Origin of the sequence: Amycolatopsis mongoliensis (genome assembly GCF_030285665.1) — a bacterium.
In the GTDB taxonomy this organism is placed as follows: Bacteria; Actinomycetota; Actinomycetes; order Mycobacteriales; family Pseudonocardiaceae; genus Amycolatopsis; species Amycolatopsis mongoliensis.
The window spans coordinates 8,052,100-8,278,118 of record NZ_CP127295.1; the positions used below are offsets into that span (position 1 = coordinate 8,052,100).

A 226,019-nucleotide genomic window follows, 5' to 3' on the forward strand; every position below is an offset into this window, starting at 1 on the left:
CTCGGAAAGCCTGCCACCGAGCCATTCCGCCGTCTCGTAGAGGGCGATGTCCCACAGCTTCTCGGAATCGACGAGTGTGCCGTCCATGTCCCACAGCACGGCGACGAGACCGTCCACAGTGGATCCCCCTCAGGTGTTGAAGTACTTCGCTTCCGGGTGGTGGCAGACGATCGCGTCGGTCGACTGCTCGGGGTGCAGCTGGTACTCCTCGGACAGCTTCACGCCGATCCGGCCCGGCTCGAGGAGCGCGACGATCTTCGCCCGGTCCTCGAGATCGGGACAGGCGCCGTAGCCCAGTGAGAACCTCGCTCCACGGTAGCCGAGCTTGAAGAAGTCCTCGACGTCGTCCGGGTCCTCTGAGGCGACCGCCACACCGCCGGGGAACGTCAGCTCTCCCCGGATGCGGCAGTGCCAGTACTCGGCCAGCGCCTCGGTGAGCTGGACGCCGAGGCCGTGCACCTCGAGGTAGTCGCGGTAGGCGTCGGCGGCGAACAGCTCGTTAGCGTAGTCGGCGATGGGCTGGCCCATCGTGACGACCGTGAACGGCACGACGTCGACCTCGCCCGCTTCCCGCGGCCGGTAGAAGTCGGCCAGGCAGAGCCGCCGGTCGCGACGCTGCCGCGGGAAGGTGAAGCGCAGCCGCTCGGGCGCGTCCGGCTCGGGCTCGGTGAGCACGACCAGGTCGTCGCCCTCGGCGACGCACGGGAAGTAGCCGTAGACGACGGCCGCGTGGGCCAGGACGCCGTCGGCGGTCAGCCGGTCCAGCCAGTACCGCAACCGTGGCCGGCCTTCGGACTCGACGAGCTCGTCGTACGTCGGGCCGGCGCCCCCGCGGGCGCCCTTGAGGCCCCACTGCCCCATGAAGGTCGCGCGCTCGTCGAGCATCGCGGCGTAGTCGGCGAGCGCGACGCCCTTGACCACGCGCGAACCCCAGAACGGCGGCGTCGGCAGCGGGACGTCGGTGGCGACGTCCGAGCGCGCGGGCGGCGGCCCTTCGAGGGCTTCCTCCTCGGCCTTGCGGGCCTTGCGCGCCTCGGCGATCCGCAGCGAGCGCTCACGCCGTTCCTTGCGCTCCTGGCGCTTCTTCTCCGCGTCGGTGTCCACCAGGGGCGATTCGCCCCGTTTCGCGGCCATGATCGCGTCCATCAGCCGCAGTCCCTCGAACGCGTCCCGCGCGTAGCGGACGTCGCCGAGGTAGAGCTCGCTCAGGTCGTTCTCCACGTAGGACCGGGTCAGCGCCGCGCCGCCCAGCAGCACCGGCCACCGTGCGGAGACGCCCCGGGAGTTCATCTCCTGGAGGTTCTCCTTCATGATCACGGTGGACTTCACCAGCAGCCCGGACATCCCGATCGCGTCGGCGCCCTGCTCGTCGGCGGCGTCGAGGATGGTCGTGATCGGCTGCTTGATGCCGAGGTTGACGACTTCGTAGCCGTTGTTGGACAGGATGATGTCGACGAGGTTCTTGCCGATGTCGTGCACGTCGCCGCGGACGGTGGCCAGCACGATCCGGCCCTTGCCCGCGTCGTCCTCCTTCTCCATGTGCGGTTCGAGGTGCGCGACGGCGGCCTTCATCACCTCGGCGGACTGGAGCACGAACGGCAGCTGCATCTGCCCGGACCCGAACAGCTCGCCGACCGTCTTCATGCCGGACAGCAGCGTGTCGTTGATGATCTCCAGGGCGGGCCGGTGGGCCAGCGCCGCGTCGAGGTCGTCGGTGAGCCCGTTGCGCTCGCCGTCGACGATCCGGCGTTCCAGGCGTTCGAACAGCGGCAGCGCGGCCAGCTCCTCGGCCCGCGAGGCCTTCGACGACGCCGCGCTGACCCCTTCGAACAGGGCCATCAGCTCCTGCAGCGGGTCGTAGCCCTCGCGCCGGCGGTCGTACACGAGGTCGAGCGCCACCGCGCGCTGGTCGTCCGGGATCCGGGCCATCGGCAGGATCTTCGACGCGTGCACGATCGCGGTGTCCAGTCCCGCTTGAACGCACTCGTGCAGGAACACCGAGTTCAGCACCTGCCGCGCGGCCGGGTTGAGCCCGAAGGAGATGTTCGACAGCCCCAGCGTGGTCTGGACCTCGGGGTGGCGCCGCTTGATCTCGCGGATCGCTTCGATCGTCTCGATGCCGTCGCGGCGCGACTCCTCCTGGCCGGCGGCGATGGTGAAGGTGAGCGCGTCGACGATGACGTCGGACGTCCGCAGCCCCCACTTCCCGGTGATGTCCTTGATGAGCCGCGACGCGATGTCGGCCTTCTTCCGCGCCGTCCGCGCCTGGCCCTCTTCGTCGATGGTCAGCGCGACGACGGCGGCGCCGTACTCGCTCACCAGCTCCATGACCTGGGTGAATCGCGAATCCGGCCCGTCGCCGTCCTCGTAGTTGACGGAGTTGACCGCGCAGCGGCCGCCGAGCCGCTGCAGCCCGGCCCGCAGCACCGGGACTTCGGTGGAGTCGAGCATGATCGGCAGGGTCGAGGCCGTGGCGAGCCGGCCGGCGAGCTCGGCCATGTCGGCGGTGCCGTCGCGGCCGACGTAGTCGACGCAGAGGTCGAGCAGGTGTGCGCCGTCGCGGGTCTGCTCGCGGGCGATCTCGACGCAGTCGTCCCAGCGGCCGTCGAGCATCGCGGTGCGGAAAGCCTTCGAGCCGTTGGCGTTGGTCCGCTCGCCGATCATCAGCACGCTGGCGTCCTGTTTGAACGGCACCGCCTGGTACAGCGACGACACGCCGGGCTCGGGCCGCGGCCGCCGCGGCACCGGAGCGGTGTCCGCCATGGCGGCGGCGAGCTGCCGGATGTGCTCGTCGGTGGTGCCGCAGCAGCCGCCGACCAGGCCGACGCCGAACTCGCGCACGAACCCGGTGAGCGCCTCGACCAGCGCTTCCGGGCCGAGCGGGTACACGGCGCCGTCCGGGCCCAGCTCCGGCAGGCCGGCGTTCGGCATCACCGACAGCGGCACCCGGGCGTGCTTGGCCAGCTGCCGCAGGTGCTCGCTCATCTCGGCCGGCCCGGTCGCGCAGTTGAGCCCGATCAGGTCGACGCCGAGGGGCTCCAGCGCGGCCAGTGCGGCGCCGACCTCGGTGCCGAGCAGCATCGTCCCGGTGGTCTCGACGGTGATGGACGCCAGGATCGGCACCGACCTGCCTTCGGCCGCCATCGCCCGTTTCGCGCCGATGATCGACGCCTTGGTCTGGAGGATGTCCTGGGTGGTCTCGACGATCACCGCATCCACGCCGCCGGCCAGCAGGCCCCGGACTTCCTCCTGGTAGGCGTCACGCAGCGTGCCGAACGGCACGTGACCGAGCGTCGGCAGCTTCGTGCCCGGGCCGGCCGAGCCGAGCACGAAGCGCGGGCGGTCCGGCGTGGCGAACTCGTCGGCGGTCTCCCGGGCCAGCCGCGCGCCGGCTTCGGCGAGCTCGAAGATCCGGCCGGTGATGTCGTATTCGGCGAAATTGGCGAAATTGGCCCCGAAAGTGTTGGTTTCGACGGCGTCGGCGCCCGCCTCCAGGTAGCCCCGGTGGACCGAGCGGACCACGTCCGGCCGGGTGACGTTGAGGATCTCGTTGCAGCCTTCGAGACCGTCGAAGTCGTCCAGGCTCAGGTCGTGGGCCTGCAGTGCGGTGCCCATCGCCCCGTCGGCCACCAGCACGCGCGAGCGGAGGGCGTCGAGGAACGGTGACGACAGGCGATCGGACATGCTGAACAGCGTAAGGCCGGTGGTCGTAGGCTGGTCCGGTGAGTGAGCCCGTCGACGAGACCCCGCGGCCGCCCGGCGACCGCACCGAACCCTCCCGGCCGCTGATGGTGGTCGCCTTCGAAGGCTGGAACGACGCAGGTGACGCGGCCAGCCGGGCGGTCGAGCACCTGCAGCTGAACTGGGACGCCACGCCCCTGGCCGAACTGGAGCCCGACGACTACTACGACTTCCAGGTCAGCCGCCCGACCGTCCGGATGGTGGACGGCGTCACTCGACGGGTGGACTGGCCGACGACGACGCTGTCGGTGTGCCGCCCCGACGGGTTCGACCGCGACGTGGTGCTCGTGCAGGGCCCCGAGCCGAACATGCGCTGGCGCGCCTTCTGCGCCGAGCTGCTGGAGCACATCAAGCAGCTGGACGTCGCGACCGTGGTGACGCTCGGCGCGCTGCTCGCCGACACCGCGCACACGCGGCCGGTCCCGGTCACCGGGACGGCGTACGACAAGGACACGGCGTCGCTCTACGGGCTCGAGATGAACAACTACCAGGGCCCGACCGGCATCGTCGGGATCCTGCAGGACTACTGCGTGCAGGCGGGCATCCCGGCCGTGTCGATCTGGGCCGCGGTGCCGCACTACGTGTCGCACCCGCCGTCCCCGAAGGCGACGCTGGCGCTGCTGCACAAGCTCGAGGACATCCTCGACGTCGAGATCCCGCTCGGCGCGCTGCCCGAGCAGTCCGAGGAGTGGCAGCGCACGGTCAGCGAGATGGCCGACGAGGACGAGGAGATCAGCGAGTACGTCCGCAGCCTCGAAGAGCGCGGGGACGCACAGAGCGAGGTCGCGGAGCAGGACGTCAGCGGCGACAAGATCGCCGCCGAGTTCGAGCGCTACCTGCGCCGCCGCGGCCGAGGCGGCGGGCAGGAAGGCTTCGGCCTGCGCTGAGCCGCTACTTCAGCCAGCTGGTGGCGAACGCCCGCGCGGGGTTCGCCACCAGCACGGCCGTGACGACGTCGCCGCCCAGCTGCTTCGTCAGCCTCGGCGCCAGGTTCGTGAGCAGGTAGGACGCGCCCGGCTGGTGCCGGGCCGCCGCGGTCGTCGTGTCGCCGCCCAGCAGGATCCGGCCGCCGTGCCCCGCCTCGACCAGTGCCTCGAGGCCGTCGAAGAGCCGCCAGTCGGTGGCGTGGTTGGCACGTGACGGGCCGTCGAAGCCGAGGAACACGCCGGTCTCGGCGATCGCCCGCTGAGCCTGGGGATCCGGGTTGCGGTTGAGGTGCCCGAGAATCACCCGGTCAGGCGGGACTTGGAGCTTCTCGCACAGCAGCTCGGCCACTTCGAGTCCGGTGGTGCCGAGTTCGAGGTGCACGGCGATCGTCGCGCCGGTCTCCTGGTGCGCGACCGCGGCGGCGGTCAGCGTCAGCCGGGCGTGGGAGTCGACCGTGTGGAACGCGCCGGCGACCTTGATCAGCCCGGCCCGCGGCCCAGTGCGCGGTTCGCCGGGGTCGTCCCCGGGCTGGGTGCCCTCGATCAGGTCGGCGACGAAGACGCGGACCAGGTCGTCGACCACCCGGCTCAGCGCGGCCGGCGCGTAGTGCTCGGCCCGGTGCAGGCCGGTGGCCGCGACGACGTGCACCCCGAGCTCTTCGGAGATCCGGGCCAGCTCCCGCGTGCGGCGGCCCAGCCCGAACGGCGTCCACTGCACGAGCGCCGAACCACCGGCCATCTTGAAATGGGCGGGGGCCTCCTTCGCCGCCGTCAGGTCGTCGAGCTCCTGGCCCGGCAGCAGCTTCGAGGCGAAGAACAGGTGGTCGTGCGCGTCGGTCACGCCCAGTTCGGCCGGGTCGATGTCGCCCAGCACCGTCCTTACCTGCGGTTCCCCGGTCACGGCCGCGAGTGTAACGCCTCACCCGTTACGATGGCCACGTGCCGGACGACTTCCGCCTCGACATGGGCGCCCCCTGGCTGAACCTGCTCGCCACGCGCGGCCGCCACTTCGGGGCGCGGCCGGTCGAGCGGTTGCCGACGGTGGAGCGGTTGCGCGAGTGGCTGGCCCTGTCGGAACTGACCCCGCTCACCCGGATCACCGGCGTCGACCTGGCCGGCGCTCACGACCTCCGCGAGACACTGCGGCCACTGGCCGTGGGCGCGGTCGACGGCGTCGCGGCGACCGCGGACCAGGTGCGGGGGCTGACGACGTTCCTCGCGGCGGAGCCGGTGCACCTGGCCGCGCTCGACCGGCTGCACCGCAGCGCCCCGCCGACGGCAGCGGCCGCGTTCGGCCGGCTCGCCCACCAGGCGGCCGACTGGCTCACCGGGCCGCTGCGGCACGACCTGCGCGCCTGCCCCGAGCAGGACTGCCGGGCCGTCTTCGCGGACCCGGGCGGGCGGCGGCGCTGGTGCCCGTCCCCCGCCTGCGCCAGCCGCGGCCGGGTGCGCGCGCTCAGGGAGCGGCGGCGCGGGGAATCATGACGGCCAGAGGATCCGGCGCATCGGCACCGCGCCCCGCGCCCGCTTGCGCCACTCGCGCGGGTAGCCCAGGGAGACCTCTTCGAACCGCACGCCGTCGGCCTCGGTCGTGCGCGGGATGTGCAGGTGGCCGTAGACGGCGATCTCCGCGCGGTAGCGGACGTGCCAGTCCTCGGTCTTCGTGGTGCCGCACCACAGCGCGAACTCCGGCCAGTACAGCGGCGCCGTCGGGTGGCGGTGCAGCGGCCAGTGCGACATCAGGATCGTGCCGTGGTCCTCGGGGACCGCGTCGAGGCGTTCGGTGCTGATCTTGAGCCGGTCCTCGCACCACGCCTGCCGGCTCGGGTACGGGTCCGGGTACAGGAAGTACTCGTCCGTGCAGACCACCCCGGCGGCCCGGGCCTGGCTCAGGGCCTCCTCCAGGGACCGGCCCTCCGCCTCCGGGGTCCGCCAGCTGTAGTCGTAGAGCAGGAAGAGCGGCGCGATCGTGAGCGGCCGCCGCCCGTGCGGCCAGACCGGGAACTCGTCTTCGGGCGTGAGCACGTCGATCTCGCGGCACTGCTCGACCAGGTACTCGTAGCGCGCCTGGCCCCGCAGCTGGCACTCGTCGGTCTTGGTCGTCCACAGCTCGTGGTTGCCCGGCACCCAGACGACCTTCGCGAACCGTTCGCGCAGGGTCTTCAGGGTCGCGATGGTCGCTTCGGCCCGCTCGGCGACGTCCCCGGCGACGAGCAGCCAGTCACCGGGCGTCTCCGGGACGACGTCGTCGAGGATCGGGCCGTTGCCCTCGTGGGTCACGTGGAGGTCGCTGGTGGCGAAGAGGTGCGGCACCCCTCCACCGTAGCCATCGAAGACGGGGAAGTTCCGCGAAACCCGCGCTTGCGGACCAGCATGAGCACCCCGGCCAGGACGTAGACGCCGGCCTGGATGTTCAGCAGCACCGCCGGCCCCGTCGTCGCGACCAGCGTCCCCGCCAGCAGCGCCCCGGCGGTGGTGAACGTCGCGATCGCGGCGAACGCCGTGCTCAACACCCGGCCCGCCCGTTCCGGTGCCACCGCGCTCTGGATCTCCGACAGCACCCCCGCGCCCGCGGCCACCCCCGGCGCCCCGACCAGGATGAACAACCCCACGTACAGCCCGAGCGACGTCGTCACCAGCCACAGGTTCCAGATCACCGCGGACACCAGGCCCAGCGCGATCGACCCCCAGCCGAGCAGCGCCGCCGGGGCCACCCGGCGTGCCACCGTGGCCAGCGCGAAGCCGGCCGCCAGCCCGCCGATCGCCTGCACGCCCCGGAGCAGGCCCGCATCGGCCTCGCTGCCGCCCAGCACGTCCAGGACGTACACCACGAACAGCACCAGGAACATGCCCTGCGCCAGGGAGGTGAACACGACCGCGAGCCCGGTGCGCCACAGTCGCCGGTTGTGCGCGAGCTCGCGGAGACCGTCCAGCCAGGCCCGCACCACCGGTTCGGGCGCGGCGGCCGGCACGGGCGCGCTCACCCGGCGGAACGGCTTGGCCAGCAGCGCCGCCGCCACCGCCAGCACCGCCAGGTAGCCGGTGATGACGTCCGCGAGCCCGCCGAAGCCGAGCAGCGCGCCGCCCGCCCAGCCGCCCGCCAGCCGCGCGACGCTGCCGTTCACGCTCATCAGGCCGTTCGCCCCGGTGACCTCCTCGAGGCCGACCAGCTCCGGCACCAAGGCGTTCCGCGCCGGCTCGAACACCGACGCCAGCGCCGCCTGGGCGGCCATCACCGCGTACACGACGACGACGCCGGGCTCGGCCAGCAGCGGCAGCGCGACGACGGCCAGCCCGCAGCAGACGCCGAACAGCACCGCCCGCCGGTTCCACCGGTCGGCCACCACCCCGGCGACCGGGCTCAGCAGTACCGCGGGCAGCAGGCCGAGCACGATGCTCAGCGCCGTCGTCGCGGCGGAGCCGGTGCGCTGGAAGACGTACAGCGGCAGCGCCACCTGCAACATCCACTCGGCCGTCTCGCCGAAGAACGCGGCCACCCACAACCGCGCGAACGCCGGAACCCCCAGCAACTGCTTCATTCCTCCGCCTTCCCCGAGTGTTCGATGCGCGGGAACGCCCGCAGGCCGACGTGCACCGGGTGGGCACCGTCGGGCGCGTCCGTCCGGATCGCGCCGACGTACGGCCGCACGAGCGCGTCGATCGCGTGCGTGAGCCGGGTCAGCTCCTCCGGCGTGACGCGCAGCGCGTACGAGATCAGGCCGGACGCCGCGCGCCAGGCGGGGTCGAGGCCGTCGAGCGAGTCCAGGTACCGCTGGGTCAGCTCCTGCTCGTGGCTCAGCGTCGCGCCCACCATGCCGAGCTGGGCCGCCCGGTGCGCCGGGTCGTCGGCCAGCTCCCCCATCTCCAGCCCGACCTGGCGGGCGCGCCACGGCCGCTCACGGCCGTCCTCCGCGTCCGCCCGCTCGACCAGGCCGTACTGCGCGAGCTGCCGCAGGTGCCAGCTGCAGTTGGACGCGGTCGAGCCGACCGCGTCGGCACACTCGCTCGCGGTGCGCGGACCGACGGCGGTCAGGTGGTTCAGGAGCGCCGAGCGCAGCGGGTGGGACAGCGCGCGCAGCAGCTCGACGTCCTCGATCCGCTTGCGCGGCGGCAGCTCGGCCATCGGTCGTCCTATCTGAAAGAGGTGTTTCGAAAGTCCTCTTTCATAGTTGGGGCCGCCCGCGGGTTTGTCAAGCGCGTCCGCTATCGTTCACGAGGCAGTGACTGCACGAAGCAGTGACTGCGTCGTCACCCGACCTTGGATGGACGTTGCCCGACCAGCGCGAACTCGCCACCGCCGCCGCCCTCGCCCTCCCCCGGTTCGTGGGCTCCACCGCCCTCTTCCACGCCGCGGTCGCCGAGCGGATGGCCGTCACCCCCACCGAGCTGCACTGCCTGCACCTGCTCCACGGCGGCGTCAGCGACTCCCCGACCGAGCTCGCCCGGCTGCTCGGGATGTCCACGGGCGCGTTCACGCGGCTGCTCGACCGGATGGAGCGCCACCGCCTCGCCGAGCGTGCCCCGGACCCGGCCGACCGCCGCCGGCTCGTCGTCCGGCCGCTGCCCGACCGGATGGCCGAGCTCGCCGAGCTGTACGCGCCGATGGCCCGGTTCGTCGGCGAGCGACTCGCGCGCCTGGACCGCCGTCAGCTGACGGCGCTCGTCGGATTCCTCACCGACGGCACCGTCGCCGCCGAACAGGCGTCGGGAAACCTGCCGGATGTGACCCACGCCATAACCGGTTGACTAACTCTACGGATGTTGCGTTAGCCTGGTTCCACTATGAGGAACTGAACCGCGCCCATCCCGCTTCCGAGGCGGCACCCCGGTCGAGCCTGACGCTCCCGCGTGCCACGACGCCCGGCGGGATTTCCGCTTCTTCTCATCCGGGCCCGGTGATCGCGCATGTCCCCCCTTTTTCCCTTGCAGGCCAAGGACGTCGTCTTCGGCTACGGCACCCGCGTCGTCCTCGACGGCGTCACGCTGACCGCGTCGGCCGGACAGCGGCTCGGCCTGGTCGGCGAGAACGGCACCGGCAAGTCCACGCTGCTGCGGCTGCTCGCCGGGCTCGAAGAACCTCGCTCCGGCGAAGTGCTCCGCGGCCCGGATGTCGGGTTCCTGCTGCAGGAGCTGCCGTTCCCGATGGACGCGACCTTCGCCGACGTCCTCGACGACTCGCTTGCCGAGATCCGCGCGGCCACCGGCCGCCTCGACGAATTGACCGCGGCGATGGCCGACCGGCCCGACGATCCGGCCGTGCTCGACGAGTACGGCCGGGTCCTGGAATGGGCGCAGGCCCACGACCTCTGGGACGCCGACCGGCGCGCGAAGCTCGTCTGCGACGGGCTCGGCCTCGGCGGCGTCGAGCCGGCCCGGCGGCTCGGCACGCTGTCCGGTGGCCAGCGATCCCGGCTCGGGCTGGCCGCGCTCCTGGTCCGGCGACCGGAAACCCTGCTGCTGGACGAGCCGACCAACCACCTCGACGACGCCGCGATGGACTTCCTGGAACGCCACCTCACCGAGCTGACCGGGATCGTCGTGCTGTCGTCGCACGACCGGGTGTTCCTCGACGCGGTGTGCACCGACATCGTCGACCTGGACCCGGCCGCGGCCGACCGCCAGGCCGGCGGCGCGGTCCGCTACGGCGGCAGCTACTCGGACTACCTCGGGCACAAGAAGGCCGAGCGGGCGCGGTGGGAACAGCGCTTCGCCGAAGAACAGGAGGAGCTGAAAGAGCTGCGGGAGACCGTCGCGGTCACCGCGCGCAACGTCGCGTACGGCCGCGGCCCGCGCGACAACGACAAGTTCATCCACCACTTCAAGGGCGCCCGCGTCCAGAAGACGATCTCGCGGCGGGTGCGCGACGCCGAGCAGCGGCTCGAGCACCTCGAACGCGACCAGGTCCGCAAACCCCCGGCGCCGCTGCGGTTCCGGGCGGAGCTCACCGGGCACGCGACCGGCGACGGACCCGCGATCTCCGTGCGCTCGCTGGAGGTGCCGGGACGGCTGAGCCTGCCCCGGCTGGACGTCGGCGCGTCGGCCCAGCTGCTCGTCACCGGCGGGAACGGCGCCGGGAAGTCGACGCTGCTGGCCGTGCTGGCCGGGCGGCTCACCCCCGCCGGCGGCGCCGTCCACTTCGGACACGGCGTGCGCGTCGGGCTACTGGAGCAGGACGTCGTGTTCACCGAGCCGGAACGGACCGCGGCCCGGGTGTACCGGGACGCGCTCGGCGAGGACGCTCCCCCGCTGAACCACCTCGGCCTGCTGGCGTCCCGGGATCTGCGGCAGCCGGTGGGCGCGCTCTCGGTGGGCCAGCGCCGCCGGCTGGCGCTGGCGGTCCTGCTCGCCGAACCACCGGACGTGCTCCTGCTCGACGAGCCGACGAACCACATTTCGCTGACCCTGGCGGAAGAACTGTTCACGGCCCTCGAAACGGCACCGGGCGCGGTCGTCATCGCGTCCCATGACCGGTGGCTGCGCCGGGACTGGGCAGGTGACCACCTGGAACTGGCCGCCGGCCGACCCGCGACCGTATAGGCCGTTATACAGTCACCGAGGTCCGTGAATGTCGCATTGAGGGACTCAGAGTCCCTCAATGCGACATTCACGGATTCACAGGGTGATGCCGAGCAGGGCGTCGACGGCGATGCGGATCAGGCCGGGTGCGGCCGGGTCCGTGCCGTCGCGGCGCAGGGCTTCGCTCGCCCACGCGTCGATCGCCGCCAGGGCCTTCGGCGTGTCGAGGTCGTCGGAGAGGTGGTCGCGCAGCCGGGAGACGGTGTCCTCGGCGGACGGGCCGGTGGGCAGCGAGACGGCTTCGCGCCAGCGCGCCAGGCGCGTCTCCGCCTCGGTCAGCAGCGCGGGCGTCCAGGCGCGGTCGGCGCGGTAGTGGCCGGCGAACAGCGCCAGCCGGATCGCGCCCGGGTCGACCTGGTCTGCTCGCAGCCGCGAGACGAACACCAGGTTCCCGCGCGACTTCGACATCTTCTCGCCGTCGAGGCCGATCATCCCGGCGTGCACGTAGTGGCGGGCGAACGGCCCGTCCTTGGCCACCGCCTCGGCGTGCGCCGCGCTGTACTCGTGGTGCGGGAAGATCAGGTCCGAACCACCGCCCTGGAGGTCGAACCCGAGGCCCAGCCGGTTGACCGCGATCGCGCTGCACTCGATGTGCCAGCCCGGGCGGCCCGGGCCCAGCTCCGACTCCCACGACGGCTCGCCCTCGCGGGCCACCCGCCACAGCAGCGCGTCCAGGGGGTGGCGCTTGCCGGCGCGGTCGGGGTCACCGCCGCGCTCGGCGAAGAACCTGGTCATCGTCGGCTCGTCGTAGTTCGACTCGTAGCCGAACCGGCCGGTCGCCGTGTGGTCGAAGTAGACGTCCGGGAACTCCGGGTCGTCCGCCCGGTAGGCCGCGCCGTTGGCGAGCAGCTTCGCGATGACCTCGACGATCTCCGGGATGCTTTCCACCGCACCGACGAACTGCTTCGGCGGGAGCACGCGCAGCGCGGTCATGTCCTCGCGGAACAGGGCCGTCTCGCGCATGCCCAGCACGACCCAGTCGTCCTGGTCGCGCTCGGCCCGCTCGAGCAGCGGCTCGTCGATGTCCGTGACGTTCTGCACGTAGTGGACGTCGTGCCCGTTGTCCCGCCACACGCGGTTCACCAGGTCGAAGGCCAGGTACGTCGCGGCGTGCCCCAGATGCGTCGCGTCGTAGGGCGTGATGCCGCAGACGTACATCCGGGCGGTGGGGCCGGGCGCGGTCGGGCGGATCTGCCCGGTGGCCGTGTCGTGGAGCCGCAGCGGGCGGGGGGTGCCGGGGATGCGGGGCACGTCGACCGATGACCAAGTCTGCATACCCTCGACTGTAAGCGCTGACTCCGGCGCCCTCCCGCCCGGTGGGACTCCTCCCCCACGTGGAGCAGCGGCTACGGCCGGCGTGCGATGTTCGCCACGATCGCGTCGCGGACGAACTCCCCGACACCCGGCCGCTGCTCGTCCTCCCGGACCAGGAACCCGAGCTGCACCGGCTCGGTGACGTACAGCTCACCGATCCGCCGCTGCGTCTCGTACGAGCACTCGCCCATCACCCGGGCGAGCATCGCCCGGTGCTCCTCGGCGAGGTCCGCCGCCTCGGTGCTGTCCGGCGCGCCACCCGCGTCCAGCACCGCGGTGAGGCGGCGGACCCAGTCCTGGCGGACCGCTTCCCCGGCCGCCAGGTCCTCCTTGGACGGTGTCGCGGCGCCCCGCCACTCGGGGGTGTCGCCCCAGCGTCGCGCGGCTTCTTCCGCGTAGCCGTCCGGCTCGCGGAACCCGCCGAACACTTCGAACTTCTCCTCGGGCGTCAGTGCGTTGCCCATGGCTCTCGCCTCCATCGCGCGATCGACGGCCGCGACCATCCGCCCCAGCTCGCCCATCCGCGCGACCAGCAGCTCCCGCTGCCTCTTCAGGTGCGCGTCGGCGTCGATACCGGGGTCGTCGACGAGGGTCGCGATCGTCTCGAGGGGGAACCCGAGCTCCCGGTAGAACAGGATGCGCTGCAACCGGTCGAGATCGTCGTCGGCGTAGCTGCGGTACCCCGAGCTCGTCCGCCCGCTCGGGCTGAGCAGGCCGATCTCGTCGTAGTGGTGCAGCGTCCGGACGGTGATCCCGGCCAGCGCGGCGACCTTGCCCACGGGATGTCCCATCGGTTCCCCTTCTCCTCTGGCGGCCGTTGTGGCCCTTGCGGTGATCACGGTGGTGCCTCACGCCGCGTGAGGGTCAAGCGTCACCCTTCCGTAGCCGTCACACCCCGGCGAGCGCGGTTAGCCTGGCTCGATGAGGGCCGAGGTCGTGGTGGGCATCGCCGGTGCGGTGATCGCCCTGGTCACGGCGGTCGTCGCGGTGCTGCTGCGACGCCGGAAACCGCCGGTTCCCGGCACCTGGACGGTGTTCGGCGACGTCCCCCGCGAACCGTTGTCCGCCGTGCACCGCGGCTCTCTGCGGGCACGGATCGAGGAGATCTTCCGTTCCGGCCGGTTCTGTGTCCTCCTCGGCGGAAGCGGCGCGGGCAAGACCCACCTGGCCGCCGCGTTCGCCCGCGAAAGCCGCTCGCCCGTGGTCTGGGTCGCGGCGGAAGACCCGGCGAACGCCGTACTGGCGTTCGCGGAACTGGCCGGCGCGGCCGGACCCGACGCCGAAACGGCCGCCCGCGCGGGCCTGGCGTGGCTCGACGGCCTCGGCGACGCGGTCGTGGTCTTCGACGGCGCGATCGACCCGGACGCGCTCAACCGGTGGCTGCCCGCCCGGGCCCGGGTGCTCGTCACGACCACCGTGCCGGACTTCGAAGTGCTCGGTGGCACGGTCGCGGTCGGCGGGTTCGACGAGGCCGACGCGGTCCGGTTCCTCGGCGCGCGAGCGGGCCGAGACCCGGACGAGGCCACTGTGGACGTCGTCCGGGAGCTGGGCTGCCTGCCGCTCGCACTGGCCCAGGCGGCCGCGGTGATCCGGCGGCAGGGCTTCGCGAGCTACCTCGACCGGCTGCCGCACACCCCGCCGCTCGAACGGGAGCCGGGTGAAGCCCACCCGGCCTGCGCCGAGGACACCACCCTCGCCGCGCTGCGGATGGTGGCGGCCCGGGACAGCCGGGCCCTGGTCGTCGCGGAACTGCTCGCCGTGCTCGCTTCGCGGGGGACGCGCCGCGCCCTGGCACACCGCGCCGGGCCGGACCCGGTGGCGGTGGACGCCGCGCTCGCCGGCCTCGCCGGCGCGTCCCTCGCGGAGTTCGACGTCCGCGGCGGCGTCGTCGTGATGCACCGGCTGACCCAGCGGGCGGTGCTCGGCAGGCTGCACGCGGAAGAGCGGCTCGCACCGGCACTGGACCGGGCGTTCGACGTGGTCGAGGCCGGCGACCCGACCGTGGACCTCGTCGACCACGCCGCCGCGCTGTGGCGGCACTTCCGCGCGCTGCCGTCGGGCGAGCTCGGCTCCCGGCTCGGCCGCATCCTGCGGTTGCGGCGCCGCTCGGTCGACCTCCTGGTCGAGGCGGGCGCACTCGCCCGGGCCCGCACGCTCGGCCTCGAGGTGCTCGCGGACCACCACGCCTACCTGCCCGCCGGCCACGAGGACATCGCGCTCGCGGCCCGGTCGCTCCACCGGGCGGGTGAGCGGGTTCCCCGGGCCGGCTGAGCGGGTTCAGCTGCGCCGGATGCGCAGGTAGTCCCCGACCGGCACGGCACCGAGGGCGGCCCGGGCTCCCGAGCCCGCCGACCGCGCATCAGCGCCGCCGGATGCGTGAGCCATCGCCGACCACCGCCGGCGCACAGGGCTCGCTAGCCCACTGGCCACGCGTCAGCGCCGCCGCGTACGCAGGCAATCGCCGACCACCACGGGCGCCCACGGCTCGCTAGCCCACTGGCCACGCGTCAGCGCCGCCGCGTACGCAGGCAATCGCCGACCACCGCGGACCCCATGGCTCCCTGGACCGCCGACCGCGTCAGCGGCGCCGCGTGCGCAGGTAGTCCCCGACCACCGCGGCGCCCAGGCCGTCGAGGTCCGGTGCAACCACCCGGCCGCCCGAACGGCGCGCGATCACGTCCACGAACGCCGTCAGCCGCGGGTCGTCGCCGAGGCGGAACACCGTCACCGACGCGCCCAGCTTGGCCAGCCTGTCCACTTCGGACAGTGTCTTGTGGAGGGTCCGCGGCTGGGGCGGGTAGTCGAAGACCGCTTCGCCGTCCGGTTCCAGGTGGGCGGTCGGCTCGCCGTCGGTGACCATCAGCACCACCGGCTGGGCGTCGGGATGCCGGCGCAGGTGCTGCCCGGCCAGGAGCAGGCCGTGGTGGGCGTTGGTGCCCTGCTCCCACGCGCCCTCCAGCCCGATCAGCTCCGGCAGCTCCACCGACGTCGCGTACCGGCCGAACGTGATCAGCTGCAGCGCGTCGTTGCGGAAGCGCGTGCTGATCAGCTGGTGCAGCGCCAGCGCGGTGCGCTTCATCGGCAGCCAGCGGCCCTCCTGCACCATCGACCACGACGTGTCGACCAGCAGCGCCACCGCCGCCCGCGACCGGTGCTCGGTCTCGACCACTTCGACGTCCTCGACGTCCAGCCGGACCGCGCTCTCCCCCACCGACACCGAGCGCAGCACGGCGTTGCGGATGGTCCGCGGCACGTCCCAGGGCTGCATGTCCCCGAACCGCCACGGCCGTGACGCTCCGGTGGGCTCGCCGGCGGCCCCCGCCGACTCGGTCTCGCGGTCGCCGGTCTTGCCGCGCAACGCGTTCACGATGTCGGACAGCGCCGTCTCGCCCAGGCGCCGCAACGCCTTGGGCGACAACCGGAGCGACCCGTCGGCGGCCCGTTCGAACAGGCCCTGGCGGCGCAGCTCGCGCTCCAGTTCGGACAGTCGCCGCGCGTCGACGCCCGCGTCCTTGCCGAGCTGGCGTTCGAGCGCCTCCAGGTCGATGTCCTCCAGCCGCGCACCGGGGTAGGACTGCCCGAGCTGCTCGGCCAGCGCGTCCAGCTCGGCGAGATCCGCCATCGCCTGGGCGCCTTCACCCATGCCCAGCGGGTTGTTGCCGCGGAAGCGCTCCGAGCCCGTCCAGTCCTCGCCCGGCCGCGCCGCGCGCAGCTGGCTGTCCAGCTGGGCCAGCTGCTGCGCCAGCCGCGGGTCGCCGAACGCCTGCTGGGTCAGCTCGGCCAGCTCCGCGCGTTGCTCGGCCGACATCGAGTTGAGCATCCGCTGCGCGGCCGCGGACCGTTCGGCGAGCGCGTCGATGAGCTCTTCGACGTTGCGCGGGTTCTCCGGGAAGAACTCGCCGTGCTTGGCCATGAAGTCGTCGAAGCGCTCCTGGATGTCTTCGGCGCCCTGCGCGTGGGCCGCGAGGAGGTCGTTGAGGTCGGAGAGCATCTCGTTGATCCGCTCGACGTCCTCGGGCCCGGCGTTCTGCAACGCCTGCTTCATGCCCTGGAAGCGCGACTCCATCAGCTCCTGGCCGAGCAGGTCCCGGATCTTCTGGTAGTTCTCCCGGCCCTGCTCGGAGCGCCAGTCGTACTCGGAAAGCTCGTTGACGGCCGCGGCCGTGCCGGGCGGCAGCGCGTCGAGCTGCGCCTCGCGGAAGCGGGCTTCGTCGTCCGGGTCCGGGAACAGCTCGCGCCGCTCCGCGTCGAGGGCTTCCTGCAGGAGGCGCTGGACCTCCTGCAGGGTGCCGTCGAGGTTGTTGCGGCGCTGGATCTGCGACCGGCGCTGCCACAGGCGCCGGGTCAGCTCGTCCAGGCCCGAGGTGCGGTCGGTGCCGCGCCGGAGCAGCTCCTCCAGCGCGGACCGCGGCGACGCCCCGGCCATGACCTCGCGGCCGATCTCGTCGAGCGCGTCACGCAGGTCGGCCGGCGGCGCGAGGGGGTCCGGCCCGTCGTGCCACGGGCCGTAGGAGTAGCCGTCGGGAAGCGGGACCGCGGTCATCGGCCGTAGACGGTCGTCGTGTCGTCGGAGTCCTTGGCCAGCCGGCGGGCCAGGAACAGCGATTCCAGGGCGAGCTCGACGGCGGCCGCGATCCGGCCGGCGGGTTCGTCGGCCGAGACGCCCGCGCGCCGGGCGACCTCGTGCAGCACCGGGAGCTCCGGCAGGGCCTCGAGGACGTCCTTGCCCGGCACGCGCTCGCCGGTGGCGACCAGGTGCCCCTCGGCGACGGCGTCGGCCAGCGGCCGCAGGTCGAGCCCCGCGAACCGCTCGCGGGCGGTTTCGGCGATCGCGCGGCGCAGCAGGTGCACGAGGTGTTCGATCTCGCGGCCTTCCTCGCCGGGCTCGAACTCGATCTTGCCGCGGAGCACCGACGGGACGGCGTCGAGGTCGACCGGACGGGCGACCGCCGGTTCTTCCCCGGTCAGCGCCGAGCGCCGCAGGGCCGCGGCCGCGACGGTTTCCGCCGCGGCGACGGCGAACCGCGCCGAGACGCCGGAGCGCTGGTCGATGACCGGCGATTCCCGGAGGTTCCGAACGAACCGGGCGAGGACCTCCAGCAGCGGCTCGCCCACCTCGGCGACGAGGTGGGCTTCCTGCCGGACGACGGCGACTTCGGACTCGACGTCGAGCGGGTAGTGGGTGCGGATCTCGGCGCCGAAGCGGTCCTTGAGCGGGGTGATGATCCGGCCGCGGTTGGTGTAGTCCTCCGGGTTCGCGGTGGCGACGAGCAGGACGTCCAGGGGCAGCCGCAGGGTGTAGCCGCGGACCTGGATGTCGCGCTCCTCCATCACGTTGAGCAGCGCGACCTGGATGCGCTCGGCCAGGTCGGGCAGCTCGTTGATGGCGACGATGCCGCGGTGGGCGCGCGGGACCAGGCCGAAGTGGATGGTCTCGGGATCGCCCAGGCTGCGGCCTTCGGCGACCTTCACCGGGTCGACGTCGCCGATCAGGTCGCCGACGGAGGTGTCCGGCGTCGCGAGCTTCTCGGTGTAGCGCTCGGAGCGGTGGCGCCAGGCGACCGGCAGCTCGTCGCCGAGTTCGGCGGCGCGCCGGATCGAGGCGGGCGTGATCGGCTGCAGCGGGTGTTCGCCCAGTTCGGAGCCCTCGATGACGGGCGTCCACTCGTCGAGCAGGCCGGCGAGGGTGCGGAGCAGGCGGGTCTTGCCCTGGCCGCGTTCGCCGAGCAGGACGACGTCGTGCCCGGCCAGCAGCGCGCGTTCGAGCTGCGGCAGCACGGTGCGGGAGAACCCGACGATGCCGGGCCAGGCGTCTTCGCCGGTCTTCAGGGCGTTCAGCAGGTTGTCGTGGATCTCTTGCGCGATCGGCCGCGGCTCGTACCCGGCCGCGCGCAGGGCCCCGGCGGTGCGGGGAAGAGCGTCTGGAACTACGTTCACCCGTTCGACGCTACTGCCGGATCGGCGGCCCGTCGATGTGGAGCGACTCCAGCGTGGGCGCGCACTGCCGGTTGCGGGCGGCCCGGTAAAATAGGGCGTCGTGTGCCGTCCCAGTGCGACCTTCGCCGTCTGGTCCTCCGCGTGGCTGAACGGAGCCGCCGCTTCCGACGATGTGCTCGACGCCCTGCTCGCGTGGGGTGAAGCCCATGACGTCGTGGCGGCCGACGCGGCCGCCGCCGAGACGTTCGCGCTGCCGCTGGCGTTCAACCGGGCGGCCACCCCGGTCCAGCTGCTGATGGCCCTGCGTTCGCAGGGAGCGAAAAGCATGCGCCTGGTGCTCCCGGTCCCGGGCGATGTCCGCGGCCTCGGCGGCGGGGGTCCGTTCACGGAGGCGGCGCTGCGCGCGGGCGACGCGGTGGTCCTCCCGGAGCTCGGCTTCGGGCTGGTGCCGCAGCCGATCGCCGAGGGCCTGGTGCGCTGGACGGCCTTCTCGCTCTCCTCGGCCGCCACGCCCGAGTACGTCGGGCTGGGGGACGCCGAGCACGGGCTGACGGACGCGATCCGGAACAGCGCGGGGGCGTTGCAGGCGCTGGACGTGGCTTCCGACCGGCCGGGGGTGCGGGCGGAGCTTTCGGCGCACCTGCGGTCACGGCCGGACGTGGACTGGCCGGCGGGGACGCCGGGGCGGGCGTTGCGGGTGCTGCAGCGGGCGGAGGAGATCGCTGCGATCCTGGCGATCGCGTCGTCGGACGACCCGGGCGGAGCGCTGTCGGCTTCGGCTTCGTCGTTGCGGGCCGAGGCGCTGCGGCCGCTGTCGGACGCGGTGCGGACAGCGCGGTGTGCGGCGGTCAACGAGGCGGTGCGGGTGTTCGCGGAGCAGACGGCCCGCGAGGGCTGACGGCCGAGCGCCCCAACGCCACTTTCGGTGCGTCCCACGCACCCAACGCCACATTGGGTGCGCCCCACGCACCCAACGCCACATTGGGGCGTTCGTCAGCGGGCCGGGCGCTTGGCCGGTTCGCAGCAGCCCACCGCGCACGGTGCGCCGTTCACCGTGCAGCCCGCCGCCGGGAACGGCGACAGCTTGCGCGGCTTCACCCCGTGCGTGTGCTCGCGGATCAGCTCCACCACCAACTCGGCGAACCTCGGGTCCGAACCGGCCGTCGCGGCGCGGGCGAACGCCATTCCGTGCTCCGCCGCTCGCTCCGCCGCCTCGTTGTCCAGGTCCCAGATCACCTCCAGGTGATCCGAGACGAACCCGATCGGCGACACGACCACGCCGGAAACCCCCGACTCGTGCAGCGCGTCGATGTGGTCGACGATGTCCGGCTCCAGCCACGGCACCTGCGGCGGCCCCGACCGCGACTGCCACACGACGTCGTACCCATCGATGCCCGCTTCGGCCGCCACCAGGCGGGCCGCCTCCGCGATCTGCTTCGAATACCGGCGGCCGCCGTCCGACGGCGGGCCCGACGCGACGTCCGCGCTCTCCGGGACCGAGTGGGCCGTGAACACCGTGCGGATCCCGGGCGCGTCGCCCAGCGACGCGTGCGCCGCGCGCACGCCGTCCGCCACCGCCGAGACGAACAGCGGGTGGTCGAAGAACTGGCGCAGCTTCACCATTTCGGGGGCATCCGGGCCCACCGCCGCGCGGGCGCGCTCGATGTCCTCGTCGTACTGGCGGCACGCCGAGTAGCCGCCGTACGCGCTCGTCGGGAACACCAGGATCCGCCGGGCGCCGGACGCGGTCAGCGAAGCCAGCGTGTCCTCGACCATCGGGTGCCAGTTGCGGTTGCCGAAGTGCACCGGCAGGTCCACGCCGGCGGCCGAGAGCTGCTTCTCGACCGCGGCCATCGCGTCGCGGTTCAGCTTGTTGATCGGCGAGACACCACCGAAGTGCTGGTAGTGCTCGGCGACCTCGAGCAGCCGCTCCCGCGGCACGCCCCGGCCCTTGGTGACGTTCTCGAGGAACGGCATGACGTCGTCCGGCCCTTCCGGACCGCCGAACGAAAGCCACAGCAACGCGTCGTATCCCACCCCGTCATCTTGCCGATGTGGCGGCCCGCACGCTGACGCGGGCCCGTTGTGAATCGACCAGTCCAAAACTCTGCTAAGCTCACCCCATGGCGAGGCCACGGGAGTTCGACGAAACCGCCGCCGTCGAGAAGGCGATGCACGCCTTCTGGGCGCACGGCTACGAGGCGACGTCGACGCAGGACCTGTGCGAGGCCACCGGGCTCGGGCGCAGCAGCGTCTACAACACCTTCACCAGCAAGCGGGCCCTCTTCCGGCGCTCGCTCACGCACTACACCAGCACCCAGCTCGGCAAGCGGCAGGCGATCCTCGACGGCCCGGGCACCGCGGCCGAGCGGATCGCCGCGGTCCTCGACCACGCCGTCGAGGACGACCTCGACCAGCGCCGCCGCGGCTGCCTCGTGGTCAACACCCTGGCCGAACTCGGCGTGCCCGACGACGAAGTGGGCGCCGCCCTGCGCAACGACACCGAGCGGAACCTGACCATGTTCGCCGAGTGCGTCCGGGAAGGCGTGCTCGACGGCAGCCTCCGGGACGGCCTCGACCCGGCCGAGGTGGCGGAGTTCCTGCTCAGCACCACTTCGGGCCTGCGCGTCATGGCCCGCCGGGGCACCAGCCGCCAAAGCATGCACGCGGTCGCGGACCTCGCACTGGCGGCCATCACCCGCTGAACACCGCACGACACCGACGAAACATGCCTTGATTTTGGACTGACCGATACACAACCGGGAGGAACCCCCATGCCGCTGGCCGTCTTCGTCCTCGGGCTCAGCGTGTTCGCGCTGGGCACGTCCGAGTTCATGATCACCGGCCTGCTCCCCGGCATGGCCGCCGACCTGCACGTGAGCATCCCCGACGCCGGGCTGCTGATCTCCGCGTTCGCGATCGGCATGGTCGTCGGCGCGCCGCTGCTGGCGATCGGCACCCTCCGCCTCCCCCGCCGCCGGACGCTGCTGGCCCTGCTCGGCGTCTTCGCCGTCGCGCACGTCGTCGGCGCCCTGGCCGAGGGGTACCCCGTCCTCTTCGCGACGCGGGTGGTCGCGGCCCTCGCCTGCGCCGGGTTCTGGGCCGTCGCCCTGGCGACGACGATCGCGCTCGTGCCCGTCGACCGGCGCGGCCGCGCGATGGCGGTGCTGGTCGGCGGGCTGACCGTCGCGAACATCGCCGGCGTGCCCGCCGGCACGTTCCTCGGCCAGCACGCGGGCTGGCGGACAGCGTTCTGGGCGGTGGCGGCGGTGACACTGGTCGCGGTGGCCGGGGTGGCCCTGCTGGTGCCCGAGACGACCGGTGACGCGGCGAGCGTCCGCCGCGAACTGCGGCTCTACCGCCGGGGCCGGGTCTGGCTCGCGCTCGGCGTGATCGCCTTGTGCCAGGCCATGATCTTCGCCGCGTTCAGCTACCTGGCGCCGCTGCTGACCGAGACCGACGGCCTGCCCCCGGAATGGGTGCCGGGTGTCCTGGCGCTGTTCGGCGTCGGCGCGCTGATCGGGATCAGCGCCGGCGGCAGGCTCGCCGACCGGCGGCCGTTCGCCACGCTCTACGGCTGTCTCGCGCTCGCGCTGGCCGCCTTGCTCGTGCTCGCCCTCACCACCGACGCGCTCGTCGCCGTCGCGGCCGTGCTCGCCTTCGGCGTGGCCGGGTTCGGTGCCAACCCGGCGCTGAACCTCCGCGCCTACCAGGCCGCCGGCGATGCACCCACGCTCGTCGGGGCCAGTACGACCTCGGCGTTCAACGTCGGCAACACCGTCGGGCCGGCACTGGGTGGCGTCGCGATCGACGCCGGGCTCGGCTTCCCGAGCGTGGCCTGGACCGGGATGGCGCTCGGCGCGGGAACGCTCGCGGCGCTCACGGTCGCGGCCGTCGTCCAGCGGAACGACGACCGCGACCGCGAGGCACTGGCCGTGTGAGGGTCAGACGCCGAGGAAGTGGACCCCGCCGTCGACCATGATCATCGAGCCGGTCGTGGCGGGGAGCCAGTCCGACAGCACCGCGCAGACGCTCTTCGCCACCGGGTCCGGGTCCGTGCTGTCCCAGCCGAGCGGCGCGCGCTCGCCCCAGCCGTCCTCCAGGTCGACGAAGCCCGGGATGGACTTCGCGGCCATCGTCTTCATCGGGCCCGCGCTGACCAGGTTGACGCGGATGCCCTGCGGCCCCAGCTCCTTGGCCAGGTACCGGTTGACCGACTCGAGCCCGGCCTTCGCGACGCCCATCCAGTTGTAGACCGGCCACGCGACGCGCGCGTCGAAGTCCATGCCGACGTACGAAGCGCCGCGGCCGAGCAGCGGCAGGCACGCCTTCGCCAGCGACATGTACGAGTAGGTCGAGATCTCGATCGCGGTCTTGACGTCCTCGGCCGGCGCGTCCAGGAACGGCGCGCCGAGGCAGGTCTGCGGGGCGAAGCCGATCGAGTGCAGCACGCCGTCGAGGCCGTCGACGTGCTCGCGGACCTTGTCGGCGAGGCCGTCGAGGTGCTCCTGGTTGGTGACGTCCAGCTCGATCACGGGCGCCTCTTCGGGAAGCCGCTTCGCGATGCGCTCGACCAGCGACATGCGGCCGAAGCCGGTCAGCACCACCTTCGCACCCTCCTGCTGCGCGATCTTGGCCGCGTGGAAGGCGAGCGACGCGTCGGTGATGATGCCGGTGATCAGCAGGCGCTTGCCTTCGAGCAGTCCGGGCACGGGTCCTCCAAGTCGTGGTTCGGGAAAAAGGGGGAAAGTCAGTGGCCGAGGCCGAGGCCGCCGTCGACCGGCAGCACCGCGCCGTTGACGTAGCCGGCTTCGTCGGAGGCCAGGTAGCGCACCGCGGCGGCGATCTCCGACGGCTCGGCGTACCGGCCGGAGGGCACCTGGGCGAGGATCTGCTTCTTGCGCTCTTCGGAAAGCTCGTCGGTCATGTCGGTGCGCACGAACCCGGGCGCGACGACGTTCGAGGTGATGTTGCGGGAGCCCAGCTCACGGGCCAGCGAGCGCGCGAAGCCGACCAGGCCGGCCTTCGACGCCGCGTAGTTCGCCTGGCCGGCCGAGCCGGAGAGCCCGACCACCGAGGAGATGAAGACGAACCGGCCCCACTTGCCGCGCAGCATGCCGCGGGAGGCGCGCTTCGCGACCCGGAAAGCGCCGGTCAGGTTCGCGTCGATGACGCGTTCGAACTGCTCGTCGCTCATCCGCATCAGCAGCGTGTCGTCGGTCAGCCCGGCGTTGGACACCAGCACCTCGACCGGGCCCTGGTGCTCCTCGACGAGCTTGAACGCCGCGTCGACCTGTTCGGTGTCGGTGACGTCCGCCTGGACCCCGAAAAGCCCTTCGGGCGCACCCGAACCACGGTGGGTGACGGCGACCCGGTGTCCCTGCTCCGCGAGATCCCGGGCGATCGCCAGACCGATGCCCCGGTTGCCCCCGGTGACCAGAACCGACCGTCCCACAGTGTTCTCCCTCTTCGTAGACCGTGCGCAGATGTCGGGCACGAGGTTATCGGCAGCGCCGCGGCGTCGCGCACCCGCGCCCGAGGGCGCCGGTGACCGTCCTAAGCGGGTGTTAGGAACTGCCTCCCGACCTTGCTGGTTACCCGCTGGTTGGTCACCGTGAGTCGCAACACAGGAGGTCGACGATGACAACCCGGATCAGCCCCACGACCACGGGGGCCGTGAGCGAAAAGCGCGTGATCGGCAACGTGCTGCGCGGCTCCATCGGCAACCTGGTCGAGTGGTACGACTGGTACGCCTACGCGGCGTTCACCACGTACTTCGCCAAATCGTTCTTCCCCACGACCGACACGACGGCCGCCTTCCTCGGCACGGCCGCGGTGTTCGCCGTCGGGTTCCTCATGCGCCCGCTCGGCGGCTGGATGCTCGGCCGGTTCGCCGACCGGTTCGGGCGCCGCAGCGCGCTGGTGCTTTCGGTCACGCTGATGGCCGGTGGCTCGCTGCTCATCGCCGTCACGCCGAGCTATCACACGATCGGTCTCGCGGCGCCGGTCCTGTTGCTGGTCGCCCGGCTGATCCAGGGCCTGTCCGTGGGCGGCGAGTACTCGACGTCGGCGACCTACCTGTCCGAAGTGGCCACTCCCGGCAAGCGCGGCTTCTACTCGAGCTTCCAGTACGTGACGCTCTACGGCGGCCAGCTGCTGGCGCTGGGCCTGCAGCTGATCCTGCAGGGCCTGCTCACCGAGCAGCAGCTGACGGCGTGGGGCTGGCGGATCGCGTTCGGCGTCGGCACGGTGGCCGCGCTCAGCGTCATGTGGCTGCGCCGCGGCATGGACGAGTCCGAGAGCTACACGCGCGAAGCGGACGAGAGCAAGGCGACCGGTGAACGCGGCACGCTGCGCGCGCTGGCCAAGTACCCCAAGGAGATCGCGCTCGTCGTCGGGCTGACCCTCGGCGGCACGGTGGCGTTCTACACCTTCGCCACCTACAGCCAGAAGTTCCTCGAGAACACCGCCCACATCCCGCGGCGCACGGTCACGATCATCCTGTTCTCGGCGATCCTCCTCGCGGCGATCCTGCAGCCGCTGGCGGGCAAGCTGTCCGACCGGATCGGCCGCCGCCCGCTGCTGCTGTTCTTCGGCATCGCGGGCACCCTGCTCACCGTCCCGATCATGACGGTGATGGGCTCGACCCGGAACCCGGTCGGCGCGTTCCTGCTCGTCCTGGCCGGGCTCGTCGTCGTGGCGGGCTACACGTCGATCAACGCGATCGTGAAGGCCGAGCTGTTCCCGACGAAGATCCGCGCCATCGGCGTCGGCCTGCCCTACGCGCTCACCGTCGCGATCTTCGGCGGCACCGCGGAGCTCATCGCGCAGGCGCTGAAGAGCGCCGGGCACGAGTCGGTGTTCTTCTGGTACGTCGCGGGCTGCGTCCTGGTTTCGCTGATCGTCTACGGCACAATGCGGGAAACCTCGAAGACCTCGGAGCTGGAAGAACGCCGAGAACCGGAAGAACGCTGAGAAGGGGATGACCGTGCGCGTGCTCCTCGTCGAAGACGACGCGGGGGTCGCGGGTGCGCTCGCGGAGTCGCTGCACGCGCGCGGTCATCCCGTCACCAGCGTCGGCCGCGGGGCCGACGCCCTGCACCGCCACCGCGACGCCGACCTGGTCCTGCTGGATCTGGGCCTGCCCGACCTCGACGGGCTCGACGTCCTGCGGAAGATCCGCGCCGTCTCGCCGGTGCCGGTGATCGTGCTGACCGCCCGCGGCGACGAACGCTCGGTGGTGCGCGGCCTGCGCCTCGGCGCGGACGACTACCTGACCAAGCCGGTCCGGCTGGCCGAGTTGCTGGCCCGGATGGACGCCGTCGTGCGGCGCGCCGTCGCCCGCGACACCCCGGCCGGCGACGTCGTGCGCGTCGAGGACGTCGAGATCGACCTCGGCGCCCGCCGGGTCCTCGTCGCCGGGCACGACATCGGGCTGACGACCAAGGAGTTCGAGGTCCTGGCCGTACTCGCCGCCCGTCCCGGCACCGCGGTCAGCCGCCAGCAGCTGATGGACGAGGTCTGGGGCGACGCGTACCTCGCGGTCTCGCGCTCCCTCGACGTCCACCTGACCGCGCTGCGCGCGAAGCTGGACCGGCCGGGGCTGCTCACCACCATCCGCGGCTTCGGCTACCGGCTCGGCCGGGACTGACCCGTGCGCACCCGGCTGCTGGTGGTCCTGGTCGCCCTCGCGCTCGCGGTGGTCGCCGCGTTCGCCGTGCCGCTGCTGGCGTCCACCGCCGAGCAGCGCACCCAGCAGCTGGTCATCTCCCGCACCGCGGACGTCGACCGGTTCGTCGTGCTGGCCCAGCAGGCCGTCGACACCCACGACGCCGCCGCGCTCGTGGCCGACGCGGCGCGTTATGCCGAGCTGTACGGCGAAGGCGTCGTCATCGTCGACGCCCGGCGGGCGCCGCTGGTGCAGGCCGGCGGGCTGACCGCGGCCGACCCGGCGGTGCACGCGCTGGTCGAGGCGACGATGCGCAACGAGCCGGCGCCGCAGGCCGGCCGGCTCGGTCCGTGGTCGGCCGAACCCGCGTACTTCGCGCGGCCGGTCGGCACCGGCACCCGGGTGTCCGGCGTGGTCGTGCTCCGGGCCTCGGTCACGGCGGCGGCCGCGGACGTCGCCACCCGCTGGGGCACCATCGGCGCCGGGGCGCTGCTGGTCGCGGTCGTGTTCGTGCTGCTCGCCGTCGTCCTGGCCCGCTGGATGGTGCGGCCGCTGCACGAACTGGAGACGGGGGTCCTCGCCGTCGCCGCCGGGCACCGCGCGCACGTCCCCGAACGCACCGGGCCGCGGGAGCTGCGGGTCCTGGCCGGCGAGGTCAACCGGATGTCCGAAGCCGTGCTCGAAGCGGCCGAGCAGCAGCACCGGCTGGTCGCCGACGCCTCCCACCAGCTGCGGAACCCCCTCGCCGCGCTGCGGCTGCGCGTCGACTCCCTCGCCGCGCAGGTGGCCGGCGACAACGCCACCTACCGGGCGACCGTGGCCGAGGTGGAACGCCTGGAGAAGCTCCTCGACGGCCTGCTGGCCCTGGCCCTGGCCGAGAGCACGGCGACCCGCGTCGCGGCCGGGGGCGCCGGCGAGTCCTGCGACCTCGCCGCCGTGCTCGCCGAACGCGTCGACGCGTGGCGCCTGGTCGCCGAGGACGCCGGCTCGGCCCTCGTGCCGCCGCCGGGGCACGACGAACCGGTCACCGTCCGCTGCCCGGAAGGCGAGCTCGCCCAGATCCTCGACGTGCTGCTGGACAACGCCGTCCACTACGCCGGCCGGGGCGCGAAGATCACCACGGACTGGGAAAGCGGCCCGGAGACGGCGACCCTCGTCGTCCGCGACGACGGACCCGGACTGTCCACTGAGGACCGCGCGCGGGCGACCGAGCGGTTCTGGCGCGCCGGTGGCGAAGGCGCGCCGCGTGGGACCGGGCTCGGGCTGGCCATCGCGCACCAGCAGGTGCGCACCCGCGGCGGGGTCCTCGAACTGCGCCAGGCACTCCCGCGCGGGCTCGAAGTCCGGGTCACCCTGCCGCGGGAGGTGCCGCGATGACCCTCACCCGCCGTACCGCCCTGCTCGGCGGCCTCGGGCTCGCCTTGGCCGGCTGCTCGACGTCCGCGTACGGCGGTCCCGACCGGACGGTCACCATCGCGGCCGGCGAGCGCGGCGGGTTCTACCTGGCCTTCGCCGAGCTGCTGGCGACCGAGCTGAGCCGCGCCGAGCCGCGGCTGCACGCCGCCGCCGTGCCGACCGAAGCGAGCGTCGCGAACGTCGACCTGGTGCGGCGCGGGCAGGCCGACCTCGGGCTGGTGCTCGCCGACGTCGCCCAGACAGCGCTCGCCGGGAGCGCGCCGTTCACCGGGAAGGTGCCGTTGCTCGCGCTCGGCCGCGTCTACGAGAACTACCTGCAGCTGGTGGTGCGCGCGGACGGGCCGGCGCGGCGGATCGCCGACCTGGCCGGCCGCCCGGTGTCGCTGGGCGCGGGCGGGTCCGGCGCGGCCCAGCTGGGCGAGCGCCTGTTCGCGAAGGCGGGCGTCGCGGTCGACGCCCGGCACCTGCTCTTCGACGACGCCGTGCACGCCCTGGCCGACCGGCGGATCGACGCCATGCTGTGGTCCGGCGGGGTGCCGACGCCGAAGCTCGCGGACCTCACCCGCACGACGCCGATCGCGCTGCTGCCCCTCGACGCCGTCGTCCCGGCGCTGCGTGCCTCGTACGGACCGGTGTACGACCAGGTCCAGGTGCCGGACGGCGCGTACCGCGGGGTCGGGGCGCTCGGCACGATCGGCGTGGCGAACCTCCTGGTCTGCTCCCCCGCCCTGCCTGACGACGTCGCCGCGGCGGTCGTCCGGCTGCTCGTCGAGCGGGCGACCGACCTCGTGCCCGCCGAGGCGGTCGGCACGCAGTTCCTCGACGTGCGGACGCTGATCGGCACCCAGCCGGTGCCGCTGCAGCCGGGCGCGGCGGCCGCGTACCGGACGCTGCACGGCTGAGCGCTAGATTGGGCCGCGTGACCGAACCCCGCCGCCCGATCGTCGAGATGCCGTTGCGCGTGCGCTACCACGAGTGCGACGGCCAGGGCATCGTCTTCAACGCCCACTACATGGCCTATGTGGACATGTGCGCCTTCGAGGCGGAGAAGGCCCTCTTCGGTTCGCACGACGAGTTCCTCGCCCACGGCACGGACGTCGTGGTGGCGGAGGCGAACCTGAAGTTCCGCGCACCAGCCCGGTACGACGAAGATCTGGTCGTCTCGCAGTACCTGACCCACCTCGGCACGACGTCGCTGGTCTTCGACTTCGAAATCCACCGCGGCGGGACGCTCGTGCTGGCGGCGAACATCCGGTACGTGTTCATCGACCCGGCCACCGTGCGTCCGACGGCACCGCCCGACGCGGTCCGCAAGGTGTACGCGGCCCTGCTCGAGGACTGAGCCGTGTTCCGCATTCTCTTCTACCAGCCGGAGATCCCGCCGAACACGGGCAACGCGATCCGCCTCACGGCGAACACCGGGTGCGAGCTGCACCTGGTCGAGCCGCTGGGGTTCACGCTGGAGGACAAGCAGCTGCGCCGGGCCGGGCTCGACTACCACGACCTGGCGCGGGTCCGGGTGCATGCTTCTCTGTCGGCGGCTTGGGAAGTGTTGCTGCCGGCGAAGGTCTACGCGTTCAGCGCGTCGGCGACGCGGCCGTACACCGACGTCGCCTACGCGCCCGGCGACGTGCTGCTGTTCGGGCCGGAGTCGGTGGGGCTGCCGGCTTCGGTCCAGCAGGCGCCGGAGGTGACCGACCGCGTGCGGCTGCCGATGCTGCCGACCAGCCGGTCGCTCAACCTCGCCAACACCGCGGCGATCACGGTCTACGAGGCCTGGCGGCAGAACGGGTTCGCGGCCCCGTGATCACCCTCCGGTAGGTTCGCCGGATGCGACAGCAGTTCCTGGGGGCGCTCATCGGCGCCGCGTTCGGCACCGTGTTCGTCCTCGTCAACTCCGGTGACCCGCTGCCGGCGGCGATCGGCTGGGTGCTGCGCGCGCTCGCCGTGGTCGCGCTGGCGGCGGTGGTCGTCCTCGGGGTCCGGGCGGGCGGGCGGCCGACCTTGGAGGGCCGGCCGATGTTCGGGCCGAGCTACCGGGTGATCGTCCTCGGTGAGGTGGTGCTGCTCGTCGCCGGGTTCTTCGTGCTGAGCCTCCTGGACGCGCCGGTGCAGGCGAACGTCGCGTGGATCGCGACCGTCGTCGGCCTGCACTTCGTCGCGCTGGCCTCGGCGTGGAAGGCGCGGTCGATCCTGGTGGTCGGGGTGGTCCTGAGCGTGCTGGGCGTCGTCGGCCTGGCCCTGCTCGGCAGCGCGGCGCAGTGGGTCCCGTTCGTCAGCGGCGTGCTTTCCGGAGTCACCCTTCTCGGCGGCAGCCTCTACGGCGTCCGCCGGGAAGGGTGAGCGTCACGGGAGTCTCTGGCCGAAGAACAGGCTGGCCGCCGCGCCCATCATCAGGATCAGCGTTCCCACGACCACCCACGGCTTGCTCGCGTCGGCGTCCTTCAGCTCGTAGCCGATCTGCTCGCCGAGGTCCCCGTACACCTTCTTCAGCTCTTCGGCGCTGGCCGCCTTGTAGAAGTCGCCGCCCGACAAGCGGGCGATCTCGCGCAGGGATTCGTCGTCCACGCTGACCGGCTGGGCCTTGCCGTCGATGTCGACCGAGCCGTGGGTCGTGCCGAACGAGATCGACGAGATCGGCACGCCGGCCTGCTTCGCCGCCTGCGCCGCCGTGTAGCCGCCGCGGGCCGCGTACAGGTCCTCGGGCACCGTCTGCTTGCCGTCGGACATCAGCACTATCCGGGCCGGTGGCGGCCCGTCGGCGCCGCCGACGACGCTGGAGAAGCTCTCCACCGACTGCAAGGCCGCGAAGATGCCCTCGCCGGTCGCCGTCGACTGGGCCAGTTTCAGGTTTTCGATCGCCTTGATCACGCCGTTGCGGTCGGTGGTCGGGTTGACCAGCACGGTCGCCGTGCCCGCGAACGAGATCAGGCCCAGGTTGATCCCGGGGGTCATGTTCTGCGCGAACTGCGTCGCCGCCTCCTGCGCCGCCTTCAGCCGCGTCGGGGCGACGTCGGTGGCCTCCATCGACAGCGACACGTCGATCACCAGCATCACGGTCGCCCGGTTGCGGGGCACCTTCTGCTCGGCGGTCGGCCCGGCCAGTCCCACGGTCAGCAGCAGCAGCGACAGCACGATCAGCACCGCCGACAGGTGTCGCACCCAGCCCTGGCTCTTCGGCGCAACCTTCTCCAGCAGGGCCAGGTTCGCGAACCGCATCGTGCGCTTGCGCCGCGCGCGCTGCGCCAGCACGTACCCGACGGCCACCGCGGCGACCGCGATCAGCAGCAGGAACCACCACGGCGCGGTGAACCCGGTCAAACTCACGCCACACCCCCCGACCAGCGGCGCTTGCGGGCGACGACGAACCGCACCATGTCGGCGATCCAGTCGGCGTCGGTCCGCAGGGTCAGGTGCGCCGCACCCGCGCGCCGCAGGCCGGCCGCCACCGTCTGCCGGTGGGCGTGGGCCGCGGCCCCGAACTCCTTGCGCAGCAAGGCCGACGCATGCACTTCGCGCTGTTTCCCTGTCTCCGGGTCGGCCAGCACGACGGTGCCCACCTCGGGCAGGTCGACGTCGCGCGGGTCGAGGACTTCGATCGCGATCAGTTCGTGGCGCCCGCCCAGTGCCCGCAGCGGCCGCTCCCAGGTCGTGTCGCCCAGGAAGTCGGAGATCACCACGGCCAGGCCACGGCGGCGCGGCGGCCGGCGCAGCGCCTCCAGCGCCTGGGCGAAGTCCCCGCGCGTGCCCTCGGCCGCCCGGGGTGTCTCGGCCAGCTTCCGCACCAGGCCGCGGGCGTGCGCGAGGCCGCCGCGTGCCGGGATGCGGGTCGTCTCGGCGCCGGTGGAGATCAGGCCGCCGATGCGGTTGCCGCCGCCCCCGGTCAGGTGTGCGACCGCGGCGACCGCGCACACCACCAGGTCGCGCTTCTCGCACAGCGCCGTGCCGAAGTCGAGGCTCGCCGAGAGGTCGGCGACGACCCACGTTTCCAGCTCGCGGTCGGCCACGGTCTCGCGGATGTGCGGGGTCGTGGTGCGGGCGGTGACCGCCCAGTCCATCCGGCGGACGTCGTCGCCGGGCTGGTACGGGCGCGCCTCGCCGGGCTCGGACCCCGGCCCCGGCACCAGGCCGAGGTGGTTGCCCTGCAGCAGCCCGTCGAGCCGGCGGCGGACGTCGAGCTCCAGTGTCCGGAGCCCGGCTTCCAGCCGCTCGCCGCGCAGTACCGGCGGCGCCCACGAAGGGCGGGTGCCCTTCTCGTTCTTCGCCATCGCCGGGCTACCTGACCGGCGCGCCCGCCGGGACCGGGCCACCCTGGCCGGCCCCGCCCTGCGGCCGGGCCGAGACCTGCGGCAACGGCACGGTCTGCAGCACGCGCGTGATGATGTGGTCGATGGGCACGCCGTCGGCGAGCGCATCGTAGGACAGCACGAGCCGGTGGCGCAGCACGTCCGGCACGACGTCGACGACGTCCTGCGGCAGCACGTAGTCGCGGCCGCGGACCAGGGCCAGCGCCCGGGCGGCGGCGATGATGCCGAGGCTCGCGCGCGGCGAAGCGCCGTAGGACACCCAGCCGGCGACGTCGGCGAGGCCGTGCTCGTTCGGCGTCCGGGTGGTCAGCACCAGCCGCACCACGTAGTCGACGAGGGCGTGGTGCACGAACACCTGCGCGGCGACGCCCTGCAGCCGGACCAGCTCGCCCGGGCTGAGCACCTCGTGCGGGGTGGGCGGGGTGACGCCCATCCGGTAGATGATCTCGCGCTCTTCCTCGGCGGTGGGGTACTCGACCTGGATCTTGAACAGGAACCGGTCGCGCTGCGCTTCCGGCAGCGGGTACACGCCCTCGTTCTCGATCGGGTTCTGGGTCGCCAGCACGAGGAACGGGTCGGGCATCGGGAAGGTCTGCCCGCCGATCGAGACGTGCCGCTCGGCCATCACCTCGAGCATCGCCGACTGCACCTTCGCCGGCGCGCGGTTGATCTCGTCGGCGAGCACGAAGTTCGCCACGACCGGGCCGAGCTCGACGTCGAACCGCTCGGCGCCCTGGCGGTAGATCCGGGTACCGAGGATGTCCGCGGGCACCAGGTCGGGCGTGAACTGGACGCGGGAGAACGAGCCGCCGACGACCCGGGCGAACGTCTCCACCGCGAGGGTCTTCGCCACGCCGGGCACGCCTTCGAGCAGCAGGTGGCCCTTGGCCAGCAGGCCGACGAGCATCCGCTCGACCAGGCGGTCCTGGCCGACGATGATCCGCTTGACCTCGAACACGGTCCGCTCCAGCAACTGGGCGTCCCGGGCCGGCGTCCCGGGCTGCTGCCCGTTCCCGCCCTCGGCGTAGCCGGGCTCGGTCACTCTGCCTCCTCGAAAGTTCGTGCGCCGCCCCCGCGACGGTGATCACGCGGTGCGACCGTACTGCGTCCCCCGGTCGTTCGTCCGCCCGGCACGCAGACGCACGCGTTGGCCCGTCAGTAGCCAACACCTTCCCCGGTGTGACATCTGTGAAGCAGGCCCTCAGCAGTGGCGCTCGAGGTCCTCGGGGGTGTCGATGTCGTCCGCTTCGCCCCGCTCCGCCGGGACCTCGGTGACGGCCAGTGCGCCCAGCACCCGCCGCAACGCCGCGTTTTCCGGCTCCTCCGGCAGCGCGGCCTTCAGCGCGGCGACCCGCCAGGCGCCGAGCAGCCACTGCCGGGACCCGCCCGCGTCGACGAGCACCGCGCCGTCGCCGTCGCCGATCGCCGCCACCAGGCGGTCCACTGTGGACCGGCGGACGCCCGGGAGGTCGGCGGCCAGCACCGCGACCGCCTCGACGTCGTCCGGGACGAACGCGAGCCCCGCCGCCAGCGCCGCCACCGGCCCGGTGCCCGGCACCGGTTCCCGGGTCCACACGACGTCGAAGCCGGGCCGCCGCGGGCCGACGGCGATCACCCGTTCGGCGCCTTCCAGGGCGTGGATCGCGCGGGCGAGCAAGGGTTTCCCGCCCACCGACAGGGCCGGCTTGTCCACACCGGACAGCCTGCGGGCCGATCCCCCGGCCACCACGATCCCCGCGTAGCGCATCCGGGGAGGCTAGCGGCCCAGCACAAGGTAGGTGAAGCCCAGCACGCCCCGGTAGTCGCGGACGTATTCGCGCAGCCGCCGGTCGAGCCACTCCCGGACCGCCGGCGCCCGCGGGTCGGCCGGGTGCGCTGCCACCCACTCCGCCCAGCCGGCGCGCGAGGTCGACTCGAAGTCGTCCCATTCGAGCTGGTCGGCGGTGCTGAGGTGGAGCACGCTCCAGCCGGCGGCCCCGGCGGCGTCGACCAGGTCCGGCAGGGTCAGCGTGTCCGGGCCGAAGATCTCCTCGGCCGCGGGGTTCGGCGGCGCCGCCCAGAAGCCGTCGCCGTAGAGCAGCCGGCCGGACGGCACCACCCGCGCGAGCCCTTCGAGCGCGGCTTTCGTCGAGCCGAAGATGTGGGCCGCGCCGACGCAGAAGGCCCGCTCGGCGGGAAGGTCCCAGGTCGCGGCGTCCGCTTCGACGAACTCGACGTCGCGGTCCCCGGCCGCCGCTCGGCCGCGGTCGAGGCCGGTCGCGTCGGTGTCGACACCGGTCGCGCGCAGGCCCGGCGTCCGGGCGGCGGCCCGCAGCAGCAGCTCGCCCCAGCCGCAGCCGAGGTCGACGAGGTGATGGCCCGCGCCGAGGGCCAGCCGGTCGAGCAGGAGCTCCGCGTGCGCCTCGGACAGGGGCGTGTTCCAGCGCATCCGCGAGCGCCGCAGCGCGTTCAGTTCGTCGTCCACCGGATGATCTTGAGGCCCGGACGGCGACGCCGTCGAACGGGTTTTCGGGCATACTCGGCGGGTGACCTACTCCGTCGAGCCGCGGGTCGACGCCTACATCGACGCCCTGCCCGAGTGGCAGCAGGCGATCTGCCGGGAGGTCCGCGAGCTGGTCCACGCGGCGGATCCCGAGGTGGCCGAGACGATCAAGCGCACCCGGCAGCCGTACTTCGTGCTCGAGGGCAACATCTGCGCCCTGCTGGCGGCGAAGGACCACGTCAACGTCTTCGTATACGACGGCGGCATCGTCCCCGACCCCGAGGGCATCATCACCGCCGGGCACGGCAACAAGACCGCGCGCACCGTCGCCTTCCGCCGGGGCGAGGTGATCAACGCGCCCGCGCTCACCGAGATGTTCCGGCGGATCATCGCGAACAACCGGGCCGGTGGCTGGCGCAAGATCAAGCGCGAGCAGGCCGGCGCCTGAAGCTCAGCCGATCAGGCGGGTCGCGTACGGCATGATGCCGCCGTAGCGCACCGGGGCGACCCGGACCCGAAGGCCGGACTGCGGCGCCTCGACCATCTGCCCGCCGCCGAGGTAGAGCGCGACGTGGTGGATGCCGCCCGCGCCGCCCCAGAACAGCATGTCGCCGCGGCGCATCTGCGACAGCGGGACCCGGCGCCCGGCCGTGTACTGGTAGCCGCTGTAGTGCGGCAGTCCCGTGACCCCGGCGAACGCGTAGATCATCAGGCCCGAGCAGTCGAACCCGATCTTGTTGTAGTCGCCGTAGCGGTCGGCGACGCCGCCGTCGCGGATGCCGCGGGTCGGGCCGCTCGCGTTGCCGCCGCCCCAGGCGTAGGGCAGGCCGACCTTCGACAGCGCCCGGGCGATGACCGCCTCGATGGACGAGCCCGCCGGGCCCGCCGGCGGCCTGCTCGCCGGACGGCCGCCCCCGCCGGAGGAACCGAGCGCGGCCTGGCGGGCGCGCTCGTCGTCCTCGCGCTGCTTCTGGGCGAGCCAGTCCTGGTAGCGCTGCCGCTGGCCCTGCAGGCCGTCGACCTTGGACTGGGCGGCGTACAGCTGCTGCTCGACGTCGGACTTGTTCTTCTCGAGCTGGGTGTTCTGCGTGGCCTGGCTGTCCTGTGCCCGGATCGCGGCGGTCTGCGCGGAGTCGGCGCTGTTCTTCGCCTCGCGCGCGGCGTCCTGCTTCTGCTGGGCGATCTCGGCGGCCTTGCGGGCCGCGGAGTCCTTGTTCGCCTTCTCGGTCTGCGCCTGCTGGAGCCGGTCGAGGGCGTTGAGCCGGTCGCCGCCGACGGCGTCGAGCAGCTGCGCGCGGGCCAGCATGTCCTTGGGGCTGTCGGCGCTCAGGTACGCCGAGAGCGACCCGACCGTGCTGCCCTGCTGGAAGCTCGCGGCGGCGAAGGTCTTCAGGTCGGTGCGGGCCTTCTCGATGGCCGCGGCGGCCGCGTCCGCCTCGGTCCGGGCGGCCTTGGCGTCGTTCTCGGCCTGCGCCGCCGCGTCCTGCGCGGACTGCAGGTCGACCAGGGCCTTGTTGGCCTCTTCCTGCTTGAGCTCGACGTCGTCCTGCAGCTGCGACAGCTTCTGCTCGGCCTGGGCCAGCTGGTTGGTCAGCCGGCCGACCTCGCCGGCCTTCGCGTTGGCCTCGGCCTTGCTGTTGTTCAGCTCCGAGTCGCTCGGGTTGGGCGGCGGCGGGGGTGCGGCGAGGCCCGTGCCCCCCGCGCCGAACAAGATCACCAGGGCGAGCGCGCTCACGGTCAGTCCACGGCGCGCGCCCGGCACCTTCCAGCCCCTGCGCCGTTCCGGCACGACCGCCACCTCCGCTCACCTGCGCACATCGCGCGTCACTGCAGTCACACCACTATCACAAGCATCATCGGAAACTTACACACCGTAGGCACCAATTCCCCTTATTGAGGGACCCCCGGCGCGGATGGCGCAGCCCACACCGCGTGTCGTCTTGAACCCCAAACAGGACACGCGTACTGTTTGAACCACCGCGAGGTGTGCCATCCCGAATCCGGTCCTACGGTGGGGGTGCGCAAGACTCGCCTCACCGAACCCGACCGAACTGACCCGGGACTCGACCGCCGCACCGGCGCGGAAGTCCATGCCACTGGAGTTAGACGTGACCGCACCTGCCAGCAAGGACAGCTTCGGCGCCAAAGACACGCTGAAGGTCGGCGACGCCTCGTACGAGGTGTTCCGCCTGAACAAGGTCGAGGGCGCCGAGCGGCTGCCCTACAGCCTGAAGATCCTGCTCGAGAACCTGCTGCGCACCGAGGACGGCGCGAACATCACCGCCGACCACATCCGCGCGCTGAGCTCGTGGGACCCGAAGGCCGACCCGTCGATCGAGATCCAGTTCACGCCCGCCCGCGTGATCATGCAGGACTTCACCGGCGTCCCGTGCGTCGTCGACCTCGCCACCATGCGCGAAGCGGTCACCGACCTCGGCGGCGACCCGGACAAGGTCAACCCGCTCGCCCCGGCCGAGCTGGTCATCGACCACTCGGTGATCATCGACGTCTTCGGCCGCGCCGACGCCTTCGAGCGCAACGTCGAGATCGAGTACGAGCGCAACCGCGAGCGCTACCAGTTCCTGCGCTGGGGCCAGGGCGCCTTCGACGAGTTCAAGGTCGTCCCGCCGGGCACCGGCATCGTGCACCAGGTCAACATCGAGCACCTCGCCCGCACGGTCATGGCCCGGGGCGGCCAGGCCTACCCCGACTCCTGCGTCGGCACCGACTCGCACACCACCATGGTCAACGGCCTGGGCGTGCTGGGCTGGGGCGTCGGCGGCATCGAGGCCGAGGCGGCCATGCTGGGCCAGCCGGTGTCGATGCTCATCCCGCGCGTCGTCGGCTTCAAGCTGACCGGCGAGATCCCGGCCGGCGTCACCGCCACCGACGTCGTGCTCACGATCACCGAGATGCTGCGCCGCCACGGCGTGGTCGGCAAGTTCGTCGAGTTCTACGGCGAGAGCGTCGCCGCGGTGCCGCTGGCCAACCGCGCGACCATCGGCAACATGAGCCCGGAGTTCGGCTCCACCGCGGCGATCTTCCCGATCGACGACGAGACCGTCCGCTACCTCAAGCTGACCGGCCGCTCGGCCGAGCAGGTCGCGCTGGTCGAGGCCTACGCCAAGGAGCAGGGCCTCTGGCACGACCCGTCGCACGAGGCGGTCTACTCCGAGTACCTCGAGCTGGACCTTTCGACGGTCGTCCCGTCGATCGCCGGCCCGAAGCGCCCGCAGGACCGCATCGAGCTGACGGACGCGAAGTCGTCGTTCCGCAAGTCGATCCACGACTACGTGGACGGCGAGGCCGTCACGCCGCACACGAAGATGGACGAGGCTTCGGAGGAGTCCTTCCCGGCCAGCGACTCCCCGTCGCTGTCCTTCGCCGAGGACGACGCCGCGCCGGTCACCAGCTCCGCCGCGAACGGCGCGTCGGGCCGCCCGAGCAAGCCGGTCAAGGTCTCCACGTCCGACCGCGGCGAGTTCGTCCTCGACCACGGCGCCGTGGTGATCGCCTCGATCACCTCCTGCACCAACACCTCGAACCCGTCGGTCATGCTCGGCGCCGCGCTGCTCGCGCGCAACGCCGTGGACAAGGGCCTCGCGGTCAAGCCGTGGGTCAAGACGTCGATGGCGCCGGGCTCGCAGGTCGTCACCGACTACTACACCAAGGCCAACCTGTGGCCGTACCTGGAGAAGCTGGGCTACCACCTGGTCGGCTACGGCTGCACCACCTGCATCGGCAACTCCGGCCCGCTCTCGGACGAGATCTCCGCGGCGATCCAGGAGAACGACCTCACCGCGGTCTCGGTGCTCTCGGGCAACCGGAACTTCGAAGGCCGGATCAACCCCGACGTGAAGATGAACTACCTCGCGTCGCCGCCGCTGGTCATCGCCTACGCGCTGGCCGGCACGATGGACTTCGACTTCGCGAGCCAGCCGCTCGGCCAGGACGCGGACGGCAACGACGTCTTCCTGAAGGACATCTGGCCGACGGCCAAGGAAATCCAGGAGACCATCGACTACGCGATCACGCAGGAGATGTTCACCAAGGACTACGCGGACGTCTTCGACGGCGGCGAGCGCTGGAAGGCGCTGCCCACCCCGGAGGGCAAGACCTTCGAGTGGGACGCCGAGTCCACCTACGTGCGGAAGCCCCCGTACTTCGAGGGCATGACGCCGGAGCCGGCCGCGGTCACCGACATCACCGGCGCGCGCGTGCTGGCGAAGCTGGGCGACTCGGTCACCACCGACCACATCTCCCCCGCCGGCGCGATCAAGCCGGGCACCCCGGCCGCGCAGTACCTCACCGAGCACGGCGTGGAGAAGAAGGACTTCAACTCCTACGGCTCGCGGCGCGGCAACCACGAGGTGATGATCCGCGGCACCTTCGCGAACATCCGGCTGCGCAACCAGCTGCTGGACGACGTGCAGGGCGGTTACACCCGCGACTTCACGCAGGACGACGCCCCGCAGGCGTTCATCTACGACGCGGCGCAGAACTACGCGGCGCAGGGCATCCCGCTGGTCGTCCTGGGCGGCAAGGAGTACGGCTCCGGCTCGTCGCGTGACTGGGCGGCGAAGGGCACCTCGCTGCTGGGCGTGCGCGCGGTGATCACCGAGTCGTTCGAGCGCATCCACCGGTCGAACCTGATCGGCATGGGCGTCATCCCGCTGCAGTTCCCGGCGGGCGAGTCGGCCTCGTCGCTCGGCCTCGACGGCACCGAGACGTTCGACATCTCGGGCATCACGAAGCTGAACGACGGCGAGACCCCGCGCACGGTGCACGTCACCGCCACCAAGGCCGACGGCACCAAGGTGGAGTTCGAGGCGGACGTCCGCATCGACACCCCGGGTGAGGCGGACTACTACCGCAACGGCGGCATCCTGCAGTACGTGCTGCGGAAGATGACGCAGGCGTAAGGGTTTACGCTTTTCGAAAGGCCTCCCCGCCGATTCCGGCGGGGAGGCCTTTCGTTTCCCGGTACGGTGTCCGGCATGGGGGCACACACCGGCACGGTCGACCTCGGCGACGGCACACTCTCCTACGAAGAACGCGGCCGCGGGCGGCCGGTCGTCTTCCTGCACGCGGGTGGCATGACCCGCGCGATGTGGGACGAGCAGTTCACCCGCTTCGCCCGCGAACACCGGGTGATCCGCTACGACGCCCGCGGCAGCGGCGACTCGTCGAACCCGCCGTCCCCGCCCGGCCTCTACTCCCACTACGAAGACCTGGAGAAGCTCCTCGACGCCCTCGACGTGGACCACCCGGTGCTGGTCGGCTGCTCGTTCGGCAGCCGTGTTTTCCTGGACTTCGCAGTCGCGTATCCCGGCCGGGCCGCCGGGCTGTTCCTCAGCTCGCCCGGGATCAGCGGGATGGAGTTCCACGACCCGCACATCCTGGCGCTGCTGGCCGAACAGGCGGAAGCGGCGCAGGCCGGTGACGGCGAGCGCGTCCTGGAGTGCCTGCTGCGGATGTGGGTCGACGGCCCGCACCGCTCGCCTTCCGACGTCGAACCGGCGGTCCGGAAGTTTTGCCACGACATGGTGGTCGAGAACTTCGTCAAGGGCCACGCGGCCCCGGACCTCGGCGTCGAACTGGGCGCGATCCGCCGGGTCGCCGAGGTCCGCGACCCGGCGCTGGTGGTCACGGGCGACTTGGATTCGACGGACATCTTCGCCGTCGCCGACCTCGTGGACCGGCAGGCCGCGCACGCGCGCCGGGCCCGGGTGCCCGGCGCCGCGCACATGGTGAACCTCGAGCAGCCCGCCCGGTTCGACGAGCTGCTCCGGAAGTTCGTCCGCACCTGCTAGGCCGGGACGGCTTCCCAGCGCACGCTGGACACCGACGGCTCCAGCGAAAGCCGCGACACCGCTGCTTCCATCTGGGCGTCGTCGCGCTGGTCGCCGACCAGCTCGGCGCGGACCTCCACCGTGCGGTCCTCCCGGTCCGTGCTCAGCACCGACAGCAGCCGGAAGTCCGTGCGGTTCAACGACTGCACGAGCAACGCCCGCACGTGCGCCTCGGTCGCGTCGCGGGTCACCGCCTGGAACGCGTACCTCGCCGGCGTCTCGTCCCCCGCCTCCGGGCGCCGGTCGACGACCCGGCCCAGCGGCCGCAACACCACGTTCACCCCGACCACGACGGCGGTGCCGGACGCCGCGATCGCGTACAGCCCGGCCCCGGCGAGCGAGCCGACCGCGGCCGAGCACCACAGCGTCGCCGCCGTGTTGAGACCGCGGACGTTGAGGCCGTCGCGCAGGATGACGCCGGCGCCGAGGAACCCGATGCCCGAGACGATCTGCGCGGCCACCCGGGTCGGGTCGGCGTCGCCGCTCGTGGTCAGCCCGCCGAAGCCGTGGGCGGACAGCAGCACGAACAGCGTCGCGCCGACCGCGACCAGGGCGTTGGTGCGCAGCCCGGCCATCCGGGCGCGGAACTGGCGCTCGAACCCGATGACGGCACCCAGGCCGACGCCGGTGCCGACGCGCAGCAGCATTTCGAAGATGGTCATGTCCGACTCTTTTCCGGCGTGCGCGCACTGCCGGACAGGAGGAGACCGGACGGATCAGCCCAGCCGGAAGCCTCCGGTGAGCGCACGCCCGATCGTCCCAAGACTGTCCGCTGGCATGTGCCGCTCACCTCGCTTCCGGTGCTCGTGGTTGATCAACCGCACCACTGTAGCCGAGGCACGCCGGCCGCGGCTGTGATGATCGCTACCCCCAGTGGCGGCGCAGGTGCGGGACGAGGTCTTCGGGCCGCTCGTCGGGGAAGAAGAGCTTCCCGCCGGGCACCTCGACGACCTCGGTGACACCCGGGACGGCGGCAGAGAACCGGTACGCCCACTCGATCCTGAAGTTCGGGTCGCCGGTGCCCCACACCAGCAGCGTGGGGACGCGGAACTCCTTGAGCAGCGGCTCGATCGCGTCCAGCTCCTCGCCCCGGACCGACGTCAGCAGGCGCTCGAACTGCCGGGCCGCGTCGAGGGTTCCGAACACCGGGCGCGCGAACGCGGCCAGGACCTCGTCCGGCACCTGGTCCGGCCGCTCGTAGCCCCCGCCGAGCCCACCGGTCCGCGCCTGCTGCGGGTCCGCGGCGAGCCGGACCGCCAGCGGCGCGAGCTGCCCGCGTTCGGCCAGCTCGACGATCGGGCGGAACGGCTCGGGCGGCAGGTTGCCCTGCGTGTCGCAGTTGGTCAGGGTGAGCGTGCGGAGCCGGTCGGGGTGGTTTACCGCGAAGACCTGCGCGACCGCGCCGCCGGTGTCGTTGGCGACGACGTCGAGCTCGCCGAGTTCCAGTGACTCGCAGAAGTCTTCGAGCAGCCGCGCCAGCCCGTTCAGGCTCAGGTCCTGCTCGGGTGTCACCGGCGAGCCGCCGTGACCCGGCAGGTCCGGCGCGACGCACCGGCGCTCCCCCGCCAGCTCGGTGATCGCCTTGCGCCACAACAGGTTGTTCGTCCCCGCGCCGTGCACGAAGAGCGCGACCGGCCCCTCGCCGACGTCGGTGTAGCTCACGTCGCCGGACGCCGTCGACACGCGCCCGCGCTGGTCCTCCCAGGTTCGCAGATCCATCGGTAGAGTCCCTCCAGAAGTAAACCGACTGACGGTCTAGTATCAACAGACCGACAGTCGGTTTGTCAACGACGGAGGCTGCCGACCCGCATGAACAAGAAGATCGACCGGGGCCAGGCGACCCGCGAGCACCTCGTCGCGGTCGCCACCGGCCTGTTCACCGAACACGGCTACGACGGCACCTCGATCGAGGCCGTCCTGCGGGCCGCCGACGTGAGCCGGGGCGCGCTGTACCACCACTTCCCCGGCAAGGACGCGCTGTTCGCGGCCGTTCTGGACACCGTCTACGACCGGGTCGGCGCGGAGGGCGCGCGGGCCGTCGCGGGCATGGACGACCCGGTGACGGCGTTGCGCGCCGCGTGCCTCGCGTGGATCCGGAGCACCCGGGACCCCGTGGTGCGGCAGGTGATGCTCATCGACGCACCGGCCGTGCTGGGCTGGCAGCGCTGGCGGGAGCTCGACGAGGTGCGCACGCTCGGCAGGATCAAGGCGGCACTCCGGCGCGACGGCCGGATCCCCGCCGCGCGCGTGGACCTCTTCGCCCACGTGTTGCTCGCCGGGATGAACGAGATCGCGTTCCTGGTCGCCCGGGCCGACGACCACGAGAGCGCGGTCGCCGAAGCCGAGGCCGCCGCCGGGGACCTGCTGGACCGGCTGCTCGGGCCATGAGAACGGGCCGGGGCGACAGCGTCACCCCGGCCCGTTTCCGTCGTGCTACGCGGTTTCGAACGGCTGGACGTTCGGCTGGAACACCTGCCCGTTGGCCGGGACCTTCAGGTCGGTCAGGTAGTCCGCCACGGCCTTGTCGACGCCCAGGGCGTCGCCCAGGATGCAGTGGCCGAACGCGTCGACCGACAGCAGCCGGGAGTTGCCGAGCTCGGCCGCCATCCGCTGGCCGAACCGGTACTGCGTCGCCGGGTCGTAGTAGTTGCTGACCACGACCACCGGCACGTCGGTCTTGGCCCGCCACGGACCGTGGTAGACGTCCGGCTTCTTCGCCGGCCACACCGGGCAGCCCGCCGTGTCGGCGAACGCCTGGTAGCGGCCGAAGGTGCGCGACTCGCGCTCCCACGCCGCGGCGATGTCCGGCACCTGCTCCTGCCTGATCTTGAACGGCTTGTCGGAGCAGTTGACGGCGAAGTACGAGTCGTCGCTGGTGTAGGGGCTGTCCGGGTTCTGGTCGGCCCGGCCCTGCTTGCCGCCGGTGAGCACCTTCAGCTGCTTGGCCTGCAGCGTCTGCGCCTGCGCGCCCGCCGGGTGGATCGCGGTGTACAGCGCCTGCAGGTCCTCGGCCAGGCCGGGGAACGCCGAGGGCGAGTACAGGACGCCCGAGACGCCGCCGGTGAACGCGTTGATGTCCACCGTGCCGCCGCCGGGCAGGGTGATCGGCTGCTTGCGGAGGTACTCGCGCAGTTCGTCGAACTTCGCCCGCGGGGTGCCGTCGCTGAACGCGCACTTGGCGCCGGCCTGGTCGCAGCGCTTGAGGAACCCGTCGAGCGAGATCTCGAAGCCCTGCGCGCGTTCGCGGTCGTACTCCACGCCGTCGCTGGTGCGCAGCGCCGGGTCGACGTTGCCGTCGATGACGATCGCGCGGGACTGCTTCGGGAACATCGACGTGTAGGTCGAGCCGATCAGCGTCCCGTAGGAGAAGCCGACGTAGGTCAGCTTCTGGTCGCCGACCGCCGCGCGCAGCGTGTCGAGGTCGCGCACGACGTCCTTGGTGGACATGTGGTTCAGCAGCGAACCGGCGTTGTTCTTGCAGAACCGGCCGTAGTCGCGGTAGCTCGCGAGGGTGCCGGAGATCTCGGCGCGGCTGAGCGGCACCGGGATCTGGGCGCCGAAGACCTCGTCGGCGTCCTCCTGGGTGGTGAAGCAGCGCAGCGGGTTGCTCTGGCCGACGCCGCGCGGGTCGAACCCGACGAGGTCGAACCGGTCGAGCACCTGCGGCTGGAAGTAGTACTGGCCGCTGATCGGCATCCGCAGGCCCGAGCCGCCGGGTCCGCCGGGGTTGAGGAACAGCGAGCCGACGCGCGTGGCCGGCGTGCGGGCGGCGCGCTTGAGCAGGGCGATGTCGATGGTGCCCAGCGACGCGTTGTCGTGGTCGATCGGCACGCGGTAGCGCGCGCAGCTGTAGAACTTGACCTGGTCCGCGGGCACGCCGGCGAGGGTGTCGCTCGAACAGGTGCCCCAGTTGACGGCGGCGGTCGCCCCGACGACGGCTGGCTTGGCCACCGCCTCGGCGCCCACCACGTCCGGGGCCGCCACGGCGGTCCCGGACGTCCCGGCCAGTCCCACGCCGGCCACGAGCGCCCCCACCAGTGCGAACGACCGCACCCGGCCCTGTGTGGATCTCGGCAAGACGTCTCCTCCCTAGGTCACGCATTCACCGCGCGGCCGAACCGTCACGGCGCGTTACCCGGGAGAGATTGGCACAAACCGGCGAAAGCCGTCACCGGCCAAAAGGATGGTGGGAACCTACCCATCCACCCGAGTGAGCAGGAAAACCGGCAACGGGCGAACGGCCTCCTTCTGCTCCATCGCATACCCCGGCCAGAAGGCCAGCAGCTCCCGCCACATCCGGTCGTACTCCTCGCCGTGCAGCTCCCGCGCGACCACGTCCACGGGATGCCCGGCGAGCTCCACCTGGCACTTCGGGTTCGCGCGCAGATTGAGCGCCCACGCCGGGTCGTGCGGCTTGCCCCAGTTGGAGGCGGTGAGCACGAAACCGTCGCCGTACGGGTAGTAGAGCAGGTTGGTGCTGCGGGACAGCCCGCTCTTGCGGCCGGTCGCCGTCAGGCACAGCGACGGCAGCCCGGCGAGCGCCACGAGGCTCACCCGGCCGCCGAACACGCGGCGCAGTTTTTTGTCCGCCCAGACGACGACCCGGGCCGAGCGCATCAGCCACGGCTTCGTGCCGAGGGCCCGGGCCAGTGCCCGGAGAGGATTAGCCACGCACCGATCTTGCCAGGCTCACGCCGAACCGCTGCTGGGAGTCGGTCCACCAGCGGTCGAGGGCGAACCCGGCCGCGGCCAGCTCCGCTTCGATGCCGCTCGGGCGGAACTTGGCCGAGATCTCGGTCCGGATGTGCTCGCCCTCGGCGAAGGACACCGTGAGCTCGGCTCCCGGGATCTCGACGGTGAGCGCGCGCCGGGCCCGCAGGCGCATCTCGATCCACTCGTTCTCCGCGTCCCAGTGCGAGACGTGCTCGAACTCGTCGACGTCGAAGTTCGCGCCGAGCCGGGCGTTGATCACCCGCAGCACGTTCTTGTCGAACTCGGCGGTGACGCCCGCGGCGTCGTCGTAGGCGCGTTCGAGGATGCCGGCGTCCTTGACCAGGTCGGTGCCGAGCAGCAGCCACTCCCCCTCGTCGAGCACTTCGCGCACCGACCGGAGGAAGGCCCCGCGCTCGGCGGGCAGGAAGTTCCCGATCGTGCCGCCGAGGAAGGCCACCACCCGCGGCTGGCCGCCGGGCAGCAGGTCGAGGTGCTGGGTGAAGTCGCCGACTACCCCGCGCACCGTCAGCCCGGGGTAGTCCTTCGAGATCGCCTCGGCGGCCTCGGCGAGCGCGGACTCGGACACGTCGAGCGGCACGAACGCTTCCAGGGTGCCGTGCCCGGTGAGCGCGTCGAGCAGCAGGCGGGTCTTCTCGCTCGACCCCGAACCGAGCTCGACGAGCGTGTGCGCGCCGGTCAGCTCCGCGACGTCGCCGGCGTGCGCGGCCAGCACCTCGCGCTCGCTGCGCGTCGGGTAGTACTCCGGCAGCTGGGTGATCTTCTCGAACAGCTCGCTGCCTTCGGCGTCGTAGAACCACTTGGGCGGGAGCCACTTCTGCCCGGCGGTGAGCCCGGCGACGACGTCCGCGCGCAGTTCCGCGGTGACGGCGTCGCCGGAGCGGTGGTGGTCGAGATCGATCTCGGTCATGAACGCTCCTCGGTCAGGGGCAGCAGGTCGACGCCGGCCGCGGTGGCGCGCACGGCGTGGTGGTCGGGGACGGGTCTCCAGCGCGGATCGCCGTCACCGGGTTCGGACGCCAGCAGCACGCCCGCCGGGGTCTCCAGCAGGGACAGCGCGTGCGTCCAGGCGGTGCCGATCAGCGTTTCGCCGTCGGTGAGCAGGAAGTTGAGCCGGGAGCCGGGGGCGGCCGCCTCGACGGCGGCGGTCAGCCCCGCCACCGCGGTCAGCGGGTCCTCCCCTGCCGCCAGCCGGGCCCGCAGCAGGGCCCAGAGCACCGCCGAGTCCGTCGGTGCCTCCAGGGTCAGCAGTTCGGTGACGGGCAGGGTCTTGGCCAGTTCGGCCAGCGAGTCCGGCCAGCCGCGGACGACGCCGTTGTGGCTGAACAGCCAGCGCCCCGCGGTGAACGGCGCCGCGGCCGCTTCGGTCACCGGCATGCCGGTGGTGCCGTTGCGGACCGCGGCGACGAACGCGCCCGAGGTCACCGACGCCGCCAGCGGCGGCAGCGTCTCGTCCGTCCACAGTGGAGTGGACCGCCGGTGGCGCAGCGGCGCGGCGCCGCCGGGGCCGGGGTACCACCCCAGCCCGAACCCGTCGGCGTTCACCGAGCCGCCGCCGCGCATGTCCGCCGGCGCGTAGGACTGCACCAGCAGCGAATGCGGCGCGCGGAAAACCGCCTCGGCGGGCGAAACCGGCTCGCCGAGGTATCCGATGTGGCGGCACATGCGCCTAGCCCACCTCGCCGGGTGCCGCGTCGCGGGCGGTGCGGAAGCCGGCGAAGATCTGCCGCCGGATCGGGTAGTCCCAGTTGCGGAACGTGCCCCGGATCGCCGCCGAGTCGGTGCCGAACGAGCCGCCGCGCAGCACCTTGTACTCCGGCCCGAAGAACACCTCCGAGTACTCCCGGTACGGGAACGGCGCGAAACCCGGGTAGCCGTGGAAGTCCGTGCTCGTCCACTCCCAGACGTCGCCGATCAGCTGGTGCACGCCGGTCGGCGAAGCACCGGCCGGGTACGCCCCCGCCGGCGCCGGGCGCAGGTGCCGCTGGCCGAGGTTGGCGTGCTCGGCGGACGGCTCGTCGTCCCCCCACGGGAACCGCCGCGAGCGGCCGGTCGCCGGGTCGAACCGGGCGGCCTTCTCCCACTCCGCCTCGGTCGGCAGCCGCCGACCGGCCCAGGCCGCGTAGGCCTCGGCCTCGTAGTAGGAGACGTGCACGACCGGCTCGTCCGCGGGAACGCGCTCGTAGACACCGAACCGCGTCCGCCACCAGGCGTCCTGCTCCCGCTTCCAGAACCGCGGCGCGGCGATGCCGTGCTCCGTCCGGTAGGCCCACCCCGCCGGGCTCCACCAGCGCTCGTCGTCGTAGCCGCCGCTGTCGAGGAACCGCGCGTAGGCGCCGCCCGTCACCGGGGTCGTGTCCAGCCAGAACGCCTCGACGGCGATCTCGTGTGCCGGACGCTCGTTGTCCAGCGCCCACGGCTCGGCCGAGGTGCCCATGGTGAAGGCGCCGCCCGGCACCAGCACCTCGGCGGGCAGGGTGCCCGAACGCGCCGGCGGCGGCTCCGGCGCGTGCAGCACCGGGTCGCCCTTGCGCAGCTGGTGGGTGGCCAGCATGGTCTCGTCGTGCTGCTGCTCGTGCTGGGTGATCATGCCGAACGCGAAGGCCTGTTCGGTCAGCCGCCGCCCCTCCATCGGCGCGTGCTCCAGCACGTCAAACGCCTTCTCGCGGACCTGCTTGACGTACGCGCGCGCTTCGGCCGGGCCGAGCAGCGGCAGCTCCGGCCGGTCGGCGCGCGCGTGCTGGAAGGCGTCGTAGATGTCGTCGATGTCCGGCCGCAGCGGCTCGCGGCCCCCGACGTCGCGGACCAGCCACAGCTCCTCCTGGACGCCGATGTGCGCCAGGTCCCAGACCAGCGGCGACATCAGCTTGGAGTGCTGGCGGACCAGGTCCTCGTCGTCCACCGCGTCGGTCAGCGCGACACTGCGCGCCCGGGCCCGGGTCAGTGCTTCGGCGGCCCGGGCGCGCAGGTCCTGCGCGCTCAGGTCGGAAAGGGCTTCAGCCTCGGTACTCATGCTTGGCTCCTCGATCGGTACGCGCGCCCCTGCACGCTCTCGCTGATCTCGGTGATCGACTCCTCCGCCAGCCCCGTCGCGCCCAGCTCGGCGCAGCCCAGGTCGGCCAGCGCCGCCGCGGCGGCCGCCAGGTCCGGGTCCGCCAGGCCACGCCGCGCCGCCGTGGTCCAGCGGTCGGCGACCGATGCGCACAGGTCGCGCACCTTGTCCACAGTGGACGGACGGGCGAGCAGCGCGGCGACCAGGGCCACCGGTGGCAGCCACTCGCCGGGCGGCTGCGCGTCGAGGTACCGGATCTCCAGGTACCCCTGCGGGCGGACCGGGGTGAACATCGTGGTGAGGTGGTAGTCGAGGTCCGCCGCCGTCGGTTTCGGCAGCAGGGCGGCCACGCCCCGGCCGTCGATCCAGTCGGCGAACGTCAGCCCCTCCGGCGCGTCCCACGGCCGGCCGGCGCGGGGCAGCACCATCAAGGGGACGTCCATCAGGCGCCCGGCCCACGCTCCAGCGGGGTCGCCCGCCACCCGGGCGGTCCGGGTGCGGACCGCTTCGGTGTCGTGCACGGCCAGCCACCGGGCCGAAGCGTGCCCGGTGTCGTGGCCGGCGTGGACGCGGGAGGTGGCGAAGAGGGCGAGCAGCGGCGGGCCCATCGCGTGGGCCGCCGCCCATCGGGCCGCGTAGTGCTCGGACTCCCCCGCGTCGACGCAGACCTGCAGGCCGGCGGTGCTGCACATCATCGTGATGCCCCCCGGGCCGATCGGCGCGAACCGGCGCTCCATCGCCGCGTAGCGCGGCGTGCGCAGGATCCGGCGGGGCGGCCGGTGGGCGTCGATGCCCGATTCGCCCAGCACGAGGCCGTGCCGGGCGAGGCGGTCACGCAGGTGGTGGAGGTCGGCCGTGACGGCTGCGTCGAGATCGCGCAGGGAGGCCTGGGGAAGAGCGGAGATTTCGACCTGGCCCCCGGGCTCGAGGCTCACGGGGGAGCCTGCCGGGAGCGGCGATGCGGGGCTGTCGGGGCGGAGCGTCCGCGGGGTGTGCGGACCCAGCGCCGTGGCGAGGAGGTCGGGATCGAGGGGTCTGGCCGGGTCGTCGGCGTGGTGCACGGTGAACTCCAGCTCGACGCCGGTCAGGCGAGGTGGCCCGTGCTTGAAGCACACCGATGCGACGTACGCCTCCCCGGCCGCGCGGTCCGCGAGGACCCGCGCGGTGCGGTTCGACGCACTACCCGACTTCTCGGGAAACTCGTGCACCGTAGACGCTTCTGTCATGTCCGTCCTGTTCCGTGTGGTGGAACTCCTTGACTTCGGACGCTACACGCGGGGTACGACAAAATCAGGCCGGATCTTGCGCACCGGGAGCGGGTCACCACTCCGTAAGAAGTCCCGGATCAGGGCAAAGCGGACTCGGTGCCCAGGCCCAGCTCGGCCGCCGACGCCCGCACGGCCTCGATCACCAGGTGCAACGCCGGCCGGCGGAACGCGGTGCGCCGGTAGGCGATCGACACCGTCCGCAGCAGCGGTGTGGTGAGCGCGACGACGTCGATCCCGGGCGGCCGCAGCAGCCGCAGGCCCAGGTCCGAGACCAGGGTGACGCCCAGCCCGGCGCCCACCATCGCCATCGCCGTGGACTGCTCTTCGACCTCGTGGTTGATCTTCGGGGCGAAGCCGTGCCGCCGGCAGGCCGTGCGCATCGCCCGGCCGAAGTGCGACTTCGGGCTGGCCAGGATCCACGGGTGCTCGGCGAGCTCGTCCAGGGAGGCCGACCCCGACGGGACCGCTCCTCGCGGCACCGCGGCGTGCAGCCGCTCCACGGCCACGACGGCGCGTTCCAGCCCGCCGTCCCACGGCGTCGGCGCGTCGGAGTAGTCGATCACGAACGACAGGTCGAGGGTGCCGTCGCGGACCGCCTCGGCGGTGTCCTCCGGCGCCAGCTCACGCGTGCGCACCTCGATGCCGGGGTGCTCGCCGGCGAGGGCGGTCAGCGCGGTCGGGAGCAGCCCGGACGCCACCGACGCCCACACGCCGGCGACCAGCCGGACCGTGCGGGCCTCCTGGGCCTCTTCCAGGGCGAGCGTCGCGCGCTCCACCGAGCCCAGGATCTCCTCCGCGTGCTCGGTCAGCAGGTTGCCGAGCTCGGTCAGCTGGACGCGCCGGCCGAGCCGTTCGAACAGCTTGGCACCCACGTCCCGCTCCAGCTGCGCGAGCTGCTGCGATACCGCCGAAGCGGTGTAGTGCAGGGCCGCCGCGGCCGCGGTGACGGTGCCCCGGCGGTGCAGCTCGCGGAGCATCCTCAACCGATGCAACGAAAGCTCCATACACCAAACCTAAACGAGATCGTGCAGCAGCGTTAAATGGACGCGAGGGCCGCCCCGGGCGCACGCTCGTGGAGGCGGTCACGAGGCCGCCCCGACTTCCCCCGGAGGTGAGTGGCCTGATGACCCCGCGCAAGGCCGAGCCGCTGATGCGGCTCACCTGGACCGACCCCGTGACCGGCGCCAACGGCTACCTGGTCGTGCACAGCCTGGTCTCCGGCGTCGCCACCGGCGGCACCCGGATGCGGGCGGGCTGCACGATGAGCGAGGTCGAGGACCTCGCCCGGGGCATGGCCAACAAGACCGCGACCTTCAACCTGCCGGTCGGCGGGGCGAAGGGCGGCATCGACTTCGACCCGAAGGACCCGCGGGCGTTCGGCGTGCTGAAGCGGTTCTGCGCGTTCCTGCGGCCGTGGCTGGACGCGCACTGGGTGACGGCCGAGGACCTGGGCGTGCCGCAGCACCTCATCGACGAGGTGTTCGCCGAGCTCGGGCTGGAGCAGTCGTACCACGCGGCGATCGCCCGTTCGGCCGACCCGGCGCGCACCCTGCGCCGGGTGCAGGCGGGCCTCAACGCGCCGGTACCCGGCGGGCTGCTGCTCGGCGACGTCGTCGGCGGCTACGGCGTGGCGCAGGCGTGCCTCGGCGTCGCGGCGGCGTGGGACTGGGACGTGCGCGAGACGACCGTGGCGATCCAGGGCATCGGCACCATGGGCGGCGGCGCGGCCTGGTACCTGCACGAGGCCGGCATGAAGGTGGTCGCGGTGGCCGACGCCGCGGGCACGCTGTACGACCCGGCGGGCCTCGACGTCCCGGCACTGCTGGAGCTGCGCGACCGCTTCGGCGAGGTGGACCGGTCCCGGCTGCCCGCCGGGGTGCGCTCGCTCCCGCGCGAGGCGGTCGTCGGCATCGACGCGGACATCTTCGTGCCGGCGGCGATCTCGTACGCCCTGCGGCCGGACAACGAGAACCTGGTCAAGGCGTCCGTGGTCGTCGAGGCGGCCAACGCGGCGACTACGCCGGAAGCCGAAGCGGCGCTTTCGGCCCGGGGTGTCGCGGTGGTGCCGGACTTCGTCGCCAACGCGGGCGCGGCGGCGTGGGCGTGGTGGCTGCTGCTGGGCGAGGTCGGCGCGGACCCGGCCGACTCGTTCCTGCGGCTGCGCACGGAGATGCAGGCCAAGGTCGCGCTCCTGCTGGCCGACTGGAAGATGGACCGGCTGCCGCTGCGCGTCACCGGGCTGAAGCTGGCCGAGACCACCCGCGCCCAGCGTGCCGAGGCGGCGCTCGCGCCGGAGGGCGAGCCGGCGCTGCTCATCCCGTGAGCCGGGGGTCCGCGCGGCGCCCGGGTGGGGCGCCGCGCGGGTAACCCCGTTACCGGGCGAAGCGATCGGTCGCGCCGACCAGGACGTCCTGCATCGGGGCGTCCGACGTCGAGTGCCCGATGTCGGCCAGCATGACCAGTTCGCTGCCCGGCCAGCCGTGGTGCAGCAGCCACGGGGTGCCGACGAGGTTGCTCGTGTCGAGCACCCCCTGGGCCAGCACCGCGGGGATTCCGGCCAGCTTGCCCAGGTTCCGCAGGATCTCTCCGTCGGGCAGGAACGCCCGGTTGCTGAAGTAGTGCGTGACCAGCCGGGCGAAGCAGAGCCGGTAGGCCGGGTCCTCGAAGACGTCGTGCGGCGGCACGCCGGGCAGCATGGCGTCTTCCCAGGTACACCAGTCTTTCGCGGCTTTGTTGTGCACGACGGGGTCCGGGTCCAGCAGCAGCCGGTTGTAGGCGGCGGAGAGGTCGCCGTCGCGCTCGCTTTCCGGGACGCCTTCGCGGAACTTCGCGAAGCCCTCCGGGAAGTATGCGCCGAGACCGCGGATGAGCATTTCGATCTCGAGGAAGCGGTCGGTGGCCAGGCCCATCAGCACCATCTCGCTGACCCGGTCGGTGTGCCGCAGGGCGTACGTCAGGCTGAGCACCGAGCCCCAGGAACCGCCGAACAGCAGCCACTTCTCGATGCCGAGCCGGGTGCGGAGCAGCTCGAAGTCGGCGACGAGGTGGTCGGTGGTGTTGGCGGAGAGGTCGGCGACCGGGGCGCCGGCGTGCGGGGTGCTGCGGCCGCAGCCGCGCTGGTCGACGAGCACGACCCGGTACTTCGCCGGGTCGAAGTACCGCCGGAGGTTCGTCGAGCACCCGGACCCGGGCCCGCCGTGCACGACCAGCGCCGGCTTGCCGTCCGGGTTCCCGCAGGTCTCCCAGTAGATCTCGTGCCCGTCACCGACGTCGAGCAGGCCGTGTTCGTACGGTTCGATCGCGGGATAGAGCATCAGCGCGTCCTTCCACCGGAATACAACAGCGCTGTCACGTTACCGCCGAAAACCGATGGACGCGTGCCTTTTTCCGGTCAGACGAGGGCGCCGGCCAGCTCCATGAGCGTGTCGGCCAGTTCCCGCGGGCCCGCCGGGCCGATGTGGATGACGGCGTCGTCGCCCGTGCCGGAGGTGTAGCTGAGGTAGCGCCCCCAGTCCGTGTCGGCGTAGTGCAGCGGCTGCCGCAGGCAGGTGTGGCGCCCGACGTCGTCCCGGCGGCCGACGTAGAGCTCCCCGCTGCCCGAAACCGGGCGCTGGACGAGGCTGACGACGTCGGCGATCGCCGGGTCGAGCGGGTAGGCCTCCTGGCCGCGGCGGGCCGCCTCGGTCAGGTCCGCCACCCGGACGGCGCGCGGGTGGCCGCCGCCCGCGCCCACCGGCGGCAGCTGCTCGACGAGCGACTCGGCGAGCCGGTTCCGGTCGATCTCCTGGACACCGACCTGCGTCCCGTCGGAGACAGCCAGGATCGCCTGGAGGCCGCTCGCGGCGGCGAGCACGCCGTAGGTCTGGCCCTCGACGCCGACCCAGCCGTAGCACTCCCGTGCCGGGTTCACCAGCAGCGGGAGCCAGTCGAGGAAGTCGACGGTGGCCCGGCCGCGCGCGTCGACCAGCCCGGCTTCGGCCAGCGCGGCGTCGACCCGCTTGCCCGCCTCGTCGCGCTCCTCGTCCGAGAGCCACAGCGGCTCCGGGCGCAGGGTGATGTGCAGCTGACCGACTTGCTCGCGCTCGGCCAGTGCGGCCAGTGCCTCGACCGGAACGTCCACCCGGCCTGTTGCCACGTCCACCCGCCTACTCGCTCTACTCGCCGATGACCGGCGGGCTGGTCCGCTGGTCGGTACCGAAGATCGCATCCGGATCCGCTTCGATCAGGAAGTCCGGGCGCTGGTGCTCGTCATCTTCCTCGCCCTCGCCCCGGCGCCCGCCGGCACCCATCGGTCCCATCTGCCCGGACCGCCCGGCGGCCGACCGCGCGGCGGCGGCTTCCGCGGCGGCGGCGTTGCCGAGGCCGCCCATGCCGGAGCCGCGGCCGCTGCCGAGCCCGCGCTCACCCGCGGCGCCCGCGCCGCTCCCGCCGCCGGTTCCGCTCCCGCCGACGGGACGGCCGTTCGAGTCGAGCAGCCGGCTGCCGGCGTTCCCGCTGGTCGGCCCGCGGCCGCCGGGGCTCGAGTTCGGGTCGCTGCCGAAGGTGTTCGGGTAGTTCTGGCCGCCCCCGCCGGTGCTGGTCGGGTAGAAGTCGATCCCGTCGGTGCTGATCGGCGTCTTGCCCGGCCGGTCCGTGGTCGTCTGCCCGGGCCGGGTCGTCGTGGTCGGCCGGCCGGTGCCGGTCGTGTGGGTCTCGTCGCCGGGCCGGTCGGTGCCGCCCGGGCGGTCGGTGCCCCCGGGCCGGTCCGTGCCACCCGGGCGGTCGGTGCTGCCCGGGCGGTCGGTACCGCCGGGCTGGTCGGGGCCGCCGGTGTGCCTGGTGTCGACGCTGGTGGTCGAGGTGTGATCGTCGGAGCCGGGGGGATTCGGCTTCAGCTCGTGTTCGTCGATGATGTGCGGCGGCCCGATCGGCGGCGGGCCGCCGCCCTGGTTCACGGCGATCGTCGAGCCGTCGGACTCGAGTACCCCGTAATCCGTCGGCAGCGCCGCCCTGGTGCTGTCGGTGGCGTTGCTGTACTGGTCCATCACGCGGACGTTCGTCTCGTTCGCCGCGTTGTACTTCGCCATGCCCTCTTGGTAGTTGTCGATGTCGTCCTTGGCCATGAACGGCCCGGCGATCGGGATCGCGGCCTTCAGGCCGACGCTCCAGGGGCTGGGCTTTTCGGGCTTCGGCGGCACCTCGACGACGCTGTGGCTCGAATCGTCGAACACAGCGGCCTGGGTCCTGACGGAATCGGTCGTCGCGTCCAGCGGAACCGAACTGTCGCGGAAGGCCATTTCCAAGGGGCCCGCGCCCGCGTTCGCGGCGTCCGCCGCGTCGCCGCTCCAGGAGGTCACCATGCGTTCCTGCAGCGCCTTGATGCTCGCACCGTGCTCCATGTAGGTGTCGGACAGCTGCTGGACCGTCTCCGCCACCTGCTGCAGCCCTTTGGTGTCACCCTGTCTGAAGTTGTCGAAGATCTGCTTGCCGTCCACTCGTCAGGCCCCCTTGAGTGTCTTGATGATGCTGGACGCCACCTGGGTGGCCGCCCCGCAGGAGTCGTCCTGCCCCTCGTAGCCCTGGGCGTACACGTCGATCGCGAGGTCGTCGGCGATACCGAGGCCGAGGCCGCAGTTGCCCTTCGGGCGGTCGTCCTGGATGCCGAAGTAGACGGCCGGATAGCCCTCGACGTCCGGAGCGCGCTCGAGAAACCGGATGTAGGTCTTGTTCTGGTAGCCCCCGTAAAGCCCGGCCAAGCCGCCCGCCCCCCGGTCGCGGGTTCCCGTCCCGATCTCCACGGACAGGCCGATGCCTTCACCGTGCCGCGTCCACGAGCAGGACGGACCCGCCTGGGTGAACGCTGTGTCGCCCTTGGCCTGGTACACACCCGGGTCCGTGTAGCGCAGCGGGGTCAGGACCTCCTGCGGGACGATCGCACAGGTGTCGGAGACGTACTTGCTCGCGTCCAGGGGAACGGAGACCTTGGGCACGTCGGGATCCGCGGACGGTGCGTCCGTCGCCGCCGACGATCCCGCCGTCGACGGAGAGGCCGTACCTCCGGTCGTCGTGGTGCACGCGGTCGCGAGTCCCGCGGAAACGGTCACGAGGACCGCCAGGACACCCAGTTTGCTTCGGAACAAGTTCGGCTCGCCTATGCCTTGAAGGTGTCGGACATGTCCTGGTCGGTGACCATGGTCTTCGACTGCGCTTCCTTGAGCTTCTTGATGTAGTCCCGCGCGTACTTCTGCATCGACGTGTTCTGGTTGAGCAGCGCGATGATCGAGTCGGAACTGGTCGAGGCGAAGCTCCCGCTGGCCGGATCCTTGCCCGGCGCCGCCCCGCTCTGCACGACGAGGTGCTGGATCTTGGTGCCGTCCTCGACGATCTTGTCGAGGACGTCCTCCCACTGACCGATCACCGCGGAAAGCTCCTGGGGGTCCATCTTGAACTGGCCACCCTTGCCCCCGCCGTAGACCCGGCCCGGGGTGTCCAAGACGTCGCCCCACAGCGCCTGTGCCGCCTGCCCGGCTTCGCCGATGATCACGCCCCGCACCTTCCCCTCAGTTCACCCACCGTGATGGTGCAAAGATTAGCCAACTGTCTCACGCCGTGTCAGCGAATCGCCGCAACGTTCCGACGATGGGGCCACCGGTTCGGTTCCCGGACACTCCGGGTCACAGTACGTACGTACGGATTGCGAGATCCCGGTCCGCGGTGCCAGGATTTCAGGATGCCACGCGTAAGCCAGGATCACCTCGACGCACGCCGGCGCCAGATCCTCGACGGCTCGCGCGTGTGCTTCGCACGCTACGGCTACGAAGGTGCCACAGTCCGGCGCCTGGAGGAAGCCACCGGGCTGTCGCGCGGGGCCATCTTCCACCACTTCCGCGACAAGGAGTCGCTCTTCCTCGCCCTCGCCGAGGACGACGCCATCCGAATGGCCGACGTCGTCGCCGAGCAGGGCTTGGTCCAGGTGATGCGGGACCTCCTCGCCGGCGGTGACCACCCCGCCGACTGGCTCGGCACCCGCCTCGAGGTCTCCCGGCGGCTGCGCACCGATCCGGAGTTCCGCGCCCGCTGGGCCGAGCGGTCCGAGCAGCTGACCACCGCCACCCGCCTGCGCCTGCTGCGCCAGCGTGAGGCCGGGATCCTGCGCGACGACGTCGACGTCGACGTCCTCACCGCGTTCCTGGAGCTCGTCCTCGAAGGCCTGGTCTCGCACCTGGCCATGGGCCTGCCGGCCGCCGGCCTCGGCCCGGTGCTCGACCTCGTCGAGGAGACCGTGCGGCGGCACCGGCCGGGCACCGCCTGATCCGGCGTGGTCAAATGGCCCGCGTGGATCTTCTCGAGGCGCATGGCCACGCGTTGCGGGCCTTCGGCGACGCGGTACACGCCGCCGGCGACGCCGACTGGGGCCACCGGACGCCGTGCACCGACTGGACCGTCCGCGATCTCGTGAACCACCTCGTCGCCGAGCAGCTCTGGGCGCCTTCGCTGCTGGCCGGCGCCACTCTGGACGACGTGGGCGACCGCTTCGACGGCGACGTCCTCGGCGGCGACCCGGTGGCCGCCTGGGACGCGGCCGCCGAAGCCGCCCGCGAAGCCTTCCTCGACGACGGCGTGCTCGAACGCGCGGTGCACGTGTCGGCGGGGCTGCTCCCCGCCCGCGAGTACGGCTGGCAGATGACGATCGACGCGGCCGTGCACTCGTGGGACCTCGCGACGGCGCTGGGTCTCCCCTGCCCGGTGACCGAGGACCTCGCCGAGCGGCTCCTCGACGTCGTCCGGCCGTGGGTGGACGAGTGGCAGGGGCTCGGCATCTTCGACCCGCCGGTCCCGGTCCCCCGCGGCGCGGGGCCGGCCGCGCGGCTCGTGGCCCTGCTCGGGCGGCAACCGCGGTGAACCACCCGCCGAGGTGAGCGCGCCGACACACCGATATTCCGGCGGGCAGCGCCGGGGACACGTTAAGATTGTCCGCATATTCGCAGTACACGCCGATTTCCTGCTGGGAGTGACCGTTTCGTGCGCGCAGCGCAGTCACCTGGTGACAGTACCGAGCCGGGTGACCGACCCGGCTGTCCGATAGGTTCATCCCCCGCCGCCCGGGCGGGCGCGGAATGATCCAGATCCTCTTCGCCGTGCTCGGCGTCCTCCTCTTCGTGCTGCTGACCGCCGGCACCGGGCTGGCCGTCGCGGCCGAGTTCTCGCTGACCGCGCTCGAGCGCAGCACCGTCGACGCCAACGTCCGCCAGGTCGGCGACCGCCGGTCGCTGACCGTCCAGAAGGCACACCGGACGCTGTCCTTCCAGCTCTCCGGCGCCCAGGTCGCGATCACGCTCACCACGCTGGTCACCGGGTACCTGGCCGAGCCGCTCATCGGCGAGCTCGTCCGGCCGCTGCTCACCGGCGTCGGGCTCCCGGAGGGGTTCGCGTCCGGGGCGTCGATCGTGCTCGCCCTGATCATCGCCACCTCGCTGTCGATGATCCTCGGCGAAATGGTGCCGAAGAACCTCGCCATCGCCCGGCCGCTGCCGACCGCACGCGCCGTGGCCGGCTACCACTCGCGGTTCTCGGCGCTCTTCCGGTGGCTCATCACGCTGATGAACAACAGCGCGAACTTCCTCGTGCGCAAGTTCGGCGTCGAGCCCCAGGAGGAGCTGCGGTCCGCGCGCTCGCCGCAGGAGCTGGGCTCGATCGTGCGGTCCAGCGCCGAAAGCGGCACGCTCGACACGTCGACCGCGGAGCTGCTGGACCGCTCGCTGCGGTTCGGCGAGCGCACCGCGGAGGAGCTCATGACCCCGCGCGTGCAGCTCGAATCGCTCGCGACCGGCGACACCATCGAGGACCTCATCGACCTCTCGCGCCGCACCGGGTTCTCCCGCTTCCCGGTGCACGCCGAGGACCTCGACGACGTCCGCGGCGCCGTGCACGTCAAGCAGGCTTTCGCCGTCCCCGCGGCGGACCGGGCCGCCGTGCCGATCGGCTCGGTCATGCGGCCGGTGCCGACGGTTCCCGAGTCCCTCCCCGGCGACGACCTGCTCGACCGGCTGCGCGACTCCCGCTTCCAGCTGGCGATCGTCGTCGACGAGTACGGCGGCACGGCCGGCCTCGTGACCCTGGAAGACGTCGTCGAGGAGATCATCGGCGACGTCCGCGACGAGCACGACGACCGCGAGGCGCCGGCGGCGCAGCAGGTCGGCACCGACAGCTGGCTGGTGTCCGGGCAGCTGCGCGCCGACGAGGTCACCGACGTCACCGGGTTCCGGATGCCGGACGGCGACTACGAGACCATCGCCGGGCTGATCCTCGAGCGGCTGGGCAAGATCCCCGCCGAGGGTGACGCCGCCGAGGTCGACGGCTGGCGGCTCACCGTCACCACGATGGACAAGCGCCGGATCGCCGAGGTCGAAGTCGCCCCGGTCCGGGCGGCGGCGGAAGCCGAGGTGACCTCGTGAGCGACTGGCTGAACATCGCCCTGGTCGTGGTCCTGCTGCTGACCAACGCCTTCTTCGTCGGCGCGGAGTTCACGCTGATCTCCTCGCGGCGGGACAGGCTCGAAGCGTTGCTGGAGCAGGGCAAGACGCGCGCGAAGATCGTGATCAACGCGAGCAAGCACGTGTCGCTCATGCTCGCCGGCGCGCAGCTGGGCATCACCATCTGCTCCCTGCTGCTCGGCCGCCTCGGCGAGCCCGCGATCGCGCACCGGCTCTCGGCGTTCTTCGACCTGCTGGGCCTGCCCGAGACACTGCTGCACGCGGTCTCGTTCGCCATCGCGCTGGCGATCATCACCGTGCTGCACGTCCTGATCGGCGAAATGGTGCCGAAGAACCTCGCGATCGCCGAGCCCGAGCGGCTCGCGCTGTGGCTGGTGCCGGTGCACGTCGGGTGGGTCAAGATCGCCAACCCGTTCATCTGGCTGCTGAACTTCGTCGCCAACTCGCTGCTGCGCGCGGTGAAGGTCGAGCCGAAGGACGAGCTCGAGACGGCCTACACCTCCGACGAGCTGGCCGAGCTGCTCAGCGAGTCGCGGCGGGAAGGCCTGATCGACCAGTCCGAGCACCGGCGGCTCACCCAGACGCTGTCGTCGGTGCAGAAGACGGTGGCCGACGTGCTGGTCCCCACCGCCGAGCTGACGACCCTGCCCTGCGGGCCGACCGTCGGCGACGTCGAGCAGGCGGTTTCCTCCACCGGCTTCTCGCGGTTCCCGGTGTGCACCGACGACGGGCGGCTGACCGGCTACATCCACGTCAAGGACGTCCTCGAGCTGGCCGGTCACGACCCGGCGACGATCGTGCCCGACGCGAAGACGCGCCCCCTCACCGAGCTGCGGGCCGACGCCCGCCTCGACGTCGCGCTTTCGGCCATGCGCAAGGAAGGCAGCCACCTGGCGCGGGCGCTGGACGTCGACGGGAAGGCCGTCGGGGTCGTCGCGCTCGAGGACCTCGTCGAGGAGTACGTGGGCACGGTGCGCGACGGAACCCACGTGGGCGCATGACCGCCGTCGACGTGCTCGCCGAACCGGACTGGCTGGCCCGGGAGGCGGCGCACGTCGAGCGGATGCGGCGGTGGACGGTCCCGCACCAGGAGCGGCGCTCGCGGGGCGAGAAGCACCCGGTGCTGGACTTCCTGTTCACCTACTACTCGTACCGGCCGTCGCACCTCGAGCGGTGGCAGCCCGGGCCCGGCGTCGCGCTCGCCGGACCCGCGGCGCGGCGCTTCCTGGACCGCAAGGGGTACGTCGAGACCGCCGACGGCGTGGTCCTCGACCCGGGGGGCTTCACCGAAGGCAAGGCGCGGACGGCCGAGTTCGTCCTCGGCCTGCTGACCGCGACGGCGTCCCGCGCGCCGCGGCTGAGCTGCTTCGGGCTGCACGAGTGGGCGATGGTCTACCGCGAGCCGGCCGACTCGGTGCGGCACAACCAGGTCCCGCTCCGGCTGGGCTCGGCGGGCACCGACGCCGTCGTGGAGTCCTCGGACATCCGGTGCGGGCACTTCGACGCGTTCCGGTTCTTCACCGACGGCGCCCGGCCCAGGAACGGGCTGACGCCGTCCCGGGAGACGCAGGTCGCACTCGAGCAGCCGGGGTGCCTGCACGCGAACATGGATCTGTTCAAATGGGCTTACAAGCTCGATCCGTTCGTGCCCGCCGAGCTCGTGGCGGACGCTTTCGAGCTGGCCGCCGAGATCCGGACGCTGGACATGCGGGCGAGCCCGTACGACCTGGCGGCGCTCGGCTACCCGCCGGTGCGGATCGAGACGGCCGAGGGACGGGCGGAGTACGCCCGGGCCCAGGGTGACTTCGCCCGGCGGGCGGCACCGGTGCGTGCCCGGCTGATCGCGCACTGCCATCGCCTGGTCAGCGCAGCACCCTGAGTACGCGCCACTGTGAGTCAGATTATTCTCTCACTGATACTCACCTGTTAGGGTGATAACGGTTTCATTGCATCGCAGCGCGTGCTTGACATGCGCAGACGCCGAAAGGACGACGATGGGGCGACACACCCGGGACGACGAGCCCGTGCCGCACCCTCAGGACCGTGCCGGGGCGCCGGGCGGACGCCGCCCGCACCCGGGTGAGGCCGCGGGCTCTTCCCGCGCCGCGGGACGTGGTGAGGCCTCGGGCGCGTACCCGGTCGCCGGCCAGGGCGCGTCCCGGACCCCGAAGCGCAGTTCCATCTCCGAGGCGTTCGGGATCGCCGGCCGCGGCGCGGCCGGGCGCGGTGAATCGTCGGGTTACTTCGTTTCCGGGGGCGGCGAGTCCTCCGGCTCCTATCCCGTCGCCGGGCACGGCGAGACTTCCGGTTCCTACCCCGTCGCTGGGCGCGGTGAGTCGTCCCCCGCCGCCCGCCGCGGTGAAACTTCAGGCTCCTATCCCGTCACCGGCCGCAGCGAGACCTCCGGCTCCTACCCCGTCGCGGGGCGCGGTGAGTCGTCTCCCGCTGCCCGCCGCGGTGAAACCTCGGGTTCCTACCCCGTCGCCGGCCTCGGCGATTCTTCCGGCGCCCACCCCGTCGCGGGGCCCGGTGGGCCCTCCACTGCCGCTCGCCGCGGTGAGGCTTCCGGCTCCTACCCCACCGTCGGCCGCGGGGACTCGTCCCCCACCGCCCGTCGTGGTGAGTCTTCCGGTTCTTACCCTGGCACCGGCGGCGGCCGCCGCCGAGGCAAAGCCGCCCCGGCCGTGCGCCGGGAGGAGTCCGCGGCCGAGCGGACCGAAGTCATCACCCGGCACGACGACACCTCCGGCGACTACCCGATCACCGCCCGCAACGAGCCGTCCGGAGCCTTCCGGGCCGTCGGCCGGGGCGAAAACACCGGCTCCCACCGCACTCTCGAGCGTGAAGAAGCCACCGACAGCGAAACCACCTCGCGCCGCGGCCGACGTCACCGCGAAGCCGCCGACGACGAGAACCCCGGCCGCCGGCGCGTCCCCGGCCGCAGCGACACCACCGCGCCCTCCGGCAAGAGCGAGACCACCGGCTCGCACCGGACCCTCGGCAAAGGCGAGGCTACCGGGTCGCACCGGATCGTCGGCAAGAAAGCCCCCCGGCGCCGGATCGCCACCTGGCCGATCGCCTGTGCCGTGCTCGCCGCCCTGATCGGGCTCGGCGTGATCGGCTGGAACTGGGCCGACAGCGAGCTCAACAGCCGCGCCGAGGCGCAGGCGGCCAGCTGTTCCGGGGGCACGTCCCAAATGCGGATCCTCGTCACGCCGAGCGTGCAGAAACCCGTCACCGCCGCTGCCGACCGCTGGAACCAGGCCGCGACCGTCGTCCACGGCCAGTGCGTGCACGTGACGGTCGAGGCCAAGCCCTCCGCGCAGGTGCTCGACGCGCTGGTCGGCCGGACGAACCTCGACGCGATCGGCGGGCTCCCGGCCGCCTGGCTGCCCGAATCGTCGTACTGGGTCAGCGAGCTCACCACCAAGAAACCCGAGATGATCGGCTCCCCCGCCCAGTCGGTGGCGAGCGCGCGGTCGGCGGACTACCCGTTCATCGGGCTCACCGGGCAGGGCATCGACGACACCGTGCTCCGCGCGGCCCAGACCTTCCGGGAGTACCTCGAGCAGCCGCCCCAGCAGGCCGACTTCGCCGCCGCCGGGATCAAGACCGCCTAGACGCGCGTGCCGTTGTCGAGCTCGGCCACCACGGCGAGGTCGTCGTCGGCCAGCTCGAAGTCGAAGATCCCGAAGTTCTCGCGGGTCCGGGTCGTCGTGGCCGAGGCCGCCACGGCGACCGTGCCGACCTGCAGGTGCCACCGCAGCACGATCTGCGCCGGGGTCTTGCCGTACTTCGCCGCGAGCGCGGTGACCGTCTCGTCGGCCAGCAGGCCGGCGTTCGCGGCCGGGCTCGTCGCGGCGGTCACGATGCCGCGCTCGGCGTGGAACTCGCGCAGCGGGAGCTGCTGCAGCCACGGGTGCAGCTCGACCTGGTTCAGCACCGGGACGGCGCCGGTGGCGTCGATCAGCCGGCGCAGCTCCGAGACGCCGAACCCGGCGACGCCGACCGCGCGGACGTGGCCTTCGGCGCGAAGCCGGCTCAGGGCCCGCCAGGTGTCGGTGAACGCGCCTTTCGTGCCGTCCAGCAGGCACAGGTCGGCCCGTTCGAGCCGGAGCGCGGTCAGTGCCTGGTCGGCGGCCCGGCGGGCGGCGTCGTAGCCCTGGGCAGGCACCTTGAAGCTGACGAACAGCTCTTCGCGGGGCACTCCGGCGAGCGCCTCGCCGGCCGCGGCCTCGGTTCCCGGCGCGGTGTCGAAGCCCCGGTAGCCGATGTCGAGGGCGACGCGGACGGCCCGGCCGGTTTCGGCCGCGGTCAGTCCCGCGACACCGAACAGCAGCTGGGGGATGCGGACTCCGTCGGACAGGGCGAGCGAAGGCGGGACGGCCATCTACCGGTGATCCTCACGTCGGATGCTGCGCGGGTGTCCTCCATCATTCCACCGTCGCGGCCCGCTCGCGCAGGTATCCGGCCGTCGCCGGGTCGGCCGGGAAGAACGACTCGATCACCAGTTCCGCGACCGTGACGTCCAGGGGCGTGCCGAACGTGGCCACCGTGCTGAAGAACGTCAGGTCGGTGCCCTCGTGGCGGAACTTCAGCGGCACGAAGATGTCACCCGGTCCAGGGACCTCCACCTCGGGCACCGGCTGGTCGCACGGGTAGCCGCGCAGCTCGTCCAGGAGGTCGGTGAGCCCGGGGTCCGCGGTCTGGCTCACCTGGCGGCGGAGCCGGCCGAGCAGGTGGGCGCGCCACTCGCCCAGGTTGAGGACGTGCGGGGCCATGCCGTCGGGGTGCAGGGTCGCGCGCAGGACGTTGGTGGTCAGCTCGGGCGGGATCCCGGCGACGAACAGGCCGGTGGCGGTGTTGGCGTCGACGAGGTTCCAGTTCCGGTCGACGACGGCGGCCGGGTAGGGCTCGTGGCTCGCGAGCAGCTGCCGGACGGCCTCGCGGACGGCGGTCATCCCGGGGTCTCCCAGCGCGTTCTCGGTGTAGGCGGGCGCGAACCCGGCGGCGAGCAGCAGCCGGTTGCGCTCGCGCAACGGCACGTCGAGGTGCTCGCCGAGGCGCAGCACCATGTCCCGGCTCGGCCGGGAGCGCCCGGTTTCCACGAAGCTGAGGTGGCGGGTGGAGATGTCCGCCGAGATCGCGAGGTCCAGCTGGCTGATCCGGCGCCGGTCGCGCCATTCCCGCAGCAGTTCCCCGACGGGCCGCTGTCGCCCGGCCTGCACCGTAGTCGTCACGCGAGCGACGCTACGACGATCACCGGGTCGTTGCCATTACTTCGGGGGTAATGCCCGCGCCCGGCCCGCTCGCCGCCGCCGCATTACCTCGCGCGTAATCGACGGGCCGCCGCTCGTCCGCCAAAGTCGGTCTCAGCGCAGGACGACGACAACCCGTTGTCCCCCAACGAAAGGAACCACCATGACCGACGTTCGCGGCATCGTCGAGCAGTACATCGCCGTCTGGAACGAGACCGACGACGACAAGCGGCGGGCCCTCATCGCCGACGTCTTCACCGACGGCGCCGGCTACACCGACCCGCTCGGGGCCGTCACCGGGCACGACGGGATCGACCAGTTCATCGGCGGGGCGCAGCAGCAGTTCGCCGGACTGGGTTTCAGCCTGCCCGCCGAGCCCGACGCGCACCACGACCTCGCGCGGTTCCAGTGGTACCTCGGCACGGCCGGCGCCGAGCCGGTCGCCATCGGGTTCGACGTCGTCGAGCTCGAGGACGGGAAGATCGCCAAGGTGCACGGCTTCCTGGACAAGCTGCCGGGCTGAAACGCGGCGTGCGGGCTCCCGGGCAGGGGAGCCCGCACGCCACCCGCACCGCTAGCCCTTCAGCGCGCCCCGCCAGCGCACGGTCGGGCGTAGCTTCTCCGGGTTCACCCGGTGCTTGTTGGCCCCCACGATGTCGAACATCGACTCGATCAGCGTGTCCGAGAGCAGGTGCGGCTCCAGCCCCAGCCCGACCAGCCCGGTGTGCTTCACGTTGTAGTAGTGCTCCGGCGTCTCGGTGCGCGGGTTCTCCAGCTGCTCGATCTGCACCGGCCCGGGGAACCGGTCGGCGACGAGGTCGGCGATCCCGGCCACCGACATGCTCTCGGTCATCTGGTTGAAGACGCGGAACTCCCCCGCCTCGGCCGGGTTCTCCACGGCGAGCCGGATGCATTCGACGGTGTCGCGGATGTCGATCAGGCCGCGCGTCTGGGCACCCTTGCCGTACACGGTCAGCGGCTGGCCGAGCACCGCCTGGATGACGAACCGGTTCAGCACGGTGCCGAACACCGCGTCGTAGTCGAAGCGGGTCGCCAGCCGCGGGTCGAGCGCCGTCTGCGGCGTCTGCTGGCCGTACACGACGCCCTGGTTCAGGTCCGTCGCGCGCAGCCCCCACGCGCGGCAGGTGAATTCGATGTTGTGCGAATCGTGGACCTTGGTCAGGTGGTAGAACGACCCGGGCCGCTTCGGGAACAGCACCCGGTCGGAGCGCCCGTTGTGCTCCAGATCCAGCCAGCCTTCTTCGATGTCGACGTTCGGCGTGCCGTATTCGCCCATCGTGCCCAGTTTGACCAGATGGATCGCCGGGTCGATCTCCGCGATCGCGTACAGCAGGTTCAGGTTCCCGATCACATTGTTGTGCTGCGTGTACACCGCGTGCTCGCGGTCGATCATCGAGTACGGCGCCGACCGCTGCTCGGCGTAGTGGACGATCGCGTCGGGCGCGAAGTCGCGCACCGCGCCGAACAGGAACTCCGCGTCCAGCAGGTCGCCCTCGTAGCTGCCGATCGTGCGCCCGGAGACCTCCTGCCACGCGGCGATCCGGTCGGCCAGGGATTCGATCGGGACGAGGCTTTCGACACCGAGTTCGGCGTCGTAGCCGCGGCGGGCGAAATTGTCGAGAACGGCTACCTCGTGGCCTTTGTCCGATAAGTGCAACGCGGTCGGCCAGCCCAGATATCCGTCACCGCCGAGAACCAGCACTCGCATTGTGCCGCCTTTCCTGCTCGTTTACGCCACAAGCATGCCGATCCGACGAACGAGCAGAGGCTTGCAAGAACCCGACGCTGCTGAAACCGGGGCTCCGCCACCCGGAACCCCCGAAGAAAGCTATCGATCACCTGCTGATGAGGACCTGGCAAATAGCTGTGAATCTCCTATGCGTAGGGGACCCGGACGGCGGCGCCCCGGGCCCGCGGGGAGGATGGGGGCATGACGACCGTAACCAACGGTGTGCGGCCCCGCACAACGGACGAAACCCGCCGCCGCGGCTGGGCCCGGCTGGCGCGCGCCGCGGCGACGTCCGTCGCGGCCACGGTCGTCAGCCAGGTCGTGCTGCTCGCGGTCCTGGCCACCGGCGGCGCCGCGGCCCTGGCGAGCACGCTGGCCTGGGCGGCCGGCGCGGTGCTCAACTTCGTGGTCACCCGCCGCTGGGTGTGGGGCCGCACCGGGCGCCCGCGCCTGCGCCGCGAACTGCTGCCCTACCTCGTCGTCATCGGCCTCGGCGGGCTCGCGTCGGTCGGCCTCACGACGCTGGCCGGCTCCCTGCTGACGCCGCTGGACCTGCCGCACTTCTGGTGGGTCGTGCTCGTCGACGGAGCGTACGTGGCCAGTTACGCGCTGGTGTTCGTCGTGAAGTTCACCCTGCTCGACCGGCTCGTGTTCGGCCGCGGCGCAGCACGTACCCCCGCCACCACGTCCCCGTCATGACCCGGGCGTAGTTGGCGCCGTAGACGACACTGCCGCCCTTCTTGCTCTTGCCCGCCTTGCGCAGCCGCATGCTCATCGGCAGCTCGACGACCCGGGCGCCGCGCGCGGTCACGCCGAGCATCAGCTCCGACGACTGGTACTGCGGTTCGTTGAGCGGAACCGAGCAGGCCAGGTCCGCCCGCATCGCGCGGAAGCCGAACGACGTGTCGGTGATCCGCCGGCCGGTCAGTACCGAGGCCAGGGCGGCGAACACGCGCACGCCCAGCCACCGGACGCGGCTGTCGGCCTCTTCGTGACCCAGCCGGCGGGAGCCGGTGACGAAGTCCGCGGTGCCCTCGACGACCGGCCTGACCAGGGCTTCCAGCTCGCTGTTGTCGTACTGGCCGTCGGCGTCGGTCGTCACGACGTACTCGGCACCGGCTTCGGCCGCGAGGTGGTAGCCCAGGCGCAGGGCAGCGCCCTGGCCGCGGTTGCGGGGCGCGACGCAGACGTGCGCACCGTGCTCTTCGGCGATCGCCGCGGTGTCGTCGGTGCCGCCGTCGACCACGACGAGCACGTCGACCCGCATGCCGAGGCACTCGTCCGGCATCTTCTCCAGGACTTCGCCGATGCCGCCGGCCTCGTTGTACGCCGCGATCACGACGGTCAGCGGGGCCAGTTCCAGGCCGGGGTGACGGCCGCGGAAGTCGTCGAGGGCGCCCTGGTCGACGTCGTCGGGGAACGCGGCGAGGCGTTTCCGGCTGGCCGACGTCAGGGTGGTGAAGCCGAGCGCGCCGGCCACCGGGAGGAGCACCAGCGCCGGGATCTGGTAGCGCCAGGAGAACTGGAACACCGCGGAGGCGAAGAGCAGGATCAGGCCGCTCGACGCCGCCAGCAGCGCCCCCGCCTGCGCCCGGTCCAGCGGCTTCTTGCGGCGGAACACCGTCAGCAGGCCCAGCAACGCGCCGATGCCGAGCATCACGCCCGGCACGTAGCCGCCGCCGAGCTGGTAGTCGCGCACGATCCTGGCCAGCGGCTGGTCGACGCTCGCGACGACACCGTCGTTCTGCTGGGTGACCAGGTCGATCAGCGACTGGTCGGCCCACTGCGGGTAGGTGAGCTGGAACTGCCACCGGTCCAGGGGGACGTCGGTCGGGTCCTGCTCGCGGGTCCAGGCGAAGCTCTTGGCGAAGTCCTTCAGCACCGCTTCCGCGACGTCGCCGGGCTGCTCCTTCAGGACGTCGACGGCGAACTCGTGTGCCAGCGCGGCCTTGTCCGCGCCCGGCGGCAGCGGGCCCGGCCAGTTGGGGTCGAGGTCGGCGTGGGTGTAGTTGTCCACGAGCCGGTTCTCGCGCGGCTCGGTCGGGCAGAACACCTGCAGCACCGGGTCGAGGTGGAGGTTCGCGCAGTCGGCGACGGCGGCGGTGCGGCCGTAGAGCATGTTCCCGGACGGCCCGGTCAGCCCCCACTTGCCCGTCTCCGCGTGCACCCGCGCCGAATAGGGCACGAGCACGACGAGCAGGCCCAGCAGGCCCGCCCCCGCCCGGCGCCAGCCCACCCACCGCCGCCACGCTCCCCCGGCGACGACCAGGAACACCAGCAGGGGCAGGGCGACGGAGATCCCGACCAGCCGCGTCAGCACGCCGAAGCCGAGCAGCAGCCCGGCGACGCCGGCGCGTTTCCAGCCCGGCGTGCCCCAGCCGAGCAGCAGCCACAGCAGCCCGAGCAGGACGGCCTCGAAGACCACCTCGGACATGATGTTCTGCTCGATCTGCAGCTGGTAAGCGTCGAGCAGCACCGGCACCGCGGCGAGCGCGCCGACCCACGGCCGGCCGCCGAGGCGCAGTACCAGCGCGTACAGGCCGACGGCGATCAGGAGCCCGCCGACGTGCTGGACGGCCGCGACCCAGGCCAGCCCGCCGACCGCCAGCAGCGGACGCAGCACGAGGTCGTAGCCGATCGGGTTCAACTGGTCGGCGCGCAGCGCGTGCAGGTTGTCGATGTAGCGGAACGAATCGATGTACAGCAGCGCGGGCCGGTAGGCCAGCCAGGTCAGCACCCGGAGCGTGATCGCCGGGACGAGGAGCAGGAGCAGCAGCCAGTGCCGCCGGGCGAACGCCGTCATAGTGTCGCGTTTGGACGGTCGAGCCCGGAGAAGTACTTCCACGCCGTGGCCAGGCCGTCGGTCAGCGACACGGACGGCTCGTAGCCGATCGTCGCCGCGCTCGCCGAGACGTCGACGACCACTGCGGGCATCTCCCCCGCCGGCGCCTCGACGTGCTCGACCGGCAGCTCGGCGCCGGTCACCTCGCGCACGGCCTCGACCATCTCCAGCACGGAAACCGAGCGCCCGGCGCCGACGATCGCGCGGCCGGTGTGGCCGCTGTCGAGGGCCAGCAGGATCGCGCGGACGACGTCGTCGACGTGCACGAGATCGCGGCGCTGGCGGCCGTCGCCGTAGACCTTGACGCCGGTGCCGGTCAGCGCGGCACGCATCATGCGCGGCACGAAACTGTCCTTGTGGGACATTCCCGGGCCGTAGACGTTGGTGAACCGCAACGCACACGTCGTCATGCCGTACGCGCCGGCGTAGCCCGAGAGCAGCATTTCGCACGCCGCCTTGGTGGCGCCGTAGGGCGTCAGCGGCCGCAGCGGCAGGTCCGGGGTGATCGTCGCGGTGCCGACGTTGCCGATCACCGCGTTGGTCGAGGCGAGCAGGAACCGGGGCACTTCGCGCCGGCGCGCCAGCTCCAGCAGTTCCTGGGTCACCAGCACGTTGTCGGCGAAGGTGTCTTCGGGCAGCTCAACCGACTTCAGCACCGATGTCAGCGCGGCGAGGTGCACGATGCCGGCAGTCTCCGGCGTCACGGCTTCCTCGCGGACGGCCGCGTCACGCAGGTTGCCGGTCACCACGCGGACGCCCTCGGCGTCGTCGGGGAACGGGACCCGGTCCGCGACGGTGACCGGGACGTCCCGGTCGCGGAGGGCGCGCACGACGGCCCGGCCGATGAAGCCGCTGCCGCCGGTCACGACCACGGACGTCCGATCAGGACCGTGCCCACTCGCCATGGCGTCAACCTACCTCCCGTTCCTGTGCGGGCTCGGCCCGACGTACGCACACTGCGTATGGCCGCCTGCCCCGGTGGTCGGTGTTCTTGAGGGGTCATGAAGCACAGGGGAGGAAGGCCCACCATGAAACGACTCTTCACCGTTCCGGCGCTGCTGCTGGCTTCGCCGGCCGGGGCCCCGACCGTGTCGGCCGCGTCCTGACACTCAGCCGGTCCCGGCCCGGGACCACGAGCTGGTCGCACTGCTCGCACCCCACCTGGCCCAGGCGTTCGCCCGGGAAGAGCGGCCGGCGGTCCGGCCGGCCACGGTGACGGTGCCCGGGCTGACGCCCCGCGAGCAGGAGGTGGCGCACCTCGTCGCGCGGGCGGCGCCCGACCGCGAGATCGCCCGGCGGCTGGGTGAGCCCGCGGACGGTGCAGAAGCACCTCCAGCAGATCTACCGCAAGCTCGGCCTGGCGAGCCGGACCGAGCTGATGGTCCACCTGGCCGACACGGGGTCGTGAGTGCGTAACAGTGTTAGAACACTGTTACGCACTCACGACCGCTGGGCGAAGGCTTCCGGGGGCGGGCACGAACAGACCAGGTGCCGGTCCCCCGCCGCGCCGTCGATGCGGCGGACCGGGGGCCAGATCTTGGCCGCGCCGGTGCCGCCCGGGAACACGGCCGTCTCGCGGCTGTACGGCCGGTCCCAGTCGCCCGCCAGGCAGCGCGCCGTGTGCGGGGCGTGCCGCAGCGGAGAGTCCGCCAGGGACCACTCGCCCGAGGCGATCCGGTCGATCTCGGCGCGGATGGCGATCATCGCGGCGCAGAACCGGTCCAGCTCGACCAGGTCCTCGCTCTCGGTGGGCTCCACCATCAGCGTGCCCGCGACCGGGAACGACATCGTCGGAGCGTGGAGCCCGTAGTCCGCCAGCCGCTTCGCGACGTCGTCGACCGTCACGCCGGTCGCCTTCGTCAGTGGCCGCAGGTCGAGGACGCACTCGTGCGCGACGAGCCCTTCGCGCCCCGCGTACAGCACCGGGTAGTGGTCCCCGAGCCGCCGCGCGACGTAGTTGGCGTTGGCCACCGCCACGAGGGTCGCCCGGCGCAGGCCGTCCGCGCCCATCATCCGGATGTAGGCCCACGAAATCGGCAGGATCGACGCACTGCCCCAGGGCGCCGCGCTGACCGGGCCGACGCCCGTCTCCGGGCCGGCGGCCGGCTGCAGCGGGTGGTTCGGCAGGAACGGCGCCAGGTGGGCGCGGACCCCGATCGGGCCGACGCCGGGTCCGCCACCGCCGTGCGGGATGCAGAACGTCTTGTGCAGGTTGAGGTGCGAGACGTCGGCGCCGAACCGGCCGTACTGGGCCACGCCGATGAGCGCGTTCAGGTTGGCGCCGTCGACGTACACCTGCCCGCCCGCGTCGTGCACCAGCGCGCACACCTCGCCGACGGTGTCTTCGTAGACCCCGTGCGTGGAGGGGTAGGTGATCATGATCGCGGCCAGGTCGGCGCCGTGGTCGTCCACAGTGGACCGCAGGTGCGCGACGTCGATGTTGCCTTCGTCGTCGCAACGGACGACGACCACCTGCATGCCGGCCATCACGGCGCTCGCCGCGTTCGTGCCGTGTGCGCTCGCCGGGATGAGGCAGACGTCGCGCTCGCCCTCGCCACGTGAACGGTGGTAGGCGCGGATGGCCAGCAGCCCGGCGAACTCGCCCTGGCTGCCCGCGTTGGGTTGCAGCGAAACCGTGTCGTAGCCGGTGATCCGCGCGAGCCAGGCACCCAGGTCGGCGACCACCTCGAGGAGGCCGGCCGCGTCCTCGGCGGGCGCGAACGGGTGCAGCCCGGCGAACTCGGGCCAGGTGATGGGTTCCATCTCGGCGGTGGCGTTGAGCTTCATGGTGCACGATCCGAGCGGGATCATGCTGCGGTCGAGCGCGACGTCCTTGTCCGCGAGCTGCCGCAGGTAGCGCAGCAGTGCGGTTTCCGAGCGGTGGGCGTGGAACACCGGGTGGGTGAGGAACGCGCTGGTGCGCCGCAGCGGCGCCGGGAGCGCGTCCGCCGTGTCCGCGTCGAGACCATCCACATCGGACACCGAGACGCCGAACGCCTTCCACACCAGGGAAAGGTGTTCGCGGGTGGTCGTCTCGTCGCAGGCGACGCCGACGTGGTCGCCGTCGATCCGCCGCAGGTTCACGCCGAGGTCGCGGGCCGCCGCGACGACCGTGTCCGCCCGGCCCGGCACCGCCGCGGTGACGGTGTCGAAGAACTCGCCGTGGACGACGCCCACGCCGCCCTCGCAGAGACCGGCCGCGAGCACGGTGGCCATCCGGTGGGCGCGCAGCGCGATCCCGCGCAGTCCGTCGGGTCCGTGGTACACCGCGTACATCGACGCCATCACCGCCAGCAGGACCTGCGCGGTGCAGATGTTCGACGTCGCCTTCTCGCGGCGGATGTGCTGCTCGCGGGTCTGCAGGGCGAGCCGGTACGCGGGTGCGCCGTCGGCGTCCTTCGAGACGCCGACCAGCCGGCCCGGCAGCTGCCGTTCCAGGCCCTTCCGGACCGCGAGGTAGCCCGCGTGCGGGCCGCCGAAGCCGAGCGGGACGCCGAAGCGCTGCGTCGACCCGACGGCGACGTCGGCGCCGAGTTCGCCCGGTGGGCGCAGGATGGTCAGCGCGAGGGGGTCGGCGGCGACGATGACCGCCGCGCCGTGCTTCTTCGCGTCGGCGATGGTGAGGTCCAGCTCGCGCACCGCGCCCGACGCGCCGGGGCAGGACAGCAGGATCCCGAAGAAGTCGCCGCCGAGGCCGAGTCCGGTCAGCCCCTGGGACAGGTCTTCGACGACCAGTTCGATGCCGAGGGGTTCGGCGCGGGTGCGGAGCACGGCGAGTGTCTGCGGCAGGGTGTCCCGGTCGACGACGAACCGGTTCGAGGCGGTCTTCCCGGCCCGCCGCACGAGTGTCATGGCCTCGGCCGCGGCGGTGGCCTCGTCGAGCAGGGAGGCGTTCGCGACGGGTAGCCCGGTCAGGTCGGCGACCATGGTCTGGAAGGTGAGCAGGGCTTCGAGCCGGCCTTGCGAGATCTCGGGCTGGTAGGGCGTGTACGCGGTGTACCAGGCGGGGTTCTCGAGCACGTTGCGGCGGATCACGGGCGGGGTGACGGTGTCGTGGTAGCCGAGGCCGATCATCTGGGTCATCGGCCGGTTCCGCGCGGCGAGCTCGCGGAGTTCGGCGAGGGCCTGGGCTTCGGTGGCGGCCGGGGGAAGTTCGAGCGGGCCGGCGGAGGCGCGCAGCGACTCGGGAACAGCACGCTCGGAGAGCTCGTCGAGAGAAGCGACGCCGACGACGTCGAGGATCCGGCGGAGTTCGTCCGGCCCGGGCCCGATGTGCCGGTCGGCGAAGGGGATGCCCTGTTCCAGCGAGGCGAGCGACAAGTCCACGATGGCCTCCTCCGAACGGCGGTGTCTACCCAACCCGACTGTAAACGCGAAGGTGACCACGGCGGGGGGTCCGGGGCGGAGCCCGCCGGGCGGGGTGCGGGGGTTGCACCCCCGCAAACACCGCGGAGGGTTCAGGCGAGCGCTCTGCGCGAGCAGGGTCCACCCGAACCCGGAGGAAACCCTCCCCACTCTGTCCGTACCCGTAGGGCGCCTGAGAGTTTCGCCCGAGGTTGAGCCGGGCTTGCACCGTCGGCGGGGTCGTCAAGCTGTGTCCTGACGACCCGCTTTCCAGAGGCGTCTCGTCCGCGCGGTCCAGGGTGCCTGAGAGGTTCCGGGGAGGACTTGCTCCTTCGGCGCCGAGCTCAAGGTGTGGCTCGGACTCTCCCGCGCGGATTCGTCGACCGCGGGGTGAACCTTACTCCGTCCGCCGCAGCGGTGATCATCCGGTCCGGCGGGCGTTGCGGCGCTGGGTCAGTTCGTCCGGCTCGTGCTGCTCGACGATGCCGCCGTCGGCGCGTTCGGCCGGGAACTCGTGGATGGTGCCGCTGATTTCCTGCATGGCGCCGCTGACCGCGATGCCGAAGACGCCCTGGCCGCCCTGGAGCAGGTCGACGATCTCCTCCGGCGAGGTGCACTCGTAGACGGTGGTGCCGTCGGAGAACAGGGTCACGCGCGCGAGGTCGCGGACTCCGCGGACGCGCAGGTGGTCGACGGCGACCCGGATGTTCTGCAGGGAGACCCCGGTGTCCAGCAGTCGCTTGACGACCTTGAGGACCAGGATGTCCTTGAACGAGTACAGCCGCTGCGAGCCGGAGCCGTGCGCCGTGCGGATGCTGGGTGCGACCAGCTTCGTCCGGGCCCAGTAGTCGAGCTGGCGGTAGGTGATGCCGGCGATCTGGCACGCGGCCGGGCCGCGGTAACCCACCAGCTCGTCCGGCAGCGAGTCGTCGGGGAACAGCTCACCCTGCTCGCCAGCCGCGACCTCAACAGGCTGCTTCTCGGAACCAGCCTCGACCACGCAAGCCTCCCCTCGCCCGACCTGGTGGCCGGCGAATGACAGCCGGACGGTCCCAGGAGCGGGACCCGCCGGAGATCAACCGCCACGGTCCGGCCCCAGACCGTGAATCACACCGTGGCGATTTACCTCCTTCGACGGTAAGCGCCCGGACAGGACCGGTCAACGCGACGCGCGGCAAGCCTCAACGGTCGGATGAGCCTTTGAGCCGTTCGCCGTACCCCGGGCGCGGTGGTTCAAACCTCTTGTCGCGATTTACTCAGCCGTGTTAATTTTTACTCATGCAAGTAAACACCGGCCTCATGGCCGAACTGGGCCTCAGCGTGACGGAGGCGGCGCGCCGCGCGCAGATCATCGGCGCGACCATCGGCGTCATCGCCGACCTCGGGTACCGGAAAGCCACCTTCGCGAAGATCAAGGAGCGCGCGGGGCTCAGCAGCACCCGGATGATCTCGTACCACTTCACCACCAAGGCCGGCCTGATGCAGGCCGTGCTGAGCACGGTGGTCGAGACGAAGAACGAGTTCCTGAAGGAGCGCACCGGCGGCGGGGTGGACCCCGCGGACCGGCCCGGCTACCTGCGGGCGCACATCGAGACGTCGATCGCGTTCCTGCGCGCGTACCCCGAGTGCGTCCGGGTGCTGACGGAGATGGCCGCCCACGCCGACGACGCCGACGGCTGGGCGATGACGAAGGTCCTGGTCGACGACATGCGAGTGCACGGCCTGGCCCGCCAGCTCAAGCAGGGCCAGGCCGAGGGGGCCTTCGGCGACTTCACGCCCGAGGTGATGGCGATGTCGATCGCCCAGGCCGTCGACGGCGTCGCGGCGGCCTTCGCCGGCGACCCCTCGCTGGACCTCGAGCAGTACGGGCGGGAAGTCGCCGACACGTTCGTGAAGGCGACGGCTCCCTAGAGGGCCTGGTCGAGGCGCTCCTCGATCCGGGCCTTCGGGTAGGCGCCGACGATCGTCGTCACCGGCTCGCCGTTGCGGAAGAGGATCATCGTCGGCAGCGACATGACCTGGTAGGACCGGGTCGTCTCCGGGTTCTCGTCGGCGTTGACCTTCCGCACGGCGAGCTTCCCGGCCCGCTCGGTGGCCAGCTGGGCCAGCACCGGGCCGACCATCCGGCAGGGCCCGCACCAGGTGGCCCAGAACTCGACCAGCACGGGGACGTCGCTGCCGAGGACCTCGGCCGCGAACGTGGCATCGGTGACGTCGGAAACGGCGACTGCGGTGTCTTCGGGCATGACGGGCTCCTTCACGGGCGCGGGGCGTCGGGGACGACACAGGGATCGGGTGCCTGCCGGGCGAGGGCGCCGGCGAGCTTCGCGGCCAGTTCGGCGCGGATCCCGCCGAGCCGGGACAGCAGCGCGTCGGCTTCTTCGAGCTTGCGGCGGTAGACCTCGATCGAGCTCGCACAGGAGTCGCCGGTTTCGTGGCCGCTGCGCAGGCAGTCGACGAACGGGCGGGTCTCGTCGAGGCTCAGGCCGACCGTCTGCAGGGTCTGGATCTCCTTGACCAGCTGCAGGTCGCCCTCGTCGTACTCGCGGTAGCCGTTCGCCGAGCGACGGGCCGCGAGGAGGCCCTGAGCCTCGTAAAAGCGAAGCGCACGGGTCGTCGTACCCGTGCGCCTGGCCAGTTCTCCGATCCGCATGCCCCCGACGCTAGACGTTGACGTCCGCGTCAAGGCAAGCGAACTTACGTGTCGGCTCCGCGGAAGTCTTCGGGCGACACCGAGTCGAGGAACTCGCGGAACTTCTCGACCTCGTCCTCCTGCTCGTCCGGGATGATCAGGCCGGCCTCTTCCAGCACCGCGTCCACGGCGTGGATGGGGACGCCGATCCGCAGGGCCAGCGCGACCGAGTCGCTCGGCCGGGCGGACACCCGGATGTCGCCGTCGAAGACGAGTTCCGCGAAGAACGTGCCTTCCTTGAGGTCGGTGATGACGACCTGCTCGAGCTCGCGGCCCAGCGCCCCGATGACCTCTTTCAGCAGGTCATGCGTGAGCGGCCGGGCGGGCCGGACCCCCTGCTGCTCCAACGCGATGGCGGTCGCTTCGACCGAGCCGATCCAGATCGGCAGGTACCGTTCGCCCTCGGTCTCCCGCAGCAACAAGATCGGCTGATTCGCGGGCAGCTCGACCCGCACACCGACGACGCGCATTTCGCTCATCGGGCTTCGCCTCCCTCTCGTGCACACGGGCTTCAGCGCTGGAACCGCCTCGCGCCGTTCCCTACCGACGCTACCCGTCATCCGTGCGCTGTGCTCGCTGTCGGACACTCTCGGCTCGCCTACCGCAAACCGTTGTTCTCACGGTACGGCATGAGGTGCCGAACATTCAGTCATTGACATGGGACCGCAAAGAGGATCTCACCGCCCCGTTACGGCTCAACACCCCGTGGCGCCGCGAATTCCGGCCTTCACGAGGAGCGTGTGCAGGGTCACGGACAGTGCCGCGAGCTCCCGCACCACCTCATCCGCCCTCGACTTGGCCTCCGGGTCACGGTGCCGATACACCGGTGTCACGATCTGCTCCAGCAACCCGACCTCGCGGTCGGCCGCGGCGCGGAAGGCACGCAGATGTCTCGGCTCGATACCGAATTCGGTCATCGCCTTCACCGTCCGCGCGACCAGCACCGCGTCCGGGTCGAAGAACCCCGCGGGACCGGGCCGGACCAGGCCGTACTGCTGCAGCTCCGCGAGGGCGGCCGCGTCGATACCGGCCTGCTCCAGGAGCTCCTCCTGGGTCAGGCGCAGCTCCTTGCCGGTGGCGAAGTCCTCCGCCACCGGCAAGCCGACGTTCTCCGCCGGGGCGTCGATCGGCACCAGCCGGCGCGGCGGGCGGGGCAGGGCCGCGACGGGCCCGGCTCCCGAGTCCGCCGCGTCCAGCTGCTCCTTGATGACCTTCAACGGGAGGTAGTGGTCCCGCTGGGCGGCCAGGACGAACCGCAGGCGCTCCACGTCCGCCGCGGCGAACTGCCGGTAGCCCGAAGCCGTCCGGCCCGGCTGGACCAGGCCTTCCGCTTCGAGGAACCGGATCTTGGAGATGGTGACATCGGGAAACTCCGCGCGCAGCTGCGCCAGAACGGCCCCGATGCTCAGTCCATGACTCTGTGGCCGCCCGGCCGCCGTCACTGCGCCCCCTGGCCCCCGTGACCCGGGCCGGTCAGGAAGACCAGGCGGAACTTCCCGATCTGCACCTCGTCGCCCCCCGCAAGGACGGCCTGGTCGACCGGCTCGCGGTTGACGTAGGTGCCGTTGAGGCTGCCGACGTCGATGACGACGAACTCGCCGCCCTCACGCCGGAACTCGGCGTGGCGGCGGGAGACCGTGACGTCGTCCAGGAAGATGTCGCTGTCCGGGTGCCGTCCGGCGCTGGTGGTGTCGCGGTCGAGCAGGAACCGCGAACCCGCGTTGGGCCCGCGCTTCACGACCAGCAGGGCCGAACCCGCCGGCAGGGCGTCCACGCCCTGTACCGGTGCCTCCGCGGCGGGGGCGGACTCGTGGCCTTCGGCTTCGGCCAGGAAGTCGGCCCGAAAGACAGAGGTCCGCTCCGGAGACTGCTCCGGGGGAACGCCGCCGGGCCCGTCGTTCGTGCTCACCTGAGCTCTCCTCCACACATGCTGTGTTGCCTAGTACTCAAGAACGTGTAGCTGCCAACGTACCGTGCCTGATCGATTCTCCGAGCCCCGGCTCCCCGAACCGGCGCAGTGCCGGTCCGGGCGGCCCGGAGCGGAGCTCAGCCCTTGGTCAGGGCGTCGTACGCCTCGGCTTCCAGCAGGGCTTCGAGACCCGCCGGGTCGTCGAGGCGGATCTCGATCAGCCAGCCCTCGCCGTAGGGATCGCTGTTGATCAGCTCCGGCGAGTCGGCGACGGCGTCGTTGACCGACACGACCTCGCCGTCGACCGGCGCGAACAGCTCGGACACGCTCTTCGTCGACTCGACCTCGCCGAAGACGTCGCCCGCGCTCACCTGGCGGCCGACCTCGGGAAGGTCGACGAACACGACGTCGCCGAGCTGGTCCTGCGCGTACTCGGTGATGCCGATGCGGACGAGGGTGTCCTCGCCGCGAGTGGCGACCCACTCGTGTTCCTCGGTGTAGCGAAGCTCTTCAGGAGCGGACACCGCCGGTCCCCTTTCATGCCCTCACTGGCGAAAACGTGCTGGGCGAAGTCTTACACCCACACGGCGCAGCGGCAGGCACGACCCGGGGATAAGCGTCGCGCTCAGTCGTCGCCCGCGCCTCGCAGCGCGTTGCGCGCCTGCACGACGTAGAGCACGCCGGACCAGACGTAGAGGACGCCGCCCCAGATGGTGAAGGCGTAGCCGATCGGCCGGGCGACCGCGGCGACGTCCGAGCCGCCCTGCGCGAGCAGCAGGAACGGGAAGGCGTACATCAGCACGAAGGTTGCGCCCTTGCCGATGTAGGTCACCTCCGGCGGGGCGAAGCCGCGCCGGCGCAGCGTCACGACGCAGACGCCGAGCACGGCCTCCCGCAGTACCAGCGGCACCACGACCCACCAGGGGATGATGTCGCGGACCAGGAACGCGATGAGCGTCGCGAGGATGTAGAGCCGGTCGGCCGCCGGGTCGAGCAGCCGGCCCAGCCGCGACATCTGGTTGAGCCAGCGGGCCAGCTTGCCGTCGAGCCAGTCGGTCAGCGCGCTGAAGACCAGCAGCGCGAGCGCCCAGCCGTCCTCCTCCGGACCCAGCAGCAGCCAGAGGAACACCGGCACGCCGGCGAGCCGCAGCAGCGACAGCATGTTGGGGACGTTGAAGGCCTGCTTCAGCAGGGACGGTTCGGCGGCGCTCGCCTGAGCGGCTGGTTCGGGGGCGGCTGTGCTCACTCGGTCAGCGTAGTCAGCTGGCGCGGCGGTGACTCCAGCCGCGTCGCTGCAGCTCGGCGCTGCTCAGCGCCTCGGGGCGGCCGCGGTAGTCGGTGCCCATCCAGCGGGCGCGGCCGGGGCGCGCCTCGAGGACGTAGGGGCGGCCGCCGCACCAGACGACGCTGCTGGGGACGGTCGGCGGGGCGGACGGGTCGGTGCTGGTTTCGGGGCTGGTCACAGCGTCGGCGTTCATCGCTCTCACGGGCTCGGGACGGATGTCGGGGAACGGGGAAGCTCTTCGGCCTCCACCAAGATCTTCGGCTCGCGGGGCCGGATTGTTAACCGGCGCGGCCGGAATTAGACCGATCGATTCTTGATGACTGCGTGAGGTTTCGGAGCGTGAACGGAATGTTAATTGTCCATTGTGGACAGTGTTTCGGGAGCCGCCGGACCGGGCCGCCACCCGGCTGGAGTAATCTGCGGCACACCTGTGGGCGAGTCGGCCACGGGGCCCCGGCCCGGATGGGCCAGAATGACCGGGCCAGCCCGACCGGGGGAGGAAAGATCGCGGTGCCCCATCCGACCACCACGAGGACGTGGCGGCCGTTGCTCGCCGCCTGCCTCGCCGTGCCCGCGCTCGCGGCCTGCTCCGGTGAGCCGGCCGCCCAGGCGCCGCCGTCGTCGTCTCCCCCGCCGGCCGCCACGTCCGCACCGACGTCCACCGGCACACCTCCGCCACCGCCCGCCGGCAGCAGCTCGCCCGCGCCCGCGCCGGTGACGAAGCCGTCCGGGGCGCCGCCGTCGGTGCCCGGGTCGTGCGGCACCGTGACCGCCGCCAGCGGGCTGACGCTCTACGTGTTCGACAGCGGCTCGGCCGGCGTCAGCTGCGTCGCGGCGACGAAGCTCGTCGGCGACTTCCACCGCAAGATCGCCGGCCGCCAGGGCGCCGGCTCGAACGACGCGGTGAACGAGACCGTCGACGGCTGGCTGTGCACGTCCGGGCCGCCGGCCGCCCAGGGCGGCACCACCTGCACCAAGGGCGAGCAGACGGTGTTCGCCGCCGTGGTGCCGTCCGAGTGACCCCTCCCGATCCGTTTCCGTTCCTGAAGGGCCCATGAAGACACTCGCGTACCCCCTGCTGCTCGTCGCCGCGACCGCCGTGCTGGCCGGCTGCGGCGGCGGTGACCCGGCGCCCGCCGGACCGTCCTCCTCCGGTCCCGCCCCCGTCCCGGCCGCGGCCGCGGCGGCCGGGTCGACGGCGCCGGGCGTGCCGTGCGGCGACGTCACCGGCGCGGGCGGCGCGAAGACGGCGGTCGTCGCGCACGGCCAGGTCGACTGCGCCGCGGCGACGAAGCTGCTGAAGGACTACTTCGCGAAGCTGACCCCGGCCGAGGCGGCCTCCGCCGACGGCCCGGGCCCGGTCGTCCTCGACGAGTGGACGTGCGGCAGCGGCCCGAACGACCCGGTGACGGCGTGCTCGACGGAGGACGGCCGCCAGGTCGAGGGCACCCGCGGCTGAGCTCGTCCCCGACCGCCCCATTGTGGCCTTGGTTGCGCTCAACGCACCCAAGGCGGCCTTCGGTGCGTTGAGCGCACTGAAGGCCACATTGGGGCGCTTGGGAGCCGGGGTCAGGACTTGAGGTCGGGGAAGTCCTCTTCGCGGTACTCGGTGCCTTCGCCGCGCTTCGGGTCGTTCTCGCGGCCCCTCAGCTCGACGCGGCGGATCTTGCCCGAGATCGTCTTCGGCAGCTCCGCGAACTCGAGGCGCCGGATCCGCTTGTACGGTGCCAGGTGCTCGCGGCAGTGCGCGAGGATCGCCTTCGCCGTGTCGGGCGTCGGCTCGTGGCCGGCCGCCAGCACCACGTACGCCTTGGGCACCGCGAGCCGGATCGGGTCGGGGGCCGGGACCACCGCCGCCTCGGCCACGGCCTCGTGCTCGATCAGCACGCTCTCCAGCTCGAACGGCGAGATCCGGTAGTCCGACGCCTTGAACACGTCGTCCGTGCGCCCGACGTACGTGATGTACCCGCGTTCGTCGATCGAACCGACGTCACCGGTGTGGTAGAAGCCGTTCGCGAACGCGGTCGACGTGCGTTCGTCGTCGTCCGCGTAGCCGGTCATCAGGCCCACCGGGCGGTGCCGGAGGTCGAGGCAGATCTCGCCCTCCGATGCCTGTTCGCCGCTGACCGGGTCGACCAGCGCGACCACGAACCCGGGCAGCGGGCGGCCCATCGAGCCGGGCACGACGTCCTGGCCGGGGGTGTTCGCGATCTGGACGCTGCTTTCGGTCTGGCCGAAGCCGTCGCGGATGGTGACGCCCCACGACTTCCGGACCTGCTCGATCACCTCGGGGTTGAGCGGCTCCCCCGCGCCGACGACCTTCTTCGGCGGAGTCTTCAGCGCGGTCAAGTCCGCTTGGATGAGCATCCGCCACACCGTCGGCGGCGCGCAGAAGCTGGTGATCCCGCACCGGTCCATCTGGGCCATCAGCGCGTTCGCGTCGAACCGGCTGTAGTTGTAGAGGAACACCGTCGCCTCGGCGTTCCACGGCGCGAAGAAGTTGCTCCACGCGTGCTTCGCCCAGCCGGGCGAGGAGATGTTCAGGTGGACGTCGCCCGGCTCCAGCCCGATCCAGTACATCGTGGAGAGATGGCCGACCGGGTACGAGACGTGGGTGTGCTGCACCAGCTTCGGCTTCGCCGTGGTGCCGGAGGTGAAGTAGAGCAGCAGCGGGTCGGCGGCCTTCGTCGGGCCGTCCGGCGCGAACTCCGGCGACTCGGCGAACGCGGCCGAGTACGGCTGCCAGCCCTCGACCGGCTCCCCCACCGCGATCCGCGTGTAGTCGCCTTCGACGCGGTCGAACTTCGGCGCGTCCACCGAGCGGACCACGACGTGCTTGGCCGCTCCGCGCGCCACGCGGTCGGTCAGGTCGGCCGGCCCGAGCAGCGTGGACGCCGGGATGATCACGGCACCGAGCTTGATCGCGGCGAGGATGGTCTCCCACAGCTCACCCTGGTTGCCCAGCATGAGGATCAGCCGGTCGCCGCGGCGGACGCCGAGGCCGCGCAGCCAGTTCGCCACCTGGTTGGACCGGCCGGACATCTCCGGGTAGGTCCAGCGGTTTTCGGTGCCGTCCTCTTCGACGATCCACAGCGCGTACCGCTCGGCGTTGTCGGGGTCGTGCGCCACGACGTCGAACCAGTCGATCGCCCAGTTGAAGTGGTCGAACTCCGGCCAGGCGAAGTCCCGGTAGGCCGTTTCGTAGTCCTCGCGGTGGGTCTGCAGGTAGTCCCGTGCCACGCGGAACGCGTGGTGGACTTCCGAAGCGCCGTTGCTCACCCTGCCTCCTCGGTGGTGTCTATTCGCCCGTGAACTCCGGCTTGCGGCGCTCCATGAACGCCTGGACCGCCTCGCCGAGGTCCTTGCTGGGCAGGAACGCCGAGTTCCACGCCGCGACGTACCGGAGGCCGTCGGCGACCTGGCGCTCGGTGTTGGTCGCCAGTACCTGCTTCGTACCCTGCACCACGAGCGGCGGGTTCGCAGCGATCTCCCCGGCGAGTTCCCTCGCGGCCTTCAGCAGCGCCTCCTGGTCGGCGTGGACGTCGTTGACGAGCCCGATCTTCTCGGCGCGGGCGGCGTCGATGTCCTTGCCGGTCAGGGCGAGCTCGCGCAGGTGGCCTTCACCGACGATCGACGCGAGCCGCTGGAGGCTGCCGAGGTCCGCCACGATGGCGACGCGCACCTCGCGGACGCTGAACTTGGCGTCGGCACTGGCCAGGCGGATGTCCGCGGCGGCGACCACGTCGACCCCGCCGCCGATGCACCAGCCCGAAACGGCCGCGACGACCGGTTTGCGGCATTCCGCGATCGAGCTGACCGCCGCCTGCAGCGACCGGACCTGGTCGAGGAACGCCGTCCGCGGCCCGGCCAGGTTGTCGCCGCCCAGCATCGGGGCCCAGTCGCCCATCATCGCCGGGAGGTCGAGACCGTACGAGAAGTGCTTGCCGCTGCCGGTCAGCACCACGGCCCTGACCTGCGGGTCGGCGTCCAGCGCGCGGAACACCAGCGGCAGCTCGCGCCAGAAGTCCGGTCCCATCGCGTTGCCCTTCGAGGGGCCGAGGAGCGTCACTTCGGCCACGGAGCCGTCGACGTCGACCTTCAGGGAGACGAGGTCGGGCAGACTGTCAGCAGTAGCGGTCATGAGGTCATCTTGACCCATGCCCGCGACGAGCCGCCATTGGCACGTTGTCAATTGACGCGCGAGTCACTGTGCCAACGTGGTCACGGGATGTTTTCCTGGATGCAGGTGACCACGACGCGGGGAGGACGGTGGGACATGAGCCCGGCCAGCAGCGCGACCCTGATCGAGCCCGAGCCCCCGGCCCCGCCCGCCCGGCGCGCGTCCCGCCCGATCGAGCTGACCGGCTCGTTCGACCACGAAGGGCACCGGCTCTGGTACACGGAGTTCGGCAGCGGCGACAAGGTCGTCGTGCTGACCCACGGCATCATGCTGACCCGCCGGATGCACGCCCCGCTCGCGCGCCGGCTGGCCGGCGCGGGTTTCCGGGTGATCACGCTCGACCTCCTCGGCCACGGCGACTCCGACCGGCCGACCGAGTCGTGGCTCTACTCGATGCCTTCGTTCGCCGAGCAGACCCTGGCCCTGCTGGACCACCTCGAGGTGGAGGCGGCGGTCATCGGCGGGACGTCGCTCGGCGCGAACGTCTCGCTCGAAGTGGCGATCTCGGCGCCCGAGCGGGCTCGCGGGCTGATCGTCGAGATGCCGGTGCTGGACAACGCGATCGTCGCGGGCCTGTTCACCTTCGCCCCGCTGTTGATGGCGGCCCGGTTCCTGCCGGTGACCGTCCAGGCGGTGGCGCTGCTGGCGTCCCTCGTCCCGCACGGCAACCAGTGGGTCGACGTCGTGACCGACACGCTGTCGCAGCGCCCGGCCCCGATGGCGGCGCTGCTGCACGGCGTGCTGTTCGGCCGCATCGCACCGCCGAAGTCGGCACGTCGCAAGATCACGACGCGCACGCTGGTGATCGGCCACCAGGGCGACCCGATCCACCCGTTCGGCGACGCGGACACCCTGGCGATCGATATGCCGGACGCGGAGTTCGTCCAGGCCCGCAGCCCGGTGGAGCTCCGCCTCGACCCGACCCGGCTGTCGGACGCGATCCGGGATTTCGCCGCGAGCTGCTACGAGGACTGAGAGCGGCTCGAGGTGAGATGCTTCGCCGGTGCCTCTGGTGTGGGTGACCGGCAACGCGGGGGTCGGCAGGTCGGCGGTCTGCGCGCTCCTGAAGAGCCGGGGCGAGCTCGCGGTCGACGCGGACCGCTTCGGGTGGCAGACCAGCCGCGCGGAGGTCGAGGCTCTCGCGGCGAGAGCGCACGGAGAACTCGCGTTCTTCTGCGGCTCCACCGAGAACGACGAGGATCTGCGCGACCTCTTCGACCTCGTGGTCTGCCTGGTGGTCGACGACGACACGCTCCGGGACCGGCTCCTGACCCGTACCTCGAACAGTTTCGGCAAGCACCCGGAGGAGCTGGCGGCGGCGCTCGAAGCCAACGAAGGCGCCGAGTCCGCCTGCCGGCGGCTGGGAGCGACGATCGTCGTCGACGGCCGCCTGCCGCTGCCCGACGTCGCCGACGCGATCCTCGCCGCCGCCGGCCGTCTTGTGCCCTAAGCGGACTGGACGGGTGCCAGGCCCGCCACCGGGCCGATCACGATCACCGCGGGCGGCCGGACTCCCGAGGCCGCCGCGTCCGTGACCACCGTGTCCAAAGTGGACCGCAGGGTGCGTTGGGTGCGCATGGTGCCGTCCTCGACGATCGCCACCGGGGTGTCCGCCGGGCGGCCGCCGTCCAGCAGCGCCTTCGCGAACTGCGGCAGCCGCTCCACGCCCATCATCAGCACGATCGTCCCGCGCATCCGGGCCAGCAGCTCCCAGTCGACGAGCGACCGGTCGTCGCCGGGAGCGACGTGGCCGGAGACCACCACCACCTCGTGGGCCACACCGCGATGGGTAACCGGGACGTCCGCCACGGCCGGGACCGCGAACGCGCTCGTGATGCCCGGGACCATCGTCACCGGGACGCCCGCCTCGGCGCAGGCGAGCACCTCCTCGAAGCCGCGGCCGAACAGGTACGGGTCGCCGCCCTTGAGGCGGACGACGAACTTGCCCTCCTTGGCCCGCTCGATCAGCGTGCTGTTGATGACGTCCTGGCTGGCCGCGCGGCCGTACGGGATCTTCGCCGCGTCGACGATCTCGACCTCGGGCGCGAGCTCGTCGAGCAGTTCGCGCGGCGCCAGCCGGTCGACGACCACGACGTCCGCGCGTGAAAGCAGCCGCCGGCCGCGGACCGTGATCAGCTCCGGGTCGCCAGGACCGCCGCCGACCAGCGCGACCCCGGGGAGACTGCCCGCCGGGTGCGGCTGACGGCCGTCCTCGATCGTGCCGTCGTGCAGGCCGTCGAGCATCGAGTCGCGGACCGCGGCCGAGCGCAGCGGCTCGCCGCCGGAGAGGACACCGAACAGCAGGCCGCCGTGCCGACCCGAGGCCGGGGTCACCGCGGTGCCGGACTCGCCCTCGTCGGCGCGGACGCAGAACACCCGCTCGCGCTCGGCCTCGGCGCAGATTTCCGCATTCACCGCGGGGTCGTTCGTGCAGGCCAGGGCGTACCAGGCGTCCTTCAGGTCACCGGAGGCGTAACGGCGTTCGTGCCAGACCAGCTCCCCCGCGTCCACCATCCCCTGCACCGACGGCGTCGTGTGCGGCGACACCAGTTCGACGCGGGCGCCCGCGCTGATCAGCCGGGGCAGCCGCCGCTGGGCCACGGAGCCGCCGCCGAACATCACGACGCGGCGGCCCGTGAGCTGGAGGCCGGAGAGGTAGTGCGGGTCGTCCATGGGCGGGAGTTTATTGACGGTTCACCCGCGCGCCAGCCCAGCGTGCGTAACGCCACCCGGACAGGACCCGGGCGGCCGGGCGGGCGTGCTCACGCCCACCCGGCCGCAGCATCCGGTTTTCAGTTCGCGCGGCCCGAAGCGGGATACGGCAGCAGGGCCATCTCGCGCGCGTTCTTGATCGCCGTGGCGACCTGTTTCTGTTGCTGAGGCGTCAAACCCGTCACGCGGCGGGCGCGGATCTTGCCGCGGTCGGAGATGAACTTCCGCAGCAGCTCGACGTCCTTCCAGTCGACGTGGGTGATCCGGTGGGCGTGCAACAGGTTCACCTTGCGCTTGCCCGGGCGGTCGCGGTGCGGCTTCGGCATCGGTCTCACCAGCTCGACTTCGTCACGCCGGGCAGTTCGCCCCGGTGCGCGGCCTGGCGCACCTTCACCCGCGACAACCCGAACTTCCGCAGGTACCCGCGCGGACGTCCGTCGGCGGCGTCACGGTTGCGGATCCGCGTCGGGCTCGCGTCGCGCGGCAGCTTCTGCAGCGCGACGACCGCCTCGGACTTCGCTTCCGGAGACGACGACGGCGAAGCGATGACGGCCTTGAGCGCGCGACGGCGTTCGACGTACCGCGCGGCCACCACCTTCCGCTGCTCGTTCTTCGCGATCTTCGACTTCTTCGCCATCAGCGCTCTTCCTTGAACTCGACGTGCTCGCGCGCGACCGGGTCGTACTTGCGCAGGACCATCCGGTCCGGGTCGTTGCGGCGGTTCTTCTTCGTGACGTACGTGTAGCCGGTGCCCGCGGTGGACCGCAGCTTGATGACCGGGCGGACGTCGGTGCTCTTCGCCATTACAGCTTCACTCCCCTTGCCTTCAGTTCGGTCACGACGGCCTCGATGCCGCGCTTGTCGATCGTCTTCATGCCCTTGGCGGAGACCCGCAGCCGCACCCAGCGGCCCTCGCTGGGCACGAAGTAGCGCCGGTTCTGCAGGTTCGGCTCCCAGCGCCGGGACGTACGGCGGTGCGAGTGCGAGACCTGCTTGCCGAAGCCCGGCTTGCGGCCGGTGACCTGGCACACAGCGGACACGGACCCTCCCAAGTTGATAGTGATTGTCGTTTTCATCTACTCTACGCACCGTACCCCGCCCGTATTCCTGGAGCACCCGTGACCCCTCACCCCCGCGTCCCGCTCGTCCTCGTGAGCGGCCTCGCCCCGGGGCCCACCGCCACACTCGCCGAACTGCTGCGCGTGGCCGGGCCCGGCACCGCGGTCGTCCACCACGACCTGCGCGAAATCCACTCCGGCGTCGTCCGCCGCCGGCTGCGGCTCGAGCAGCGCGACCAGCTGACCGTCCTCGAACTGGCCCACGGCTGCGTGTCGTGCACCCTGCGCGAGGACCTGCTCCCGCTGCTGCGGCACCTGGCCCGGATGCCGCAGGTCCGCCGGATCGTCGTCCGGCTCGACGAGGCCATGGAGCCGGAGCCGGTGAGCTGGACGATCCGGAACGTCGTGGTCGGTGGCCACCCGGTGAGCGACGACGTCGACCTGCGGGCGGTGTTCACCGTCGTGGACTGCGCGACCTTCCTCGCCGATGCGACCGGCGACGACGTGCTCGCCGAGCGGAACCTGCAGGCCAGTCCGGAGGACGAGCGCACGGTCGCGCAGGTCGCGCTGTCCCAGGTCGAGTTCGCCGACGTCCTCGTGCTGGCCGGTGCGGCCACCGACGCGTGGACCGCCGCGAAGGCGTCCGCGGTCCTCGACCGGGTCGCGCCGTCGGTCCCGCGGGTCGAGCTGTCGCGGATCGACGGGCACAGCGTGCTCGACGCCGTGCCGTCCGACGCCCGCCGCGGAGAGGTCACCGACATGCACGGCGCGCTGCTGCGCGGCGAGCCGCCGGTGCACGTCGACTGCGGCATCGGCCTGGTCACGTTCACCGCACAGCGGCCGTTCCACCCCGGACGCCTGCACGACGCCCTCGACGTCCTCCTCGACGGCGTCGTCCGGACCCGCGGGCGCGCCTGGGTGGCCAGCCAGCCCGACGTGGCGTTCTGGATCGAGTCGGCGGGCGGCGGCCTCGGCATCGGCCACGCCGGGCCGTGGCTCGCCGCGCCGGACGGTCCGGAGTGGACGGACGTCTCCCCCGAGCGCCGGACGCTGGCGTCCCTGCGGTGGCACCCGGTGCACGGCGACCGCGCGCAGGAGCTCGTCGTGGTGACGGACCAGACAACGCCTGACGAGATCGACGCGGCCCTGCGCGGCGCTCTACTGACCGACGAAGAACTGGCCGCCGGCCCCGAGGGGTGGCAGCGCTACCCCGACCCGTTCGGCGACTGGCACGAAGAACCGTGCGAGGACACCGAAACCGACCAGGCGCGGCACGACGCGACCGCGGTGAACCGAAAGGAAGACCAGTGAAGACCGGAATCCACCCCGATTACCACCCCGTGGTGTTCAAGGACTCGTCCACCGGCGACGCGTTCCTGACCCGCTCCACCATCACCTCCGAGCGGACGATCGACTGGTCCGACGGACAGACGTACCCGCTCGTCCTGGTCGACATCAGCTCGTGGTCGCACCCGTTCTGGACCGGCACCCAGCGGATCATGGACAGCGCCGGCCAGGTCGAGAAGTTCCACCGCCGCTACGGGAAGCGGGAGACGCGCTGATGGCCGTCCCGAAGCGCAAGAAGTCGCGCAGCACCACGCGTTCCCGGCGGTCGCAGTGGAAGGCGGCGGTGCCGGACCTGGTGCCGATCAAGGTCGACGGCGAGACGAAGCTCGTCCCGCGGCGGCTGATGCGGCACTTCCACTCGTGACCGTCCCGGTCACGGTCCTGTCCGGCTTCCTCGGCGCGGGCAAGACGACGCTGCTCAACCACATCCTCGCCAACCGGGCGGGCCTGCGGGTGGCGGTGATCGTCAACGACATGAGCGAGGTCAACATCGACGCGGCGCTCGTGCGCTCGCAGGAGCGCCTCGTCGAGCTGACCAACGGGTGCATCTGCTGCACCCTGCGGGAGGACCTCCTCGAGGAGGTGGCAGCGCTCTGCGCGGACGACCGCTTCGACCACGTGCTGATCGAGTCGAGCGGGATCTCCGAGCCGATGCCGGTGGCGGCGACGTTCACGTTCCTGGACGCCGTCGCCCACCTCGACACGATGGTCACGGTGGTGGACGCGGCGAACTTCGCCCGCGAGCTCGCCGCCGGCGACTCGCTGGTGGAACGGCGGCTCCACCAGTACGCCGGCGACGAGCGGACGGTCAGCGACCTGCTGGTCGACCAGGTCGAGTTCGCCGACGTCCTGCTGCTCAACAAGACGGACCTCGTCCCGGACGTCGACCGTCTCGTGGCGACGCTCCGGCGGCTCAACCCGGCCGCCGACGTCGTCACCGGCAGCTTCGGGGAGGTGCCCCTCGAGCGGGTCTTCGGGACCGGCCGGTACGACGCCGAACGGGCGCAGGAGGCGCCGGGCTGGGTGGCCGAGCTGAACGGCGACCACGTGCCGGAGACCGAGGAGTACGGCATCTCGAGCGTGGTCTTCCGTGCGGCGCGGGCGTTCGACCCGGCGGCGCTGTGGGACTTCGTGACGCGGCGGCTGGACTCGGGCGAGTTCGGGACCGTGTTGCGGTCCAAGGGGTTCTTCGCGCTGGCGTCCCGCCCCGGGGTGACGGGCCTGTGGTCCCAGGCGGGGGCGGTGGCGCGGTTCGAGCCGCAGGGGGTGGCCGCGGAACCGCGGCAGGAGCTGGTGTTCATCGGCGTCGACCTGGCGGGCGACGCACTCCTGGCCGCCCTGCGGGACTGCCTCGGCGAAACGACCGGGCCGGACTCGTTCCCGGTCTGGGGCCCGCTCCACGAGCACCTCGCGTAAGTCCCCTACCGCTGTCGTCGTGAGTGTTTAGGGCGGTTAGAACCGCCCTAAACACTCACGACCGGGTCGGGCGAATCATCCGAGTTGATCAACCCAGGTTTATCAGTCTAGGTTGACGATCGTGACGGATGAGGAGCTGCTCCAGGTGAGCACCGACCTGCGCGTCGCCCTCGGGCGGCTGGTCCGGCGGCTGCGCCAGGGCTACGTCGTCGGCGAGCTGACCCTGCCCGAACGGTCGGTGCTCTCCCGGCTCGACCGGGAGGGCCCCGCCACGCCGGGCTGCCTGGCCGACCTCGAACGCGTCAAACCGCAGGCCATGGGCGTCACGCTCGCCGGGCTCGTCGAGCGCGGGCTCGTCGAGCGGCGCAAGGACGACTCCGACGGCCGCAAGGTGCTGATGTCGGTCACGGCCGCGGGGGTCAAGCTGCTCACCGACCGCCGGTCGCGCACCACCCAGCTGATGGCGACCGCGCTGGCCGAGAAGTTCACCGCGGCCGAGCAGCGTGAGCTCGTCGCCGCCATCCCGCTGATCGAGCGGCTGGCGGACGAGCTGTGACGACGACGCGGACCACGAACAGCCGCTACAAGTGGGTCGCGCTCTCCAACACCACGCTCGGCGTGCTGATGTCCGCGCTCGACGGCTCGATCGTCATCATCTCGCTGCCGGCCATCTTCCGCGGCATCGGCCTCGACCCCCTCGCGCCGGGCAACATCGGCTACCTGCTCTGGATGATCCTCGGCTACCTGCTGGTGCAGGCGGTGCTGGTGGTGACGCTCGGGCGGCTCGGCGACATGTTCGGCCGGGTCAAGATGTACAACCTCGGCTTCGTCGTGTTCAGCGTCGCGTCGGTGGCGCTGTCGTTCGACCCGTTCCACGCCGGCGGCGGCGCGCTGTGGCTGATCGGCTGGCGGGTCGTGCAGGCCGTCGGCGGATCGATGCTGACGGCGAACTCGGCCGCCATCCTGACCGACGCCTTCCCCACCGAACAACGCGGGATGGCACTGGGCGTCAACCAGATCACCGCGCTGGCCGGGCAGTTCCTCGGCCTGGTCGTCGGCGGGCTGCTGGCCGAGATCGACTGGCGCGCGGTGTTCTGGGTCAGTGTCCCGTTCGGGCTGCTCGGCACGATCTGGTCGATCCGCAGCCTCCGCGAGGTCGGCACGCCGAAGCGCGCGAAGGTCGACTGGGGCGGCAACATCACCTTCGCCGCCGGGACCGCGTTGCTGCTGGCCGCCATCACCTGCGGCATCCAGCCCTACGGCGGCGCCGCCACCGGCTGGGGCAGCCCGTGGGTGCTCGGCGGGATCGGCGCCGGCGTGCTGCTGCTCCTGCTGTTCGGCGTCATCGAAACCCGCGTCGCGGCGCCGATGTTCCAGCTTTCGCTGTTCAAGATCCGCGCGTTCGCCGCCGGCAACGTCGCCGCGTTGCTGACTTCGGTCGCCCGTGGTGGCATGCAGTTCATGCTCATCATCTGGCTGCAGGGGATCTGGCTGCCCCTGCACGGCTACGACTACGAGCGGACCCCGCTGTGGGCGGGCATCTACCTGCTGCCGCTGACCGTCGGGTTCCTCCTCGCGGGGCCGGTGTCGGGCTACCTGTCCGACCGGTTCGGCGCGCGGCTGTTCTCCACCGGCGGCCTGCTGCTGGTCGCGGCGGCGTTCCTCGGGCTCCTGGCGCTGCCGGTGGACTTCCCGTACCCGGCGTTCGCCGCGCTGCTCGTGGTCAGCGGGATCGGCCAGGGCATGTTCTCCGCGCCCAACACCTCGGCCATCATGAGCAGCGTGCCGACCGAGCAGCGCGGGGTCGCCTCCGGCATGCGCGCGACGTTCCAGAACTCCGGGACGTCGTTGTCGATCGGCGTGTTCTTCTCGCTGATGATCGCCGGGCTCGCGTCTTCGCTGCCGCAGACCCTCACCAGCGGGCTGCAGGCCCACGGCGTCCCGGCGGCCGTCGCCGACGGCGTCGCCCAGCTGCCGCCGGTGAGCACGCTGTTCGCCGCGTTCCTCGGCAGCAACCCGGTCGGGCACCTGCTCGGCCCGGACGTCCTGGCCGGGCTCTCCCCAGCCGACCGCTCGGCCCTGACCGGCGGGGAATTCTTCCCGCAGCTGGTGTCCGGCCCGTTCCACCACGGCCTGGTGGTCGTGTTCACAGCGGCCGCGGTGATGGCCGTCGTCGCCGCGGTGGCCTCCGCTTCGCGCGGCGCGCGGTACTTCCACACCCCCGAGGGAACGAAGGAGAACAGATGACCGACGAGATCGTCGCCGGGACCGTCACCATCACCGGCCACGGCGGTGACGAACTCGAGGCCTACCTGGCCAAGCCGACCGACGAAACCCCGCGCGGCGGCGTCGTGGTGATCCACCACATGCCCGGCTACGACGCGTCGACGAAGGAGATGGTGCGCCGCTTCGCGGTCGAGGGCTACAACGCGCTCTGTCCGAACCTGTACACGCGCGAAGCACCGGGCGCGGACCCCGACGACGCGGCCGCCACGGTCCGCGCCGCCGGCGGCGTCCCGGACGACCGGCTCGTCGGCGACGTCTCGGGCGCGGCCGACTACCTTCGCGCCCTCGAGAACGCCAACGGCAAGATCGGCGTCATCGGGCACTGCTCGGGCGGGCGTCAGGCGTTCCTCTCCGCGTGCTCGCTCGACATCGACGCGGCGGTCGACTGCTACGGCGCGTTCGTCGTCGCCGACCCGCCCGAGGCCATGAAGCAGATGAAGCCGCTGCTCGGCCTGGCCCCGCAGCTGTCGTGCCCGCTGCTGGGCATCTTCGGCGCCGACGACCAGTTCCCCAGCCCCGACGAAGTCGCGGTCCTGGCGGCCGAGCTGGAGAAGCTGGGCAAGGAGCACGAGTTCCACACCTACGCGGACGCGGGCCACTCGTTCTTCGCCGTCGACCGCCCGAGCTACCGGCCGGAAGCCGCGAAGGACGGCTGGGAACGCATCTTCGACTTCTATTCCCGCACGCTCACGGCCTGAGAGACATCCCAGGAGCGTAGATGTCAAGCAGCGATGTTCTCGGGGTGATGCGACCAGGCGGTTGTCTCGTCGTAGAGGGTGCCGGTTTTGAGGCAGCCATGCAGGATCCCGACGAGGCGGTTGGCGAGCTGGCGCAGAGCGGCGTTGTGGCCGGCGCCGCGGGCTCGGTGCCGGTCGTAGCAGGCGCGTGCGCCGGGCGAGCGTCTGAGCGCGCTGAACGCCTGGGTCAGCAGGGCGTCGATGAGCCGGTCGTTGTGCACGAACCGGGCCAGCGCGACCTTCTTCTTGCCCGAGGCTCGGGTGATCGGAGAAGTCCCGGCGTAGTTCTTGCGGGCCTTGGCGGTGGCATAGCGGTCGGGGTCGTCGCCGAACTCTGCGAGCACCCGGGCGCCGAGGATCGGCCCCAGACCAGGCTGGGACGCGATGATCTCAGCGGCCGGGTGCTGCCCAAAATAGGCCTCGACCTGCCCCTGCAAGGTCTTGACCTGAGCGTCCAAGACGGTCAGGACCGCGATCAGCGCCTGGACCGAGGCGGCGTGGGCAGCGGCCACGACATCCGGCTGGGTGAGGTGCTCGGCGCGCAGCGCGGCCTGGATCTCCGCCGCTTTCCCGGCGATGCTCTTGCGGCGCGCCCGCTTCAACGCGCCGCTGATCTGCGCGATCGTCAGCCGGGCGGCCTGAGCCGGGGTGGGGGCTTTGGCCAGCAGTTCCAGAGTGTCGGCGGCGTCGAGGTCGGTGAACGCGACCAGCGCGGCGGGAAAGTAGTCCCGCAGCGCGTGCCGCAACCGCTGGGTGTGGCGAGTCCGTTCCCAGATCAGGGTTTTATGGGTACGGGTCACGACCTTGACGGCCTCGGCCCGCGCGGAGTCCCCGGCGACCGGCCGCAACTCGTGGCCGTGGGTGCGCACCATGTCAGCCAGCACGTGCGCGTCGCCGGCGTCGCTTTTAGCGCCCGAGACTCCCAGCCGGTCGCGGAACCTGGCCGCCTGCAACGGGTTGACCGCCAGCACCGTGTAACCGGCAGCGACCAGCGCCGCGACCCAGGGTCCTCGGTCGGTCTCGATACCGACCAGCACCTCGACCTCATCGGCGTCGTCTCCGGCCAGCTCACCGATCATCGTGTGCAACCGAGTCATCCCCGTCACGCCTTCGGGCAGCCGGGCCTTGACCAGTCTGCGGCCGGAGCCGTCCATCACCTCCACATCGTGATGGTCTTCAGCCCAGTCGTCTCCTACGAACAGCCGCAACGATCCTCCCGATCTCGATCACCCTTGAGCAGCCGGCGGGAGAACCATCAGCGACCTAATCAAACAGTGCTCCCGCCGGTAACACGCGGGGCACGACATCCCAGTAGCGATCAACTCTCCCAGCCAACCAGCAGGGGCACGGTCTCTCATCAGGACTCACGCGTCCAGGACTGTCGAGTGCTCACCTGCCGGCCGGCTACCGACCAGGAGTCTGCCGGATGGCTCACTCCCAGAACTGATTAGGACTTCGCCATGTGCACTTACCTGACCGAGAAGTTCGAGCTCGAAGGCAGCGGCAAGGGCGCCCGCGGCTGGTTCCGCCTGAACGAGGGCACCGTGTACGTCGACCACCCGGTCCACGCGCCGTACGGGCACACGGTGAACATCGACTTCCGCAACCCGGGCCTGGGCGCCTCGGCCCGCGTCGCGTTGGAACTGACCGAAGAGGACGCGCTCGCGCTGGCGGACGCGATCCACGCGGCCGTCAAGTCCGCCCCCGCAGGCCTGGCTTCCCGCAACCAGTAGCCCCGGTCCGTGAATGTCGCATTGAGGGACTCTACGTCTCTCAATGCGACATTCACGGCGTGTACAGGGCGCCGAGGAACTCCAGGAGGAGGCGCTCGCGGAGGGGCGGTGGTGCCGTTGCGAGGAGCGCGTTGATCGGGGCCATCCGGTCCGGGAGGCCGGCCGCGCCGCCCAGGCCCGCCGCGGCCAGGAGGCCCGCGAACTGCTCCGACGTCAGCGTCGCCGGGTCCAGGGCCGCCACGAAGTCGGCCACCGCGGGATCGATCAGCACCGGGCCGGCCGCGCGGGCCGCGTCGACCGAGGCCGCGAGGTCGGTCAGGAACTCCTTCTCGCTGCCGTGGTTGGCCGCCGTCACCGTCAGGTGCAGGTTCACCGGAGACGCTTCGAAGGCGAACTGCGGCTGGACGTACCAGCCGCGCGTCTTCATTTCGTCCGCGACCGTGAAGAGGTCGAAGCCGTCGTCGCCGGTGAACGCGATCAGCGTCGACACCGGATCGCCCAGCACCCGCAGGCCGTCGATGTCGGAGACACCGGCCCGGATCCGGGAAACCGCTTCCCGCGCCGAAGCGGCCAGGCTCAGGTAGCCGTCCTCGCCGAGGTGACGGACCACCGCCCACGCCGCGGCCAGCGGTCCGCCCGAGCGCGTGCTCTGGATCGTCGTGTTCAGCATCGTGTAGCCCGGCCAGGCTGCGCTCGCGAAGTAGTGCGAGCGCCGCAGCTCGGCCGACGCGTGCAGCAGCACCGACGTGCCCTTGGGGCAGTACGCGTACTTGTGCAGGTCCACCGATATGCTCGTGACGCCGGGAACGCGGAAGTCGAACAGCGGGACGTCGGCGCCGAGGCGGGCGAAGTAGGGCAGGACCCAGCCGCCGATGCACGCGTCGACGTGCATCCGCACGCCCCGCGCCGAAGCCGCCGCGGCGATCTCGGCCACCGGGTCGAGGACGCCGTGCGCGTACGACGGCGCGCTCGCCACCACCAGCACCGTGGAGTCGTCGATCGCCGCCGCCATCGCCGCCGGGTCGGCGCGGAAGGTCACCGGGTCGACCGGGACGTCGATGCGGCGCAGCCCGAACAGGTGCGCCGCCTTGTGGAACGCCGCGTGCGCGGTGGTCGGCAGCACGATCGACGGCGCAGCGATCGAAGGGTGCGCGTCGCGAGCGGCGAGAACCGCCAGCAGGCACGACTCCGTGCCACCGGAAGTCACCGAGCCGACCACGCCCGGGACGTCGCCGAGCAGAGCAGAAGCCGCGGCGACGAGGTCGTTCTCCATCCGCAGCAGGCTGGGGAACGCCGTCGGGTCGAGTCCGTTGGCCGACGACGCCAGCGCGTGCGCGGCGGCCCCCAGGGAGTCCACTTCGGACAGACCACTGTCGTAGACGTAGGCGAGCGTGCGGCCGCCGTGCGTCGGCAGGTCACCCGCGCGCAGTTCCCGCAGCGCCGCGAGGATGTCCTCAGGCGGGTTCATGGCGCGGCTCCAGCACCTTGCGCCGCAGCAGCGGCAGGGCCAGCGCGATGAGCACGCCGGGGACGATCGACGCGCCGACGAGGATCGCCACGATCGCGCTGTGCGGCTGGGCCGCCGTGGCGTCCGTGCTCGACACGTACCCGCCGAACGCGAGGATGAGCGCCCAGAGCCCACCGCCGAAGGCCAGCCCGAGCGTCTCCCCCGCGGTCCACACGCCGGCCGCGATCCCGGCGCGGGTCTCGCCGGTCCGCTCTTCCTCGGCGGTGATCAGGTCGGGCAGGATGGCCAGCGGGAACACCGAGATCCCGGCGTACCCGACCCCGCACAGCGCGACGAAGACGAACGACACGACGAGCGGGATCGACTGGGCGAACACCAGGCCCAGCAGCCCGACCGCGAACGCCGCCGTCGCCAGGCGGAAGCCGTTGAGCTTGCCGACCCGGTCGCCCAGCCGCGGCCACAGCGGCATGGTGACCAGGGCCGGGCCGACGAAGATCACGAACAGGATCGTGCCGTAGCCCTCGCTGCCGAGGATGCGCTGGGCGAAGAACGGGATCGCGGCGAGCACCGTGCCGATGCCCAGCGCCTGGATGAAGTACGTGCCGAGCAGCCAGCGGAACGGCCGCCAGCCGGCCAGCGTCCGCACCAGCTCCTTCACGCTCACGGTGTTCGGCCGCAGCGAACCGACCGGCGCGTCCTTCAGCCCGAAGTACACCAGCAGCGTCGCGGCCAGCACGATCAGCCCGATCACCACGGCCATCACCCGGTAGCCGGCGACCCCGCCGACGCCGGTGCTGATCGCCGGGGCACCGCCGCCGCAGATCAGGATCGTCACGGCCAGCACGCCGATCCGGACGCTGGTGAGCTTCGTCCGCTCGGTCGCCGACTCGGTCAGCTCGGCGGGCAGCGCGTTGAACGGCACCTGGAACAGCGCGTACGCCGTGGCGCAGGCGGCGAACGTGATCGCCACGTACAGCGCGTCCGGCAGCGGGTTCCCGAACCCGGGGTGGGCGAACATCGCCGCGAACAGGATCGCGACGCCGATGCCGCCGACGAGCAGGAAGCGCCGCCTGCTGCCGGTCTTGATCAGGTCGGCGTCGGACAGCCGGCCCGCGATCGGGTTGAACAGCACGTCCCAGGCCTTGGGCACGAACACGATCGCGGCAGCCCAGCCCGCGGGCACGGCCATCGTGTCGGTCAGGTACTTGACCAGGACCAGGCCGGGGACCGTGCCGAAGGACCCGGTGACGAACGAGCCGAGCGAATAGCGGAACCTCGTCCGGCCGGACAGCGTCGCCATGGTCCTCCTCGCAGAGCGGAATCCGATCAGGCACTCAGTAATGGATCTCGGCCCGCACCGGGTAGTGGTCGGAGGGAATCGTGCCACCGTCGTAATGCACCAGCCGTACCGGGCCGACCTCGGCGCGTCGCACCGAGCCGACGTAGTCCAGCGAGTCCCGGTAGCTCACCGGGACGGACTTCGCCGCGTCCGGGTTGGTCGCCGCGTCGAAGGTGTACTCCCCCGCGCCCGTGGTCGCGAGCGTTCCGCCGAGCACGGCCGCGCCCTGCTCGGCCTGGGTCCGGCCGGCGGCGTCCCGGCGGCCCCGGCCGGCCCAGTATTCGATGTTGAGGTCCCCGGCGACGGCCACGGCGTCACCCGCCGGGACGTGCGCGGCCGCGAGGTCGCGCAGCTCGCCGAGCTGGGCCATCCGGGTGGCGTGCGCCTTCGGCAGCGTCTCCGGGCCTTCGTCGGCCTGCAGGTGCGTGCCGGCGAGCCAGAGCCCCTTGCCGTGGGCGAAGATCCGGACCAGCGCCGCGCCCTTGTTGGACAGGTAGTCGGCCGTGCCGGAGTAGGAGCTGCGGTAGACGAGCTGGTGCTTCTCGGTGATCGGGTACTTGCTCAGCACCGTCACGCCACCGTTGACGACGATGGGTGAGGTCGAGCAGTTGCCGCTCACCGACGTCCAACCCGGCGAGGTCGAGCAGTACTGGCCGACCAGGGGCGTCCGGAACGGGTAGGCGTCCGCGAGCCGGTCGCGCAGGTCCTCGGCCTGGGCGCTGAAAGCCTCTTCGAGCACGACGACGTCGGTGTCCTGGGCGCGGATGACGCCTTCCGCGGCGTGCGCCCTGGCCTCCTTGTCGGACGTGTTCGGGTTGGCGATCCACGGGAGCTGCCAGAGGTTGAAGCTCAGGACGCTGACCGAGGCGTCCGCGGCCTGGGCTGGGGCCGCGGTGGTGGTCAGCGCGGTGACGAGGGCGGCGAGAATGGCGGTCCTGCGCACGCGGGGTCCTTTCCGGTCAGGAGACGACGAAGGCGCGGGAGGTCCCGCTGAGCTGGGCGACGGCACCGGTGAGGCCGTGCTTCCACGCTCCGAAGTGGACGACGCGGTACTTGCCCACCGGGGTGTTCGCGGGGATGTCCCAGGTGACCTCGGCCCGCGACTCGCTCACGAACGTCCGCGTCCACCGGAACTTGGTGGCCCAGTCGCCGTCGTCGGCGTAGCGGACCCACCGGCCGTCCACGTACTGCTGGATCTCGAGGAACGTCCCGTCGCGGCGCGGGTCGTTCTTCGGGTGGCCGGTCACGAACGCGACCGAGACCTGTTCGCCGCGCCGGTAGCTGCTCTTCGCGTCGGTGACGACGTCGCCGAAGCTCTTCAGGAGCGGCGCGCTGTCGAACACGACGCCGGGCTGGAAGTTCACCAGCTTGCCGCGGAGGTCGCGCGGGACCGGCCCGTGCGGCACCGGCGTCCCCGCCTTCATCGCGGCGGCGAGCTTCCCGAACTCCTGCTGGTACGCGGGCAGTGTGTAGCGGCCGAAGAGCGTCGACGCGCCTTCGTACTGCTGCGAGTCGTACTCCTCCGGCGTCGTGACGTACTGGCTGTAGGCGTTGGAGTAGCCCTGCATGAGGACGTTCTCGAGCGGCACGCCCAGCGTCGAAGCGACGGTCTTCCGGATCCGCAGCCCGGCGACGATCGTGTACTCCGCGGGCCCGGCGACCAGGTGCAGCTGCCCGATCCGGACGATCTGCAGCGGCAGCACCTCCGGCGCCCACGGGTAGGGCTGCATCGCCCCGAACGGCACGGCGACGACTTTCGGCGCCTGCGCGTCGGCCAGGGCCTGCGGGATCGGCGCGTCGATGCCGCCGAGCCAGTCGATGAAGGGGTTCTTGACGCCTTCGGGCAGCGGCAGGCCGGGCCCGTCTTCGGTGCTGCCGGCCAGCATCGAGACCCCGATCGCGGCGGTGCACGTCCGATGGGCGCGCCCGTCCGGGGTGAACCGCGGGTCGACGTCGACGGCGGACATGTCCACGTAGGTCATCCGGTGGTCGACGCCGCCGGTGATCGGTTCGTCCGCCGCGTCGAACGCGCGTTTCGCCGCCTGGAACTGGAGTTCACCGATGCGCCGGGTGTTCTCGAACTCCGTCTCGGACGTGCCCGGCCGCAGGTTCAGGTTCGGCGTCATGTCGCCGGAGTTGGTCTGGGCGAACGCGGCGACGAACCCGGGCGGGCCGTCGAGGTAGCGGACCCCGGCGTGGTCGTGCTCCCACGCGTAGGCGGCGTAGCCCTTGTTGTCACTGCTGATCAGGTGGTTGCCGTTGCTCATCGACGTGCCGTGCGTGGCGAACCAGGTGATCGCGCCGACGTCCCGGCCGCCCTGGCGGAACCGCAGCACGGTCACCGCGGGGTCGATCGAGAGCGGGAAGTGGTCCTTGTCGGGGTTGAGCTCGAAGGCGACCCTCGACCGGTTCGCGCTCGCCTCGGTCAGTTCGGTGCGGCCGAGGGTCAGTTCACCCGGCTTCAGGTTGTCGTGGGCCCGGCCGATCGCGTCCACGATCCCGGCGACGACGGCGTCGTAGGTCTGCTGCTGGAACCCGAGGATCGACAGGTCGTAGGCGGCGTAGTGCGAGTCGCCGCCGCACGCGGAATGCGTGTGGGTGGCGTTGAGCAGGACGTTCTGGTCGGTGTAGCGGTCGCCGTACCTCCCGGCCAGCTCGCGCAGGACGCCTTGGTGGACGGACTGGAACAGCGCGCCCAGCTCGGCGGTGACGAAGACGATCCGGTGCGTCCCGTCGTCGACGAGGTAGGCGCGGGCCCGGGTGCGCAGGTGGATGCCGGCGGTCTGCTGCTGCGGCATGGAGTAGCCCATCATGCCGTTCTCGGCGGCAGGCCCGGTGACGTCGCCGATCCCGACGCCGACCCGCAGCCCCGGTTCGGCGGCCTCGGCGGTTCCCGCCAGGGCGGCGGCGAGCGGGAGCGCGGTGGCTCCGGCCAGGACGGTACGACGACTGACCCGCATACGGTCTCCCGACTAACGTGAACGACTTTCGCGTTAATCGGGGACCGTACGTGAGCCCCGCCACCCCGGCAACCCGACAAAAGTGCCGCCACGAAAGCCGTGAAGGCCTCCTCACCGGCCATAAGAGCCGGGAAGGAGGCCTTCACGGCTTTCAGCCCAGCGCGTCGGCGATCTTCGTCAGCGTCGCCGCGTCACCCCGCAGGAGCAGCTGCGTCACGACCGTCTCCTCCCAGGCCTGCAGCTCGTCCCGGATCTTCGCGGCCGGCCCGATCAGCGACGTGTCCTCCACGAGCGACGTCGGGATCGCCGCGGTCGCCTCGTCCTTGCGGCCCGCCAGGTACAGCTCCTGCACCTTGTCCGCCACGTCCTCGTAGCCGAGCCGGGCGAAGACGTCGTGGTGGAAGTTGACGCTCTTCGCGCCCATCCCGCCGATGTAGAGCGCCAGCGACGGCTTGATCCAGCTCGCGGCCTCCTCGACGTCGTCGTGCACGATCACCGGGATCGAGCAGGGCACCTCGAACGTGTCGAAGGTGCGGCGGGCGCCTTCCCTGGCGAACCCTTCCTCCAGCGCCGCCTTGTAGAAGGCGTTGCTCTTCGGGGAGAAGAACAGCGGCAGCCAGCCGTCGCCGATCTCGGCGGAGAGGGCGACGTTCTTCGGGCCCTCCGCGGCCAGGAGGATCGGGATCTCCTTGCGCAGCGGGTGCACCGTCGGCTTCAGCGGCTTGCCGAGCCCGGTGCCGCCCTTCAGCGGCAGCTGGAAGTGCTGGCCGTCGAGGGTCACCGGCGCCTCGCGGGCGATCACCTGCCGGACGATGTCGACGTACTCCCGCGTCCGGGCGAGCGGCTTCGGGTACGGCTGGCCGTACCAGCCCTCGACGACCTGCGGGCCGGACGCGCCGAGCCCGAGCACCATCCGGCCGCCGGAGAGGTGGTCGAGCGTCAGCGCGCTCATCGCCGTCGCCGTCGGGGTGCGCGCCGCCATCTGCACGATGTTCGTGCCGAGCCGGATCCGGCTGGTGGAGGAGCCGTACCAGGCCAGCGGGGTGAACGCGTCCGAGCCGTACGCCTCCGCCGTCCACACCGAGTCGAAGCCGAGCTCCTCGGCCTTGAGCACCGCTTCCAGCGCACCCGGTGTCGGGCCACTGCCCCAGTACCCGACGTGGAATCCCAGCTTCACGAATGCCTCCTAGACGTTCGGCGCGTAGTGCTCGGGCTTGCCCCGCTCCGACAGCGGCGGCAGGTTCCTGGGTGGAGTCTCGACCAAGGCGGCGTCCGGAGCCACCTCGCCGCGCACCCGCCGCCAGCCCGCCCGCGCCCGCGGGTGGTAGCGGCGATCGTGCGGGACCAGCTTGAACACGGCGTTGACCAGCTTCCCCACCCGCCGGTGCCGCCGCGCGTCGCGCTCGGACCAGCGGAGGCCGAGCAGGTCCCGGATCTCGCGGTCGTACAGCCCGGTCGTCAGCCAGACGAAGTTCTTCGCGACCAGCGCGCTCACCGGCCGCCAGAGCGGGTCCGGCAGCCACGGCAGGAACGGCGGCTTGGCGATCCCGCGCAGGTCGAGGACGTCGCGCGTGGCCTTGTTGTCCTCCAGCACCTCGGCGCACATGTGCTTCCAGTACCGCTGGAAGTCCTCCCAGCTCTCCGGCACCGGCCGCATCGTCATGTCGTACATCCGCCACCAGGTGACGTGCTCGTCGAACAGCCGCCGCTTCTCCGCCTCCCCGATCCCGCCCATGAAGTGGTCGGCGATGAGGATCGTGCTGACGAAGAACGTCGAGTGCGCCCAGTAGTAGGTGTCCGGGTCGAGCGCGTGGTAGCGACGTCCTTGCGCGTCGACGCCTTTGATGCGGTCGTGGTAGCCGCGCACCTCGAGGGCCGTCCGGTGGGCGCGCGGGCCGTCGTAGACGACCCCGCCGATCGGGTAGAGCGAGCGGAACAGCCGCTGCCAGCGCTCCTCGAAGAACCGCGAGTGCTGCTCGACGCCGGCGCCGAGACCCGGGTGCATGTTCTGCATCGACCCGGCCCACAGCGCGATGAGCAGGCCGCGCCAGTCACCGAAGTACTTCCACGTGAGCGAGTCGGGGCCCAGGGGCCGGGGTGCTTCCCTGCTCATCGGCGGCTCTCCTCGTCGAGTCGGAACTGACTACGGCTGTTGTCAGGCTAGGATCTGACAACACATGTAGTCAACCGAGGAGCGATCATGCCGGGCCGCACGTGGGCGGGCACGACCCTGGACGACCGGAAGGCGCTGCGGCGCGGGCAGCTCGTCTCGGCGGGACTGGAGCTGCTCGGCACCGAGGGCTCGGCCGGGACGAGCGTGCGCGCGGTGTGCCGGCACGCGAAGCTCACCGAGCGCTACTTCTACGAGAGCTTCGCCGACCGGGAAGAGCTCGTCGCGGCCGTTTACGAGCACGTCGGCGAGCAGGCCCGGCAGGCACTGGTCGACGCCGTCCGGGACGCGCCGAACCCCACGCTGCGGGCCGAGCACGCCGTGCGCGCGTTCGTCGAGCTGATCGTCGACGACCCCCGCAAGGGCCGGGTCCTGCTGCTCGCGCCCCTGACCGACCCGGCCCTGACCCGCCGGGGCCTGCACCTGCTGCCGGTGTTCGCCGCGCTCGTCGGCGAGCAGCTGTCCCACGGCGACGAGACCGAGCGCCAGATGGTCGCCGTCGGGCTGGTGGGCGCGCTGAGCAACGTCTTCATCGCCTACCTCGACGGCTCGCTGAAGGTCTCGCGCGAACGGCTCGTCGCCCACTGCGTCAAGCTCGTGCTGGGCGCCGACGACCACTGACCTCACCTCCACCGACCTGGTGACAGTGGCGGGGAAGATCGGGCACACTCAACCCATGCGTACCGCTGGGCGGAACGACGGCGCGAGTGGCGACGGTCTCGTCGCGGCCCGGCTCGCCGCGCTGCTGGAAGCCTTCCGGCCGGGCGACGAGGCCCTCGGCGTCTCGGAGCTGGCCCGCCGGACCGGGCTGGCGAAGACGACCGTCCACCGGCTGGCCGGCCACCTCGCCGACACCGGACTGCTCACCCGCGAGAACGGCTCGGTGCGGCTCGGGCTGCGGCTGTTCGAAATCGGCCAACTGGCCTCGCCCCGCCGCGGGCTGGTCGAAGCGGCCCGGCCGTACCTCGCCGACCTCCGCGAAGCGACGCGCAACACCGTCCACCTCGCCATCCTCGAAGGCACCGAAGTCGTCTACCTCGACGTGCTGCGCGGACCGGACGCGCCGACGCTGCCGTCGCGCATCGGCGGCCGGTTCCCCGCGCACGCCACCGGGGTCGGCAAGGCGATCCTGGCGTTTTCTCCGGAATCCGTGGTGGACCAGGTGATCGACGCCGGATTACCCCGCATGAGCCCGAAGACGATCACCGCCCCCGGGCTGCTGCGCCGGCAGCTCACCCGGGTGCGAGAGGACGGGATCGCGCTGGAGCGCGAAGAATCCGGCGTCGGCGTCGTGTGCGCGGCCAGCCCCCTGCTCGACTCCCGCGGTGTCGCCGTCGCCGCGGTCTCCATCTCCGGCTGGGCCAACCGGATGCGCACCGAACGGGTCGCCCCCGCCGTCCGCACGGTCGCACTCGCGTTGACCCGGACACTCTCCGGATCCACTCGGGACGGTCGGAAATAATCTTGCGGGACAAGGCTTTTCGGATCTCTAGGCCGTCCGGCTGACATAACCGTCCCGAGCTGGACGGGTGATCGGGAGGGGCTACGATCCGTCGGATGGCCCAGCACAGCTGGGGGACGACGTTCTCGGGCCGCTCCCCCGCGACCCTTTCCGAGCCGGCGTCCGGTCACCGGTTGCTGTCACTCGACATCGTGCTCGCGCTGCTGGCCCTCACGGGCGGCCTGCGGGTGCTCTACCTCGCGGCCCCGTCCCCGGCGCTGCCCGCCGAAGCCGCGAACGTCGCCCACGCCTACGCGCTCGGCCACCTGACACCGTTCACCGACGCGGGTGGTGCCGGGGTCAGCCCGTTCGGCTGGTGGCAGCTCTCGGCCTACACGATGGTCTCGGACGCGTTCGGCCGCTCGGCCACGGCGCTGGCGGCGGTCCGCGAGACGATGCTCGTCGCCGCGGTGGCCGGTGCCGTCCTGCTGTGGGTCCTGGCGCGCCGTCTCGGTCTGACGCGGTGGGCGTCGGCGGCCGCGGTGCTGCTGCTCGCGGCGTCCCCGCTGGCGCTGGGCCTGCAGCGGCTGGTCGTCGTCGAGCACCTGGCGGTGGTGTGGGCCCTGGGCGCGCTGGTGCTGCTCACCCGGCCCGACGCCCGGATCCGGCACGACGTCCTGGCCGCGGGGTGCCTGCTGGTGGCGGTGCTCACCTCGCCGCTCGCACTGTTCTTCCTGCCCGCGGCCGGCTGGCTGCTGGTGCGGCGCGCGCCCGTGCGGGCCGCGCTGGTGGCGGTGCTGCTCAACCTCGGGCTGGGCATCGCGTTCGGCCCGGCGGCCGGGATCCTCCGCCCGCACCTCGCGACCGCGGGCCGTCCGTCGGCCGCCGACTGGGTCGCGCTCGACCCGGCGTGGGCGGTGCTCTCGACCGTCGCGCTGGTGGCCGCGCTGGCCGTGACGTCCCTGCGGCCGTTCGCGGTGTCCGGCCTGCTGCTCGCCGCCACCCTGGCCGTCCCGGGCGTGCCGCACACCGCCGTGCTCGCCCTCCTGCTGCCGGTGACCCCGCTGCTGCTGGCCGGGGTCGTGCAGGCCGTGACCCGGCAGCGCACCCCGGCCCACCGCTGGGAGGCGGGCCGCCGGCGCGGGACCGGCGCCGCGCTCGCCGCCGCCGTCGTCGTGGCGGTGGTCGCCGCCGGCTGGGTGTACGGCTACCCGGCCCTGCGGCCCTCGACCGATCGGGGCGGGCCCCTGTCCGACGCGCAGGAATGGGTGCAGGCCAACGCTTCCGGCTCCCGCGTGCTCGTGGACGACGCCGCCTGGGCCGAGCTCGCCAAGGCCGGCTGGCCGACCGGCATGCTCGTCGCGCCCGCCGCGTGCGCGGTCACCTGCCCGCCCGCCGAGTGGGCCGTCTTCACCGCCGATGCGACCGGCCTCCGCCACCGCTATCCGGCCCTCGAAGCCGCCTTCGAGGACGCCGGCGCCGCAGCGGTGTTCGGCACCGGCGATCGCCGGGTCACCGTTTCGCGCCTCGGCCTGCCCCCGGCCGACCCGGCCGCGGGTTCGGAGTCGTCGGCGCGTGCGCACGCCGGCGAGGCCCTCCAGGCGTCGACCCGCATCACCTTCACCCCGGACGCCGCCGCCGTGCTCCGCGCGGGCCGCGCCGACCCCCGGCTGATCGCGACGATCGCCGCGCTCGCGGCCCTGCAGCCGGTCCGGGTCGCGGCGTTCCCCGAAGTCCCCGGCGAAGACCCGGCCGGGCAACCACGCCGCCGCGTCCTGCTGACCGGCGGCGAAGACGGCGCGGCCGCGTTCTACACCGGCCAGCGCGACCTGTTCCGCCCCGCGTCGGTCGTCCGGACCGGCGGCGGCGTGCTCGTCACCTACCCGCTGTTCGCGCCCCCGGGACTGCTCATCCCGTTCTCCTCCCGCTGACCGTGAAAGGCCCTCCGATGCGCACTCTCCCCCAGCTGCTGCTCAGACCCGGCGGGCTGACCGCCGCAGCCCTCCTGCTCGTCGCGCTGACGCCGGTGACGGCCGAAGCGGCGACCGCTCCCGGCCCGGGCGTCGGCTGGATCCGGGTCGGTCACCTCTCCCCCAAGGTGCCGCCGGTGGACATCTCCTTCGCGCCGTTCGGCCAGGCCGAGAAAGTGGTCATCCGCAAGGCCGGCTACGGCGCGGTCACCCCGTACTCCTCGCTCGACCCCGGCAAGTACACGCTCTCGATGCGGCCCGCCGACGCCCCGGCCGGTACCCCGCCGGCGCTGTCGGCGACGATCGAGGTCGCCGAGCGCAGCGCCTACTCGCTGCTGGTCTTCGCGAACGGCCCGGACGGCACGCTCAACGGCGACCTGGTCACCGACGACCTCTCCGCGCCCGCCGCCGGCAAGGGCCGGGTCCGGGTCGTCGAAGGGTCGGCGGCGATCGCGCCGGTCAGCGTCGCGGGCCCGACGGGGGTGTCGATCACCAAGGACGCGACCTACGGCCAGACGTCGTCCTATGTGGACGTTCCGGAAGGGCGCTGGCCGCTGCAGCTCACCGGGGGCACGGTGCAGTCCACCGCCGAGGTCGACGTCAGGGCCGGGACATCGACGACGCTGTTGATCACCGAGAACTCCGGTGCGCTCAAGGCGACCCCGATCTCCGACGGCGCGTCGCTGCCCGAACCGCCGAAGCTCGGCGTCGAAACCGGCGGCGGCGGTACGGCACCGCCGTCCGGCGTGCCGCTCTGGCCGGCGGTCGCAGCGGTCGCCCTGCTGGCCGCGCTCGTGGCCGGACGCCGGTTCGTCCGTGCGCGCTGACCTCGGCGCGCTGCTCGTCGCGGTCCTGGTGGCCGCGGGCTGCTCGGCGGCTCCGGCGCGGCCCGCGGCTCCGCCCCCGTCGCCGGTCTCGACGAGGCCGGTCGCCGGCGGGCCGCTGCCGCTGCCCGCCGCCGACGTCCGTCCGGTACGGCTGCGGATCCCGGCCATCGGCGTGGATGCGCCCGCGCTCGTCCCGCTCGGGCTGGACGCCGGCCACCAGCTCGAAGCACCCGCGCGGTTCGAAGACGTCGGCTGGTACGCCGCCGGCCCGGTGCCGGGAGATCCCGGGCCGGCGGTGCTCGCCGCGCACGTCGACTCCCGGTCCGGGCCGGCCCCGTTCTTCCGGCTGCGCGACCTGCGCGACGGCGACCAAGTGTTCGTCGCGCGCTCCGACGGCCAGGAGACCCGGTTCGTCGTGGACACCGTCCAGCGCTACCCGAAGAACGCCTTCCCGACCGACGCGGTGTACGGGCCCGCGCCGGGCAGCGCACTCCGGCTCATCACCTGCGGCGGCAGCTTCGACCCGGCGAAACGGTCCTATCGCGACAACATCGTCGTCTACGCCTCGACCCGCTGGGGTTAGAACTCCTTGATCAGGCCGCGGCGGGCCAGCTCGGGCCGGACGCCGTCGCCGAACCAGTACGCCTCCTCCAGGTGCGGGTAGCCCGACAGCACGAACTCGGTGACGCCGATCGAGTGGTACTCCTCGATCAGGTCCGCGACCTCGCGGTGACTGCCCACCAGCGCGGTGCCCGCGCCGCCGCGCACCAGGCCCACGCCGGCCCACAGGTTCGGGTGGATCTCCAGCCCGCGGACGCCGCCGCCGGTGCGGCCGCCGTGCAGGGCGACCATCCGCTGCTGCCCGACCGACTCGCTCGCCGCGAGCTGCGCCTGCGCCTTGGCGACCTGCTCCGGGCTCAGCGCGTCGAGGAGTTTCTGCGCCTCCGCCCACGCTTCGGCCGACGTGTCGCGCGAGATCGTGTGCAGCCGGACGCCGAACCGGACGGGCCGGTCGCCGGCCAGCTCGCGGACCTTGCCGATCTTCTCCGCCACCTGCGCGGGCGGCTCGCCCCAGGTCAGGTAGACGTCGGCGTGCCGCGCCGCGACCGGCAGGGCGGCCGGCGACGACCCGCCGAAGTAGATCGGCGGCACCGGGTCCGGCGCGGCCAGCGTCGTCGCGCCTTCGACCCGCAGGTGCTCGCCTTCGAAGGTGAACGGCTGCCCGGACCAGACGCCGCGGACGATGGTGAGGAATTCGTCCGTGCGCGCGTACCGGGCGTCGTGGTCGTGCCAGTCGCCGAAGCGCCGTTGCTCCACGGCGTCGCCGCCGGTGACGATGTTGAGCAGCACGCGGCCGCCCGACAGGCGCTGGAAGGTGCCGGCCATCTGCGCGGCGAGCGTCGGCGAGATGACGCCGGGGCGGAACGCGACCAGGAACTTCAGCCGGGTCGTCTCGCGGATCAGCGCGGCCGTGGTCAGCCACGCGTCCTCGCACCACGTGCCGGTCGGGGTCAGGACACCTTCGAAACCCTGCCGCTCGGCGGCGCGGGCGACCTGGGCGAGGTAGTCCAGGTCGGGTTCGCGCTGGGCCGACGGGCCTGGGGACCGGTTGGCGTGGAACCGTTCCACGATCGTGCGGCCGTCGCCGCTGGTGGGCAGGAACCAGTGCAGCCTGATGCTCATCCGTTGCTCCTCGCCTGGTCCAGGTCGGAGGCGAACCGCCGGTCGGCGAACGCGGCGAAGTCCACCTTGCCCGGCAGAGTCTTCTCGTCGGTGAAGGCGTCCGCGAGCTGTTGCTCGGACCGCACGACCGAGTCGTCCAGCGCGATCGGCTGGTCGCGGCCCGCGTCCACGGCCTTCCGGGCCACTTCGAGCTTGAGCCCGGTTTCCCTGGCCCAGGCCGCCGCCCACTCCGGGCGGTGGGTGTCGGCCCACTTCTGGGCCTTGACCACCCGGACCACGAGGTCGCGGATCGCCGCGTTCTTGCCGGGGTCGGCCAGTGCCGTGGTGCTCGCGGTTTCGAAGGCCAGGCCGTTGGACGCGCCCCGGCCGTCGGCGAGCACCCGGGCCTTGGCCTCGATCTGGGCCTGCGCGGTGTAGGGGTCCCAGATCGCCCACGCGTCGATCGTGTGCTGGGTGAACGCCGCGTAGGCCTCGGCCGGCTGCAGGAAGCTCACCTTGATGTCCTTGGTGGACAGCCCGTTGTTGTGCAGTGTGTTCAGCAGCTGGCCGTGCGCGGAGCTGCCCTTCGCGACCCCGACCGTCTTGCCTTTGAGCGAAGCGACGTCGATCAGCGGCGAATCCGGCGGGACGAGGATGGTCTCCCGCTCGACGTTGCTGCGCGCGACGCTGACGACCGCGATCTTGGCCTTCGCCGCGGCCGCGAAGATCGGCGGTGTGTTGCCGACGCGGCCGATGTCGATCGCGCCTGCCGAGGCCGCTTCGAGCAGCGGTGGCCCCGAGGTGAACGTGGACCATTCGATCCTGTACGGCGTGCCCTCGAGCAGGTTCGCCGCGGTGAGCAGCGCCTTCACGCCGCCCTTCTGGTCGCCGACCTTGAGCGTCACCTTCGCCAGGTCGGCCGCGCTCACCGGACCCGGCACGGCGGCCGGTCCCGGGTCCGAGCCCGTCGCCGAGCCGCACCCGGCCAGCAGGAAGGCCGCCGCGACGACCGCGATTCCGTTACGCCACTGCATCTTCGGTCACTCCCAGGTCCGCCAGCACGCGCCGGCGGAGGTCGTCGTGGTCGGCTTCGCGCGGCCGGTGCTCGGCCACGATCCGGCCGCCGTCGAGCACCAGGACCCGGCCGGCGAGCCGCAGGGCCTCGTCGACGTCGTGGGTCACCAGCAGCACACCCGGCCGGTGGCGCTGCCAGAGGTCCTGGACCAGCCCGTGCATCGCGATGCGCGTGAGCGCGTCGAGCGCCCCGAACGGCTCGTCCAGCAGCAGCAGGCCGGGCTCGCGCACCAGGGCGCGGGCCAGCGACACGCGCTGGGCTTCGCCGCCGGACAACGTGAGCGGCCAGTCGTCGGCGTGGTCGGCCAAGTGGACCTCGCCGAGCGCCTTCTCGGCCAGCGCGCGGTTGCGGGACTTCGAGACGCCGTCCTGGCGCAGGCCGAGGACCACGTTGCGCCAGACCTTCCGCCACGGCAGCAGCCGGGGCTGCTGGAAGGCGACGGAGACGGTGCCGGTGACGTCCGCGCGGCCGTCCACGTCGTCGTCGAGGCCGGCAAGCACGCGCAGGAGCGTCGACTTGCCTGAGCCGCTGCGGCCGAGCAGGGCGACGAACTCGCCGCGCTCGACGGTCACGTCCAGTCCACTGAGGATGGTCCGCTCGCCGAAGCGCTTGGTGAGGTTCCGGACCTCGGCTACCGGGTTCGCCACCGCAGCACCTTCCGTTCGAGCAGCCGGACCAGTGCGTCGGTGACCAGGCCGAGCAGGGCGTACAGGACGAGGCCGACGACCACGACGTCGGTGCGCAGGAACTCGCGTGCGTTGGTGATGAGGTAGCCGACGCCCGCGTCCGCGTTGACCGTCTCGCCGACGATCAGCGCCAGCCAGGCGAGGCCGAGCGACTGCCGGAGCCCGACGAGCGCCTGCGGCAGCGCGCCGGGGAGGACGACGTGCCAAAGCCGTTCCGCGCGGCTGAATCCCAGAGCCCGCGAGGCTTCGACGAGATTCGGGTCGGCACTGTGGATTCCCGAGTGGACGTTCAGGTAGAGCGGGAAGGCCACACCGAGCGCGACCAGCACGATCTTGGTTTCCTCGCCGATGCCGAACCAGAGGATGAACAACGGGATCAGGCCGAGGAACGGCAGCGTGCGCAGCATCTGCACGGGCGGGTCGACCAGCGCTTCGCCCCAGCGGGAAAGCCCGGAGACGATGCCCAGCAGCACGCCGACGACGGCGCCGATCGCGAACCCGGCGCCGACGCGGCCGAGCGACACCGCGAACGCAGTCCCGAGTTCGCCGCTGCGCGCGACTTCGACGCCGGCCTGCACCACCGTCCACGGTGAACTGAGCTTGTCGGGCGGCAGGACACCGGTGGCACTGGCGATCTGCCAGGCGGCGACGAGCACCACCGGGCTGATCCAGCGCCGCAGGTCGAGGCGGCGCACGGTCCGGCGCGGCGGCTCCTCGGCGCGTTTCCGGGCGCGCGGAAGCACGCCCGTGGTGGAAATCGACACGGATTTCTCCCGGGGACGGGGATGTTCGGGCTTGCGTGATCCCGAGCTTCGAGCCCCTTCACGGGTAAGTCAATCCGTGGCCGCGCCCTCCCAATCCGTGAACGCGGTGCGTTTCACCCCGTGGAACACCTCAGCCGCCGAACATGACCTTCCACTCGTCGAGCGACCGCGGCCGGTAGACGAAGTTGGTGCGCTTGACGTCGGACAGCGCGGCCGACGGTTCGGCCGAGTACTGGTGCCCGGGGTACACGACGGGGTCGCCGGGCAGGCCGGCGAGCGCCTGCAGGCTGCGGTAGATCTCCTCGGCGTCGCCGCCGGGGAAGTCGGTGCGGCCACAGCCTTCGAGGAAGAGCGTGTCGCCGGAGACGAGCTTGTCCCCGACGAGGAAGCACTGGCTGCCGGGCGTGTGGCCGGGGGTGTGCAGCATCCGGATCGGGACGGACCCGACCTCGAGGACGTCGTCGTGGTCGTGCGCGCGCAGGTCGGTGTGCTCGACCCCGGTCACGCGGCGGACCCACTCGGTCTCGGCACCGTTGACGTGGATCGGCACCGGCTGGATCGCGAGCAGTTCGGCGATCCCGGGCAGTGAGAAGCCGAGCATCTCCCCGCCGACGTGATCGGGGTGGTGGTGGGTGGCGAGCACGCCGGTGAGCCGCATGCCGTCGGCCACGAGGACGTCGAGCAGGTCCTGCACGGCGTAGGCCGGGTCGACGATCACCGCTTCCTTGGTGTCCCGGTCGCCGATGAGGTAGGCGAAGTTCACCATCTGCGTCGCGACCGGGTCGCCGACGGCGAAGTCCCGCCCGGCGAGCAGCTGCCGGAAGTAGAGCCGATCTGCCATGGCCACACCCTACGGGTCAGCTGTTCGGCGGAGTCAGCACGATCCTGCCGAACACCTCACCGGCTTGCATTGTCCGGTGTGCCAGTACCGCTTGCTCCAGCGGCAGCACCTCGTGCACGACCGACGTCAGCTCGCCCCGGTTCGCCGCGGCGAACAGGTCGGCCGTCACCGCGCGCCGGTCGGCCTGGGGCACCGTGTTCGCGCTGAACGTCGCGAACGACAGCGACTTCTGGAACGCCGTGAACAGCTGCTTGCCGAAGTCGGCCGGTGGGTCGCCGGCGACCGCGCCGACCGCCACCAGGCGGCCGTTCGGGCTCAGCTTGGCGAAGAACGACGGCAGCCCCGGGCCGGCGACGACGTCGACGATGACGTCGTAGGTGTCCGCCGTCCCTTCGCCCGCGCGGTCCAGCACGCGGGTCGCGCCGAGTTCGCGCAGGCGATCGCCGCGCTCGGGCGACGACGTCGTGACCGCGACGGCGCCGGCCCCGGCGCGGGCCGCGAGCTGGACCGCCATGATCCCGATGCCGCCGGCCGCCCCGCGGACCAGCACCGACTCGCCGGGCGCGAAATGGGCGTGGCGGAGGCCGAAGTGGGCCACAGCGCCCGAGCTGCCGAGCGTCACCGCGTCGACGGCCGACGTCGCCGCGCTCGGGCGACGACGTCGTGACCGCGACGGCGCCGGCCCCGGCGCGGGCCGCGAGCTGGACCGCCATGATCCCGATGCCGCCGGCCGCCCCGCGGACCAGCACCGACTCGCCGGGCGCGAAATGGGCGTGGCGGAGGCCGAAGTGGGCCACAGCGCCCGAGCTGCCGAGCGTCACCGCGTCGACGGCCGACGTCGCCGCCGGGAGCGGGACGAGCGTGTCCGCCGGAGCGACCGCCTGCTCGGCGTAGCCGCCGCCCACGCCGGTGAAGGCCCACACGCGCTGTCCGGCCCAGTCCGGGTCGACGCCCGGCCCGGTCGCGGTCACCGCGCCCGCGATCTCGCCGCCGAGGATGTGCCCGTCCCGGAACCCATAGGCGGCGAGGGCGCCGCTGCGGATCACGGCGTCGACGCCGCCCACGCCGATCGCCTCGGTGGCGACCAGCACCTGCCCCTCCGCGGGTTCCGGGACCGGGACGTCGATGACCGCCAGCCCTTCGGGACCGCCGAACGCCTGCACCGCAACTGCTTTCATGCACCCGACGGTAGTGGACGCCGGCGTCCACTTGGCTAAAGTGAGAGCGTGGCCGATCATTTGCCTCACCTGCTGCGCTCCGACGCCCGCGACAACCGCGAACGCATCCTCGACGCGGCCCGTGCGGTGTTCGCCGCCGACGGCCTGGACGTGCCGATGCGGGAGATCGCCCGGCGCGCCGGGGTCGGGCCGGCCACCCTGTACCGCCGGTTCCCGACCAAGGAAGTACTGGTCACCGCGGCGTTCACCGACCAGATGCGGGCGTGCTACGCCATCGTCGACGAGGGGCTCGCCGACCCGGATCCGTGGCACGGCTTCGCCCTGGTGGTCGAGCGGCTTTGCGAGCTGCACGCCCGCGACCGGGGCTTCACCACGGCCTTCACCTCGGCGTTCCCGCACGCGATCGACTTCACCGCGGACCGCGAACGGGCGTTGCGGTCCATCGCGGAGCTGATCCGCCGTGCGCAGGAGGCCGGGCACGTGCGCCCCGACGTCGTCCTGGACGACGTGATCCTGGTCCTCATGGCCAACAGCGGCATCCAGGCGTCCTCACCGGCGGCGCGGGTTCTCGCTTCACGGCGCTTCTCCGCGCTCGCTCTCCGGGGACTGCGAGCCTGACCCCTGGTGCAAGGCGGCGTACGCGCGGTCGCGCAGGACGTTCGCCTCGCGATCCGACAGGGTCGCGTCCAGCGGGCGCAGGGTTATCCGCACCAGGAGGTTCTTCTGGTCCTCGGTGGCGCCGAGCCGGGCCAGCGCCTGGGGCGCCAGTTGCGCGCACGGCGTCTCCTGGCGGATTTCGACGCGCTCGACGACGTCGGCGTCGTCGCCGAGGGCGGTGCGGACGCGGTCGTCGAGGTCCTCGGCACGGTCGTCGGCCGCCACCGCGATGGAGAGGTCGCGGCGCACCGGCGGCAGGACCGAGACCGGGCGGTACGGCGCGAGGTCGGCGAGTTGCGCGACGACGGCCGGGTCCGCCGACCGCAGGAGGCGGATGTCCGGGATACCCTTCAACAGCATCAACATCCGGTCGAGGCCCATGCCGAGGGCGAGCCCGGACCAGCCGGCGCCGAGGCCGGCGCGGGCGAGGACGGCCGGGTGCGCGAGGCCGCATTCGGCGACCTCGACCCACTCGCCGCGGTGCTCGACGTCGAGCTGGGCACCGTCCACTGTGTAGGGATGGCGGCGGGGTTCGAGCCGCCACCGGCGTCCCGGCAACAGGTTCTCGACGAGGGCGGCCACGAGTCGTTCGAGGTCGGTCACTTGGGTGCGGGTGATCCGCCACAGGTCGAGCTGGTGCGGGGTGCCGGTGTGCAGCCGGTCGATGCTGTCGCGGCGGTAGACGACGCCCGGGCAGACGAGCAGGACGTCGTCGGCCGGGCGAGCTGCCAGTGCTCGCAGCGCGGCCGGGACCATGGCGCTGGAATGACTGCGCAGCACGTGGTCCGCGTCGACGTAGCGGGTGTAGCGCGCGTCGCGGGTGACGTCGCCGGGGTCGTAGCCGAGGTTGTCGTAGTTGTCGGCGACGGTGACGATCCGATCGCCCGGCCACCGCCGGACTTCGGTGCGCGATCCGGCCACGGCCGCGACGGCCCGCTCGACGACGAGCTGGACGGCGTGCGGCCCGCCGGCCGGATCCGTGAGATCGCGGACGGCGAGATCGCGGGTGAGCTGCGTGGGGGTGAGTGTTTCGGGCATGACAGGACCTCCTGAGGTGAGCGGGACGGGTGAGCGAGGGCTCCCCCTGGCCCGGACACCAGGCGAGGTTCGCTGTGACCCCGAGGCGGCCGCACATGGGCGACCGTTGTCGAAGTCAGGCCTGACCGCTCAGGCGATGCCGCTCAGGCAGCGCCGACCGCGGACGTGGCACCGAAACCCCGCTGGCACCGGTGAAGGGCCAGGGGGCCGGTAAATCGGCGGTACTCCGCAACGATGGCCACGAACCCAGGGTAGCCGGGCATGTCACGCGAATTTCCCCCAGTGGCCGCGCGGACAGCCTGCAGCCGCTCCCACCCCGCGGCCGACGCTTGCCCGGCCGCGCCCGCGAAGCGCCTCACCGCGCCCGAGCCACCACCTTCCCCGCAACCAACCCCCCCACCCGTCACCCTTCCCTCACTCGCCCACCTCCCCGTCGGCCAGCTCCCGCAGCAGATCCAGATGCCCCACGTGCCGCGCCGTCTCCTGGACCACGTGGGCCACCACCCACCGGACCGTGAACTCCCCTCGCCGCCGGGTCCGGTCGTCCGGCCCCAGCCGGCGCAGCGACTTCTCCGACCGCGCCCACTCGGCCTTGTACGCCGCCACCACCGAAGCCGGCGTGTCGTCCGGAGCCAGGTCCCAGCTCGGGTCCGGCGATCCCGCCCACAGCGAGGGCAGGTCCGCTCCCCCGGCCTCGATCGACAGCCACCACCGCTCCACCGCGGTCAGGTGCTTCACCACCCCCAGCGCGCTCAGCCGCGGCGACGTCGAGAACGGCGTCGCCGCGGCCTGCGAAACCGACAGCCCCGCCAGCTTGTTCACCGCCGTCGCACGGAGGAACTGCAGGAAGTCCAGCTGAAGACGCAGCTCGTCCCACGCGAGCCGGGCGGGCCACGCACGACGCGTCTTCGAACTCGTGTTCGACATGACCGCAAAATACCCCACCGGTCCGACAAAATAGAGTGATCGGCATGTGGTGGGGACTTCTCTGCGCCCTCGGCGCCGCGATCGCGTACGGCGTCGCTTCGGTGATGCAGTCGGTCGCCGCCCAGGCGACCGTCGACAGCGGCGCCGGCGGCGTCGATCCGAAACTGCTCGTCCGAGTCCTCGGCCAGTGGAAGTTCGTGCTCGGCCTGTCGCTGGACGTCGTGGGGTTCGCCGCGCAGATCGCAGCGCTGCACGTCCTCCCGCTGTTCGTCGTGCAGGCCGCGCTCGCTGCGAGCCTCGCCGTGACCGCCGTCGCCGCCCGGTTCCTCGGCGTCCACCTCGGCAAGAGGGAGTGGGCGGCCGTGGCCGTCGTCTGCGCCGGGCTCGGCCTGCTCGGCGCGGCCGCCGAGAGCGAGGGATCCGACCCGGTCGGGCTCGGCTTCCGGCTCGGGCTGATCGGCGCGGTCGTCGTGCTGGCCGCGGCCGGGATCGTCGCGGGCAGGGCAGGCCGCCGCGTGCGGACGCCGGCGCTCGGGCTCGTCGCCGGGCTGAGCTTCGGCGTCGTCGCCATCTCCGGCCGGATCATCCCCAGCCTCGCCCCGCTGGACCTGCTCACCGACCCGGCCACCTACACCGTGGCGGTCGCGGGCGGGATGGCGATGCTGTTCTACGCGACGGCACTGCAACGCGGGAGCGTCACCACCTCGACCGCGATGATGGTGCTCGGCGAGACGATCTTCCCGTCGCTGGTCGGTGTGCTCGTCCTCGGCGACCGCACGCGGCCCGGGTTCGCGGTCGCCGCCGTCGCCGGGTTCGTCCTCGCCGTGGCCGCCGCGCTCGCGCTGGCCCGCTTCGGAGAGCCGGCGACCGAGGCAAGTGAGACGAAGCCGACCGTGTTCCCGTAACTTCTTTACTTAGACTAGCCTTACCTATCCCACGACAGGACAGGGAGGCGCGGGTGAGCACGACCGGACGGGAAGTCCTCCGCCGTTCGATCACCGGGCAACGACGACCGGTGACCCTCGCGGCGCTGCTGACGGCGTGCCACCAGGGCGGCGAAGCGCTGGTGCCGGTGGTGATCGGCGTGGTGATCGACCGGGCCGTCGCAGGTGGGTCGGTGAGCACGCTGATCTTCTGGCTGGCGGTGCTGGGCGTCCTGTTCGCCGCGCTGTCGACCAGCTACCGCCTCGGCGCCCGTTTCGGTGAACGCGCCGCCGAACGCGCTGCCCACGACCTGCGCCTCGACATCGGGCGGCGCGTGCTGCACCCCGGCGGCGGCGCCGAGACCGGCAACCTCGCGGGCGAGCTCGTCAGCATCGGGACGTCGGACGCCAAGCGGGTCGGCCAGGTCAACGGCGTCCTGCCGTTCGGCGTCGCCGGGCTGGCCGGGCTGCTGGTCAGTGCCGTCGTGCTGCTGACCATGAGTGTCCCGCTCGGCCTGCTGGTGCTGCTCGGCACACCGCCGATGCTGTACCTGGCGCACCTGATCGGCAAGCCGCTCGAACGCCGCAGTGAGGCCGAACAGGAGCGGTCCGCCTTCGCCTCGGGCGTGGCCACGGACCTCGTCGCCGGCCTGCGCGTGCTCAAGGGCGTCGGCGCCGAACGCGCCGCCGTCGACCGCTACCGCCGCACCAGCCAGGACTCGCTCCGGGCGACGTTGCGCGCGGCGCGGGCCCAGGCCTGGCACAACGGCGCGCTGCTCGCGCTGACCGGCATCTTCATCGCGGTCGTCGCGCTCGTCGGCGGGAACCTCGCGGCGGCGGGCGACATCAGCGTCGGCGACCTCGTCGCCGCGGTCGGGCTCGCGCAGTACCTGATCACTCCGTTCTCGATCTTTTCGTGGGTCAACGGCGAGCTCGCGCAGGGCCGCGCGTCGGCCGCGCGCATCGCCGACGTGCTGAACGCGCCGCCCGCCGTCGACGCCGGCGAGGCCACGATCCCGGCTCCGGCCGCGGGGCACGTCCGGCTTTCCGCGCTCGGCCGGGGCGCGCTGCGCGACGTCGGCTTCGAAGCCCGCCCGGGTGAGCTGCTCGGCGTCGTCGCCACCGACCCGGCCGCCGCGACCGACCTCCTCGACTGCCTCGGCCGCGCCGCCGACCCCGCGACCGGCTCGGTGTCGGTCGACGCGGTCGACCTGTCCACTGTGGACCCGAGCCGGGTCCGTGAGGTGGTGCTGGTGGCCGCGCACGACGCGGACCTGTTCGCCGGGACGGTCGCCGAGAACTTCGCCACCGGGCCGCTCAGCGAAGAAGCGATGTCCGCGGCCGCGGTCGACGAGGTGGCCGGCGCACTGCCCGACGGCGTCGCGACCGAAGTCACCGAACGCGGGCGGTCGCTGTCGGGCGGGCAGCGGCAGCGGGTCGCGCTCGCCCGCGCGCTCGCCGTCGACGCACCGGTGCTCGTGCTGCACGACCCGACGACCGCCGTCGACACCGTCACCGAGGCCCGGATCGCCGCGGGCCTGGCCGCACTGCGGCGCGGCCGCACGACCATCCTCGTGACCACCAGCCCGGCGCTGCTCGCCGCGGCCGACCGCGTCGTCCTCCTCGACGACGGGCGGATCGCGGGCGAAGGCAGCCACGCCGAGCTGGCCGGTCGCGCCGACTACCGGGCGGCGGTGCTGTCATGACCCACGAACTCCTCCCCGTGGCGGACGGCCGCCGGGTCCGCGCCGTCGTCGGCGAGCTCGCCGGCCGGTCGAAGGGGCGTGCCGCGGCCGCGTTCACGATGCTGGTCGCGGCCACCGCGATCGGGCTGCTCACCGCTCCCCTGCTCGGCCGGGTCGTCGACCTCGTCGCGACGCGGCGGCCGGCGGCCGACCTGGTCACGCCGGTCGTCGGGCTGGTGCTCGTCGCGGTCGCGCAGGCCATCGCGACCGCCATCGGCGTGTCACTGGTGGCGCGGCTGGGCGAAACGATCCTGGCCGAGCTGCGCGAGCGCTTCGTCGAGCGGGCGCTCGGGCTGCCGCTCGAACAGCTCGAGCGCGCCGGGTCCGGCGACCTCACCACGCGCGTGACGAACGACGTCTCGGTCGTCGCCGAAGCCGTCCGGCAGGCGCTGCCCGAGCTGGGCCGCTCGGTGCTGACGGTCGTGCTGACGCTGGGTGCGCTGGCCGTGCTCGACTGGCGGTTCCTGCTGGCCGCGCTGGTCGCCGTGCCGATCCAGCTGTGGACCGTGCGCTGGTACGTGCCGCGCGCGAAGCCGCTGTACGCGAGCCAGCGCGAGGCCGTCGGCGCGCAACAGCAGCAGCTGCTGGACACCATCGGCGGCGCGAAGACGGTCCGCGCGTTCCGGCTGGCGGACACGCACCTGGAGCGGGTGCGGCAGCGGTCGGACACGGCCGTCGGCCTGGCGCTGCGCGGGATCCGGCTGGTGACGCGGTTCTACGCGCGGCTCAACCTCGCGGAGTTCGTCGGGCTGTCCGCCGTGCTGGCCGTCGGGTTCCTGCTGGTCGGGGCGGACGCGGTGACGGTCGGCGTGGCGACGGCCGCGGCGTTGTACTTCCACAGCCTGTTCGGGCCGATCACGACCGCCCTGGCCCTGGTCGACGACGCGCAGGCGGCCGCGGCCGGCCTCGCGCGGCTGATCGGCGTCGCCGACCTGCCCGCCGAGACGTCACCCGCGCGGCCGACCCGGCCGGTGGACGCGTCGGTGAAGACGGCGGCGGCCGGCTACTCCTATGTGGACGGTCACCCGGTGCTGCGCGACATCGACCTCGGCGTCGCGCCCGGCGAGCGGGTCGCGCTGGTCGGGGCGAGCGGCGCCGGGAAGACGACGCTGGCCAAGCTGATCGCCGGGATCCACCGCCCGGACACGGGTTCGGTGGCGCTCGGCGGGGTGGCGTTGGAGGAACTCGGCCCGGAGGCCACGCGCCGGACGGTCGCGCTGATCAGCCAGGAGGTGCACGTCTTCGCCGGGCCGCTGGCCGAGGACCTCCGCCTCGCGCGCCCGTCGGCGTCCGACGCGGACCTGCGGGCGGCGCTGGCGAAGGTGGGCGCACTGTCCTGGGTGGACAGTCTGCCGTCCGGGCTGGACACGGTCGTCGGCGAGGGCGGGCACCAGCTGACGGTGACCCAGGCCCAGCAGCTCGCGCTGGTCCGGCTGGTGCTGGCCGACCCGCCGATCGCGATCCTCGACGAAGCCACGGCGGAGGCGGGCAGCGCGGGTTCGCGGGTCCTGGAGTCGGCGGCCGCGGCCGCCCTCGAAGGCCGGACGGCGCTGGTGGTGGCCCACCGCCTCACCCAGGCGGCGGCGTCCGACCGGATCGTGGTCCTCGACGCGGGCACCGTGGTGGAGTCCGGAACGCACGACGACCTGGTTGCGGCGGGCGGCCAGTACGCGAAGCTCTGGGCGGCCTGGTCGGGTCAGCGCACCTGACGCCGTGTCGTCTCCCCCATCACGCGTGTCGACCTCCTGATCACGCGTGTCGACCCTTCCCGCACACGGGACTCGCGTGGTTGAAGGGGCATCTCGCGTGATTGGAGAGGCATCACGGGTGATTGAACGGACGACACGCCGGGAGCCTGAGTGGCTCCCGGCGTGTCGTGGGCGGGCAGGGTCAGGTGTCCATGGCGTCGGCCAGGGACTTGGGGCGCATGTCCGTCCAGTTCGCTTCGACGTGGTCGAGGCACTCCTGGCGGCCCGCGGGGCCGAAGGCGACCGTCCAGCCGGCCGGGACCTCCACGAACTCCGGCCACAGGCTGTGCTGGTTCTCCGCGTTGACCAGCACCAGGTACGTGCCGGCCGGGTCTTCGAACGGGTTGGTCATGCCGGGCCTCCTCAGGCGGTGATGTCCGTGCGGGCGCCCTGGACGACCTCGGTCAGCTTCCGGATGACCGGGGCCGCGAGCACCGGGTTGAACCGGGGTTCGGTCGACCAGTCGGCGAGCTGGTTCGCCTTCACCGCGGGCAGTTGCGCCCACGTCGGGATCGCGGCCAGCTGCTGGCGCGACAGTGCGTACGTGCGGCTGTCGGTCAGGATCAGGTCCGCCGGGTACTTGCCGGCCTGCTCCCAGCTGAGCGTCTCGAAGTAGTCGTCCGAGCCGGCGCCGTTGACGATGTCCAGGCCCAGGTCCCGGTAGTACGCCAGGTCCGCGAAGAACTCCGGCTTGCAGACGTACAGGTTGTCCTTGTCGCTGGACACCACGAGGACCTTGAGGCCGGGCTTGGCCTTGATCGCCGCCTTCAGGTCGTCGGACGCCTTCCGGAAGTCGTCCTTGCCCTTCTTGATGACGTCGGAGTTCGCGTCGCCGCCGAGCGCCACGGCGAGCTGCTCGTACCGCTCGATCACCTTCGGCAGCGTGACCTTGTACTCCGAGAGCGCGACGATCGGCGCGATCTGCTGCACCTTGGGGCCGAGGTCGTCCTTGAGCACCCACAGGTCGGTCGGCTTGGCGCCGGTGAGGCCGGTGATCACGAGGTCCGGCTTGAGCGCCGCGAACTTCTCCATGCTGAAGTCGTCCCAGGCGTTGCCGATCGACGTCACGGCGTTCAGGTCGATGTTGCCGGCCTGGATCTCCTTGGTGCCGTCGGCCGTCTTCTGCGGGCCGAACACGCCGAGCGGGCGGACCCCGTAGTCCCACAGCGCGGCGGCGGAGCTGACGTAGGCCACGACGCGGGTCGGACGCTGGTCGCGAGCCGCCTTCTGCCCGCGGTCGTCGGTGAACTCCCACGGGCCGGAAGAAGCGGCGGGCTTGTCCTCGCCGCTGCCGCACGCGGTCAACGCGGCGGCCGCGGCGAGCCCGCCCGCCCCGATCAGGAATCCCCGCCGGCTGAGCCCGGCGGCGCCTTGAAACACGGACATGTGCACCTCTCGCCAGCTTTTTAGGATAGGCACACCTTATTTAGGTGAGGCTGCCGAAAGCAACCGTCGCGACCGACCTGTGTCCACCCCCACCTGCGTCAATTCCGGCCCGACAACTGGGCTTGCGCGCCGGGCACCGGCTCGGCCGGGTCGTGTCCCAGGTGGACCTGGCGGTTGTCCGCGTCCACGTGCACGACGCGCGGCCGGTGCCCGGCGCGCTCGGCCTCGTCGACCTGGGCGTAGGTGATGATGATGACGAGGTCCCCGGGGTGCACGAGGTGCGCGGCCGCGCCGTTGACACCGATGACTCCGGTGCCTGGTTCGCCGGTGATGGCGTAGGTCTCGAGCCGGGCGCCGTTGGTGATGTCGACGATCTGGACCTGCTCGCCTTCGACGATGTCCGCGGCGGCCATCAGGTCGGCGTCGATGGTCAGCGAGCCGACGTAGTGCAGGTCGGCCTGGGTCACCGTGGCGCGGTGGATCTTGGCGTTCATCAGGGTGCGCTGCATCAGCTTCCTCGTGTCTCGGTCATCAGCGCGGCGAGTCCGGCCGCGGTGGGGGTACGGAAGAACTCGGCGATCGGGAGCTCGGTCCCGAGCCGCTCGGTGATCCGGTTGCGCAGGACCACCAGCAGCATGGAATGCCCGCCGAGGGCGAACAGGTCGTCGTCGGCGCCGACGGCGGCGACGTCCAAGACCTCCGCGAAGACTTCGCAGAGGGTCTTCTCCAACGGCGTTTCGGGGGCCCGGCCGCGGGTCTCGAACCCGGGCACCGGCAGGGCGGCCTTGTCGAGCTTCCCGTTGGACGTCACCGGAAACGCGTCGAGGGGTACGATCGCCGCGGGCACCATGTACTCGGGCAGCGACCGGGCCACGAACTCCCGCAGCCGCACCGGATCCGCGCTCGCCGGGGTGGTGTAGGCGACCAGCCGCTTGTCCCGGTCTTCGCGGACGACGACGAGCGCCTGCTCGACGTCGTCGTGCCGGGCCAGGGCCGTCTCGATCTCGCCCGGCTCGATCCGGAAGCCACGGATCTTGACCTGGTCGTCGGTGCGGCCGAGGTACTCGAGCTGCCCGTCGGGCCGCCACCGCACCAGGTCGCCGGTGCGGTACATCCGCTCCCCCGGCGGTCCGTACGGGTCGGCGACGAACCGCTCGGCGGTGAGCGCGGGACGCTCGTGGTAGCCGCGGGCCAGCCCGGCGCCGGCCAGGTACAGCTCGCCGGGCACACCCGCCGGGACCGGGCTCAGGCCGTCGTCGAGGACGTACGCGCGGGCGTTGTGCACCGGGCGCCCGACCACCGGCCGGTCGGCGTCGGCGAACCGGCCGACGAGGGCGTCCACGGTGGCCTCGGTCGGGCCGTAGAGGTTGTACGCCTCGGTTCCCGGCATCGACCGCAGCGACTCCCACAGCGGCTGCGACACCGCTTCGCCGCCGACGCCGACGACCGCGAGAGCGCACTTCCCGTCTTCGACGACCCCGGCCACGGCCAGCTGCGTGAAGTGCGACGGCGTCAGCTCCAGGAAGTCGAGCCCGCGTTCGCGCACCACCGCGGCGAGGCGATCGGGGTCGCGGCGCGTGTCGTCGTCGACGACGTGCACCTCGTGCCCGTCGAGCAGCCACAGCTGCGGCTGCCAGGAGGCGTCGAAGAAGAACGCCCACGCGTGCCCGACCCGCAGCCGCCGCCCGCCCGCGGCCGCCACCGCGGGGCGGTAGAGCGTCTCGCGGTGGCTGTGGAACAGGTTCACCAGCCCGGAATGCGGGATCACCACGCCCTTCGGCTTGCCCGTGGAACCGGACGTGTAGAGCACGTACGCCGGGTTCGCGGGCGACGGCGGAGTCAGCGTCGCGACAGTGTCCACAATGTCCTCGACGAAGAGCGCACCGGGAACCGGCGAGGCCACGGCGCGGCTGGTCAGGACCAGTGCGGCACCGGAGTCGGCGAGGATCGCCGAGATCCGGTCCGCCGGCTGGTCCGGGTCCACCGGCAGGTAAGCCGCGCCCGCCTTGAACACGCCGAAGATCGCTTCGACGACGGCCGCGGACCGCGGCAGCACGAGCGCGACCACCGACTCGGGACCGGCACCGTGCGACGTCAGCCAGCGTGCGAGGCGGTCGGTCCTCGTCGCGAACTCCGCGAAGGTGACACTGCCGGAAGCGTCGCTCAGCGCGGTCGCGCCCGGCGTCGCCGCCACCTGTGCGGCCAGCCGGTCGACCACCGTCGGCGCGGAAGTCGTCAGCGGTGCTCCACGCCCCCACTCGGCGATGATCCGGTGCCGCTCGGCCGCGTCCAGGACGTCGATCCGGCTCAGCGGCCGGTCCGGGTCGGCGACGACGGCCGCCATCAGCCGGACCAGGCGTTCGGTGAGCGTCCGGGCGGTCGGCTCGTCGAAGAGGTCGAGGCTGAACTCGAGGTCGCCCTCGATGCCTTCGGGGGTTTCGACGAGGTCGAAGGACAGGTCGAACTTCGCCTGCCGCAGCCCGGTGTCCCGGTAGGACGCGTCGAGGCCGAGCAGCCGCTCCGGCTCCGAGCCCGCGTGGTAGACCGCGAGCATGACCTGGAACAGCGGGTGCCGGGCCAGCGACCGAGCCGGGTTGAGCAGCTCGACAAGGTGCTCGAACGGCAGGTCCTGGTGGGCGTACGCGGCCAGGTCGGCCTCGCGGACACGGGCCAGGAGCTCCCGGAACGTCGGGTCGCCGTAGGTGTCGGTGCGCAGGACCAGGGTGTTGACGAAGAACCCGGCGAGGTCCTCCAGCGCGTGGTCCGTGCGGCCGGCCACCGGTGTGCCGAGCGGGATGTCGGTGCCCGCGCCGAGCCTGGTCAGCAGGGCCGCGAGCGCCGCCTGCAGCACCATGAACGTGCTGGTGTCGCTGCCGTGGGCCAGCTCGCGCAGGCCGCGGTGGACGTCGCCGGGCACGGTGAACGGCACGGCGGCGCCGCGGTTCGTCGAGCGTGCCGGGCGGGGCCGGTCCGCCGGGAGCGCCAGCTCGTCCGGGATCCCGGCGAGGGTGTCCCGCCAGAACGCCGCCTGCGCGCCGAGGACGCTGTCCGGGTCGTCGGCGCGGCCGAACATCTCGCGCTGCCACAGCGTGTAGTCCGCGTACTGCACCGGCAACGGCATCCACTGTGGACACTCACCGCGCAGGCGTGCCGCGTACGCGGTGTCGAGGTCCCGCTTCAACGGCGGCAGCGACCAGCCGTCGCCCGCGATGTGGTGCACCAGCAGCACGAACACGTGCCGCTCGGGCCCGGTCGAGACGAGCGTCGCGCGGATCGGGATCTCGGCGTCGAGGGTGAAGCAGTACGACGCCGCGGCGGTGACGCTCTCTTCGAGATCGGTCGCCGTTTCGGTGACCAGGACCGGCCGCGCGCGTTCGTCGCCCGGGTCCAGCACCACCTGCCGGGGCGTGCCCTGCTCTTCGACCAGGATCGTCCGGAGGACTTCGTGCCGGGCGACGACGTCGGCGAGCGCGGCCCGCAAGGCGTCGGCGTCGACCGGTCCGGTCAGCTCCCACGCCCACGGGATGTTGTAGGTCGCGCTCAGTCCGTCCAGGCGGTCGAGGAACCACAGCCGCTGCTGGGCGAACGACAGCGGCAGCACCTCGGGCCGCTCGGCCGGCACCAGCGCGGGCCGGCTTCGCCGCCCCGGATCCAGGAGTTCGGCCAGGCGGGCCGGGGTGGGTGCGTCGAACACCGCGCGGATCGGGACCTCGACACCGAGCAGCGCGCGGATGCGGCTGACCAGCCGGGTCGCCAGCAGCGAATGCCCGCCGAGGGTGAAGAACCCGTCGTCCGGGCCGACCTGCGCAACGCCCAGGACGTCGGCGAAGAGGTCGCACAGCGCCTGTTCGGCCGGCGTCCGCGCGACCCGGCCCGAGGTCCGGACCTCCGGATCGGGCAGGGCGGCGCGGTCGAGCTTGCCGTTGGCGTTCAGCGGCAGCTCCGGCAGCACCACGATCGCCGAGGGCACCAGGTACTCCGGCAGCCGTCCGGCGAGCGAGGCCCGCACCGCGGCCGGGTCGGCGCTGTCCCCGGACGGCACGACGTAGGCGATCAGGCTGTTCGAGCGGGCGAGCACGACCGCGCGGGCCACCGACGGGTCGGCGGTCAGCACGGCTTCGACCTCGCCCGGCTCGACGCGGAATCCGCGGATCTTGATCTGCTGGTCCGCGCGGCCCAGGAACTCGAGCGCGCCGTCACCGCGGCGGCGGACCAGGTCGCCCGTGCGGTACATCCGCTCCCCCGGTTCGAACGGGGACGCCACGAACCGTTCCGCGGTCGGCGCCGGGCGGCCGAGGTAGCCCCGCGCGAGCCCGGCACCCGCCAGGTACAGCTCGCCGCGGACGCCCGGCGGCACCAGCCGCAACGCGCTGTCGAGGACGTATGCGCGGGTGTTCGCGACCGGTCGCCCGATCGCCACCGGCCCACAGACCTGGGCCAGGCTGTCGCCTGCGACTTCGGAACAGCCGTACAAGTTGACCAGCTTCGCCGACGGCCACCGCTGTGCCACCTTTTCGGCCAGCGCGCCGGAAAGCGGCTCGCCACTGGTGATCCACGTGGTCACCGAGTCGAAGGCGGCGGCCGGGCCGTCCTCGACGAAGCTCTCGAGGAGGCTCGGCACCACGGTCAGCACCTGGGCGCCGGACGTGCGCACCAGTTCGGCGAGCGCGTGCGGGTCGGTGGCCGTCGCGTCGTCCGCGAGGACCACGGGGTCGCCCGCGACGAGCCCGCCGAGCAGTTCGGTCGAACCGTCGATGAAGGTCAGCGCGCTCTTCGCCACGCGAACGCCTTCGGCGATGTCCCGGCCCCAGTGCAGCCGGTTGGCCAGCGCGCGCTGGGTCCCGGCGACCGCCTTCGGACGCCCCGTGGAGCCGGACGTGAAGATCACGTACGCGGGATTTTCGGGACTGATGGACGGCCAAACCGGTCCGGGCCCGGTATCGCCGGGGCGGACCAGCCGGTCGCCGAAGCCTTCGTGGGCGACGACCAGGTGCGGAGCGGCGTCGGTGAGCATCAGCTCGACGCGCTCGGCCGGGTGGTTCAGGTCGAGGGGCAGGTAAGCGGCGCCCGTCTTGAGCACCGCCAGGAGAGCGACGACCAGGTCGGCCGACCGCGGCAGGGCGACGGCCACCACGCGTTCCGGCCCCGCGCCCCGCGCGAGCAGTGCCCGGGCGAGCGCCGTGGCGCGCGTGTCCAGTTCCGCATAGGTGAGGCGCTCCTCGCCGAACACCACCGCGGGGGCGTCCGGGGTCCGGGCGACCTGGGCCGAGAACAGCTCGGCGGCCGTCTCCGCCGGAAGGGGCGTCGCGGGGGCGGCGGCGAGCCGGCCGTGCTCGGCGTCGGTGAGCAGGTCGACCGCGCCGATCCGCGTGTCGGGATCGGCGACGACGGCCTGCAGCAGCGTCCGGAGCCGGTCGAGGATCGCCTCGACGCTCGCCCGGTCGAAGACGTCGCTGTTGTACTCGGCGGTGCCGCGGATCCCGGCCTGGCTGCCGGGCCGCTCACCGACGAAGAACGTCAGGTCGGCGCGGGCGGTGCCGGTGCGGACCGGTTCCTCCGCGACGGTCAGCCCGGGCAGCGCGAGGTCGGCGACGGCGTTGTTCTGCCAGGCCAGCATCGTCTGGAACAGCGGGTGGTACGCCAGCGACCGGACCGGGTTCAGCGTCTCCACCAGCCGCTCGAACGGCACGTCCTGGTGGGCGTAGGCGTCCAGGCTGCGGTCCCGGACGCGCGCGACGAGGTCGCGGAACGACGGGTCGCCGCCGGTGTCCACGCGCAGCACCAGGGTGTTGACGAAGAACCCGACGAGGTCGTCGAGGGCCTGGTCGGTCCGGCCGGCGATGGACGTGCCGAGCGGGATGTCGGTGCCCGCGCCGAGCCGGGTGAGCACGGCGGTGAGCCCGGCGTGGACGACCATGAAGACGCTGGCCCCGCAGGCGCGGGCCAGCTCGACGAGTCCGCTGTGGAGTTCGGCGTCCCAGCCGAACGCGAACTGCTCGCCCCGGTAGGACGCTTCCGCCGGGTGTGGCCGGTCGGTCGGCAGCTCGATCCGCTCCGGCAGGTCCGCCAGGGCTTCCCGCCAGTAGGCCAGCTGCGGCTCGATCACCGGCTCGCCGAGGACGTCCCGCTGCCACAGCGTGTAGTCCGCGTACTGGACCGGCAGCGGCGTCCACTGGGGAGCATCACCGGCCCGCCGGGCGGCGTAGGCCGTCGCGAGGTCCCGCCACAGCGGCGCGGTGGACCAGCCGTCCGAAGCGATGTGGTGGAACACCAGCACCAGGACGTGCTCGCGAGCGCCCAGGCGGAGCAGCTCGGCGCGCAGCGGGATTTCCGACTCCAGCTGGAACACCGTGCGGGCCGCTTCCGACACGGCGTCGGCGAGCGTCGTCTCGGTGACCGTGCGAGTGGGCAGCGGGATCGTGACGTCGTGGAGGATCTGCTGGCGGGCTTCGCCGTCGATCTCCGGGAAGACCGTGCGCAGGGCTTCGTGGCGTTCGACCACATCGGACAAGGCGAGCTTCAACGCGGACACGTCGAGGTCGCCGGTCAGCCGGACCGAGGTCGGCATGTTGTACGTCGCCGACGGGCCCTCCAGGCGGTGGAGGAACCACAACCGCTGCTGGGCGAACGACAGCGGCAGCACGTCCGGGCGCGGCTCGGCGCGTTCCAGCGCGGGCCGGGCCGCGGCGGAGTCCGAAGTGGACAGCAGCGCGGCCAGGCCGGCGACCGTCGGCGTCTCGAACACCGAACGGACCTGCAACTCGACGCCGAAGACCGCGCGCAGCCGCGCGACCAGGCGCGTCGCCATGAGCGAGTGCCCGCCCAGGGCGAAGAAGTCGTCGTCGACGCCGATCGACGCGGTGTCGAGGACCTCGGCGAACAGGCCGCAGAGGACCTCTTCGACCGGTGTCCGCGGTGCGCGGCCGGCGGTGACCTCCTGCTTGTCCGGGCTGGGCAGCGCACGGCGGTCGAGCTTGCCCGAGGCGAGCAGCGGCAGCCGGTCGAGCACCACGAACGCGGACGGCACCATGTACTGCGGCAGCCGGTCGCGGGCGTGGGCTCGCAGGGCCGAGACCAGGGCGCTCGTGTCGCGCTGCCCGGCCGGGTGATTGCCCAGCGTGGCGAGCGCGGCCCGCACCGGGCGGCCGCGGTGGATCCGCGTCGGCTCACCCGTGGCGAACACGACCTCCAGCGCACCCTCGTCCGCACTGAGCGTCGGGAACACGCGGTAGCCCAGGCGTGCACCGAGTTCCTGCAGTGTCTCGGGGTCCACTCCGGACGGCTCGGAGTCCAAAGCGGACAACGCGGCCTCGGCGTCCCCCTCGGCGAGCGCGGCGACGGCGGCGAGTTCGCCGGAAAGCCGCGCGTTCGGCACGCCGGTGACGCGCAGCCGCGCCGAGTGCTCGGTCAGCAGCCGTGCCAGCTCGTCGAGCGAGGTGAACGTGACGACGTCCTCGTCGAGCGGGCCCGGCTTGGGGGCCTTCCGCAGCACGACGTCGTAGCGGTGCCGGGTCAGCTCGTTGTGCGCCTGACCACGCTTGACCCACAGGTCGACGTCGCCGAAGCCGTCGAGCTGACGGGCCAGCGCCGGGAAGAAGTCCGGATCCAGCACCAGTTCGCCCTCACGCGCGATGGCCTGGTCGACCGCGGCCGCGTCACGACGTCCGTGGCGCAGCTCGGTCGCGGTCCGGAACGCCCGCAGCGAGCGCAGGTTCCGGATGTCACCCAGGAAGATCACCCCGCCCGGCCGGACGCGCGCCGCGGCCGTCCGGACGACCTCGGCGAGGTAGTCGACGCTCGGGAAGTACTGCGCGACCGAGTTGACGATCACGGTGTCGAACGGCTCGTCCGGCAGGTCCCCGAGGTCGTGCGCCGGGCGCGCCGCCAGGTGGACCTTGCCCGCGAAGGGCGTCGCCGCGAGTTCCCGCCGCAGGTTGGCGATCGCCTTCTCGGACAGGTCGACGCCCCAGTACTCCTCGGCGTCCGGCGCGATCCGCGACAGGATCAGGCCACTGCCGACGCCGATCTCGAGGACCCGCTTCGGCTTCAGCGCCCGGATGCGGTCGATCGTCGCCGCGTGCCACTCGCGCATCTCGCCGAGCGGGATATCCGAGCCGTCGTAGCTGGAGTTCCAGCCGGTGAAGTTCTCCTCCAGCCCGCCGGAAGCCGCTTCGGTGAAGACGTTCTCGTGCAGCTCGCGCCACTCGCCGACGTGGTCCAGCTCGGCCTCTTCGTCCCGGCCGGCCGCCGGGACGGCGTAGGCGATGAGCCGGCCGTCCTGCGCGAGGACGACGGACTGCCCGACCGCCGGGTGCTCGGTGAGCACGGCCTCGATCTCGCCCGGCTCGATGCGGTAGCCGCGGATCTTGACCTGGTCGTCCGCCCGGCCCAGGAACACCAGCCGGCCGTCCGGCAGCCACTTCACCAGGTCGCCGGTGCGGTAAAGCCGGCCGCCCGAGCCGAACGGATCCGCGACGAACCGTTCCGACGTCAGCGCGGCGCGCCCGAGGTACCCGCGGGCCAGGCCCGAACCGGCGAGGTACAGCTCCCCCACCACGCCGGGCGGGACCGGCCGCAGCCCGGCGTCGAGCACGTACGCCCGCGTCCCGGGGTCGGGGATGCCGATCGGGACGACGGTGGCGTCCGCCAGCTCGACCGGGTCGCTCTCGCCGAGCGTCGAGTTGGTGGTCGCCTCGGTCGGACCGTAGGCGTTGAACATCCGGCGGCCCGGCGCCCACCGCCGGACCAGCTCCGGCGACACGCGCTCGGTGCCCGCCAGCAGGACGCTGTCGCGCGGGAGGTCGCAGTCGGCCGGCATGGCGTCGAGCAACGCGGGCGGGAGGATCATGAAGTCCACGCCGTGCTGGTGCGCGTACTCGGTCAGCGCGGGTCCGGCGACCCGGCGCTCGGCCGGGACGACGACCAGGCGCCCACCGGAGAGCAGGCCGAGGCACAGGTCCCAGAACGCGACGTCGAAGCTCGGCGACGCGAACTGCAGCACCCGGCTGTGCGGCCCGATCCCGAAGCGCTCGACCTGGGTGGCGACCAGCTTCGCGACGCCGGAGTGCTGGAGGACGACGCCCTTCGGCCGGCCGGACGAGCCGGACGTGTAGATCACGTAGGCCGCGTTCTCCGGCCGCACCACGACGGCGGGGTCCTCCGTGGACATTGCGTCGAGCGCCGCGTCATCGAGGAGCACGCGAGGAACGTCCGTCGGGAGTTTCGCGTCGATCTCGCGGGTCGTCACGACGCAGACCGGGCGGGCGTCCTCGACCATGTAGGTGATCCGGTCGCCGGGGTAATCGACGTCGATCGGGAGGTACGCGGCACCGGCCTTCAGCACGGCCAGCTCCGCGACGATCATGTCGACCGACCGCGGCACGGCCAGCGCGACCACGCGTTCCGGCCCGGCACCGCGGTCGAGGAGCAGGTGTGCGAGCCGGTTGGCGCGCGCGTTCACCTCGGCGTACGTCAGCTCGACGTCCTCGAAGACGAGCGCCACCGCGTCCGGTGCTTCGGCGACGCGTCGGGCGAACAGCCCGGGGAACGTCTCGGTGCCCGCGGGGTCGAGCGACCCCGCCCACTCGGTCAGGACCCGGTCGCGCTCGTCGCCCTCCAGGAGGTCCAGGGCACCGACCGGGCGGTCCGGCTCGGCCAGCGCCGCGCGCAGCAGGACTTCGAGGCGGCGCAGGATCGCGTCCGCGCCCGGGTGGTCGAAGACGTCGGCGTTGAACTCCAGGACGCCCGCGATCCCGGCGTCGCGTTCGGTCAGCGAGATGGCCAGGTCGAACTTCGACGTCCCGGTGGTCACCGGGATCTCGGTGACGGTCAGCCCGGGCAGGGTGACCTCCGCGCGGGTGTTGTTCTGGCCGGCGATCATCACCTGGAAGAGCGGGTGGTACGACAGTGAACGCGCCGGGTTGAGCACCTCGACGAGCCGCTCGAACGGGACGTCTTGATGGGCGTACGCGTCGAGGTTGCGCTCGCGCACGCGCGCCACGAGGTCGCGGAACGTCGGCTCGCCGCCGGTGTCGACGCGCAGGACGAGGGTGTTGACGAAGAACCCGACGAGATCGTCGAGGGCCTGGTCGGTGCGGCCCGCTATGGGCGAGCCGATCGGGACGTCGGTGCCCGCGCCCAGCCGGGTGAGCAGGGCGGCGAGGGCCGCGTGGACGACCATGAACACGCTCGCGCCGGACTCCCGTGCCAGCTCGGTCAGGTGCCGGTGGAGGTCCGCGTCCCAGGTGAAGGTGTGCAGCTCGCCGCGGAAGGTCGCGGTCGCCGGGTGCGGCCGGTCGAGGGGCAGCTCGATGCGGTCGGGCAGGCCGTCCAGCGTGTCGCGCCAGTAGTCCAGCTGGGTGCCGAGCACGCTGTCCGGGTCGTTCTCGGCGCCGAGCAGATCCCGCTGCCACAGGGTGTAGTCCGCGTACTGCACCGGCAGCGGCGTCCACTGTGGAGTCTCCCCGGCGCGCCGGGCCGCGTAGGCCGCGGCGATGTCGCGCCACAGCGGGGCCATCGACCAGCCGTCGGAGGCGATGTGGTGGAACACCAGGGCCAGGACGTGCTCGCGCTGGCCCAGCCGCACCAGCTCCACGCGCATCGGCGCCTGTCGTTCCAGGTCGAACGAGCCGCGGACCAGTCCGGTCAGTTCGGTGTCGAGATCGGTGACGTCGCGCACCGGCAGGTCGATCTCTCCGGCCGGGAGGATGTCCTGGTAGGGAATGCCGTCGTGCTGCGGGAAGCGGGTCCGCAAAGCCTCGTGGCGGGCGACCACATCGGACAGTGCGGTGCGCAGCGCCTCGACGTCGACCGCGCCTTCGAGGCGCATGATCAGCGGGACGTTGTAGGTGGCCGACGGGCCTTCGAGGTGGTGCAGGAACCACAGCCGCTGCTGCGCGCCGGACAGGGGTACGCGCGCGGGCCGGTCCATCGGGACCAGCTCGGGCCGCGCGGTCCCGGTACCGGCGCCGACGAGCGCGGCGAGGCCGGCCGCGGTGGGCGTCTCGAACACCGACCGGACTTCCAGCTCGGCGTTCAGTGTCGTGCGGATGCGGGCGATCAGCCGGGTGGCCAGCAGCGAGTGGCCGCCGAGGGCGAAGAAGCTGTCGTCCGGGCCGACCCGCGGCAGGCCGAGGACGTCGGCGAACAGCTCGCACAGCTGCCGTTCGACGGGCGTGCGCGGCTCGCGGTCGGACGTCGGCGCGACAGGGTCGGGCGAAGGCAGGGCGCGGCGGTCGAGCTTGCCGTTGGCCGTTACCGGGAGCGCGTCGAGGACGACGATCGCCGAGGGCACCATGTGCTCCGGCAGCCGCTCGGCGGCGAGGGTCCGCAGGTCCGCGGGGAGCGTGCTGATCCGGCGGAAGCGGCCGGGGTTGCCGGTGTAGGACAGCAGCGGGCCGGGCCCCGGCCGGAAGGCACCGGCGGGATCGCCGGTCGTGAAGAGGACGTCGACCGAGCCGTCGCCGGCCGCGGACCAGGTGACCACTGTGTGGTAGCCGTGGGCGTCACCGAATGCGTACCAGTCTTCGGGGTTCACCCCATCCGGTGCGGTGCGGCCGTTCGGAACGCCTGCGATCCGGCTCGGACCGGCGACCTCGTCCACAGTGGAGAGATCGGTGCCCCACACGAGTGAGGGGACCTCGGGTGCCCCGGCCGAGCCGGGGCGCAGGACCACGTCGTAGCGGTACTGGGTCAGCTCGTTGACCGCCCGGCCGCGCTTGACCCGGATGTCCGCGGTGACCCCGTCGAGCCCGGCGAAGAATTCGGGCGCGACGAGGAGTTCCTTCTCCCGCAGGAGGTTCTGTTCGACGTCGCCCCCGCGCGCTTCGGCGACCGCCGCGTGGAAGGCGCTGACCTGGCGCAGGTCGCGGACGTCGCCGACGAACAGTGCCCCACCCGGCGCGAGGAGCTCGAGGGCCCTGCGCAGCACCTCCAGCAAGTACGTCCCGCTCGGGAAGTACTGGACGACGGAGTTGAGCACGATCGTGTCGAAGAACCCGGACGGCAGGCCCGTGACGTCGGCGGCGTCGCCGGTGCGCAGTTCGACGCGCCCGGCGAGCGCCGGATCCGCGGCAACCCGCTCGCCCAGCGAAGCGATGACCTCCGAGGAGAAGTCCGTGCCCCAGTACGTCTCGCAGTGCGGGGCCAGCTCGGTCAGCAGCAGACCGGTGCCGACACCGATCTCCAGCACCCGCTTCGGCTTCAGCGACCGGATCCGCGTGACGATCGCGTCCCGCCACTCCCGCATCTCCTCCCGCGGGATCGGCTGGCCGGTGTAGCTGGAGTTCCAGCCGGCGAACTCGTCCTCGGCCCCCGAGTACATCGAGTCGTACAGCTCGCGCCACTCGCCGACCTGCTCGGACTCCTCGTCCGGCGACGCGGCCGTGTCAGCGGGCACGACGTACCCGACCAGACGGACGTCACCCGGCCGGTCCTCGCGGGCCACGACCACGGCGTGAGCGACGTCGTCGTGCGCGGCGAGCGTCGCGGCGATCTCGCCGGGCTCGACGCGGAAGCCGCGGATCTTGATCTGCTCGTCACCACGGCCGAGGAACTCGAGGACGCCGTCGGGGCGGAAGCGGGCGAGGTCGCCGGTGCGGTACATCCGGGTGCCGGGCGCGCCGAACGGGTCGGCGACGAACCGCTCCGCGCTGAGCCCGGGGCGCCCGAGGTAGCCACGCGCCAGCTGGACGCCCGCGAGGTACAGCTCGCCGGCGGTGCCGGGCGGCACCGGACGCAAAGCGGCGTCGAGGACGTAGGTCCGGGTGTTCCACACCGGACGTCCGATCGGGACGGACGTGTCCTCGGTGGACGTCCGCCACGAGGTGACGTCGACCGAGGCTTCGGTGGGGCCGTAGAGGTTGTGCAACTCGGCGTCCAGCACCTGAGCGAACTGGACGACGGCGTCGGCCGGGAGGGGTTCGCCGCTGCACAGGACCCGGCGCAGGGTCGTGCACTCCCCCAAGGCCGGCTCCTGCAGGAACACCTGGAGCATCGACGGGACGAAGTGGACGGTCGTGACGCCGCGCTCGCGGATCAGCCGGGCGAGGTAGGCGGGGTCCTTGTGGCCGTCCGGCCGGGCGACGACCTCGGTGGCACCGGTGATCAGCGGCCAGAGGAACTCCCAGACGGAGACGTCGAAGCTGGACGGCGTCTTCTGCAGGACGCGGTCGTCGCCGGTCAGGCCGTACTCGTCCTGCATCCACAGCAGCCGGTTGACGATCCCCGCGTGCGGTACGACGACACCCTTGGGGCGGCCCGTCGAACCGGAGGTGTAGATGACGTACGCGGGGTTCTCCGGCCGGAGCACGACCTCGAGCGGAGCATCCGGAACTCCGTCGAGCAGCTCCGGGTCGTCCACGCGGACTGCGTGCGGCAGGTCATCGCCGGTCGCCAGCACCAGCGCCGGTGCGGCGTCCTCGATCATGAACGCGATGCGCTCGGCCGGGTAGCCCGGGTCCAGCGGCAGGTAGGCCGCGCCGGTCTTGAGCACCGCGAGGATGGCCGTGACCAGGTGCGTCGAGCGCGGCAGGGCCAAGGCGACGACGCGCTCGGGCCCGGCACCCCGCTCGGCGAGGACGCGGGCGAGGCGGTTCGAGACGGCGTCCAGCTCGGAGTAGGTCAGCTCTTCGTCCTCGAAGACGAGCGCTGTCGTGTCCGGGGTCCGCGCGACCTGGGCGGCGAACAGCTCGGGCACGGTCACCGCAGGGACATCCTCGACGGCTCCCGACCAGACCCCGGGCAGGGCGTCGCGTTCCGCCGGGGTGAGGACGTCGAGGCTGCCGAGCCGGCGGTCCGGGGCCGAGACGACCTGGCGCAGCAGGACTTCGAGGCGGTCGAGCAGGCCGGTCACGGTGGCGTGGTCGAACACCTCGGCGTTGAACTCGGCCTGACCGTGGATGCCGTCGGCGCGCTCGGTGAGGGAGACCCAGAGGTCGAACTTGGCCGTGCCGGTGCCGACGGGCCGCTCGGTGACGGTGAGCCCGGGCAGCTCGACGCCGGCGCCGGGGGTGTTCTGCCAGGCGAGCATCGTCTGGAACAGCGGGTGGTGCGCCAGCGACCGCGCCGGGTTCAACGCTTCGACCAGCCGCTCGAACGGGACGTCTTGGTGGGCGTAGGCGTCGAGGCTCCGCTCACGGACCCGGGCCACGAGGTCGCGGAACGACGGGTCGCCGCCGGTGTCGACGCGCAGCACCAGCGTGTTGACGAAGAAGCCGACGAGGTCGTCCAGGGCCGGGTCGGTCCGGCCGGCGATCGGGGTGCCGATCGGGATGTCGGTGCCGCCGCCGAGCCGGGACAGCAGGGCGGTCAGGCCGGCGTGCACGACCATGAACGGGCTCGCGCCGCACGCCCGCGCCAGGTCGGCCAGCCCGGCCTGCAGGCCGGAGTCCCAGGCGAAGGTGAAGAACTCGCCGCGGTAGGCCGACACCGCCGGGTGCGGCCGGTCGAGCGGCAGCGGGATCCGCTCGGGCAGGCCGTCGAGGGCCGTGCGCCAGTAGTCGAGCTGGGCGGTCTCTTCGGCGGCGAGGAGTTCTCGCTGCCAGAGCGTGTAGTCCGCGTACTGCACCGGAAGCGGCGTCCACTGCGGAGCTTCCCCACGGAGCCGGGCGCGGTAGGCCGTCGCGATGTCCCGCCAGAGCGGGGCCAGCGACCAGCCGTCGGCGGCGATGTGGTGCACGACGAGGACGAGGACGTGCCGCCGCGGGTCGACGGTCAGCAGGGCGGCCCGCACCGGCACCCCGGCGCCGAGGTCGAACACCCCGCGGACGAGCGCGTCCACTTCGGAGTCCACTTCGGACTCCGGCACCGCGCGGACGGTCAGCTCCACCTCGGGTTCGGCGAGCACCTGCTGGTACGGCACGCCGTCGGCGGTCGGGAACACCGTCCGCAGCGCTTCGTGCCGGTCGAGGACGTCGTGCAGCGCCACCCGCAGCGCCTCGACGTCCAGCTCGCCCGCGAGCCGCATGACGAGCGGGACGTTGTAGGTCGCCGACCCGCCTTCCAGGCCGTGCAGGAACCAGAGCCGCTGCTGCGCGAACGACAGCGGCAGCCGTTCCGGCCGCTCGGTGACCCGGGTGAGCGGGCGCCGTTCGGTGCCGGCCACCGCACCGGCCAGCAGGTCCGCCAGCGCGGCCGGGGTCGGCGCGTCGAACACCGCCCGCACCGGCACCTCGGCGCCGACCGCCGCGCGGATGCGCTGGATCAGCCGCGTCGCCAGCAGCGAATGCCCACCGAGGGCGAAGAAGTCGTCGTCCGGCCCGGCCTGCGGCACGCCGAGGACGTCGGCGAACATCTCGCACAGGAGCTGCTCGACGGGAGTGCGCGGCGCGCGGCCCGGCCCGGCGGCGAACCGCTCCGGGCTCGGGAGGGCCTTGCGGTCGAGCTTGCCCGAGGCGAGGACCGGCAGCTTGTCCAGCACGACGAACGCCGAGGGCACCATGTACCGCGGCAGCCGGTCCCGCACGTGCGCGCGCAGCGACGCCACCAGCGCGCCGGTCTCCCGCCGGGCCGCCGGGTTGTTCGCGTACGACGCGGGCGTGCCCGCCTGGGTCCGCACCGGGCGGTACGCCGCGGGGCCGTCCTCCCCCCTCGAGAAGACGGCCTCGAGCGCACCGCCCTCGGCGGCCCAGGTCACCGCCACCCGGTACCCGGCCCGCTCGCCGAGCCGGTGCAGCGCTTCGGCATCGACGCCGTCGCGGCGATCGAGCGCCGCCAGTGCCGCCTCGGCGTCCCCCTGATCCAGGGCGCGCACCGCCGCGAGTTCCCCGGTCAGGCGCGCGTCCGGGATCCCGGTCACCCGCAGCCTGCCCGGCGTCTCGGCGGCCAGGAACCGTTCCACCGCACCGAGATCGCCGTACGCGACCACCTGCTCTTCGACCGGCTCCGGTTTCGGCGCCTTCCGCAGGACGACTTCGTAGCGGTGCCGGGTCAGCTCGTTGTGCGCGCTGCCGCGCTTGACCCAGACGTCTACGTCGTCGAAGCCGTCCAGGCCGCGGGCCAGGGCCGGGAAGAAGTCGGGGTCGAGCACCAGCTCGCCCTCGCGCGCGATCGCCTGGTCGACCGCCGCGACGTCGGCCCGGCCGTGCCGCAGCTCGACCGCGGTGCGGAAGGCACGCAGCGACCGGAGGTTGCGGATGTCGCCGAGGAAGATGGTGCCGCCGGGCCGCACGAGGCCGGCCGCGGTCCGGACGACCTCGGCGAGGTAGTCCGCGCTCGGGAAGTACTGCGCGACCGAGTTGACGATCACGGTGTCGAACGGCTCGGCCGGCAGCTCGCCGAGGTCGTGTGCGGGGCGGGCGGCGAGGTGCACCCGGTCGGCGAAGGGCATCGCGGTGACCTCGCGCCGGACGTTCTCGATCGCGCTCTCGGACAGGTCGACGCCCCAGTACGTCTCGGCGTCCGGCGCGATTCGCGAGAGGATGAGCCCGCTTCCGACGCCGATTTCCAGCACCCGCTTCGGCGCGAGCGAACGGATCCGCTCGATCGTCGCGGCGTGCCACTCCCGCATCTCCGCCAGGGAGATCTCGGACCCGTCGTAGCTGGAGTTCCAGCCCGCGAAGTTCTCCTCGATGCCGGTCGAACCGGCGAGCATCTCCTCGTGGACGACGTGCCACTCCTCGACGTGCCCCTGCTCGGCCGCCTGGTCGCGGTCGGGCACCGGCACGGCGTAGGCGATGAGCTGCCCGTCCTGGGCGACGACGACCGACTGGGCGACGCGCGGGTGCTCGGCGAGCACCGACTCGATCTCGCCGAGTTCGATGCGGTAGCCGCGGATCTTGACCTGGTCGTCCGCCCGGCCCAGGAACACCAGCCGGCCGTCCGGCAGCCACTTCACCAGGTCACCGGTGCGGTAAAGCCGGCCACCCGAACCGAACGGGTCGGCCACGAACCGCTCCGCCGTCAGCCCCGGCCGCCCGAGGTAGCCGCGCGCCAGGCCGGACCCGGCGAGGTACAGCTCGCCGGCGACGCCGACCGGAACCGGCGCGAGGGACGCGTCGAGCACGTACGCGCGGGTGCCGGGATCCGGCACGCCGATCGGCACGGCCGAGCCGGGCGCGATCTCCGGGTCGCACAGCCCGAGCGTCGAGTTGGTGGTGGCCTCGGTCGGGCCGTAGGCGTTGAACATCCGCCGCCCCGGCGCCCACCGCCGCACCAGCTCCGGCGACACCCGCTCGGTCCCGGCCAGCAGCACGCTGTCGCGCGGCAGGTCGTAGTCGTCGGGGAACTCGGCGAGCAGCGCGGGCGGCAGGATCATGAAGTCGACGCCCTTGGCGTGGGCGTAGTCGGCCAGCTCCGGGCCGGGCACGCGCCGCTCGGCGGGCACGATCACCAGGCGCCCGCCCGAAAGCAGGCCGAGGCACAGGTCCCAGAACGCGACGTCGAAACTCGGCGACGCGAACTGCAGGACACGGCTGTGCGGGCCCACCCCGAAGCGTTCCGACTGCGTCGCGACGAGCTTCGCGACGCCGGCGTGGGACACCACGACGCCCTTGGGCCGCCCGGTGGAGCCGGACGTGTAGATGACGTAGGCGGCGTTGGCCGGGACGATCGCCGCGGCCGGGTCCGTGTCCGGCTCCGCGCCGAGGTCGAGTTCGTCGAGGAGCAGGACGTCGCCGTCGAAGCGGCCGGCGAGGTCGTTCGTGGTCAGCACGCACACCGGGCGGGCGTCGGTGACCATGAACGCGATCCGCCCGGCCGGGTAGTCCGGGTCCAGCGGCAGGTAGGCGGCGCCGGCCTTGAGCACGGCGAGCTCGGCCACGATCATCTCGACCGACCGGGGCACGGCGAGCGCGACCACCCGTTCCGGCCCGGCGCCGCGTCCGATGAGGACGTGCGCGAGCCGGTTCGCACGCGCGTCCAGCTCGGCGTAGGTCAGTTCCTCGTCCTCGAAGACGAGCGCGACGGCGTCCGGTGCCTCCCGGACGCGGGCGGCGAACAGCTCCGGCAGGGTCGACAGCGGCGTGTCGAGGCCGGTGGCGTTCCACTCTTCGAGGATCCGGTGCAGTTCCGGCTCCGGCAACAGGTCCAGGCGTTCCACCGGCCACTGTGGACGGGTCAGCGCGGCGGCCAGGAGGTGGTCGAGGTGCCCGAGCATGCGGTCCACCGTGGACTCGTCGAGGACGTCGGCGCGGTAGTCGGCGACGAGCGAGTCGCCGTCGGGGATCAGGTTCAGGTCGAGCGGCAGATCCGTCTCGGCGCCGAAGCCGACGTTGACGAGCACCGATCCCCCGCGACCGGGCTCGGGCGCGACCTCCGCGACCAAGTCGCCGAAGGGAACCTGGTGGGCCAGCGCGTCTTCCCGCGCTTCGCGCACGCGCGCGACGACGTCCGCGAATCCGGGCGAGCCACCGAGATCGACCCGCAGCGGCACCAGCGAGCCGATGCCGAGCACGAGGTCGACGGTTCCCGCGTACCGGGACAGCAGGACCGTGAAGGCCGCGAGGAGCGTCAGTTCGTCGGCCGCCGGAAGGGGGCGGCTCAGCCGACCCGGGACGGGCTCCGAGGAGTACGTCCGGTCGACCGGCAGCGGGAGCTCCTTCGGCGCCGAGGCGAGGCGGTCACGCCAGAATCCGAGCTCCGCCACCTGCTGCACAGCGTCAACGTTGCTCACCGGTAGACCAGCCTCCCGCTGCTCACGGCGCCCCGATCGGGGCGCGAACTTAGGTGACCCTAACAAACGGATGGTAAGGATGCACTCCTGTACCATCGGTTAGCCTTACCTAAAATGAGTACCAGTCGGAGGTGCGGTGCGAACAGACCCCGGAGGGATCGCTCTCACGCGACGCCCGCCACACACGGGCCGCGCACTCGGCCTCCTGGCCGCCCTCGGTGTCCTCGTCCTCCTGTGCCTGCTGAGCATCTGGCTGGGGTCCAAGGAGATCTCGTTCGACGCCGTCTGGCAGGTGCTGTGGCACGACGACGGGTCCGCGGACGCGGTGATCATCCACAGCGTCCGGATGCCGCGGACACTGCTCGCGGTCCTGGTCGGCGCCGGGCTGGGGCTCGCCGGCACCGTGATGCAGGCGCTGACCCGCAACCCCCTGGCCGACCCGGGCCTGCTCGGCGTCAGCGCCGGGGCGGCGTTCGCGATCGTGTTCTCGATCACCGTGCTGGGGATCAGCTCGCTCTACGGCTACGTCTGGTTCGCCTTCGCCGGGGCGCTCGCCGCGACGGCCGTCGTCTACTACCTGGGCACGCGCGGGCGGGCCGGGTCGAGCCCGGTCAAGCTCGCGCTCGCCGGCGCCGCCGTCACCGCCCTGCTCTCGTCATTCACGAGCGCGATGGTGCTGTCGGACCCGGTGGCGCTCAACCGCTACCGCTTCTGGTCCGCCGGCTCCCTTTCCGGGGTGGACGCGAACGCACTGCTGCAGGTGCTGCCGTTCCTCGTCGCCGGCGTGGTGCTGGCGATCGCGAGCGGCCCCGCGCTGAACAGCCTCGCCCTCGGCGACGACGTCGCGATCGCGCTCGGCCGGAAGCTCGGCCCGCTGCGGTTGCGCGGCGCACTGGCGATCACGTTGCTGACCGGTGCCGCCGTCGCCGTCGCCGGGCCGATCGTGTTCCTCGGCCTGATCGTCCCGCACGCGGTGCGGTTCGTGCTCGGCCCGGACCACCGCTGGCTGCTGCCCTACACCGCAGTCCTCGCGCCGTGCCTGCTGCTCGCCGCCGACATCGTGGGCCGGATCATGGCGCGGCCGAGCGAAATCCGCGCGGGCGTGATCGTCGCGTTCCTCGGCGCGCCGTTCTTCATCTACCTGGTCCGCCGCCGCAAGCTCGTGGAGTCCTGAGGTGAGCCTGCTGCAGATCCGCAGTGACCGGGTCACCTTTCGCGCCGGCGCGGTGTCCGGCCGGGTCCGGCCGCGGCTGCTGCTCGTCTCGGCCGTCCTCGCGGTGCTCGTGTTCGTGCTGTTCTGCGTGGGCATGACGATCGGCGACGTCCCGATGACCGTGTCCGACGTGCTGTCCGGCCTGTTCGGCGGGAGCGACAGCGGGACCGGCTACATCGTGCAGGAGCTGCGACTGCCCCGGGCGCTCACCGGGCTGCTGGCCGGCTTCGCGTTCGGCGCGTCCGGCGCGGTGTTCCAGACGATCACCCGCAACCCGCTGGCCAGCCCGGACATGATCGGCATCAACGCGGGCGCGGCGACGGCCGTGGTCGCCGGGATCGCGTTCGGCTTCGGCGGCGGCCTCGGCACCACCACGCTCGGCCTCCTCGGCGGTCTGTGCACGGCGCTGCTGGTGTACGCGCTGGCGTGGCGGCGCGGCACCACCGGGTACCGGATCCTGCTGGTGGGCATCGGGATCTTCGCGATGTGCACCAGCCTCACCGACTACCTGCTCAGCAAGGCGCAGATCACCGAGGCGCAGGCGTCGATCGGCTGGCTGGTCGGCAACCTCGCCAACCGCGGCTGGGAGCACGTCGTGCCGCTGTTCGCCGCACTCGTCGTGCTGTTCCCCTTGGTGCTGGCGCTGTCCCGGTGGATGGGCACGCTGCTGCTCGGCGACGACGTGGCCGCCGGGCTCGGCACGCCGGTGCAGCCGGTCCGCCTGGGCCTGCTGCTGGCCGGCGCCGGGCTGGTGGCGTTCGCGACGGCGTCGGCGGGCCCGATCTCGTTCGTCGCGCTGACCGCGCCGCAGATCGCGCAACGCCTCGCCCGGCTGTCGTCGCCGCCGATCACGGCGTCCGCGCTCACCGGCGCGGTCGTGGTGCTGGGCAGCGACATCATCGCGCGCGAGATCACCGCGTCGGCGCTGCCGGTCGGCATCGTGACCGGCGTGCTCGGCGCCCCGCTGCTGCTTTGGCTGCTGGCCAGGGCCAACCGATCCGGTTCCGGAGGCTGACATGAAAACCGCACCGGCTCTCAGAGTGCAGGACCTCCGCGTCGCCTACGACGACCGGGTCGTCATCGACGGCCTCGACCTCGACATCCCGCCGGGGCAGATCACCGCGATCGTCGGGCCGAACGCGTGCGGGAAGTCGACGCTGCTGCGCACGCTCGCCCGGCTGCTGACGCCGAAGTCCGGCGGGGTGTACCTCGACGGCCGTTCGATCCACGACCTGCCGACCCGCCAGGTCGCCCAGCGGCTCGGGATCCTGCCGCAGTCGCCGGTGGCGCCCGAGGGCATGACGGTGGCGGACCTCGTCGGCCGCGGCCGCGCCCCGCACCAGAGCTGGTGGCGGCAGTGGTCCACATCGGACGAAGGCGCGGTCGCGTCGGCGCTGGAGGCCACCCGGATGACCGACCTGGCCGACCGCCCGGTGGACGAGCTCTCGGGCGGCCAGCGGCAACGCGCGTGGATCGCGATGGCGGTCGCGCAGGAAACGCCGGTGCTGCTGCTGGACGAGCCCACGACGTACCTCGACCTGGCCCACCAGATCGACGTGCTCGACCTGGTGGTCGACCTCAACCGCGACGTGGGCCGGACGGTGGTCATGGTGCTGCACGACCTGCCGCAGGCCTGCCGCTACGCCGACCACGTGATCGCGATGAAGTCCGGGCGGATCGTGGCGTCGGGCAAGCCGGTGGAGGTGATCACGGAGGAACTGGTGGAGGAGGTCTTCGACGTCCGCTGCCAGGTGACCCCGGACCCGGTGAGCGGAACGCCGATGGTGATCCCGATCAGCCGCCACCACCCGGCACCGGTCGACTAGCGCTATCCTGGGCTCGGCCCGCCTCGGCTCTGGACCGTGTTCCCCGAGGATCGTCCGGCCGTCTCCCACTCCCAGGAAGCTGACACCCATGTTCGTGCTGCCCGAAATCACCACCGGACCCGAGCGTCTCCTGCTGGAGGCGATGATGGACCGCCAGCGCCGCGCGGTCGCCGACACCGCACGCGGGCTGTCCGAGACCGACGTCCGGCGGCGCCTGGTCGCGTCGCTGACCACGCCGATCGGTCTCGTCAAGCACGCCGCGATGGCCGAACGCCGCTGGTTCCAGGGCCTCCTGCTCGGCCTCGACGAGTCCGAGTGCGACGGGCCCACGACCCCGGGCGACGCCAGTTTCGTCGTCGCCGACGACGAGACCCTCGACGACGTGATCGCCGAGTTCGAGCGGGCGAGCACGCGCTCACGCGAGATCGCGGCCCGCTTCCAGCTCGACGACACCTGGACGCACGACGTCCTCGGCGAGGTCAATCTCCGGTTCGTCTACCTGCTCCTGATCGAGGACTTCGCCCGGCACGCCGGGCACGGCGACATCCTCCGGGAGCAGCTCACCGCGCACTGACCGCGTACTCCTCCTCGGGCGCCGCGACGACTCGGCGCTCCACAATGGACTGCAGGATCTCCCCCACCCGCACCGCGGTGTTCGACAGCAGCGACGACGTGATCCCGTGCGTGTGCTCGGTGCCGCCCTGCAGGTAGATCCCGCCGCGCAGGGGTGACTCCGTCGTGAGCCGGTAGTCGCGCTCGACCCGGAGGCGGCCTTCGCCGTCACGCAGGCAACGCGCGCCGAGTTCGCCCAACAGCGGCGTCGGGTCCGCGGGCCGGTAGCCGGTGGCGTAGACGACCGCGTCGGCCTCCAGCACCGTGCGCTCACCCGTCGTCAGGGACTCGATGGTCACTACCCCCGAGCCGGCCACCTCGACCGGGCGCGACACGTTGAACAGCCGCAGCCGCTCCTCGCCGAGCACCTTCTCGCGGTAGACCCGGCGGTACAGCTCGTCGATCAGGTCGACGTCGACGGCCGAGTAGTTCGTCGCGCCGTGGTAGCGCATCAGGCGGTCCTTGACCGGCTCGCCCGCGCGGTAGAACTGGTCGACGGCGTCCGGGTCGAAGATGCGGTTCGCGAACGAGCTGTCGTCGGCGGGGCTGTAGCCGTACCGCGCGAACACCGCGCACACCTCGGCGCGCGGGAACTCGCCGTGCAGCAGCGCGGCCACCTCCGCAGCGCTCTGCCCGGCGCCCACCACGACGAACCGCTTCGGATCGGTGCCGCGCAAGGCGTCCATGCGGAACAGCAGCTCGCTGTTGTGCCAGATCCGGTCGCCGGCGGTGACACCTTCGGGCAGCTGCGGCCGCAACCCGGTGCCCACCACCAGGTTCCGGGCGCGCAATGACGAGCCGTCCGAGGCCTCGACGTCGAAGTAGGCGACCTCCGGACCGTCGTACACCGGCTTCACCGCGACGACCTCGGTGCCGTAGGAAACGACGTCGTCGACCTTCGCCGCCGCCCACTCGAAGTAGTCGTGGAACTCGACCCGCAGCGGGAACAGGTTCTTGTGGTTGATGAAGTCGACCAGCCGGCCGGCTGCGTGCAGGTAGTTGAGGAAGCTGAACTCGCTGGTCGGGTTCCGCATGGTGACCAGATCCTTGAGGAACGACACCTGCATGGTCGCGGTGTCGATCAGCATCCCGCGGTGCCAGCCGAACCGCGGCTGCCGCTCGAGGAAGTGCGCGGTCACCGGCTCTCCCGGGCCCGCGTTGTGCTCGGCGAGGGCGATGGCGAGGGCCAGGTTCGACGGGCCGAAGCCCACCCCGACGACGTCGTAGATCGGGACCTGTTCGCCGGCCTCTGCAGTCATGGTGCTCCCTCGCGCTCCGGTACCGTTCAGGGCACCCTAACCTAACTTAGGTGAGCCTCGCCTAGTATGTTCGTGGTGATGTTCGTCCCCCGATCACGAAAGGCACTCTCGAATGCGCGTGGCGATGTTCGGCTACCAGACCTGGGGGCACCGGACCCTCCAGGCGCTCATCGACGCCGGCCACGAGGTCGCCCTCGTGGTCACGCACCCGAAGAGCGACCACGCGTACGAGCGGATCTGGGCCGACTCGGTCGCCGACCTCGCCGAGACCCACGGCTTCCGCGTCCTGCTGCGCACCCGCCCGGACGACGCCGAGCTGCTCGCCGAGCTGAAGACGGCGGACCTCGACCTGATCGTGGCGAACAACTGGCGCACGTGGCTGCCGCCGGAGATCTTCGAGCTGCCGCGCCACGGCACCCTGAACATCCACGACTCGCTCCTGCCGTCCTACGCCGGCTTTTCGCCGCTGATCTGGGCGATGATCAACGGCGAGCCGGAGGTCGGCGTCACCGCCCACATGATGGACGGCGAGCTGGACGCGGGCGACATCGTCCTGCAGCGGGCGATCCCGGTCGGGCCCGCGGACACGACGACGGACCTGTTCCACCGCACGGTGGACCTGATCGCGCCGATCACGGCCGAGGCGATCTCGATGATCGAGACCGGCTACACGCCCGTGCCCCAGGACCGCACGAAGGCGAGCTTCTTCCACAAGCGCGCGGCACGCGACAGCCTCGTCGACTGGACGTCGCCCCCGGAGGACATCGAGCGGTTCGTGCGCGCGCTGTCCGACCCGTACCCGAACGCGTTCACCTTCCACCGCGGCCAGGAGCTGCGCATCCTCCGGGCATCGGTGTCCCGCGGTCACTACGGGGGCACGCCGGGCCGGATCTTCATCCGGGAGGGCGACGGCGTGGTGGTCGTGGCCGGCCCGGACGCGCGGCGCGGGCAGTCGCCGGGCCTGGTGGTGGAGCGGGTCCGCACGGCCGACGGCACGGACCTGCCCGCGGCCGACTACTTCACGACGATGGGCGGGTACCTCACCGACCGGCCCTGACTCGTCAGCTCTCCTTGCCCCGCGCCGGTTCGGCCGCGGTCTGGTCCACGGCGCCGGGCAGGGTGCGGACGATCGTGTCCTGCGCCCGGCGTTCGCTGAACCCGGCGAGGAAGGCGAGCCCGGCGAAGAACAACGTGACCTGGTCGCCCGAAGCGGGTACGGCGAGCGGAAGCAGCCCGGCGCGGACGAGCACCAGCATCGCCGCGCCGAAAACGGCGCCGATGATCAGCCGGAAACACCCGGAAAGAATGATCACGAGCCAGCCCTGGTCGAGGCTCACGCGCACTTTCTCCCGGTTCGCCGTGCGCGTCATGACGCTCACTATCGCGCCGATGGCGCCGGATACCACGCAGATGATCAGCTGGGACACGATTTCGGCCTTCGTCGGCAGAAAAGCCACGGCGGCGACGGCGACGGTCGCCGCGACGGCGCCGACGGCCAGACCGCCGAGATAGCGGATCAGCGCCCGGTCGAGGGCCGCGTCCCGCGCGTTCTGCTCGATCTGGCGAATTTCCTTCCGGGCCGAAAGGACCGCGGCGGCCACCCGCTCGCGCTTCTGTTCCGAATCCACCATCGCGTCGAGCACGCCCAGGAGGGCGACAGCCGCCGTGTAGAGGCCCTGCACCAGGATCTCCTGCGACTGACCGCTGAGCAGCACGGAGTACTTCCGCTCCACCCGGCGGGCCGACCGGAACACGTCGTCGAATTCCGGGGTGCTGTCGGCGTGGTCGTAGTAGAGCCGCAACTTGTGGACGACTTCCCCCGCCCCGCCGTCCGGCCCGCTCCGCGCTTTGGCGACGAGCAGCAGCGCCGCCTGGCAATTGACCGCGTAATACTCCTCCACGATCTTCCCCTGGACGTCCTCGTACTCCGTCCGCAACTGCGTGAATCCCGAACGCCCGCCGTCCTGACGGGCTTTGATCAGGTCGTGGACACACGGGCAGGCAACCGGAGATTCCGACTCCGGCTCCGCTACCGCGCCAATTCTCCGCGCATTGATCACCACGGTGATCTCCCCTCGTTGACGACCCCAAGCCGGCGCCGCCACCCCTCGAATCACCCATTGTGACCACCATTGCCCGACAGAACCACTGCCGCGCATTTAACGTCACCCGAACGGCCGCATTCCCCGGTGATCGGGACAGGACTTGGCCGCCGGTCGCGCCGGCGCCAGGATGTGCCGCATGGCCGGGATCCACTTCCTCGAAGACCACCGCACCTGGGTACTCACCGGCGGGTCGAGCACCTACGCCCTGCGGCTCGACGAAGACGACGTCCCGACGCACGTCCACTGGGGCCCGAAGCTGTCCACCGAGGACGTCCCCGAACTCCTCGCGAAACCCCTTCCCCGGTGGGACGGCTTCAACGACCCCAACGAAGGCCTCGACGAGCTCGCCGCCGACGGCGGGACCAAGTACTGGACCCCCGCCCTCCAAGTCCGCTTCGCCGACGGCACCCGCGCCCTCGAATGGCGCTACCGGACCCACGAAATCACCCGGGACCACCTGGAGATCCACTTCGAAGACCGCCACTACCCCCTCCGGATCACGCTGCACTACCGCCTGAAGACCGACGTCCTCGAACGCTGGACCGAACTCGCCGCGGACACCGACGTCGAGGTCGTCCGGGCCGATTCCGCGACCTGGGTGCTGCCCGTCCGGGACGACTACCGCCTCAGCCACGTCACCGGCCGCTGGGCCGCGGAAACCCAGCTGCACCGCACCTCCGCGGCCCACGGTGAGACGACCTTCGCCAGCCGGCGCGGGATCACCGGGCACCACGCCAACCCGTGGGTCATGGTCGACGACGGCACCGCCACCGAACGCCACGGCGAGGTCTACGGCGTCGCTCTCGCCTGGAGCGGTTCGTGGCGCCTCACCGTCACCCGCTCCTCCACCGGCCGACTGACCGTCTGCGGGGGCTTCGGCCAGGACGGCGTCACCCATCGCGTCGGGCCCGGCAACCCGCTGACCACGCCCGTCATCGCGGGCCTCCGCACCCGCGGCGGGTTCGGTGCCGCCGGCCGGGCCTGGCACGCCTACGTCCGGGAGCACGTCCTGCCCCATCCTCGGGAACTGCGCCCGGTGCTCTACAACTCTTGGGAGGCAACGGGTTTCGACGTCGACGAGAAGAACCAGCGCACCCTCGCCGAGCGCGCCGCCGCGCTCGGGGCCGAATTGTTCGTCGTGGACGACGGCTGGTTCGGGGCCCGCACCGGCGACCACGCCGGGCTCGGCGACTGGCACGTGAACCGCGAACGCTTCCCCGGCGGCCTCGAGCCCCTCGTCGCCGCCGTGCACGGGCTCGGCATGAAGTTCGGCATCTGGGTCGAACCCGAGATGGTCAACCCCGACAGCGACCTCTACCGCACCCATCCGGACTGGGTCCTGCACCAGCTGCACCGGCGCCGGTCGCAGCTGCGCAACCAGCTCGTCCTCAACTTCGCCCGGCCGGACGTGCGCCGGTGGGCCCACGACTGGCTCGACCGGCTCGTCGGCGACCACGGCGTCGACTTCCTCAAGTGGGACATGAACCGCCCGTTCAGCGAAGCCGGCTGGCCCGGCGACGCGGACCCGGACCGCCTGTGGGTCGAGCACACGCGAGCCGTGTACGCGCTCCTGGACCGGTTGCGCCACGACCACCCGAGGCTGCGGATCGAAGCGTGCAGCGGCGGGGGCGGCCGGATCGACCTCGGCATGCTCGCCCGCGCCGACCAGGTCTGGACGTCGGACAACACCGACGCCCTCGACCGGCTGCGGATCCAGCACGGCTACGGCCAGCTCTACCCGGCCCGGGCGATGTCGGCCTGGGTCACCGACAACCCCAACTTCGTCACCGGCCGCTCGATGCCGCTGCGGTTCCGGTTCCACGTCGCCATGGCCGGTGTGCTCGGCATCGGCGGCGACATCGTGCACTGGCCCGGCGAAGACCTCGCGCTCGCCCGCGAGCTGATCGCGCTCTACAAGGACATCCGGCCGGTGGTCCAGCACGGCGCGCTGTACCGGCTGCGGCCGCCCGTCGACGACGGCATCGTCGCCTTCCAGTACGTCCACGAGGACCGGGCGGTCGTCTTCGCCTACCGGCAGGCCGCGCACTTCGCCGCGCCCGAGCGTCCGCTGCGGCTCGACGGCCTGGCTTCCGCTGACCGGTACATCGATTCGGACGCCGGGACCACGCACAGCGGGGCCGTCCTGCTCACCCGCGGGCTGCCCCTCGGCCTGCCGACCGGCGACTTCGCGAGCAGAGTCGTCCGGCTGAAGCGAATTGACCGCTAGAGATCGGATCTCTCGGCGCACCATCGACGTATTCACCTCCAACTGACGCTTGACACCCCTTCAGAGGTCCGATCAAATGCGTCATACATCACATATGGTGGGTGACATGGAGGAGGCACGATGAGGCGGTCCCTGGCGCTCGGCGCGGCAGTGCTGCTGGCCCTGGGCGGATGCTCGGTGGGCTCGAACACCGGCGGCAACGGCGGCGACCAGGAGATCACCTTCCTGACCTTCGAAACGCCGAACCTCACGCCGGCCTACTGGGACGCCGCGATCAAGCGCGTCACCGACAAGAACCCGGGGATCAAGGTCAAGAAGCTGGTCGCCCCGACGGCCGACGGACGGACGTCGTACGCGAAGCAGCTCCTGCAGTCCGGCCAGTTCCCGGACGTGCTGATCGCCGTCGACTCGGCGGGCTTCGCCGAGGCGGGCAACCTCTACGCGTGGACGCCCGAGGAGCTCAAGGACTTCCAGTTCCCCGACGCCAACCCGGTGAAGGGCAAGTACTACCAGCTGCCGGCCAACACCCAGACCATCCCGCCGATCTACTACAACAAGAAGATGTTCGCCGACGCGGGCATCACCACCACACCGAAGACCTGGGCCGAGCTGGAAGCCGACGCCGACAAGCTCGAGGAGAAGGGCTTCCCGCCGTTCGCCATCGGCGGCGGCAAGGACGGCTTCCCGTCGTCGATGATCCTCTCCGGACTGGTCAGCACCGAGGTCTACACCAAGGTTCCCGACTGGCTGACCCAGCGCCGCCGGGACAAGGTCAAGTTCGCCGACCCCGCGTTCCAGACGGCGTTCTCGAAGCTCGCCGACCTCGCCGCCAAGGGGTACGTGGACAAGACGAACGTGTCGCGCGACTACGCGGCCACCGAACAGGCGTTCCTCGACGGCAAGAGCGCGATGTACCCGATGGGCAACTGGTTCGCCGCCAACGCCGACACCAAGAAGCACGACTTCGAAGTGGGCGTCTTCAACTTCCCCACCGAAGACGGCAAGCTCGTCGTCCCGGCCTACACCGGCGGCGGCATGATCGTGAACGCCAAGGCCGCGCACCTCGACGCCGCCAAGAAGTTCGCCCTCGGCTTCCAGCTCGACAAGGACCAGCTCGACGCGTCGGTCAAGGCCGACGGCCTCTTCCCGGCGATCAAGGGCTACACCCCGCCGGGGGACGTCGGCCCGACCTTCAAGGCCGGCTACGACCTCTACACCCAGGCCGTGCAGCAGAACGCCGTGGTGCACGCCTTCCGCTGGGAAACCGCGGACGACGGCCTGCTGCCCGGCATGAAGGACAAGGTCGACCAGGCCGCCCAGGACGTCATCACCGGCCGCAAGTCCGTGGCCGACGCGTGCGCGTTCCTGGACACCGAGTGGGCGAAGGCGGGCTGACGCACTTGGCCGCCGTAGCCAGTCCCCCGGCACCCCCGAAGACCCGCCGGATACCCGCCTCCGGCAGGCGGCGCAAGCCGATCCTGCCGCGGGTGTGGCACTTCGCGTCGTTCGGCGCCCCGGGCGTGCTCGTCTACCTGTGCTTCGTGATGGCCCCGATCCTGATCAGCTTCGGGTACAGCCTCACGAACTACAACCCGTTCAACCCGCCGGTGAAGTTCGTCGGCTTCGACAACTACCGGCTGCTCTTCACCGACGAGCAGTTCTTGACCGCGCTGAAGGTCACCACGGTCCTGACGCTGATCGTGGTGATCGTGCCGAACGTGCTGGGCCTGGGCGTGGCGTTGCTGCTGGACCGGAAAGGCCGGCTGTACAACGCTTTGCGCAGCGTGTTCTTCACGCCGGTGATCCTCAGCTCGGTCGTCGTCTCGATCGTCTGGTCCCGGCTGCTCGACGACCGGGGCCCGCTCGACTCCCTGCTGCGGGCGCTGGGGATCGAGCACCCGCCGGGCTGGCTGTCCGACCCGGACATCGCGCTCTACTCGGTCGCCTCGATCGTGAGCTGGCAGATGCTCGGGTTCTGCGTCGTCGTCTACCTCGCCGGGCTGCAGGGCGTACCTTCGGAACTCCTGGAAGCCGCGGAGATCGACGGCGCCGGGCCGCTGCGGCGGTTCCGCGCCGTCACGTGGCCGCTGCTCGCGCCGTCACTGACGATCAACACGGTCGTGCTGCTCATCTCGGCGTTCAAGACCTACGACTACGTCAAGGTGATCACCAACGGCGGCCCGGGATCCGGCGCCACCGCGACGATCGCGTTCAACGTGCTGCAGACCGGCTTCGACTCGAACCACGTCGGCTACGCGTCCGCGATGGCCGTGCTGATGCTGGTGGTCGTCGCGGTCGTGACCACCGTCGTGCTGAACTTCCTCCGGCGCCGGGAGGTGGACCTGTGACCCGGGCGTGGCTGCGGCCCACGGTCGCGCTCTTCGTCAGCGCGGTGTTCTTCGTGCCGCTGTACCTGGTGCTGACGAACGTGATCAAGCAGGGCGACCTGATCGCGAAGGAACCGGCGTCACTGCCGCTGCCGCCGACGCTGGCGAACATCCACGCCGTGCTGACCCGGCCGGACGGCCTGTTCTGGGTCAGCCTGACCAACAGCATCGTCGTCACGGTGCTGTCGATCCTGGTGCTGACCGTGCTCTCGGCGATGCTCGGCCACTACCTGGCGCGCTCGGGCAAGCGGTGGACGAAGGTCCTGACGCTCGTCCTGCTGGCCGGGCTGATGATCCCGCCGCAGGTCATCCTCATCCCGATCACCGACGTCCTGCGCGTCACGCACCTGATGGCGACGCTGCAGGGGCTGATCCTGTTCAACGTCGGGTACTACGTGCCGTTCGGCGTGTTCGTGTTCACCGGGTTCATCCGCGGGGTGCCGGTGGAGCTGGAGGAGGCGGCCCTGCTCGACGGCGCGAGCCGGATGCAGGTGTTCTGGCGGGTGGTGTTCCCTTTGCTGCGCCCGGCGACGGCGTCGGTGCTGATCTTCCTCGGCGTGTGGATCTGGAACGACTTCATCGACCCGCTGATCATCCTGGGCCCGAGCCAGGGCACCACGATCACCACCGGTATCTACCGCTCGATCGGCCAGTACCAGGCCGACCTGGGCAGCGTGTTCGCGCTGATGTTCCTGGCCACGCTGCCGGTGCTGATCTTCTACCTGGCGCTGCAGAAGCAGTTCGTCAAGGGCCTGACCGGCGGGGCGACGAAGGGGTGAGCGGCGCTCTCCTGCGAGAACGCTGATCACTCGCTTTGCGCGGGGCTGCGCGGGATGCTCTGCTCCGAGAGCACCGCTCACCCGCGGCGGCGAGCAGCGTTCCGGCTCGAGAGCACCGCTCATCCGCGATAGCAGGCAGCGCTCACACCCGAGAGCACCGCTCACCGACGCCACAGCCGGAGCCGGAGCCGCCGGAGGTCACAGCTCGCGGACCTTGCCGCCGTCGACCTCGAGGCGGCGGGTGACGTGCACGGCGTCGAGCATCCGGCGGTCGTGCGTCACCAGCAGGAGCGTCCCCGGGTACTTGTCCAGCGCCGCTTCGAGCTGCTCGATCGCCGGCAGGTCGAGGTGGTTGGTCGGCTCGTCCAGCACCAGCAGGTTCACCCCGCGGGCCTGCAGCAGCGCCAGGGCGGCGCGCGTGCGTTCGCCGGGCGAGAGCGTCGCCGCGGACCGCAGCACGTGGGCGGCCTTCAGCCCGAACTTGGCCAGCAGCGTCCGGACGTCGGCATCGGCCAGTTCGGGCACCTCGCGCGCGAACGCGTCGGCGAGCGGGACGTCGCCGAGGAACAGCCGCCGCGCCTGGTCGACCTCGCCGACGACGACGCCGGGCCCGAGCGTCGCGCTGCCTTCGTCCGGGGCGAGCCGGCCGAGCATCGCGGCCAGCAGCGTCGACTTGCCCGCGCCGTTCGCGCCGGTGATGGCGACCTTGTCCGCCCAGTCGATCTGCAGGTCGACCGGCCCGAGCGTGAACCCGCCGCGGCGGACGACCGCGCCGCGCAGGGTCGCGACCACCGCGCCCGCGCGCGGGGCCGCGGCGATCTCCATCCGCAGCTCCCACTCCTTGCGCGGCTCCTCGACGACGTCCAGCCGCTCGATCATCCGGTCGGTCTGCCGCGCCTTCGACGCCTGCTTCTCGGTGGCCTCGGTGCGGAACTTACGGGCAGCCTTGTCGTTGTCGGGCTGCTTCCGGCGGGCGTTCTTGACGCCCTTCTCCATCCACGCGCGCTGCATCCGCCCGCGCGCCTCGAGCGCGGCCTTCGTGTCGGCGAACTCCTCGTACTCCTCACGCGCGTGCCGGCGCGCGACCTCGCGCTCTTCGAGGTAGGCCTCGTAGCCACCGCCGTAGACGTTGACCTGCTGCTGCACCAGGTCCAGCTCGACGACGCGGTCGACGGTCCGGGCCAGGAACTCGCGGTCGTGGCTGACCAGGACCGTCGCCGCCCGCAGCCCGGACACGAACCGCTCCAGCCGGGCCAGCCCGTCGAGGTCGAGGTCGTTGGTCGGCTCGTCGAGCAGGAAGACGTCGTAGCGGCTCAGCAGCAACGACGCGAGCCCTGCGCGGGCGGCCTGGCCACCCGACAACGACGTCATCGGCTGGTCCAGGTCGACGGCGAGCCCGAGGTCCGCGGCCACTTCGGCGGCGCGCTCGTCGAGGTCGGCGCCGCCCAGGTCGAGCCACCGGTCGAGGGCCGCGGCGTAGCGGTCGTCCGCGCCGGCTTCGCCCGCGGTGAGCGCTTCGGTCGCCGAGTCGAGGTCCGCCTGCGCCGCCGCCACGCCGGTGCGCCGGGCCAGGAAGGCGCGCACCGACTCGCCTTCGCGCCGCTCGGGCTCCTGGGGCAGGTGCCCGACGGTCGCGGTCGGCGGGTTCAGCCGGATCTCGCCGTCGTCGGGTTTCGCGAGCCCGGCCAGCGTCCGCAGCAGCGTCGACTTGCCGGCGCCGTTGACGCCGACCAGCCCGACGACGTCGCCGGGCGCGACCACGAGATCGAGGCCGGAGAAGAGGATGCGGTCACCGTGGCCCGCGGCCAGGTCCTTCGCGACGAGAGTTGCGCTCATGAGGTGGCCAAGTCTACGGCCACGTGCTGAACTGTCAGATCATGGTCAAAACCACCGACTGTGTGTGTCGGGTGGCGCCTTGATCACTCAGTGTGGGTAACCTGTTCGGTTGTCGATACCCCCGCGCAGTGAGGTCGGTGAATCAGCATGGGCGAGTCCGCTCCCCCGGTCACCCTCGGCCGCAGGCCGAAACCGAGGGAAGGCCGCTCGTCCGCGCCACGGCCCACGGTGAGCCGGCGCCGCGAAGTCAGCCACGCCAGCGCGCGGTCGCTGCTGATGACCGTGCTCGGCGAGTACACGCTGCCCCGGGACCAGCCGGTCTGGACGTCGATGCTGGTCGAGGTGCTCGGCATCCTCGACATCGAGGAGAAGTCGGCGCGGCAGGCGCTGGCCCGCTCCGCCGCCGAGGGCTGGATGGTTTCCGAGCGCGTCGGGCGCCGCGTGCGCTGGTCGCTGACCCCGCCGGGGCGCCGTCTCCTGACCGAGGGCGCCGAGCGGATCTATGCGTTCGGCCGCGAGGAGCGCCCCTGGAACGGCCAGTGGCTGATGCTCATCGTCTCCGTGCCGGAAGCCAAGCGCGACCTGCGCCACCGCCTGCGCACACGGCTGACCTGGGCGGGCTTCGGCTCGCCGGTCGCCGGCGTGTGGGTCAGCCCGGACCTGAGCCGCCAGCGCGAGGCCCAGCAGATCGTCAGCGAGCTCGGCCTCGACGCCCAGGCGATGTCGTTCACCGCCGGTTACGGCGAGGTCGGCGAGCAGGAGACCATGGTCGCCCGTTCCTGGGACCTCACCGAGCTGAAGGACCGCTACGAGGACTTCATCGACCGGTTCACCGGCCTGCACCCCACCGGCGGCCGGGCGGTGCTGCGGGCGCAGACCGAGCTGGTGCACGAGTGGCGGCGGTTCCCGTTCCTCGACCCGCAGCTGCCCGCGGAGCTCCTGCCGGCGAAGTGGAGCGGGACGAAAGCGGCGGAACTGTTCCATCACAAACACGTCGACTGGCGCCCGGAGGCCCAGCAGTATTGGGACGACATCGTCGCCGCCGAAGAAGCAGGGTGAACATGACCGACCAGGTCCGCCTCGATCGTGACGGCGGGCTCGCCGTCCTGACCGTCGACGCTCCGCCGTTGAACCTCTACACGGCCTCCCTGCAGGCCTCGCTGTCGTCGGCCATCGACGAGCTGGAAGCGTCGCCCGCGCGCGCCCTGCTGATCCGCGCCGAGGGCAAGATCGTCAGCGGCGGCGTGGACGTCTCGCTGTTCGACGCCCAGGGCTCGCCCGCCGAGGCGAAGGTGCTGTTCGACGAGATGCTCGCGGTGCCGGACCGGATCGCGGCGCTGCCGTTCCCGACCGTCTTCGCCGCCCACGGCCTGTGCCTGACCTGGGCGTTCGAGGTGGCCGTGGCCTGCGACATCATCCTCGCCGCGGCGCGCGCGAAGTTCGGGCTGGTCGAGAAGGTCGTCGGGCTGACGCCGACCATGGGCGGCACCCAGCGGCTCGCTTCGCGCGCGGGAGTCGGCCGCGCCAAGGAGTTCGTGATGACCGGCGACACCTACGACGCCGCGACGCTCGAGCGCTGGAACGTCGTCAACCGCGTCCTGCCGGACGACGGTTTCGACGACGCGGCCCGCTCCTTCGCCGCGAAGCTGGCTTCCGGGCCGACCCGGGCGCACGCGGCGACCAAGCGCGTCCTCGACCACTTCTCCGCCGGCGGTGTCCCGGAGGCGAACGCGCACATCACGTCGATCGCCGCGGAGCTGTTCGAGACCGAGGACCTCCGCAACGCCGTCAAGTCGTTCCTCGCGGACGGTCCCGGCAAGGCAACGTTCTCGGGTCGTTAACAGTCCGTTCGGACACCGGTTGCCGCCGTTCGGGCGTGCGCGGTTCTCCCCGCACCGGGTTACATTCGATGTGGTCTAGACCACGTCGAACTCCCGCCTCGTGCCGCTTGGAGAACCGCCATGAGACGCACCTCCGCACGACTACGCTCCGCACTCGCCGCCGTACTGATCGCAGCCGGCGGCGTCGCGGCGCTCGCGCCGCCCGCCGCCGCAGCCGGTTCGCTGACCGCCACCCTGGCGATGAGCGGCACCACCGGCACCTACACCGTCGCGAACGCGGGCACCACGTCGGTGAGCAACTGGGCGATCACCTTCACGCTGCCCGCCGGGATCACCGCCTCGACCGGCGAAAACGACACGGTGACCCAGAACGGCACCCAGGTCACGCTCACCCCGGCGTACTACATCGCGACGCTGGCGCCGGGGCGGAACACCTACCCGTACAGCCCGACCTTCCGCCTCAGCGCGGCCGCGACGCCGACGCAGTGCCGCGTCGACAACGCCAACTGCGACGGTTCACCGGACACTCCCCCGGGCGCGCCGGCGAACCTCCGGCTGGTCGCGAAGACGACCAAGACGGTCGCGCTGGCCTGGAACGCCTCAGCCACCGGATCGCTGCCGGTGACCGGGTACGACGTCTACCAGGGGACCTCCCTGGCCACGTCGGTGACCGGGACCAGCGCCACCCTCTCCGGGCTCACGCCGGGTACGGCGTACTCGTTCAAGGTCAAAGCCAAGGACGCCAAGGGAAACACCTCACCCGCCGGCGCGGCGCTGGCCGTCACGACGAACAACCCGGCCGACGACACCCAGCCGCCGTCGGCGCCGGGCGGGCTGCGCTCGACGGCCGCCGACTCGGGCAGCGTGTCGCTCGCGTGGAGCGCTTCGACGGACAACACCGGGGTCGTCAGCTACGACGTCTACCGCGGCGCCTCCCTGGCCACCACGGTGACCACGACGTCCGCGGTCGTGACCGGGCTGGCGCCGTCCACTTCGTACACGTTCACGGTGCGCGCCAGGGATGGCTACGACAACGTGTCTTCGCCGAGCAACGCGGTCTCGGTGAAGACCGGCGACATCGTGTCGGGGTACGCGAAGGTCGGCTACTTCGTGCAGTGGGGCATCTACGGGCGCCAGTACTTCGTGAAGAACCTCGAGACGTCGGGCGCGGCGGCGAAGCTGACGCACCTGCTGTACGCGTTCGAGAACATCGACCCGGTGAACCTGACGTGCCTCTCCGGCGTCACGAAGGGCACGACGGCGAACCCGCAGGACCCCGACCAGGGCGACGGCGCGGGCGACGCCGAAGCCGACTACTCGCGGCCGTTCGCGGCGGCGCAGTCGGTCGACGGCGTGGCCGACACGGGCTGGGAGTCGTTGCGCGGCAACTTCAACCAGCTGAAGAAGCTCAAGGCCAAGCACCCGAACCTGAAGGTGCTGGTCTCGCTGGGCGGTTGGACGTATTCGAAGTACTTCTCGGACGTCGCGGCCACGGACGCGTCGCGCAGGAAGTTCGTGTCCTCCTGCCTCGACACGTGGATCAAGGGCAACATCGCGTCCTACGGCGGCGCGGGCGGCCCGGGCACCGCGGCCGGCATCTTCGACGGCATCGACCTCGACTGGGAGTGGCCCGGCAGCGCCGACGGTCACCCGGGCAACCATTGGAGCGCGAACGACAAGAACAACCTGACGGCGTTGCTGGCGGAGTTCCGCACGCAGCTGGACGCGTACGGCGCGACGACCGGCAAGCGGTACCAGCTGCACGCGTTCACCCCGGCCGACCCGGCGAAGGTCGCGTCCGGCTGGGACCTGTCGAAGGTGTTCGGCTACCTGGACGTGGCGAACGTGCAGGGGTACGACTTCCACGGTTCGGGCAGCGACAACTCGTGGGAGCCGAACCGCACCGGGCACCAGGGCAACCTGTACGCGGACGCGGACGACCCGTACACCTTCCATTTCAGCGCGGAAGCGGCGATCAACGCGTACACGAACGCGGGCGTCGATCCGCGGCGGCTGACGCTCGGGTTGGCCTTCTACGGGCGCGGGTGGCAGGGTGTCGCGGACGGCGGGAAGCACGGCGAGTGGCAGTCGGCGACCGGTGCGGCGCCAGGTCAGTTCGCCGAGGAAGCGGGCACCCGGGGTTATGCGAACCTCGTGGCGAGCGTGCCGGCGTGCACCGTCTACCACGACACGGCGGCCGTCGCGACGTCGTGCTACACCGGCAATGGCGGCCAGTGGTGGACGTTCGACGACGCCTGGTCGATCGGGCTGAAGACGACGTGGCTGAAGCAGCGCGGCCTGCTCGGCGTGATGGCGTGGGAGATGTCGGGTGACACCGGGACGCTGATGAACGCGGTCAGCGCGGGTCTCGGCTGATTTGTTCAGCCCGCTGAACGGGAAGCGCCTTCCGTTCAGCGGGCTGAACATTTCCCGTTTCTTTTCTTCAGGAACCAAAGAAAGGGCTCTCCCCTTCTTGACGGGCGATGGTCTGGACCATGAAACTGGCTGCAGCGCGCTGCCCCGGACACCGTCGTCTCGAGGAGAGCCATGTCCCGCTTGAGAAAAGTCGTCACGCTCGCCGCCCTCGTCCCGCTCGCACTGGGCCTGGTCGCCACCCCGGCGCCTGCCGCACCCGCGACGTTCACACATCCGGGCGTGCTGGTCAGCCGCCCGCAGCTGGACTTCGTCAAGACCCAGGTGAACGCCGGCGCCCAGCCGTGGAAAGCGGCTTACGACCAGGCGAAGTCGAGTGCGTACGCCTCGCTTTCGCGGACACCGAAACCCCGCGCGGTGGTCGAATGCGGCTCGTACTCGAACCCGAACTACGGTTGTACCGACGAGCGGGAAGACGCGATCGCGGCGTACACGGACGCCCTGATCTGGTACATCTCCGGCGACGCCCGCTACGCGCAGAAGGCGATCGCCCTGATGGACGCCTGGTCGGCGACGATCACCAGTCACACCAACAGCAACGCACCACTGCAGACGGGCTGGGCGGGCTCATCCTGGCCCCGAGCGGCGGAGATCATCAAGTACACCTACACGAGCTGGCCGAACTCAGGCCGCTTCGGCACGATGCTGCGTGATGTGTACCTGAACAAAATCATCAACGGCAGCAACAGCAACGGAAACTGGGAACTGTCCATGATGGAGGCCGCGGTCGGCATCTCGGTGTTCCTGGAGGACAAGACGAACTTCGACAAGGCAGTCACCCGGTACCGCAACCGTGTCGCCGCCTACGTCTACCTGTCGTCCGACGGGGCATTGCCGAAGACGGTCCCCGGCAGCGGCCTGTCCACGCGCGACCAGATCGTGGGCTACTGGCAGGGCCAGGGAACATTCGTGGACGGCCTGACCCAGGAGACCTGCCGCGACTTCACCCACACGGGCTACGGCATCGCCGCGATCGCGGACGTGGCGGAGACGCTGCGCATCCAGGGCCAGGACGTGTACGGAACGGACGTGGGCGAGCGCCTGCGCCAGGCACTGGGCTTCCAGTCGAAGTACCAGCTGGGCACGGCGGCGCCTTCGTGGCTCTGCGGCGGTCACCTGAACCTGGGCCTGGGCCCGGTGACGGAGGTGGGCTTCAACGCGCTGCACACGCGCCTGGGGATCGCGATGACGAACACGCAGACCCTGACCGAGCGCCAGCGCCCGGCGGGCTCGAACAACCTGTTCGTGGCATGGCAGACCCTGACCCACGCCGGCAACGCAGCGTGAGGGCGCCACGGTCCGCCTGGCCTGTTTCCGCAGGTCAGGCGGATCAGGGCCCCGCGTGCAGGGCCAGTTGGCGGGCACGCTAGAGTACTTATCACGCACTCAGCGAGTGCGGGTCCGGGCTGTGGCGCAGTTTGGTAGCGCACTTGACTGGGGGTCAAGGGGTCGCAGGTTCAAATCCTGTCAGCCCGACCGGATAGGCCACGTTCACACAGGTGGACGTGGCTTTTTTCATTCCCCAGGTAGCTCCGGACGCGACTCAGCCCCGGGGCTGCCCACATTTTGCCCACACGCCCCGGGGCTGATCATCACGCCGCCATGCTCGCCAGCGCCTGAGCGCGTCGGGCGTCGAGCACGTCCGCGACCTCATCGAGGCGGTCCGGGAACAGGTGCCCGTACACGTTGAGGGTCATGGCCGCGTCGGCGTGCCCGAGCATCTGCTGAACGACCTTCACGTCGGCGCCGGCCGCGATGGCGAGCGACGCTGCCGTGTGCCGCAGCTTGTGCGGGGTGAGCCCGGCGACACCGAGATCAGCAGCCTTGAGGGCCGCGTTGAACTCCCGGACGCGCCAGTTGTTCGCCCTCAGCGACTGGCCTCGGCCGGTGGTGAACAGCAGGTCGTCAGCCTGCCGGCCAGTCACCAGCGGACGCAGCACCGGCACAAGCGACGCCGGGAACGAGACGGTCCTCTTCTTCCCCGTCTTGGGCGGGCCCTCGTGCTGCACGCCGCCAACCTCGAAGAACGTCACGGCGACCCGGATGCGCCGCTTGGCGAGATCCACGCGCCCGACCCGCAGTGCGGCAGCCTCACCCCACCGAAGGCCGGTGTAGGCCAGCAGCAGGATGAGCGCGCGGTTGATCTCGGAGCCCGCCGTCGGCCGGTCGTACTTCGTCCGGAGGACGGCAGCAGCGTCGGCGAGCGTCTCTACCTGTTCATAGGTGAGGTAGACGTGCTCCGCGTCCGGACGCACCGGCATTTTGACCCCGCGCGCCGGGTTGGCCAGGATGCGACGCGGCACGCACCAGTCGAGCACCATCGAGAACACCCGGTACGCGTGCCGGGCCTGCGAGGGTCCGAGACCGCTCCCGCCCTTGTCCTTCGACTTCAGCAGGTCCGCCACCCACAGCGCCACGTCTTCGCGGTGGATCGCGTTGAGCGGCCGGCCACCCCACTTGACGTTGACGTGGTTGTCGAGAAGACCTCGGTACTTCCACCACGTCGACTGACGCAGGTCGTGGCGACTGTCGAGCCACTTCTCCCCCATCTCAGCGAAGGTCACCTTCGACGAATTCGGATCCACATAGGACCCACCACGAAGGCTGTCTTCGAGCTCCGTCCGGCGTGCCTCTGCCTTGTCCTTGTTCGGCGCCGTCTCCGACCGGAGCTTGCCGGTCACGTCGTAGTAGCGAACCTCCCAGCGTGCGGGTGGTCGCCGCCCTGCCGCCTTCGCCTTCGTCACGGCCTCGCGATGGGCTGCCTTCTTCAGTCGGTCGTACACCCACGCGCGAGCCATCAGCAGGCCGCCTGTTCGGTGATCCAGGCGTCTACATCGGACGACCGGTACCGGACATATTTGCCGGCACGGAACCCGGCGGGACCTTTGCCGGTCTTGCGCCACTGGTAGAGCGTGTTGACCGGGATCTTGAGATAGGCGGATAGGTCTTCGATGCTGAGCAGCGAGTCATTCATGGCGGTTTTCCTTGCTGTATTTGAGTTTGCGGTCGTCTCGAATGCGTTCGGCGATTCCGGCGGCAAGTTCGCGTTCGGCGTCGTCGCGGTAGCCGGAGCCGTCGAAGGCCCAGTCGTTGACCACGGCGATCGAGTCGGCGCGGTCGTCGAGCCCCAGGCGTTCGAGGGTTTCGGCGAGCCGGAAGGCCCGGCGGTCACCTCGGATGGCCTTGAACGTCGTGGAGTAGGCGAGGGACTTGGTGAGGAAGTGGCCCCGGAAGGCGAGCATGTGCGCCCACCGGCGGAGCTTCAGGTCCTCGTACGCGGGCAGCTCCCCGAGGTCCCACGCGGTTTGGATGATGCGGCGGTGGTGCGGAGTTACCGTCAAGTGGTCGATGTCGAGCTGGGAGCGGATCGGCCGGTCGGCGGCTTCGCTCTTGCCAGTGCCCTTGGTGGCGTACTTCGCGATGTAGGCGGCGAGCCGGGCCTCGGAGATCTGGCCGGCATCGTCTTCCAGCTCAGCCGACGCGGCAGGTTCGATACGGCGGACGTCGACCTGCGTTCCCCAGGTAAGCCGCAGTTCGGTGCCATCCGGGTACGCGGTCCGCACGAGCACGGCCCCAGCAGCGGCGTAGACGGCGTCTTCGAGCAAGTCCGGGTGTGCCCACCGGGGAGCCGGAGACACCGCGCCCTCGGGGCCGTCAAGGCGGACCACGGCATGGAAGTGCACCAGCCCGCGCCGCTGATATTCCGCGACCTTCCCGTAGGAGAGCCGCGCCTGTTCGGCGAACTCGCGGGCCTTGAGGCCAGCCCGGCGAGCCAGCTCCCGACGCAGCCGCATCGTGAAGCGCTGCCAGAGGACCCCGGCGTGGGCCTGCCAGAGCACCGACCCGACGTAGTCGTAGGTCTCCGGATCGAGCGGGGCACCGATGCGGGTGTCGTCGTCGTGGTGGTACTCCCCACAGCCGCACGGCCGACGCTTCCCGTTCCGGGTGATGTGGGCGGTGTGGACGGGCCCGAAGGACGGCGCGGTGAGGGTGACGAACGCGCGGGGCCGGTCGCCCACGGAGGTCGGGATGCCCTTGTGACCGCCGACGAGTCCGGCGCGGATGAGGTGGAAGGCGTCGGCGGCGTAGCGGTCGGAGCAGGCCGGGCAGACCCCGGACCGGCGGTTGCCACACGGGGCGAAGATGTCCCCGCCGTGGTGGTGCAGCACACGGCCAGTGATCGCGTCCTGAAGCTGGTGCGCCCCCGACAGCCGGATCGGGCGGGCGCAGCCGTTAACGGCGCGGACCTTGTTGCGCCAGTCCTGGTAGTCCAGCGCCTTCACGCGAGCGGCGAGGCGGTCTTCCAACGTCAGCATGTCGGAGCCTTTCGGTTGGCGGGCATAAGAAACGGCGCGGGAGCCCGGGCCGGGATTGGTGGCCGGGCTCCCGCGCCGTGGCGGGTTCGCGGGGAAGCGGTCTACTTCGTCATAGCGAGGTCGTACGCGGCGCCGGCGGCCCGGCGCATTTCCGCTGCTTCGTCTTCGTGGATGCAGGCCATCTCGCCGGCCACTTCGGACAGGCGGAGTAAGGCTTCGCGGTTGCGACCACCGGTCTCGTTGATTACCGACGCGTTCGCGGTGTCGTACTCCTCTTGCAGGCGAGCGAGCCTGTCCAGGTTGGACGTTGATCTCGGCATGTGTGTTCCTTCCGGATGCGGTCAGGTGGTGGTGAGTTCGCGCAGGATTTGCGCGGCCATCGGTTCGGGGACGCGCACGACGCGGCGGATCTCCTCGATGGTCAGCTCGCGCCCTTCGCTGCGGGCGGTTTCGGCAACGGTGTTGATCCGGCTGGTCAGCTCAGCGGGGAGCTTGAGCCGGGGCCGGGCCGGAGCGACCGCAGCGGCCGGCGCTGGGACCGGGTGCGCCACGACGTCGGTCCGCGAGGCGGTCGCGGTGACCGGCTCGGGATCCGCAACGAGCTCCCGGGTCTCTGGGGTCTCGGGGGCCGGGGCGCGGCGCATGAGGAGCTTGACGACCACGAGGAACCCGAGTGCCGGCATCGCGGCCACCAGCCATCCGGCCGGGGTCGGTTCGGCGAGCGCGACCTGAGCGGCCATCTGCACCCCGAACCCCGCCACCAGCACGCCCAGCGGGAACGTGAGCTTGCGGGAACCTCCGGCGCGGTGATCGCGCTGGACCTCGAACCCGGCGACGATGACGATGCCCTCGATCACCACCGCGTCGGCCCAAGCGATCCAGCCGAGCTGTCCGTGGTGCACGGCCCAGTCGTGGGTGTGGGTGAACCCGGCCGCCGCGCCGATCGTGCCGAGGACCACGGCGACCAGGACCCGGATGGTGTCCACCAGCCGACGAGTCCGGTTCGTACTGTCCGCAGTGGACATGATGTCTCCTTTCGGGTCAGCGTTCGCCGCGCCACCGTGCGGCGTAGGTTCGGTAGTGGTCAGCTTCCTGCTCCAGCAGCCGGACGACGGTGTCGGCCAGCTCGGCCAACTGCGGGTTCCGGTAGCCGGGGTCCTCCTGGTCGCTGGTGGGGATGGCGAGTTCCGCCGTGTAGTACTCGTAGAGCAGCCGGTCGATGTGTCCGAAGTAGTGGATTCCGCTCACGGCAATGCCTTTCAGGTCAGGGGCGTGAGGTTGGACCAGCGTTGGAGCATGTCCCGCCCACGTCGGGTCAGCCGAAGCGGCAACACGGGCTTGCGGACCACGCCGTGCAGGCACGAAACCGTCTCCCGGGCCGGACTGCGTTCGACGTAGCCGATGGACACCAGATGCATCACGACGTCGTCCTCCTGCGCCGCCCGGCAATGCCCGTCGCCGTCGAGGACCATCACGCGGTCGGTGTCGTCCAGCAGCCCGAATTTCCCGTCTCGGACGTCGGCGAGCACGTCCTTGGCCACCAGCGGATTACCGGGTGTACCGAGCGGCTTGCGACGTGCGCGGGCGGGAGGGCAGGCTCGGCCGGCGGTCGGTGCCGGGGCCGGGGCGGGGGTGCCGAACAGCCCGAGTTGTCCGGGGTCGCGGCGGGGGCTCATCGGATGCGCTCCCGTCCGATGTCGCCGAACTCGCGGTTGCGGAACTCGGTGACCCCGAGCACCAGGCCGAGCCCGACGCAGCCGAACACCGCAGTCACGATCCAGAACAGCGCGGACCAGCCCTGCACGTGGTGGATCAGGTAGAGCACGAGCGCGGCCGGGACGCCGTACTTGGCGTAGATCCAGGCGCGCCATACGTAGAAACCGATACGCCACATGGCGTTTCTCCCTTGATCACGCGCCTACGCGGCGCACCTTGTCGAGTGCTTCCTGGATCAGTCCGAAGGCGTCGAGTGCGGCGCTGTACTCTGGGTCGTCGATCGGTCCGACGTCGCCGACGTGACCGAGGCGGTGTTCGACGTCCACCCGGACCCAGTCGCACCAGCCGGCCGCCTCCGAAACCGCACGTCCCAGGTGGGACACCACGCGCGCATGCGAGTTCTCCCGGTGGCTCATGGCCGTTCCGCTCCGGACGGTTGATGGCGCGGGCAGAAGACGTCCGGGTATTCGGTGACCCAGGTCGGGCACCAGATGCGCAGCACCTCTTGAAGCGCGTCCCAGTCCTCGAAGAGGTCCGGCTTGTCTCCGGGCAGCTCGGCACACACCCCGCAGCGCGCGAGGAACACCTCGTCCAGCGAGGCGACGTGAGCCTCGTACAGCTCGATCCCGCGTTCCGCGAACTGCTCCACCGCGACTTGCATCTCCCACATCGCGCGGGACCGGTCGCGGTGAATCCGGCCGCTGAGCGGACGGGGGTAGGACCCCACGACGACGTGGTAGTGCCGCTGGTGCAGCCGCGCCGGGTAGGTAACCGTGGCCATCACGCCACCACCGACAGCCCCGGCATCGGCCGGCCGGAGCGGATGAACGCGATCAGTTCGTCGATCTCCCGGTCGTCGACGTAGGCGGCGCGGACGCGCTGCGGGACGCGGGTGCGCTGCCGGATCACGTAGCCGATACCGGCGGTGTCGGGCACGTTCGGGATCTCATCCGCCAACGCCCCACGCAGGCGGGCGCCGTCCCCGAGGACCATGTCCACGTGCGACTGGGCGGTGACCCGCAGGCACACCCGGGTCGGGAACAGCTCCCGGACCGGGACCGTGTCCTTGGTCGGTTCCTGCACCAGCGCGGTCATGAAGTGACCGGTGGCGCGGCCCTGGGAGCCGACGATGGCGAGCTGCTTGCGCAGGGTGCGGGCGATGGTTCCGTCGCCGTAGGCCAGCAGCGCCCCGATCTCGTCGATGATCAGCAGATTGAGCGGGGTCTCGTGGGAGACCTCGATCTTGCGGCGGCCGGTGGCGGCGAAGGACTGCTGCACCGCGCGCAGGTCCGCGATGTACTCGTCGACCAGCTCCGCGCAGGTCTCTTCGTTGTCGGCGTAGCGGTAGGCCGCGTGCGCGTCGCCGAACTTGCGGAACTCCAGTTGCTTCGGGTCGCAGATCCACAACCGCACCAGCCCATCGCGGATCAGCGGGGCCAGGCCGCGCAGCTCGGAGAGCACGATCGAGTTCTTGCCCGCCCCGGTCGCGCCCGCGATGAACAGGTGCGAGCGCAGCCGCAGCCGCCAGTCCGTGCCGTACTCGGTGTCCCCGACGTAGATGTCGTCGATGTCGACCGCGTCGGCCTGTTCGGGCATCTCCGGGGCCGGGATGGTCTCGGTGAACGGCTCCGACCGTTCGATGATCAGCGCGACGTAGCCGGGCTTCGGGTGCTCGAACGCGATCCGCTGCACCCGCAGCGTGTCCGCGAGCCGTTCGAGGTTCTCCTCGATCGACCGGCGAGCCTGCCCACGCGCCAGCGCCAGCGTGACCACGTCCACCGACGGGGAGTAGGAGCGCACCCGGGTGATCCGGGGAACAGGTCCTCGCCGGTCTTGCGGTCGATGACGTACATGTCGCACGCCCGCAGGGCCCGGGTGAAGCGCGGCCCGAAGTAGGCCGACCAGCGCCGGCGCCAGGCCCGAAGCCGCGGGGCGGCGTAGTGGTCGAAGGTGTCCGGGTGCGCCCGGTACCAGCAGAGCAGGGTGCCGGCGGTTCCGCCCGCGATGCCGCCGGTGGCGGTCCAGCCGAGCTCGAGCCCGGACCCGAGGACGGCGGTCGGGGCGACGGTGGCGCCGGGGTGGCGGAACAGCCACTTGAGCGCCTTGACTTCGGTCCCGGTCTTGCGGGACGACTTGGGGGTGTTCATGGGTTGGTGGTCCTCTCGAACAGCACAAGACCGGCCCCGCGTCCCGTGGTGGGAGGTGGCGGGGCCGGTCTCGTGCGAAACGGATCATGTGCGGTTGGTCAGGGTTTGATCGCCGTGCGGGCGTCGGTCAGCTCGGTGGTGAGCGTGCCCATCGCGCGGGCCATGCGGTCGTGCGCGGCCTTGAACCCGTTCTTGTGCAGCGGCATCCCGCGCATCGAGTCCTTGAGCTGGGTGAGCGTGGAACCGAGGTCGTCGACGACCCGGTCGACCTGGTGCGCCATATCAGAACCTCCAGTCCCGCGAGACCAGCTCCGCCTCGTGCTTCTTGCCCAGCACGCGCAGCCGGTCCAGTTCGTCGAACGCCTTGGTGCGCAGCGCCTTGAGTTCGTCCTTCGTGGCGATGGTCCAGGAGTCGGCCATCGCGCCCTCGTCGTAGCGGTCGATGAGCTTGTCGACCTCGCCGAGGACTTCGGCGACCATGTCCAGGTTGGACACGAACGTCGCGTAGCGCTGCTGCGCCCGCCGGTTGAGTACCGCGATCTGCATGTCAGCTCCACCGTCCCGGGTTGTGCTCCAACTGCCACGCCAGGTTGGACAGCTCACCCACCATCCCCGCGACCCACCGGCCGGCCTGCCTCTTCGCCTCGTCCGGGGCGTCGGTGGCCTGAAACTTCTCGAACGCAGCGGTTGCCGCGTCCACAATCGCCTGAATCTCCTGCATTGCTTTTACCCTTCGCGTGTCGTGGCGACCAGCTCGGCCGCCGAGGTGAGGTCCGCCGCCAGGAAGCGCACCGCGTTCCCGACCGCGACCTTGATCTCCCGATCCGGACCGGTGGCCACGAACGCGCGGTACGCCTCGTTCGCCGCCGTGATGATCGCCAGGATTTCCGACATGTCAGTCTCCGTTCCGGATCACGTGCTGCGCGTGCTTCAGGCCCTCGCAAAATCCCGCCTGCCAGCCCAAGTCGTCGGTCGGTTCCGTCATCGCGGCGGCCCGTTCCCGTTCCAGCCGGGCCGCGAGCATCCGGATCACCACACCGACCTTCACCGGGCGGCTCACCGGCCGGCCCGCCACGCCAGCACCAGCCCCGAGACCAGCGCGATAACCCCGAACACCGGGACCGCCCACATCAGCAGCCCCACCAGTACCGCCCAAAACACGTACGTCACTGCACTCCTCCTCACATTTGCCACTGGCGGCCGCACACGGTGCACGTGGCAATCCGTGTCGGTGACAGCCAGAAACTTGCCGAACAGACGTGGTTGGTCTCAGGAAACCCGCTTCGGGCCGTGCGGGTCATACGACGACAACCCACCCCGGACCGCGTTCATTGCGACACCCATTCGCCCACTCCTTCCACTCGAAACGGATCAGTCTTCATCTTCTGCCGTGAATTCGACTCCGCAGCGGCCGCAGAGAATCGGCGCTTCGGACAGCGTGCTTTTCGCAACGCGGATCTTCCGGTCGCAATCGCAGGTCGCGACGGTCAGATTGCTGCTGCGTGCTTTGCCCGGGGCGACCACTTCCGCGTGCCGGTAGGCCACCAACGCGGCTTTGATCAGCTCCACTTGCTGCCGGTACACATTGGACGTCTTCGTCGGCACACAGGTGACGCTCCACCCGATGCTCGGGTCCTCCTCCAGGATCAGCCCAAGCTCTTCGCCCAGGACCTTGAACCGCTTGTTGTGGTAGCGGCCCTGCCGGGAGGCGTCCTTGATCTCCCGCGTGTGCGCGATCCCGTGGGTCGCCTCGTGCAGCAGCGTTCCGAGTACCTCCTCAGGCGTCCGCTGGAGGCCCTCGCCCGACATGAACAGCTCAGGTACCCGGTCCGTGTCGCCGACCTGCCAGCGGCCCGCCGCGAAGTGCCCCAGTCGGGTCTCGCCACGTCGGGAACCCAAGGTGCCGGACCCGATCGTGATCACGACGGCCGGAACGTCCGGGTGTCGTTCCCGGATGGCTGCCCACGTCGCGTCGAACGCCGACACCAGCCGCGCGGTCACGCATTCCGTCGTGTCCACCATCGCGTAGCCCCTCTCCGCGTTTTGACACTTAAGTGTCAAGGTCCCGAATTCTGGTAAAACCCAAAGACTCCCGGGCATCTACCCCCGGGAATCAATGCGCGCCACCACAAATGGCGCGGATTTAGGCATGGATCGGCCCACTCTGTATTTGTCAAAGAACACGAAGTGCCCTTGCCCGACTCGAAAACGGGCAGCCAACCTATTTGGGAAGGGCTCCAGGGTGGTGATGACGCGACGGCCGGGGAGGTAGCCGCGCGAACCGGTCACCCACCGGTCATTCGGCCGGCATCAGGCGGCGCGCTGCGCAGCACCCGACCCGGCAGGCTTGAGACCCATCGCCTTGAACCACAGACCCGATCCGGTGATCCGGCCGTCATCCCCCGTCGTCTGCCACGTGTTCAACACCGGGTCGATCAGCTCCACGTAGGTCCCCTCGTCGAACCCCTCCCCCGGGTCCGCCGCAAGCGTCACCTTGATCTCCTCACCCTTGCCCGGCCGACGTCCCTCCACCGGACGCGGCTTCGCGAACAGCATCACCACGAACGCCTGGTTGCCCTCGCGGTCGATCGCGGGCTGAAGCTCTCCCTTGACCTCGCGCATCTTCATCGTCGGGGCCTCCGTGACCATGAACCGGTAACCCGAGCTGACGAACGGGATGTCCTGCATGCCTAACCTCCAGGTCGAGCTGGTAGAGTTTGTATCCCAAGCAACTTGATGTACCCACTCTAACCGACGACCACCAGCGACGCAAGCATCTTGGTATATAACCTTGCGAGAGAGTTGATGATCATGGAAAACAGCACGTCAGGCCACATGTACGAGAGGATCGCGGCCGCCATCCGTGACCAGATCCTTGCTCGGACGCTCGAACCCGGCAGCCGACTTCCCACCCAGGGCGAGCTGAGCGACACGTACGGGGCATCGCGCATTGTGGTGCGTCAGGCGCTCGATCTCCTGGAGGCTGAAGGGCTCATCGATCGGCAGCAGGGCGGCCGCGCGACTGTCCGGCTATACGACCCCCTCATCCGTCGCGCCGATCTTCACTACAGGTCGGAGCCGGGTGCGCCGTTCGCCGACGAGGCGATCGCAACCGAACGCGTGCCCAGGTACAGCTACGAGACCAAGCCGGACCGGGCGGGACTTGAGACAGCCCACCGACTCAAGATCAGCGTCGGCGACGAGGTCATGCGGACGGACTACGTGTCCTACGCGAACGACGAACCCAGGATGCTGACCACCTCGTACGAACCGCTCGCGATTACCCGGGGCACGCCCATCGAGAAGCCGGAGGAAGGACCCCTGATGGGCGCGGGGATCGTCGACCGCTTCACCTCCATCGGCCTCCGCCCCACCGAAGTCCGCGAACGCTTGCACTCTCGGATGCCGCGTCCTTCGGAGGCTGAGCGGCTCCAGATCCGGCCCGGCACACCCGTAGTCGCCATCGTCCGGACGTCATTCAGCGGCAACACGCCAGTCGAGACCGCCGACATCCTCCTTGCTGCGAACCAGTACAAGCTGGAGTACACCACCAAGGTGGCACCGCTCCCGGCCGACTCGTAGCACGCAGTGACCAACCGGCCGACGGACTCAGCTAGTCGGGTTGTCTCCCTACCGCAGCGACTCGATGTGTGGCACAACTGACGATGACAATCACCGTCAACTACTAGGAGTGCTGGTGTCTCTCACCGTTCCGGCCGAGCTGCTGAAGCAAGCCCAGGAGGGCGACGTCCGCGAGGATGACTTCCTCCGGTGCATCCAAGAGTCGCTGCCGTACGCATGGTCGGTGGTGGCGGGTACCGCCGAGAAGGTCAACGCCAACGGCGCGGCAGTCGAGATCAACGAGGACGTTCCCCGGAACGACACCGAGTGGGGTCAGCTCTTCCGCCTCATGGCTAGCGACTCGATGCGAGCGGCCGTCGAGAAGAAGTTCGGCGTGCGCCTGGCCTTCCAGAACTGCTGCAAGGTCGGAGTCTTCGCCCCCACCGCCACGGCCGAGTACAACGAGTTCACCTCCGCCCGCGCCCAGGTCCTCAACCAGAAGCCCGAACTCCTGAACTGCTAGCCTCGATGGACGAACGCCCCGAGACTGCCGAGCAGGGCCAAACTCGCAGTCTCGGGGCGTTCCCATGCCTAGCCAGCCCGGAGGAGCCATCACCGTGGACGAGGACGAGTTCGAGCGCGTTCACCACGATCCGGACCCGATCCGGCGGGCAAAGCGGTCAACGGCGCTGATCGAGACCTACATGGGCCGCGTGGCCGAGCTATCGCGCCTACGCAAAGAGGCGATCGAGCAAGCCCACGACGACGGCGGGATGAGCTATACCGAGATTGCTGCCGCCCTGGGCATCACCAAGGGCCGGATCACCCAGATTCGCTCTCAGTCCACGCCATCGTCCTGACTGCCGCGACGTCCGACAAAACCGGTGTGTTCAGAGTTTCTTTTCTTGTTCAAGGCGGCCCCTCCGGGGCCGCGCCGCTATCGGCCGGCACGCGCGGGGCCCGCCTCCGGCACCCACGCGACCGGCCGGCGGCTACACCGGGGGCCGCAGCTCAAGAAGAAGGATGTCCTCGCCGGACGGGCAGGTCTCCGAGATGGCCGAGTCGAGCGCGGCGGTTGCGTCCGTGTGCGGCCAAACGGCATCTCGACGACCTCCCGGAGGGCTATCACGCCGCGTCAAGGGGGCAGCCGAGCAGGTAGGCGACGGTCGAGCGGGAAGTGCCCCCTTGACACAGCGTGATCGGGCTGCGCCAGGTCGACGAGATGCCGAAAGGCCACCCACTCGATTTATTTCCAGACCGTAGTGGCTTCCGCATCGAAATCTTCCTCTTGGGCAAGCTCGACTGAATCGCCAATTGAAACAACACTTTGATCCGGAGAAATTGATTCCCCTGCCGACGGGTCTCGCCTCAACGTCTCGTAGCGAGTTTCCCATTTAGGAGGCTGGAACGCATTAGCGAGACTAACTCCTTCAAACCTGCCCCCCACATTCACCTTGCGAGAACGGAAGGTTCGAGCGATGCAGAATCTTTCGGCAACCTCGACGGCGCGAATCAGCACCTTAACTTTTGCAATCTGGCCAATCACTTCGTTGGTATCGGGATCAAGAACCTCAACGGGACTTCCTTTAACTCGGAAGACCATGCCCTCTACAACCCCATGAAGTGACCCGCGATTGATGATCAGTTCACGATCGCTCGTCACCTGGGCAACCTTACCAACGATCTCATTCGTCACTTTTCCACCTCGTTTCCAGTGGAGGCCGTCGGCATACGCGATCCCCTGGTCTCATACCTACGGAATTCATCATCGTAAACATCCTGAGCCAAGTCGCCCCAGTCTTCAATCGAGGTCGCCGTTGACTGAATTTCTGACCGTAGGTTATCCGCCATATTCTCAAGCCAATCTGCGACTCTATTTGGGTCGTGCGTTCCTCCCCGAACCGCCGCATTCCGAATCGAGTCAACCTGACCCTCCGTCCGAACAACCATTACTCGAAGCCGGAGAATCTGATCAAACTTACGACGTATCGCAGGCCGAGCTTGATTTCGCACCGCCTGACGAGAGGAGTCGACAGAGAGAATGGACCCCAGAGCCGCACCGGCAATAGCAGAAAGAACCTGAGCCCCTACAGTCCAAGGCTTGTCAAGATTGCCGACCACAAGGAGAACGGCGCAGACAAGAATCACGGCAGCAAGAACGAAGGCGAGCAGCTTCCGCTTCCAGCTCGTCGCATCCACGCTTCCCTTGACCACCCGGCCATCTTCTCACGTCAGTATGCAGAGCGTAGTGACGACTCGTTGCATTGCAAAGAGTAGCACTGTCGCTACTTTCAGTAGTACCAGGAGGGGTGGGCCGATCGGACCGCGCTACCGGGTGCCTGCACACAGACGAGTACTGACAGCCCACATTCTGCCCACACCGCACCAGCGAGCGACGATAGATGATCACGACCAAGGACCCAGAACATGCCTGCACAACGGCAATAGCCAAGCAGACGCGCACGTCCTCGATCCAGTGAGTAAGTGCAAGGGGTCGCAGGTTCAAATCCTGTCAGCCCGACCGGATAGGCCACGTTCACACAGGTGGACGTGGCTTTTTTCATTCCCCAGGTAGCTCCGGACGCGACTCAGCCCCGGGGCTGCCCACATTTTGCCCACACGCCCCGGGGCTGATCATCACCTCGCCGTTCGCGCGGTCACCGGTCAGTACGGCGGCGAACCGTACCAGGCTGGGCAGTTGCTCACGTGAGAACTCTTCGAACTGCACGCCCCTCAAGATGCCGCTGCGACGCGGGTCTGTTGCAGTTGCGCTCACATTGGCCGGAGGTCGTCGGCGAGGCAGAGCAGACGCATCCCGTATACAATATGCAGTGCGCTTCTCACCGTCTTGCGGCGCGAAGGCATGTAACTTTCACAACTCGGCAGTCCTTTGTGTACCAGGGATCTGGTCTTGAGGTGGCCGGGCCGCTCGGCCCGGCGCCCGGTCGCCGGGTGCGCGAGCGCACGGATTGACAACTCTTCTCTCGGCAGTTCACGCTGGCGCGACGCATGTTAGCGATAACAGTCGTCTCACTCACGGAAACACCGAGCTGAACGTGCAACGGCAGGAGCAAGCGGAAGTGGACCTGAAGCCGGCCGGGAGAAGATTGTCATGAACAAAAGAGTCATCAGCCGCGGGAGTCGATCCCTGATCGCTTTACTCGGCGCCACGACGCTGGTCACGCTGGGGGTGACGCTGGGAGCCAACACGGCGCAGGCCGACGTCACCGGCGCACTGCGCGGTGTCGGGTCGGGCCGGTGCCTGGACGTACCGAACGCCAGCCAGGCCGACGGCACCTCCCTGCAGATCTACGACTGCTCGGGCGGTGCGGGCCAGCAGTGGACGTCGACGGCCGGTGGCCTGCTGACGGTGTACGGCGGCAAGTGCCTGGACGTCCCCGGCAGCGCGACCACCGCCGGTACCCGCGTGCAGATCTGGACCTGTCACGGTGGAGCGAACCAGCAGTGGCGGGTGAACTCCGACGGCACGGTGGTCGGCGTGCAGTCCGGCCTCTGCCTGGACGTCACCGGCGCCGGCACGGCCAATGGCACGGCGGTGGAGATCTGGACGTGCAACGGCGGCAGCAACCAGAAGTGGACGGGCCTGTCGACCACCCCACCGACCACCACGACCACGGGAAGCGGCAGTTGCTCGCTTCCGTCGACGTACCGCTGGTCGTCGACAGGTGTGCTGGCGACGCCCAAGAACGGATGGGTCTCGCTCAAGGACTTCACCAACGTCGTCTACAACGGCAAGCACCTCGTCTACGCGTCGAACGTTGCGGGATCGTCGTACGGCTCGATGGCTTTCAGCCCCTTCACGAACTGGTCCGACATGGCCTCGGCCGGCCAGACCGGGATGAGCCAGGCCGCCGTGGCGCCGACGTTGTTCTACTTCGCGCCGAAGAACATCTGGGTGCTGGCGTACCAGTGGGGCGCCTGGCCCTTCATCTACCGCACGTCGAGCGACCCCACCAACCCCAACGGGTGGTCCTCGCCGCAGGCGCTGTTCACGGGCAGCATCTCCGGCTCCGGCACCGGCCCGATCGACCAGACCCTGATCGCCGACGGCTCGAACATGTACCTGTTCTTCGCCGGCGACAACGGCAAGATCTACCGGGCGAGCATGCCGATCGGGAACTTCCCGGGCAGCTTCGGCTCGAACTACACCACGGTCATGAGCGACTCGACGAACAACCTGTTCGAGGCGGTCCAGGTCTACAAGGTTCAGGGCCAGAACCAGTACCTCATGATCGTCGAGGCGATCGGCGCGAACGGGCGCTACTTCCGCTCGTTCACCGCGAGCAGCCTGAGCGGTTCGTGGACCCCGCAGGCCACCAGCGAAAGCAGTCCCTTCGCGGGCAAGGCCAACAGCGGCGCCGGCTGGACCAACGACATCAGCCACGGTGACCTGGTCCGCAGCAACCCGGACCAGACCATGACCGTCGATCCCTGCAACCTGCAGTTGCTCTACCAGGGGAAGTCCCCCACCGCCGGCGGCCCCTACGACCAGCTGCCGTGGCGGCCGGGTGTCCTGACGCTGCAGCGCTAGCCGGCCCACCCGACCGGAAGCTGTCCCGCCAGGAGCCCCAGCCGCCCAGCGGCTGGGGCTCCTTCCGGTCGGCGTGTCGTCCTTGCGGGAAGCCCTGACTGCCGGAATGGGGCGAGCGCGAACCGGTGTCAGCGCCGGTCATGCGCACCTGCGGTACGGCGCCGAGGAGCCGGCCAGGATTCCGGCGTACGACTGGAGCGAGGCCGCAGGCCGGCAAAGCGCAGGCTGGGTCCGCCGAACCGGGTCAGGTCCGGCGGACCCAGCCTGCGTGTCTTCAGGTCAGGTGCCCGGTACCGCCGAGGTCGGCGGTCCTACCTCCACTGCTGGTTGGCCCCGCCGTTGCAGGTCCAGATGATCACGGCGGTCCCGTTGGCGGTCGCCGCGCCGCTCACGTCCAGGCACAGTCCCGACTGGCCGTTCGTGAGGGTGCCGTTGGGGTTCGACGTCCACTTCTGGCCGTTCCCGCCGGTGCAGTTCGCGATCACCGCAGCGGTGCCGGCGGCGGCCCCGCCGCCCGCGGTGTCCAGGCACCGCTGCGAGTCACCGGAGTAGACGGTCAGCGCCCCGGAGCTCGTGCGGGTCCACTGCTGGTTGGTCCCGCTGTGGCAGTCCCAGATCTGCAGCGAAGTGCCGGCCGCGGTCGACGAGCCGGGGACGTCCAGGCACCGGTTCGCGGCCACGGCACGCAGCGTGCCGTCACCGCCGTTCCCGCCGCCAAGCACGTCGAGGACGGCGGTGTAGGCCTGTTTCTTGCCGTAGTTGCCGTCGAAGAGCAGCGGCGTGTCGCTCGATCGCCACGAGTACTTGTCCGTGACACCCCAGACGGTGATGCCGGTGCAGCGCGAGACCGCCATGCACGCCTGCGTGACCTGCCGGTACACGTTCGCCTGGCCGGAGCCCGAGCCGCCGACGTCCAGCTCGGTGATCTGCACGTCGACACCGAGGTCGGCGAAGCGCTGCAGGTTCGCCTGGTAGCTGCTCAAGGTGGAGTTCGAGCCGAGGTGGCTCTGGAAGCCCACGCAGTCGATCGGCACACCCCGGCTCTTGAAGTCCCGCACCATGGTGTAGATGCCGGTGCTCTTCGCGTTGACGCCGTCGATGTTGTAGTCGTTGTAGCAGAGCTTGGCGTTCGGATCCGCCGTGCGGGCGGCACGGAAGGCGTCCTCGATGTAGCCGTCCCCGAGCTTCTGCTGGAACACCGACTGCCGGCGGGTGCCGTTCTCCTCGAACGCCTCGTTGACGACGTCCCACGCGTAGAGCTGGCCCTTCCAGTGCCCGGCCACCTGGCTGATGTGGTTCTGCATCGCCGACCGCAGGTTGCTCGCGTCCAGTCCGCTCACCCACCCGGCCAGCTGCCCGTGCCACACCAGTGTGTGCCCGCGGATCTTCATGCCCCGGCTCCTGGCCTGGCTGACGATCTGGTCCGCGGGCCCGAAGTTGAACTGGTTGCGGTTCGGCTCGACCGTGGCCCACTTCATCTCGTTCTCCGGGGTGACGCCGGTGAACTCCGCCGTCCACGTGTTCACGTACGCCGCCTCACCGAGGTGGCTCGTGGAGATCGCGGCACCGAAGTACCGGCCGCTCTGCGCCGCCGCGGCCCCGAGTGTGCTCGCCGCCGCGGCGGTGCCGGGGACCAGGACCAGGGAAGACGCCGCGAGGGCGGCGGCCGCCGCGGTCCGGGCGCCCCGCCACCGGGATGGGCTGGTGGTCATGGGAACCTCGTTCCGTCGTCGATGGTGGTCATCGCCGGGGCCTGACCCAGCGTCCACTGCTGGTTGCTGCCGCCGTTGCACGTCCACAGCTCGACCAGTGCGCCGTTGGCCGTGGAGGCGCCGGTCACGTCCAGGCACAACCCGGACTGAGCACCGGTGACCGTGCCGTTGGAGTTGACGGTCCACTGCTGGTTGGCCTGGCCGTTGCAGGTCCAGGTCACCACCTTCGTGCCGGCCGCGGTCCCGTTGCCCGAGGCGTCCAGGCACAGCGTCGTCCCGCCGATCGTGACCGTCAGCTGGTTGGACGACGTGCGGGTCCACGTCTGGTTCGGCTGGCCGCTGCAGCCGTAGATCTGCAGCTGGGTGCCGGATGCCGTGGTGGAGCCCGGCACGTCGAGGCACTTGCCGGCGCCCACCGCGTGCAGCGGCCCGGTGCCGGTGCTGCTGCCGCCACTGCCGTACCCGGCGGCGGTGATGTTGGCCTGCACGGCGTTCTCGGTGGCGTCCGACGGGTAGCCGGAGGTCATCACGCCTTCGTAGAAGGTGCCCGCGGACCCGATGCTGTTGTCACCACCGGTGCCGAGGATGATCGCGCCTTCCTTGCGCATCGGGTTGTAGCCGGACACGTTGGGGCGCGGACCGTTGTAGAACGTCGAAAGGCCACCGGACTGCGCGTTGCCGCCGCGGATGGACCAGTGGTTGGCCTCACCCTTGAGGATCGCGGTCAGGTACCGGTGGTTGATGGTGGGGTCGTTGGCGTTGTAACCGGCGTTGACGCCGGAGTAGAGGCCGTTCTCGAGGTCGGACATGATCCACGGGCCTGGCCCGGCGCCGTACCCCCAGACCTTGATGTTGCCGAAGTAGATGGCCTCCATCGTGCCGTTGCCGTTGTCCCGGCTGTTGCGCTCGGCGTTGCCGTAGTCGAAGCAGCAGCCGCCGTTGTAGTGCGTGCCGTCGAAGATCGCGTACATACCCTCCGGCTGGTCGCCGGTCGCCGTGCCGGTGGCGTTGTTGTTCCGGTACCCGGTGCCGGGAGCCACGAACACGCCGTAGGCCCGCTGGCCGCCGATGGTGATCGGGGCGGCGGTCGCGTTGGCCAGGTTGTCGTACCCGCCGGCCGCCGGGCCGGAGAACCCACCGGGCGGGGCCTGGGTGAGGCGGTTGTTCCGGCCGGACTGGTCGTAGATGACGGTGATGAGGCAGGTGGTGCCGGCGCAGAACGAGTCCTGGGCCGCGGCGTTCGCGACGCCGCCCGCGCTGAGCAGCCCGATGTCCCGGGTCGTGTTGTCGGAGCTACGGCGGACCTGGTACAGAGCGCCGTTGTACGCGCCGTACAGTGCCCGCGTGGTGGAATGCGCGGCCACGCACGGCGTGCCGCCGGCGGCGTAGAGGTCGCACGGCCCCTGCGTCGCGGCCTGCGCCGGCGCAGCCGGGCCGGCCAGTGCGCCCGCGGCGAGCGCCGCGGCTGCCGTGGTTCGCAGCAACCTTCCCCATCGTGCTTTCGCGGCCATCAGCGAACTCCTTTGTCCGGAAGAGATGGTCCTGCTAGCTCCGGGCCCACTTCTGGGCGCCGGCGCCGGTACAGGTCTGCAGGGTCACCGGGGTGCTGTTGCCGGTGCCGCCCCCGTTCGGGCCGAGGCACAGTCCCGATTGGACACCGGTGATCGTGCCGTCGGCGTTCGCGTTCCACTGCTGGTTGGTGCCGCCCGTGCAGTCCCAGATGATCGCCCGGGTGCCCGGCGTGGTGGCCGCGCCTTCGGCGTCGAGGCACTTGGCGCCGTACACCTGCAACTGCTTCCCGGAGGTCAGCGTCCACTGCTGGTTGCTGCCGCCGTTGCAGTCCCACAGCGCGACCTGCGTGCCGTTGGTCTGCGACACGCTCGGGACGTCGAGACAGCGGCCGGAACCGGTGTTGCGCAGCACGGAGGTGGACCCGCCGCCCGAGCCGGCCACGGCGAGGTTGTCGAACTGGGCGGTCTCCCCCTGGCTCGTGCCGAGCCCGGCCTGACCGGCCGGGAACGTGGTGTCGGTGACCGTCCCGAGCACCGTGCCGTCGACACCGGCGGTGATGGTGCTGCCGGAGAAGCCCAGCGACAGCTGGTGCCAGCGGTTGGTGCCCAGCGCGGTCGTGGTGCCGCTGCGCAGCGTGGTGACCTGCTGGCTGGTGTTGTTGCGCTGGATCGACCACGCGCCGGTGTCGCTGACCCGCAGGTAGTACGCGTTCAGCGCGCCCTGGTTGCCGGTGTCCTGCGAGCCGGCCCGGCCGATCAGCTGGACGTACCCGGGCTTCTCCAGCAGCACGTCCGCGTTGACCGTGTAGTTGCTCCAGGCCACGTTGCCCAGCAACGCGTACGGATCGGTGGTCTTCTTCCAGGGGATCGCCTTCTGCGGAGCGGCCTGGCGCACGCACGTGCCCGAGCGGCCGGCGGCGCAGGCGGACGTCTCGAAGGCGCCCTCCATGTCCATCAGGTACTTGGCCTCCTTGCCCGCTGCGTACCCGTCGAAGTCGTCGCTGTAGGGCAGGTTCAGCGATCCCTGCGACGGACTGGTCGCGGTGCCCTTGCCCTGGCCGGTGGTGGTCGTGACGGTGTAGAGGTAGCCGGGCTGAGCGGTCAGGGAGAACGAGCCGCCGGACGGGGTGATGTCCATGCCGTGCACGAAGAAGTCCGCGGGGTTGTTCGAGTTGAGGTTGGTCGCCCACACGTGCACCTGGCCGGTGGACACTCCCCCGGTGGCGGTGAAGTTCAGCGTCTGGGCCGAGGTGGCGTCCATCGTCTCGATGATCGTGCTGTAGTCACTGGTGTTCGGCGACTTCAGCGAGACATAGCTGCCGTTGGCGCGGTTCCCGCCGAGGTAGCCGCTGGAGGCGTCGAGGTACTTCCAGCCGGGCGCGGTGAACTGGGTGGTGTGCGCCAGCGCCCAGGCGTCCTTCCCGACCGAGTAGTAGCCGGACCACGGCTGGTTGGCCAGCACCAGCCCCACAGTCGGCCAGGGGATGTTCGGCGTGGTGGCGGCGATCAGGTCCCAGTTGAGGTACGCGGTCATCTTGCCGTCGAGGTAGACGCGGTTGATGCCGCGGGCGAGCGGCTTGGCGCCGTCGTTGTAGTCCTGGGAGCCGTTCTCGCTGGACCACAGCGTCTTGCCCGTGCCGGTGACGTTCGCCGGGACACTGCAGGACGTCTGTGCGCTGAGGTAGCCGCAGGTGTAGTGGGCGCTGAGCACGTCGGTCGCGTCGCGGTAGGCCGTGTTCGTCGAAATCGCGCTCACGGGTCCCCAGTCCCCCGGCCACGAGTCACCGGAGATGAGCTTGACGGCGTTGTACCCGTTGGCGTTGAGCGCGGTGCGGATCGTGACGGTCCAGTCGGCGCTCCACTGCTTCTCGTTCTGGACGGTCGTGAGGTAGTCGATCGTCAATCCGTGCTGCTTGGCGCACCCGAGCCAGGAAAGGTAGTAGCCGGTCAGGTCGCTGGAGAAGAACGTGCCGTTGCCGATCCAGCCCGGCGCCCCCCAGGGCAGGCCCACGAGCTTGATGCCGGGGTTGCGCGCCTTGGCCTGCTCCATGATCCACCACTCGTAGCCGCGATTGCAGTCGAGATCACCGCGGAAGTGGGCGTGGCTGGGCTCCGCCCCGCTCGTCGAGTTGGTGTCCCCGCCCATCTCCACCTTGAGGATCTGCAGCGCGGCGCCGTACCCCGGCTTGAACAGGTAGTCGAGGATCTGGCCGCGCTGGGGCTCGGGGTAGTCGACCAGCAGGCGGCTGTTGCCGCCCCCGCCGCTGACCGCCCCGACGCCGTCGAACGTGCGCCCGGCCGAACCGCCGTTGATCGTGATCGAGGTGGCGGCCTGGGCCGGCGCGGCGCCGACCACCAGGCCGGCAGCCAGGACGACCGCCGCGGCCATCGTGGCTCTCACCCTCCGGAACAGGGTTGCAGGCATGACAGGTCTCTCCTCCGACGCCGGGGTTCAGACGGCCGTGACGGTCCACTGGTTGTTGGTGCTGCTGTTCGGGGCCCACAGGACGACGGTGGACCCGGCCGTGGTGTTGCCCGCGCCGTCGAGCGCGGTGCCGGTGCCCCGGTTGACGATCTGGTAGCGCCCGTTGCCCAGGCCGGCCAGCCGCCACTGCTGGCTGTCGCCGCCGTTCCAGGCCGCCTGCACCGCCGTGACGCCGTTGCCGGTCCGGCCGCCGCTGTCGGCGACCATGCCGTTGGTGCGGTTGACGATCCGGTAGTACCCACTGCCGAGGTCGGCCAGCTGCCATTGCAGATTGGCGGAACCGTCGTAGGACCACTGCTTGAGCACCGACCCGGACGCGACGTTCCCGCCGCTGTCGAGCACCAGACCGGTGGTGACGTTCGCGATCCGCACCCAGCCCGTGGGCACCGGACCGGACCCCGGGGCCGGGATCTGGCCGGAGAAGGTCAGCTTCACCACGTACGCCGGAGCGCTGAACGGCGCCGTGGCCGACGGCAGCCGGATGTGCAGCCCGGAGCCGTCCTGGGTGCGGTCGGGCAGGTCGGTGTAGGAACCGGCGGTGGGGCCGAGCAGCTGCACGGTCTTCAGCGAGGCGAGGTTGATCCGGCTCGAGCCGAGCGTCGTGATGTCCAGCGTGCCGCCCGGCCAGCCCAGGACCGTGGCGTACAGGACGGTGCCGTCCTTGCTGCGCGTGAACCGGATGTCGCGGTTGGTGCCCTCGCGCGGGGTCGTGAAGGAGCCGCCACCCATCTGCGTCGGACCCTCGCCGTAGGCAGACCACGCGCGGGTGGCGTAGATCGACTCGCCGAAGCGGGCGAGGTAGTCGCCGAGGCCGAGCAGGATCGTCCGCTGTCCCGCGGGGATGGTGCCGTCGGCCATCGGCGCGATGTTCAGCAGCATGGTGCCGTTCTTGCTGACGCGGTCGATCAGCGCGTGCAGCATCGCCTTCATCGAGTAGTAGCCGATGCCGGCCGTGTAGCACCAGCTGGAGCTGGAGATGCTGTCGTCGGTCAGCCAGTACGGGTTCTGGATGTCCCCCGGACCGCCGCGCTCGAAGTCGAAGACCTCGCCGCGGTCGTTGAAGCCGTCCTTGTAGGTGGCGACGACGTCCTTGTTCCACGCGACGGCCTGGTTGAAGTAGTACGCCAGGAAGTTCAGCCGCCGGGACTCGTCGACGCGGGGGAGGTTGAAGTCCTGCCAGAGCAGGTCCGGCTGGTAGCCGGCGACGACCTCGGCGAGTTTGTCGTACCAGAGCTGGTTTTCCGCCGGCGAACCCAGCTGGCCGTAGAGCTTGCGCAGACTGGCGTCCGACTGCGCCGGCACGTGGTCGTAGTAGCCGGTGAAGTGGTAGGCGTGGTGCAGGGAAACCATGAACTTGAGGCCCCGCTCGCGGATCGCGTCGGCGTGCAGCCGCACCAGGTCCAGCCGCGGCCCCTTGGCGACCGAGTTCCACTCGTTGACGGCACTGTTCCACATCGAGAAGCCGTCGTGGTGCTCGGCGACGGGTCCGGCGAACCTGGCACCGGCGTCGGCGAACAGCTGCGCCCACTCCGCCGGGTCGAAGTTCCCGCCGGCGGACTTGAGCTTCGGCGCGAACTGGACCCAGTTGCCCGCCTTGTCCCGGGCCCCGTTGACGAAGTTGTGGTACGGCCACGCCGACGGGTCGCCGTACACGGCCTTGTGGTGGTTGTTCTCGCTGGACCCGCCGACGTACATGGTGCGGGGGTACCACTCGTTGCCGAACGCCGGGACGCTGAAGACACCCCAGTGGAAGTAGATGCCGAACTTGGCGTCCTGGAACCACTCCGCCGCGGGCGGATGCTGGTCGACCGATGACCAGGTGGGCGTGTAACTGCCCGGACCGGCGGTGGCCGAGGCGATTCCGCCACGCAGGAGCCCGGCTGCCGCCGCGCCGCTCACCGTGATCAGGCCCAGTATCGTGCGACGGCTGAACTCGGGCATGGCGCGAAAGCCTCCTCGGCTCCAAAGGATTGAGTTAGCGCTAACATCACTCCGGTTGCCGACGACTGCCCGTTTCCGCCACCGCGTCCCCCGCGTCGCGGCGACCTCGGACCACCGGAACCGATAACATGTTCTAGGCGCAGCCGACGTCGCCGGTCAAGCCCGGCGCCGAGCCGGAATCGAGGCAGGCGACGAAACCCCAGCGTGCACCGCACGGACGGGGTGTAACTTTCATGCATCCCGGCGACTTCTTGTGAGCGTGAACATCCCCGTGGCACACTGCTGCTCGCCTGGCTCTGGAGCGCGAGCAACGGTGACGACAACCGAAGGAGCACCCGTGGAAGTCGCGTCCCCACCTTCGGCGATCCTCGAGCCCCGGCGTGCCCTCGCGCTGATCGCCGGACTGCCGTGCGCCCCGGGGTTGTTCCCGGCGGTGGCCCGGGCGGACGGCACCGGGGGCACTCCGGCCGGCAGCTGCACCGTCCCCGGCACCGGCGGCAGCGGCTACCTGTTCCCGTGAACTGGGGGCAGTTCGCCGCCTGACGCCACGACCGTGGCGGCCGGCCCGGGTGAACGAGCGCTTCGGCATCGCCGGCCGCCACCACTTCGCGCCGGTTCCGCCTCCCACCACCTGAGAAGGGGCCACCATGCCCGCTCGACCGCGCCACCGCGTCCTGCACCTGCTCACCGCCGTGGCCACCGCCCTGGCCGTGGCCACCGTGACACCAGCCGCCGCGGCCGCGCCGGGGAGCCCGGCGCTCACCCCGCCGCTGGGCTGGAACAGCTGGAACAGCTTCGGCTGCGGCGTCACCGAAACGGCCATTCGCCAGGCGGCCGACGCGATGGTCTCGTCGGGGATGAAGGACGCGGGCTACCAGTACGTCGTCGTCGACGACTGCTGGTTCGACCCGCAACGCGACTCCCAAGGCGCTCTGCGCGCCAGCCCGTCGAAGTTCCCGAGCGGCATGAAGGCCCTGGGCGACTACATTCACGGCCGTGGCCTGAAGTTCGGCATCTACCAGGTGCCGACCGACCGCACCTGCGCCCAGCGCACCGGCAGCTACCCCGGCTCCACCGGCAGCGCGGGCCACGAAGTCCAGGACGCCCGCACGTTCGCGTCCTGGGGCGTGGACTACCTCAAGTACGACTGGTGCTCCCCCGCCGGCACCCGCGACGAGCAGGTCGCCCGGTTCACGGTGATGCGCGATGCGGTGCGCGCCACCGGGCGCCCGATCGTCTACAGCATCAACCCCAACAGCTACCACGCCATCACCGGGGACAAGTACGACTGGGGCCAGGTCGCGGACCTCTGGCGGACCACCGAAGACCTGCTGGACATCTGGCAGAACGGCAACACCAACAGCTACCCGATGGGCGTGGGCAACGTCCTCGACGTCACCGCCCCGCTGGCCGCGCAGGCCGGTCCGGGACACTGGAACGACCCGGACATGCTCGTGGTCGGCCGGCCCGGGCTGTCGCTGACCGAATCCCGCGCCCACTTCGCCCTGTGGGCCCTCATGGCCGCGCCGTTGATGGCGGGCAACGACATCCGCACGATGTCGGCCGACATCAGCGCCGTGCTCCGCAACCCGCGGCTGCTGGCGGTCGACCAGGACCGGCTCGGCGCCGGGGGCCGCCGGGTGCGCGACGACGGCGATGTCGAGGTCTTCGCCAAACCCCTGGCCGACGGCTCGGTCGCGGTCGGGCTGCTCAACCGCGGCAGCGCCACGACCACGGTGAGCACCACCGCGGCGCAGATCGGGCTGTCCGGCACGGCGTTCACTCTGACCGACCTGTGGACCGGCGCCACGTCCGCGGCCGGCGCCCCGATCACCGCGAGCGTCCCGTCGCACGGCGTCGCGGCTTACCGGGTGTCCGGTGGTTCCCCGCTGAGCGCCACGACGTCACGGCTGCGCGGCACGGGTTCCGGCCGCTGCCTCGACGTCGACAACGCCTCGACGGCCGCCGGTGCGGGCACGCTGATCTGGGACTGCCAGACCGCGGCGAACCAGCTGTGGACGAGCTGGGAAACCGGCGAAGTGCGCGTCTTCGGCGACAAGTGCCTCGACGCCGACCACCAGGGCACCACCAACGGCACCCGGGTGATCAGCTGGCCGTGCACCGGGCAGGACAACCAGAAGTGGACGTTCGGTGCGGACGGCTCGATCCGCAACGTCCATTCCGGACTGTGTCTGGACGCCGAAGGCGCGGGCACCGCCAACGGCACCCACGCGATCCTGTGGAGCTGCAACGGCCAGCCGAACCAGCGGTGGAGCCGCGCCTGAACCCACCGAAAGGAGATCCACGGTGGCCGGACTGAAAACGACGTTCGTCGCCGTCCTGCTGCTCGCCGTCACGGGGACCGCCGCCCCGCCCGCGGCGACCGCGTCCCTGGTGGAGGTGACCGGCTTCGGCGCCAATCCGGGCGGGATGCGCATGCACGTCTACGTGCCCGATTCGCACCCCGCCCGGCCGGCGGTCGTGGTCGCCATGCACGGCTGCGGCGGCTCAGGCCCTGGTTTCTACTCGGGCAGCGAATCGCGTCGCTGGCCGACCGGTACGGGTTCCTCGTCGGCTACCCCAGCGCCCAGCAGGAGGCCGGCTTCGGGAAGTGCTTCGACACGTGGTCCGACGCGGCGAAGCACCGCGGCGGCGGCAGTGACCCGGTCTCGATCGTTTCGATGGTGACCTACGCCGAACAGCACTACGGCGGTGACCCCAGCCGGGTCTTCGCCACCGGATCCTCTGTTTCGCCGGCGCCGCCGGCTACCCGCCGGGGGCCGGCAAGTGCACCGGCGGCACCATGAACCGGTCTCCGCAGCAGTGGGGCGACGCCGTCCGCCAGGCATACCCGGGCTACAGCGGCCCCCGTCCGCGCGTCCAGCTGTGGCACGGCATCGCCGACACCCTGGTGCCCTACTCGCTGCTGCAGGAAGAGATCGAGCAGTGGACCGACGTGTTCGGCCTGAGCCAGGCGCCGACGTCCACCGACACCCCGCAGCCCGGCCGGCAACGCCGCCGGTACGGCGACACCGTGGAGGCGTACAGCATCGAGGGTGCCGGGCGCAGCCTGCCGTCCACCGGGCTGACCGGGCCGGTCACCCCGCCCCCCGGCCGGCTCGTGCGCGGTCACGGCCACCGTGTCCGCGTGGAACACCGGCTTGACGGAGAACATCACCATCACGAACACCGGCGGCACGGCGATCGACGGCTGGTCCCTCGTCTTCACCCTGCCGGGCGGCCAGCGGGTCACCTCGGGCCGGGGTGCCACCTACTCCCCCGCCTCGGGTCAGGTGACGGCGCGCAACGCCGCCTACAACCCGGTACTCGCACCGAACGCCTCGACCACGATCGGCTTCCAGGCCACCCATACCGGCGACCCGGCCGCGCCTTCGGCCTTCGCGCTCAACGGCACCTCCTGTTCCCTCCGCTGACCCGGTGAGCCGGACGCCCGAGCCGTCCACCACGGCCCGGGCGTCCGGTTCTCCCCCGGAAGGCAGCCTCAGCGGTATCCGGCGGCGACGATGTTCGCCTGCACCGCGTTCTCGGTCGCGTCGGACGGGTAGCCCGCGACCATCGCCCCTTCGTAGAACGTCCCGGCGCTCAGGTTCGCGCCCCCGCCCGGCTTGCAGCAGTCACCTCCGCTGCCGAGCACGATCGCGCCCTGCTTCTTCATCGGGCTGTACCCGTTCGGGAGTCCCCCGTCCCACAGCGTCGTCAAGCTGCCGGACTGGGCGTCGCTGCCCTTGATCGCGAACCGCGACGTGCCGTTGTTCTTCAGCACCGCCGTGACGAACTTGCTGCCGAACGCCCGCTGGTTCGGGTTCCACGTCTGGCTGCCACCGGGGTACAGCCCCCACTCGAGGTCGGCCTGCACCCACGGGCCGGTGCCGGAGCACCCGCCGAACCAGCACTGCTTGCCGAAGTTGAGCGCGTCCATGGCTCCGGCGGCGTCGGCCTTGCGGGTCGTTTCGCTGTTGCCGTAGTCGAAGCAGCAGCCGCTGTTGACGTGCGTCCCGCTGGTCACCATGTACATGCCCTCGGGCGCGCTGCCGGTGGGCACGCCGGTCGAGTGGCCGTCCCGCCAGTAGCTGTTGCCCGGGTTGATGTACAGGGAATAGGCCTTCCGGCTGCCGATCGTGAGCGACTCCGTGGCCGACTTCGCCGGACTGCTCTGGCTGGATCCCGGAACCACGCTCGATCCCTGGTACCACAGGTCGTTCCCCCGTCCGGACTGGTCGTAGACCACCGTGGTGACGCAGGAAGTGTTCGCGCAGAAGGAGTCTTGGCCCGCGGCGTCGGCGGCACCACCCGCCGCCACGACGCCGACGTTGCGGGTCGCGTTGTCGGAGGCGCGCCGGACCTGGTACAGGTTTCCGGTGTAGGAGCCGTAGAGCGCGCGAACCGTGCTGTGCGCCGCGATGCACGGCGTGCCGCCCGAAGCGTAGATGTCGCACGGGCCCGCGCCGGCCGGTGGCGGGGTGCTCGTGCTCCACCGCTGGTTGCTCTGGCCGTGGCACGTCCAGAGGATGACCGCGGTGCCGTTGGCCGTCCCGGCTCCGTTCACGTCGAGGCACAGCCCCGACTGGACCCCGGTGACCGTCCCGTCGGAGTTCTGCCGCCACTGCTGGTTCGCCCCGCCGGTGCAGGACCAGATGATCACCGCCGTCCCGGGCGCCGTCTGGTTGCCGTAGGCGTCCACGCACCGCGTCCCGCTCATGGCCCGCAGTTCCCCGGCGGAGCTGAACTCGAAGGCCTGGCTCGCCTGGCCGGTGCAGTCCCGGATCTCCAGCGCCGTTCCCGCCGTGTCGACGCCGCCCGTCACGTTCAGGCACCGCCCCGACGCCGCGCTCGTGAGGGACGTCGTCGCCGCGGATGCCGGTGCCACGCCGGTCAGCGCGACCGCCAGTACCGCGGCCACGACCAGGATGGCGCGCACCGGGTCGACTCGAATGGTCACGAATCCTCCTTCGAGCACTGCGGATCACCCCGCAGGCGATTGTTAGCGCTAACAGTAGGTGTCAGGCTGTCGCGCGCAGGATGAGCTTGGTGTCCAGCACGGCACAGCGGGGCGCGGCCGAGCCGCCGAGCATCGCGAGCAGCTCACCCGTCATCCGGGCACCCATCTCTTCGATCGGCTGGCGGACGGTGGTGAGCGGCGGATCCGTCCGGCGGCCGATCGGCAGGTCGTCGAACCCGATGACGGCCACGTCGCCGGGCACCCGGCGTCCCGCGCGGTGCAGGGCCCGCATCGCGCCGACCGCCATCATGTCGGAGGCGGCGAAGATGGCGTCGACGTGCGGCCTGCGGTCCAGCAGCCGGGTGGTGGCGTGCTCGCCGGAGGCCTGGCCGAAGTCGCCGAACACCACCAGGCCGCGGTCGGCTTGGCCGGCGCCCACCACCGCCTGCCGGTAGCCGAGCAGCCGGTCCACGCCGGCGGTCATGTCCTGGGGGCCGGCGATGGTCGCCACGGTGCGCCGGCCGGCGTCGATGAGGCGCTGGGTGGCCCGCTGCGCACCACCCCGGTTGTCCACGTCGACGTACGACGAGCAGCCCCCGCCCCCGACCGGGCGTCCGCCGAACACCACCGGGATGCCGAGCCAGTCCAGGTCGAGCGGACGGCGGCCGTGCATGCCGACGACGAGGGCCCCGTCGACGTGGCCACCGTCGAGGTACCGCACCACCGGCACCTGGTAGTTCTCCGTCGCGGGCACGGTGAGCAGGACGAGCTGCAGGCCCGCTTCGGTCAGCTCCTTCCCCGCGCCGGCGGAGATGCGGGCGAAGAACGGATCGGCGAACAGCCGCAGCACCTCCTCGCACACGACCAGCGCGACCGATCCGGTTCGCCCCGCGGTCGCCCGCGCGGCTCTCTGCCGGGCGTACCCGAGAGCCGACATCGCCGACTCCACCTGCTTGCGCGTTTTCGGCCGGACCCGCGGAAAACCGTTGAGCACGCGAGACGCGGTGGCGGTCGACACCCCGGCCTCCCGCGCGACGTCGGCCAGGGTCGGACGGAGCTGGGGCAACTCGACGGACGACACGTTCGCTCTCCCAAGACGTCTTTGTCTCTGCAGGGCTCGATCGAGGATACCGCCGGGTAGCGGGCACCTCAGGCGCGCTGGACCCGGAATCGCTGGTTGGCCCCTCCGGTGGCCGTCCACTGGGAGACCCGCGCGCCGTCGGCGGTCGAGGCGCCCCAGACGTCCATCGTCAGGCCGCTCATGCGGTTGACCAGGCCGACGACACCGCCACCCAGGTCGACCACGCGCCACTGCTGGGCGGCGGACCCGGAGTCCGGCTGCTGGCTGATGTCCGCGCCGGTGCCCGAACCGGCCACCTGGAGCACCAGCCCGCTGTGGTGGGCCCGGACGCGGTAGTAGCCGTCGCCGGAGTCGAGGAAGTCGAACTGCTGGTTCTGCCCGCCGGTGGCCGGCCACTGCTGCAGCAGGGCGCCGGCCGCGGTGGAGACGCCGCTGACGTCCAGGAGCTTGCCGCTGTGCTCGGCCGTCAGGGTGTAGTTCACCCCGACCTGCACCGGCGACCCGGACGGCGGGGTCGACGAATCGAACTGCGTGATGAACTTCCACACCTCGCCCGACGTCCAGGTCTGCCAGCCGCTGCAGGTGCACCCGTCACGCGGGCCGGGGTCGTGGCCGCCGTCGAACGCGGCCCAGACCACCGGGTACCCGGCCCGGCAGCCGGAGTAGGCGGTGACGATGTGGGTGTGGCTCCCGCTCGAGGGCTCTGGCGGGTTCTGCGGGGTGCACCCGTTGTTGCGGACGAACTGGTCACGCAGCGACCGTCCGGACGCGATGGGCAGGACGTTGTCCCCGATCCCGTGCATGCCGATGTACGCGACCGCCTGGGTGCCGCCACTGCATCCGCTGAGGTTCGCCCCGGAGTAGACGGCGACCGCCCGGAAGACCGTCGGCCGCGCGCAGGCGAGCGCGTAGCTCATGGCTCCGCCGTAGCTGAAACCGCCCGCGAAGACCTGCGACGTGTCGACGCACAACGCCGCTTCGAGCTGCCTCAGCAGATCGTCGATGAACGTGACGTCCTGGCCACCCGGATTGGCCCAGCCGTTGCCGTTGCCCTGGGGCGCCACGAAGATCGTGGTGTTGCCCGCGGTGTCCGCGAGCCGCCGGAGCCCGTAGTAGGACCAGTTGTAGCCGTCGGTCCCGCCGGAGTCGACGTCGTTGGCCGTGCCGCCACGCCAGTGCAGCCCGACGAACAGCCGGTACGGGTGACTGCTGTCGTAGTTCGCCGGAACCCGCAGGATGTAGCTGCGGTTCTGGCCGCCGCTGGAGATCGTGTGGTTGCCGCTCGCCAGGCCGGGAGCGGTCCCGCAGCCCGCGGTGCCCGCGGCGGCCACCGACGGCGACGGCACGCCGGGGACGGCGGCTTGGGCGGTGCCGATTCCGGGCGTTGTCAGCAGCGCCCCGATCGCGACGGACGCGAACAGACGTCTGAACCTCATCGTGCGGCTCCTTCCACTGGTCGGTTCCGGGTCCATTGCTGGGTGGTTCCGTAGGTGCAGGTCCCCAGCCGCACGGCGGTGCCGTTCGCGGTCGCGCCCGCGGCGAGCTCCAGGCAGAGCCCCGACTGCGTCGCGATGATGGTGCCGTCGGAATTGGCCTGCCACTTCTGGTTGGTTCCGCCGTGGCAGGCCCAGATGATCGCGGCCGTGCCCGGAGCTGTCCCGCCGCCTTCGGCGTCCAGGCAGCGCAGTGCATCACCCGAGTAGACGGTCAGCTCCCCGGCGGCGGTGGTCGTCCACGTCTGGTTCGTGCCGCCGTGGCAGTTCCAGACCTGGGTCCGGGTGCCCTGGGTGGTCGACTGACCGGCCACGTCCAGGCACCGGCCCGCGGCCACCGAGCGCACCGGGCCGCCGGTGGTCCCGCTCCCGCCGCTGTCGAGGCCGAGGAAGGAGAGGGCGTACGCGAGCATTCCCGCCTGCGGCAGGGTGTGGCCGGTTCCGGCGATCGTGATGCCCTCGACCGGAGCCTGGGTCCCGGTGCCGCCGTACCGGTTGCGGGTCCACGACGACTGGGGGTGGTCGGTGGCCGACGGCGTCTGGCTCAGTCCGCGCAGGGTGGTCCACTGCTTGATCTCTTCGCCGTAGTTCGGGTACGCCAGGGTGGTGTCCTGGTTCCCGTGCCACAGCTGCATCCGCGGGTAGGTGCCGGTGTAACCGGGGTACATGGCGTGCGCCTGGTCGGCCCACTGCTGCGCGGACTTGACGACGTTCCCGCCCGCGCACTGGCTGTTCCACAGCGAGCCGTCGGTGGTCGCGAAGCACCCGGCGGGCACGCCGGAAAACGCGGCACCGGCGGAAAAGACGTCCGGGTATTCGGCGGCCAGGACGTTCGTCATCATGGCGCCCGAGGAGAAGCCGCTGACCACGATCCGTCCCGGGTCCACGTCGTAGTGCTGGCGGGTCCAGGCCACCATCGCCATGATGCCGGTGGAGTCACTGCCGCCGTCGCGCGTCAGACCCGCTTTCGTGGACACGTCGAAGCAGTGCCCGTCACGGGTCGCCTCGGGCACGACGACGAGGTAGCCGTAGCGGTCGGCCGCCGTCGCGTAGTCGTGCCCGTTGCCGTTGAAGATCGCGCTCGCCGAACCACCGCAGTAGTGCACCAGCACGAGCAGAGCCGGCTTGGGCGCCACGTTGTCCGGCACGTACAGGTACATGCCGAGGTCGGTGGGGTTGGCGCCGAACCCGGTGACGCGGGTCAACGCGGCGGCTTCGGCCGGCCGGGCGGTCAGGAACACCACTAGGAGCGGCAACAGGAGGAGGAACGCGAGCAGACGCTTCATCGCAGGCTCCACTGCTGGTTGGCCTGACCGCCGCAGGACCAGAGGATGATTTTCGTGCCGTTGGCCGTGCCTTGGGCGTTCGCGTCGAGGCACAGCCCCGACTGGACGCCGGTGATGGTGCCGTTGGTGGTGACGTTCCACTGCTGGTTCACCTGGCTGTGGCAGTCCCAGATGATGACCTGCGTGCCGTTGGCCGTGCCTTGACCGGAGGCGTCCAGGCATTTGTTCCCGTAGACCATCAGCTGCTTGCCGCTGGTGTAGGTCCACTGCTGGTTGGCGGCCTGGCTGCCGCAGTCGCGCAGCTGCACCTGGGTCCCGTTGGCCGTCGAGGAGTTCGGCACCTCCACGCACCGGCCGGACTGCGTCCCCACGATCTGCTTGCCCGACGCCGGGGTGCCCGGCTGACCGACGCCGGAGCCGGTGAAGTGGACCCAGTTGACGTTGAACAGGTAGGCGGCTCCGCTCTGGCCGGCGGGGTTGCGGGCCACGAAGTAGAGCTTCCCGGTGCCGGTGGGCGGGCTCGCCAGGCTGACCGCGAAGTCCTGCCAGTTCTGCCAGCCGCCGGTGCCGGTGATCGGCACCGAGGCGACCAGGGCGCCGTCCGGCGCGTTGCGGCGCACCTCGAGCGTGCCGCCGGAGCCGCCCGACGACGCCCGGACGTCCAGACCGGTGATGTTGTCCAGGGCGATCGGGTCGAAGGACCACCAGTCGCCGTCCTGGACGAACGCCGCGCTGCTCCCGCCGCCCATCGGGTCGGTGGCGGCCTCCACGGTGACGCCCGCGGTGTCGGTGCCCTTCCCGTCCGCGGTGCGGCCGGTGGCGGTGAAGAACTCGGCCTGCTTCACCTCGGGTTGCAGGATCGCCTGGGCGCGACCGGTGATCGGGCCTGCTCCCCCGGCACCGCCCTTGTCCGTGTAGGACGCTTCGACGACGTAGAAGATGTTGTCGTTTTCGTTGTGCCCCGAGGAAAGCGTGGTCTGCACCTCGGCGGTGCAGCCGTGGTACTGGTCGAGCGGGTGCCCGTGTTCGTCGTGGCCGAGGTAGGCCTGGATGGTCACCTGCGAGCAGTCGATCGTCCCGTCCTCGGGATCGGCGACCGTGGCGGCGAAGTTCACCTTGTCGCCCCACTCGAACAGCCCGCCGGCCGGTGGGGTGGTGATGGTGACCGTCGGCGCCGTGTTGCCCGCGGTGATCGCGACACTCGCGGTCCCGGTGGCCCCGGCCGAGTTCGTCACGGTGAGCACGGCGGTGTAGTTGCCCGCGGCGAAGGTGTGGCTCGGGTTCGCCGCGGTGGAGGTCGTGCCGTCCCCGAAGTTCCAGCTGTAGCGCAACGTGGAGCCACCCGGGTCGGCCGAGCCGGCGCTGGAGAAGTTCACGGTGAGCGGGGCGGGCCCGCTGGTGCGATCCGCGGTGGCCTTCGCGACCGGTGCGGCGGAGCCGCCACCGAGGTAGTCGATCCGGTCGATGGACGCGTCGCTGTTCCCGCCGCCGTACCCGGTGCCCCATTCGATGACGTAGAGCGCGCCGTCCGGGCCGAACTTGAAGTCCATCGGCCGGTTGAACTTCACCGACGGCAGCAGCGGGTCGATCGAGGTGACGTTCGTGCCGCCGCTGTCGAGCTGGAAGGTGTACATCGAGCTGGTGTTCCACTCGGCGAAGACCGCGCGGCCGTCGAAATCCACCGGCCACTTGCGGGTGGACGCGAGGTTCGGGTCGTACCGGTAGACCGGCCCGGCCATCGGCGCGCCGCCGGACAGCTGCGGGAAGTGCGCCGGGTCGGCGTTGTAGTGGTAGTACACCTGCGCCGGGACGGCCGGCGGAAGCTTGGTCAGGCCGGTGTTGTTGGGTGAGCTGTTGGTGGGGCCGCCGGCGCAGTCGAACTGCGCGCCGGACGCGCCGGTGGCGAAGTCGTACTGGTTGTAGGGCAGGTTCGGGCCGATGCAGAACGGCCAGCCGGCGTTGCCGGGCTTGCTGACGACGTCCCATTCCACGGTGTTCTGCGGGCCGCGGCTCGAGCTGGCGTTCGGCGCGTCCGGGCCGTAGTTGGCCACGAGCGGGTAGCCGGTCTTCGGGTCGAGGCCCATCCGGAACGGGTTGCGCTCACCCATCGTGTAGATCTCCGGGCGGGTGCCGGCCGTCCCGGGTGCGAACAGGTTGCCCGGGGGGATCGTGTAGGTGCCGTTGGTTTCCGGGTGGATCCGCAGGACCTTCCCGGACAGGCTGTTGGTGTTGCCCGCGGTGCGTTCGGCGTCCCAGTACGCGCGCCCGGAGCGCTGGTCGAGCGGGCTGTAACCGTCGGAAGCGAACGGGTTGGTGTTGTCCCCCGGCGACAACCACAGGTTCCCGTTCTTCTTGTCGATCACCAGGCCCGCGCCGTGGTGACAGCATTCGGCTCGCTGCACCGGGACGTTCAGCACCTGCTTCTCGGTGGATTGGTCGATCGTGTCGCCGTTGACGGTGAACCGGCTCAGCCGGTCGACGTCGGCGCCGTTGGGCGACCAGTAGACGTACACCCATTGGTTCGTCGCGAAACCCGGGTCCACCGCGATGTTTAGCCCACCGGACTCGTTGGCGGTGAAGACGTTCAGATGCGTCGAGAGGACCGTGGTGCCGTTGGGCTTGACGACCTTCACGTCCCCGAGCCGGTCGATGTAGAACACCCGCCCGTCCGGGGTCACGTCCAGCGCCATCGGGTTGGCCGTCTCGGTGTGCAGGGTGACCTTCTGGAACTTCGAGTCCGGCGGCAGCGCCGCCGCGGCGGCCGGGCCCACGGGGGTCGTGAGCACCGGGACCAGGGCGGCGGCCAGGACTCCGGCCACCGCCAGCGCGCCGCGCCGCAGCGCGGAAAATCCGGGCATGACGAGTCTCCTCGAGGCAGACGGGTGGAGCGGACGGTTCAGCGCAGGGTCCACTGCTGGTTGGCCTGCCCACCGCAGGACCACAGGATGATCTTCGTGCCGTTGGCCGTGCCGCGGCCGGAGGCGTCCAGGCAGAGGTTCGACTGCACGCCGGTGATCGTGTTCGCGTTAACATTCCACTGCTGGTTGGGCTGGCCGGTACAGTCCCAGATGATCACCGGCGTCCCGTTGGCCGTTCCCCGGCCGGACGCGTCCAGGCACTTGTTCCCGTACACCGTCAGCTGCTTGCCCGCGGTGTAGGTCCACGTCTGGTTCGCCTGGCCCGTCACGCAGTCCCGCAACTGCACCTGCGTCCCGTTCGCCGTCGAGGCGTTCGGCACCTCCACGCACCGGCCCGACTGCGCGCCCACGAGCTGCTTGCCCGACGGCGGCGGCGTGGTGGTCACCGAGCAGTCGGCGGGGGCCGCCCCGGCCGCGGTCCGGATCCCGCCCAGCAGCAGGTGCAGGAAGTTCGGTTCGCTGAAGCTCTCGATGGTGTGGCCCATGCCGGTGTACCAGGCACGGCCGCCGTCGAAGTCGTGGCACCACGTGGTGGGGTGGTCCGCGCCCATCGTGGCACCCGTGTAGCTCGATTCGTCCACAGTGGTCAGGACGTGGACCGACGAGCGCGGGTTCGTCCGGAAGTCGTACCACTCGTCGTAACGGGTGTACTGGGCCGGCAACCCCTGCGTGGACGGGTGGTCCGGGTCTTCGACCTTCACGAGGGCGTTCTGCTGCGCGGGGTGCTGCTTGAAGTAGGCCCCGACGAGCTGGCCGTACCAGGCCCAGTCGTACCCGCTGTCGGACGCCGCGTGGATGCCGGCGAACCCGCCGCCGTGCTCGATGTACCGCCGGAAGGCGTCCTTCCCCGCCTGCGTGCCGACCGGGTCGCCGGTCGTGGACAGGAAGACCACGGCGGCGTACGGGGCCAGGCCGGCGTCGGTGAACACCGTGTCGTCCTCGGTGGTGTCCACCGCGAAGTCGTTCTGCTGGCCCAGCTGCCGGATCGCGGCGATACCGGCGGGGATGGAGTCGTGCCGGAAGCCGGTGGTCTTGGAGAACACCAGGACCTTGAAGGCCGCCGCGGGCGCGGCGGCCACGGGTGTCGCAAGCCCCACGACCACAGCGGCGAGCAGGACAACCGCGCGGAGAGTACGAGACAGCGTCGTCACGGGTACTCCTCTTCAGGAGTGGAAGGAGCGCACGGGATGCGCGCTCCGAAATCGCTCGGTTACCGAACAGAACGGGCTAGAGCCAAGATAGGAGTGGTCGGCGGCAAAGGTCAATGCGCGGTGAAACTTACCCACCCGCAACGGATCGAGCCCGCTCCCGGCTCACCTCGGTCCACAAAGGAATGCGCGCAGGAGTGCGTACCCGGAGCCGGGCTCCGGGTACGCACTCCTGCGCTCACTGGTCGAAGAGCCGCCGCTGGATCTCCCGCCGGTAGTCCTCCAGGGTGTTGTCGAGGTGGGTGGCGGCCGCCCGGGCTGCCTCCTCCGGGTCGCCGTCACGGATCGCCCGGTAGATGGCGGAGTGCTCTTCGACCGCGTCCGACGCGTGCCCGCCGACCGCGCCGGACATCCCGATGATGTTCGTCTGGCGTTGCAGGCGGCGGGCTTCACGCACGGCCGCGACGAGGAACTGGTTGTGGGACGCGGTGGCGATGGAGAGGTGGAAGTCGTCGTCGCCGCGGTCGAACACCGCGCTCTGCCCGGTCAGGTGACCGTGCCGGCACGTCTCGGCGGCGGCCTCGATCGCGCGCAGCTCGGCCGGGGTGGCGTTCGCCGCAGCGAGCCGGGAGGCCGCCGTCTCCTGCACCCGGCGGAACTCGAAGAGCATGTAGACGTGGTCGAGGTCGGCGGGCAGGAAAGAGCCGCCCCACCGGGAAGAGCCGAGCATGCCCTCGTCGTCGGACACATACAGCCCACGCCCCTTGTGCGCTCGCACCCGGCCGATCGCCGAGAGGATCTTGACGGCCTCCCGCACCACGGTCCGGCTGGTTCCCATCCGCGCCGCCAGCTCGACCTCGGTCGGCATCCGGTCACCGGGCCGCAGCTCCAGCTCGGCGATCAGGTGCAGGATCTGCTCGGCCACCACTTCGTAGCCGGGCCGGTACGGCGCAGGCGGTGCGAGTTCCTCGTCACTGGTCACCCGATGAGTATGACTCAGTGGGCGTCGGCCAGTGACCATACCTCGCCTCCCCGCCACCCGGTCAACACCGGCGCGGCCGGAATGAAACTTACATGCATTCCCGCAGTTGAACCCGTCGAACGGGGGCGAGGCGCCCGCCCGCCCCTTGACGCTGGGCGGTACCTGCCCTCGTATGAGTCGTACACATACTTCCCCGGTTCTCCTGCCCCGGCCGGCGTGCGGGTGCCGAAGCGACCGTCGTCGAGCCCCAACCCGGAGAGGTACCCGCCATGCCGCCCCGCACCGGATCCGTCACCGCCGCACTCGTCGCCGCCCTCGTGGTGACGGCGCTCGCCGCGCCGCCCGCCCACGCCGCGACCGTCACCATCGCCGTCGCGCCCACCGGCGACGACGCCAACCCCGGCACTCCCGGGCAGCCGGTCGCCACCCCGGCCAGGGCGCAGCAACTGGCCCGCGACCGGTCGGCCGCCAACGACGTCGTCGTGCAGCTCGCCGGCGGCACCTACCGGCTGTCCGCCCCGCTGGCCTTCACCGGCGCCGACTCCGGGCAGAACGGCCACACCATCACCTGGGAGGCCGCTTCCGGCCAGACGCCGATCCTCTCCGGCGGCACGCAGGTCACCGGCTGGACGGTGCAGGACGCGAACCAGAACATCTGGGTGGCATCCGTGCCGCAGGGCGCCGACTCCCGGCAGCTGTTCGTCGACGGGGCCCTGGCGCCGCGCGCGTCGATCCCGGTCTCGCGCAACGACCTGCAGATCACCACGTCCGGCCTGACCATCGTCAACTCCGCGTTGAACTACCTCGCCACACTGCCGCAGCAGAACCGGATCGAGGTGGAGAGCCAGAACTCCTTCACCGACCGGTACTCCCCCGTCGACCACGTCAGCGGCACGTCGATCGTCATGCAGCAACCCGCGTGGAACAACAACAACTGGGGTTACGACACCCTTGCCAGGCCCTTCGGCGGCGGCCAGCTGTTCCTCGAGAACTCGTACTCGTTCCTCAAGAACACCGGCCAGTGGTACCTGGATCCGCAGGCCGGGAAGCTCTACTACAAGGCACCGAGCGGGTGGGTGCCCGGCAGCCACGACGTCGAGCTGCCACGGCTGACGTCACTGCTCCAGGTCAGCGGCAGCTACGACAACCCGGTGCGGGGCATCGCCTTCAAGGGACTGCACTTCGAGCACACGACGTGGCTCACGCCGGGCACGTCGGTCGGCTACGCCAACCAGCAGAGCGGCACGTTCCTCCCGGCCGCGGCAACCATGCCGGCTGACTTCCTGAGCTCCTGCCAGTCGGGCTGCCCGCTGTTCGAGGGCGCCCGCAACGGCTGGGCGCAGGCCCCGGCCGCCGTCCAGGTGTCCGCCGCCACCGGGATCACGTTCAGCGGCAACACCTTCACCCACCTCGGGCAGGTGGCGCTCGGCATCGGCAACGACGCGAACGCGCACGCGTCCGGGATCGGCCTCGGGGCGTCGTCGATCACCGTGGACCACAACACCTTCACCGAGGACTCGGGCGCGGGCATCGTCGTCGGTGGCGTGCGGCCGGACGCGCACCACCCGGCCACCACCGCGATGACCAACCGCGACATCACGCTGTCGGACAACACGGTGAGCCGGGTCGCCCTGGACTACCGGGAAATGGCCGGTATCCTCTCGACCTACGTCACGCACGTCGTGATCACCCACAACGACGTGTCGAACCTGACCTACGACGGCATCGACGTCGGCTGGGGCTGGGGCGCGAACGACCCGGGTGGCAGCCAGGACTACCGAAACCGCGGCCTGTACAACTACCAGCCGGTCTACACCACCCCGACGACGCTGCGGGACACCGTCGTCAGCTACAACCGGGTGCACGGCACCAAGAAGCTCATGCACGACGGCGGCAGCATCTACAACCTCTCCGCCAACCCGGGCAGCTCCATCGACCACAACCACGTCTACGACAACAACCGCACGGTCGGCCTGTACCTGGACGAAGGCTCCCGCTACGTCTCCCTGTCGGCCAACGTGATCCAGGACTCCGGGGTGTGGGCCTTCACCAACGCGAACGGCAGCAACAACACCAACGACAGCACGTTCAGCGGCAACTGGTACAACGGCGGCGCGACGAACGTGGCCACCGGCTCGCCGCACAACAACGTCCTGAGCGGCAACGTCCAGGTGAGCGGGACCAACTGGCCGTCGGGCGCGCAGCAGGTCATCGCCGACGCAGGCCCCGGCGGTGGCGGGTCGGCCGCGAGCCCGGTGCGCGCGGCCGGTGCGGGCCGGTGCCTGGACGTCAACGGCGTCAGCACCACCCCCGGCGCCCAGGTGCAGATCTGGGACTGCCACGGCGGCACCAACCAGTCCTGGACCCGGACCACCGCGGGGGAACTGACCGTCTACAGCGGCGACAGCACCCGGTGCCTGGACGCCTCCGGCCAGGGCACCACCCCGGGCACCAAGGTCGTCATCTGGACCTGCAACGGCGGAGCCAACCAACGCTGGCAGGTCACCTCGGCCGGCGCCGTCACCGGGGTCCAATCCGGACTGTGCCTGGACGTGACCGACAGCGGCACGGCCAACGGCACCGCCGTCCGGCTCTGGACGTGCACCGGCCAGGCCAACCAGAAGTGGACCTTCGGCTGAACGATCGAGGAGAACCATGAGAATCCGGCTCATCGCGGCCGCCGCGGCCTTGTTCCTGAGCGCGTTCCTACCGGGTACTCCGGCGGCCGCCGATTCCAACGGCGGCGTCCGGGTCATGCCGCTGGGCGACTCCATCACCGAAGGCACACAGGTCCCCGGCGGGTACCGGATCGGGCTGTGGCAACGCCTGAGCGCGGGCGGCTACCAGGTCGACTTCACCGGCTCCCAGTACAACGGCCCGGCAGCCCTCGGCGACCACGACCACGAGGGCCACCCGGGCTGGCGGATCGACCAGATCGACGCGAACATCGTCACCTGGCTGCGGAACACCGGTTCGCACACGGTCCTGCTGCACATCGGCACCAACGACGTCCTGCAGAACTACGACGTCGGCCGCGCGCCCGCCCGACTGTCCGGGCTGATCGACCACATCACCGCGACGGCACCGGACGCGGAGGTCTTCGTCGCGACGATCATCCCGCTCGCCAACTCCGGCCAGGAGTCGGCCGTCCGCACGTACAACTCCGCGATCCCCGGGATCGTGGCGACCAACCAGAACGCCGGAAAGCACGTGCACCTGGTGGACATGCACTCCGCTGTGACCACCGGCGACCTGATCGACGGCATCCACCCCACGGCCACCGGGTACGACAAGATGGCCGCCACCTGGTTCGGCGCGCTGCAATCCGTGTCCGGGAGCATCGGCACGCCGGGGACGTCCTCGGCGCGGCAGATCGTCGGCGCGCAGTCGGGCCGGTGCGTGGACGCCGCGAGCGCGGCCAACGGCACCCAGGTGCGGCTGCAGGACTGCGGCGGGCAAACCGGCCAGGCGTGGACCCGAGCGGGGCAGGAGCTGACCGTCGGCGGGACCAAGTGCCTCGACGCTTCCGGCCAAGGGACGGCCAACGGCACCCCGGTGATCGTCTGGGACTGCCACGGCCAGGCCAACCAGCAGTGGGCCGTCACCACGAACGGCACGATCACCGGAGTCCAGTCGGGGCTCTGCCTCGACGCGTACGGGCAGGGCACCGCCAACGGCACCCAGCTGATCCTGTGGGCCTGCAGCGGGCAGGCGAACCAGCGGTGGACGCTGCGCTGAAGGGAGCGACCATGGCCCGAGTGCTGGTCCTGACCGGCGACGCCGCCGAGGAACTCGACACGATGTACCCGATCTTCCGTCTGCGCGAAAGCGGCCACGAGGCGGTCGTGGCCGCCCCCGCGACGCTATCGGCCGGCAGGCGCGAGGCCCGCCTCCGGCAACCACGCGAGCGGCCGGCGGCTGCCCCTCGGACGGCGACTGAATCCACCATCTGCCACGAAGCGACGCATAAGATTCCTGGATGACATTCCACCGAGCATGGTGCCAAGCCGGGCAACTGCCGCCCACTGCACTGGGCCGCAAGCGTCCACCCAGCCCAGACGTCCCAGGTGGACTCATGCACGCCCGAACGCCAGCGTGCACGGCCGCAGCGGGACCGCCTCCGGTGTCAGTCCGCGAACACCTACCGGCGGGCCGGACGGACCGAACCACACCGCGTTGCCGTACAAGTCGAACAAGCTGTCGACCATGGTCTGCCATCGTTCGCGGTCGGCGGCGGTGGCCATGAGATTCCCGTTGACTTCGAGCGTCAGCAGCGGCCGCCGGGTCCGAAGCAGGTCGAGTGAACCGCTGACGAATTCCGGTTCGAAGCCCTCGATGTCCACCTTGATCACGTCGGGCACGCCGTGCTCGGCCGTGCACAGGTCGCCCGTCGTGACGGCTACCTCGAGAGAGCCACCGCCGTCGCGAAGCAGATGGGAGCAGCCGGCTCCCTCGGCCACCAGGACCATGGACCTGCGCTCGGCCTTGTCGGCCAGTGCGACCTCCACCAGCTCCACGTTGCCGAGCCCGTTGCGGTCGACATTCGCGCGCAGGCGCTTCATCGTGGCCGGGATCGGCTCGAAGGCCACGACCCGACCAGCGCGTTTGGCCATCAGGACGGTGTGGATCCCGACGTTGGCACCGACGTCCCACACCACGTCGGTCGCCTTGATCCGCGGGAGCAGCCAATCCAGCTCGCGTTCTTCGAAACCGCCTGCTCGCACGAAGGGATAGAGGCTGAGGTCGTGGCCGATCACGAAGTCGCTGCCACGGAAACGTACTGGCCGCTCCCAAGCACGCCTGAACCTGATCCGATTCAAGGCTGCGTAAGCACTTCCGATTAGCCGGCTCTCCGCCAGCGGCGTCCGGACGACGAAATTCCGCAGATTGCGTTCGATTCCCACGGTCGATGTTCCCCCCATCGTTCCAGCGCAGCCCGACAAGGTTATTGCATCGGCCACGATCAGGGAAGTGGACGAGAATGACCTGATAAAGTCGAAAGCCTGCTTCTCCCGACACGAACGACCGCAGGAGAGAGATGTTCGCACTTGTCGTCCGGTTCGACCTCCACGACGAGGCGCGCGCCGCGGAGTTCGACCTGCTGGTCGAAGAGACCGGCCGAGGCATCGCCGAACACGAACCCGGGACTCTCGTCTACGCCACCCATCGCGTCACCGACGCACCTCTCGCCCGCGTCTTCTACGAGGTCTACCGGGACCGGGAAGCCTTCGACGCCCATGAGTGCCAACCGCACACGCGCCACTTCCTCGCCGAACGGGACAAGTACGTGAAGACGACGCGCGTCGAATTCATGACCCCCGCCACGGCCAAGGGACTGCCCGCCGACGGCTGATGCCGAAAGTGGCCCACCCCGATCAGGGGCAATTCCCCACACGATCGCGTGACCCCGCGAGTCGGAACAGCCGGACTCCGCCCACCGGTCCCCAAAGTACCTCCGGTGATGAACAACTCGATGGACGACGCCGGGTGCTGCCTGCTGTCGGTGGCCTGGAACATCGCCCCGCTGACCGAAGGGCGAGCGGACTCCCGGCGCGGTGAGATCCGGCGCACGGTCGAGTCGGTGTGCCGCACCGCCGGGCACGGCGCCCGTGACTGGGCCGCGCGGAACGGGGCCGGCACCGAGGCCGAGTACCGGCCGTTCCTGCAGCTCGCCGATGTTGCCTACGAGATCGCCACGTTGCTGCTGCTGGTCGAGGACTTCCTGGTGCCCGACCTGGAACGCGAGCACCGCCGCTGGGCCGAGATCGAAGAGCTGAAGTCGCGGTTGACGGAGCTCGCCGAGTGGACGTCGGCGTTCTTGAGCTTGTCAGGGTCCGCCTTACGCGCGTAAGGTTCGTCCTGACAAAGGAGGTCGGGATGGCGAACGCGGTGATCGCACGTTGTTCGTTCTGCGCCAAGCCCAACACCGAAGTGGACACGCTCGTCGGCGGTCCTGGGGTGTTCATCTGCGACGGGTGCGTGCAGCTGTGCGTGTCGGTGATCGACGGCAAGCCGGCGGACGCGCCGCTCATCGCGCCGTGGGAGCACGATCTTCCGCTCGAGCAGGTGCTGCAGAACCTCGGCCCGGTCGCGGCCGCGACCACGCAGGTGCAGCAGAACCTGGCCGCCTGGGTCGGCAAGGCGCGCACCCTGGGCGGCACGTGGGCGCAGATCGGCGATGCGCTGGGGATGACCCGCCAATCGGCGTGGGAGCGCTTCGCCAGTGAGACTTAAGGCTTGACGCCCACGCCGGCGTAGAGGCCGTCGTCTTCGGGGTCGACGACGGCGGCGAGGCGGTCCGGCCGCCAGTTCGCGGAGGTGGTCAGCCCGGGTTCGACGAGTTCGAAGCCGTCGAAGAGGGCGAGCACCTCGTCGCGCGAGCGCGGGTAGATGTGGTCCTGCGTCGACCTCATCGTCTCGGCGATCTTGGGGTCGCGCAGGACGGCGAAGTCGTTGGTGAGGTGGGTGAGCGCGAAGTGGCTGCCGGGCGCGAGCGCGTCCCGGTAGGCCCCGAAGACACCCCGGACGTCCGGCAGGTAGTGGCCGAGGGTGATGGCGAGCAGCCCGACGGGTTCGTCGAGGTCGAGCAGATCCTTGACGGGCCCGGAGCTGAGCACGGCTTCGATGTCGGTGGCATCGGCCTCGAAGGCCTCGGCGTTCGGGTTGTCCTTGAGCAGCATGAGACTGTGCGCGACGGCGACGGGCTCGTAGTCGACGTAGACGACCCTGGCGCCGGGATCCACTGCCTGGGCGACTTCGTGCACGTTGCCGACGGTCGGGATCCCGGAGCCGAGGTCGAGGAACTGCCGGATGCCCTGGTCGAGCATGAACCGCACGACTCGGCGGAGGAAGGCCCGGTTCCGCCTGGCGATGGTGGCGACCTGGGGTTGAATGGCCTCGAGTTTCTGGGCGACGGCCCGATCGGCGGCGAGGTTGTGGGCCCCGCCGAGCAGGTAGTCGTAGATGCGGGCGGCGCTGGGCCGGGAAAGGTCGGCCCCGGGCGGGATCCAGTCCACGTCTTCCTGGTCGGTCATCGCTTCCCCCTCGAATCGGCTCGGACCACTTTAGCGGGCCGCGGCGACGCGCGAGGGGGGAAACCTACTTGCGCGCGGAGCCGGCCAGCATCGGCAGGGACACGAAGTCCGCCAAGGCCTGCTGACCCGCCGCGTTCGCGTGGATTCCGTCGCCGTTGTCGTAGGCCGGGAGGATGGTGTTCGGCTTCAGCGGGTCCTTCAGCACCTGGTCGAAGTCCACCACGCCGGAACACTCGCCGCCGCACGCGGACCAGCGGGATACGTACAGGCCGATCTCGTGCCGGGCCAGGTTCGCGGCGTCGCTGTACCCCGGGCGGGGCGTGCTCGGCGTGACGTAAACGGCGATGCCCGCCGCGCGCAGCCGCTCGAACACCGCGCGGTAGCTGGAAAGGATCGCCGCCGCGTCGCAGCCGTACGCGAGGTCGTTCGTCCCATAGTAGTAGATCACCGACGTCACGCCGTGCAGCGCCAGGACATCGCGGTCGAGGCGGCTCGAAGCGTCCAGGCCCGCGACCGACGGCGGCATGCCCGGGCACGAAGGAGCGCTGGTCGTGCCCGAGACGCCGGCGTTGGCCACCGCCAGCTGGGCCGAAGCGGGCGACTCCGCGACGATCCGCCGCGCCAGGTCGTCGGCCCAGCGCCGGTCCGCGCCGAGCTGGGTGCAGCCGGGGCCGCAGTTGGTGCTGCCGATGCCGTCGACGACCGAGCTGCCGAACGGGACGACCGTGCCCTTCAGCGAAAGGTTGTGCACGTCGACGGCGCTGACGACGTACGTCGAGCCGACCGTGGTGGTGAAAGCGCCACCGGAGACATCGGCCGTGTGGTCGCCCGAGCCCGGCGCGCTCAGGTAGTTGTCCCGCAGCGCCGCGCCGTGGCGGCCGGGAGTGGCCGCGCCCGCCACGAACATGCTCACCGCGAGGTTCGTGTCCGGGCGGGTCGCCAGCCGGGTTTCGTCGCTCCAGACGTCGCCGCCCACCGGGATCGTGACGGCGGACCGGCCGGCGAAGGTCAGGTCGCGCGCTCCGGAGACGCCGGCGCCGCCCGTGCTGAGGCCGGCCGTGGCGTGCCCGATGGTCAGCGGACCGGTACCGAAGGTGTTCTGCAGCCGGACGCGCACGGCGTCGCCGCCCTGGCTCAGGTGGGTGATCATCCGCAGCGACTGACCGGACACGGGTGCGTCCGCGTGCCCGTCCTGCGACTGCGCCCACGAGGTGAACCAGGCGTGTCCCGCCCCGTCCGCACCGGGCGCGGAGGCGACCACGAGTGCGGAAACCGTGGCGAGAACGGCGATTCGGTGGGCTGCTCGCACGGTGCCTCCTGGTCCACAAAGGACTTCGTGGCGACGTCGGCGTCACCACTCTCCGACCGATCGTAGGGAGCCGATCACGGAAGCGGCAAGCAGCTTGTCCGATCTTGTCAGCGACCGGGTTTTCGAGTTCGATGAGAAGCCATGACGCTGCGAGGCCTGCCACGACCGGGCGGAACCGAGCCCCGGCTCTTCGGTGAACCGTACGAGACGCCGGACGGCACGACGGTGATCACCGTGACCAGCCCGCCTGGGGTCTTCGCGATCCGCGAGGGCCAGGCCAAGTGGGAGCCGGCGGTCGACGCGACGCGCGTCGTCGTGCTCGCCGTCGGCACCGGCCTGGTGGCGGCGACCCTCGGCACGCTCGCCGTGCTGCGCCGGCCGCCTTGGCCGGACCTGGCGGGCCGCTGGGAGCGCTAAGCCGCTCCGCCGGCCAGCGCCACGACCCGGCCGAACGGGCCGTTGTAGTAGTTCTGGTCGCCCGGGAGGCCGCCGCCGCGGGCGAACTGCCAGATGCTCTGCTTGTCCCAGCCCGCCGGGAGCTCCCCGACCTCCGGGCCGTACCGCGCGAGCCACAGCGGGTTCGTGTTCCCGAACCCGGACGCGTTGCCGGTGCACTGCTTCCACCACGTCGTGCTGGTGTAGATCAGGGCGCTGCGCTTGACCTTCGCCAGGTAGGTCCGGGTGAAATCGGTGATCCACGCCGTCATGTCGGCCGGGTTCTTGCCGTAGCAGACGTCGCCGTACGGGTTGTACTCGATGTCCAGCGCACCCGGGAGCGTCTTGCCGTCGGACCGCCAGCCGCCGCCGTGGGCGATGAAGTACTCCGCCTGCTCCGCGCCGCCCGAGATGTCGGGCCGGGCGAAGTGGTACGCACCCCGGATCAGGCCCGCCGCGTGCGCGCCGTCGTACTGCTGGCCGTACTGCGGGTTGACGAACCCGGTGCCCTCGGTCGCCTTGACGTAGGTGAACTTCGCACCGCCGGCCGCGGCCGCGGCCCAGTCGACGGCACCTTGGTGCCCGCTGACGTCGTGGCCGAGCGTCTGGTCGGTCGTGTCAGCCCGGGCGGAGCCCGGCACCACGCCTTCGTGCCGAGCGATCTGCGTGCCCGCGTAGTTCGTGTCGGCGAGCGAGTAGTCCGGCGCGGCTTCGGCGGGAACGGCGACGACCACCGAAGCGAACGCGGCCAGCGCGCCCGCTGCGGCGAGCCGGGCCCGCCATCGCTGTTCGTCGTGTCCGGCAACGGTTCGGCTCATCGGGGCTCCGATCTCGGTACGGGCACGGGCGAACCCCATGCTGCCTGCCCGTGTCGCTCCCCGCGAGCGATGTGTCACTCGATGTGGTGATCTATAGCTCGGTGGTGATGATCGCCTCGACCACCACCTCCCCCGCCCGGGTGAGTTCGACGACGCCGTCGTCGGGGCGCAGCTCGACGAGGCCCCGCGCGGCCAGCGACCGGAATTTCCCGAGCCACGGTTCCGCGAACAGCGAACGTCCCGGGAACCGCGACGCGTGCAGGGAATCCCGCAACGGCTGCAGCGTCGTCAGGGCCATCTTCACCGCCCGCGCCTCCTGGGCTTCGGGGGTGAACCGCGTCGCCGAGCCCAGCGGAATGCGGCCGTCCGAGACGGTTTCGATGTACCGGCGGGAGTTGACGTCGGTGATCGCCTCGGACGCGCGGCAGCTCGACGAACCACCGAGCCCGATCGCGACTTCGGCCTCCTGCTTGTCCTGATCGACCATGATGGCCTTCCACTTCTCGGGCCCGAGGCCGGCGCGCGCGAAGTACATCGTCGGGTGCTCGGTGTAGCCCGCGGCGCGCAGGCCGTCGGTGAGCAGCTCCCGCATCTGGTACTGCTCGCCGAGCGTCGGCCAGCGGTGGCCGTCGCGCACCAGCTTGTCGCGGTACGACGGCAGCTGCCACGCCGCCGGCTTCTCACCGGTGACGCCGGTGCGCGTGTCGCTGTAGGACGCCAAGTGCAGCTTCGTGCACACCACCGCCGTGACTTCGTTCTCCAGCACGACGTCGAGGTCGCGGCGCACGCTGTCGAGGCTCTGGTCGAGCAGGCCGTACATCAGGTCGATGCTGACCCACTCGAAGCCGAGCGACCGGGCGTTGCGGACGAAGTCGACGCACATTTCGGCGCTGTGCTCGCGGCCGCACAGCTCCAGCACGTGGTCGTCGAACGACTGGACACCGCTGGACAGCTTGGTGCAGCCCAGCTCCCGCAGCAGCTCAAGCTTGGCCGGGGTGAACGTGCTCGGGTCGCCCTCGAACCGGATCGTCGTGTCGGCGGTGAAGCCGAACTCCGCGCGGTAGAACTCCAGGAGCCGGCGGATCTCCGGCTCCGGCAGCAGCGACGGGGTGCCGCCGAAGACGTTGAACTCCCCCACCTCGGCCCCGGCCAGGTGCGGCACGGCCTCGAGCCACAGCCGGGCTTCGGCGATGTTGAGGTCGACCCAGAGCTTCGCTTTCTCGTACGCCACTTCCGGTTTGCCCTTGACCAGCACGACCGGGTACTGGCAGAAGCGGCAGCGGTACGCGCACGTCGGGATGTAGGACCACAGGTGGATGGGCCCCGAGGACGCCAGCTGAAGATCCAGGTCGCGCAGGAACTCCGACGGCGAGCCCGGGACGTTGCCCGGGAAGACGTGCGCCCCGAACGGGTCCTCCTGCACGAAGTCCAGCAGGTGCCGGTTCTCCGGCGCCTCGAGGGCGTCGAGCACGGCGGGTCGCGGCCACGCCGGGTCGAGCGCGTGCAGCGAGCCGATCGCCTCTTCGTAGGCGAGGGTCATCAGAACACCCCTCCGTTGCCGAAGTAGTTGTGGGCCTCTCCGGATTCCCTGTCTTCGCAGTAGTAGCGGACGAACTCCGTGAAGCGCTCCGCCGGGATCTCCGCCAGGCACGGCGGCAGCGGCGGCGGGACGCCGATGTCCTCGCCGACGTGCCGCCGCAGGCAGGCGAACAGCTCGTCGGCGAACTCGAAGTACAGCCGGTACGACGGCGTCTTGTACGCGTGGATCGGCGTGAAGTCGACGACGCGCATCTCGTCGCGGATCTCGGCGATCCGCCGCGCCAGCCGGGACGCCAGGCCGGCACCGAAGAACGCGACGACGGCGTCGTCCTCCAGGAGCGTGGGTGTCAGCAGCACCGGCAGGATCGTGTTCTTCGGCGTGAAGTCCTTGATCGAGAACTCCCACGCCTGCCTCGCTTCGGCTTCGGTGAGGTCGGCGAGTGCGGTCGGGGCCGACGGCCGGATGTCCCGCATCACGATGATGCCGTCGGACCCGTACGCCCGGCCTGCGATGACTTCGTCGATGGCGTGGTCGACGCGGCGCGGGTTGATCTCGACGCGTGAGCGCGGCGCGTAGGTGATCGCGTCGCCGCCGCTGGCGACCTTGATCCCGAAGTCCCAGTCGTCGGACAGGTGGCTGACGAACTTCCCGTCCTGCAGCTGGTAGAAGATCTCGATGCCGCCGGCGCGCTCGTACGCGTCGCGTTCGACGGCGAAGCCCTTGCCGTCGGGAAAGCCGCCGAAGAGCGAGAACGTGACGGCGCGGCACCGCAGCGTCCGCTGGATCGCGTCCCACAGCCGCGGCCGGCCGGTGAAGTGGCCGTAGTTGTAGTAGTAGTCGCAGACGCCGATCGCGGCCTTGCTCGACTCCATCGCGGCGAACAGTTCGCTCAGCCAGTGCGGGTCGACGCGGCAGTCGGCGTCGGCCGACACGAGGTAGAACCGCTCCGCCGGATCGGTTTCCGGCCGGTTCCGGCTGCGTGCCGCGGCGAAGTCCATGCCCGCCCGCCGCGCGCACGACACGCCCTGCTCGGGCTCGCGGATGATGTGCAGCGCGAGTTCGGGGTGCGACGCCGCGAAGGCACGCGCGACGGCCACGGTGTCGTCGGTCGAGTTGTTGTCGACCAGCACGACCTCGTACCGGCTCTTGGCGAGCGGCGCGTCGCCGTCGCGCTGCTCGTGCAGCGTTCGCAGGACTTCCGGCAGGTTCGCGGCCTCGTTGTAGACCGGCAGGACGACCGAAAGCCGCGTGCCGGCCCCCATCGGCGGCGGGTAGAGCCGGTCGACGAGGTCGTCGACGACCCGCGTGCCGAAGTGCGCCTGCCCGAGTTCGGAGTTCGCCCGCACCACGTCCGCCCGTTTCCCTTCGTCGATGATCAGCTCGGAGACCTCGCGCGCGAACGCCGCGTCCGGCACGTCCCGGGCCCGGATGTCCAGCACTGGCGCCCGGAACCCCTTGCGGCCGTAGACGACGTCGTAGAGCTCGTACCCGCTGGTGACGTACGGCGTCCCGGAGGCGATCGCTTCGCTGACCGGGTTGCCGTAGCTTTCGTAGTCGTAGGAGGTCAGGAAGGACACGACCGTCGCGTGCGCGAGGAGATCGCGCACCGAGTACCGGCCGGGCACGGCGGTGTCGTACGGCGTCAGCCAGCCGCCGAAGACGACGCGGTCGCGGACACCCAGGCGAGTGGCCACCTCGACGAGCCGGTCGTGCTCGGCGGGAGCTTCGGCGATGTCCCCGGCGACGAACAGCCAGACGCCGGGCAGCAGCGCGAGCAGGTGCAGGTCCCGGTCGATGCGCTTCTGCGGGATGATCCGCGTGATCCGGGCCAGCAGCGGGACGTCGTCGGGAATCCCGTGGTCACGCCGGAAACCGGCGTTGCGCTCGTCGACCCGCGCGGGCGCGATGGCGAACGCGTTGGGCAGGACGTCGATGGCCCGCAGCCCCGGCACCCACTCCAGCGTCTTCGCCTTCGCCTGCTCGTGCAGCGCGAAGTAGTGGATGTGCGGCGAATTCCGCGGCGCGGGAACGCCCGGGTACGGGAACCGGCCGTACTTGGCGATGCCCGGCTCGCTCTGCCACATGAGGTCGTGGTCGCGCCAGAACACGAACCGGCCGAGGCGGTGGCGGGTTCCGTAGCGGTCTATCGCGCGGTAGAGCGCCTCGGTGTAGGTGATGTTCTCGGGCAGCGTGCCGTTCTCCACCATCACCATGGTGACGCCGAGGCGTTCCCAGGTGGCCACGATCCGGCCGGCCAGCTCGCCGGCGATCCGGTCGATCTCCGGGCGCAGCGTCTCGTCGCCGTGCTGGACGACCTCGCGCAGGACCCGCTCGACGAACTCGCGGTCGTAACCGCGGATCCCGTCGACGCCCTCGACGCGGTCGAGCGTGACCCAGCCGGGCAGCAGCCCGGCTTCGTCGCGGTAGGGGCGGAAGAAGGCGCCCTTGTCGGCCTTGATCTCGTAACCCAGGTCGAGGTGGACGCGGTGCCCGGCGAACCGGCGCGCCGTCTTGAGGAACTCGACCACGACCCCGGACAACGCGGTGGCGTCGAAGGACACGCCCCAGAGGACTGACATCGATGTCGGACTCCCCTCTCGGCTTCGCCGTCGTTCCCAGCGTAAGTGGCCGGGCGCCGGACGGCCGCGTGAGCGAAGTGGTTGACCGCGGGCGCCGAACGCCCCAGAGTGACCCCATGAACCGGGCCCTCGGGGTGCTGACCTGCGGCGCCTTCCTCTCGATCGTGCTCGGGGTCCTCGGCTCCGGGGAGCCCGTGCTCGCCTTGGTGCTCGGCGCGGTCTTCGCGGTGATCGCGACGGCGGGCTTCGGCTGGGTGCGCACCCGTGACGAGTGGGCGTGGCGGGCCGCCTACGTCGGTGTCCAGCTGCCGCTGGCCTTCGTGACGTTCACCATCAGCGCCGGCGTCGGGGCCACGCTGTTCCTCGTCGTGCTGGTCAGCCAGTGCGTGCTGCTGCGCCTGCCGCTGCCGGTGATCGCGCTCGTCATCGCCGTGGTGCCGCTCGTGCACCTCGGGATGTCGCTGGGCGCAGGCCTGCGGGAAGGCCTCGGAACGCTGGTTTCGGTGCTGTTCGCGGCCGTCATCACCGAGCTGCTGCTGCGCGAACAGCGCTCGCGCGGCGAACTCGCCGAAGCGCACGAAAAGCTGCGCGACTACGCCACCCAGGCCGAACGGCTGGCGACGGCGCAGGAGCGCAACCGCGTCGCACGCGACATCCACGATGGGCTCGGGCACTCCCTCACCGTCGTCCAGATGCAGGTCAAGGCCGCCCGCGCGGTGCTGCCGACCGACCCGGGCAAGGCCGACGAGGTCCTCGCGAAGGCGCAGGAGCAGGCCGAGAACGCGCTTTCCGAGGTGCGCCGCTCGGTGAAGGCGTTGCGCGAACCGCGGTCGACGCCGCTGCCGGACGCGTTGCGGGCACTGGTCTCGGAAGCGGGTGTCCCGGCCGGTCTCACGGTGTCCGGTGCCGAGCGGCCGCTGCCGGAAGAGCACCGGGAGGCGCTGTTCCGCGCGGCGCAGGAAGGGCTGACGAACGTCCGCAAGCACGCGGGCGCGGACCGCGTCGAGCTGGCCCTGGACTACGCCGACGCATCGGTCCGGGTCGTGGTCCGCGACGACGGCGCCGGCAGCGACGGCGGCACCTCCCCCGGTTTCGGGCTGCTGGGGCTGCGGGAACGCGCCGAGCAGCTGGGTGGCAAGCTCGACTTCACCTCGGCGCCCGGCGAGGGCAGCGCGCTGAGCATGGAGGTCCCGGGATGACACCGGTCCGCGTCCTGCTCGTCGACGACCAGGCGCTGTTCCGCGAAGCCCTGGCCACCCTGCTGGCCACCCACGACGGCATCGACGTCGTCGGCGAGGCGGGCAACGGCGAGGAAGCGCTGAGCGGGGTCGCTTCCGTGCGACCGGACGTCGTCCTGATGGACCTGCGCATGCCGGTCCTCGACGGCGTCGCCGCGACCCGCCTGCTGCGTCTGGAACACCCGTCCGTGCAGGTCATCGCGCTGACGACGTTCGACGACGACGAAGACGTCTTCGCGGCGTTGCGCGCGGGCGCGGTCGGCTACCTGCTCAAGGACGTCTCGTCGGCCCGGTTGATCGAGGCGGTGCTGGCGGCCGCGCGCGGCGAGTCGGTGCTGCAGCCGTCCGTGGCCGCGAAGGTGGTCGCGCGGTTCGCCCAGCTGCCCGACGCGCCGGAGCCTCGTCCGCAGCCGCTGGTGGTGCCGCTGTCAGAGCGGGAGCGGGAAGTGCTGCGCCTGCTCGCCGACGGCCGCAGCAACCGCGAGATCGCCGCGAAGCTGTTCCTCGCCGAGGGCACGGTGAAGAACCACGTGACGAACCTGCTGGGGAAGCTCGGCGCCCGGGACCGCACCCGAGCCGCCCTGCGGGCCCGGGACCTCGGCCTGCTCTGAGCGGTCACATGACCCCGGTCATGACTTCCGGCACGTCCCCGCACGGCCGGCACCCGGGATTCTCGTCCAGGAGCGAAACCGCACTGGAGGGAACCCGAAATGACCACCACCGCCGCACCACCCCGGACCACCGCCCGCAAGCTCGCCCGGTTCACCGGGCACTACGTCGAGATGGTCGCCGCCATGCTCGTCGGCATGGTCGCGCTGCACCCGCTGTGGCCGTCGTCGTGGCTGGAGCGCGCCGACGTCGACGCGCTCGTGATGGCCACGAACATGACCGTCGCCATGACCGCGGCCATGCTGCTGCGCCGGCACTCGTGGCCGCGGATCATCGAGATGGCCGCCGCCATGTACCTGCCGTTCGTCGCGCTGCTCGTGCCGTTCTGGCTCGGGGCGATCGGCGGCGGCACCCTGATGATCGCCGGGCACGTGATCATGTTCCCGTTGATGCTCACCGCCATGGTGTGGCGCCGCGCCGAGTACTGGCACTGACATGCGCACCGTCCTGAAGTGGCTCGCGCTGGTCGTCGCCGTGCTCGCCGTCCCGGCCATCGGCGCGACCGTCTCCGCCCTGTCGGCGTTCGGGGCGCTCTACTCCCCCGGCCCGGACCGGCCGGTGCCCGCCGCGGCGCCGCCCGCCCACGACCCGGCCAAGCCGACCGCGGTGATCGTGGTCGGCGACCGGGGGGCCGTCGTCTCCGACACGCTCGCGCCGTACGAGATCCTCGCCGCGACCGGCCGGTTCAACGTCTACGCCGTCGCGTCGAAGCGGGAGCCGAAACCGCTGACCGGCGGCCTCGACCTGATGCCCGACCTGAGTTTCGACGATCTCGCCGCCCTGCTCGGCCCGAAGGCGCCGGACCTGGTCGTCGTGCCCGCGCTGCCGGACGTCGGCGAGGCGAGCACCGAGCCGGTCAAGGCGTGGCTGCGTGCCCAGGCCGCCCACGGCGCGAAGCTGCTGAGCGTCTGCAACGGCGGCGGGGTGCTCGCCTCCGCCGGCCTGCTCGACGGCCGGCCGGCCACCGCGCACTGGCTGAAGCTCGAGGCCTGGGAAGCCGACTACCCGGCCGTGCACTGGGTTCGCGACCAGCGGTTCGTCGACGACGGCGACGTCGTCACCACCGCCGGGATCCTGTCCGGCATCGACGGGACGCTGCACTGGGTGGAGCGGCTGGCCGGCCGCGCGGTGGCGGCCGACGCCGCGAAGGCGATCGGGTGGCAGCGCTACGGCACCACGGTCCCGGTGCACCCGCCGGCGTCGATGCCGGACGCGGCCGCGATCGTCAACGCGGCCTTCCGCTGGAACCCGGACCGGATCGGGGTCCTGCTCTCGAACGGCGTCGGCGAGATCGAGCTCGCGTCGGTGTTCGACACCGAAGGCCAGTCGCTGTCCTCGCGCACGCTCGCCGTGAGCACCGACGGCACCCCGATCCGGTCCCGGCACGGCCTGACCTTCGTGCCCCGGGCGGCGCTCGCCGGCGCGGACCTCGACCGGCTGCTCGTTCCGGGCGCCGCGCGCGGCGTGCCCGCCCCGCCCGGCGTCCCGGCTCCGGAGTACGTCCACGACCGGCCCGGCTTCGCGTACGACAGCGCGGTGAACGCGCTCTCGCGCCACACGGACGTCGCGACCGCGCGCTGGACCGCGAAGGTCCTGGAGCTGCCCACCGATCGCGTCGTCTTCGAAGGCCGGGCCTGGCCGTGGCTGCCCACGGCGCTGCCGGTCGCCCTGGTCCTGCTGGGCGCGGCGGCGGTCACCGTGGTCCTGCGGGTGCGGAAGCGGCGTCAGGGCGCCCAGGGCTGAGCGATCACCCAGCTGACGTCGTCGTTGTACGAACCGGCGGCGTCCCAGGCGTGGGCGCCGCTGGTGTCGGCGATGTAGACGGTGTTGTCGTAGTGCCGCAGGTACTTCCCGGAGTAGTTGTACGAGCGGAACGACGTGCCCTGCCCGTTCTTCCCGGCGACCGGGCAGAACGTCGCGTCCGCGCGGAACGCCGCGCTGCCGTCCATCGGCTGCCGGTGGACCTGGAAGTCGAAGTGGCGCAGGAAGTCCCCGGGGTAGTTCCGCGACTCGAACGACACGCAGGAGGCGTCCGCCAGTCCCTTGCGGACGATCCAGGTGGCGTCGTTTTTGTCCAAAGTGGAGCTGACGGGCGAGATCACCGCGTTGTCGTTCTGGTGACGGAGGTAGTCACCGGTGCAGCACGCGGTGGTCGCGCGCACGGAGATCTCCGAGCCGGGGTTCAGGGTGCCGGTCGACCCGGTCGGGCCGCCGTAGCCGACGGAGACGACGTTCGCCTGGACCGCGTTGTCCGCCGCGTCGGTCGGCAGCCCGGCGGTCATCACGCCTTCGAAGAACGACCCGATCGAGCCGTTGCTGTTGTCCCCACCGGTGCCCAGGACGATCGCGCCCTCCTGGTGCATCGGCGCATAGCCGGCGCGCGTCGGTTCCGGGCCGGAATAGGTCGTCCGCAAGCCGCCGGACTGCGCGTTGCCGTCCTTGAGCGCGAAGAAGTTCTGGCCGTTGTTCTTCAGCAGGGCGGTCACGAACGGCGCCGTGACGCCGGTGTTCGCGGTGTTCTGGCTCCCGCCCGCACTGGACTGGAACAGCCCGTTCTCCAGGTCGGCCTGCACCCAGGGACCCGCGCCGTAGCAGGGCTGGAACCAGCACTCGGTGCCGAAGTTGAGGGCGTCCATGTGACCGTTGCCGGTGTCCTGGTTGTTCGTCTCGGCGTTGCCGTAGTCGAAGCAGCAGGCGCCGTTGACGTGCGTACCCGAGGTGATCATGTACATGCCCTCGGGCTGGCCGTTCTTGGCGACGCCGGTCGTGGTGTTGTCGCGGTAGCCCATCCGGCCGGAGAACGAGGCGCCGTAGACCTGGTGGCCGCCGGCGGTCACCGGCAGGGCGTCCGCCGGGACGCCGGTGTCCTGGTCCCCGGCGCCGCCGGGGCCCTCGATCGTCAGGTCGTTGTGCCGCGGGGACTGGTCGTAGATCACGGTGATCAGGCAGGTCGTCCCGGCGCAGAAGGAGTCCTGGGCCGCGGCGTTCGCGTAGCCGCCGGCCGCCAGCAGGCCGATGTTCGTCTTCGCGCCGTCCGAGGCGCGCTGGACCTGGTACAGCGGCCCGTTGTAGGTGCCGTAGAGGGCTCGCGTGGTGCTGTGCGCGGCGACGCAGGCCGTGCCCGCCGCGCCGTAGATGTCGCACGGCAGCGACGCGGCGGCCGAAGCCGTCGACGCCGTCGTGACGCTCGCGAGCGCCACCACCGCGGCACCGGCGAAAGCGAGCGCCATCCTTGATCGACTGTTAGCGCTAACATTTTTTCTGTCTCGACGTTGAGACATAAAAGCCTCCAGAGCGGGACCCGAAGATGTGAGCGTTACCACGGGCACTATGCAACTCCGCCCGCGGTTCGTCAACGCTCCGATTTGCCGCGAATCGGGCTCGGGTCGATCATAAAACGATTCAGGATTCCCGGCGGTCGTCGAAGCGATTCACCAGGCGTGCGTCCCGGTGGAGTATTGCCAACGTGTGAGTTCGTGATTACAGTCACGTATCACGCTGTATTGAAACGTTTTAAGTACCGCTGCCCCATCCCCGCCGCAAGGGAGCCCGCATGCTGCCCTCGAAACTCTGGCGCGCGACCACCACCACGCTCGCCGCGATCCTGGTCCTGTCCGCCGCCTCGGTTCCCCCGGCCGGGGCGGCCCCACCGGTCGACCTGGCCGGTGCGCACTGGATCTGGTACCCGGAAGGCGACGCCCGGGTCGGCGCGCCGGCCGCGACCCGCTACTTCCGCACGACGTTCACCGCGCCCGCCGGCGCGGTCAGCGACGCCCAGCTCGTCGTGACCGGCGACGACACCGTCGACGTCTGGCTCAACGGGAAGCCCCTGGCTTCCTCGGCCCGCACCACCGACTCGTGGCGGACGGCGCTGCCCGTGGACCTGCGGCCCGCCCTGGCGCCCGGTGCCAACACCCTCGCCGTCGCCGTCCGCAACGCCGGCGGGCCGGCCGGCCTGCTCGGGCGGCTGCGCGTGACGACGGCGTCGGGCACCACCGACCTGGCCACCGGCGCCGGCTGGAAGAGCGCGACGAGCGCGCCGGACGGCTGGGAACAACCCGGCTTCGCCGATGGAACCTGGGCCGCGGCTGCCGATCTCGGCACGTACGGCGCCGCGCCGTGGGGCAGCGGCGTCAGCACCCCGAACGGCTCGGCCAAGACGCCGCTTTCGGTCGCGAGCGCCACGGTCGGGCAGCGGGTGAACCCCCTCGGCGTCGATCCGGCCCAGGCCCGGTTCGGCTGGAAGCTCGCGTCGGCCACCTCGCAGCAGCGGCAGTCGGCCTACCAGCTGCTGGTGTCCACCGGCGGCACCGACGTCTGGGACAGCGGCCGCGTCCCCTCCGCGCAGCAGGCCGACGTCGCCTACGGCGGTCCGGCGCTGACCTCGCTGACCGCCTACACCTGGAAGGTCCGCGTCTGGGACGCCCAGGGCCGGATCAGTGGCTGGAGCCCGGTGCAGCGCTTCGAAACCGCGTTGCGCGACCCGGCGGCCGAATGGACCGGCGCCTTCCTCGGCCGCGCCACGGCGGGCCCGGACCTCGCCGGTGCGAGCTGGCTCTGGTACCCCGAGGGCGATCCGCTCGGCGGCGTGCCGCCGGCCACCCGGTTCTTCCGGAAGTCGCTCGATCTGGCCGCCGCGCCGTCGAAGGCCACCCTGGTCGTGACCGGGGACGACACCGCCACGGTCTGGGTGAACGGCACCAAGGTCAGTGACTCCCCGCGCGTCACCGACTCATGGAAGACGGCCGCCGTCGTCGACGTCGGCGGCCTGCTGACCGCCGGGCCGAACACGATCGCCGTCAGCGCGGAGAACACCACACAGAGCCCGGCCGGGATGATCGCGAAGCTGACCGTCCAAGGTGGACCCACCGTCGGCACCGACGGCACGTGGAAGGCGAGCCAGACCGGCCCGGACGGCTGGCAGCAGCGCGGGTTCGACGACAGCTCCTGGCCGGCGGCGCGGGCACTGACCGCGTACGGCACCGGGCCGTGGGGCGCGAACGTCGCCGTGAGCGCGCCCGCTCCCCTGCTGCGCAAGACCTTCACGGTCTCGAAGCCGGTCGCGAGCGCGCGGCTGCTCACCACCGCGCTCGGCCTGCAGGAGACCCACCTCAACGGCGCCAAGGTCGGCGGCGAGGTCCTGGCCCCGGGCTGGACCGACTACACGAAACGCCTGCAGTACCGCGTTTCCGACGTCACCGGCCAGATCCGCGCCGGCGAGAACGTCCTCGGCGCGATGGTCGGCAACGGCTGGTACTCCGGGAGCATCGGCATCGCCGGCAGCCAGAAGTACGGCACCGAGCCGTGGTACTCGGCGCAGCTGAAGCTGACGTTCACCGACGGCACGACCGCCACGGTCGCCACCGACGGCAGCTGGAAGGCCGGTGACGGCGCGATTCGCGCGGACGACCTCTACCAGGGTGAAACGTACGACGCGCGGCTCGCGACGGGCTGGGACCGCCCCGGCTTCGACGACCGAAGCTGGGCGGCACCCCGCGTCAAGACCGGCGCCAAGCCGAACCTGGTGTCCCAGGTGGACAACGGCGTCACGGTGCAGCAGGAGTTCAAGCCCGTCGCGTGGACCCAGCCGAAGCCGGGGGTCTGGGTGGCCGACCTGGGCCAGAACTTCAGCGGCTGGAACAAGCTGTCGGTGACCGGGCCGGCCGGCACCACGGTCACCATGCGGCACGCCGAGGTGCTCAACCCCGACGGCACGATCTACACGACGAACCTGCGCGCGGCCCAGGCGACCGACCGGTTCACCCTGGCGGGCACCGGCGGCCCGGAGACGTACGAGCCGCGGTTCACCGTGCACGGCTACCGGTACGTCGAGCTGACCGGCCTCCCGTCGGCTCCGACGGCGGCGACGCTGACCGGCCGGGCGATGTGGACGTCCGGCGCGCAGACCGGCACGTTCACGACGTCGAACGCGCTGGTGAACCAGCTGCAGCACAACATCCTGTGGGGTGAGCGCTCGAACATGCTGTCCGTGCCGAGCGACTGCCCGCAGCGCGACGAGCGGCTCGGCTGGACCGGTGACATCGGGATCTTCGCCGGCACCTCGACGTTCAACCTCGACGTGGCGAACTTCCTCGGCAAGTTCAGCGACGACCTGGTCGACGCCCAGCACGCCGACGGCTCGTTCACCGACGTCGCGCCGGGCGTGCTCGACGGCTCGGGCACGGCGGGCTGGGGCGACGCGGGCGTCATCGTGCCCTACACCCTGTGGCAGCGGTACGGCGACACGGACGTGATCACCGAGCACTTCGCCGCCATGGTCAAGTGGGTCGAATACCTGCGCTCGACGTCGGGTGCCGACCTGATCCGCGATCACCAGACCTACGGCGACTGGCTCAACGTCAACGACAACACCGCGCAGGACCTGATCTCGACGGCGTTCTTCGCGTGGTCGTCCCGGCTGGTGTCGCGGATGGCCGCGGCCACCGGGCACACCGCCGAGGCGACGAAGTACGGGACGCTCGCCGACCAGATCGGGACCGCGTTCACGAACCGGTTCACGCAGGCGGACGGCACGGTCGGCGCGAACACGCAGACCGGGTACGTCCTCGCGCTGGCGTTCGGGTTGCTGCCGGCGTCCCGCGTCCAGCCGGCGGCGGACAAGCTGGCCGCGAAGGTCGCTGCTTCGGGCGGGCACCTGAGCGTCGGGTTCCTCGGCGTCGAGAACCTGCTGCCGGTGCTGGCCGCGCACGGCCACGCGGACGTCGCGTACCAGGTGCTGCTGCAGCCGGGCTTCCCCGGCTGGGGCTACATGATCGGCCACGGCGCGACGACGATCTGGGAGCGCTGGGACGGGATCAAGCCGGACGGGTCGTTCAACGACCCCGGGATGAACTCGTTCAACCACTACGGCCTCGGCTCGGTGGGCGACTTCCTGTACCGCTCGGTCGGCGGGCTTTCCCCGGCGTCCCCGGGCTACGCGTCACTGCTGGTGGCACCGCGCCCGGGCGGCGGGTTGACGTCGGCGAAGTCGGCGTACGAGACACCGTACGGCGGGGCGGTCAGCGACTGGTCGATCTCGGCCGGGAAGCTGACGCTGCGGGTGACGGTCCCGGCCGGCGCTTCGGCGACGGTGCAGGTGCCGACGTCCCAGCCGGGCTCGGTCGTCGCGCCGCCGGAAGCGGTGCCGTCGTCGGCGGGCTCGTACTTCGTGCCCGCGGGTTCGTACGTCTTCACCGCCACCGCGTGACCCGCTGAAAGCGCCTCAAGGTGACCTTCGGTGCGTCTGACGCACCGAAGGCCACCTTGGGTGCGTCAGACGCACCCAAGGCCGCATTGGGGCGCTTCAGTCCGGGAGGAGCCGGAACCTGAGGTGGAAGTTGTCCAGGCCGGCCGGGAGCGGGCGCTCCGGAGCCGGCACCGGACCCGTCGCCTGCTCGAAACCGTGCTGCCGCAGCAGGTTCGCGAGCATCGTGCTCGCGCAGAACTGGACCAGGTCACGGCCCGGGCAGACCGCCGGGCCCGCGCTGAACGGGACCAGCGCCGGATTCGCGGCCGCCCGGCCGTCGAGCCAGATGTCCGGGTCGAAGCGGTCGGCATAGGGCAACGCCGCGTCGCGGTGGAAGAACGGCGTGAAGATCAGCACCGTGGTGCCCGCGGGACCCCACGACGTCTCCTCCGTCGTCTCGCGCAGCAGCATCGGCGTCGTCGGCCACAGGCGGACCGATTCCAGCACGCAGGCCCGCAGGTAGCCCAGCTGGTCCGGCTCGGCGGGGTCGAAGCCGTCGAGGCCGGCGCGGACGCGCTCCAGCGCCGCCGGGTGGGTCGCGAGCAGCGCCAGGGTGCGGAACGTCGCCATGCCCGCCGCGTCGAACGCGAACAGCCAGTGCGCCACCTGGTCGGCCGCGGTGCCGTCGTCGCCGGCTTCGGCGATCACTGCTGCCAGGCTGCCGGCTTCGGCGCGACCGAGGTGCTCGGTCAAGCGGGCGCGGAACCGCTCCCGCAGCTTCTCGCGCCGCGGGTGCAGGTACGCCCAGTTCGCGTCGAGCCGCAGCCGCTCCAGCAGGCCGAGGAGCGTGTCGTCGTCGCGGGCCCCCGGACCGAGCACGACCGTCCGGACCAGCCGCCACCACGCGACGTCGAAGGCGGCCCAGCTCAGCTCGCCGTCGTGCGTCACCTCGCTCAGCAGGACGGCGGCTTCGTCCGCGATCGCACGGGCGAACGGGGTCGCGAGCTCGTGCAGCGGACGCCCCGGCTCGAGCACGGTTTCATTGAAACGGCGTCGCGGACGGCGGTCGTGCGCGTCCGAGATCAGCACGCCGTGCGGCTGGAAGTGACCCAGCGCGGCTCGTTTCTCCACTGTGGACGGACTGAACGGCGTCGGCGCGCCGGCGAGCACCGTCCCCACGTCCTCGCTCGCGAGGGCCAGCCCGACCGACCGGCCGGGCACGCGCAGCTTGAGCGGGTGCCCGTCATGCTTCTCCCGCAACCGCGTCAGCAGTTTCACGCCGGCGCGGTCGACGTGCAGCTTGCCGGCCACGGCCAGCACCCGGGGACGGCGCTTGATCACTCCGACGGCCAGCGTGGGCAACGCCACCTCCAGCGCGACCCGGAGGGTGTCGGCCACCGAAGCGGTCGCCGGGCGCGTGAGTTTCCCCTGAGTGGACGTCATGGACGTGCGGCTACCCGAGACCGCCGAGCGGGAAACGCGGTCAGTGCCGCAGCGCGAGGTTCAGCACGTCGCCCGCGTGGTCCAGGCAGTCGACGCAGATCACGGCGTCCCGCTGGGCGGAGGTGACGCGCAGCAGCGGCCGTCGCAGGCCGAGGAACGTCCGGCGCTCGCGGCGGCCGCAGAACTCGCAGACCGCGGCCAGCGGTGACGTCACCGCGGCCAGCACGTCCCCGCCCGGGGTTTCCCGGTCGGCGCCGTCCCGCGCCACCCGCAGCCCGGCGCGCACGCACTCGACGCAGATCGGCCCGGCCTTGCCGGGGACCCGCGGGCCGTGGACCGTTCCGCAGAACCGGCAGGGCCGCCCGACCCCGTTCGCCGCCGTCACGCCGCCTCCTCACCGGTTTCGCCGCGCGCACAGCGGGAACCCGGGGCGCGACGCCACCTCCCGGTCACGCTACCCGCATCCGGCCGGGCTGGGGCATCGGCGGAACCGGCTCACGCTCGGCCGGACCGCGCACGGACCTCCCGCCCGGGCGGCACGGCACGAGCGGGCAGGAGGGAACCTTGTCGTCGTTGACGGTGCTGTTCGGCGTGGCGGGCCTGCTCGCCCTCGCCGCGGCGATCGTGCCGAAACTCGTGGCCGACCGGCCGTTCTCGGTGCCGCTGGTGATGCTGATCGCCGGGATCGTGTTCGGCCTGCTGCCGCTGCCCGCGCCCTACGGCGGCGGCTGGAGCGATCCCGCCGCCCACCTGCAAGGCGTCGAATCCTTCACCCAGCTCGGCATCCTCGTCGCGCTGGCCGGGGCCGGCCTGTCCGTCGACCGCCCGTTCGGCCTGAAACGCTGGGGTTCCACCTGGCGGCTGCTCGCGCTGACCATGCCGCTGTCGATCCTGGCGATCGCCGCGCTCGGGTCCTGGTGGCTCGCGCTGACACCGGGCGTGGCGCTGCTGCTGGCCGCGGCGCTGGCCCCGACCGACCCGGTGCTGGCGGGGGACGTCGGCGTGCCGCACCCGGACGTCGAGCCGGACCTCGCCCGGGACAACGAAATCCGCTTCACGCTGACCACCGAGGCGGGGCTCAACGACGGACTGGCCATGCCGTTCGTCCTGCTCGGCCTGGCGATGGCGGGCCTGCGGCCGCACCTGGACTTCTCCTGGGTGCTCGTGGACCTGCTGCTGCCGGTCGTGACCGGCGCGGTGCTCGGCCTGGTCGCCGGGCGCGGGCTCGGCTGGGCGATCTTCCACACGACGTCGGACCGGCTGCGCCTCGCCGAGTACGGCGACGGCCTGGTCCTGCTGGCCCTGGCCTTCCTGCCGTACGCGCTGGCGGAACTGGCCCACGGCAACGGGTTCGTCGCCGTGTTCGTCGCCGCGGTCGTGATCCGCAAGCAGGAGCGCGAGCACGACTACCACGGCGTCCTGCACGCCTTCGGCCACCAGCTCGAACGGCTCTTCGTGCCGCTCGCCCTGCTCGGACTGGGCCTGGCCATGGGCGACGGGCTGCTGCTCGGCCTCCGCCCGCTGGAGGTGGTGATCGCGGTGGTCGCGGTGCTGGTGGTGCGGCCCGTGGTCGGCTGGGTTTCGCTGCTCGGGTCCTCGGCCGGACGGCCGGGGACGCTGGCGATCGCGTTCTTCGGCGTCCGGGGCATCGGCACGCTCTACTACCTCGCCTACGCGCTCAACCGGCTGCCGGTGGCGCAGCACGACGTGCTGTGGCGGGTCGGCGCGCTCGCCGTCGCCGTGTCGGTGCTGGTCCACGGCATCCTCGCGGAACCGGCCATCCACCGGATCGAGCGGATGGGCGGCCACCTGCCGGCCCGCTGAGCCCGGTTGGCGAGCCCGGCCGCGGGGTACCCCGCCCGGCGTGCGGGTGACATCCGAGGTGCTGCCCTGGTGGTTCGGCCTGACCGGCCTGTGGGTCCTGACGCTGTCGACGCCGTCGCTGCCGGAGATCGTGGCCGCGGCCGTCGCGGCGCTGCCGTGCGCGTTCGCCGCCCGCGCCGCGCGCCGGGCCGTCGGCGGTGCCTGGCGGCCGAAGGCGCGCTGGCTCCGATGGCTGCTCGCGGTCCCCGGGGCGGCGGTCCGCGAATCCGGCCGCGCCCTGGTCGAGGCGGTGCGACACCCGGATGCGGGCCGGTTCGACACCACCCGGCTGCCCGACGAACCCGGCGCGGTGCACGAGGCCAGGGCGGCCTGCGCGGCCGTCGTCGTCGGCAGCACGCCTGGGACGATGGTCGTCGCCTCTCCCCCGGACCACCGCGACCTGGTCGTCCACCGGCTGCTCGAGGGTGAGTCGCGCCTGCTCGGCGAGGTGCGCCGGTGACCGGCTGGCTGGTCGCCGCCGTCCTGCTCATGGCGGGCGGCCTCGGCCCCGCGCTGTGGCTCGCCGCGCGCGGTGACGCCGTCGGGCGCCTCGCCGGGCTGCAGCTCGCCGGCCCGGTCACCGTGCTCACGCTGCTCCTGCTCGTGCAGGCCTACGGCCCGTCCAGCGCGGTGATCCTCCCCCTGACGCTGACCGTGCTGGCCTTCGCCGGCACGCTGCTGTTCATCCGGCTGCTGGGGACGACGGAATGACGGTCGTCGCGCAGGTCCTCGTCTTCGCCGGTGTCGCCGTCGTCGTGGTCTCGGCGCTGGCGATGCTGCGGGCGCGGACCCTGCTCACCCGGCTGCACCTGCTCGCCCCGGTCACCACGCTGGGCGCGCCGCTCGTCGGGATCGGGCTGGCCGTGGCGAACGGCTGGTCCCTCGGGTCGGGAGCCATCCTGCTCACCGTCGTGCTGCTCGCGGTGACCGGCCCGGTGCTGCAGTCGGCCGCCGGGCGCGTCGAGGCGCAGCGGCGGGGCGCGATCGACGAGGACCTGCCGTCGTGACGACGATCGTGCTGCTCGTCGCCCTCGCGTTCGTCGCCGTCGCGGGGTTCGCGGTGGTGGCCACCCCGGACCCGCGCCGCCAGGCGATCACGCTTTCGCTGTTCAGCCTGTGCCTGGCCCTGCTGTTCGTCGCGCTCCAGGCGCCGGACGTCGCCCTCTCGGAACTGGCCGTCGGCTCGGCCGTGGTGCCGCTGCTCGTGCTGCTCACGATCCGGAAGGTGGGCGGGCGATGACGCTGCGGGCCCGGACGTGGCTGTGCGCGGCCGGCGCGCTCGGCGTGGCCGTGCTGCTCGTGACGGCCTTCCTCCGGATGCCCGAGTTCGGCGGCACCCTGCACCTCTACCGCGACCTCGCCCTGCCCGCCGCGATCGCGCGCGCGACGCCGAACCTCGTGTCGTCGGTCAACTTCGACCTGCGGGCGCTGGACACCCTGGGCGAGGAGACCATCGTCGCGGCGGCCGTCGTGGGCACCCTGTCGCTGCTGCAACCGTCCCCGGCGGAACGGGAGCGGATCGAGCCCCAGCGCGGCTACGTCATGCCGGTGGTCAAGCTCGCCGGCTACCTCATGCTGCCGGTGACGCTGCTGCTCGGCATCGACGTCGTCGTGCACGGCCACCTCACCCCGGGCGGCGGCTTCCAGGGCGGGGTCGTGCTGGCCACCGGCTGGCACCTGCTCTACATCTCCGGCAGCTACCCGGCGCTCAAGCGGCTGCGCCCGATCGACTGGTGCGAGTACGCCGAGGCGGCGGCGACCGGGCTGTACGTCGTCGCCGGGCTCGCCGGCCTGGTCATCGGGGGCGCGTTCCTGGCCAACGTGCTGCCGAAGGGCGAGTTCGGCTCGCTGCTGTCGGCCGGCACCGTGCCGGTGCTGAGCGTCCTGATCGGGATCGAGGTCGCCGCCGGGCTGGTGGTCCTGCTGGCCCGGTTCCTCGGCCAGGGCCTGATCCGGGAGGAGGACCCGTGATCGGCATGGCCTGCTACGGCGTGGCCGGGTGGCTGCTGCTGATCGGCGCGATCGGGATCGTGCGCAGCCGCCACCTCGTGCACACCGTCGTCTCGCTCTCGGTGGCGCAGGCCGGGACGTACGTGCTGCTGCTCGGCATCGGCTACCAGGACCGGGCCGGCGCGCCGATCGTCGTCCAGGACCAGCGCCGGCCCGTGGTCGACCCGATGGTGCAGGCGATGACGCTGACCGACATCGTCGTGTCGGCGACGATCACCGCACTGCTGCTCGGCCTGACCATCCAGATCTCGAAGCGTCACGGGACCGTGGATCCCGACGAGCTGCGCGCGCTGCGCGGCTGAGGCGATGTCCGCGCTCCCGGCCCTCGTCGTCGCCCTGCCGCTGGCGGCCGCGTGCGTGCTGCTCGGCCTGGGGCCGAAGCTGCCACGCGTGGTGGCCGACGTCATCGCGACCGCCGCGGCGCTGACCGTCACCGTGCTGACCGCGGTGCTGCTCGTGGGCGTCCAGCACGGCCGGGTGGTCAGCTGGCTCGGCAGGCACGAACCCGAAGGCACGCGGTCGCTCGGCATCGTCATGGCCGCCGACGGCCTCAACACCACGCTCGCGCTGCTGGCGTCGTTCCTGACGACGTGCGCGCTGGTCTACAGCTGGCACTACTTCGAGGCGGTCGAAGCCCGCTACCACGCGATGATGCTGCTGTTCCTCACCGGCATGCTCGGTTTCCTGCTCACCGGGGACCTGTTCACCCTGTTCGTGTTCTTCGAGCTGATGAGCGGGGTCGCCTACGCGCTCACCGGGTACCGCGTCGAGGAGGCCGACTCCGTCCAGGGCGCGCTGAACTTCGGCGTCGTGAACTCCCTCGGCGCGTACTTCACGCTGATGGGCATCGGCCTGCTCTACGCGCGCGGCGGGCAGCTCGGGCTGGCCCAGCTGGGCGTCGCCCTCGACGGCAAGCCCGCGGACGCGCTGGTGCTCGCCGCGTTCGTGCTCGTCTGCACCGGCCTGCTGGTCAAGGCGGCCGCGGTGCCGTTCCACTTCTGGCTCGCCGACGCGCACGCGGTCGCGCCGACGCCGGTCTGCGTGCTCTTCTCCGGCGTCATGGTCGAGCTGGGTGTCTACGGCGTCCTGCGGGTGCGGCGCACGGTGTTCGGCGGTGTGCTCGACGACGGCGCGCTCGCCCGGGTGCTGCTGGTGCTCGGGATCGGCAGCGCGGTGCTCGGCGCCGTCCTGTGCTTCACCCAGCGCCACCTGAAACGGTTGCTGGCCTATTCGACCATCGCGCACACCGGGTTGTTCCTGTGCGGTCTGGCCGCCGCCGACGGCGGGGCGAGCACGGGGTTCGTGCTGGCGGTGGCCGGGCACGCCGGCGCCAAGGCGGCGCTGTTCCTGCTCGCCGGGATCCTCAAGGACCGCTACGGCAGCGTCGACGAGGACGAGCTGTTCGGCAAGTGCGGCCATTCGCGCCTCGAAGGCGGGCTGTTCCTGCTGGCGGCGCTGGTGCTGGCCGGGCTGCCGCCGTTCGGCGTCGCGTTCGGCAAGGGCGTCGCGGAACACGCGCTCGAGCACACCGGGTACGGCTGGCTGGTGGCGGTGTTCGTGGCCGTCAGCGCGGTGACGGCGGCCGCGGTGCTGCGCGCCGGCCTGGGTGTCTACTTCGGACTGGGCCGGCCGCCGCGCCGGGACGACGGCGACCGGACCGCCGGGACGGACGAGGAACCCGAGACGGGCAGCCGCATCGAGCGCACCCCGGCGACGATGACCGGCGCGATCGTCGCGGTGCTGGCCGCCGCGCTCGCCGTCGGCACCGTCCCTTGGCTGCGCGAAGCCGCCGTCAACGCCGGGCGGCAGGAAGCCGACCGCGGCGGTTACCTGCACGACGTCCTGCCCGCGGCCGGTTCT

The 226,019-nt window shown here is 71.4% G+C and carries 210 protein-coding genes, 1 tRNA gene, 1 pseudogene and 1 riboswitch (2 of these 213 only partly in view); of the genes and pseudogenes, 93 read left to right on the plus strand and 119 right to left on the minus strand.

Going from position 1 to position 226,019, the window contains the following annotated elements; translation table 11 throughout:
- Both QRX60_RS38605 and metH read right to left on the minus strand, forming a co-directional pair.
- A protein-coding gene (locus QRX60_RS38605) for an HAD family hydrolase (protein WP_285996400.1) crosses the window boundary here: on the minus strand, nt 1-117 show its start. Its footprint begins 546 nt before the window's first position; only the first 117 of its 663 coding nucleotides appear in the window; the start codon lies at nt 115-117; its stop codon lies off the left edge, out of view.
- Between the two features lie 12 nt (nt 118-129).
- Nucleotides 130-3,684 (minus strand): methionine synthase, encoded by a 3,555-nt coding sequence (metH, locus tag QRX60_RS38610; protein ID WP_285996401.1) that lies wholly within the window; start codon nt 3,682-3,684, stop codon nt 130-132.
- 38 nt (nt 3,685-3,722) lie between these two features.
- On the opposite strand from metH, the gene QRX60_RS38615 reads away from it, so the two are divergent.
- Complete coding sequence (locus QRX60_RS38615; protein WP_285996402.1) at nt 3,723-4,628, plus strand: PAC2 family protein; 906 nt, start codon at nt 3,723-3,725, stop codon at nt 4,626-4,628.
- Nucleotides 4,629-4,632: 4 nt separating this feature from the next.
- On the opposite strand, the gene QRX60_RS38620 is transcribed toward QRX60_RS38615, so the two are convergent.
- Nucleotides 4,633-5,568 carry a phosphotriesterase family protein gene (locus QRX60_RS38620; protein WP_285996403.1) on the minus strand — a complete coding sequence of 312 codons (936 nt, stop codon included), beginning with the start codon at nt 5,566-5,568 and terminating at the stop codon, nt 4,633-4,635.
- 38 nt (nt 5,569-5,606) lie between these two features.
- Here QRX60_RS38620 and QRX60_RS38625 point away from each other — a divergent pair, with 38 nt between their 5' ends.
- Nucleotides 5,607-6,152, plus strand: coding sequence for a CGNR zinc finger domain-containing protein (locus QRX60_RS38625; RefSeq protein WP_285996404.1), 546 nt, complete (start codon nt 5,607-5,609; stop codon nt 6,150-6,152).
- On the opposite strand, the gene QRX60_RS38630 is transcribed toward QRX60_RS38625, so the two are convergent.
- The 3 genes from QRX60_RS38630 to QRX60_RS38640 are packed head-to-tail and all read right to left on the minus strand — an operon-like array spanning nt 6,147 to nt 8,790.
- A complete protein-coding gene (locus QRX60_RS38630) occupies nt 6,147-6,980 on the minus strand; it encodes a metallophosphoesterase family protein (protein WP_285996405.1) in 834 nt (277 codons plus the stop codon). The genes QRX60_RS38625 and QRX60_RS38630 overlap by 6 nt on opposite strands.
- The gene (locus QRX60_RS38635) at nt 6,944-8,206 is read right to left on the minus strand and encodes an MFS transporter (protein ID WP_285996406.1); all 1,263 of its coding nucleotides are present in this window, start codon (nt 8,204-8,206) and stop codon (nt 6,944-6,946) included. The genes QRX60_RS38630 and QRX60_RS38635 overlap by 37 nt, the downstream gene beginning before the upstream one ends.
- Nucleotides 8,203-8,790 (minus strand): ArsR/SmtB family transcription factor, encoded by a 588-nt coding sequence (locus tag QRX60_RS38640; protein WP_285996407.1) that lies wholly within the window; start codon nt 8,788-8,790, stop codon nt 8,203-8,205. The genes QRX60_RS38635 and QRX60_RS38640 overlap by 4 nt, the downstream gene beginning before the upstream one ends.
- A 146-nt stretch (nt 8,791-8,936) precedes the next feature.
- Here QRX60_RS38640 and QRX60_RS38645 point away from each other — a divergent pair, with 146 nt between their 5' ends.
- Together QRX60_RS38645 and QRX60_RS38650 are read left to right on the plus strand one after the other, a co-directional pair.
- A complete protein-coding gene (locus tag QRX60_RS38645) occupies nt 8,937-9,413 on the plus strand; it encodes a MarR family winged helix-turn-helix transcriptional regulator (protein WP_285996408.1) in 477 nt (158 codons plus the stop codon).
- A gap of 159 nt (nt 9,414-9,572) precedes the next feature.
- A complete protein-coding gene (locus tag QRX60_RS38650; RefSeq protein ID WP_285996409.1) occupies nt 9,573-11,204 on the plus strand; it encodes an ABC-F family ATP-binding cassette domain-containing protein in 1,632 nt (543 codons plus the stop codon).
- Between the two features lie 75 nt (nt 11,205-11,279).
- On the opposite strand, the gene mshC is transcribed toward QRX60_RS38650, so the two are convergent.
- On the minus strand, nt 11,280-12,518 hold the full coding sequence (mshC, locus tag QRX60_RS38655) for a cysteine--1-D-myo-inosityl 2-amino-2-deoxy-alpha-D-glucopyranoside ligase (protein WP_285996410.1): 1,239 nt from the start codon (nt 12,516-12,518) through the stop codon (nt 11,280-11,282).
- A 71-nt stretch (nt 12,519-12,589) separates the two neighbouring features.
- A complete protein-coding gene (locus tag QRX60_RS38660) occupies nt 12,590-13,348 on the minus strand; it encodes a MerR family transcriptional regulator (RefSeq protein ID WP_285996411.1) in 759 nt (252 codons plus the stop codon).
- Between the two features lie 130 nt (nt 13,349-13,478).
- Here QRX60_RS38660 and QRX60_RS38665 point away from each other — a divergent pair, with 130 nt between their 5' ends.
- Nucleotides 13,479-14,828, plus strand: a complete 1,350-nt coding sequence (locus QRX60_RS38665) for a hypothetical protein (protein ID WP_285996412.1) — start codon at nt 13,479-13,481, stop codon at nt 14,826-14,828.
- 307 nt (nt 14,829-15,135) lie between these two features.
- Here QRX60_RS38665 and QRX60_RS38670 read toward each other — a convergent pair whose 3' ends face one another.
- On the minus strand, nt 15,136-17,100 hold the full coding sequence (locus QRX60_RS38670) for a VWA domain-containing protein (protein ID WP_285996413.1): 1,965 nt from the start codon (nt 17,098-17,100) through the stop codon (nt 15,136-15,138).
- Nucleotides 17,097-18,494, minus strand: coding sequence for an ATP-binding protein (locus tag QRX60_RS38675; RefSeq protein ID WP_285996414.1), 1,398 nt, complete (start codon nt 18,492-18,494; stop codon nt 17,097-17,099). Before QRX60_RS38675 ends, QRX60_RS38670 begins: the two co-directional genes overlap by 4 nt.
- Nucleotides 18,495-18,594: 100 nt before the next feature.
- Between QRX60_RS38675 and QRX60_RS38680 the strand changes: the two genes are divergently transcribed.
- Entirely contained in the window at nt 18,595-19,392 is a 798-nt protein-coding gene (locus tag QRX60_RS38680; protein WP_285996415.1) for a hypothetical protein, read from the plus strand.
- Nucleotides 19,393-19,487: 95 nt separating this feature from the next.
- Here QRX60_RS38680 and QRX60_RS38685 read toward each other — a convergent pair whose 3' ends face one another.
- Nucleotides 19,488-20,531: a ferrochelatase gene (locus QRX60_RS38685; RefSeq protein WP_285996416.1), complete on the minus strand. Its 1,044-nt coding sequence runs from the start codon at nt 20,529-20,531 to the stop codon at nt 19,488-19,490.
- A gap of 86 nt (nt 20,532-20,617) precedes the next feature.
- Between QRX60_RS38685 and QRX60_RS38690 the strand changes: the two genes are divergently transcribed.
- Nucleotides 20,618-21,199: a TetR/AcrR family transcriptional regulator gene (locus tag QRX60_RS38690; RefSeq protein ID WP_285996417.1), complete on the plus strand. Its 582-nt coding sequence runs from the start codon at nt 20,618-20,620 to the stop codon at nt 21,197-21,199.
- Nucleotides 21,200-21,268: 69 nt separating this feature from the next.
- The gene (locus QRX60_RS38695; protein WP_285996418.1) at nt 21,269-22,435 is read left to right on the plus strand and encodes a Cmx/CmrA family chloramphenicol efflux MFS transporter; all 1,167 of its coding nucleotides are present in this window, start codon (nt 21,269-21,271) and stop codon (nt 22,433-22,435) included.
- Nucleotides 22,436-22,438: 3 nt separating this feature from the next.
- Here QRX60_RS38695 and fabI read toward each other — a convergent pair whose 3' ends face one another.
- Both fabI and fabG read right to left on the minus strand, forming a co-directional pair.
- Nucleotides 22,439-23,206 (minus strand): enoyl-ACP reductase FabI, encoded by a 768-nt coding sequence (gene fabI, locus QRX60_RS38700; protein WP_285996419.1) that lies wholly within the window; start codon nt 23,204-23,206, stop codon nt 22,439-22,441.
- A gap of 38 nt (nt 23,207-23,244) precedes the next feature.
- Entirely contained in the window at nt 23,245-23,949 is a 705-nt protein-coding gene (fabG, locus tag QRX60_RS38705) for a beta-ketoacyl-ACP reductase (protein ID WP_285996420.1), read from the minus strand.
- A 185-nt stretch (nt 23,950-24,134) separates the two neighbouring features.
- Between fabG and QRX60_RS38710 the strand changes: the two genes are divergently transcribed.
- The 7 genes from QRX60_RS38710 to QRX60_RS38740 are packed head-to-tail and all read left to right on the plus strand — an operon-like array spanning nt 24,135 to nt 29,922.
- A complete protein-coding gene (locus QRX60_RS38710; protein ID WP_285996421.1) occupies nt 24,135-25,469 on the plus strand; it encodes an MFS transporter in 1,335 nt (444 codons plus the stop codon).
- A gap of 7 nt (nt 25,470-25,476) precedes the next feature.
- Entirely contained in the window at nt 25,477-26,145 is a 669-nt protein-coding gene (locus tag QRX60_RS38715) for a response regulator transcription factor (protein ID WP_285996422.1), read from the plus strand.
- Between the two features lie 3 nt (nt 26,146-26,148).
- Nucleotides 26,149-27,540: a sensor histidine kinase gene (locus QRX60_RS38720; protein WP_285996423.1), complete on the plus strand. Its 1,392-nt coding sequence runs from the start codon at nt 26,149-26,151 to the stop codon at nt 27,538-27,540.
- Complete coding sequence (locus QRX60_RS38725; protein WP_285996424.1) at nt 27,537-28,481, plus strand: TAXI family TRAP transporter solute-binding subunit; 945 nt, start codon at nt 27,537-27,539, stop codon at nt 28,479-28,481. Before QRX60_RS38720 ends, QRX60_RS38725 begins: the two co-directional genes overlap by 4 nt.
- Nucleotides 28,482-28,498: 17 nt before the next feature.
- Entirely contained in the window at nt 28,499-28,921 is a 423-nt protein-coding gene (locus tag QRX60_RS38730) for an acyl-CoA thioesterase (RefSeq protein ID WP_285996425.1), read from the plus strand.
- Between the two features lie 3 nt (nt 28,922-28,924).
- On the plus strand, nt 28,925-29,386 hold the full coding sequence (locus tag QRX60_RS38735; protein ID WP_285996426.1) for a tRNA (cytidine(34)-2'-O)-methyltransferase: 462 nt from the start codon (nt 28,925-28,927) through the stop codon (nt 29,384-29,386).
- 23 nt (nt 29,387-29,409) lie between these two features.
- Entirely contained in the window at nt 29,410-29,922 is a 513-nt protein-coding gene (locus QRX60_RS38740) for a hypothetical protein (RefSeq protein ID WP_285996427.1), read from the plus strand.
- Between the two features lie 3 nt (nt 29,923-29,925).
- Here QRX60_RS38740 and QRX60_RS38745 read toward each other — a convergent pair whose 3' ends face one another.
- From QRX60_RS38745 to QRX60_RS38765, 5 genes are all read right to left on the minus strand, one after another.
- Nucleotides 29,926-30,906 (minus strand): VWA domain-containing protein, encoded by a 981-nt coding sequence (locus tag QRX60_RS38745; protein WP_285996428.1) that lies wholly within the window; start codon nt 30,904-30,906, stop codon nt 29,926-29,928.
- Entirely contained in the window at nt 30,903-31,847 is a 945-nt protein-coding gene (locus QRX60_RS38750; protein WP_285996429.1) for a DUF58 domain-containing protein, read from the minus strand. The genes QRX60_RS38745 and QRX60_RS38750 overlap by 4 nt, the downstream gene beginning before the upstream one ends.
- Nucleotides 31,848-31,854: 7 nt before the next feature.
- Nucleotides 31,855-32,928 carry an AAA family ATPase gene (locus QRX60_RS38755; protein ID WP_285996430.1) on the minus strand — a complete coding sequence of 358 codons (1,074 nt, stop codon included), beginning with the start codon at nt 32,926-32,928 and terminating at the stop codon, nt 31,855-31,857.
- 159 nt (nt 32,929-33,087) lie between these two features.
- Nucleotides 33,088-33,633, minus strand: coding sequence for a molybdenum cofactor guanylyltransferase (gene mobA / locus QRX60_RS38760; protein ID WP_285996431.1), 546 nt, complete (start codon nt 33,631-33,633; stop codon nt 33,088-33,090).
- 9 nt (nt 33,634-33,642) lie between these two features.
- Entirely contained in the window at nt 33,643-34,350 is a 708-nt protein-coding gene (locus QRX60_RS38765) for an SAM-dependent methyltransferase (RefSeq protein ID WP_285996432.1), read from the minus strand.
- A gap of 61 nt (nt 34,351-34,411) precedes the next feature.
- On the opposite strand from QRX60_RS38765, the gene QRX60_RS38770 reads away from it, so the two are divergent.
- Nucleotides 34,412-34,816 carry a DUF1801 domain-containing protein gene (locus tag QRX60_RS38770; RefSeq protein ID WP_285996433.1) on the plus strand — a complete coding sequence of 135 codons (405 nt, stop codon included), beginning with the start codon at nt 34,412-34,414 and terminating at the stop codon, nt 34,814-34,816.
- 3 nt (nt 34,817-34,819) lie between these two features.
- Here the strand turns inward: QRX60_RS38770 and QRX60_RS38775 are convergent, their stop codons facing one another.
- Nucleotides 34,820-36,166: an NlpC/P60 family protein gene (locus tag QRX60_RS38775; RefSeq protein WP_408630167.1), complete on the minus strand. Its 1,347-nt coding sequence runs from the start codon at nt 36,164-36,166 to the stop codon at nt 34,820-34,822.
- 292 nt (nt 36,167-36,458) lie between these two features.
- Between QRX60_RS38775 and QRX60_RS38780 the strand changes: the two genes are divergently transcribed.
- Complete coding sequence (locus tag QRX60_RS38780; protein WP_285996434.1) at nt 36,459-39,290, plus strand: aconitate hydratase; 2,832 nt, start codon at nt 36,459-36,461, stop codon at nt 39,288-39,290.
- Between the two features lie 75 nt (nt 39,291-39,365).
- Complete coding sequence (locus QRX60_RS38785) at nt 39,366-40,181, plus strand: alpha/beta fold hydrolase (RefSeq protein WP_285996435.1); 816 nt, start codon at nt 39,366-39,368, stop codon at nt 40,179-40,181.
- Here the strand turns inward: QRX60_RS38785 and QRX60_RS38790 are convergent.
- The gene (locus QRX60_RS38790) at nt 40,178-40,882 is read right to left on the minus strand and encodes an MgtC/SapB family protein (RefSeq protein ID WP_285996436.1); all 705 of its coding nucleotides are present in this window, start codon (nt 40,880-40,882) and stop codon (nt 40,178-40,180) included. The genes QRX60_RS38785 and QRX60_RS38790 overlap by 4 nt on opposite strands.
- Before the next feature lie 202 nt (nt 40,883-41,084).
- Complete coding sequence (locus QRX60_RS38795; protein WP_285996437.1) at nt 41,085-41,939, minus strand: alpha/beta fold hydrolase; 855 nt, start codon at nt 41,937-41,939, stop codon at nt 41,085-41,087.
- A 90-nt stretch (nt 41,940-42,029) separates the two neighbouring features.
- Between QRX60_RS38795 and QRX60_RS38800 the strand changes: the two genes are divergently transcribed.
- Nucleotides 42,030-42,608 (plus strand): TetR/AcrR family transcriptional regulator, encoded by a 579-nt coding sequence (locus QRX60_RS38800; protein ID WP_285996438.1) that lies wholly within the window; start codon nt 42,030-42,032, stop codon nt 42,606-42,608.
- 45 nt (nt 42,609-42,653) lie between these two features.
- On the opposite strand, the gene QRX60_RS38805 is transcribed toward QRX60_RS38800, so the two are convergent.
- The 7 genes from QRX60_RS38805 to QRX60_RS38835 form a co-directional block, all read right to left on the minus strand.
- Complete coding sequence (locus QRX60_RS38805; protein ID WP_286003787.1) at nt 42,654-44,273, minus strand: alpha/beta hydrolase; 1,620 nt, start codon at nt 44,271-44,273, stop codon at nt 42,654-42,656.
- 141 nt (nt 44,274-44,414) lie between these two features.
- Nucleotides 44,415-44,837, minus strand: a complete 423-nt coding sequence (locus tag QRX60_RS38810; RefSeq protein ID WP_286003788.1) for a nitroreductase family deazaflavin-dependent oxidoreductase — start codon at nt 44,835-44,837, stop codon at nt 44,415-44,417.
- Nucleotides 44,838-44,883: 46 nt separating this feature from the next.
- Complete coding sequence (gene egtD / locus QRX60_RS38815) at nt 44,884-45,861, minus strand: L-histidine N(alpha)-methyltransferase (RefSeq protein WP_285996439.1); 978 nt, start codon at nt 45,859-45,861, stop codon at nt 44,884-44,886.
- A complete protein-coding gene (gene egtC, locus QRX60_RS38820; RefSeq protein WP_285996440.1) occupies nt 45,858-46,616 on the minus strand; it encodes an ergothioneine biosynthesis protein EgtC in 759 nt (252 codons plus the stop codon). Before egtC ends, egtD begins: the two co-directional genes overlap by 4 nt.
- 4 nt (nt 46,617-46,620) lie before the next feature.
- Entirely contained in the window at nt 46,621-47,964 is a 1,344-nt protein-coding gene (gene egtB / locus QRX60_RS38825) for an ergothioneine biosynthesis protein EgtB (RefSeq protein ID WP_285996441.1), read from the minus strand.
- Nucleotides 47,961-49,229: a glutamate-cysteine ligase family protein gene (locus QRX60_RS38830; protein WP_285996442.1), complete on the minus strand. Its 1,269-nt coding sequence runs from the start codon at nt 49,227-49,229 to the stop codon at nt 47,961-47,963. The genes egtB and QRX60_RS38830 overlap by 4 nt, the downstream gene beginning before the upstream one ends.
- Nucleotides 49,230-49,348: 119 nt before the next feature.
- A complete protein-coding gene (locus QRX60_RS38835; RefSeq protein ID WP_285996443.1) occupies nt 49,349-50,275 on the minus strand; it encodes a LysR family transcriptional regulator in 927 nt (308 codons plus the stop codon).
- Nucleotides 50,276-50,394: 119 nt separating this feature from the next.
- Here QRX60_RS38835 and QRX60_RS38840 point away from each other — a divergent pair, with 119 nt between their 5' ends.
- The gene (locus tag QRX60_RS38840; RefSeq protein ID WP_285996444.1) at nt 50,395-51,594 is read left to right on the plus strand and encodes a Glu/Leu/Phe/Val dehydrogenase dimerization domain-containing protein; all 1,200 of its coding nucleotides are present in this window, start codon (nt 50,395-50,397) and stop codon (nt 51,592-51,594) included.
- Nucleotides 51,595-51,643: 49 nt separating this feature from the next.
- Here the strand turns inward: QRX60_RS38840 and pip are convergent, their stop codons facing one another.
- The 5 genes from pip to QRX60_RS38865 all read right to left on the minus strand — a co-directional run bounded on the left by pip (nt 51,644) and on the right by QRX60_RS38865 (nt 55,794).
- Nucleotides 51,644-52,585, minus strand: coding sequence for a prolyl aminopeptidase (pip, locus tag QRX60_RS38845; protein ID WP_285996445.1), 942 nt, complete (start codon nt 52,583-52,585; stop codon nt 51,644-51,646).
- Between the two features lie 77 nt (nt 52,586-52,662).
- Nucleotides 52,663-53,391, minus strand: coding sequence for an ESX secretion-associated protein EspG (locus QRX60_RS38850; RefSeq protein WP_286003789.1), 729 nt, complete (start codon nt 53,389-53,391; stop codon nt 52,663-52,665).
- A 34-nt stretch (nt 53,392-53,425) separates the two neighbouring features.
- Nucleotides 53,426-54,745: a hypothetical protein gene (locus QRX60_RS38855; protein ID WP_285996446.1), complete on the minus strand. Its 1,320-nt coding sequence runs from the start codon at nt 54,743-54,745 to the stop codon at nt 53,426-53,428.
- Between the two features lie 3 nt (nt 54,746-54,748).
- On the minus strand, nt 54,749-55,354 hold the full coding sequence (locus QRX60_RS38860) for a DUF3558 domain-containing protein (protein WP_286003790.1): 606 nt from the start codon (nt 55,352-55,354) through the stop codon (nt 54,749-54,751).
- 47 nt (nt 55,355-55,401) lie between these two features.
- Nucleotides 55,402-55,794, minus strand: a complete 393-nt coding sequence (locus tag QRX60_RS38865) for a hypothetical protein (RefSeq protein ID WP_285996447.1) — start codon at nt 55,792-55,794, stop codon at nt 55,402-55,404.
- Nucleotides 55,795-55,980: 186 nt separating this feature from the next.
- On the opposite strand from QRX60_RS38865, the gene QRX60_RS38870 reads away from it, so the two are divergent.
- The 6 genes from QRX60_RS38870 (at nt 55,981) to QRX60_RS38895 (ending at nt 62,364) form a co-directional block, all read left to right on the plus strand.
- On the plus strand, nt 55,981-56,562 hold the full coding sequence (locus QRX60_RS38870; RefSeq protein ID WP_284749347.1) for a TetR/AcrR family transcriptional regulator: 582 nt from the start codon (nt 55,981-55,983) through the stop codon (nt 56,560-56,562).
- A 23-nt stretch (nt 56,563-56,585) separates the two neighbouring features.
- Entirely contained in the window at nt 56,586-57,152 is a 567-nt protein-coding gene (locus tag QRX60_RS38875) for a TIGR03086 family metal-binding protein (protein ID WP_285996448.1), read from the plus strand.
- A 215-nt stretch (nt 57,153-57,367) separates the two neighbouring features.
- Nucleotides 57,368-58,705 carry a hemolysin family protein gene (locus tag QRX60_RS38880; RefSeq protein WP_285996449.1) on the plus strand — a complete coding sequence of 446 codons (1,338 nt, stop codon included), beginning with the start codon at nt 57,368-57,370 and terminating at the stop codon, nt 58,703-58,705.
- A complete protein-coding gene (locus tag QRX60_RS38885; protein ID WP_285996450.1) occupies nt 58,702-59,745 on the plus strand; it encodes a hemolysin family protein in 1,044 nt (347 codons plus the stop codon). Before QRX60_RS38880 ends, QRX60_RS38885 begins: the two co-directional genes overlap by 4 nt.
- Complete coding sequence (locus QRX60_RS38890; RefSeq protein WP_285996451.1) at nt 59,742-60,623, plus strand: 3-methyladenine DNA glycosylase; 882 nt, start codon at nt 59,742-59,744, stop codon at nt 60,621-60,623. The genes QRX60_RS38885 and QRX60_RS38890 overlap by 4 nt, the downstream gene beginning before the upstream one ends.
- Before the next feature lie 805 nt (nt 60,624-61,428).
- The gene (locus tag QRX60_RS38895) at nt 61,429-62,364 is read left to right on the plus strand and encodes a substrate-binding domain-containing protein (RefSeq protein ID WP_285996452.1); all 936 of its coding nucleotides are present in this window, start codon (nt 61,429-61,431) and stop codon (nt 62,362-62,364) included.
- On the opposite strand, the gene QRX60_RS38900 is transcribed toward QRX60_RS38895, so the two are convergent.
- Nucleotides 62,361-63,134: an aldo/keto reductase gene (locus QRX60_RS38900; protein WP_285996453.1), complete on the minus strand. Its 774-nt coding sequence runs from the start codon at nt 63,132-63,134 to the stop codon at nt 62,361-62,363. The genes QRX60_RS38895 and QRX60_RS38900 overlap by 4 nt on opposite strands.
- A 43-nt stretch (nt 63,135-63,177) precedes the next feature.
- A complete protein-coding gene (locus QRX60_RS38905; RefSeq protein ID WP_408630168.1) occupies nt 63,178-63,984 on the minus strand; it encodes a helix-turn-helix domain-containing protein in 807 nt (268 codons plus the stop codon).
- Nucleotides 63,985-64,165: 181 nt separating this feature from the next.
- Between QRX60_RS38905 and QRX60_RS38910 the strand changes: the two genes are divergently transcribed.
- Nucleotides 64,166-64,525, plus strand: a complete 360-nt coding sequence (locus QRX60_RS38910) for a nuclear transport factor 2 family protein (RefSeq protein WP_285996454.1) — start codon at nt 64,166-64,168, stop codon at nt 64,523-64,525.
- 51 nt (nt 64,526-64,576) lie between these two features.
- Here QRX60_RS38910 and QRX60_RS38915 read toward each other — a convergent pair whose 3' ends face one another.
- Nucleotides 64,577-65,731 (minus strand): NAD-dependent epimerase/dehydratase family protein, encoded by a 1,155-nt coding sequence (locus QRX60_RS38915; RefSeq protein ID WP_285996455.1) that lies wholly within the window; start codon nt 65,729-65,731, stop codon nt 64,577-64,579.
- A gap of 222 nt (nt 65,732-65,953) precedes the next feature.
- Between QRX60_RS38915 and QRX60_RS38920 the strand changes: the two genes are divergently transcribed.
- Nucleotides 65,954-66,451 (plus strand): GtrA family protein, encoded by a 498-nt coding sequence (locus QRX60_RS38920; protein WP_285996456.1) that lies wholly within the window; start codon nt 65,954-65,956, stop codon nt 66,449-66,451.
- On the opposite strand, the gene QRX60_RS38925 is transcribed toward QRX60_RS38920, so the two are convergent.
- Both QRX60_RS38925 and QRX60_RS38930 read right to left on the minus strand, forming a co-directional pair.
- Entirely contained in the window at nt 66,381-68,555 is a 2,175-nt protein-coding gene (locus tag QRX60_RS38925) for a glycosyltransferase family 2 protein (RefSeq protein ID WP_285996457.1), read from the minus strand. The two genes, QRX60_RS38920 and QRX60_RS38925, sit on opposite strands and share 71 nt — an antisense overlap.
- Entirely contained in the window at nt 68,552-69,499 is a 948-nt protein-coding gene (locus QRX60_RS38930; protein WP_285996458.1) for an NAD-dependent epimerase/dehydratase family protein, read from the minus strand. The genes QRX60_RS38925 and QRX60_RS38930 overlap by 4 nt, the downstream gene beginning before the upstream one ends.
- A 398-nt stretch (nt 69,500-69,897) precedes the next feature.
- Between QRX60_RS38930 and QRX60_RS38935 the strand changes: the two genes are divergently transcribed.
- Nucleotides 69,898-70,002, plus strand: coding sequence for a LuxR C-terminal-related transcriptional regulator (locus QRX60_RS38935; RefSeq protein ID WP_408630169.1), 105 nt, complete (start codon nt 69,898-69,900; stop codon nt 70,000-70,002).
- A gap of 32 nt (nt 70,003-70,034) precedes the next feature.
- Here QRX60_RS38935 and gcvP read toward each other — a convergent pair whose 3' ends face one another.
- Together gcvP and QRX60_RS38945 are read right to left on the minus strand one after the other, a co-directional pair.
- Nucleotides 70,035-72,923 carry an aminomethyl-transferring glycine dehydrogenase gene (gcvP, locus tag QRX60_RS38940; protein WP_286003792.1) on the minus strand — a complete coding sequence of 963 codons (2,889 nt, stop codon included), beginning with the start codon at nt 72,921-72,923 and terminating at the stop codon, nt 70,035-70,037.
- Between the two features lie 295 nt (nt 72,924-73,218).
- Nucleotides 73,219-73,317: riboswitch (glycine riboswitch) on the minus strand.
- A 42-nt stretch (nt 73,318-73,359) separates the two neighbouring features.
- Nucleotides 73,360-73,938, minus strand: coding sequence for a MerR family transcriptional regulator (locus tag QRX60_RS38945; protein ID WP_285996460.1), 579 nt, complete (start codon nt 73,936-73,938; stop codon nt 73,360-73,362).
- A gap of 278 nt (nt 73,939-74,216) precedes the next feature.
- Here QRX60_RS38945 and QRX60_RS38950 point away from each other — a divergent pair, with 278 nt between their 5' ends.
- A complete protein-coding gene (locus tag QRX60_RS38950; protein WP_408630170.1) occupies nt 74,217-74,849 on the plus strand; it encodes a TetR/AcrR family transcriptional regulator in 633 nt (210 codons plus the stop codon).
- Here QRX60_RS38950 and trxA read toward each other — a convergent pair.
- The 8 genes from trxA to QRX60_RS38990 form a co-directional block, all read right to left on the minus strand.
- Nucleotides 74,846-75,184, minus strand: a complete 339-nt coding sequence (gene trxA, locus QRX60_RS38955; RefSeq protein ID WP_285996461.1) for a thioredoxin — start codon at nt 75,182-75,184, stop codon at nt 74,846-74,848. The genes QRX60_RS38950 and trxA overlap by 4 nt on opposite strands.
- A gap of 11 nt (nt 75,185-75,195) precedes the next feature.
- On the minus strand, nt 75,196-75,591 hold the full coding sequence (locus tag QRX60_RS38960) for a MerR family transcriptional regulator (RefSeq protein ID WP_285996462.1): 396 nt from the start codon (nt 75,589-75,591) through the stop codon (nt 75,196-75,198).
- Nucleotides 75,592-75,635: 44 nt separating this feature from the next.
- A complete protein-coding gene (locus QRX60_RS38965) occupies nt 75,636-76,109 on the minus strand; it encodes a bifunctional nuclease family protein (RefSeq protein WP_009078856.1) in 474 nt (157 codons plus the stop codon).
- A 216-nt stretch (nt 76,110-76,325) separates the two neighbouring features.
- The gene (gene ftsR / locus QRX60_RS38970; protein WP_285996463.1) at nt 76,326-77,072 is read right to left on the minus strand and encodes a transcriptional regulator FtsR; all 747 of its coding nucleotides are present in this window, start codon (nt 77,070-77,072) and stop codon (nt 76,326-76,328) included.
- Entirely contained in the window at nt 77,069-77,539 is a 471-nt protein-coding gene (gene garA / locus QRX60_RS38975; RefSeq protein WP_284750621.1) for a glycogen accumulation regulator GarA, read from the minus strand. Before garA ends, ftsR begins: the two co-directional genes overlap by 4 nt.
- A 137-nt stretch (nt 77,540-77,676) precedes the next feature.
- Nucleotides 77,677-78,063 carry a glycine cleavage system protein GcvH gene (gcvH, locus tag QRX60_RS38980; RefSeq protein WP_285996464.1) on the minus strand — a complete coding sequence of 129 codons (387 nt, stop codon included), beginning with the start codon at nt 78,061-78,063 and terminating at the stop codon, nt 77,677-77,679.
- A gap of 101 nt (nt 78,064-78,164) precedes the next feature.
- Nucleotides 78,165-78,785: a CDP-alcohol phosphatidyltransferase family protein gene (locus QRX60_RS38985; RefSeq protein ID WP_285996465.1), complete on the minus strand. Its 621-nt coding sequence runs from the start codon at nt 78,783-78,785 to the stop codon at nt 78,165-78,167.
- 13 nt (nt 78,786-78,798) lie between these two features.
- Nucleotides 78,799-79,017: a hypothetical protein gene (locus QRX60_RS38990; RefSeq protein WP_285996466.1), complete on the minus strand. Its 219-nt coding sequence runs from the start codon at nt 79,015-79,017 to the stop codon at nt 78,799-78,801.
- A gap of 317 nt (nt 79,018-79,334) precedes the next feature.
- On the opposite strand from QRX60_RS38990, the gene QRX60_RS38995 reads away from it, so the two are divergent.
- Complete coding sequence (locus QRX60_RS38995; protein ID WP_285996467.1) at nt 79,335-79,844, plus strand: hypothetical protein; 510 nt, start codon at nt 79,335-79,337, stop codon at nt 79,842-79,844.
- A 34-nt stretch (nt 79,845-79,878) separates the two neighbouring features.
- Nucleotides 79,879-80,283, plus strand: a complete 405-nt coding sequence (locus QRX60_RS39000) for a hypothetical protein (protein ID WP_285996468.1) — start codon at nt 79,879-79,881, stop codon at nt 80,281-80,283.
- A 110-nt stretch (nt 80,284-80,393) separates the two neighbouring features.
- On the opposite strand, the gene QRX60_RS39005 is transcribed toward QRX60_RS39000, so the two are convergent.
- Both QRX60_RS39005 and QRX60_RS39010 read right to left on the minus strand, forming a co-directional pair.
- Entirely contained in the window at nt 80,394-82,103 is a 1,710-nt protein-coding gene (locus tag QRX60_RS39005; RefSeq protein ID WP_285996469.1) for an AMP-binding protein, read from the minus strand.
- Between the two features lie 19 nt (nt 82,104-82,122).
- Nucleotides 82,123-82,965 (minus strand): crotonase/enoyl-CoA hydratase family protein, encoded by an 843-nt coding sequence (locus tag QRX60_RS39010; RefSeq protein WP_285996470.1) that lies wholly within the window; start codon nt 82,963-82,965, stop codon nt 82,123-82,125.
- A 135-nt stretch (nt 82,966-83,100) separates the two neighbouring features.
- Between QRX60_RS39010 and QRX60_RS39015 the strand changes: the two genes are divergently transcribed.
- The gene (locus tag QRX60_RS39015; RefSeq protein ID WP_285996471.1) at nt 83,101-83,979 is read left to right on the plus strand and encodes an alpha/beta fold hydrolase; all 879 of its coding nucleotides are present in this window, start codon (nt 83,101-83,103) and stop codon (nt 83,977-83,979) included.
- Nucleotides 83,980-84,007: 28 nt separating this feature from the next.
- Nucleotides 84,008-84,454, plus strand: a complete 447-nt coding sequence (locus QRX60_RS39020) for a DEAD/DEAH box helicase family protein (protein ID WP_285996472.1) — start codon at nt 84,008-84,010, stop codon at nt 84,452-84,454.
- Here the strand turns inward: QRX60_RS39020 and cobA are convergent.
- The 5 genes from cobA to rpmB all read right to left on the minus strand — a co-directional run bounded on the left by cobA (nt 84,451) and on the right by rpmB (nt 86,756).
- Nucleotides 84,451-85,677, minus strand: a complete 1,227-nt coding sequence (cobA, locus tag QRX60_RS39025; RefSeq protein ID WP_285996473.1) for a uroporphyrinogen-III C-methyltransferase — start codon at nt 85,675-85,677, stop codon at nt 84,451-84,453. The genes QRX60_RS39020 and cobA overlap by 4 nt on opposite strands.
- Nucleotides 85,678-85,796: 119 nt before the next feature.
- On the minus strand, nt 85,797-86,051 hold the full coding sequence (gene rpsR / locus QRX60_RS39030; RefSeq protein WP_285996474.1) for a 30S ribosomal protein S18: 255 nt from the start codon (nt 86,049-86,051) through the stop codon (nt 85,797-85,799).
- Nucleotides 86,048-86,353, minus strand: a complete 306-nt coding sequence (gene rpsN / locus QRX60_RS39035) for a 30S ribosomal protein S14 (protein ID WP_285996475.1) — start codon at nt 86,351-86,353, stop codon at nt 86,048-86,050. Before rpsN ends, rpsR begins: the two co-directional genes overlap by 4 nt.
- The gene (gene rpmG / locus QRX60_RS39040; protein WP_285996476.1) at nt 86,353-86,520 is read right to left on the minus strand and encodes a 50S ribosomal protein L33; all 168 of its coding nucleotides are present in this window, start codon (nt 86,518-86,520) and stop codon (nt 86,353-86,355) included. Before rpmG ends, rpsN begins: the two co-directional genes overlap by 1 nt.
- Nucleotides 86,520-86,756 carry a 50S ribosomal protein L28 gene (rpmB, locus tag QRX60_RS39045; RefSeq protein ID WP_285996477.1) on the minus strand — a complete coding sequence of 79 codons (237 nt, stop codon included), beginning with the start codon at nt 86,754-86,756 and terminating at the stop codon, nt 86,520-86,522. Before rpmB ends, rpmG begins: the two co-directional genes overlap by 1 nt.
- A gap of 78 nt (nt 86,757-86,834) precedes the next feature.
- Here rpmB and mrf point away from each other — a divergent pair, with 78 nt between their 5' ends.
- The 7 genes from mrf to QRX60_RS39080 all read left to right on the plus strand — a co-directional run bounded on the left by mrf (nt 86,835) and on the right by QRX60_RS39080 (nt 92,521).
- Nucleotides 86,835-88,085 carry a ribosome hibernation factor-recruiting GTPase MRF gene (mrf, locus tag QRX60_RS39050; protein ID WP_285996478.1) on the plus strand — a complete coding sequence of 417 codons (1,251 nt, stop codon included), beginning with the start codon at nt 86,835-86,837 and terminating at the stop codon, nt 88,083-88,085.
- Nucleotides 88,082-88,336 (plus strand): type B 50S ribosomal protein L31, encoded by a 255-nt coding sequence (locus QRX60_RS39055; protein ID WP_285996479.1) that lies wholly within the window; start codon nt 88,082-88,084, stop codon nt 88,334-88,336. Before mrf ends, QRX60_RS39055 begins: the two co-directional genes overlap by 4 nt.
- Nucleotides 88,336-88,485, plus strand: coding sequence for a 50S ribosomal protein L32 (rpmF, locus tag QRX60_RS39060; protein ID WP_285996480.1), 150 nt, complete (start codon nt 88,336-88,338; stop codon nt 88,483-88,485). Before QRX60_RS39055 ends, rpmF begins: the two co-directional genes overlap by 1 nt.
- Nucleotides 88,482-89,537 (plus strand): GTP-binding protein, encoded by a 1,056-nt coding sequence (locus QRX60_RS39065; protein ID WP_285996481.1) that lies wholly within the window; start codon nt 88,482-88,484, stop codon nt 89,535-89,537. The genes rpmF and QRX60_RS39065 overlap by 4 nt, the downstream gene beginning before the upstream one ends.
- 121 nt (nt 89,538-89,658) lie before the next feature.
- Nucleotides 89,659-90,093, plus strand: a complete 435-nt coding sequence (locus tag QRX60_RS39070; protein ID WP_285996482.1) for a MarR family winged helix-turn-helix transcriptional regulator — start codon at nt 89,659-89,661, stop codon at nt 90,091-90,093.
- The gene (locus tag QRX60_RS39075; protein WP_285996483.1) at nt 90,090-91,784 is read left to right on the plus strand and encodes an MFS transporter; all 1,695 of its coding nucleotides are present in this window, start codon (nt 90,090-90,092) and stop codon (nt 91,782-91,784) included. Before QRX60_RS39070 ends, QRX60_RS39075 begins: the two co-directional genes overlap by 4 nt.
- The gene (locus QRX60_RS39080; RefSeq protein WP_285996484.1) at nt 91,781-92,521 is read left to right on the plus strand and encodes a dienelactone hydrolase family protein; all 741 of its coding nucleotides are present in this window, start codon (nt 91,781-91,783) and stop codon (nt 92,519-92,521) included. The genes QRX60_RS39075 and QRX60_RS39080 overlap by 4 nt, the downstream gene beginning before the upstream one ends.
- A gap of 23 nt (nt 92,522-92,544) precedes the next feature.
- Here QRX60_RS39080 and QRX60_RS39085 read toward each other — a convergent pair whose 3' ends face one another.
- Entirely contained in the window at nt 92,545-93,768 is a 1,224-nt protein-coding gene (locus QRX60_RS39085) for an IS110 family RNA-guided transposase (RefSeq protein ID WP_456298874.1), read from the minus strand.
- Nucleotides 93,769-94,020: 252 nt separating this feature from the next.
- Between QRX60_RS39085 and QRX60_RS39090 the strand changes: the two genes are divergently transcribed.
- Nucleotides 94,021-94,293, plus strand: a complete 273-nt coding sequence (locus QRX60_RS39090; protein ID WP_285996485.1) for a DUF6295 family protein — start codon at nt 94,021-94,023, stop codon at nt 94,291-94,293.
- A 52-nt stretch (nt 94,294-94,345) separates the two neighbouring features.
- On the opposite strand, the gene QRX60_RS39095 is transcribed toward QRX60_RS39090, so the two are convergent.
- From QRX60_RS39095 to QRX60_RS39120, 6 genes are all read right to left on the minus strand, one after another.
- Nucleotides 94,346-95,761, minus strand: a complete 1,416-nt coding sequence (locus QRX60_RS39095; RefSeq protein WP_285996486.1) for a pyridoxal phosphate-dependent decarboxylase family protein — start codon at nt 95,759-95,761, stop codon at nt 94,346-94,348.
- Nucleotides 95,748-97,061 (minus strand): MFS transporter, encoded by a 1,314-nt coding sequence (locus QRX60_RS39100; protein WP_285996487.1) that lies wholly within the window; start codon nt 97,059-97,061, stop codon nt 95,748-95,750. Before QRX60_RS39100 ends, QRX60_RS39095 begins: the two co-directional genes overlap by 14 nt.
- A 34-nt stretch (nt 97,062-97,095) precedes the next feature.
- A complete protein-coding gene (locus tag QRX60_RS39105) occupies nt 97,096-98,043 on the minus strand; it encodes a sphingomyelin phosphodiesterase (protein WP_285996488.1) in 948 nt (315 codons plus the stop codon).
- A 16-nt stretch (nt 98,044-98,059) separates the two neighbouring features.
- Nucleotides 98,060-100,060: a neutral/alkaline ceramidase gene (locus QRX60_RS39110; protein WP_285996489.1), complete on the minus strand. Its 2,001-nt coding sequence runs from the start codon at nt 100,058-100,060 to the stop codon at nt 98,060-98,062.
- Nucleotides 100,061-100,211: 151 nt separating this feature from the next.
- Nucleotides 100,212-101,237: an LLM class F420-dependent oxidoreductase gene (locus tag QRX60_RS39115; protein ID WP_285996490.1), complete on the minus strand. Its 1,026-nt coding sequence runs from the start codon at nt 101,235-101,237 to the stop codon at nt 100,212-100,214.
- Between the two features lie 9 nt (nt 101,238-101,246).
- Nucleotides 101,247-102,173 carry an oxygenase MpaB family protein gene (locus QRX60_RS39120; protein ID WP_285996491.1) on the minus strand — a complete coding sequence of 309 codons (927 nt, stop codon included), beginning with the start codon at nt 102,171-102,173 and terminating at the stop codon, nt 101,247-101,249.
- A gap of 87 nt (nt 102,174-102,260) precedes the next feature.
- Here QRX60_RS39120 and QRX60_RS39125 point away from each other — a divergent pair, with 87 nt between their 5' ends.
- The 5 genes from QRX60_RS39125 to QRX60_RS39145 all read left to right on the plus strand — a co-directional run bounded on the left by QRX60_RS39125 (nt 102,261) and on the right by QRX60_RS39145 (nt 107,051).
- Nucleotides 102,261-102,851 carry a TetR/AcrR family transcriptional regulator gene (locus QRX60_RS39125; RefSeq protein WP_285996492.1) on the plus strand — a complete coding sequence of 197 codons (591 nt, stop codon included), beginning with the start codon at nt 102,261-102,263 and terminating at the stop codon, nt 102,849-102,851.
- 55 nt (nt 102,852-102,906) lie between these two features.
- Entirely contained in the window at nt 102,907-103,692 is a 786-nt protein-coding gene (locus QRX60_RS39130; protein WP_285996493.1) for an IclR family transcriptional regulator, read from the plus strand.
- A gap of 95 nt (nt 103,693-103,787) precedes the next feature.
- Nucleotides 103,788-105,602 carry a glycosyl transferase gene (locus QRX60_RS39135; protein ID WP_285996494.1) on the plus strand — a complete coding sequence of 605 codons (1,815 nt, stop codon included), beginning with the start codon at nt 103,788-103,790 and terminating at the stop codon, nt 105,600-105,602.
- Between the two features lie 17 nt (nt 105,603-105,619).
- Nucleotides 105,620-106,468 carry a DUF4397 domain-containing protein gene (locus QRX60_RS39140; RefSeq protein ID WP_285996495.1) on the plus strand — a complete coding sequence of 283 codons (849 nt, stop codon included), beginning with the start codon at nt 105,620-105,622 and terminating at the stop codon, nt 106,466-106,468.
- Nucleotides 106,458-107,051: a class F sortase gene (locus QRX60_RS39145; protein ID WP_285996496.1), complete on the plus strand. Its 594-nt coding sequence runs from the start codon at nt 106,458-106,460 to the stop codon at nt 107,049-107,051. The genes QRX60_RS39140 and QRX60_RS39145 overlap by 11 nt, the downstream gene beginning before the upstream one ends.
- On the opposite strand, the gene QRX60_RS39150 is transcribed toward QRX60_RS39145, so the two are convergent.
- The 6 genes and pseudogenes from QRX60_RS39150 to QRX60_RS51660 form a co-directional block, all read right to left on the minus strand.
- Nucleotides 107,048-108,151: an LLM class flavin-dependent oxidoreductase gene (locus QRX60_RS39150; protein WP_285996497.1), complete on the minus strand. Its 1,104-nt coding sequence runs from the start codon at nt 108,149-108,151 to the stop codon at nt 107,048-107,050. The genes QRX60_RS39145 and QRX60_RS39150 overlap by 4 nt on opposite strands.
- A complete protein-coding gene (locus tag QRX60_RS39155) occupies nt 108,148-109,164 on the minus strand; it encodes an ABC transporter substrate-binding protein (RefSeq protein ID WP_285996498.1) in 1,017 nt (338 codons plus the stop codon). The genes QRX60_RS39150 and QRX60_RS39155 overlap by 4 nt, the downstream gene beginning before the upstream one ends.
- Nucleotides 109,151-109,852: an ABC transporter ATP-binding protein gene (locus QRX60_RS39160; RefSeq protein ID WP_285996499.1), complete on the minus strand. Its 702-nt coding sequence runs from the start codon at nt 109,850-109,852 to the stop codon at nt 109,151-109,153. The genes QRX60_RS39155 and QRX60_RS39160 overlap by 14 nt, the downstream gene beginning before the upstream one ends.
- The gene (locus QRX60_RS39165; protein WP_285996500.1) at nt 109,837-110,655 is read right to left on the minus strand and encodes an ABC transporter permease; all 819 of its coding nucleotides are present in this window, start codon (nt 110,653-110,655) and stop codon (nt 109,837-109,839) included. Before QRX60_RS39165 ends, QRX60_RS39160 begins: the two co-directional genes overlap by 16 nt.
- Nucleotides 110,656-110,785: 130 nt before the next feature.
- A complete protein-coding gene (locus QRX60_RS39170) occupies nt 110,786-111,496 on the minus strand; it encodes an MBL fold metallo-hydrolase (RefSeq protein ID WP_285996501.1) in 711 nt (236 codons plus the stop codon).
- Nucleotides 111,497-111,515: 19 nt separating this feature from the next.
- A pseudogene (locus QRX60_RS51660) lies at nt 111,516-112,664 on the minus strand (alcohol dehydrogenase catalytic domain-containing protein); the annotation flags it as partial.
- A gap of 58 nt (nt 112,665-112,722) precedes the next feature.
- Here QRX60_RS51660 and QRX60_RS39185 point away from each other — a divergent pair.
- Nucleotides 112,723-113,292, plus strand: a complete 570-nt coding sequence (locus QRX60_RS39185) for a TetR/AcrR family transcriptional regulator (protein WP_285996503.1) — start codon at nt 112,723-112,725, stop codon at nt 113,290-113,292.
- On the opposite strand, the gene srmL is transcribed toward QRX60_RS39185, so the two are convergent.
- Together srmL and QRX60_RS39195 are read right to left on the minus strand one after the other, a co-directional pair.
- Nucleotides 113,248-114,369 (minus strand): PheS-related mystery ligase SrmL, encoded by a 1,122-nt coding sequence (gene srmL / locus QRX60_RS39190; protein ID WP_285996504.1) that lies wholly within the window; start codon nt 114,367-114,369, stop codon nt 113,248-113,250. The genes QRX60_RS39185 and srmL overlap by 45 nt on opposite strands.
- Before the next feature lie 414 nt (nt 114,370-114,783).
- The gene (locus QRX60_RS39195) at nt 114,784-115,296 is read right to left on the minus strand and encodes a DinB family protein (RefSeq protein ID WP_285996505.1); all 513 of its coding nucleotides are present in this window, start codon (nt 115,294-115,296) and stop codon (nt 114,784-114,786) included.
- Nucleotides 115,297-115,340: 44 nt separating this feature from the next.
- Here QRX60_RS39195 and QRX60_RS39200 point away from each other — a divergent pair, with 44 nt between their 5' ends.
- Genes QRX60_RS39200 through QRX60_RS39210 form a run of 3 tightly spaced genes read left to right on the plus strand, consistent with a single transcriptional unit; the run spans nt 115,341 to nt 119,673 of the window.
- Nucleotides 115,341-116,201 (plus strand): DMT family protein, encoded by an 861-nt coding sequence (locus QRX60_RS39200; protein ID WP_285996506.1) that lies wholly within the window; start codon nt 115,341-115,343, stop codon nt 116,199-116,201.
- Nucleotides 116,202-116,254: 53 nt separating this feature from the next.
- Entirely contained in the window at nt 116,255-117,925 is a 1,671-nt protein-coding gene (locus tag QRX60_RS39205; protein ID WP_285996507.1) for an ABC transporter ATP-binding protein, read from the plus strand.
- On the plus strand, nt 117,922-119,673 hold the full coding sequence (locus QRX60_RS39210) for an ABC transporter ATP-binding protein (protein ID WP_285996508.1): 1,752 nt from the start codon (nt 117,922-117,924) through the stop codon (nt 119,671-119,673). Before QRX60_RS39205 ends, QRX60_RS39210 begins: the two co-directional genes overlap by 4 nt.
- Nucleotides 119,674-119,854: 181 nt before the next feature.
- On the opposite strand, the gene QRX60_RS39215 is transcribed toward QRX60_RS39210, so the two are convergent.
- The 4 genes from QRX60_RS39215 to QRX60_RS39230 form a co-directional block, all read right to left on the minus strand.
- A complete protein-coding gene (locus QRX60_RS39215) occupies nt 119,855-120,064 on the minus strand; it encodes an MbtH family protein (RefSeq protein WP_285996509.1) in 210 nt (69 codons plus the stop codon).
- Between the two features lie 11 nt (nt 120,065-120,075).
- Nucleotides 120,076-121,098 (minus strand): ABC transporter substrate-binding protein, encoded by a 1,023-nt coding sequence (locus QRX60_RS39220; RefSeq protein WP_285996510.1) that lies wholly within the window; start codon nt 121,096-121,098, stop codon nt 120,076-120,078.
- Between the two features lie 98 nt (nt 121,099-121,196).
- Complete coding sequence (gene panD, locus QRX60_RS39225) at nt 121,197-121,607, minus strand: aspartate 1-decarboxylase (RefSeq protein ID WP_285996511.1); 411 nt, start codon at nt 121,605-121,607, stop codon at nt 121,197-121,199.
- On the minus strand, nt 121,607-139,708 hold the full coding sequence (locus QRX60_RS39230) for a non-ribosomal peptide synthase/polyketide synthase (protein ID WP_408630171.1): 18,102 nt from the start codon (nt 139,706-139,708) through the stop codon (nt 121,607-121,609). Before QRX60_RS39230 ends, panD begins: the two co-directional genes overlap by 1 nt.
- Before the next feature lie 136 nt (nt 139,709-139,844).
- Between QRX60_RS39230 and QRX60_RS39235 the strand changes: the two genes are divergently transcribed.
- The 4 genes from QRX60_RS39235 to QRX60_RS39250 all read left to right on the plus strand — a co-directional run bounded on the left by QRX60_RS39235 (nt 139,845) and on the right by QRX60_RS39250 (nt 143,321).
- Nucleotides 139,845-140,882, plus strand: coding sequence for a FecCD family ABC transporter permease (locus QRX60_RS39235; RefSeq protein ID WP_285996513.1), 1,038 nt, complete (start codon nt 139,845-139,847; stop codon nt 140,880-140,882).
- Nucleotide 140,883: 1 nt separating this feature from the next.
- Nucleotides 140,884-141,936, plus strand: a complete 1,053-nt coding sequence (locus QRX60_RS39240) for a FecCD family ABC transporter permease (RefSeq protein ID WP_285996514.1) — start codon at nt 140,884-140,886, stop codon at nt 141,934-141,936.
- 1 nt (nt 141,937) lies between these two features.
- Nucleotides 141,938-142,747 (plus strand): ABC transporter ATP-binding protein, encoded by an 810-nt coding sequence (locus QRX60_RS39245; protein WP_285996515.1) that lies wholly within the window; start codon nt 141,938-141,940, stop codon nt 142,745-142,747.
- A gap of 88 nt (nt 142,748-142,835) precedes the next feature.
- Nucleotides 142,836-143,321, plus strand: a complete 486-nt coding sequence (locus tag QRX60_RS39250; RefSeq protein WP_285996516.1) for a DinB family protein — start codon at nt 142,836-142,838, stop codon at nt 143,319-143,321.
- Here QRX60_RS39250 and QRX60_RS39255 read toward each other — a convergent pair.
- Complete coding sequence (locus QRX60_RS39255) at nt 143,308-144,618, minus strand: lysine N(6)-hydroxylase/L-ornithine N(5)-oxygenase family protein (RefSeq protein WP_285996517.1); 1,311 nt, start codon at nt 144,616-144,618, stop codon at nt 143,308-143,310. The genes QRX60_RS39250 and QRX60_RS39255 overlap by 14 nt on opposite strands.
- A gap of 112 nt (nt 144,619-144,730) precedes the next feature.
- On the opposite strand from QRX60_RS39255, the gene QRX60_RS39260 reads away from it, so the two are divergent.
- Nucleotides 144,731-145,675, plus strand: a complete 945-nt coding sequence (locus QRX60_RS39260) for a methionyl-tRNA formyltransferase (protein ID WP_285996518.1) — start codon at nt 144,731-144,733, stop codon at nt 145,673-145,675.
- Nucleotides 145,676-145,679: 4 nt separating this feature from the next.
- Here QRX60_RS39260 and QRX60_RS39265 read toward each other — a convergent pair whose 3' ends face one another.
- Nucleotides 145,680-146,681, minus strand: coding sequence for a hypothetical protein (locus QRX60_RS39265; RefSeq protein WP_285996519.1), 1,002 nt, complete (start codon nt 146,679-146,681; stop codon nt 145,680-145,682).
- Nucleotides 146,682-146,859: 178 nt separating this feature from the next.
- Between QRX60_RS39265 and QRX60_RS39270 the strand changes: the two genes are divergently transcribed.
- The 4 genes from QRX60_RS39270 (at nt 146,860) to QRX60_RS39285 (ending at nt 152,116) form a co-directional block, all read left to right on the plus strand.
- Complete coding sequence (locus tag QRX60_RS39270; RefSeq protein ID WP_285996520.1) at nt 146,860-148,950, plus strand: alpha-galactosidase; 2,091 nt, start codon at nt 146,860-146,862, stop codon at nt 148,948-148,950.
- Between the two features lie 120 nt (nt 148,951-149,070).
- Entirely contained in the window at nt 149,071-150,345 is a 1,275-nt protein-coding gene (locus tag QRX60_RS39275) for an extracellular solute-binding protein (protein WP_285996521.1), read from the plus strand.
- Complete coding sequence (locus QRX60_RS39280) at nt 150,327-151,298, plus strand: carbohydrate ABC transporter permease (RefSeq protein ID WP_332845795.1); 972 nt, start codon at nt 150,327-150,329, stop codon at nt 151,296-151,298. Before QRX60_RS39275 ends, QRX60_RS39280 begins: the two co-directional genes overlap by 19 nt.
- On the plus strand, nt 151,295-152,116 hold the full coding sequence (locus tag QRX60_RS39285) for a carbohydrate ABC transporter permease (RefSeq protein WP_285996523.1): 822 nt from the start codon (nt 151,295-151,297) through the stop codon (nt 152,114-152,116). The genes QRX60_RS39280 and QRX60_RS39285 overlap by 4 nt, the downstream gene beginning before the upstream one ends.
- 198 nt (nt 152,117-152,314) lie before the next feature.
- Here the strand turns inward: QRX60_RS39285 and QRX60_RS39290 are convergent, their stop codons facing one another.
- A complete protein-coding gene (locus QRX60_RS39290) occupies nt 152,315-153,952 on the minus strand; it encodes an ABC-F family ATP-binding cassette domain-containing protein (RefSeq protein WP_285996524.1) in 1,638 nt (545 codons plus the stop codon).
- A gap of 147 nt (nt 153,953-154,099) precedes the next feature.
- Between QRX60_RS39290 and QRX60_RS39295 the strand changes: the two genes are divergently transcribed.
- From QRX60_RS39295 to QRX60_RS39315, 5 genes are all read left to right on the plus strand, one after another.
- The gene (locus QRX60_RS39295; protein ID WP_285996525.1) at nt 154,100-155,011 is read left to right on the plus strand and encodes a PaaX family transcriptional regulator; all 912 of its coding nucleotides are present in this window, start codon (nt 154,100-154,102) and stop codon (nt 155,009-155,011) included.
- Nucleotides 155,012-155,013: 2 nt separating this feature from the next.
- Nucleotides 155,014-155,793: an enoyl-CoA hydratase/isomerase family protein gene (locus tag QRX60_RS39300; protein ID WP_285996526.1), complete on the plus strand. Its 780-nt coding sequence runs from the start codon at nt 155,014-155,016 to the stop codon at nt 155,791-155,793.
- Between the two features lie 120 nt (nt 155,794-155,913).
- Nucleotides 155,914-158,169 (plus strand): glycosyl hydrolase family 18 protein, encoded by a 2,256-nt coding sequence (locus tag QRX60_RS39305; RefSeq protein ID WP_285996527.1) that lies wholly within the window; start codon nt 155,914-155,916, stop codon nt 158,167-158,169.
- Nucleotides 158,170-158,340: 171 nt separating this feature from the next.
- Complete coding sequence (locus QRX60_RS39310; RefSeq protein WP_285996528.1) at nt 158,341-159,513, plus strand: alginate lyase family protein; 1,173 nt, start codon at nt 158,341-158,343, stop codon at nt 159,511-159,513.
- Nucleotides 159,514-159,628: 115 nt separating this feature from the next.
- Nucleotides 159,629-159,702, plus strand: a tRNA-Pro gene (locus tag QRX60_RS39315).
- Nucleotides 159,703-159,818: 116 nt separating this feature from the next.
- Here the strand turns inward: QRX60_RS39315 and QRX60_RS39320 are convergent.
- The 19 genes from QRX60_RS39320 to QRX60_RS39405 all read right to left on the minus strand — a co-directional run bounded on the left by QRX60_RS39320 (nt 159,819) and on the right by QRX60_RS39405 (nt 169,093).
- Nucleotides 159,819-160,970: a tyrosine-type recombinase/integrase gene (locus QRX60_RS39320; RefSeq protein WP_285996529.1), complete on the minus strand. Its 1,152-nt coding sequence runs from the start codon at nt 160,968-160,970 to the stop codon at nt 159,819-159,821.
- A gap of 53 nt (nt 160,971-161,023) precedes the next feature.
- Nucleotides 161,024-161,200 (minus strand): helix-turn-helix transcriptional regulator, encoded by a 177-nt coding sequence (locus QRX60_RS39325; protein ID WP_285996530.1) that lies wholly within the window; start codon nt 161,198-161,200, stop codon nt 161,024-161,026.
- Complete coding sequence (locus QRX60_RS39330) at nt 161,193-162,542, minus strand: replication initiator (protein WP_285996531.1); 1,350 nt, start codon at nt 162,540-162,542, stop codon at nt 161,193-161,195. The genes QRX60_RS39325 and QRX60_RS39330 overlap by 8 nt, the downstream gene beginning before the upstream one ends.
- A gap of 101 nt (nt 162,543-162,643) precedes the next feature.
- On the minus strand, nt 162,644-162,862 hold the full coding sequence (locus QRX60_RS39335) for a hypothetical protein (protein WP_285996532.1): 219 nt from the start codon (nt 162,860-162,862) through the stop codon (nt 162,644-162,646).
- Between the two features lie 21 nt (nt 162,863-162,883).
- The gene (locus tag QRX60_RS39340) at nt 162,884-163,567 is read right to left on the minus strand and encodes a DUF2637 domain-containing protein (protein WP_285996533.1); all 684 of its coding nucleotides are present in this window, start codon (nt 163,565-163,567) and stop codon (nt 162,884-162,886) included.
- A 16-nt stretch (nt 163,568-163,583) separates the two neighbouring features.
- Entirely contained in the window at nt 163,584-163,790 is a 207-nt protein-coding gene (locus QRX60_RS39345; RefSeq protein WP_285996534.1) for a hypothetical protein, read from the minus strand.
- 11 nt (nt 163,791-163,801) lie between these two features.
- The gene (locus tag QRX60_RS39350) at nt 163,802-164,083 is read right to left on the minus strand and encodes a hypothetical protein (protein WP_285996535.1); all 282 of its coding nucleotides are present in this window, start codon (nt 164,081-164,083) and stop codon (nt 163,802-163,804) included.
- 131 nt (nt 164,084-164,214) lie between these two features.
- A complete protein-coding gene (locus tag QRX60_RS39355) occupies nt 164,215-164,436 on the minus strand; it encodes a hypothetical protein (RefSeq protein WP_285996536.1) in 222 nt (73 codons plus the stop codon).
- 16 nt (nt 164,437-164,452) lie between these two features.
- Entirely contained in the window at nt 164,453-164,674 is a 222-nt protein-coding gene (locus QRX60_RS39360; protein ID WP_285996537.1) for a hypothetical protein, read from the minus strand.
- Nucleotides 164,671-165,042 carry a hypothetical protein gene (locus QRX60_RS39365; protein WP_285996538.1) on the minus strand — a complete coding sequence of 124 codons (372 nt, stop codon included), beginning with the start codon at nt 165,040-165,042 and terminating at the stop codon, nt 164,671-164,673. Before QRX60_RS39365 ends, QRX60_RS39360 begins: the two co-directional genes overlap by 4 nt.
- A complete protein-coding gene (locus tag QRX60_RS51515) occupies nt 165,039-165,854 on the minus strand; it encodes an FtsK/SpoIIIE domain-containing protein (RefSeq protein WP_332845876.1) in 816 nt (271 codons plus the stop codon). The genes QRX60_RS39365 and QRX60_RS51515 overlap by 4 nt, the downstream gene beginning before the upstream one ends.
- A gap of 47 nt (nt 165,855-165,901) precedes the next feature.
- On the minus strand, nt 165,902-166,405 hold the full coding sequence (locus tag QRX60_RS51520; protein ID WP_332845796.1) for a hypothetical protein: 504 nt from the start codon (nt 166,403-166,405) through the stop codon (nt 165,902-165,904).
- Nucleotides 166,406-166,503: 98 nt separating this feature from the next.
- Nucleotides 166,504-166,686, minus strand: coding sequence for a hypothetical protein (locus QRX60_RS39375; protein WP_285996539.1), 183 nt, complete (start codon nt 166,684-166,686; stop codon nt 166,504-166,506).
- A 1-nt stretch (nt 166,687) separates the two neighbouring features.
- Nucleotides 166,688-166,951, minus strand: a complete 264-nt coding sequence (locus tag QRX60_RS39380) for a hypothetical protein (protein WP_285996540.1) — start codon at nt 166,949-166,951, stop codon at nt 166,688-166,690.
- 1 nt (nt 166,952) lies between these two features.
- Complete coding sequence (locus QRX60_RS39385; protein ID WP_285996541.1) at nt 166,953-167,126, minus strand: hypothetical protein; 174 nt, start codon at nt 167,124-167,126, stop codon at nt 166,953-166,955.
- Between the two features lie 5 nt (nt 167,127-167,131).
- Entirely contained in the window at nt 167,132-167,299 is a 168-nt protein-coding gene (locus QRX60_RS39390; protein WP_285996542.1) for a hypothetical protein, read from the minus strand.
- A 1-nt stretch (nt 167,300) separates the two neighbouring features.
- A complete protein-coding gene (locus QRX60_RS39395) occupies nt 167,301-167,480 on the minus strand; it encodes a hypothetical protein (RefSeq protein ID WP_285996543.1) in 180 nt (59 codons plus the stop codon).
- Between the two features lie 296 nt (nt 167,481-167,776).
- Nucleotides 167,777-168,427 (minus strand): hypothetical protein, encoded by a 651-nt coding sequence (locus QRX60_RS39400; RefSeq protein WP_285996544.1) that lies wholly within the window; start codon nt 168,425-168,427, stop codon nt 167,777-167,779.
- Between the two features lie 288 nt (nt 168,428-168,715).
- A complete protein-coding gene (locus tag QRX60_RS39405; RefSeq protein WP_285996545.1) occupies nt 168,716-169,093 on the minus strand; it encodes a hypothetical protein in 378 nt (125 codons plus the stop codon).
- A 123-nt stretch (nt 169,094-169,216) separates the two neighbouring features.
- Here QRX60_RS39405 and QRX60_RS39410 point away from each other — a divergent pair, with 123 nt between their 5' ends.
- The 3 genes from QRX60_RS39410 to QRX60_RS39420 all read left to right on the plus strand — a co-directional run bounded on the left by QRX60_RS39410 (nt 169,217) and on the right by QRX60_RS39420 (nt 170,826).
- Complete coding sequence (locus tag QRX60_RS39410; RefSeq protein WP_285996546.1) at nt 169,217-169,987, plus strand: GntR family transcriptional regulator; 771 nt, start codon at nt 169,217-169,219, stop codon at nt 169,985-169,987.
- A 115-nt stretch (nt 169,988-170,102) separates the two neighbouring features.
- Nucleotides 170,103-170,489 carry an SCO5389 family protein gene (locus tag QRX60_RS39415; protein WP_285996547.1) on the plus strand — a complete coding sequence of 129 codons (387 nt, stop codon included), beginning with the start codon at nt 170,103-170,105 and terminating at the stop codon, nt 170,487-170,489.
- Between the two features lie 94 nt (nt 170,490-170,583).
- A complete protein-coding gene (locus QRX60_RS39420) occupies nt 170,584-170,826 on the plus strand; it encodes a sigma-70 family RNA polymerase sigma factor (protein ID WP_285996548.1) in 243 nt (80 codons plus the stop codon).
- 386 nt (nt 170,827-171,212) lie between these two features.
- Here QRX60_RS39420 and QRX60_RS39425 read toward each other — a convergent pair whose 3' ends face one another.
- A complete protein-coding gene (locus tag QRX60_RS39425) occupies nt 171,213-171,662 on the minus strand; it encodes a hypothetical protein (RefSeq protein ID WP_285996549.1) in 450 nt (149 codons plus the stop codon).
- Entirely contained in the window at nt 171,659-172,180 is a 522-nt protein-coding gene (locus QRX60_RS39430; protein WP_285996550.1) for a hypothetical protein, read from the minus strand. Before QRX60_RS39430 ends, QRX60_RS39425 begins: the two co-directional genes overlap by 4 nt.
- 898 nt (nt 172,181-173,078) lie before the next feature.
- Here QRX60_RS39430 and QRX60_RS39435 point away from each other — a divergent pair.
- Complete coding sequence (locus QRX60_RS39435) at nt 173,079-174,518, plus strand: non-reducing end alpha-L-arabinofuranosidase family hydrolase (protein ID WP_285996551.1); 1,440 nt, start codon at nt 173,079-173,081, stop codon at nt 174,516-174,518.
- A gap of 311 nt (nt 174,519-174,829) precedes the next feature.
- Here QRX60_RS39435 and QRX60_RS39440 read toward each other — a convergent pair whose 3' ends face one another.
- The 4 genes from QRX60_RS39440 to QRX60_RS39455 are packed head-to-tail and all read right to left on the minus strand — an operon-like array spanning nt 174,830 to nt 182,125.
- Nucleotides 174,830-176,230 (minus strand): endo-1,4-beta-xylanase, encoded by a 1,401-nt coding sequence (locus QRX60_RS39440; RefSeq protein ID WP_285996552.1) that lies wholly within the window; start codon nt 176,228-176,230, stop codon nt 174,830-174,832.
- Nucleotides 176,227-177,741, minus strand: a complete 1,515-nt coding sequence (locus tag QRX60_RS39445; protein WP_285996553.1) for an arabinofuranosidase catalytic domain-containing protein — start codon at nt 177,739-177,741, stop codon at nt 176,227-176,229. Before QRX60_RS39445 ends, QRX60_RS39440 begins: the two co-directional genes overlap by 4 nt.
- Nucleotides 177,742-177,775: 34 nt before the next feature.
- The gene (locus tag QRX60_RS39450) at nt 177,776-180,166 is read right to left on the minus strand and encodes a ricin-type beta-trefoil lectin domain protein (RefSeq protein ID WP_285996554.1); all 2,391 of its coding nucleotides are present in this window, start codon (nt 180,164-180,166) and stop codon (nt 177,776-177,778) included.
- Nucleotides 180,167-180,193: 27 nt separating this feature from the next.
- Nucleotides 180,194-182,125: an alpha-L-fucosidase gene (locus QRX60_RS39455; RefSeq protein WP_285996555.1), complete on the minus strand. Its 1,932-nt coding sequence runs from the start codon at nt 182,123-182,125 to the stop codon at nt 180,194-180,196.
- 379 nt (nt 182,126-182,504) lie between these two features.
- Between QRX60_RS39455 and QRX60_RS39460 the strand changes: the two genes are divergently transcribed.
- From QRX60_RS39460 to QRX60_RS39470, 3 genes are all read left to right on the plus strand, one after another.
- The gene (locus tag QRX60_RS39460) at nt 182,505-182,687 is read left to right on the plus strand and encodes a hypothetical protein (RefSeq protein WP_285996556.1); all 183 of its coding nucleotides are present in this window, start codon (nt 182,505-182,507) and stop codon (nt 182,685-182,687) included.
- A gap of 127 nt (nt 182,688-182,814) precedes the next feature.
- Nucleotides 182,815-184,452 (plus strand): glycoside hydrolase family 27 protein, encoded by a 1,638-nt coding sequence (locus tag QRX60_RS39465; protein WP_285996557.1) that lies wholly within the window; start codon nt 182,815-182,817, stop codon nt 184,450-184,452.
- Between the two features lie 261 nt (nt 184,453-184,713).
- Nucleotides 184,714-184,974, plus strand: coding sequence for a PHB depolymerase family esterase (locus QRX60_RS39470; RefSeq protein WP_286003794.1), 261 nt, complete (start codon nt 184,714-184,716; stop codon nt 184,972-184,974).
- A gap of 109 nt (nt 184,975-185,083) precedes the next feature.
- Here QRX60_RS39470 and QRX60_RS39475 read toward each other — a convergent pair whose 3' ends face one another.
- Nucleotides 185,084-185,269: a hypothetical protein gene (locus tag QRX60_RS39475; RefSeq protein WP_285996558.1), complete on the minus strand. Its 186-nt coding sequence runs from the start codon at nt 185,267-185,269 to the stop codon at nt 185,084-185,086.
- A gap of 59 nt (nt 185,270-185,328) precedes the next feature.
- Here QRX60_RS39475 and QRX60_RS39480 point away from each other — a divergent pair, with 59 nt between their 5' ends.
- On the plus strand, nt 185,329-185,601 hold the full coding sequence (locus tag QRX60_RS39480; protein WP_285996559.1) for a cellulose binding domain-containing protein: 273 nt from the start codon (nt 185,329-185,331) through the stop codon (nt 185,599-185,601).
- Between the two features lie 68 nt (nt 185,602-185,669).
- On the opposite strand, the gene QRX60_RS39485 is transcribed toward QRX60_RS39480, so the two are convergent.
- The 7 genes from QRX60_RS39485 to QRX60_RS39520 form a co-directional block, all read right to left on the minus strand.
- On the minus strand, nt 185,670-187,121 hold the full coding sequence (locus QRX60_RS39485) for an arabinofuranosidase catalytic domain-containing protein (RefSeq protein WP_408630289.1): 1,452 nt from the start codon (nt 187,119-187,121) through the stop codon (nt 185,670-185,672).
- A 67-nt stretch (nt 187,122-187,188) separates the two neighbouring features.
- Nucleotides 187,189-188,208: a LacI family DNA-binding transcriptional regulator gene (locus QRX60_RS39490; protein ID WP_285996561.1), complete on the minus strand. Its 1,020-nt coding sequence runs from the start codon at nt 188,206-188,208 to the stop codon at nt 187,189-187,191.
- 68 nt (nt 188,209-188,276) lie between these two features.
- Nucleotides 188,277-189,644 (minus strand): RICIN domain-containing protein, encoded by a 1,368-nt coding sequence (locus QRX60_RS39495; protein WP_285996562.1) that lies wholly within the window; start codon nt 189,642-189,644, stop codon nt 188,277-188,279.
- A complete protein-coding gene (locus tag QRX60_RS39500; protein ID WP_285996563.1) occupies nt 189,641-190,987 on the minus strand; it encodes an extracellular catalytic domain type 1 short-chain-length polyhydroxyalkanoate depolymerase in 1,347 nt (448 codons plus the stop codon). Before QRX60_RS39500 ends, QRX60_RS39495 begins: the two co-directional genes overlap by 4 nt.
- A complete protein-coding gene (locus tag QRX60_RS39505; RefSeq protein WP_332845797.1) occupies nt 190,984-193,845 on the minus strand; it encodes an RICIN domain-containing protein in 2,862 nt (953 codons plus the stop codon). The genes QRX60_RS39500 and QRX60_RS39505 overlap by 4 nt, the downstream gene beginning before the upstream one ends.
- Before the next feature lie 38 nt (nt 193,846-193,883).
- Nucleotides 193,884-195,056 (minus strand): ThuA domain-containing protein, encoded by a 1,173-nt coding sequence (locus QRX60_RS51525; RefSeq protein WP_332845798.1) that lies wholly within the window; start codon nt 195,054-195,056, stop codon nt 193,884-193,886.
- 235 nt (nt 195,057-195,291) lie between these two features.
- On the minus strand, nt 195,292-196,035 hold the full coding sequence (locus tag QRX60_RS39520; RefSeq protein WP_285996564.1) for a FadR/GntR family transcriptional regulator: 744 nt from the start codon (nt 196,033-196,035) through the stop codon (nt 195,292-195,294).
- A gap of 269 nt (nt 196,036-196,304) precedes the next feature.
- Between QRX60_RS39520 and QRX60_RS39525 the strand changes: the two genes are divergently transcribed.
- The 3 genes from QRX60_RS39525 to QRX60_RS39535 are packed head-to-tail and all read left to right on the plus strand — an operon-like array spanning nt 196,305 to nt 200,018.
- Nucleotides 196,305-198,674, plus strand: a complete 2,370-nt coding sequence (locus QRX60_RS39525; protein ID WP_285996565.1) for a ricin-type beta-trefoil lectin domain protein — start codon at nt 196,305-196,307, stop codon at nt 198,672-198,674.
- A gap of 16 nt (nt 198,675-198,690) precedes the next feature.
- Nucleotides 198,691-199,773: an RICIN domain-containing protein gene (locus QRX60_RS39530; RefSeq protein WP_285996566.1), complete on the plus strand. Its 1,083-nt coding sequence runs from the start codon at nt 198,691-198,693 to the stop codon at nt 199,771-199,773.
- An 11-nt stretch (nt 199,774-199,784) separates the two neighbouring features.
- Nucleotides 199,785-200,018 (plus strand): hypothetical protein, encoded by a 234-nt coding sequence (locus QRX60_RS39535; protein WP_285996567.1) that lies wholly within the window; start codon nt 199,785-199,787, stop codon nt 200,016-200,018.
- Between the two features lie 90 nt (nt 200,019-200,108).
- Here the strand turns inward: QRX60_RS39535 and QRX60_RS39540 are convergent, their stop codons facing one another.
- Nucleotides 200,109-200,792 carry an FkbM family methyltransferase gene (locus QRX60_RS39540; RefSeq protein WP_285996568.1) on the minus strand — a complete coding sequence of 228 codons (684 nt, stop codon included), beginning with the start codon at nt 200,790-200,792 and terminating at the stop codon, nt 200,109-200,111.
- Nucleotides 200,793-201,073: 281 nt separating this feature from the next.
- Between QRX60_RS39540 and QRX60_RS39545 the strand changes: the two genes are divergently transcribed.
- From QRX60_RS39545 to QRX60_RS39555, 3 genes are all read left to right on the plus strand, one after another.
- Nucleotides 201,074-201,388: a putative quinol monooxygenase gene (locus QRX60_RS39545; protein ID WP_285996569.1), complete on the plus strand. Its 315-nt coding sequence runs from the start codon at nt 201,074-201,076 to the stop codon at nt 201,386-201,388.
- 108 nt (nt 201,389-201,496) lie between these two features.
- Nucleotides 201,497-201,886, plus strand: a complete 390-nt coding sequence (locus tag QRX60_RS39550; protein WP_286003797.1) for a hypothetical protein — start codon at nt 201,497-201,499, stop codon at nt 201,884-201,886.
- A 26-nt stretch (nt 201,887-201,912) separates the two neighbouring features.
- Nucleotides 201,913-202,269 (plus strand): ClpX C4-type zinc finger protein, encoded by a 357-nt coding sequence (locus QRX60_RS39555; RefSeq protein ID WP_285996570.1) that lies wholly within the window; start codon nt 201,913-201,915, stop codon nt 202,267-202,269.
- Here the strand turns inward: QRX60_RS39555 and QRX60_RS39560 are convergent.
- Both QRX60_RS39560 and QRX60_RS39565 read right to left on the minus strand, forming a co-directional pair.
- The gene (locus QRX60_RS39560) at nt 202,266-203,069 is read right to left on the minus strand and encodes an SAM-dependent methyltransferase (protein WP_285996571.1); all 804 of its coding nucleotides are present in this window, start codon (nt 203,067-203,069) and stop codon (nt 202,266-202,268) included. The two genes, QRX60_RS39555 and QRX60_RS39560, sit on opposite strands and share 4 nt — an antisense overlap.
- Nucleotides 203,070-203,133: 64 nt before the next feature.
- On the minus strand, nt 203,134-204,378 hold the full coding sequence (locus tag QRX60_RS39565; protein ID WP_285996572.1) for a GDSL-type esterase/lipase family protein: 1,245 nt from the start codon (nt 204,376-204,378) through the stop codon (nt 203,134-203,136).
- A gap of 141 nt (nt 204,379-204,519) precedes the next feature.
- Between QRX60_RS39565 and QRX60_RS39570 the strand changes: the two genes are divergently transcribed.
- Nucleotides 204,520-204,795, plus strand: coding sequence for a hypothetical protein (locus QRX60_RS39570; protein ID WP_285996573.1), 276 nt, complete (start codon nt 204,520-204,522; stop codon nt 204,793-204,795).
- Here the strand turns inward: QRX60_RS39570 and QRX60_RS39575 are convergent.
- The 3 genes from QRX60_RS39575 to QRX60_RS39585 all read right to left on the minus strand — a co-directional run bounded on the left by QRX60_RS39575 (nt 204,792) and on the right by QRX60_RS39585 (nt 209,750).
- Nucleotides 204,792-205,631, minus strand: a complete 840-nt coding sequence (locus QRX60_RS39575; RefSeq protein ID WP_285996574.1) for a GH25 family lysozyme — start codon at nt 205,629-205,631, stop codon at nt 204,792-204,794. The genes QRX60_RS39570 and QRX60_RS39575 overlap by 4 nt on opposite strands.
- Nucleotides 205,632-205,722: 91 nt before the next feature.
- Nucleotides 205,723-207,171, minus strand: a complete 1,449-nt coding sequence (locus tag QRX60_RS39580) for a radical SAM protein (protein WP_285996575.1) — start codon at nt 207,169-207,171, stop codon at nt 205,723-205,725.
- Nucleotides 207,171-209,750: a glycosyltransferase gene (locus QRX60_RS39585; RefSeq protein WP_285996576.1), complete on the minus strand. Its 2,580-nt coding sequence runs from the start codon at nt 209,748-209,750 to the stop codon at nt 207,171-207,173. Before QRX60_RS39585 ends, QRX60_RS39580 begins: the two co-directional genes overlap by 1 nt.
- A 116-nt stretch (nt 209,751-209,866) precedes the next feature.
- Here QRX60_RS39585 and QRX60_RS39590 point away from each other — a divergent pair, with 116 nt between their 5' ends.
- The 4 genes from QRX60_RS39590 to QRX60_RS39605 all read left to right on the plus strand — a co-directional run bounded on the left by QRX60_RS39590 (nt 209,867) and on the right by QRX60_RS39605 (nt 213,400).
- The gene (locus QRX60_RS39590; RefSeq protein ID WP_285996577.1) at nt 209,867-210,949 is read left to right on the plus strand and encodes a sensor histidine kinase; all 1,083 of its coding nucleotides are present in this window, start codon (nt 209,867-209,869) and stop codon (nt 210,947-210,949) included.
- Nucleotides 210,946-211,599 (plus strand): response regulator, encoded by a 654-nt coding sequence (locus QRX60_RS39595; RefSeq protein ID WP_285996578.1) that lies wholly within the window; start codon nt 210,946-210,948, stop codon nt 211,597-211,599. Before QRX60_RS39590 ends, QRX60_RS39595 begins: the two co-directional genes overlap by 4 nt.
- Nucleotides 211,600-211,698: 99 nt before the next feature.
- On the plus strand, nt 211,699-212,091 hold the full coding sequence (locus tag QRX60_RS39600) for a hypothetical protein (RefSeq protein WP_285996579.1): 393 nt from the start codon (nt 211,699-211,701) through the stop codon (nt 212,089-212,091).
- 1 nt (nt 212,092) lies between these two features.
- Nucleotides 212,093-213,400 (plus strand): DJ-1/PfpI family protein, encoded by a 1,308-nt coding sequence (locus QRX60_RS39605; protein WP_285996580.1) that lies wholly within the window; start codon nt 212,093-212,095, stop codon nt 213,398-213,400.
- Here QRX60_RS39605 and QRX60_RS39610 read toward each other — a convergent pair.
- Nucleotides 213,382-214,887 (minus strand): alpha-L-arabinofuranosidase B, encoded by a 1,506-nt coding sequence (locus tag QRX60_RS39610; protein ID WP_285996581.1) that lies wholly within the window; start codon nt 214,885-214,887, stop codon nt 213,382-213,384. The genes QRX60_RS39605 and QRX60_RS39610 overlap by 19 nt on opposite strands.
- 323 nt (nt 214,888-215,210) lie before the next feature.
- Between QRX60_RS39610 and QRX60_RS39615 the strand changes: the two genes are divergently transcribed.
- The gene (locus tag QRX60_RS39615) at nt 215,211-218,864 is read left to right on the plus strand and encodes a family 78 glycoside hydrolase catalytic domain (RefSeq protein WP_285996582.1); all 3,654 of its coding nucleotides are present in this window, start codon (nt 215,211-215,213) and stop codon (nt 218,862-218,864) included.
- Between the two features lie 96 nt (nt 218,865-218,960).
- Here the strand turns inward: QRX60_RS39615 and QRX60_RS39620 are convergent, their stop codons facing one another.
- Together QRX60_RS39620 and QRX60_RS39625 are read right to left on the minus strand one after the other, a co-directional pair.
- On the minus strand, nt 218,961-220,286 hold the full coding sequence (locus QRX60_RS39620; RefSeq protein ID WP_285996583.1) for a cytochrome P450: 1,326 nt from the start codon (nt 220,284-220,286) through the stop codon (nt 218,961-218,963).
- A 40-nt stretch (nt 220,287-220,326) separates the two neighbouring features.
- Complete coding sequence (locus QRX60_RS39625) at nt 220,327-220,671, minus strand: hypothetical protein (RefSeq protein WP_285996584.1); 345 nt, start codon at nt 220,669-220,671, stop codon at nt 220,327-220,329.
- A gap of 179 nt (nt 220,672-220,850) precedes the next feature.
- Between QRX60_RS39625 and QRX60_RS39630 the strand changes: the two genes are divergently transcribed.
- The 8 genes in view from QRX60_RS39630 to QRX60_RS39665 are tightly spaced (at most 40 nt apart) and all read left to right on the plus strand, a layout consistent with a single transcriptional unit that may run on beyond the window.
- Nucleotides 220,851-222,110 carry a cation:proton antiporter domain-containing protein gene (locus tag QRX60_RS39630; RefSeq protein ID WP_285996585.1) on the plus strand — a complete coding sequence of 420 codons (1,260 nt, stop codon included), beginning with the start codon at nt 220,851-220,853 and terminating at the stop codon, nt 222,108-222,110.
- 40 nt (nt 222,111-222,150) lie between these two features.
- Nucleotides 222,151-222,609, plus strand: coding sequence for a Na+/H+ antiporter subunit E (locus QRX60_RS39635; RefSeq protein ID WP_285996586.1), 459 nt, complete (start codon nt 222,151-222,153; stop codon nt 222,607-222,609).
- Nucleotides 222,606-222,860, plus strand: coding sequence for a hypothetical protein (locus QRX60_RS39640; RefSeq protein WP_285996587.1), 255 nt, complete (start codon nt 222,606-222,608; stop codon nt 222,858-222,860). Before QRX60_RS39635 ends, QRX60_RS39640 begins: the two co-directional genes overlap by 4 nt.
- Nucleotides 222,857-223,156 (plus strand): monovalent cation/H(+) antiporter subunit G, encoded by a 300-nt coding sequence (locus QRX60_RS39645; RefSeq protein ID WP_285996588.1) that lies wholly within the window; start codon nt 222,857-222,859, stop codon nt 223,154-223,156. Before QRX60_RS39640 ends, QRX60_RS39645 begins: the two co-directional genes overlap by 4 nt.
- A complete protein-coding gene (locus QRX60_RS39650) occupies nt 223,153-223,389 on the plus strand; it encodes a Na(+)/H(+) antiporter subunit B (protein ID WP_285996589.1) in 237 nt (78 codons plus the stop codon). Before QRX60_RS39645 ends, QRX60_RS39650 begins: the two co-directional genes overlap by 4 nt.
- Complete coding sequence (locus tag QRX60_RS39655; protein WP_285996590.1) at nt 223,386-224,120, plus strand: MnhB domain-containing protein; 735 nt, start codon at nt 223,386-223,388, stop codon at nt 224,118-224,120. Before QRX60_RS39650 ends, QRX60_RS39655 begins: the two co-directional genes overlap by 4 nt.
- Nucleotides 224,121-224,125: 5 nt before the next feature.
- The gene (locus QRX60_RS39660; protein WP_286003798.1) at nt 224,126-224,461 is read left to right on the plus strand and encodes a sodium:proton antiporter; all 336 of its coding nucleotides are present in this window, start codon (nt 224,126-224,128) and stop codon (nt 224,459-224,461) included.
- Nucleotides 224,462-224,465: 4 nt separating this feature from the next.
- Nucleotides 224,466-226,019, plus strand: partial view of a complex I subunit 5 family protein gene (locus QRX60_RS39665; protein ID WP_285996591.1) — the 5' portion only. The gene runs 246 nt beyond the window's last position; the window shows 1,554 of its 1,800 coding nt (coding positions 1-1,554); it begins with the start codon at nt 224,466-224,468; the stop codon falls past the right edge of the window.

Excerpts from the sequence above, each read along its gene's own strand:
- metH (WP_285996401.1), bottom strand. The coding sequence starts at position 3,684 with ATGTCCGATCGCCTGTCGTCACCGTTCCTCGACGCCCTCCGCTCGCGC.
- QRX60_RS38635 (WP_285996406.1), bottom strand. The coding sequence starts at position 8,206 with ATGAAGCAGTTGCTGGGGGTTCCGGCGTTCGCGCGGTTGTGGGTGGCC.
- QRX60_RS38640 (WP_285996407.1), bottom strand. The coding sequence starts at position 8,790 with ATGGCCGAGCTGCCGCCGCGCAAGCGGATCGAGGACGTCGAGCTGCTG.
- QRX60_RS38650 (WP_285996409.1), top strand. The coding sequence starts at position 9,573 with ATGTCCCCCCTTTTTCCCTTGCAGGCCAAGGACGTCGTCTTCGGCTAC.
- mshC (WP_285996410.1), bottom strand. The coding sequence starts at position 12,518 with ATGCAGACTTGGTCATCGGTCGACGTGCCCCGCATCCCCGGCACCCCC.
- QRX60_RS38660 (WP_285996411.1), bottom strand. The coding sequence starts at position 13,348 with ATGGGACATCCCGTGGGCAAGGTCGCCGCGCTGGCCGGGATCACCGTC.
- QRX60_RS38665 (WP_285996412.1), top strand. The coding sequence starts at position 13,479 with ATGAGGGCCGAGGTCGTGGTGGGCATCGCCGGTGCGGTGATCGCCCTG.
- QRX60_RS38670 (WP_285996413.1), bottom strand. The coding sequence starts at position 17,100 with ATGACCGCGGTCCCGCTTCCCGACGGCTACTCCTACGGCCCGTGGCAC.
- QRX60_RS38690 (WP_285996417.1), top strand. The coding sequence starts at position 20,618 with ATGGCGAGGCCACGGGAGTTCGACGAAACCGCCGCCGTCGAGAAGGCG.
- QRX60_RS38695 (WP_285996418.1), top strand. The coding sequence starts at position 21,269 with ATGCCGCTGGCCGTCTTCGTCCTCGGGCTCAGCGTGTTCGCGCTGGGC.
- QRX60_RS38710 (WP_285996421.1), top strand. The coding sequence starts at position 24,135 with ATGACAACCCGGATCAGCCCCACGACCACGGGGGCCGTGAGCGAAAAG.
- QRX60_RS38715 (WP_285996422.1), top strand. The coding sequence starts at position 25,477 with ATGACCGTGCGCGTGCTCCTCGTCGAAGACGACGCGGGGGTCGCGGGT.
- QRX60_RS38725 (WP_285996424.1), top strand. The coding sequence starts at position 27,537 with ATGACCCTCACCCGCCGTACCGCCCTGCTCGGCGGCCTCGGGCTCGCC.
- QRX60_RS38740 (WP_285996427.1), top strand. The coding sequence starts at position 29,410 with ATGCGACAGCAGTTCCTGGGGGCGCTCATCGGCGCCGCGTTCGGCACC.
- QRX60_RS38750 (WP_285996429.1), bottom strand. The coding sequence starts at position 31,847 with ATGGCGAAGAACGAGAAGGGCACCCGCCCTTCGTGGGCGCCGCCGGTA.
- mobA (WP_285996431.1), bottom strand. The coding sequence starts at position 33,633 with ATGCGCTACGCGGGGATCGTGGTGGCCGGGGGATCGGCCCGCAGGCTG.
- QRX60_RS38780 (WP_285996434.1), top strand. The coding sequence starts at position 36,459 with ATGCCACTGGAGTTAGACGTGACCGCACCTGCCAGCAAGGACAGCTTC.
- QRX60_RS38785 (WP_285996435.1), top strand. The coding sequence starts at position 39,366 with ATGGGGGCACACACCGGCACGGTCGACCTCGGCGACGGCACACTCTCC.
- QRX60_RS38790 (WP_285996436.1), bottom strand. The coding sequence starts at position 40,882 with ATGACCATCTTCGAAATGCTGCTGCGCGTCGGCACCGGCGTCGGCCTG.
- QRX60_RS38795 (WP_285996437.1), bottom strand. The coding sequence starts at position 41,939 with ATGGATCTGCGAACCTGGGAGGACCAGCGCGGGCGCGTGTCGACGGCG.
- QRX60_RS38800 (WP_285996438.1), top strand. The coding sequence starts at position 42,030 with ATGAACAAGAAGATCGACCGGGGCCAGGCGACCCGCGAGCACCTCGTC.
- QRX60_RS38810 (WP_286003788.1), bottom strand. The coding sequence starts at position 44,837 with ATGCGCTCGGCCCGGGTCGTCGTCTGGGCGGACAAAAAACTGCGCCGC.
- egtD (WP_285996439.1), bottom strand. The coding sequence starts at position 45,861 with ATGACCGAGATCGATCTCGACCACCACCGCTCCGGCGACGCCGTCACC.
- egtC (WP_285996440.1), bottom strand. The coding sequence starts at position 46,616 with ATGTGCCGCCACATCGGATACCTCGGCGAGCCGGTTTCGCCCGCCGAG.
- egtB (WP_285996441.1), bottom strand. The coding sequence starts at position 47,964 with ATGAGTACCGAGGCTGAAGCCCTTTCCGACCTGAGCGCGCAGGACCTG.
- QRX60_RS38830 (WP_285996442.1), bottom strand. The coding sequence starts at position 49,229 with ATGACAGAAGCGTCTACGGTGCACGAGTTTCCCGAGAAGTCGGGTAGT.
- QRX60_RS38835 (WP_285996443.1), bottom strand. The coding sequence starts at position 50,275 with ATGGAGCTTTCGTTGCATCGGTTGAGGATGCTCCGCGAGCTGCACCGC.
- QRX60_RS38840 (WP_285996444.1), top strand. The coding sequence starts at position 50,395 with ATGACCCCGCGCAAGGCCGAGCCGCTGATGCGGCTCACCTGGACCGAC.
- pip (WP_285996445.1), bottom strand. The coding sequence starts at position 52,585 with ATGCTCTATCCCGCGATCGAACCGTACGAACACGGCCTGCTCGACGTC.
- QRX60_RS38870 (WP_284749347.1), top strand. The coding sequence starts at position 55,981 with ATGCCACGCGTAAGCCAGGATCACCTCGACGCACGCCGGCGCCAGATC.
- QRX60_RS38880 (WP_285996449.1), top strand. The coding sequence starts at position 57,368 with ATGATCCAGATCCTCTTCGCCGTGCTCGGCGTCCTCCTCTTCGTGCTG.
- QRX60_RS38890 (WP_285996451.1), top strand. The coding sequence starts at position 59,742 with ATGACCGCCGTCGACGTGCTCGCCGAACCGGACTGGCTGGCCCGGGAG.
- QRX60_RS38900 (WP_285996453.1), bottom strand. The coding sequence starts at position 63,134 with ATGGCCGTCCCGCCTTCGCTCGCCCTGTCCGACGGAGTCCGCATCCCC.
- QRX60_RS38910 (WP_285996454.1), top strand. The coding sequence starts at position 64,166 with ATGACCGACGTTCGCGGCATCGTCGAGCAGTACATCGCCGTCTGGAAC.
- QRX60_RS38915 (WP_285996455.1), bottom strand. The coding sequence starts at position 65,731 with ATGCGAGTGCTGGTTCTCGGCGGTGACGGATATCTGGGCTGGCCGACC.
- QRX60_RS38920 (WP_285996456.1), top strand. The coding sequence starts at position 65,954 with ATGACGACCGTAACCAACGGTGTGCGGCCCCGCACAACGGACGAAACC.
- QRX60_RS38925 (WP_285996457.1), bottom strand. The coding sequence starts at position 68,555 with ATGACGGCGTTCGCCCGGCGGCACTGGCTGCTGCTCCTGCTCCTCGTC.
- QRX60_RS38930 (WP_285996458.1), bottom strand. The coding sequence starts at position 69,499 with ATGGCGAGTGGGCACGGTCCTGATCGGACGTCCGTGGTCGTGACCGGC.
- QRX60_RS38950 (WP_408630170.1), top strand. The coding sequence starts at position 74,217 with ATGCAAGTAAACACCGGCCTCATGGCCGAACTGGGCCTCAGCGTGACG.
- trxA (WP_285996461.1), bottom strand. The coding sequence starts at position 75,184 with ATGCCCGAAGACACCGCAGTCGCCGTTTCCGACGTCACCGATGCCACG.
- QRX60_RS38960 (WP_285996462.1), bottom strand. The coding sequence starts at position 75,591 with ATGCGGATCGGAGAACTGGCCAGGCGCACGGGTACGACGACCCGTGCG.
- QRX60_RS38965 (WP_009078856.1), bottom strand. The coding sequence starts at position 76,109 with ATGAGCGAAATGCGCGTCGTCGGTGTGCGGGTCGAGCTGCCCGCGAAT.
- QRX60_RS38990 (WP_285996466.1), bottom strand. The coding sequence starts at position 79,017 with ATGAACGCCGACGCTGTGACCAGCCCCGAAACCAGCACCGACCCGTCC.
- QRX60_RS39000 (WP_285996468.1), top strand. The coding sequence starts at position 79,879 with ATGAAGACACTCGCGTACCCCCTGCTGCTCGTCGCCGCGACCGCCGTG.
- QRX60_RS39010 (WP_285996470.1), bottom strand. The coding sequence starts at position 82,965 with ATGACCGCTACTGCTGACAGTCTGCCCGACCTCGTCTCCCTGAAGGTC.
- QRX60_RS39015 (WP_285996471.1), top strand. The coding sequence starts at position 83,101 with ATGAGCCCGGCCAGCAGCGCGACCCTGATCGAGCCCGAGCCCCCGGCC.
- cobA (WP_285996473.1), bottom strand. The coding sequence starts at position 85,677 with ATGGACGACCCGCACTACCTCTCCGGCCTCCAGCTCACGGGCCGCCGC.
- rpsN (WP_285996475.1), bottom strand. The coding sequence starts at position 86,353 with ATGGCGAAGAAGTCGAAGATCGCGAAGAACGAGCAGCGGAAGGTGGTG.
- rpmG (WP_285996476.1), bottom strand. The coding sequence starts at position 86,520 with ATGGCGAAGAGCACCGACGTCCGCCCGGTCATCAAGCTGCGGTCCACC.
- rpmF (WP_285996480.1), top strand. The coding sequence starts at position 88,336 with ATGGCCGTCCCGAAGCGCAAGAAGTCGCGCAGCACCACGCGTTCCCGG.
- QRX60_RS39080 (WP_285996484.1), top strand. The coding sequence starts at position 91,781 with ATGACCGACGAGATCGTCGCCGGGACCGTCACCATCACCGGCCACGGC.
- QRX60_RS39090 (WP_285996485.1), top strand. The coding sequence starts at position 94,021 with ATGTGCACTTACCTGACCGAGAAGTTCGAGCTCGAAGGCAGCGGCAAG.
- QRX60_RS39095 (WP_285996486.1), bottom strand. The coding sequence starts at position 95,761 with ATGAACCCGCCTGAGGACATCCTCGCGGCGCTGCGGGAACTGCGCGCG.
- QRX60_RS39100 (WP_285996487.1), bottom strand. The coding sequence starts at position 97,061 with ATGGCGACGCTGTCCGGCCGGACGAGGTTCCGCTATTCGCTCGGCTCG.
- QRX60_RS39110 (WP_285996489.1), bottom strand. The coding sequence starts at position 100,060 with ATGCGGGTCAGTCGTCGTACCGTCCTGGCCGGAGCCACCGCGCTCCCG.
- QRX60_RS39120 (WP_285996491.1), bottom strand. The coding sequence starts at position 102,173 with ATGAGCAGGGAAGCACCCCGGCCCCTGGGCCCCGACTCGCTCACGTGG.
- QRX60_RS39125 (WP_285996492.1), top strand. The coding sequence starts at position 102,261 with ATGCCGGGCCGCACGTGGGCGGGCACGACCCTGGACGACCGGAAGGCG.
- QRX60_RS39130 (WP_285996493.1), top strand. The coding sequence starts at position 102,907 with ATGCGTACCGCTGGGCGGAACGACGGCGCGAGTGGCGACGGTCTCGTC.
- QRX60_RS39135 (WP_285996494.1), top strand. The coding sequence starts at position 103,788 with ATGGCCCAGCACAGCTGGGGGACGACGTTCTCGGGCCGCTCCCCCGCG.
- QRX60_RS39140 (WP_285996495.1), top strand. The coding sequence starts at position 105,620 with ATGCGCACTCTCCCCCAGCTGCTGCTCAGACCCGGCGGGCTGACCGCC.
- QRX60_RS39150 (WP_285996497.1), bottom strand. The coding sequence starts at position 108,151 with ATGAGCATCAGGCTGCACTGGTTCCTGCCCACCAGCGGCGACGGCCGC.
- QRX60_RS39155 (WP_285996498.1), bottom strand. The coding sequence starts at position 109,164 with ATGCAGTGGCGTAACGGAATCGCGGTCGTCGCGGCGGCCTTCCTGCTG.
- QRX60_RS39170 (WP_285996501.1), bottom strand. The coding sequence starts at position 111,496 with ATGGCAGATCGGCTCTACTTCCGGCAGCTGCTCGCCGGGCGGGACTTC.
- srmL (WP_285996504.1), bottom strand. The coding sequence starts at position 114,369 with ATGCCCGAAACACTCACCCCCACGCAGCTCACCCGCGATCTCGCCGTC.
- QRX60_RS39195 (WP_285996505.1), bottom strand. The coding sequence starts at position 115,296 with ATGTCGAACACGAGTTCGAAGACGCGTCGTGCGTGGCCCGCCCGGCTC.
- QRX60_RS39200 (WP_285996506.1), top strand. The coding sequence starts at position 115,341 with ATGTGGTGGGGACTTCTCTGCGCCCTCGGCGCCGCGATCGCGTACGGC.
- QRX60_RS39210 (WP_285996508.1), top strand. The coding sequence starts at position 117,922 with ATGACCCACGAACTCCTCCCCGTGGCGGACGGCCGCCGGGTCCGCGCC.
- QRX60_RS39215 (WP_285996509.1), bottom strand. The coding sequence starts at position 120,064 with ATGACCAACCCGTTCGAAGACCCGGCCGGCACGTACCTGGTGCTGGTC.
- QRX60_RS39220 (WP_285996510.1), bottom strand. The coding sequence starts at position 121,098 with ATGTCCGTGTTTCAAGGCGCCGCCGGGCTCAGCCGGCGGGGATTCCTG.
- panD (WP_285996511.1), bottom strand. The coding sequence starts at position 121,607 with ATGCAGCGCACCCTGATGAACGCCAAGATCCACCGCGCCACGGTGACC.
- QRX60_RS39245 (WP_285996515.1), top strand. The coding sequence starts at position 141,938 with ATGAAAACCGCACCGGCTCTCAGAGTGCAGGACCTCCGCGTCGCCTAC.
- QRX60_RS39250 (WP_285996516.1), top strand. The coding sequence starts at position 142,836 with ATGTTCGTGCTGCCCGAAATCACCACCGGACCCGAGCGTCTCCTGCTG.
- QRX60_RS39255 (WP_285996517.1), bottom strand. The coding sequence starts at position 144,618 with ATGACTGCAGAGGCCGGCGAACAGGTCCCGATCTACGACGTCGTCGGG.
- QRX60_RS39260 (WP_285996518.1), top strand. The coding sequence starts at position 144,731 with ATGCGCGTGGCGATGTTCGGCTACCAGACCTGGGGGCACCGGACCCTC.
- QRX60_RS39270 (WP_285996520.1), top strand. The coding sequence starts at position 146,860 with ATGGCCGGGATCCACTTCCTCGAAGACCACCGCACCTGGGTACTCACC.
- QRX60_RS39275 (WP_285996521.1), top strand. The coding sequence starts at position 149,071 with ATGAGGCGGTCCCTGGCGCTCGGCGCGGCAGTGCTGCTGGCCCTGGGC.
- QRX60_RS39290 (WP_285996524.1), bottom strand. The coding sequence starts at position 153,952 with ATGAGCGCAACTCTCGTCGCGAAGGACCTGGCCGCGGGCCACGGTGAC.
- QRX60_RS39295 (WP_285996525.1), top strand. The coding sequence starts at position 154,100 with ATGGGCGAGTCCGCTCCCCCGGTCACCCTCGGCCGCAGGCCGAAACCG.
- QRX60_RS39300 (WP_285996526.1), top strand. The coding sequence starts at position 155,014 with ATGACCGACCAGGTCCGCCTCGATCGTGACGGCGGGCTCGCCGTCCTG.
- QRX60_RS39305 (WP_285996527.1), top strand. The coding sequence starts at position 155,914 with ATGAGACGCACCTCCGCACGACTACGCTCCGCACTCGCCGCCGTACTG.
- QRX60_RS39310 (WP_285996528.1), top strand. The coding sequence starts at position 158,341 with ATGTCCCGCTTGAGAAAAGTCGTCACGCTCGCCGCCCTCGTCCCGCTC.
- QRX60_RS39325 (WP_285996530.1), bottom strand. The coding sequence starts at position 161,200 with ATGAATGACTCGCTGCTCAGCATCGAAGACCTATCCGCCTATCTCAAG.
- QRX60_RS39330 (WP_285996531.1), bottom strand. The coding sequence starts at position 162,542 with ATGCTGACGTTGGAAGACCGCCTCGCCGCTCGCGTGAAGGCGCTGGAC.
- QRX60_RS39335 (WP_285996532.1), bottom strand. The coding sequence starts at position 162,862 with ATGCCGAGATCAACGTCCAACCTGGACAGGCTCGCTCGCCTGCAAGAG.
- QRX60_RS39340 (WP_285996533.1), bottom strand. The coding sequence starts at position 163,567 with ATGTCCACTGCGGACAGTACGAACCGGACTCGTCGGCTGGTGGACACC.
- QRX60_RS39355 (WP_285996536.1), bottom strand. The coding sequence starts at position 164,436 with ATGTGGCGTATCGGTTTCTACGTATGGCGCGCCTGGATCTACGCCAAG.
- QRX60_RS39360 (WP_285996537.1), bottom strand. The coding sequence starts at position 164,674 with ATGAGCCACCGGGAGAACTCGCATGCGCGCGTGGTGTCCCACCTGGGA.
- QRX60_RS51515 (WP_332845876.1), bottom strand. The coding sequence starts at position 165,854 with ATGCCCGAACAGGCCGACGCGGTCGACATCGACGACATCTACGTCGGG.
- QRX60_RS51520 (WP_332845796.1), bottom strand. The coding sequence starts at position 166,405 with ATGAACACCCCCAAGTCGTCCCGCAAGACCGGGACCGAAGTCAAGGCG.
- QRX60_RS39375 (WP_285996539.1), bottom strand. The coding sequence starts at position 166,686 with ATGGCGCACCAGGTCGACCGGGTCGTCGACGACCTCGGTTCCACGCTC.
- QRX60_RS39380 (WP_285996540.1), bottom strand. The coding sequence starts at position 166,951 with ATGCAGATCGCGGTACTCAACCGGCGGGCGCAGCAGCGCTACGCGACG.
- QRX60_RS39385 (WP_285996541.1), bottom strand. The coding sequence starts at position 167,126 with ATGCAGGAGATTCAGGCGATTGTGGACGCGGCAACCGCTGCGTTCGAG.
- QRX60_RS39390 (WP_285996542.1), bottom strand. The coding sequence starts at position 167,299 with ATGTCGGAAATCCTGGCGATCATCACGGCGGCGAACGAGGCGTACCGC.
- QRX60_RS39400 (WP_285996544.1), bottom strand. The coding sequence starts at position 168,427 with ATGGTGGACACGACGGAATGCGTGACCGCGCGGCTGGTGTCGGCGTTC.
- QRX60_RS39405 (WP_285996545.1), bottom strand. The coding sequence starts at position 169,093 with ATGCAGGACATCCCGTTCGTCAGCTCGGGTTACCGGTTCATGGTCACG.
- QRX60_RS39410 (WP_285996546.1), top strand. The coding sequence starts at position 169,217 with ATGGAAAACAGCACGTCAGGCCACATGTACGAGAGGATCGCGGCCGCC.
- QRX60_RS39435 (WP_285996551.1), top strand. The coding sequence starts at position 173,079 with ATGAACAAAAGAGTCATCAGCCGCGGGAGTCGATCCCTGATCGCTTTA.
- QRX60_RS39440 (WP_285996552.1), bottom strand. The coding sequence starts at position 176,230 with ATGACCACCAGCCCATCCCGGTGGCGGGGCGCCCGGACCGCGGCGGCC.
- QRX60_RS39445 (WP_285996553.1), bottom strand. The coding sequence starts at position 177,741 with ATGGCCGCGAAAGCACGATGGGGAAGGTTGCTGCGAACCACGGCAGCC.
- QRX60_RS39450 (WP_285996554.1), bottom strand. The coding sequence starts at position 180,166 with ATGCCTGCAACCCTGTTCCGGAGGGTGAGAGCCACGATGGCCGCGGCG.
- QRX60_RS39465 (WP_285996557.1), top strand. The coding sequence starts at position 182,815 with ATGCCCGCTCGACCGCGCCACCGCGTCCTGCACCTGCTCACCGCCGTG.
- QRX60_RS39495 (WP_285996562.1), bottom strand. The coding sequence starts at position 189,644 with ATGAGGTTCAGACGTCTGTTCGCGTCCGTCGCGATCGGGGCGCTGCTG.
- QRX60_RS39500 (WP_285996563.1), bottom strand. The coding sequence starts at position 190,987 with ATGAAGCGTCTGCTCGCGTTCCTCCTCCTGTTGCCGCTCCTAGTGGTG.
- QRX60_RS39505 (WP_332845797.1), bottom strand. The coding sequence starts at position 193,845 with ATGCCCGGATTTTCCGCGCTGCGGCGCGGCGCGCTGGCGGTGGCCGGA.
- QRX60_RS39525 (WP_285996565.1), top strand. The coding sequence starts at position 196,305 with ATGCCGCCCCGCACCGGATCCGTCACCGCCGCACTCGTCGCCGCCCTC.
- QRX60_RS39530 (WP_285996566.1), top strand. The coding sequence starts at position 198,691 with ATGAGAATCCGGCTCATCGCGGCCGCCGCGGCCTTGTTCCTGAGCGCG.
- QRX60_RS39535 (WP_285996567.1), top strand. The coding sequence starts at position 199,785 with ATGGCCCGAGTGCTGGTCCTGACCGGCGACGCCGCCGAGGAACTCGAC.
- QRX60_RS39545 (WP_285996569.1), top strand. The coding sequence starts at position 201,074 with ATGTTCGCACTTGTCGTCCGGTTCGACCTCCACGACGAGGCGCGCGCC.
- QRX60_RS39550 (WP_286003797.1), top strand. The coding sequence starts at position 201,497 with ATGAACAACTCGATGGACGACGCCGGGTGCTGCCTGCTGTCGGTGGCC.
- QRX60_RS39555 (WP_285996570.1), top strand. The coding sequence starts at position 201,913 with ATGGCGAACGCGGTGATCGCACGTTGTTCGTTCTGCGCCAAGCCCAAC.
- QRX60_RS39560 (WP_285996571.1), bottom strand. The coding sequence starts at position 203,069 with ATGACCGACCAGGAAGACGTGGACTGGATCCCGCCCGGGGCCGACCTT.
- QRX60_RS39570 (WP_285996573.1), top strand. The coding sequence starts at position 204,520 with ATGACGCTGCGAGGCCTGCCACGACCGGGCGGAACCGAGCCCCGGCTC.
- QRX60_RS39575 (WP_285996574.1), bottom strand. The coding sequence starts at position 205,631 with ATGAGCCGAACCGTTGCCGGACACGACGAACAGCGATGGCGGGCCCGG.
- QRX60_RS39580 (WP_285996575.1), bottom strand. The coding sequence starts at position 207,171 with ATGACCCTCGCCTACGAAGAGGCGATCGGCTCGCTGCACGCGCTCGAC.
- QRX60_RS39585 (WP_285996576.1), bottom strand. The coding sequence starts at position 209,750 with ATGTCAGTCCTCTGGGGCGTGTCCTTCGACGCCACCGCGTTGTCCGGG.
- QRX60_RS39590 (WP_285996577.1), top strand. The coding sequence starts at position 209,867 with ATGAACCGGGCCCTCGGGGTGCTGACCTGCGGCGCCTTCCTCTCGATC.
- QRX60_RS39595 (WP_285996578.1), top strand. The coding sequence starts at position 210,946 with ATGACACCGGTCCGCGTCCTGCTCGTCGACGACCAGGCGCTGTTCCGC.
- QRX60_RS39600 (WP_285996579.1), top strand. The coding sequence starts at position 211,699 with ATGACCACCACCGCCGCACCACCCCGGACCACCGCCCGCAAGCTCGCC.
- QRX60_RS39605 (WP_285996580.1), top strand. The coding sequence starts at position 212,093 with ATGCGCACCGTCCTGAAGTGGCTCGCGCTGGTCGTCGCCGTGCTCGCC.
- QRX60_RS39610 (WP_285996581.1), bottom strand. The coding sequence starts at position 214,887 with ATGGCGCTCGCTTTCGCCGGTGCCGCGGTGGTGGCGCTCGCGAGCGTC.
- QRX60_RS39615 (WP_285996582.1), top strand. The coding sequence starts at position 215,211 with ATGCTGCCCTCGAAACTCTGGCGCGCGACCACCACCACGCTCGCCGCG.
- QRX60_RS39620 (WP_285996583.1), bottom strand. The coding sequence starts at position 220,286 with ATGACGTCCACTCAGGGGAAACTCACGCGCCCGGCGACCGCTTCGGTG.
- QRX60_RS39645 (WP_285996588.1), top strand. The coding sequence starts at position 222,857 with ATGACGGTCGTCGCGCAGGTCCTCGTCTTCGCCGGTGTCGCCGTCGTC.
- QRX60_RS39655 (WP_285996590.1), top strand. The coding sequence starts at position 223,386 with ATGACGCTGCGGGCCCGGACGTGGCTGTGCGCGGCCGGCGCGCTCGGC.
- QRX60_RS39660 (WP_286003798.1), top strand. The coding sequence starts at position 224,126 with ATGGCCTGCTACGGCGTGGCCGGGTGGCTGCTGCTGATCGGCGCGATC.